Raw genomic sequence first — 188,670 nt, 5'->3', positions numbered from 1 at the left:
GATCAGGGCGGAAGGATTCTCATAGCTTGCGGGTCACTTGATGGGGGTCATGCCAGTACAACTCGGACATGTGATCCATGTACTCTTCAACAGTTTCTACACTTATTCCTGGCTGTGAAAAGTTATCTGCGAATGGTATGTTTCCGTGAGCGAGATCGTTCCGCATTCCGCTTATTTTTGTCAGAGTCATAGCGCATTGCAATTTAGGGTACCAGTCTCCCGTCAATCCATATACTGACCATAATCTAACGAAATGTCTTGGCGTTAAGGTTTTACCATCCAGGGGTGGTTGCGCCTGGTTGTGTACGATTGGTACCGAGAGGATTTCCGTACTAGATTCAAGACAGGTCACAGCTATCTTATTTTCCCAGAGCTTCTGATGGTTATTTGTGTCGCGAATTGAATCAAATATGGCATGCCCGGCAAGCGCGCGTATGCAAGGTTTGACTGCGGCTAGGGGATGTGATCTGGAGTTTATCTCCCGATTTGCTTCGTGTATTATCGCCGTGGTTAGTGACTCCAACTCGGCCATGGCGTACATGATGCAGGCAGCCCTAACTTCACGCGAATATAGATCTCTTGGCATATCGACGTTGCTCGACTTGGAGACGTGAATGAGCATCGTTTTGAGATTGTCAATTCGATTTAGTGCTCGATCGGCCGCCAAATAAACTTCCTCTTCGAAAGCCATCTATGCGCCAAACAGTTCAGATGCCCGTTGAATTCTCTTCTCCAGTAGGGGCTTGGTGTTAGATCCCCCTCGGCTATATTCTCTCAATTGAGGATCGTTAATCCAGTCGAGATCTTGCACTTCGGGGTTTCTTCCGGACTCAATGATCCGTGCAGCAGCAACTAAACAAGCTTCGAAGGCAACTGTCGGTGTTATATTCGCGCCGCTTCGAAGGAATGGCCGCCCGCCGGTGGCGGTTACTAGAAAACTGGTCGCTTGCGTGAATACGTCTTCCTCTTTCTCATAGTCGAACGATTTCATTGCGGTATCCATATATTTATTCAGAAACTCTTTAACTTTTCCGGAGAATGTTGACTGCGAGTTTTTATATGCGAAATACTTCAAAACTTCTTCGGTTGGTGTGCCGTCTTTTTCGGCGGCACTGTCGAGTTTTAGGAGTGAGGTAAAATCGCTTGACTCTCCGAGGCGTTCGATGAAGGTATTGAATTCTCCGCGGTATATGCATGCTCTAACCTCTTGGGGGGTTAGGGATATTGCGCCGGCGTTGAGTCGCTCAAACAAGTCAAATCTAACCGTAGGGTCACTCTTGTCTGTTAAAGATATTAGCTTTAGAGGTTGTCGGTTGAAATACATTTGAATCGGTTTTGGGAAGTCTGAAAACTGCAATCCATTTAATTGAGTTAACTTTTGTAGGTTTTCGAGCTTTAGTGGCTGTGTGCGTTTTACGAGTTTAAGTGCTTCGTCGTCGGGAGCGCAGAACAAGAGAAGGCTGGAGAGTCGCTGCAGTCCGTCGACGACTTCCCACTGATACCCTATATCGGTAGCGACGAATATTGGTGGAATGGGCAAACCAAGTAAAACTGATTCGATGAAAGTTGATGCGACATCAGCTTTCCAGCGATATTTTCTTTGGTATTCAGGTGCGATATTGAGCTCATGTTCTGCGAGCATGCGGACCAATTCGCGAACCGAAAAGTCGTGGTATGCGACATCGACCTTCTTGCGCTCGGCTGAGAGTTGGTCTTCTAATTTGTCGAACGGACTGGGTATGCTCATGTCGCCTATTTAACCCTATTGCTGCCAGGGTCCGGCAGGGACACTGCGCTGAAGGCTTGCAACGACGCTCGGCATCGCCACGGCTTCAAGTTCCCCGTGTGAGAAGTATAGTGGTCAGAAGTTTCCCGCGTGAGAAGTATAGTGGTCAGCTGCTGACGGCCTTGGGTCCGGTGCCGATACCGACTCCGCAGTCCGTCATGAATTCGGAGAAGACGCGGTCGAAGCGATCCGGGTAGTCAAGGTGCGGGAAATGTCCGGCGCGCTTGAAGATTTCCACCCGCCCCAGCGGTAGTTCGGCGCGGGCGTTCTCGGTGTGGGCGTTGGGGATGATGGTGTCTTCCTCACCCCACACCAGTAGTGCCTGCAGATTCTTGAAGTTGGCGAAATGCGGAGTGGCATTGACGGTTTGACCGTTGTAATTGATGACCGATCGTGCCGTCGCCAGAAATGCCTGACGGGTCGACGCGTCCGATACCGAAGCGAAGCTCTTACGGGCCTCGCTCGCGCTGGCACCGAGCTTGAACAGGCCGATCTTGTTGAAAAGTCCGAGCGCTTTGTCGGTCACGTCGGTCAGCGTCCTCGACGCGAGGACGGGAAGTACCAGTTCGCTGCCGGGCAGTGTCGCCGCACGCAGGAGTGGGCTCACCTCGGGGCCGAGTCCACCGCTGGCTACCAGGCACAGCCGCTCCACCCGGTCGGGGAACAGATACAGCGTCTGCATCGCGATCCCACCACCGAGGGAGTGGCCGACCAGGGTGGCCGACGGAATGTCGAGGGCTTCGAGGAGGTCACGCACAGTGGCGGCGTGAGCACTGAGTGAATAGTCGCCGGCAGGCTTGTCCGACGCACCGTGTCCGAAGAGATCAGGGGCGAGCACGCGGTAATGACGCGAGAGCGTCTCGATCTGCGGTTCCCAGTTGGAGTGCGCGCCCAGCAGGCCGTGAATGAGCACCACGACGGGGCCGCTGCCTTGGTCGACGTATTTGAGCTGGTCGCCGTGCAATACAACCGTCTGTAATTGGTCGGTTGCCATGATTGAACCTTTCGGAGCCGCCAGTGTCTGTGGCTGCTCGCGTGTTGTCGGACCGCACCCGCCCCGACGCGGATCCACGGGTATTTGTGACCGGGAGTAACCCCAGTTCCCTCAGTATGCCCATCGAGGGGGTCGATGTCGTGGCCATCGGGCGTGTTGTGACGAACCGTGAGCCGTCGGCTGAGAGGAGACGTACAACTCACCGCCGCGTGTCGGCGCCGTTGATCAGGCGAAATCGACCAGTTTGCCGAAGGTGAGGTTGATGTCCCACGGTGTGACGCCCCACGTCTCGATCGCTGAAACCGCGAAGATTCCGGCAGCCTCGATGGTGTCCTGTGAGGCTGGTGCCGACACCGAAACGCCGGATTGGTCGCTCGGAACCTCCGGCCAGACGCCTGTGCCCACCGGTGCAGGGGTTGCCTCCATGACTGCGTTGGCCAGGCCCGATTCGTCGACGGTCGTGAAGAGGCAGTTCGGCTCGTGCGGAGAATCCCACCCGCCGAGTTCCGCGAGCCAGAATTCGCCGCGTCCAGCAGCGGAGATCGCGATCGACGCGAGTACCGATTCGAGATCTTCCCAAGCGTCGCCGGTCGGGGAGGACGCGTCGGTGAGCTTGAACGGTGCGGCGAGGGCAGTGCTGTCCGGGGAAGCGAAGCGCGGCTGCACAGTGAGGGCCTGGGTCTGGGTATCCAGAAACGCAACTTCTCGGAACTTGTTGTCCGGCAGAGCAGTACGAGCTACGAGGCCGCGTCCAAGCAGTGTGCCGAGAGCGGCGGGATCGTCGACGCTCCACAAGCGGGTCTCGTCCTCGGACCAGGTGCGAATCATTCCGCCGACGACAGGACTGATCAGCACGGGCTCGAGGTTCGTACTGCCTGTTGATTCGCTCACCGCTGGCTCCCCACCGCACGTCGTACCGTCGGACGGGTTCCGGGCGGCTAGACAAGTATGCCGCCTCGCTGCTGTACGCCTTTATTAACCGCCGGGGGTTAATAAAGGCGCACAGCAGGGATCACATATGCGTGCCGCCGTCGATGCGGATTTCCGTTCCGGTGACAAACGAGCCGTCCTCGGAAGCGAGCATCGCGATCACACCGGCGACGGCGGACGGGGGCGCGAAACCCTCACCGATTGCCGGGGCCAGCTTGCCGAGCAGCGTGAAGTCGATGTCGGCCGGGAAGCCGGGATCGGACGTCATGCCCGAAGCGATGCTGCCGGGTGCGACGGCCACGGCGCGAAGACCCTGCTTGCTGTACTCGAGAGCAAGTGCGTGCGTGAAGGATTGGATTCCACCCTTCGACGCCGCATATGCCGTCATGTACGGGTGGGCGAAGGTCGCCGAAGTGGAACTGAAGTTGACCACGACGCCTGCTCCGCTTTCGAGCAGTGCCGGCAGGGACTCCCTCGTCATGAGGAATGTTCCGGTGAGGTTGACCCCGATGACGGTGTTCCAGAAATCGAGTGTCATCTCGTGGGTGTGCGCGGAGCGCAGAATGCCCGCCGCATTGACCAGCACGTCGAGCCCGCCCAGAACCTTGATCGCAGCGCCGACCTGTTCGCGAACAGACTCTTCGCTGGAGATGTCGACCTTCACCGTGGTGAGGCGATCGGAGTGGCCGGCGTCCTTCGAGGCGTTCAGAGTCTGTTCGAGGCCGGTCTCGGAAATGTCGGCGGCGACGACGGTGCCTCCTTCTGCCAGGATGCGGGCAACGGTGGCCTGGCCGATTCCGGACCCTGCGCCGCTGATGAGGACGCGCTTGTCGTCGAATCGATTCACGAGAAAACTCCGGTCTGTGAGATGGACAGCTGTCTGGTGACCGATTCTGCGTGATCCAGCCGCATAAATCTGCGGTTCATTCCACTGACTGGGCAGCATCGGTGCTTGTTCGCCCGGGATTGCGAGCGAACAAGCACCGATGTGTCTTAGAGACCCGCGGCCTGAGCGAGGCTCGGCAGGTAGGTGCTCGGCTGTCCGAAGAGCTGAGCGCTGCCGTGTGCACGCTTGAAGTACAGCTGAGCGTCGTGCTCCCAGGTGATTGCGATTCCGCCGTGCAACTGAACTGCTTCGGAGGTGATCTGCTGCAAGGCTTCCGAGCAGTAGACCTTCGCCACTGCCGCGTCGTCCGCCGACTGCGTCGCCACGGCGGCGTACGTCATCGACCGCGCCGTCTCGACCAACGTGTACATGTCGGCCATCCGATGCTTGAGGGCCTGGAAAGAACCGATCGCGCGACCGAACTGCTTGCGCGACTTGGTGTATTCCACGGTCTGTTCGACGATCGCTGCGGCCGCTCCGACCTGTTCAGCGGACAACGCGATCAGAACGACGGTTCGGATGCGATCGACCAGATCTTCGGACCACTCCAGTGGCCGACCACGAACACCGGAGAACGTGACCTCCGCCAGCGTTCGCGTCGGATCCATGGTGGGGACGCGTCGGCGGGAGACGCCCTCGGCCGCGGGATCCACTTCGTAGAAGCCGTCGGCCGTGAGAACGAGCAGGGTGTCCGCAATGTGTCCGTCGAGGACGTACGACGCCGTGCCGGTCAACGCATCCTCGGTTGCCTCGACGCCGAAGGTGCTCCAACCCGCAGCCCCTGCCCAGCACAGGGCGAGCGTGCTCTCTCCGGACGCGACACCGGGCAGCAGTCGCGAGCATGCGTCGTCGTCACCGGAAAGCAGCAGTGCCTGTGCGGCAAGAATCGCCGAACCCAGCATCGGTGAGGGGGTCAGCGTGCGGCCCAGTTCCTCCTGGACCACATGTACCTCGCCCAAACCTGCTCCGACGCCGTCGAACTCCTCCGGAATCGCCAGCGCGGCGACGCCGATCTGCTCGCACAGCTTGCTCCACAACGCGGCGTCGTAGCCGATCTCGGTGGTGATGGCAGCGCGGACGGCAGCGGAGTCGGAATGCTTGCTCAGGAGATCGCGTACCGACGCACGTAGTGCTGCCTGGTCTTCGGTGTCGATGCTCATGATGCAACCAGCGCTTCGACGACGCGCGCACGATGCTCGGACGGTGTGCCCCAGGCGGTGAGCAATGCTCGTACCTTGGTGAGCCACAGTGAGAGATCGTGTTCCATCGTGTAGCCGATGGCGCCGTGAACCTGGAGTCCGACGCGGGCGGCCTTGTAAGCAGCATCCCCGCACGCGACCTTGGCGGCGGAAATGTCACGCGAGGCGTCGGCCGACTGATCGCGAACCGACAGAGCGGCACCGTGGAGCAGGGGGCGAGCCATTTCGAGCGAAACGGCAACTTCTGCCAGGTGGTGCTTCATTGCCTGGAACTGTCCGATGACCTTGCCGAACTGCTTGCGCTGCTTCGCGTATTCGGTGGTGACCTCGAGCAGTGTCTGGCCGAGACCTTGCAACTGCGCGGCAGTGGCAAGAGCGCCCATGTCGAAGGCTGCGGAGAAGTCGGCGGAGCCCAGCGATTCGCCGGCGGAAACCTCGTAGAGCTTGCGGGAGAGATCCACCGATGCCTTGGCTTCGCCAGGGACGCCGAGTGAGACGGTGCCGTCCTGCGCGAGTAGAACCAGATCGACCGCATTGGCGTCGAGCGCGAACGGTGTGCGCGGGGGAGCGGCGACGGTTGCCAGCGAACCCTCGGCGAGAGCAGAGAGACGTTCCGGTGCAACGGAAGCCAGGAGCGTCGGTGCTACTGCGATGGTCTCGACGACCGGTCCGGGTACAGCGTGCCGACCGAGCTGTTCGAGTGCAACGACCAGGTCCACGGCGTCGGCGCCGAGTCCGTCGTGTTCTTCGGATATGACGAGGCCGTTGACGCCGGTCTCGGCAAGGCGCTGCCAGAGCTTCTTGCCCGGCTCGGTGTCACCGTCGTTCCACGAACGGATGACGGAGGGCATGTCGGACTTGGTCAGCAGTGCATCGATGCTTGCAGCGAAGTCCTGGTGGGAGGAGTCGAGCGCGAATCTCATCGGTCCGCCTTCGGTAGGCCGAGCAGACGCTCAGCGATGACGTTTTTCTGAATCTCGTTGGTGCCTGCGTAGATCGGGCCGGACAGGGAGAACAGGTATCCGTCCATCCAGTTGTCGGCCAGCTCGGCTTCAGGGCCCTGCAGTTCGAGAGCAGTCTCGTGGGTGGCGATATCCCACTCGGACCAGAAGACCTTGTTGATCGAGGACTCGGCGCCGAGTTGTCCACCGTCGGCGAGACGGGTGACGGTACCGAATGTGTTGAGCTGGTAGGCGCGAGCGCCGATCCAGGCGTCGGCAACCTGGTTACGCAGAGCGCTGTCGTCGGTTCGTCCGCTGGACTTGTACAGCTCGAGCAGTCGGTCGACGGTGGCGAGGAAGCGGCCGGGGCTGCGCAGCGAGAGACCACGCTCGTTGCTCGCGGTGCTCATCGCGACGCGCCAACCTTCGTTGACGTTGCCGATCACACCCGACTCACCAGGGTTGGCCGGGTCGTCCGGCACGAAGACGTCTTCGAGGAAGATCTCGGCGAAGCCGGGCTCGCCGTCGAGTTGATCGATCGGGCGAACGGTGACGCCCTTCGAGCGCAGGTCGAACATGAAATACGTGATGCCCTTGTGGCGCTGCGCATCCGGATCGGAGCGGAACAAGCCGAAGCCCCAGTCGGCGTAGCTTGCGCGTGAGCTCCACGTCTTCTGACCGTTGAGCAGCCAGCCCCCGTCGACCTTCTTCGCACTCGAACGCAGGCTCGCGAGGTCGGAACCGGATTCGGGCTCGGACCAGGCCTGGGCCCAGATGTCGTCGGCACGAGCCATGCGCGGCATGATGCGAGCCAACTGCTCGGCATTTGCATGCTCGAACAGTGTGGGAGCCAACAAGAAGATGCCGTTCTGGCTTACGCGCCCGGGCGCGCCAGAGCGGTAATACTCCTCCTCGAAGATGACCCATTCGAGCAGGGACGCATCGCGTCCGCCGAGTTCCTTGGGCCAGGACACGACGGCGTAGCCGGCGTCGGCGAGAGTGTGCTCCCACTGACGGTGCTCTTCGAAGCCTTCGGCGGTATCCATCGACTTCAGGGGAGTGGCGGGCACATTCGCCTCCAGGAACGAGCGGACCTCGTCACGGAATGCGGTTGTGGCGTCGTCGAATACGAGATCCACTAGTTTGTTCCTTCCTGCGGTGCGCGAGCACTGGCAGCCATGGCTTTGGCGTCGAGACCACCAAGCGAGTCTTTGCCGACCTCGGCGTTGTGAGCGTGAGCGAAGTGATGCAGACCGAAGACGGAGTCGATGCCGTTACGCATCCCCATCTGATCCTCGCACTGGTTGACGGCCTTCTTGGTCAAAGCCAGTCCGAAGCGCGGCATCTCGGCGATACGCCCGGCGAGCTCGAACGTCTCCTTCTCGAGATCCTTGCGGGCGACGACGCGATTGACCATGCCGATTTCGTAGGCGCGTTGCGCGGTGAATCGATCGCCGGTGAAGAGCATTTCCTTCGCGAAACGTGAACCGACCATCCACGGGTGCGCGAAGTATTCGACGCCGGGGATGCCCATGCGGACAACGGGATCGGAGAAGAAGGCGTCGTCGGCCGCGACGATCATGTCGCAGACCCAGGCGAGCATGAGCCCACCGGCTATGCAGGCGCCTTGGACCATCGCGATGGTGGGCTTGGGGATCTCCCGCCAACGGCGGCACATGCCCAGGTAGACCTCCATCTCGCGGGCGAAACGCTGGTCACCGCCTGGCTTGTCGACGTGATCCCACCACATGGTGGCCTTGTTCTCGTACTCGACGTGATGGTCGCGTCCCGGAGTTCCCAGGTCGTGTCCGGCGCTGAAGTGAGGTCCGTTGCCTGCCAGGACGATCACCTTCACGTCGTCGTCCTCGACGGCGCGCTGGAATGCCGCGTCGAGGGCGTACGTGACCACCGAGTTCTGGGCGTTGCGGTAGTCGGGTCGATTCAAGGTCACGACGGCGACCGAGTCACGAACCTCGTAGGTCACGACGTCGGCTTCGAAGGGAACGGTCATGATTGTTCCTCGCGCAGAACCGTTTTGAGGACCTTGCCCGAGGGGTTACGGGGCAGGTGATCTACGAAGCGCACCTCGCGGGGCACCTTGAAGCCTGCGATCTTCTCCTTGAGGAAAGCGATCACCGACTCTTCGGTGAGGCCGGCACCGTCGAGTTGGGCGATGTAGACGCGGCCCACCTCTCCCATCCGGTGATCGGGGATGCCGATGGCAGCAGACTCGTGGACGCCGGGCAGGCGAGCCAACATGCCCTCGATCTCGGCGGGGTAGACGTTGAATCCGCCGCTGACGTACATGTCTTTCAGGCGGTCGGTGATGTCGAGATAGCCACGCTCGTCGAGGGTTCCGACGTCTCCGGTGTGCAACCAGCCGTCGGCGTCGATTGCCTTGGCGGTGGATTCGGGGTCGTCGAGGTATCCGAGCATGACGTTCGGTCCACGAAGCAGGACCTCACCCTGGTCGCCGATCTTGACCTCGAAATCGGCTGTCGCGCGGCCGGAACTGGTGGAGACGGTGACCGGGTCGTCGTCGGTGCGGCACATGGTCGCGACCACTGCCTCGGTCAGACCGTATGCCGTGAGGACGGCGTCGAAAAGCTCTGCCTGCATGCGCTCGACGAGAGCAACCGGCACGGGTGCTGCGCCGGTGATCGCGATGCGGAGCGAGGACAGGTCGTATTCGCTGCGGCGGGGGTGATCGAGAATGGTCTGGTAGATCGTCGGGGCACCGGGCAGGATGCTGATCTTTTCGCTGTTGACCAGCGCGAGGGTGTCGTCGATGTTGAAGACGGACACCGGCACGATCGTCGCGCCGTTCAGCAGGCAGACCAGGATTCCGGCCTTGTACCCGAAGGTGTGGAAGAACGGGCTGATGATGAGGAAGTTGTCGTCGGCGGTGACCTCGGCGCATTCACCCCACGACTTGGCGACAGCGATGGACTGACGATGCGCGGTGATCGCACCCTTGCTGCGTCCTGTGGTGCCGGAGGTGAAGAGGATGTCGCTGACGTCGTCTGGCTGCACCTTCGCAGCACGCGCATCGGCTTCGGTGCGGGCGGCGTCGGTGGCGAGCGCGAGGAAGTCCTCGAACTCGATGACGCCGTCACGGTCGTCGTCCCCGTCGATCGGTACCTGGATGACGGTCGGGATCGACAGGTCCGGGTTGGCGTCGAGCAACTGCTGATAGCGATCGGCCTTGAGGAACGTGCCGACGACCACCAAGGCCGCGGCGTCGACGCGCTCGATGATGTCGAGAGCTTCGGTGCCGGTGTATCGAGTGTTGATCGGGATGATGGCCGCGCCGGCATATTGAGCGCCGAGCAGGGCGATCACCCAGTGGTACGTGTTGGGCGACCAGATGACGACGCGATCGCCTGCCTTCACCCCACGGTTGATCAGCGCGCCGGCGAAATCGCGGACACGTTGATGTAGCTGTGCGAAGGTCAGTCGGGTGTCGCCATCGGCGATAGCCGCGCGCTCACCGAACTCCTCGGCGGCCCGGATGAGGGCTGATGGGATGGTTCTCGGTTGTTCGGTCACTGGACTCCTACCTGACACGCTACCTAGCAAGTGCTTGGTAGGTTATCTTACATATGTGGACCAGAGCGAGAGCCCGGACGGGCAGATGACGGACGACGAGTTTGCGGCCACGGTCGCGCAGTGGTTGGCCGAGAACTTGACGGGCAAATTTGCCCAGCTCAAGGGTAAGGGCGGCCCCGGCAGTGAGCACGAGTTCTTCGAGCAACGACTCGAGTGGGACAAGCACCTCGCAGCCGCAGGATGGACGTGCCTCGGGTGGCCGAAGGAGTTCGGCGGGCGGGGAGCAAGCATCTCTCAGCAGGTCATCTTCCATCAGGAGTACGCGAAGGCCGGTGCGCCCGCTCGCGTCAGCCACATCGGTGAAGAGCTGCTCGGCCCGACGCTGATCGCGTACGGAACCGACGAGCAGAAACGCCGATTCCTTCCTGGCATCAACACGGTCAGCGAACTGTGGTCGCAGGGCTACTCCGAGCCTGGCGCCGGTTCAGACCTCGCGAACGTCTCCACCACCGCACGCCTCGAAGGCGGCAAGTGGATCATCAACGGCCAGAAGGTGTGGACCTCACTGGCTCACGTCGCGCAGTGGTGCTTCGTGGTCTGCCGCACCGAGGTGGGCTCCAAGCGTCATCAGGGCTTGAGCTTCCTGCTGGTCCCGTTGGATCAGCCTGGTGTGACAGTTCGGCCCATCCAGCAGCTCACCGGTACGTCGGAGTTCAACGAGGTCTTCTTCGACGACGCCGTCACCGACGCCGATCTGGTGGTCGGGGAACCTGGCGAGGGCTGGAAGATCGCGATGGGGCTGCTCACCTTCGAGCGCGGGGTATCGACGCTCGGACAGCAGATCGGATTCGCTCGCGAGCTCCAGGGCGTCGTCGACCTGGCGAAGGCCAATGGCAGTGACCAGGATCCGCACATTCGCGAGAAGATCGCTCGCGCCTGGGTCGGACTGCGCGTGATGCGCGCCCACGCGATGCGTACTCTCGACGCGGTCGACGCCGGAACCGGTGGCGGAGAAGCGTCCGTCGCAAAACTGTTGTGGGCCAACTGGCATCGTGACCTGGGACAGCTGGCGATGGACGTGCAGGGTGCGTCGTCGTTGGTTGCACCGTGGGCGGATTCCGAAGGCAATGCCTCGGACATCACCGACCCCGAGCATCTCGAACTCGACGAGTGGCAGCGCCTCTTCCTCTTCACCCGCGCCGACACGATTTACGGCGGCTCCAACGAAATTCAGCGCAACATCATTTCCGAGCGCGTGCTCGGTCTTCCCCGAGAGGCTCGTTAATGTCTGACACCAAAGCCGCGTCCCCGCTTTCCGTTGCGCCCGAGGAAACCCCGGGCCACGGACTGCTCGCGGGCAAGAAGGCGATCATCACCGCCGCAGCCGGAACCGGCATCGGCTTCTCTACCGCGCGCCGGGTGCTTCTCGAGGGCGGCGACGTTCTCGTCTCCGACTTCCACGAGCGTCGGCTCGGCGAGACGGTGGAGAAGCTGAAGGCCGAGTTTCCCGGCCAGCAGGTCGAGTCCATCATCTGCGACGTCTCCAGCACCGAGCAGGTCGACGCGTTATTCGTCGGCGCGGCCGAGAAGTTGGGACGTATCGACATCGTCGTCAACAACGCAGGCCTGGGCGGCGAGACACCCGTCGTCGACATGACGGACGATCAGTGGGATCGCGTTCTCGACATCACCCTCAACAGCACCTTCCGTTCGACGCGTGCCGCGCTGCGGTACTTCAAGAGCGTTCCCCACGGCGGTGTTCTGGTGAACAACGCGTCCGTTCTCGGTTGGCGGGCGCAGCATTCCCAGGCTCACTACGCCGCAGCCAAGGCGGGCGTCATGGCACTGACTCGGTGCAGCGCTATCGAAGCCGCGGAGTACGGAGTCCGTATCAACGCGGTCTCGCCCTCCATCGCGCGTCACGCGTTTTTGGCGAAGGTCACCAGTGAGGAACTGCTCGACCAGTTGGCTTCCGGCGAGGCCTACGGCCGCGCCGCGGAGGTCTGGGAGATCGCAACGGTCATCGCGATGCTCGCCAGCGATTACTCCACCTACATGACCGGCGAGATCGTCTCCGTTTCTTCGCAGAGGGCCTAGCGTCCCCGTGCGCGGTTAAGGAGTCCCCGGACTCGCTGACCGCGCACAGGGGAAGGCCCTGGATAGGATTGAATACATGACGCCACCTCGAAATTCCGACGAATCAAACGGCAAGTCCGGGCGCCGCGACGAGCTGCTCGAGATCGCGGCGGGGCTGTTCGCCGATCGCGGAGTGCGCGCGACGACCGTCCGCGACATCGCCGACGCCGCCGGGATACTGTCCGGCAGCTTGTATCACCATTTCGATTCCAAAGAGTCGATGGTCGACGAGATCCTGCACCAGTTCCTCGACGAACTCTTCGGAAAATACCGCGAGATCGTCGCGGCGGGGTTGGACAGTCGCGCGACGCTCGAAGCGCTGGTGGTGACCTCCTACGAGGCCATCGACGCCTCACATTCGGCTGTGGCGATCTACCAGGACGAGGTCAAGCACCTCGTCGGGAACGAGCGCTTCGCTTACCTGGCCGAGCGCAACACCGAATTCCGGGACCTGTGGGTCGGCGTCCTCGAAGCCGGCGTCGCGGACGGGACCTTCCGTTCCGACATCGACGTCGAGTTGGTCTTCCGATTCATGCGAGACACCGTGTGGGTCGCGGTTCGCTGGTACCGCCCGGGTGGATCCCTGTCGGCTCACGCCGTCGCGGCTCAATATCTCGCGATCGTGCTCGACGGGCTCTCCGATCCGGCTACAACTTCAGACGCTATTGCTGAATCAACTTCAAGAACTATTGCTGCACAACGAAACTAGGAGCTAACGCTATGTCCGAGGTTTACATCGTCGACGCCATTCGCACACCGATCGGCAAGAGGGGTGGCGCGCTGTCCGGCGTGCACCCCATCGATCTCGGTGCGCACGTCGTCAAGGCACTGGTCGAGCGCACCGGTATCGACCCCAGTGACGTCGACGACGTGATCTTCGGTTGCGTCGACGCCATCGGCGGCCAGGCCGGCAACATCGCCCGTATGTCCTGGCTCGCAGCGGGATTCCCGGAGCACGTTCCCGGGGTGACCGTTGACCGTCAGTGCGGTTCGAGCCAGCAGGCAGTGCACTTCGGCGCTCAGGCCATCCTGTCGGGCACCGCGGATCTGATCGTTGCCGGCGGCGTTCAGAACATGAGCCAGATTCCGATCTCGGCAGCGATGATCGTCGGTCAGCAGTACGGATTCGACACGCCGACTTCGGGTTCGGTCGGTTGGACCGAGCGCTACGGTGACCAGGAAGTCTCGCAGTTCAAGGGCGCCGAAATGATCGCCGAGAAGTGGGACATCAGCCGCGAAGAGCTCGAGAAGTGGGCCCTGCAGAGCCATGAGCGCGCCAAGGCTGCAATCGCCGCGGGTCGTTTCGACAACGAGATCGTTGCCATGGGCGACGCGACCGTCGACGAAGGACCCCGCGAGACCAGCCTCGAAAAGATGGCGACGCTCAAGGTTCTCGTCGAAGACGGCCGCATGACCGCAGCGGTGGCCAGCCAGATCTCCGACGGTGCGAGTGCGCTGCTGCTGGCGTCGGCGGAAGCGGTGGAGAAGTACAACCTCAAGCCCCGCGCCCGGATTCATCACCTCAGCGCCCGCGGCGACGACCCGATCTTCATGCTCAGTGCGCCGATTCCGGCCACGAAGCATGCTCTCGCGAAGGCCGGTCTGAGCATCGAGGACATCGACATCGTCGAGATCAACGAAGCTTTTGCCCCGGTCGTCCTGGCCTGGATCAAGGAGATCGGCGCAGATCCGGCCAAGGTCAACGTCAACGGCGGCGCGATCGCACTCGGTCACCCGCTCGGCGCGACTGGCACCAAGCTGATGGCGACCCTGCTCAACGAACTCGAGCGCACCGGCGGTCGTTACGGCCTGCTGACCATCTGTGAAGGTGGCGGCACCGCAAACGCGACGATTATCGAGCGGCTCTGATGCCCTGCTGTGCGCCTTTATTAACCGCCGGCGGTTAATAAAGGCGCACAGCAGTTAGTTGTTCGGCACATCCGCAACCTTGATGTCGAAGTTCGCACTTTCACCGTCAACGCTGGTCACGGTAGCTGTGACGTCGTATTCGGTGCCCTGCTCGGTCAGGATGCACGTGATCGATGCGCCGACTTCTGCGTCGAGGTTCTCCGGACACGTCACGTCGTCAGGTGGCTCGCCGATCTTCTCGGCGAGTTGAGTGGAGATCTGACTTGCGACTTCGGACTTGTCCACTTGCGGCGTCCCGACGCTTGCCGAGCACGCTCCCGTGGCCAATGCCGCGGAGAGCAAGACGATTCCAACTGCAGGCCTCTTTGTCATGTGAACTCCCAGGGTGCGCCGGTGCTCGCTGCTGCCACCTCGGGGATTACCGCATTCGGGACTGTTCAACCGACTTACTCGACGCCGTTTGCCGAGCTCAGCGTCGGCGGACCGTCAAGTTGAAGCCTTCGGGCATCAGGGTGAGCCGTTCGGCCACCTTCAACTCGTAGTCCGGATCGGCTTCGATCGTATATTTCTGCAAGATGGTGCCCAACACGAGGACCGCTTCGTGAATGGCGAATTGTCTTCCGATGCAGGCACGTTCACCTGTTCCGAACGGCTTGTACACGTGCGCCGGCCTGGCCTTGATGTTGGCAGGTAGGAAGCGATCCGGATCGAAAGCCTCGGGATCGTTGCCCCACACGGGATCGCGATGAAGTGACGGGATGAGCACGAGCATCCAATCGCCCTTTTTCATCGGATACTTGCCGACGAGCGTGGTGTCTTCGAGCGCCGCACGGCCGTAGGCGGGAGCGGTCGGCCACAGACGCAGCGATTCGTCGAGGACGCGTCGTACGTATCGAAGTTTCGCGATCTTCTCGAAGGCGGGCTCCTCGCCCTCCCAGACCTTGTCGACCTCGGCTTGCGCCTTGGCCAGCACGTCAGGGTTTCGTGACAGGTAGTACAGCGCGAACGACAACGCGCCGGAGGTGGTTTCGTGTCCCGCGACGAGGAAGGTCACGACCTGATGGCGGATGTTCAGTTCGTCGATACGGTTGGGATCGTTTTCGCGTGCCGCCCGCAGCATCAGTTCGAGAAGATCTTCCGGCCCCGGTTCGGTACTTGTCCGCCGGGCACGGATCACCTCGTCCACAACCTCGGCCATGTACGCCTTGCGGACCTCGTCACGTTGATCGGCCCGACGTGCGAGGACTCGCCCCAGGGCCGTCGACTTCAAGAACGTCGTGCGTTGTGAATGGGAGAGAGCGCCGACCATCGCCTTGACGAACGGGTGCTGCTCTTCACGTTCGAAAGAGTCGAACGAGTAGCTGAATCCAGTGCGTCCGATGGTCTCCAACGTCAGCTTGGTCATGTCTGCCGAGACGTCGATGGGGGAGTCGCTGTCACGACTGTCCCAATGATCGACCAGCTCGCCGGCCACGTCGAGCATGGTGCGGTGGTACGAGCGCATCGCAGTCTGGCTGAACGCCGGGGCCAGGAGATTGTGCGCCTTGCCCCAGTTGGGTTCGTGGTTGTACGCAGTGAACAGTCCGTCGCCGCCGATTCCGCGGAGTGCTTTGACTCCAGGCGCAAGGTGCTTCGCGAACCGGGACTCGTCGGACAGTTCTGCCACCATGTCCGCGCCCGAGGCGAAGACGAAGCGATTTCCCAGGACATTTCTCTCGAAGATCGGGCCGAGTTCGCGCCCGATGCTCACGGAGTTCTGCAGCGGCGTCCGGATATTGATCCCGAGGACGTCCCCGAGGACTGGCAGGCGCCATGCCGGATGCGGAATCCGAGCATCGGTCGTCGCCTCTGGAGTGGTGTCGACGCTCATGGTGTGTCCCCCGGGTGAGATCGCTTACTGAATTGGTGTCTAGTACGCAAAGTACGCCTTACTGAATCGGTGTCAAGTAGTAATCTGACTTGTCTATGGTCGCACCACGAAAACGCCTGGACCGAGAGCAGCGGCGCACGCAGTTGCTCGACATCGGCGCGCAACTTTTTGCCGATCGTTCGTACGAGGACGTCTGGATCGAAGAGGTCGCCGAGATTGCGGGCGTCTCGCGCGGGTTGATGTACCACTACTTTCCGACCAAGCGAGACTTCTTCGCCGCAATCGTCGAGCGCGAATCGCAGCACCTGCTCGAGGTGACCGCACCGGACGCGACGCTACCGGTGCGCGAACAGGTGGCAGCCGGGTTGGACGCCTACTTCGCGTACGTGAAGTCGCACAGCAGGGGAGTACGCGCCATCAACGTGGGGACGCTCTCCGCCGAGGCCGGTATCCGAGCGATCGTCGAACGGGAACTCGAACAGCAGCAGATTCGAATCCTCGACGCACTGGAATTCGAGGGTGAAAGAAGACAGATCGCTGCCGTCGCAGTTCGGGGATGGATCGCATTCGTCCGAGCTGTCTGCCTCGACTGGCTCGATCAACCTTCCATACCGCAGGAAGAGTTGAGAGTGATTTGTCTGCGGACCCTCTCCGGAGCGTTGGGCATCGACCTCGAAACGTGAAATGCCGACCGCGTGGGAGCGGCCGGCATTTCCACGGACAAGTCTGATCAGTCGAGCGTCGAATAGAGATCGTCCCAGCCCTTGGCTACGTACATGTTGGTGTAGATGGATCCGTAGTACGTACTGCCGCGCAGAACGGTGACGTTCCCGGCCTGCACAGCCGGAAGTCGTTGCCACAACTTGTTGTCCGAGAGCTGATCGAAGGTGGTGTCGCTGCTGTCGGTGACGGAAACCATGAACGCGTCGCAATCGCGAAGGCGATCCATCTCCTCGATGCTCAGTCGCCCCTGATTGTCGAAACCGGTTGTGTTCAATGTTCTTCCACCGATGTCGGCGAGCGTCATGTCGGTGGGCTGGCGATTCTTCTTACCGGCTTCCTCCGACACAGGCAGGCTGTCGATGTAGATCGTGGCCTTGTCCGGACTGTAGGACAAACTCGCGACGGTCTTTCCCGCGATCGCTGAAGCGTGTCGAGAGCGGATGTCGGTGATCAGAGCGTCATAGTCGGTGATCAGGCGATCCATGGTGGGGGTTCGGCCCAACCAATCGGAGAGTCGGGTGAGATTTTCTCGCCACGTCTGCTTCGATTCGGTCGTCAGGACAGGAGCGATGGCTTGGAGTTTTGCAGCGGGCCAGTACTCGTTGTCGGCGTTGACGCAGATGATGAGATCGGGTGCGAGTCCGAGGATCTGCTCCAGATTGGGCTTGTCGCTGAGGTATTCGGCCGATCCGTCGACGGGAACCCACTCGGTGGCGGGCGAGATGTTGTATCCGAAGACCGGTAGTTCCAGGGCAATGGCGAGCTCGAGGTCGGTGCGGGCGTCGACGGCCAAGACCCGCTTGGGGTTGGTCGGTATGTCGTAAGTTCCCAACGGTGTGGTGACGGTGCGCATTTGAGTGTCGTCAGATGTACCCGAACCGTCACTGGAACTGCAGGACGACAGAATTGTTGCTACTGCTGCCATCCCGGCTCCGATGCCGAATTGGCGACGGGTCAGTGCGTCGACTAGCTCTTGCCAGGCGCGTTCGTCCAGCACGGTAGGTGTGGTGGTCAGCATTTTTCGATACCCTTCGGTCTGAGTCCGTATCGATCGTAGGGTCGGCGATACCAGATCACCTATATCGAAAACCGCCTGATATTAGTCGATTTCGGCCATTGTCCGTGACTTGCGGGTGATCGTTGCGCCGAAGGCAGCGGCGAGCGGGAACATGAGAACGCCGTACACCGCAGCCGGCACTGCCAATTGCACGTTGTTGAGGAGACTGACGGCGATGGTGATCGCCAACGTGCTGTTGTGGATGCCGATTTCCATGGAACTGGCGATTGCCTGACGATCCTCGATGCCGAATATCCGGGGAACGACGTAACCGATCGAGAGGCTCAGTAGGCAGAACAAGGCAGCGACGACGCCGATGTCGACGAGATAGTCCGCGATGTTCTCGCGCTCGGAAACAACCGTTCCGACGATCACCAGTGCCAGAACCACCGCGGATCCGATGCGGACGGGCTTGTCCATCCGCTCGGCAAAGGCGCTCGAGCGCAACCGAACCCACATTCCGAGGGCGACAGGAATCAATACGACGGCAAAGACCTGAAGCACCTTCGTGAACTGAAGCCCGAGAGTGCCGTCCGCGTCCTCGGGTTCGAAGTAACCCAACGCGAAGTTGGTGATCAGGGGGAGAGTGACCACCGCTATCACCGAATTGACCGCAGTCAGTGTCACATTGAGAGCAACATCGCCGCGGAACAGATGGCTGAACAGGTTTGCCGTCGTGCCGCCTGGTGATGCGGCGAGGAGCATCATGCCGACCGCGAGCAGTGGGTCGAGGTCGAACAACGTGACCAATCCGAAGGCCGCGGCCGGGAGCAACAACAACTGACAGATCAGGGCGATCGAAACGGCCTTCGGCGCTTTTGCCACGCGGGCGAAATCTCGGACCGTCAGGGAAAGCCCGAGGCCGAACATGATGATGGCGAGTGCGGCGGGTAGGCCGACGGAGGTGAGTGCAGAGTCCATGAGTTAGTGGCTACTTCCAGTCACTGGGGGAATTTCACTGAAACTACCGTGATGCCCGGATCTGCGTGGCAGTTTGGATACATTGGTGTATCGAACCGTGACGGCGTCGGTGAGCAGGGTTATCGTCGAATTATGTGCCGAAACATCACTGAACTTCGTGGACTCGAGCCCGCTGCTACGCCCGAGGAGATCGAGGCTGCCTCTCGCCAATACGTACGTAAGGTGAGTGGAATAGCCAAGGTGTCCGACGCGAACCGAGACGCCTTCGAACAGGCGGTGCGTGAGGTGACCGAAACGACGACGCGCCTGCTCAGCGCATTGCCACCTCGCAGACAGCCACCTCAGACCGTCCCACCGTTGCGTCGTCCGGAAGTACAGGCTCGGATCGCAGCTCGCTCGTCCTGACTCGAGTGGATCTCACAGATATCGACGTATGGGACGTCGAAGCTTTGGATCAGCTGTCCGCTGGGCTCGAAGGCGTTCTGGTCGCTCATCGCGTCCGCGACATCCGTCGACGGCTGAATACGCTGCGCAAAGAAGCCGTCGCCGACGACTTGCATATTCGGCAGGACGGAACCGTCTCTGCGGTTGCGCCCATCGCGGACGGCCACCCGCTCCACGTGCACGCCCAACTGCTCGCGGTTGCCGTTCGAGAACTGATCGGTGAGGCACTGCTGGTCAGTGCGGATCTTCATCATGCGTTGTCGCTTCGGTCCCAGGTCGGCACCGACCTCCGTGACAAGGCTGTGCGTGTGGGAGAGGAGTGGCGAGCATTCAGCCCTGATCGGCAGCGTCAGATGTTGCGCCATGCACCCAGTCTGATTGCCAACCTCGACGGCATTCCCGCAGCGGTGCGAAGTCCCGCCAATCTCGATCGGATTCAATCAGAACGAGCACGGCTGCAAGATGATTCAGTGCGAATCTCGCAAGAACTTCACCGGGAGTTCTTCGGCGGCAGACTGAGTAACACCGGGGCGGGCCAGTGGTATGCCGAACGTAAACTCGAGGATTTGGACGCGCTCGACGAGTTGTTTCACGCCGCACCTTGTCGACGGTTACTGCTCATGGACATGCGCTCGGGTGAACGAGGATTTGCCGCGATTGCGATCGGTGATCCGGACACAGCGGATCACATCTCCGTGACGATTCCCGGACTGAACACCAACGTCAAGGACTCGATGCGCGGAATGGTCGGCGAGGCAACACGATTACGAGCCGAGGCGATGCGCCAACTCGAACTGGCCGGCCGAAAGGAGAGCGTGGCCACCATCGCCTGGATCGGATACGACGCGCCACAGGTGATCGGGCCGGGAAAGTTCGACATCGGTCGGGCCAGCTTCGACGTAAGTCGATCGTCCAAGGCAGGCATAGCCGCCGACGCGTTGGGTAGCTTCTTTCACGGTCTTCGTGCTGCGTCGGTCAACGACCGAGTCCATATCACCGCGTTGGGTCACTCCTACGGATCGCTTGCGACTTCTCTTGCGCTGCAACGCGGGGCAAGCGCAGCGGTCGACGACGTGGTGTTCTACGGTTCTCCCGGCGTGCGGGCCAAGGTGGAGTCGGACCTCGGTATCGCCGACCGCCACGTCTACGTCATGAAAGCGGAAGGCGACAGTATCGCGGGGTTCGGCCGTTTCGGTGGCGATCCGACGCGCACCGAGTTCCACCGATTGTCCACGGCCGAGGGGATCACCCCGGACGGTGTCAAGCACGAGCGGGCTTTCGGTCATGCGGAGTACGCGAGAACCGGGGACAACGGAGAACTGCGGATGTCGGGTTACAACCTCGCGGTTGTGGTTGCCGGACTGCCGGAGCTTGCTGTTATTGATTGATCGTGCCACCTGAGCGACCGCATGAATCGACTGGAACTATTTCGTGTGTAGATCTGTCCGATACGCCGACCCCGACCACATCGGCGTCGCTCGCCATACATTAGGTGTCCCACGACGACCCGGAACGGCGCGCCTGGATCGAATAAGCGCAACGACGGGGGACAAGTGCCGATCATCTAGGCCAATTCAGCAGAGTCTCGCTGACAAGGAATCTCCGTACATACCAAGAGAAGTCAGTCGTGGACTATGAATTCGAATCCTCCTGGTGGCATTTCGTGGACGATGACGTCGTTCTCGACTCCGGTCACGATCGTCAGGTAGACCTGGGCACTTCGTCTATCTGGACGTAGGAGTTCACGGTCACCCCGCGCTGGCGCGGGACCTGCCGAAATATCGCTTCGCCGCCGTGCAGATGCGAACCGGGGTGGAGGGACTGCGCAGTGTCAGGAGGCCGGGATAGCGTGCATTCATGAGCGTTGAAGAGCACTGGCGCAGGCTTAACGGTTGGTTTGAGCGGGAAGCCCCGGTCACGGCTGCCGCTATCGACCCGCCCGCGTCAGTGGACGTCCTGAAATCCGTGGAAACATTTACGGGCAGGACGTGGCCGACCGAGCTACGGACGTGGTTCGGCTTGCAGAACGGAAACCCCGACGGAGGGCACTCGGCCCTGATATTTCCGGAGTTTCAACCGTTGCCTTTGGATCGTGTCGCGTCTGTGTGGGAATCGACGACGACAGAGTGGGGAGAGACGACAACAGCCGTCGGCGGCATCGCTTTGCTTGATCAGCCAGCGGGAACGGTGGCTGACACGTTCTTGGCGGCATACATTCCCATAGCCGCCAACATTCGGGGCGATCTGTTGTTCGTCGATACGCGGGCCGGTCAAGCGAGCGGATGTGTACGCGAATTCCTCGGGGACAGCGCCGACCAAGGGACAGCCTGGCCCTCTGTCGCCGCGCTGTTGGAGGACGTCGTTTTGGCGCTGGAGCACGGACAGCCATGCGGCGGTTGGATTCCGAGTGTCGACCAGGGCTGGTTGAGTTGGGATTTCCCTTAGGCTCATAATTTACGAGCGCGGAGCGTGACGGTGATTGGGTACTGATGCGAGTACGGCACATCCACCGTTCCAGAGCGTGAACCGGGTTTTACAGTGTTCTCATGCGTCTGAGGCATTCGGCCAGGGGATTGGTCGTTGACGGCCAGTCCCGTCTTCTGCTCTACCGATTCATCGCACCCGGGGGCGGGCTGACGGTCTGGTGTCCTCCGGGAGGAGGCTTGGAAGGAGACGAAACCCCGCCCGAGGCGCTCGCGCGCGAATTGGACGAGGAGATCGGCTTGCGTGACTACGGCGCCGCCACCCATGTGTGGCATGAGGAGATCCATGATCCGACGATATTGCCGGGTTGGGACGGTGCGATCAACGACTACTTCCTCGTGCCGGTAGCGGCCGCATTCGAGCCCTGTGGGTCGTTGGGGCGCGAAGCGCTGGCCGCCGAGCTGGTCGAGCACTTCGAGTGGTGGAGCGTTGACCGCCTTCTGTCACACAATGGTCGAGAAGTGTTCGGGCCACGCGATTTACCCGACAGGTTTGCACGCCTGGTCAAGGATGGATCACCGAGTTCGCTGGAACAGTTTGTTCGGGCACCATGAGGGCCGCGAGGCATCGCCGTATTCGAGCATTTCGGCATCGAAACACGGCTAAACTGGGGTTATGGAGCACTACGTGCGCAAGGAGCCCATCCCGTACGCGTCTACGGCTGCGCCGGTCAGTTCTCGCAACCGGTTCAGAAGGATGCTCCAAAGGTTGTCGACAATTCTTCGCGGGATGATGGGGGATCGGAAGGCGAGTCGATATACCTCGCTCGCTCCGCGGCATCCCGACGGATCACGCACCGCTGTAACATCTTTCAACAGTAGTGGTGGTGGGAAATAGGTATCGGTGTACGACGCTGCCCGGGGTCCGTCGAATTCTCGACGAACGCCGGGCAGCGACGCAGTATGTGAGCTGGGATCAGCGGAGGTACTGGCCGCAAACGGGCCACGCGCCGGCACCCTGACCGGCAAGGACGTTTTCCGCGACGCGGACCTGTTCTGCCTGGCTGGCGTTGGCGGCACTGCCGGCTCCGCCGTAGGCTTCCCACGTGCTCTGGCTGAACTGGAGCCCGCCGTAGTAGCCGTTTCCGGTGTTCGCGGCCCAGTTGCCCGAAGATTCGCATTCTGCGACACCCGACCAGTCGTGGGTGGCTGCGGATGCGGTGCCGGCGCTCAGTCCGAGGGCTCCGGCTGCGAGGGCTCCGGCTGCGGCGACAGAGGCAAGGGCACGGGTAACGGTGGTCTTGGTCATTTTTGGTAAATCCTCTCGAGTCCCGCCGACGGAGGACGGTGACCGTCTCAGCTCCGCTCCCACCACTAGGAATGTTGTCGAGTCCGAACCGCGGGGTGGGACGGGCGGTGGCGATTCGGTAATGCCCGGTTGATCGGGCTGTCACCAACCATAAGAGATGATTACGGATTGGTCACGGGTCGGCGTGTCGACGCATGTTTGTGCAACAGAAATGCATCAAAGAGTGTTTTCCCAGGTGGCGTGGCGATATGCCACCTCTCTCGGCGTTACATAATCGAGATAAAGTGTGATGCAAGTCACTGGAAATGCGTCTTGATGGCGTCGGTATGTGGCGAATGTGGCGCTCGATCGGCCGGTTTTGTCGATTTTCCGGCCCCAGTTCTGGTCACACAGGAGGCTGTGTCGAACCGCGATCTATTGTCGACCGACCGTCCCGATTTACCTGTGGGGCAGCAGAATTGAAAACGAATTACGCGCTGCTGGCTCAGACGAGATTCTTGCTCGCCTTGATCCGACGACGGATGTCGCGCATCTGAATGGTGTTGCCGGCCTGACGAACGGAGCGTGGAATGAACCTGTTGACGAACGACACGAAAATGAAGAGGTGTTCGAACCGGCGGCGGTCGTCTTCGGTCCACTCGAGGTCGAGTTGGTCGCGGTAGATCGGTGGAAGGAATCCGACCGTCAGGAACCGCAACAAGTTTCGGAATACCAGGCGTATCGGCCAAGCGATCATCTGTAGATTGACCAGGTCGATCAGATACTGCTTGGTGCGTTCGTCGATCACGACGCGTTCGCAACCGAGGTTCCAGTAGCGCTCGAAGTCTGCGCGTGTGGCCGGCCACATCTCTTCGGTGACCTGCAGTGTCGTTCCCAAAGTCGATGCGGACTGATAGAACGACTCCGCCTGTTCTTCCGACATCTTGCCGTGCAGCAACTGATGACTGTCTTCGAAACCGATGAACAGGCAAGCAGCAACCCATAATTGGAGTTCGCGATTGAAGGCGTTGTACTTGACCGGGCTGTTCGCATCCGACTTCACATGTCGGTGTACCGAATTCACGGCCTCGCGGTAGGCCTTTCGCTCTTCCTCGTTGCCCAGGATCGCGACCGTCAGGTACTGCGTTGTGGTTCGTGCGCGCTTCCACGGATGCGCTGTCAGAGCACCAGATTCGACCTTGCTCTCCATGACGCCGTACGCCACCTCGGGCCAACCGAGTTGCAGGATGACGTTGGCAGCGGCTCCGGCGAACGACCAGAAATCGAGTGCGTCGGTGATGTGTGCGGGTTTACGTGCCCACCGCCTACGCTCCGCCGTGATGGTGATGCGTGTCTGATCGGTCCGAAGAGACGACTCGGACTTTTCCGAATCCAGGTAGTGAGTGGGCATGGATCTTCCTCCGCGCGTGGTGAGTTACTTGGTCTCGACGTTGCTCACGAGCCACCGGTCGTCCGAGCGGACCAGGGACACGACCATGCGGTACTTCTGTGTGTTTCCCTCTGGCGCTGCGACATTCTTCGCTTGTTGGTCGACGAACACGAGCACCTTGGCCGACGAATTGTCCAGCGATTCGATGCCGACGTCTGTCGCCGTTGCGCTCGCCTGGCCTTGCCCCCCGGCGACGACTTCGCGCAGTGAATCGACCATCGTTCGGTAGGTGCCGGCAAACTCGTCGGTCGACATCGAGGCGATGCTGTCTTTGTTGGCATCGAGGTTCTGATAGTCGAAGGAGGACATGATGGTCGAGTAATCCCGCGCGGTGTCCAAAGCCTCCTGCCGCAGCGTGTCTTCCTGATTCGCCGAGTACATCTGGAATCCGAGCACCACCAATGCTGCGACCAGCGCTACCGCTATGAGTGAGATCAGTGCGTTGCGTGGCTCCTTGAGGCGGCGAAGTAGCGACGGAGAAGTCGGATGTTCGGCCACCGCGGCTTCAGCCTCGTCGAGTAGTGCGTTGTCACCGTGTGCCATTTCCCAGTCCTTCCAACATCAATCTCCAGTAGTTCAGGGCTTCGACTCCGGTCGGGACGAGAATCGGATCTGCGACGACGGGCGGTCCGATCGGCGTACCGGGGACCGTCGAGTTCTGCAATCCGAGGTCGTTCGGGCGGGGAGCATTCTGTGCTCCGCGTTGGACGAGGTCGTCGGCGGGGGGACAGTACATCGCCAGACTTGGACTGGTGGGAGACAGATCGCCGACCTCACGCCGAGGGGTGTCGTAGTTACAGACCGGCCCCTGTGTGGCAACCAAGGCAAAGTCGGCGCGATCGCCTTTGACGATGGATGCCAGTTTGGCGAGACCTTCAGGAATCGTGACAAGTCCGGTTTCGAGGGCGTCTGTGCGGTCGGAGATGATCGGTGCGACAGTGACGAGATTGGCCAGGACCGCTCCGAAAGTGTTGTGGTACTTGTCGAACAACTGTTGAGCGCTGTTCAGGGCGGCGGGCGAATGATCGGTGAGGTAGATCAGTACCGGAGCGTTGGATTCGAGTTGTTCGGTGAAGTTCTTGGCAGCTGCCATTCCTCGGACGAACGAATCCGATTGTGTCGCCATGGAGTCCACCAACGTGGAGGTTCGCGACAGCAGCGCGGCGAGTTCGGCCGACTGGTCGTTCAACTGCGCGGACATGGTCCCACCGTTGTCGATCATCGTCGCCAAGCTCGGGCCGAGCCCGTTGAACGAATTTCCCAATTCGGTCCCGATGTCGCTGATCGCTTGCGGATCAATCCCTTCCAGGACACCGGACGCCTGAAGCATCAACTGGCTCATCTGGACCGGTTGCTGATCCGCGGGCATGGCGATTTCGTCGCCGTCCCGAAGATACGGGCCGTGGTCTGTGTTGGGATAGATGTCGACATTCTGAATTCCGGCTGCGGTTCCCATCGTCACCTTGGCGACGCTGTCGGTAGGTATCTCGGTGTTGTCGTTGAGTGAGAGTTCCACCCGAGCCGAGCGGGTGCCTGCGTCGAGTTCGACTTCACTCACTTTCCCCACCTGTACGCCGCGATACGTGACGACCGTGCCCTTGGTCAGCCCGAAGGCGTCGGACATGTTGGCGTGCAGCCGGATTTGGCCACCGAAACCCTGAGGGCCGACCACGTAGACGATTCCGAAAGGGATTACCACAGCAGCGATCAGAGCGAACAGGACAAGTTGAACAAGCGCAAGGCGACTCAACGCAGACCTCCCTGAAGTAGATCGGTGAGAGTTCCCGCCGGTGCGATCGATTGACCGGCCATCCCGCCGTTCCAGAGCTTGTCGATCGTTCCCGGAATATCCAGGGCGCCGTCGAAAACGAGGTAGTCACCTTGGACTGCACTGGTGAAGTTCTCGAGCAGTCCGTTCATATTCGCCAGTGTCTGACCGATCTCCGAGTTGAACGAATCCAGAGTCCCGACAACGGTCGACGCATCGTGCAGCATCGCGTCGAGGCCGTCGGGTGACGAGTCGAGGATGGTGTTTGCGTTGGTGGCGAGCTGAACGGTCGAGTTCAACAGGCTTGCAATCTGATCCTTCTGTCCCACGAGAATCGACACCACCTGTGGAACGGAATCGAGGTAGTTGTCGACAACTACGCGTTGGCCGGCCAGTTGGGAGGAGACCCGGGCAGCGAGGTCGACGGCCTCGTCGAACTCGCTGCGGTGACTGCTTGCCTCTGCCATGAGCGAGGTCAGGGTGTCGGTCAGAGAACGAACTTCACCGGAGCGCCCGGAAAACGCGGTGTTCAGCTCGCGCACCACGGTATCGAGTTGATCGATGCCGCTTCCGGTCAGAACCGTACCGAGCGTGGCAAGCGCACTTTCGACTTGCGGACCGATCTCGGTGCGAGACTCCGGAATTGTGTCGCCGTCGCTGAGCATCGAGCCGGACGGAACCTCCGGCACCAATAGTCTGATGAACGGGTTGCCCAGTGCGGACGGGAGTTCGACGGATGCTTCGACGTTGTTCGGCAACGGCGTCGCGGCGTCCAGACTCAGCGTCACATCGGCTCCGACGACGTCGGCGGACAGCGCGGATACTCGACCGATGACTTTCTGGCCGCTGCGGACGTCTGCCCCCAACACCAGGCCGTCGGCGCCGGCCAGCTGCAGCGCCACGTTGTACGCATCACCGTCGGCCGAACGACCCAGGGGTAGGTCTTGAATGCCTGCGCTACAGCCGCCGAAGGCGAACACGGCCACAGAACCCACGCCGATGATCACGAGACCGGCGACTATTCGAACCGATTGCCGCGTCAATTGCCACCTCCGGGGACGGCTCCGCCGGAAATCGCGGAGGCGATTCCGAGCGGATCAGAAGTGCTGAGGGGGAAGGAAATCGGATTCGTGAACCCGGCTCCGGTACAGATCGGCAACTTGTAGGTGTCGCACAGCGGTTTCGCAACCGCGAACTGAGTCAATGCAGTCGAGACGTTGAGCCGAATGCGCCCGCGCTGATCAGGACCGATTGTCTGGGAGAGGTTCTGCATCATCAACGGCACCAGGTCCATGAACTCGGCGAGGCCGGGTTCTTTGGCAGCCAGAGTGTCACCGAGAACTCGCACGTTGTCGGCTATGGCACCGACATCATCGCCGTGAGTTGTCATGAAACTGTTCAACTGGTCGAAGACCACCTGCAGATCCTGCAGAGGCTGTGAGATGTCCATGTTCTGGTTCGCCCACTGATCGCCCAATGTGCCGAGGTCACCGACAAGTTCGTCGAGGCTGACCTGCCGTGCGTCCAGAGCATTCATCAAGGTGTTGAGATTGTCGACAAGGGCACCGATGTCTTCCGACCGAGCGCCGACAACTCCGGTTGCCGTGCTGAGGTTGCGAATTGCGGTGTTGAATTGATCACCCTGGCCCTGCCATCCGGCAGCGCCGCGGCTCACGAGATCGCCGAGATTGCCCCCATCCCCGGCAAATGCGTCGGCCAAAGTGCTGACGCTTCCCATCAAGCCGTCGAAATCTATGGGGGAGTGGGCACGTTCGATCGGAATCTGGTCGCCGTCTTTCAGCGTCTCTCCGCCGGTGTAAGCCGGGCCGAGTTCGATGTGGCGATCGCTGATCACCGATGGATTGAGGACATAGGCCGAGGCGTCGGCGGGCAGGTCCACGGAGTTGGGCATCGACATCGCTACTCGAACAGAAGTTCCGCGAGGTTCCACCGACGTGACCGTCCCGACGCCGACTCCGAGGACGGTGACCTTGCTTCCCTCGTAGATTCCGCCGGCATAGCTGAAATCGGCGTAGACGGTCTTGGACTGATCCGTTCGTCCGAAGATGTACCAACCGGGGAGTGCAATCGCCAGGGTCACGACCAGCATGGCCGTGACGGCTTTTCGTGTATTCACTTGCAGCCCTCCATGATGCCGAGCGCGCAGAGCAGATTGTCCGGGATCACGGCGGCCGGCGCGTTGACGTCGGTCCAATTGCCGGTGCCGGTGGAATCGGTGACCGAACGCAGCGCGGAAGGAAGACGAGTCAACAGCAGGTCGATCTGATCTGCGTTGTTCTTCAGCGTGGTGGTGACCTCGACGAGGTTGTCGGTCATGGCTCCGAACTCGTCCTGACGATCGACGAAAGTGGTGGAGAGCTTCGAGATGATGATTGTCAGGTTGTCGACCAGTTGAGTCAGTGCGTCCTTGCGCATCGCAAGAGTACGAACGATCGTCTGAGCATTGGCCGCAGTACCGACTATCGAATCGGTTTGTGCCGCAGCCATGTCCGACAGCTCGCGGGACATGATGAGAATCTGGTCGATCTGTTCACTGTTCTGCGCGAAAGCCGCCGAGGCGCCGCTGATTCCGGCCAGCGCCCGGCCCACCTGATCGGAATCAGTTGGAATCACCTCCGAAAGGGTGTTCATCATGGACTCCATCGCCTGTAGGTCGACGCCGGTGGCCGCAGTAGTGGCATCACTGCTGACGTCGTCGAGGCTGTACGGCACGGTAGTGCGGGAGAGCGGGATGACCCGCGCATCGGAGTCGTCGACCACTCCGGCCGGCACGATCTCCAGGTAGCGCTTGCCAAGGACCGTCTTGAGCCTGACAGTCGCCGTGCTCTGGTTTCCCAAAGGCTGGTCCTTGTCCAAGCGGAAGTTGACGACGACGTGGTCGCCGGCAAGGTCGATCGAATCCACTCGGCCCGCGGGAACCCCGGCCACGTAAACCGGATCGGTGTCGGAAAGCCCGCTGGCATTGGCCAACTCCGCTGTGTATGCAGACGTGCGTACGTTGTACCAGAGCTTCGGAATGCCCAAGGCGGCGCCGAGTCCCACCACCAGAACGAAGATTCCGAGACTACCCAGGGCGAGAGCGGTGCCGCTACCGCTGCGACGGCGATCTCCTTTGAACAGGAAGAGCATGATGCCGACGAACACGTCGATCAGCTTGACCAGGAACATCATGAGCACACCGGCGAATGTGTCGGACCGAAGATGTTGGCTTCCATGTCGCCTGCCTTCAGAGTGAAATTGCACAGATACAGGCTGATGAAACTTCCGTAACTTCCGATCCGGTTGGCGGCGTCGGCGAACTGGGGAAGGTTGGCGAGAAGTCTGTTGAACTCGTCGGTGCTCGCAATCCAACTCCCGGTGACACTTTCGAGTTGTTGCACGGTCTGACCGAATGCGCCGTTCGACCCGGCCATGATCTGAGCCAACGACGAGACAGTTCGGTTTCCCTGATCCAAGAGCGAGACCAGTTGATCGTTCTGCCCGACGACGGAAGTACTCAGATCGTTCAAACCGTCCAGCAGACCGACCAATTCGGGTTGGCGTTCGTCGACGGAGGTGAGAAGAGTGTTCATGTTCGTGAGTAGTTGTGCGAAGACGTCCTGACGGTCGACAAGGCCGGAGCTCATGGTCGCGATCTGGTCGAGGAGGGTGGTCATCGCCTGGCCCTGGCCGTTGAAGGTTTCGACAAAACTTCGCGTGAGCGTGTTCACCTGCTCGGGCTGCAGCGCGGCGAACAACGGTTTGAACCCGTTCATCAGTGCCGTCAAGTTGATCGGCGGTGTTGTCTGCGCCAGCGGTATCGTGTCACCTGGTTCGAGCTGTCGTGCGGATACCGTTGTCGCGCTGTCGTCCTGCGTCAGTGCCAGATATCGAGCACCGAGCATGTCGCCGTAGCGCACGGCGGCACGGACATCCGACTCGAGGGAATATTGCGACTCGATTTCGACGTCGACGATCGCCTTGCTCGTGCCGCCGCCGTTGTCGGCAAACGCAACCGAGTCCACGCGGCCGATACGCACACCGGACATCGTGACCGGGTTACCCGGGTTGAGGCCTTCGACATCGGTGAACTCGAACGAATACGAATCAGTGCTTCCGCGGACCGGGACCGACAACGTGTTCGCCACGAACGACGCACAAGCGATGCCGGTGAGACAGAAGAGTGACAACCGAATTACCTGGCCAGGACGGACCTTCACGGGACGGTCACCTCATTTCCCCTGACCATCGGCCCCAACATCAGTGTTGTTGCCGGGTTGGGGGTGTCCGAGCGTTCCGGCGAGCCGCCCAGTAGTTGATCTTCGAGGTATCGCAGCGTGGCCGCTTCGGCTTCGCCGCCCACGACCGGGGCACTGGCGGGTTGTGCAGGCGTCAGGTTGGAGCCTGAACACTGCGCGCCGCGCGAGTCCCCGTACTGCGGGCAATCATCGCCCGTGTATGGGAGCGGTTCGGCGAACGTGGCAACTGCTGTGATGTCGAACTTACCGGTGGCGAAGACCCGCGCGCCCGCGGCGCCGAACGTACTGGCATTGGCGAGGGTGGAACGCAGTCCTCCGGGATTGGCCGCGGTGGTTGCGAGTATCTTTCCGGCGGAATCGATCACAGTGATGATGTTTCGGTTGTTCTCCACGACAAAATCGTCGACGGTAGCGGCGAAGACTGCGGCCGCGCCGATCGAGGACTCGAGATTCGCTCTGTTGGCGACCATGTTGTTCGAGACGGTTGTGGCGGCTGCCAAGGTATCGAGAATGTCGGGGGTCGCGCGGTCCAACGCGTCGACGACCGACTTGAATTCGGGTGTCGATTCGAGGAAATGGTGTGCGGCGGGTGTCAGTACGCCGGACGCGGCACTGAGATTGTCTATCGTGGTACCGATCTCGGCTCCGTTTCCGTCGAGTGCCTGGCCCAGCGCAGTCAGGGCTGTCTGCAGCTTCTCGGGCTGCATCGCGGTGAGGACGCCCACCAACTTGGTGTACACGTCGTAGAGCGCAACGGCTTCGGGACCGTCGTCCATGTGGATCTCGTCTCCGTCCGACAGAGTCGTCTGGCCCTGCTCATTCGGACTGTCCACGAGCTGCATGTAGATGTCGCCGAAGAACGTTCGCGGAACGACGCGGGCCACCACGTCGGCGGGAATCTTCGACGCGTCATCGGTCTGAATCTGCAACTGCACAACGGATTCGGCGGTGCCTGATTCGATTTCGCCGATTCGGCCGACGTTGACGCCGTGGTACCGAACCGGAGCTTCACCGCTGATGAGACCGGCTGTGGCTGGAACAGCGACGAAGATGTCGGTGCTCTGCTCGAGGTTTCCCGAACCGCGTAGAACCATTGTCACAGCGGCGGCGACGGCTACCACTACGGCGATCGCGCCGCGAAGGGCGTACACGATCTTTGTGTGTGTAGTGAGTCTGTCCACGGCTCAGACCCCCATTCCCGGGATCTGGGGCACGAGGCCCCACAGCGCGAAAGTCATCAGTACGTCGAGGATTCCGATCGCGAGGATCGCAGTACGGAGCGCGCGCCCGGCAGCCTGCCCGACGCCGGCCGGACCACCGGAGGCATAGTAGCCGTACGCGCAGTGAACCAGCGCGACAACAGCGGCGAACACCACGGCCTTGAGGCCCGAGTACAGGAGATCCTGCGGCGAGATCGCCAGATGGAAGAAGTAGTCGTAAGTACCTGCCGATGCACCGTTGAAGAACACGACGACCAGTCGGGTCGACAGGTAACTGGCGAGCAGCCCGATCATGTAGATCGGGATGACGCAGATCATGGCAGCGATCACCCGCGTACCCGCGAGGAAGGGGATGGATCTGATCGCCATCGAGTCGAGGGCGTCGATCTCGTCCGAGATGCGCATAGCCCCGATCTGGGCAGTGAAACCCGTTCCGACCTTGGCAGCCAACGCGATAGCGACGACAACAGGGGCAAGCTCACGGGTGTTCGCGACCGCAGACAGCATGCCCGAGAGCGAGGTCATCCCGACGAGTTCGAGGCCCCGGTGAGTCTCGACGCCCAACATCATTGCCGCGGCGAGCGACATCGCGAAGACGATCCCGATGGTGCCGCCGCCGGACAGCAAGGAGTTCGTGCCGAAGCTGACCTCGCTGATCTGACCGAGTACGTGCTTGCGGTACTTGGTGAGCGCAAAAGGGATCGATGCGATGGTGCGGACGTAGAAAGTGACGTGCTGACCGAGGGAGACGAGGCCGTCACCTGCGGTTCGCAGGGGTCTGCTCGCTTGACGGGCTCGAACACGGAGATCGACGAGCGACATCAGAATTCACCGACTGCCGGGACGATTACGGTGTACAACGCGGACAACACTGTGTTCACGATGAAGACGAGCGCGAACGCAATGACGACGGCCTCGTTGACTGCGTCGGCAACGCCGCGGGGGCCGCCTTTTGCATGGAGACCTTTGAAAGTGGCCACCAAAGTCGAAGCGAGGCCGAAGATCGCGGCTTTCACCAAAGCCATGACGAAGTCGGACGATCGACCGTATTGGCTGAACGTTGCCATGAACGTTCCGGCCGGAAGATGCTGCACGTAGATGTGGTACAGATAGCACGCGATCACTCCGCCGAAGGTCACCATCGAGCACAGTGCGAGGGAGACGATCACTGCCGCAACCAATCTCGGAGCTACCAGGCGTTCGATCACATCGATGCCCATCACTTCCATGGCATCGATCTCTTCGCGAATCTTTCGCGAACCAAGATCGGTGCAGATCGCCGACCCGGCAACACCGGCCATCATCAACGCGCACACCAGTGCTGCGGCCTGTCCGACGATGATGAATGCCACGACGGCGCCCGAGTAGCCACCGGCACCGATGCGGCCGGCCAGTTCGCCGACCGACACCGCGATGAAGACACCGATCGGAATCATGAGGAGCAGCGACGGACCAGTGCTGACGCGACCGATGAAGAGCGTCTGAGTGATCGTCTCGTGCAACGAGAGTCGCCTGCGGAGGATTGCCGTGAACAGGCCGAACAGTGCCTGCACCGAGAATCCGATCAGATAGCCCCCCTGCAACGCTACGTCTCGTACCGGGCCTTTCGGGGCTGGTAGCTCGTACGTCATCTAATTGAATTCCTTTGCAGATCAACATGGTTCAGCACGAAAGTCGAACTGTTCGGACGCTGGCGGTCGAGCGAACTGCTTGTGAAGCATCTCACACATATATGTGACGTGGCAAGCATTATGTGAACGAAAATTCTCGGGTGAGTTTTCGGTGTAACTGCGACGGTCAGCGCTTTGACGTGGCAATATGAGTTCTGTCGGGTGGTGTCCTCGGCTTAAGTTCATCGAAATTCCGGAAGCCGTCGTCCGATGTCCCGACCGGGGAGGGAGGGGCCGCTTCGAGCGGTGACCCTACCCCTGGTTTCGACCACAGGGCAAGGCTTTGTTAACGAGAATTCTCTCGAGCTTCAGCATCGATGATCGGGGCGATGCAGTTGATGGCAACCTAAAGTTAGGGCAGTTAGCAGCGTATATAGAACGTGGATACAGTGGAATCTCGAAAGTTTCCGATGGCGCGCAGCGATTATGATTATGCTCATTCGCAAAAGGATCGGTTTGGTGTCTGGTGGGGCTGAGAGAGGGGGTGCGCGAGTGAGCCCGAGACAGCAGTCTGTCGATGCGCAGACAGTTGACGAACAGACCTCGCGTGTAATCCTTCGAGCAGCGGGATCGGAGTCGGTCAAGCGACGTCCGAAGGACCGCAAGGCGAAGATCGCCGCTGCGGCTGCAATTGCGTTCAGCGAACGGGGATATCCTGCCGTAGGCGTCGAGGATATTGCGTCGTCCGTCGGTATTTCGGGTTCGGCACTCTATCGGCATTTTCCGAACAAGTATGCGATGTTCCGCCACGCGGCACTGGAATTGACCGACGCGCTCGAGAGTGCACTCGATGCGGTCTCCGTCGCCGCCGATGCAACTGACCGGGAGCGCCTACGCGAGGATTTGCTCGCTGTGATCCGAACGACGGTGCGTAATCGGCGCACAGCCGGGATCTACCGGTGGGAGAGTCGGTTTCTCGACGCTGCCGATCGGAAATCGGTCCGAGCTCAGGCAGCTGCTGTCAATCACCGAGTTGCACTGCATCTTTCACGCTCCGAACCGCCGGCGAGTGCTCGTGCCGAAACTATCCTCACCTCAGCGATGTTCAGCGTGATCGGCAGCATCACCGCTCACAATCTGATACTGCCCCAACGTCGGATGGAGCAAGTTCTTCTCGACGCTTGTCTGTCGATCGAACACGGTGGGAGTGCAATTACATCGCGGCGGTCGGAGCAAACTGTGTCGACGCGGTCGGTGACGACGAACAAGCGTGAACGTCTGCTACAGGAAGCCGTGCGGCTCTTCGATTCTCGCGGTTACCACGACGTCAGTATCGAAGAGATCGCAGCCGCTGCGGGTTTGAACGCTTCCGGGATGTACCGCTACTTTCCGAGCAAAGCGGAACTTCTCGGGGCGGTGTTCTATCGAGCGGCAGACCGTCTGGACCTTGCGACGGCAGCAGTATTCGAGTCTGCGACGTCGCCGGAGGAAGCGCTGCGCGCACTGTCGGCGATGTACGTGGAGTTGTCGTTTGCACAACATGAATTGATGTCGGTCTATTTTTCCGAGATGAACAACCTTCTGCCGGGACATCGAAGCGATCTGAAGAATCGCCAGAAGCTGTACGTGGTCGAGTGGGCGCGGATACTTCGCGAAATTCGTCCGGACCTTTCGGCGATAGAGGCGAAGTTCCTGGTTCACGCTGCTTTGAACCTGGTCCCCGACATCGGACGCTTGATGAAGTTCGATGTTGCTGCAGAAAACGCCTCCACACTTCAGACGTTCATGTCAGCAGTTCTCTTCGGCCGCCAGGCTCCGGCGCCCTGAACTTCTCGCCGCCCTGAACTTCTCGCCGCCCTGAACTTCTCGCCGCCCTGAAACTTGTCGGACGGCGTGCGTAGTGTGGTCGGCTATGAGCGAAGTCGTGTCTCTGGCAGCTGCCCGCCGAATAGCGCTCGCCGCTCAAGGGTTCGGCAAATCACACCCGGCAACGGTGACGCGGCGCAATCTGGTCAGCGTCATGGACCGGCTGCAGGTCTTGCAGATCGACTCGGTCAACGTTTTCGAACGCAGTCACTACCTGCCCGTTTATGCGCGACTGGGCGCCTACGACAAGTCCAGGCTTGATCAGCTGACCTTCTCCCCGGAGTCGGGGTACCTCGAATACTGGGGACACGAAGCGACGTTCCTGCCGGTGGACATGTGGCCGCTCTTTCGTTGGCGCATGGACCAGTTTCGTGACAAAGCGTTGAGCGACAAGAACGGATGGGCGTCTGATCGGCGCGACTTCCTCGACTGGTTGCGCAACGAACTGCGTGAAAACGGTCCGATGGCGGCGAGCGAAGTCGAGCATGAAGCGAATACACGCCGCGGCCCGTGGTGGGGGTGGTCGGACGTGAAAGTCGGGCTGGAGACTCTGTTCCGTTGGGGCGAAGTGGTATCGGCGGGTCGCGCAGGATTCGAACGTCGATACGGCCTTGCCGAACACATGCTCGCGCCCGAGATCCTCGATGCGAGGATCGATCGATCGGACGCGATCCGTGAGCTGGTGCTGCGTGGTGTGAAGGCCCACGGACTCGGTACGCTCGACGATATCGCCGACTACTTTCGGCTGCCGAGCGCTGAGGCACGAATTGCCTTGGGTGAGCTCGAAGACGCCGGCAATGTACGCAGTATTTCCGTCGAGGGCTGGGAGCGTCGTGGCAAGCCTCGCGAGGTATGGATTGATCCACAGGCAAAGCGTCCAAGGTCGATCCGAACCGAGGCTCTGTTGTCGCCCTTCGATCCGGTAGTGTGGGCGCGCGATCGAGCGTTGCGGCTCTTCGACTTTCACTACCGGATCGAGATCTATACTCCCGCACACAAGCGGGTTCACGGCTACTATGTGCTCCCCGTGTTGATCGACGACAATATCTGCGCGCGAGTCGATCTCAAGAACGACCGACAGAGCCGTCGGCTACTCGTGCGCGCTGCTTGGGCCGAGCCCACCGCCGATGCCGACACTGCACCGCGTCTGGCTGAGCTCCTTCGTAGAACCGCAATGTGGCAAGGCTGCGACACCGTAGTCGTGGAGAACAATGGAACATTGGCATCAGAGCTGGCCGCTGTGATGGCCGGCGACGAGGTGGATGCGGTGGGCGCGCGCTAGGTCAATCTGGAACGGTGAGTCTCCCGTCGACTGCAGCTCGGTTGATGGAATCTCTTAATGCCGAACAAGTTCCGGTGCGAATTTTCGGCGACGCCTTGTCTTCGCGATACTCCGAACACACGTTGTGCGGATCCGATCGCCATTGAGTCGAGGTATGTTGCCAGCTGTTCTTCTCGACGAGGACATATGTTCCACACCGCTCGCAGTCCACTGGTTCCATGGTCACTGCGCTGCTCCTGCACGGCGTGCGAGGTTGTCTGCAACCTCCTGTTTCCACACCTCGATGGGTTTGCTTGTGTCCATCTCGAATTCGAATCGATCGATCATCTCGGGCGTGACGTCGGCGACGTCGACGTAGAACTGTTCGTACCACCGCCTCAGTTGGTAGACCGGACCGTCCTCGGTGCAGAGTAGTGGGTTGTCGATGCGGGTCTTGTTCTTCCAGATCTCGATGTCCTGCTCGAATCCGACGCCGATGTAACCGATCATCGCGTCGACGGTTTGGTCCGCTATTCCGGCGGGAAGTTCCTCGGTCTTCTTGACGGTGATGCCGTACATCAGGACAAACTTGTTCGGGCTGACCGGATAGTGGCAGTTGATCAAAACCGAATCCACCTTGAACGTTTCGTACTGGTACACCAGATCATCGATCATGAACGACGGTCCGTGATAGGCGGCCACCGAGAAGTTCGAGACCAACTGCGGCACGTCGGGATCCGTCCAGGTCACGATGTCGTCGCGGTTGATACCGCTCTGCTCCTGGATGGCGACATGCCCCTCGAAGACGTTCTTGAAGTAAGTGGGAAACGAAAAATGCACGTAGAAGAAGTGCGCCATGTCCACGACGTTGTCGACGATTTCTCGACAGTTGGTGTCGATGACGATTGACTTCCATACCCAATCGGTCCATTCGTGGTCCGGAGTTTTGATTATCGGTATGGCGACTTCGGCCGGAGGCGGATTGCCTTCGGGGTCATGCCAGACGAAGAGCAGTCCGTCTTGTTCGAGGGTGGTCCAGGCGCGAGTTTTGGCAAGCGGTGGAACGCGGCGTGCATAGGGGATCGCGGTGCATTTGCCGTTGCCGCCCCAACGCCAGTCGTGGAAGGGGCAGGCGACTGAATCGCCCTTGACCGTGCCCTGACTGAGGTCGCCGCCCATGTGACGGCAGTAGGCATCGAGGACCTTCAATTCGCCCTGGCTGTCGGCAAATACGACAAGCTTGGTGCCGAAGGCCTCGATCGGATGTGGGTTCCCGTCGTGGAAATCCGTTGCAAGTCCGAGGCAGTGCCATCCGCGGGCAAAACGTTCGGGCGCAGCGCCCTCGTCGATCATGCGGATCTCGTCGACTTCGCCGAGGTCCGTTGTGGTCGTCACGTCTGTGGTCAAAACGTCGTCCTTTGTTCAGTGATCTGTGTTGGCCACTGTGGTGAGGAGTTGGTCCAGGTTCAACGGGGGTAACCGGTGATCGGTATAGCTGCAGGTGGAGTGGCCAGGCAGGTTTGTCTCCCGCACGGTGGGAAACGCCCTGGCGGTTCGTCCGGTGAAGGCCCAGATTTGCAGTCAGCAGAGCACGCCCAGCGCTGTCCTCTCGACGGGCGGATCACCGAAACGGAGACGCCATGTCGGTCGGACCGATCACAGAAGAGCCCATCCCTATGTCAACCCTCGACAGGTTGGCGATGGTAGTGGATTGCTTTCGTGACACGCCGCGGTTGACGCTGGGCGAGGTGGCCCGTCGAACCGGGATTCCGCGATCGTCCGTGCACAGGATGCTTCTGAAGCTAGTGAGGATGGATTGGCTTCGCAGAGAAGGCCTCGAGTACGAAATCGGCGACAAACTCGGCGATCTTGGGGCAATCTCGTTGTATCGAAACAAGTTCGAGAGGGTGGTGGTGCCGTTGTTGTACAACCTGCACCTCGTCACCAATCAGGCCGTACATCTCGGGGTCCTCGAGGGAAGCAACGTACGATACCTTCAGAAGATCGGCAGCCAGGCGATACCTGACCTCCAGACAGGCGTCGGCTCTCGCATCCCGGCGCGATCCTCGGCAATCGGCAAGGCACTCTTGGCAGCGGGCCGCCGTTCGACGGTCGCGCAACATTCCGCAATAGCCAACCATCGGTACGGCGTCGTATTCGGTACGTGTACTTCGGGTCTCGGCTGCATCGGTGTGAGGGTGGGTGCGCTGGGCGAAGCGGAAGTCGGTCTGTCGATCAGCGGCCCACTCGTTCGAGGCAAGATCGACGATCGACACGTTGCACCGGTACAGATGGCCGCGGTGGCAATCTCCCAGTATTTCGAGGTGCCGGGTGGTCGTCACCAGCAGACCGGTTAGCTCGGCAATGCGCAGAGTGCGCCTCCTCCAACTCCGCGTAAAGCGCAGTGGGGGAGACGCACTCGGATGAATCTGCGTCAGCGAAGAGCCGCAAGCGCGTCGATACGCTTGGCCGCGTCCTCCATGATGTTCTCGATCAGTTCCTTGCAGCTGGGCAGATCGTTGATCATTCCGACAACCTGACCCGAGGCAAGCACGCCGGCTTCCGTATTGCCCTCGACCAGACCGGCCTTTAGCAACATCGGGGTATTCGCCGCCATGATGATTTGCATCAGCGTGCGGTCACCCGAGCGCTTCATCGCGAGGCCGTCCTTGGCGAGCGTCGACCACTTCATACCTGTCATTGCCTTGAACTTGGTGGCGTTCTTGGCAGCAGCGATCAAACCGGTTGCATAGCTGGAACCTTCGAGGCTGTTGACCAGGTCGGTGTTGAGCACACGATGAGGCATGCCGTCGACCTTGCGTGAGACCGTCGTATCCGTCAGTCCTCGCTTGAGGTATTCCTGCTTGACGGAGTCCGGCACCGAAGAGTCGCTGGTGAGCAAGAAACGCGTCCCCATGGCGACACCGGCAGCGCCGTACGCCAACGCTGCGGCCAGCCCGCGGCCGTCGAAGAATCCGCCACCGGCGATGACCGGAATATCGACCGCGTCGAGAACCGAGGGGAGAAGCAATGTCGTTGCCACACCGCCGGTGTGACCACCACCTTCGCCGCCCTGGACGATGACGGCGTCCGCGCCCCAAGATGCAACCTTGACCGCATGCTTCGCGGCACCGATCGACGGTACGACGACGATGCCGTGGTCCTTGAGCTTGGCGATCAGTTCCTTCTTGGGAGCCAAGGCAAACGACGCGACCTTGACGCCCTCACGGATCAGCAGGTCCGCGCGCTGCGGCGCGTCGGTGGCGTCGGCACGCATGTTGACACCGAACGGCTTGTCCGTGAGCTGCTTCGTCTTCTTGATCGCGTGCTCGAGCTCGTCGTAGGTCATCGTGGCCGAAGCCAGGATGCCGAGACCGCCCGCGTTGGCCGTCGCCGACGTCAGTGCTGGCCCGGAAACCCAGCCCATGCCTGTCTGCACGATCGGGTACTCGACACCGACCAGTTCGGTCAGTGCTGTCTTCAGAGTAGGGGTCATGCCGAGACCTCACGGTCCCGAAGGTTGCGCGGATCGAGGGTCTCGCGAATGAGGTGGAGCTCTTCGGCGGTGGGGTCACGGGTGATACCGGCCTCGGCGAGTCCGGCTACCTCGAACGAGGTGTTCTCGGCTACCTCTTCGGCGGTGACGCCGGGATGGAGGCTCAGCGCGCGGAAGGTGTTTCCCGGTCCACCGAAGTCGAAGACACCGAGGTTGGTGACAACGCGGGGGATGTTCAGGTACTTGTATGCCGGGTTCTCGGGATCGATCTGGTCGTAGCCGACACCGCACACCACGTCGACCTTGTCGACGAACACTCGCTTGGAGTGCTTGGGGACGAAGTAGCTCGTCGCGTGGTTGATGGTGTTGCCCGGGGCGCCGCGCACACCGAACATCTGACGCGTCGGCTGCTGAAGCGGGCCGAAGGCGGAGAGGTTCTGGTTGCCGTGGCGATCGAGCTGATTGGCGCCCATGACTACGTGGCGACGGCCCGAAGCGACGACGTCGAACACCTTGCGGAAAGGCATCCATCCTTCGATGGGGCCCTTCGTTCCGACTGCCGGGGTGTCCTCGAGAATGAGGGCTTCACCATCGGTGATCAGCAGGTCGGGTTCGGTGGTGAGCCGAGCCAGGCGAGCGCCGATGGTGGACGACGTCGACATCGGGCTGGCCATGATTTCGCCTGCACCGGAGAAGATTTCAGCGCACGCGAGAACAACGTACTCTGCGCGGGTGACGGTGGATTCGCTCATTTTGCCTGCTCCCCTGCCTTTGATGAATCGGCAAACTTCTTTACTGCGGCTTGGTAGTCCTCTTCGCTGCCGGAGAGGAAGGTGTCGACGAACGTCTGCCACGACTCGGGGGTCTTGGCGGCCTCGGCGTAGTGACGCTGGAACTTCTCGTCGCGGCCGTAGCTTTCGCCGGCCAACGTGAAGTGGGCACCGTTCGGGGCCTCGACGACGGCGTCGACCATCATGCGGTTGAGCAGAAGATTCTGCAGTGGAACGGATTTGACCAGTTCCTCGGTCTCGACAATGCGTTCGACGGAGACGTAACGCTTTTCGGCGGCCATGCAGTACAGGTCGTCGAAGTACGGGTCGACACCGTTGTACGCGGCATTGCCGTGCTTGTCACCGAGATTGAGATGAACGAACGACGCATCGAGGTTGAGTGCAGGCATCGCGATCAAGGTCTCGGAGCGGCCGTCGGCCTCGGGGTACGGGGAGGTGACGGTCTTGAGTTCGTCGCCCCAGAAGTTGCGGACGTCCGAACCGAGGCCTGCGCGGATCGGGAGGAAGGGGAGGCGAGCGGCAGCGGCTTCGAGGCCGCACTTGACCATTCCCTCGTCCATCTCGCGGACTTCGATCTCACCGGCGGTGCGCGCCTTGGCAAACCACGGATCGTAGAACGGTGCGGAGTCCAGGGACACGAAACCGTAGTACGCCTTCTTGACCTTGCCGGCCGAGCACAGCAGCCCGAGATCCGGTCCGCCGTAAGTGACCACGGTCAGGTCCTTGATGTCCGAACGCAGAATCGCACGCACGAAGGCCATCGGCTTGCGGCGAGATCCCCAGCCGCCCAAGCCGATCGTCATTCCGCTGCGGAGCTCGCCGACTACCTCGTCGAGCGACTTCGTCTTGTCACGCTTGCTAGCCATGTTTGTCTCAGCCTTCCTTCTGGGTTGCGTTCTCGCGCGGCTTGCCGGTGGCGACGAATTCGTCGCGGTGTTCGTCGGACACACCGAGGAGGTTGAGTTCGAAGGTGTAGCCCTGCTCGAGTCGGTAGCTGCCCTTGACGTCGACCGGGTCGATGCCGTTGATGGCTTCCTTGGCGCACCGGATGATGCGGGTGTCCTTCGCGGCGATCTTTGCGGCGATCTCGCGAGCGCACTCGTCGAGCTTCTCGCGCGGGACCACGTCGTAGACGCTGCCGAACTGTTTGAGTGTGTGGGCGTCGACGCTCTGTGCGGTGTAGTAGAGCGTGCGCATCATGTGTTGCGGCACCAGCCGTGAGAGGTGCGTGGCAGCGCCGAGTGCACCGCGGTCGACCTCGGGGAGGGAGAAGATCGCGTCGTCGGAAGCGACGATCACATCCGCGTTGCCGACCAGTCCGATGCCACCGCCGACACAGAATCCGTTGACGGCCACGACGACGGGTACAGCGCAGTCGTAGACGGCTGCGAAGGCCGCGGCGCAACCGCGGTTGGCGGCGACCAGTGCGTCGAATCCCTCGGTCGCCTGCATCTCCTTGATGTCGACGCCGGCGTTGAATCCGCGTCCCTCGGCTCGCAGGATCACCACGTGAGTGTTGAGATCCTTGCCCGCGTCGAGGATGGCGTCGGCAAGCTCGAACCATCCCTTGGACGGGATTGCATTGACCGGCGCGTAGTCGATGGTGACCGTGGTGATGCCGGTTCCGTCGGAGGAGGTGCTGATGCCCATATCGGGATTCCTTACGTCTGTGTACCAAACCAAGCGATTGCTTGGTAAGTTAGCACACAAGCGGAGCCGACAAGCCCGAGCAGAGTGCATTAGGAGACAAATATGAGTGGATTGGTCGACGGACGCGTAGTCATCATCACCGGGGCTGGTCGCGGGATCGGGCGTGCGCATGCCTTGGCGTTTGCTGCCGAGGGCGCCAAGGTCGTCGTCAACGACATCGGTGCGGGTGCCGACGGTTCCGAGACCGGTGAGAGTCCGGCCGAGCAGGTTGTCGCGGAGATCATCGCCGCCGGTGGCCAAGCAGTGGTCAACGGAGACGACGTGGCCGACTGGGTGGGCGCCGAGAATCTGATCAAGACCGCGATCGACACCTTCGGTGGCCTGGACGTACTCGTGAACAACGCGGGCTTCCTGCGGGACCGCATGCTGGTCGGCATGAGCGAAGGCGAGTGGGACGCGGTGATTCGCGTGCACCTCAAGGGCCACTTCGCGCCCCTGCGTCACGCTGCTGCCTACTGGCGCGCTGAGTCCAAGGCGGGCAAGACCGTCGACGCACGCATCATCAACACCAGTTCGGGTGCAGGACTACAAGGTTCGATCGGCCAGGGTAACTACGCTGCGGCGAAGGCCGGTATCGCCGAGATGACCATCCAGGCCGCAGCCGAGCTCAAGAATTACGGCGTCAGTGTCAACGCGATCGCGCCTGCTGCGCGCACGCGCATGACCGTCGGCGCGGGTGGGGCGATGGCCGAGTCGATGGCAGCTCCCGAGGAGGGCTTCGATGCCATGGCGCCCGAGAACATCTCGCCGCTGGTCGTCTGGCTCGGTAGCGCCGAGTCCAAGGACGTCACTGGGCGGGTGTTCGAGGTCGAGGGCGGAAAGATCACCGTCGCGGAGGGCTGGCGTCACGGCCCGAGCGAGGACAAGGGTGACCGTTGGGACCCGAAGGAGATCGGGCCCGTCGTGGCAACGCTGTTGGAGAAGGCGGAGATTCCGACGCCGGTGTACGGAGCGTAGGGCCTCCGGCCCCGTGAGTGGTTAAGGAGTGCAGGGACTCCTTAACCACTCACAGGTGGTGTGCCGCCTACGCAGGCGCCCGAACCACCAACACGGTGCCGGGGAACTCTGCGGCGAGCTCGCGCCGCGAATGCTTCACGCAGGCTGTGCCGTAGCCCTTCTTGCGAGATTCCGGCGCGATCCAGATCGCCACGTTGACCTCTTGGCCGTCGAGTTCGCCGAATACCAGGCCGACGCTCTTCGAGCCGTCACCGGAGACGTCCTCGGCGACGAACCAGGCAGCGGTCTCGTCGTCGATCCGGCCGAGGCCACCGACGCGCTCAGCTTCGATCCGATCCTCGCTCCACGGCTTGCCGTCTTCGCCGAGCTGCTCGCCCGAACGAATCGTGAACAGCGACTTGTCTTCTGCGCTGTCGCTGAACGGACGCAAGGTGAAGTTCTGCCCGCTGCTCGCGGGACGATCGAGCGTCGTCCATTCGAGAGTGGCGTCGAGATTCTCCAGCTCGCCCTGGATGCGGTCGCGCGCAGCCTTGGTGAGTGCACTGAACTTGAGGCTCAGAACTGCTTCGGCATTTGCTTCCGACGTGCCGAGGAGTTCCGCGACGGTGGTCAGTGCCTCCTGGTGGTCCTTGCTGTCGACCACTGCGTCCAGCACCTCGTGGCGACGCTCCAGCGCACGCACGAGGGCTGAGGTGATCTCGCGTCGGTCCAGGATTTGATCTTGAATATGCGTCGTCATATATGCGACTCCTTGCTGTGTTCGAGGCTCTGTCGAAACGCCGTGCGGACCGTACGAGTCAATAGTGCTCCAACTCGCTCGTTATGGCACGTGTTCAGCCTCCGGTGCGGCGAACGAGCCGTTCGTAGCGCTGGCGGGCAGCTTGAGTGCTGCCGAGCCCGAGTCCGAAGGCAATATCTTGCCAGGTCATGCCCCGTTCGCGGGCAATTCCGAGGAACAGTGCTTCCAGCTGTTCCATTTCGGCTCGGGCCTTGGGAATCAGAGTCAACGCAGCCATGACATCGGCGTCGTCGACCTCGGGTTCGTTCGGCTGCGGTGTGTCGGTGCCGCCGGCAAGACGAGCCACGACGCGCACCGCGCCGTAGGGCTCGAGCATCTCCGGATGAGATTGCCGCGCGCGCTGGCTTTGGGTCGCGCCGTGGCGCTCGCTGATCCGAAAGAGTCCGGCGTACTCGCGATGTGCGCGTTCGCGGCCGGAATCGATCGGTCTGAACTGGTCATCGGTCATGAACCCAGGCTGGCACGAACCCGGGCCGGTGTAAACGTTTTGTTGTAAACAGTCCGTTTATTTCTTCAGCGGCTCGCACACGATGACGGGAATGATCCGGTCGGTCCAGGCCTGATAGTTGTCGAAATCCGGATACATCGCCGTCAACATCGGCCACAGCCGAGCGCGCTCGTCCTCGGTGGAGACACGGGCTTTCATCGATCGGATCCGGGACTTGATCTGCACCGTCACCACCGGGTCCGCCTTGATGTTGAGGTACCACATCGGGTTCTTCGGAAGACCACCTTGCGACGCCACCAGAATCACGTTCTCGCCGTCCTCGAGGAACAGCAACGGACTGATCCGCTCCTCGCCGGATTTGCGACCGGTGGTGGTGAGCAGGCAGATCGGCAGCCCGCGTGGGAACGCGCTGCCGACCCGCCACTTGCTACCCAGCCGCCCGTCGGTGGCGCGATACATGGCGACGTTTGCCTTCGACATCCACTTGATGATCTTGACCGTCGCCGGAGCGTCGAGTCCCTTGGGTTTAGCTGGGGGAGTAGTCATCTCAGATACGCTCGATGATGGTTCCGGTGGCCAGCGCGCCGCCGGCGCACATCGTGATCAGAGCCGTCGAGCCGTTGCGACGCTCCAATTCGTGCAGTGCGGTGGTGATCAGTCGAGAGCCCGTACTGCCGACCGGATGGCCGAGAGCGAGCGCGCCGCCGTTGACATTGACGTTGTCGAAGTCAGGTTCGTGAACCTGAGCCCACGACAGTGCGACGGATGCGAATGCTTCGTTGATCTCGAACAGATCGAGGTCGCCGATCTTCATTCCGCTCTTCTCCAGGACACGGCTGGTTGCCTGCACCGGTCCGTCGAGGTGGAATTCCGGTTCCGAGCCGACCAGTGCCTGGGCGATGATGCGGGCTCGCGGCTTCAAGCCGAGTGCGCGAGCCTTGTCCTCGTCCATGAGCAGGACTGCGGCCGCGCCGTCGGAGATCTGGGAAGACGTTCCGGCCGTGTGAATCCCGCCTTCGAGGACGGGCTTCAGTCGGGCTAGGGACTCGGCCGTCGTATCGCGCAGGCCCTGATCGCGATTGACGAGCTTCGTCTCGCCCGTGAGGTTTCCTTCCTTGTCGACCTGGGGCGCCGAAAGTTCGAGAACCTCGCGGTCGAAACGCCCTTCCTCCCAGGCCTGCTTGGCCAGCGCCTGCGAGCGGACGCCGAGGGCTTCGATGTCGTCACGGGTCAGTCCGCGTCGACGCGCGATGCGTTCCGCAGCTTCGAACTGGTTGGGCATGTCGATGTCCCACGTCGCCGGCCGACGCGGTCCGGCCTGATCGCCGACGTTTGCGCCGAGGGGAACCTGGCTCATGGCTTCGATGCCGCAGGCGATGCCGGCGTCGATGGCGCCGGTGGCAATCAGTCCGGCAATCAGATGGTTCGCCTGCTGGGCCGAACCACACTGGCAGTCCACGGTGGTTGCGCCGGTCTGCCACGGAAGTCCGGCGTGCAGCCAAGCCGTGCGCGTGATGTTGTTGGACTGAGCGCCGGCCTGGGTGACGCAGCCGCCGATCACCTGCTCGATCAGCAACGGGTCGATTCCCGACCGGTCGAGAACGCCCTTTTGTGCCGCTCCGAGGATCTCGGCGGCGTGCAGACCGGCGAGCCAACCTCCGCGCTTGCCGATCGGTGTACGGACAGCCTCGACGATTACTGGTGTGCCCACAGCGGGCTCCTTTCCTTGTAATGAAAAAGTAGAACAGGTTCTCTGTGGGAAGCAAGACCTGTCGACGTTTCCTTTCCTAGTAAGCAGGCTTGTGTTTCAATGAGAGTAGAACGTGTTACACATCACGGATCCCCATCACCCCTGTGATGAAAAGGCTTAGGGCAGGAGACATCAGTGGCACAGCCCGCATTCCCCGAGGGAATCGACTTCACGGACCCCGACATCTACGCGGAACGCATGCCGTTCGAGGAGTTCGCCGAACTCCGGAAGACGGCCCCCGTGTGGTGGAATCCGCAGCCCCCGGAAATCGGTGGATTCCAGGACGAGGGCTTCTGGGTGGTCACCCGTCATGAAGAGGTCAAGGAGGTCTCGCAGCGAAGCGACATCTTCTCGACCCACGAGAACACTGCGATTCCTCGCTTCGCCGACGACATCCCGCGCGAGAACGTCGAGATGCAGCGATTCATCCTCATCAACAAGGACGCTCCGGAGCACACCAAGCTTCGCAAGCTGGTTTCGCGTGGATTCACCCCGCGAGCCATCAACAGCCTGCGCGAAGAACTGACCGAGCGCGCCGAAAAGATCGTCAAGACTGCGGCTGCCGGTGGTGCCGGAGACTTCGTGGTTCAGGTCGCGTCCGAACTTCCGCTGCAGGCAATCGCCGAGCTTCTCGGTGTGCCGCAGGAAGATCGAATGAAGCTCTTCGACTGGTCCAACCAGATGACGTCCTACGACGATCCTGAGTTCGACATCGATCCGCAGGCAGCGTCGATGGAGATTCTGGGATACGCGTACCAGATGGCGGATCAGCGCAAGAAGTGTCCCGCCGATGACATCGTCACCAAGCTCATCGAAGCTGACATCGACGGAAATGAGCTCTCCCCAGAGGAATTCGGCTTCTTCGTGATTCTGCTTGCGGTCGCGGGTAACGAGACCACTCGCAATGCCATCACACACGGCATGGTTGCCTTCCTCGACAATCCCGACCAGTGGGAGCTGTACAAGAAGGAACGCCCGAAGACTGCGGCCGACGAGATCGTTCGTTGGGCCACCCCGGTGACCTCTTTCCAGCGCACCGCGCTCGAAGACACCGAACTCGGGGGACAGAAGATCAAGAAGGGCGATCGCGTCGTGATGATGTACGCGTCGGCCAACTTCGACGAAGACGTCTTCGAGAACCCCACGAAGTTCGACATCATGCGTGACCCCAATCCGCACCTCGGATTCGGCGGCACGGGTGCGCACTTCTGCATCGGCGCCAACTTGGCTCGTCTCGAAATCGATCTGATCTTCAATGCGATCGCCGATCACCTACCCGATATCACCAGGCTCGGCGATCCCCGTCGCCTGCGCTCGGGCTGGCTCAACGGCATCAAAGAGTTTCAGGTTGATTACAAGACATCGGGCTGCCCGGTCAAACACTGATCCGGACATATACTGACCTGGTAACCGGCGAGTAGGTTCTGTGTAGGTTTTCGGGAGTTGCCTCTGCACTCTCGAACACGCAGAACTACAGTAGACGTTCCGGGGGGCCACTAGTTGGCAACCTGGAACTGCGGCGGCGTCTGCGGGATCCCTCATCTCCCGTAGGCGCCGCCGTTTGTAGTTCAATCTCTAATTCAGCCGCCGTATGGCTTGGTGATCGCTTCCAGGAAATGTCCCGACGGGTCGAGGAAGTAGACCCCACGCCCACCGTCGTTGGTGTTGAAGCCGGTACTCGACTGGCGCGGATCGGCCCAGTGATCAAGTTTCAACGCCTGTATCCGCTGGTAGATGCCGTCGAAGTCATCTTCGGAGACGAGGAAAGCGTAGTGCTGAGACGCAACCTCGGCGCCCTCTTCCACCTGTGCGAAGTCCAGTGTCACCCCGTGCTCGAGTTCGACGCCGAGAAAGTAGCCGGCCTCGACCGGGCCTGGCAGACCGAACATGTGAGTGAAGAACCACGCAGACTCTTGTCGGTCTTTTGCGGCGATGATGGTGTGGTTGAACGAAATGGTCATGAGTGACCCCTTGCAGTACGACGCCTCCATGCCTGACGCAGTCCGTCATCGACACGCGACATTGGCAACCAGGAAACCATTTCAGGGTTCTCGGTGCAAGTACGACAGGCTGATTCGAATACGACGAGAGCGGCCCCGGTCGATGACCGGGGCCGCTCTCGTACTGTGGGTTCTCAGGCTTTGCGTGCCGTCTTCATCGCACGGTCCACTTCCCAGAATGCTCGAAGTGACGCGATCTTGCCTGCGTCGTTCACGCGATAGACGAACACGCCCTCGGCGTCGATGATCGAGCCGCCGATGGTGGTCCGGATCTTGCCGATGTTGACGTTCTCGTTGCCGCACACCAGTGAATCGTCGATCAGAAACTCGAGCTTGTCCGCGGTCGCGATCGTCATGTCGTAGAACTTGGAGATCGCTTCGCGTCCGTGATGGCCTTTGCCTTCGGGATCGAATCCCGACGGCCCGACCGGATCCTCCACCCAACCGTCCTCGGCGAAGAGGTCCAGCCAGGCTTCCTTGTTCTTGCCACTCGCTGCGGCGCGCGAAGCGTTACCCGCGACGCGGGCGGGGTGTTCGTCAGTCATCGCGACTCCTCAGTTGATGTACTGCTCGGCGAACTTACGCATCGAATCCTGCTTTGCCTCCAGCGGGGCATCGAAGCCGATTCCGTCGAAAACCCAAGGTACGGTGATGATGTCCGTGACGCCGGCATCTTCGAGTTCTGCGTAACCGTCCTTGCCGAAACGGTCGATGCACACCGTCTGGATTTCGAACGGCTCGTTCTCGCGGCCGTACTCGGCGCGCAGTTCGCGTAGTCGTGCGATCACACCCACCAGGTCGTCGAACTTGATCATCGCCGAGGTCCAACCGTCGCCGACTCGCGCAGCACGCTTGAGCGCCACCTCGGTGTGGCCGCCGACGTAGAACGGAACCGGCTTGGTGGGAGCCGGACTCATCTGCAGGCGATCGAAATCGAAGAACTCGCCGTGATACTCGACCATCCCGCCGCCGAGAATTAGTTTGAGAACGTCGATCATCTCGTCCACTCGGGCGCCGCGACGCTTGTACGGAGCGCCGCACCACTCGAACTCTTCAGGAGCCCAACCGATTCCGACACCGAAGCCGAAACGGTTGTTCGTCAATGCCGCTACCGATCCGACCTGCCGCGCGAGCAGGACCGGATTGCGGCTACCCAGCTTGAGCACCTGGGTGTAGAACTCGATCTTCTCGGTCACCGCGCCCATTGCAGCTGCGGCGATCAGCGGATCGACCCAGGGGGTCTCGGCATTCCACATCCGAGACCCGTCCGGGGTGTACGGGTAATCCGCCGCCTGCGTTTCCATGAAGAACAGTGAATCGGGGAGAGCGATCGACGAAAAGCCGCATTCCTCGGCCGTTTTGGCGATACCGGCTAACTGGTCCAAGGGGTTCATGGCAACCCCGACGGTGTACTTCATCTTCGGTCTCTTCCTGATCGGCGTGTGTGCTGCTGTTACGTGGTGGGACGTTCGGAGCCGACGACCCACATCGAGAAGTACTGCGAGCCACCGCCGTAGGCATGCCCGAGAGCCTTGTGCGCGTCGGCCACCTGGTGATCGCCGGCGCGGTGCATGACCTGCATCGCCGACTCGGCAAAACGGATCATGCCCGAGGCGCCGATCGGGTTGGAAGAGAGAACACCGCCCGAGGCATTGACCGGGAGCTTGCCGCCGATCGCGGTTTCGCCGGCCTCGGTCAGCTTCCAGCCCTGGCCTTCCTCCGCGAAACCGAGGTTCTCGAGCCACATCGGCTCGAACCACGAGAACGGGACATAGATTTCGGCGCAGTCGATTTCGTTGAGCGGATCGGTGATTCCCGCGGACTTCCACAGCGCGGCCGCGGCGTCACGGCCGGCCTGCGGATTGACCTGATCGCGTCCGGCATAGAAGGTCGGCTCGGTGCGCATGGCGGTTGCGTGGATCCACGCGACCGAACGACCCTCGGCCTCGACCTGTGCGGCCGCTTCCTCGTTGCCGATCACCAGAGCGCACGCGCCGTCCGAGGACGGGCAGGTCTCGTCGTAGCGGATCGGATCCCAGAGCATCTGAGATGCCTGCACCGATTCGAAGGTGATGTCCGGCTGCCGCAGGTGCGCATACGGATTGAGGCTGCCGTTGAGCCGATCCTTCACCGCGACGAGGTAGCCGATGTGCTCCGGTGCGCCCGATCGACGAATGTACGAACGGACGTGCGGGGCGAAGTATCCACCGGCGCCGGCGCCGACAGGCATGTTGAACGGTACCGGTGTGGACAGCGCCCACATGGCGTTCGACTCGGACTGCTTCTCCCAGGAAACCGTCAGAACCCGCTTGTGGACACCGGATTTGACCAGGCTGGAGGCGACGATAGCCGTCGACCCACCCACCGAGCCGGCAGTGTGAACACGCAGCAACGGCTTTCCGTTGGCGCCAAGGGCATCCGACATGGCGAGTTCGGGCATCATCGAACCCTCGAACAGGTCGGGGGCCTTTCCGATGACGACGGCGTCGATGTCGTCCCAGCCGACGTTGGCGTCGAGCATCGCGGCGTCGATGGCTTCACGAACCAAGCCCGCCATCGAGACATCATGACGCTTTGCGACGTAGTGAGTTTGGCCGGTGCCGAGCACGGCCGCGAGTTGAGGCGTTCCGGCCATCAGTTCCGTCCCTCCAAGACTGCTACCAGGTTCTGCTGCAGCACAGGGCCGCTTGTTGCATGGGCCAGAGCGCGATTCGCCTGACCGTCGAAGATTGCCTTGGCGGCGTGGCCGATTCGCTCCAGACCACCGGCGAACAGTGGGTTGCCGCTGAGCGGACCGCCGGACGGATTGATCGTGGTTGCGTCGGTCAGGCCGATCGCTTCCTTCAAGATCAATTCCTGGTGAGTGAACGGTGCGTGCAGTTCGGCGACGTCGATGTTGCCGACCTCGCCGCCCGTTGCCGCCTTGGCTGCCGACGTAGTGGACGGCGACGTGGTCAGGTCACGTGCACCCAGGTTGGGGGAGTCGATGCGATGCTCGAGTCCGGTGATCCACGCCGGCCGATCGCAGAGATCGCGGGCGCGATTGCCCGAGGCCAGCACGATTGCTGCCGCACCATCGGTGATGGGCGCACAATCGTGTGCGCGCAACGGATCTGCGAGGAACGGGCTGGCGAGTAGTGCCTCGATGTCGACCTCGCCTGCGAGCTGAGCCTTCGGATTACTCAGCGCGTGACGACGGCTGCGAGCGGCAACCTCCGCCATGTCCTCTTGCGTCCACTTACCCGCGTCGAGTCCGAGTCGGGCTTGAAGTCCGGCGATCGAGACGGAGTCCGGCCACAGCGGAGTGACGAGGTACGGATCGAGCTGCATGGACAGGATCTTGCGCAGGTGCCCGGCGGAGGATTTGCCGAAGCCGTACACCAGCGCGGTCTCGACCTCGCCGGTCAAGATCTTGATCCACGCTTCGTAGAAGGCCCACGCAGCATCCATCTCGACGTGAGATTCGTTGATCGGCGGGACCGCTCCGATGGAGTCGATGGCCGAGATGAAGGAGAACGCTCGTCCGGCCAGGTAATCGGAAGATCCGGAGCACCAGAAGCCGATGTCGGACTTGGTGATTCCCAGATCGCTGTAGAGCTGCTGGAAGCACGGGACGAGCATCTCGACGCCGTTGGTGGTGCCGTTGGTTTCGCGGACGTGGGGTGCCTGAGCAAAGCCCACGACTGCGATGTCTGCAGAAGTCATTTCAGGAGCCTCACAGGTGGTGTTGGAAGGTGGAGTACTCGGCGTCGGGTTCACCTGTCGGCCGGAAGTATTCGATGTTCTCGAGGGTGTAACCCCACTCTTCGCGAGGCTTCCACTTGGCTTCGACGCGCATGCCCATGCGTACGTCCGCGGCATCACATTCGAGGATCAAGTGCAGGAACGGAATGTCGGCTCCGTCGAGAAGCACGTAGGCGGCCACGTAGGGCGGTTTGATTCGCTGCCCGAGGAACGGGACGTTGACGATGCAGAAGGTGGTGACAATTCCCTTGTCGGGCAGTTCGATCTGCTCGCTCGTCGGCTTCCCGTTGGTGGGATTCGCGCCGCGCGGTGGGATGTAGATCTTGTCTTCGGGTCCGCTGCGACCACCGATCAGCTTGCCTTCTGCGAGACCACGGAGGTAGAAGCTCTCCTCGGCCGAAGCGGAATGCATGAAGTGCAGGTCGACAGGCGTCGTGATCATGGTGACAGGATCGGCGGTGGAATCGACTGTCGCGATTCCATTTTCGCTCTCACCTGGTTCGAAGCACTCGATGTCCTTGATCTGCCCGATCCGCTCCGACGCCCAGCGAGCACGGACCCGCAGGCCGGTGCTGATGTCGTCGGGGGAGTCGACGTCGACCGCGTGGAGCATGGACGTGTCCGCGCCGTCGAGCTTGATCAGGGCCCACGCGAAAGGCTTCGTCAGGGGTTGACCCTCGATGGGTTCGGGCATCCACGTCCAACTCACGACCGTTCCGCCGTCGGAGACTCCGACGAAGTCGGTCAGTGGTTCGGCCGTATCCGGATCGAATTCCGGTGGCGGCACGAAGACACGACCGTTCGACCCACGTGCGCCGATCACCTTGCGATCACGCAGGGCAGTCACGAACGCGCCGATGGTCGGTCCCGTCGATCTGGTGTAGTCGAAATGGAGATTCAATGGTGCGCTCAGGGGCTTGTCGGCCACCCCGCTCTTTCCGATGGTCACAAGATCGAGTAGAACAGGTTCTAGAGATTGTGGCAAGAGTCACTTCTGATCACCGGCAATGTGGAGGCCTGCGATGAAGCTTGGGTTGCAACTCGGATACTGGGGCGCACAGCCGCCGGCAAACGCCCCGGAACTGATCGAGGCCGCGGAAGGCGCGGGATTCGACGCGGTCTTCGCGGCGGAGTCGTGGGGCTCGGACGCCTTCACCCCGCTTGCCTGGTGGGGATCTCGGACCGAGAACGTCCGTCTCGGCACGTCCGTCGTACAGATTTCGGCACGAACACCGACCAGCTGTGCCATGCACGCGCTCACTCTCGATCACCTCAACGGTGGGCGAACGATCCTCGGGCTCGGCGTATCCGGACCGCAAGTCGTCGAAGGTTGGTACGGCCAGCCATTCGAGAAGCCGCTCGCGCGCACCCGCGAATACGTCTCGATCGTGCGCCAGGTCCTCGCCCGTGAAGCGCCCGTCACCAGCCCCGGCCCCCACTACCCTCTGCCGTATGCGGGACCGGGCAGTTCGGGACTTGGCAAGCCGCTCAAGCCCATTACGCACCCGCTGCGTGCGGACATCCCGATCTGGCTCGGCGCCGAAGGGCCGAAGAACGTCGCGCTCGCCGGTGAAATCGCCGACGGGTGGCTGGCGATCTACTACACCCCGCGCCTGGCCCCGATGTACAACAAGTGGCTCGACGAAGGCTTCGCTCGCGCCGGGGCCCGTCGTAGTCGCGAAGACTTCGAGGTGGCCGCCACGTGCCAGGTCATCGTGACCGACGATCGTGCCGCCGCCATCGCCGCTCTCAAGCCGATGACCGCCCTCTACGTCGGCGGAATGGGCGCCCCGGAGTTGAACTTTCACGCACAGGTCTACAAGCGGATGGGCTACGAGAAGGAGGTCGACGAGATCGGTCGCCTCTTCATGTCGGGTCGCAAGGACGAAGCTGCTGCCGTCGTCCCCGACGAGATGGTCACCGAGACCATGATCATCGGCAACGTCGACGAGGTGCGCGCGGACGTGAAGCGTTGGGAGGAAGCCGGAGTCACGATGCTGCTGGTGACCTGCCGCGACGCCGACCATGTGCGAGAGCTCGCGGCCGCGGTGGGTGGTTGAGCGGGGCACCCCCTTTTTTTTTCGAGCGGGACCCCCCATTTTCCGAGCGAACGGCACGTTCAGCGCATCTGAGGCGCTGAACGTACCTTTCGCTCGCCCAAAGTTATCCACAGGCGCACCGAAACCCCAGTTCGCCGCCGGGGCCCGCGCTGATGCTCGAGTCATGCTGCAACCATGCGGCGAGGAACGTGGGGCGATGATCTGGACGCGATTTACCGCGTCAGTCGAAGCGGAGTGATCCGAACGGCGGAGTTGGCGCGATTGGGCGTATCCAACTCCGCAGTGCACACCCGGTGTCGGGTAGGTGGACCGTGGCAGCGCATATTGCCGGGGGTCATTCTGCTCAGAAATGGTCAACCGACGCCACGTCAACGATCGATCGCTGCGCTCATGTTGAGCGGTGACGAGTCTCTGCTGACGGGGCGATCTGCCATGTCGGAGTACGGATATCGGACGCACGCCGGGGATGTGCAGGTGCTCATCCCCATCGACCGTCGAGTTCAATCAGTTGGATTTGTCACGGTGGAGCGCACTATTCGACTGCCTGAGCCGGAGATTCGCAACGGACTGCGCTGTGCGCCGCTGCCGCGGGCACTACTCGACGCTGCGAGGCGGTGCAAGGCCCTCGATCCCACACGGGCACTCATTGCTGAGGTCGTTCAGCGTGGCGACGTCTCGGTGCGCGAACTTGCGAAGGAACTCGAGGCGGGTAGCAGTCGGGGTTCCGCGCTACCTCGGGTCGTGTTGCGCGAAGTGAACGCGAACGTCCACTCGGTTCCGGAGGTTCACGCGCGAAAACTGTGGCAGCGGAGCGGGCTGCCGGAAATGTTGTTCAACCATGAGATCCGGGATGCTGACGGAGACTTCATCGCAATTCCGGACGGATGGATCGATTCGGTTGCCTTCGCGTGGGACATCGACTCCTTGGAATGGCATGCCGCGCCGACGGACTACAAGCGCACGGTGGAACGCCGGACGCGTATGCAGAATGCGGGAATCATCGTGTTGCCGACGGTGCCCAGTGCACTGCGAACGGACCCTGATCGTGTGATCGACGACCTGCGTGCGCACTACAGATTGGCGCAATCCCGTCCTCGGCCTCAGGTGTTCGCGAGGTCGAGGTGGGTGAAAATGGACGAAACCGGCTGAGCGAAAGTGCCTTTCGGCGCACTGAAGGCGCCGAAAGGTACGTTCGCTCGAAAAGGGGGTGGGTGGGACCGAGAGGGGACGGGAAGGGGGGTGGCTCAGGCAGGGGTGGGGTCAGGCAACCCTGACTCAGATGCCCTTGAACTGGGGCGCCCGCTTCTCACCGAAGGCTCGCGGGCCCTCCTTGGCGTCCGCGCTCATGAACACCTTCATGCCCAGCTGCGCGTCGATCTGGAAGGCCTCTTCCTCGTGCATGCCCTCGGTGTCGCGGATGGTCTTGAGAATCGCCTGCACGGCGAGGGGGCCGTTTGCACTGATCAGGTCCGCGAGCTCCAGCGCCTTGTCGAGGGCCTGACCGTCCGGGACGACGTGGCCGATGAGCCCGATCTCCTTGGCCTCCGGAGCCTTGATGTGACGACCGGTGAGCAGGATGTCGGCTGCGATCGTGTACGGAATCTGTCGAACGAGACGCACCGCGGAACCGCCGAGCGGGAAGAGCCCCCACTTGGCTTCGGAGACGCCGAACTTGGCGCTCTCGCCCGCGACGCGGATGTCGGTGCCCTGCAGGATTTCGGTTCCGCCGGCGATGGCTGCACCCTCGACCGCAGCGATCAGCGGCTTGGTCAACCGGCGACCCTTGAGTAGACCTTCGATCTTGGACATGTCGACGCCGCCGCCCGCGAAGGAATCTCCCGGAGGCTTGGCGGACATGTTCTTGAGGTCGGCGCCGGCGCAGAAGTCGCCGCCAGCTCCGGTGAGGATCGCGACGCGGATTTCGGGGTCGTTGTCGACCTGATCCCAGGCGTCGACCATGATCGCCATCATTTCGCCGGTGATGGCGTTCTTACGCTCGGGGCGATTCATGGTCACGATGAGAACGTGGCCGCGCTTCTCCACGAGGCAATGCGGCGCGGTTTCCGAAATGTCTGATTTTTCGGTCGTCGAAGTGGACACTGATGGCTCCTGGCGGGTCTGTGAGCTGGCTCTCAAATTGGGTCTTGCCAGAAACGGTAACACGTTCTACTTTGAACTCGTGGCCCTTAACATCGCAGACTTCGTAGAGCACGCAATCGACCTCGTTCCGGACCGCGTTGCGCTGGTCTCGGACAACCGCGAGATGACTTATGCGCAGTTGGAGGACCGAGCAAACCGCCTCGGTCACTACCTGCGTGAACATGGCGTTCAGCCGGGTGACAAGGTCGGCATCTACTGCCGGAACGTCATCGAGGCGATCGAGGCCATGGTCGCCGTTTTCAAAATCCGGGCCGTGATGGTCAACATCAACTACCGGTACGTCGAGAACGAGTTGCAGTACATCTTCGACAACTCCGACATGGTTGCGCTCATTCACGAGCGCCGCTACTCGGACAAGGTCGCGAACGTCCTGCCGAACACTCCCAAGGTCAAGTCCGTCATCGTGGTCGAGGACGGCACCGATCTGGACTTCAGTGCTTTCGGCATCGGCTACGAGGACGCACTCGCGCAGAGTTCGGGTGAGCGTGATTTCGAAGAGCGCAGCAACGACGACATCTTCATGCTCTACACCGGCGGCACCACCGGAAGTCCCAAGGGCGTCATGTGGCGCCACGAGGACTGGTGGCGTGTTCTCGGCGGCGGCATCAACTTCGTCACCGGAGTTCCGGTCGAGGACGAGTACGAGATGGCGAAGGTCGGCGCAGCCAACCCGAGCATGATCCGCTACCCGATCCCCCCGATGATTCACGGTGGTTCGCAGTCTGCGGTGTTCCACAGCCTCTTCGGCGGCGGAACCTGTTTGATGCACCCGGAATTCGACGCCCACGAGGTGTGGCAGAACATCGACAAGCACAAGGTCAACCTGATCTTCATCACGGGTGACGCGATGGGCCGTCCGATGCTCGACGCACTGATCGCCGGCAATCCGAAGACGGGTGAGCCGTACGATCTTTCGACGCTCTACGTGATGGCCAGCAGTGCTGCACTCTTCTCGCCGAGCATCCAGGAGCAGTTCCTCGAACTGTTGCCCAACCGCCTGCTGACCGACTCCATCGGAGCATCCGAGACCGGCTTCGGCGGACTCGCCGTGCTGAGCAAGGGGCAGAAGCACACTGGCGGTCCGACGGTCAAGATCGACGCCTCCACAACGGTTCTCGACGACGACGGCAACGAGGTCGAACCCGGATCGGGCAAGCGCGGCATGCTCGCGCGCAAGGGCAACATCCCGCTCGGCTACTACAAGGACGAGGTCAAGACGGCCGAAACCTTCCGCACCATCAATGGCGTTCGCTACTCGATCCCCGGCGACTACGCTCAGGTCGAAGCCGACGGCACGGTCACGATGCTCGGCCGCGGTTCGGTGTCCATCAACAGCGGCGGCGAGAAGGTTTACCCGGAAGAGGTTGAGGGCGCGTTGAAGGCGCACCCGGACATCTTCGACGTGCTGGTGGTCGGTATCCCCGACGAGCGCTTCGGCCAGCGGGTTGCCGCAGTGGTTCAGGTACGCGAAGGCACGTCGCCGACGTTGCACGACATCGCCACCGCAGCGCGCAAAGAGATTGCCGGATACAAGGTTCCGCGCAGTGTGTGGTTCGTCGACCAGATCAAGCGCAATCCGGCCGGCAAGCCCGACTACCGCTGGGCGAAGGCCGAAACGGAATCGCGCGAGGCTGACGATCACAACGGAAACGGCGCTCCTGTGGCGTCCGCAAACGAAAGCGTGGAAGCCTGATGCGTTCGGATCTCGCCGACAAGTTCGGCATCGAATACCCGATCTTCGGATTCACTCCTTCCGAGCACGTCGCGGCCGCGATCAGCCGCGCGGGCGGTCTGGGCGTGCTCGGTTGTGTCCGGTTCAACGATCCGGAAGAGCTCGAAGCCGCACTGACGTGGATGGACGAGAACACAGACGGTAAGCCGTACGGCGTCGACATCGTCATGCCGGCAAAGGTGCCGACCGAAGGCGGCGCCGTCGATCTCGACAAGCTGATTCCGGAGGAGCACCGCGCCTTCGTCAACCGAACGCTCGACGAACTCGGTGTGCCGCCGCTTTCCGACGACGTCGAGCATGCGACCGGCGTACTGGGATGGCTTCACTCGGTGGCCCGGTCTCACGTCGATGTTGCTCTGGGACACCGGATCGCGTTGATCGCGAATGCACTGGGATCACCGCCGAAGGACGTCATCGATCAAGCTCACGAGAAAGGCGTTCCGGTAGCAGCACTGGCCGGCGCCGTCGAGCATGCACGTCGTCATGTCGAGAATGGTGTCGACATCGTGATCGCGCAGGGTTACGAGGCCGGCGGTCACACCGGCGAAATTGCGTCGATGGTTCTCGTTCCGGAAATTGTTGATGCGCTGGGCGATTCAGCTGCCGTACTGGCCGCCGGCGGTATCGGCAGCGGCCGTCAGGTGGCTGCTGCACTTGCACTCGGTGCGTCCGGAGTGTGGATGGGCTCGTACTGGCTCACCACATCCGAATACAAACTCGGCAGTGCATCGGGCGAAGGCCCTTCCGCTATTCAGCGTGCACTGTTGGGCGCGACGTCGGCCGACACCGTACGTTCGCGCATCTACTCGGGTAAGCCCGCTCGGTTGCTCAAGACCAAGTGGACGGAAGCCTGGTCGAACCCGGGAGCGCCGGCGCCCTTGCCGATGCCGCTGCAGAACCTACTGGTCAGCGACGCTCATCAGAGAATCGCTGCATCGGAGAACCCGGAAGTTGTGGCAATGCCCGTCGGTCAGATCGTGGGACGGATGAACGAGATCCGACCGGTCGCCGAGGTCATGGCAGAGCTGGTGTCGGGGTTCGAGGACGCGCGAACCCGACTGGATTCGATGAAGTAGTAGATGACACGTACGTATGCCCTCGGCCGAGTTTCGGCCGGGGGCATACGTCGTTTCAGCCGGCGAGGTCGTCCGGTCCGACGCTGTCCGACAACCATTCTCCGCGGCTGAGGGCGCCGTCGTCGCGGCGACGTGCGATCACGAAAATGACCAGGGCGGCAGCGAGGACAACTGCGAGAACGCGCGAAGGCGTCAGGTTCGGGTTCTTCATACCCGTAATTTTGCCGGAAGAACGGGCGCGATGGCGAGACAGCGGAGCAAAATCACGGTATTTCGGATTGGCTGAGTTTCGGAATGGCGTTGACATCGCACAGTGGTGTGATGTCGACGAGCGTCGCAAACCGCTTGCTCAGCACTACTGAGATATCGGGCTAGACGGGCTCTCGCGTCTTCTCGAGGCCGAGTGTCATTTCGGGAGTGAGTAATTGGAAGTCGGATTCTCCGCGCCGGCGGATCCACACCGGATCGGATGTGTTCCATCGTTCGGCGCTCTGCGTTCGAGTGACCACCTTGAACGTCGCCGTTCTAGGGAACTCACTGCACACGCGGATCAAGGTCGGCTTCTGCTTCGGCCCGAGTTCCGGCCGGGAATCGATGTATTCGGCTACGGCTGCCGGGTCGAAGTTGTCGACGTCGCCGACCGGAATCACCGACGCCATGACGCGGTCGCCGACATCGCTGTCGGGGACTGCGTACACGGACACCTGCGCGAAGCCCGGGTAACCGACGAGCGAGCGTTCGATGGGTGCGGCGCCGATGTTCTCGCCGTCCACTCGTAGCCAACCGGAACTGCGTCCCGCGAAGTAGACGTAGCCGTCGACGTCGGTGTACGCCAGATCGCCGCTCCAGTACTGGCCGTTGCGCATTCGCTCGGCGTCGGCTTCCGGGTTCTTGTAGTACCCGGCGAATGTGCCTGGGCCGGTGACGTTGACCAGTTCACCGGTTGCCTCGTCGGCATTGGTGATCCGGCCGTCAGCGTCGAAGACTGCAGGCGGGCATGGGGCTCCGGTCTCGGGATCGAGGATCTTGACTCCGTCCGGGAGAAGTCCGAGGGCGCCGGTCCTCGGCACCGGCGCCGCGGAAATCGAAATGCCGCCCTCGGTGGAACCGAACCCGTCGATGACGCGGGCATCGAAGCGCCGGACGAAGGTGGCGACGGCGGGCGCCGAACCCTCGTTGCCGTACATGATCTTCAAGGTGTTGTCCCGCTCGTTCGGCACCTCGGGGGTGGAAGCGATGAAGGACAACGGCTTTCCGACGTAGTTGGAGTACGTGATTCCGTACTTGTGAACGTCGGGCAGAAAGCCCGAAGCGGAGAACTTGCGGCGCATGGCAATTCCCGCACGAGCGTGCAGCGCGACCGTCCACGCCGCCATCATGGCGTTGGAATGGAACATGGGCATCGCCATGTAGACGACGTCGTCGGCGCCGAGCCCGAAACGATCGGCAAGCATGACTCCGGGAGAGGCCAACTTGTGGTGCGTGCACCGAACCGCTTTGGGATCACCGCTTGTTCCGGAAGTGAAAATGAGCATCAACAGATCGTCGGGCTGCGCCGTCGACGCGTAGGCCGGTGTATCGGCGAAGGGCGCCAACAATTGCGTCCAGGCCGGAGAATCCACGTTGATCACCCGGACGTCACCGAGATCGACGTCGTCGAGTAGATGTGCCTGGTTGTTCTCGGTGAAGATGACCTGACAGTCGGAGAGTTGGATGTCTCGCGCCAATGCCGGGCCGCGCCTGGTCGTGTTCAGTCCGGCAGCAACCGAACCCGAGAACGATGCTGCGCCGAGCAATAGTGAGAATTCGGGGACGTTCTCCATCAGAAGACCGAAATGCCGGGGGCGCGTTCGATCGAGCAGCGTGTCCAGCAGCGCTGCTCGATCGAACGCGCCTTGAATGTGCTCGCGCCAGGTGATGACCTGGTCCTCGAAACGGATACCGCGGTCGTCGATCTCGCTGACTCCGAGGAGCAGATCGGAAACAGTGGGGCTCTGACTCATAGCTGCATCATCATCGATTCGTCTCGGACCAGGTCATGGATTTCCACTCGGTGGGACGCACTCAGGCAGGAACTGCGGCAAGTTCCTTGCCCAGAGCGCGAAGCTGATCTGTTGCGTTGCCGAGCAGGAACTCGTGATGCTTGGCCGCGAGGAAGTAGCGGTGAACCGGATGGTCCTCGTCCAGACCAACACCGCCGTGAACGTGAACAGCGGTGTGCCCGACGCGGTGTCCCGCATCTGCAGCCCAGAACTTGGCCGTCTGCACGGCCCCGTCGGACGGAAGTCCTTCGCTCAGACGCCACGCTGCGGCCCAGAGAGTCAGGCGAACGCCCTTGACATCGATGTATCCGTCGGCGAGGCGCTGGGCCACGGCCTGGAAACTACCGATCGGACGGCCGAACTGCACACGCTCGGTGGCGTATTCGGCGGTCAGCTTCAGCGCTTGATCGAGCACCCCGTACTGGTAGGCGCTGGAACCGAGCTGAATTCGTTCGACGATCCACGCCGCGATGTCGGATCCTTGGGCAACCGAGCCGAGAACACGATCGGCCGGGATCTGCACCGAATCGAACTCGACCAGGGCCGCACTCGAGAAATCCGTGGTCGATTGCCTGGTAATGCTCACGCCCGCGTCCGACGGTTCGACGAGGAAGACCGCGACACCGTCCTCGGTGATGGCGGGGACGAGGAACAGATCTGCGAGCGGAGCACTGTCGACGGTGATCTTTGCTCCGTCGATGCGCCAACCATCGGCGGTCTTCTCGGCACGCGTGATCGGGTGCGCCGGGTCGTCGTTGTATTCCTCGGCGAGGGCCGCGGTGAGTATCTTCTCACCGGCAGCGGCAGCGCTTGCCCAGTCGTCGCGCTGCTTGTCCGAGCCGAATTCGGCTATCGCTGCGGCGGACCCGACGATGGACGTCAGGAACGGAACAGCTGCGACGCCGCGGCCGAGTTCGGCCAGGATGCTGCACTGCTCGAGGACACCGAATCCGTCGCCGCCCACCGATTCCGGAAGGGCCGCACCGAGAACGCCGGCCGAAGCCAGAGCGTTCCACAAGAGGGCGTCGAAACGGTCTTCGGCGGCGTCGAGTTCACGAAGGCGGTCGTTGGTGACCAGTTCGGTGACGACGGATCGTGTCAGTCCGGACAGGTCCTGCTGGGCCTCGGTAAGGGTGAATTCCATGATCGTTGGTCCTTATCGCTTCGATGCGGGAAGCCGCAGAGCTGTCATGCCGATGATGTCGCGTTGCACTTCGTTGGTACCGCCGCCGAACGTCAGGATCAGCGAAGAACGATGCATGCGTTCGATGCGTCCGCGTAGAAGAGCGCCGGGGGAGTTCTGCCTGATCGTGGCGGAGGATCCGAGGATCTCCATCAGCAAGCGGTAAGCCTCGGTGGCGAATTCGGTACCGAACACCTTGTTGGCCGACGCCGCTTCGGGACCTGGAGCGTGATCGGTTGCGGAGGCGATTTCCCAGTTCATCAACTTCAGGTACTCGGCCTTGGCATGCACGCGAGCCAGATTGATCTGCACCCATTCCTGGTCGATCATGCGTCGGCCGTCGGGCAGCTTGGTGTTCTGTGCCCACTCGCGGACCTCACGCTGTGCGGTCAGAATCGGTCCGGCCGAGGTGAGGGCAACACGCTCGTGGTTGAGCTGATTGGTAATCAGTGCCCAGCCGCCGTGTTCCTGGCCGACTATCGACGACGCCGGGACCCGTACGTCCTGGTAGTAAGTGGCGCTGGTGTCGGGGCCGGCCATGGTGTGAACCGGGGTGTAGGAGAAGCCTTCTGCGGTGGTCGGGACGATCAGCATGCTGATTCCCTTGTGCTTCTTGGCTTCCGGATCGGTGCGGCACGCCAACCACACGTAGTCGGCGTACTGGATCAGGCTCGTCCACATCTTCTGCCCGTTGATGACGTAATCGTCACCGTCACGGACGGCCGACGTGCGCAGAGACGCCAGGTCGGTGCCGGCCTCGGGCTCGGAGTAACCGATCGCGAAGTGGAGCTCACCGCGGGAGATCTTGGGCAGGAAGAAGGCCTTCTGCTCGTCCGTCCCGAAATGCATGATTGTCGGCGCTACGGAATTGATCGTCAGGAACGGCACGGGCGCACCGGCAATGGCAGCTTCGTCGGTGAAGATCAGCTGGTCCATCGCGGAGCGTTCCTGTCCGCCGTACTCTTTCGGCCAACCCAGCGTGAGCCAGCCGTCCTGGCCCATCTGCGCGACGACTTCGCGGTACACATTGCCTTCGCCGTACTCACCCGTCGTGGCAGCGAGTGCTTCACGCCGCTCGGGAGTCATCAGTTGTGCGAAGTAGGCACGCAACTCCTCCTGGAGCTGTTGCTGCTCAGGGGTGTAGGTGATGTGCATGGTTACCTCTCCATAGAGATACGAATCAAAGCGCCAACCATTCGATTGACACAGGTTCTATCGATGCGTACATCGGCGACAAGGGACGCTCTCGCCGTCTCCGGCGGATCGTTCGACGTCCGTTCTCGGTACTTTTTCGAATCATTGCACACGACTGAAACAGGTTCTAGTGTTATCGCCAGGAACGGTGTGTGGCACAGCCCTGCGGCACTCGTTTCGTATCCGTGTTCGCGCCAGTAGTAGTGAGTAGAGAAGAGGAATCGCCATGGAGGTCAGGGTTGATCTGGACCGTTGCGAGGCAAACGGTGTGTGCGTAGGGATCGCACCCGATATTTTCGACCTCGACGACAACGAGGAGCTCGTGATCAGTTCCGTGCGTCCGCCGGAGGATCGCTGGGAAGATGTCCGTTCCGCGATCGCTCAGTGCCCGCGTGCGGCGCTGACCGAACATCCGTGACGATGGTTGCCCAAAACAAGAACACGTTCTAAAGTTGCGAACTCGTGGGTCACGGCAATCGAGCCGGGTAACTCGACACACGACCGCATAGAACCGGGAGAGCGCTTCGATGAATGCTGTGAACAGCCCAGAAACCAGTCTCGAAGGCAAGGTCGCCATCGTGACCGGTGCCGGATCGGGGCTCGGAAAGTTCGAGGCCATCGGTCTGGCGAAGGCCGGTGCGTTGTTGGTCGTCAACGATCTGGCCCCGAACGAGGCCGTCGAAGCAACGCTCGAGGAGATCCGCGGTCTCGGCGCCAAAGTCGAATTCGTGGCAGGCAACGTCGGTGAGCGTTCTACCGCCGACGCACTGATGGAAGCAGCGCAGGGGCAGTTCGGCAGTGTCGATATTGTCGTCAACAATGCCGGCGTCGTGCGCGACCGGATGCTGTTCAACATGTCCGACGAAGACTGGGATCTGGTACTCGAAGTTCATCTTCGCGGCCATTTCCTCCTGTGCCGCAACGCCGCTGCCTACTGGCGGGCGAAATCCAAGGAAGCCGGGGCGCCGGTGTACGGGCGCATCGTCAACACTTCTTCGGAGGCGGGCCTTCTCGGACCGGAAGGGCAGCCCAACTACGGCGCTGCAAAAGCCGGAATCACGGCGCTGACGTTGTCGGCCGCACGTGGGCTCTCGCGCTACGGCGTTCGGGCCAACGCGATCTGCCCGCGGGCACGGACGTCGATGACCGAAGGTGTGTTCGGCGATGCGCCGGCCGACGGCATCGATCCGCTCTCGCCCGAGCATGTGGCATCGCTCGTCTCGTACCTGGCGTCACCGGCGGCCGATGCCGTCAACGGCCAGGTATTCGTGGTGTACGGGCCGATGGTTGCGCTGATGGCGGCGCCCGTCGTCGAGCAGCGGTTCGACGCCGAGGGAGATTCCTGGTCGCCGGAAACGCTGTCCGCGGTGATGGGTGACTACTTCGCCGACCGTGACCCGGCAAAGATGTTCTCGGCATCGGCGGCCCTGCGCGCGTTGGGCTGATCGACGGGTCTGATTCTCGGGTGCGCGACACGTAGAACCGTTGTTCATACTTAGACGGTCTACGTGTCCACTTCCTGGTAGAAATAGCGTGTTCACGAGTCGGTGGGCGCGGCACTCTGCCTGCGTTCTACAACGAGACCAACGGTCTCGAAAAAACTAGACTGTGTTCCAATTTTACATTCCTGTGAACGATGCGATATTCGATCGACGTGCCCGGTCAGGGCTGGCGCGGTAGCAGGGTCTCGATCCGGCGCCGATAAGTGCTGATCATTCAAAAGTATTAATTTCCAGGATATTTCGGCGAAATTCGCACCGAAAAGGGATGCTTCCCATGGCCCGAACCTTCGGGTTTCGGATCGTCGCCGTGAGGCTACTTCTTAGAGTTGGACACTTGTTTTTGACAGGTGAACACGTTCTAGTTAATATGACCTGAGTCACAAGCTGTCGGGGGCTGGACTATGAGAACAGACAGTACTGCGGCAACCAAGGACGAGGAGGGCGAATGGTAGACCTCGTCGAGGTGCCATTACGAGCGGTCGGTGGCTTCTTTCAGATGTCCGCCCAAACCTTGAGGGCAGTCTTCTCCCGCCCCTTCCAGCGTCAAGAGTTCATCGATCAGGCCTGGTTCGTGGCGCGAGTCTCGATGGTGCCGACGGTGCTGGTCGCAATCCCGTTCACGGTGCTGGTCAGCTTCACCATCAACATTCTCTTGCGCGAGATCGGTGCAGCCGACCTCAGCGGTGCCGGAGCTGCGCTCGGTACCGTCACACAGGTCGGCCCCATCGTCACCGTGCTGATCGTCGCCGGCGCCGGCGCAACCGCCATCTGCGCGGACCTCTCGGCCAGAACCATTCGCGAAGAGATCGACGCCATGAAGGTGCTCGGTATCAATCCGATCCACCGGTTGGTCGTTCCCCGGGTGCTCGCGTCGACGGGAGTGGCGCTGCTCCTCAACGGACTGGTCTGCACCATCGGCATCCTCGGCGGTTTCGTCTTTTCCGTGTTCATCCAGGACGTGAATCCCGGCGCCTTCGTCAACGGCATCACACTGCTCACCGGATTCGGTGAGCTCATGCTCTCCATGGTCAAAGCAGGACTGTTCGGCATGATCGCCGGCCTGGTTGCGGCCTACCTCGGACTCAACGTCAAGGGCGGCGCCAAGAGCGTCGGTGACGCGGTCAACCAGACCGTCGTGTTCGCGTTCATGGCGCTCTTCGTCGTCAATGTGCTCATCACGACCATCGGTATCAAGTTGACGGCCGGATGAGGCACACGGCAGTCGGAGAGATCGAAGTGAACAGAACGACGAACGACGGACGGGAGGAGATCTGATGGCGTTGGCCGCAGCGGGACGCTTCCCGCGCACACGTCGACAGATCGGCTCGATCTCTCGCAGTATCGACAGCATCGGTGATCAAGCGCTGTTCTTCGCGAAGGCTCTCGGTCACGCTCCCAAGGCGCTGATGCGCTATCCGCGTGAAACTCTGCGCCTGATCGCCGAGATCAGCATGGGCACCGGTGCGCTCGCCGTCATCGGTGGCACCGTCGTGATCGTCGGATTCCTGACGCTGTTCACCGGTGGCACCATCGCCGTTCAGGGCTACAGCTCGCTGGGCAACATCGGTGTCGAAGCACTGACGGGCTTCTTCGCCGCCTTCATCAACGTTCGCATCGCAGCGCCGGTCATCGCCGGAATCGGCCTCGCCGCGACCATCGGCGCCGGCTCCACCGCGCAGCTCGGTGCGATGCGCGTCTCCGAAGAGATCGACGCCCTGGAGACGATGGCGATCCCGTCGATTCCGTATCTGGTCAGCACCCGCGTCATGGCCGGCATGATCGCGATCATCCCGCTGTACTCACTGGCGGTGATCGCGTCGTTCGTCGCCAGCCGCTTTGCGACGGTGTTCCTCTACAACCAGTCCGGCGGCGTGTACGACCACTACTTCACGACCTTCCTGATACCCACGGACATACTGTGGTCGTTCGCCCAGGCGATAGTCATGGCGCTGGCCGTCATGCTCATCCACACCTACTACGGCTTCAACGCAACCGGTGGCCCGGTCGGCGTCGGTGTCGCGGTGGGTAACGCAGTGCGCGCCTCGTTGATCGCGGTCGTCACGGTCACCCTGCTCATCTCACTCGCCATCTACGGCGGGTCCGGCAACTTCAACCTGTCGGGATAGGCGGGCAAGCGATGACCGTACCCAGATGGCACAAGAAGTTGGCCGCAGCCGGCCTGGTCCTCGGACTCGTGGCGATCGTCGCCGTTGCTCTCACCATGTTCTCGGGTGGGTTCACCAAGAGCACGCCCATCACCGTGACGTCCACGCGTGCAGGCCTGGTCATGGAACCGAATGCCAAGGTGAAGCTGCGCGGAGTGCAGGTCGGCCGCGTCGAATCGATCTCCCTCGTCGGCGACCAGGCAAACCTGAAGTTGGCGATGGATCCGGGCCAGATGTCGAAGATTCCGTCGAACGCCCGGGTGGAAATCAAGACCACCACGGTGTTCGGTGCGAAGTACGTCAACATCGTGATTCCCGACGATCCGTCGACCCAGCCGATCCAGGAGGGTGCTGTCATCGCCTCGGACAGCGTCACCGTCGAGTTCAACAGTGTCTTCGAACATCTTTCGGACGTGCTCGCGAAGATCGAACCGGAAAAGCTCAACGCCACACTCGGCGCGATCTCCACTGCGCTCAACGGGCGCGGCGAGTCGCTGGGTGAGGTTCTCGAGCTCGGTGACACCTATCTGAAGAAGATGAATCCGGTTCTGCCGCAGCTCCAGGAAGACTTGGTCGGCGCCGCCGATGTCACCAACCTGTACGCCGACGTGGCACCGGATCTGATGCGCATCCTCGACAATGCCACCGCGACAAGTGGATCGATCGTGGCGGAGCAGGCAAACCTCGACTTGCTGTTGCTCAACGTCACCGGCCTCGCGGACACCGGCAACGCGTTGTTGACCGACAACGAGCAGAACCTGACCACCGCCCTCGACACTCTGACCGCGACGACGACCCTGCTCGACAAGTACTCGTCGGGTCTGACGTGCTTCATCGTCGGGTTGAACGACGGCCGGATCAAGTTCGAGCCGCTGGCAGGCACCGGGGACAAAGCGGCACTGATGCTGAGTGCGAGCTTCATGTACGGTGCCGAGGCGTACCAGAACCCGCAATCTCTCCCCAAGGTCGCGGCCTCCGGTGGACCCAATTGTTATGGTCTGCCCGAATTCGATCCGAAGGTCGACGGGCATGCCCCGTTCGCTGTCACCAACACCGGCAACGTGCCTTTCGTTCCCAACACCGAACTGCGCGTCACCGTGCCGACCATTTTCCAGTATCTCTTCGGTGACTCCTACGAGCAGGAAGACGGGAAGTGATGAGACCGACCACGGTCAAGCTGCTGATTTTCACCGTCGTCATGGCGGTCATCTTCGCCGGACTGGCGATCGTCTTCAGTCAGGTGCGCTTCAGCAGCAGCAACGGATTCCACGCCACCTTCTCGGACGTCTCGGGACTCAAGTCCGGCGACAAGGTACGTATCGCCGGTGTTCCGGTCGGGTCGGTCACCGGAGTGTCCATCGGTGACTCCAACCAGGCCGAGGTCGAGTTCGACGTCGATACCAAGTACTCACTGATGAAGAGCACCAAAGCGACTGTGCGCTACGAGAACCTGGTGGGCGACCGCTACATGGAACTGCTCGAGGGCGCTGGTTCCACCGAGACGCTTTCGTCAGGTGGATCGATTCCAGTCGACCAGACGTCGCCCGCGCTCGATCTGGATCTGCTGCTCGGCGGATTCAAGCCGCTGCTTCGCTCTCTCGACCCCCAGCAGGTCAACGACCTCTCCGGGGCCCTGCTCCAGGTACTCCAAGGTCAGGGTGGAACATTGGTTTCGCTTCTGGGAAACACCAGTTCGTTCACCAGCACGTTGGCGGACCGAGATCAGCTGATCGGGGACGTCATCACCAACCTCAACGACGTACTCGGCACGATCAACGACAAGGGTGATCAGTTCTCCACCACGATCGATCAGCTCCAGCAGTTGGTCAGTGGATTGGCGAAGGACAGTGGCCCGATCGGTAATTCGATCACCGAGATCGCCGGCGCGACCGGAGATCTCGCATCGCTGCTGCAGGCGACACGTCCGGACATCCAGACCCTGATCGGGGAGACCAACCGAACGATGACGCAGCTGGACCTGGGCAAGGACGACATCAATACCGCGCTCGGTCGTCTGCCGTCCGACTACCGGAAGCTGATCCGAGTGGGCACGTACGGAGCGTTCTTCCAGTTCTATCTGTGCGCCAACACTTTCAAGTTCTCCGGACCTGACGGAACGACGATCATCTTGCCCACGGCAGTCCAGGACACGGGAAGGTGCGCAAAAGTCTCATGACCCCTACCCGTGAACGCAATCCGGTACAGATCGGTGTCATCGGTCTCGTCCTGGCGGTGGCAACCGTGGGTGCCACGCTTCAATACGATCAACTCCAGTTCATCAACGGCGGCATTCGCTACTCGGCGTATTTCCAAGATGCCGGCGGCCTGGTCGCCGGCGACAATGTGACCATGGCCGGAGTGAATGTCGGCAAGGTCAGCGACGTCGAGCTCGACGACCAGAAGGTTCTGGTCACCTTCACCGTTCAGGACGGCGTCGCCCTGGGCGAGCAGACCGCGGCCGACATCAAGACCAACACGGTTCTCGGCCGAAAGTCGTTGGCGGTGCGGCCGGAAGGATCCGGACTGCTGCGCACGGACACGCCGATTCCTATCGAGCGCACCAACTCCCCGTACTCGCTCAACGACGCGCTCGGCGACCTCGGTACCACGGTGTCCGAACTCGACACGGACCAGATCAACGATTCGCTCAACGCTATCTCGGACACGCTGGCCGATACTCCGCCCGAACTGCGCACCGCGTTGGACGGAATGACGCGGCTTTCGCAGAGCATCAACTCACGCGACGAGAGCCTGCTCCAATTGCTCTCGCGGGCCGAAGATGTCACCAAGATCCTCTCCGACAGAAGCGGTCAGATCGATTCGTTGCTGGTTGACGGCAACAAGCTGTTTGCCGAACTGAGCTTGCGGCGTGACGCGATCAGCGAACTGATCGTCAACACCGGCGCAGTCTCACGTCAACTGTCAGCGCTTGTGCAGGAGAACGAGGCTCAGATGGGGCCGACCCTCGAGAAGCTGAATTCGGTCGCCGAGGTTCTTCAGCAGAACAAGGACAACATCGCCGGGGCGCTCGACGGCCTCGGACCGTACATCACCGCGCTCGGCGAGACCGTGGCCAGCGGCCCGTTCTTCGATGCCTTCATCATCAACATTCTGCCGAGTAACTGGTGGAAGACTTTGGTGGACACCAGCGTCGCGCCCGAGCAGGTTCCGGGCGATCTGGAAGACTTCTTCCCCGGCATTCCACCGACGATCAGGGGGCCGGGAGAATGACCGAGACCATGACTTCACAGGATTCACAGGGCTCCACCAACCCACGCAAGAAGTGGGTGCTGATCGGAGCGGGCGTGCTGGTCGCGCTGCTCGTGGCGGGTGCGGCCTACCTCTTCATCCCTGGCCTGGGCAAGACCAAGATCTCCGCGCACTTCGTCTCGACGACAGGTCTCTACGAGGGCGACGTCGTGCGAGTGCTCGGTGTCAACGTCGGCAAGGTGACGAAGATCGAACCGCGTGATCGGGACACGTACGTCGAGATGAAGATCGACTCGAGCGTCGACGTTCCGGCAGATGCCAAGGCGCTCATCGTTGCTCAAAGCCTCGTGTCCGCACGCTTCGTGCAATTGACCCCCGTGTACTCCGGCGGGGAACAGATGCCCAATGGCGGCGAGATCCCGATCGAGCGCACCGCCGTTCCTGTGGAGTGGGACGAGATCAAGACCGAACTGACCAAACTGTCTGACGCACTCGGACCGGAGGGTCTGGACGATCAGGGTTCCCTCGGCCGATTCATCGACACCGTGGGAACGAACCTCGACGGTAACGGTGAGTCCATTCGGTCGACGTTGCGCGAACTCTCGGCCACGATGCACACGCTGTCCGAAGGCCGGACCGATTTGTTCTCCACCATTCGGAACCTGCAGGCGTTTGTCACTGCGTTGTCCTCGAGCAACGAGCAGATCGTGCAGTTCAGCGGTCACCTCGCTTCGGTGACAAGCGTTCTCGCAAGCAGTTCCGACGAGTTGGGCACCGCCCTCAGCGATCTCGACCTGGCGGTGGGCGACGTTCAGCGGTTCGTCAAGGACAACAGCGAGGGACTGAGCGAATCGGTCGCGCGTCTGGCCGATGCCACCCAGGTACTGACGGACAAGCGCCCGGAGATCGAGCAGGTTCTGCACTCCGGACCGACGTCGCTTGCCAACTTCTATCAGATCTACAAACCGGCTCAGGGCAGCATGACCGGCGCAATTGCACTGAGTAACTTCAAGAATCCAATCCAGTGGATCTGTGGTTCCATCGAAGGCATCGACAGTGGTAACTCCCAGAACAGTGCCGACCTGTGTAAGCAGTACCTCGGGCCGGTGCTCAGCACGATGATCGGCAACTACCCCGGATTCCTGTTCAACCCGGTCGCGGGCGTGCAGGCTTTCCCGGATCAGATCGTCTACACCGAACCGGGATTGGAAGCGGCAAGTCAGAATCAGCCGGAAACCGTCGCAGGACCGATGTCAGGTGCTCCCATGACGAGTGTTCCCAAGGATCTCGCCGAACTCTTCAACATGGGCGGAGGGAACTGATGCGGGTAGCTCGCAAGACCACGGTTGCCGTGTTGGCCACGGCAGTGGCACTCGGCGCCAGCGGTTGTGAATGGAACGGTCTCAACTCTGTGCCGATGCCAGGAACTCAGGGCCGGGGCGAAGGCGCATACGAGGTCCAGATCGAGATGCCGAACGTGACTACCCTGTCGCAGAATTCGCCCGTCCGGGTGGATGACGTTGCAGTGGGAAGCGTTTCGAACATCGAGGTTCAGGGCTGGCACGCTCTGGTGACGGTGTCGCTGAATCCCGAGGTTCAGTTGCCTGCCAACGCGACGGCGAAAATCGGCCAGACCAGCTTGCTCGGCTCTCAGCACATCGAGTTGGCACCGCCGGTTGGAGAAGAGCCCGAGGGCCGACTCGAAGCCGGTGACTTGATTCCCATCGAGCGGGCGGGCGCTTACCCGACGACGGAACAGACGCTGTCGTCTCTGTCGGTTGTTCTCAACGGCGGCGGTCTCGCTCAGGTTCAGGACATCACGAAGGAACTCAACGCCGCTCTCGGTGGGCGTGAAGATTCCGTTCGAGACCTCCTGCCTCAGCTCGATCAGCTGGTCGGAAGTCTGGACAAGCAACGAGGCGACATCGTTTCGGCGATGGAAGGACTCGATCGACTGTCCTCGACCGTCCAGGCACAGCACGACACCTTGAACAAAGCGCTCGAAGGTATTCCGCCGGCACTCGAGGTTCTTGTCGCTCAGCGTCAGGACATCACCAACGCGTTGACCTCCCTCGGTGGTCTCAGCGAGGTGGCGAGCCGTGTCATCCAGGAGAGCGGCGACGATTTCGCGACCAACGTTCGGGCTCTTTCGCCGACTCTGAAGGCCTTGGCGGATTCGGGTAACGCTCTCACTCAAGTTCTCGGAGTCCTCTTGACGTTCCCGTTCCCACAGAACGGAATCGACAACGTCATCCGCGGTGACTACGCCAACCTGGCGATGACCATCGACATCTCGCTGCCCCGACTCGACGCGAACTTCCTCACCGGAACTCCGTTGGCAGGAACACTCTCCGGCCCGGAAGGTGTGTTGGGTAAGCAGGCCGGGCTCGCCGGACAGACAGGCAACCCGTTGAGCGATCCGCTCAAGCCTGCCGCACCGCCGGCCCAAGCTCCCGCCGGACAGGCTCCCGCTGCGCAGGCCCCGGCAGCGGATCCGAATACCATTCAGATTCCGGGACTTCCGCCGATCAACATTCCAGGACTTCCTCAGGGGGCACCGGCACCATGATGCTCACAAAGTTCGTCCGTATCCAGCTCACCATCTTCGCCGTCTTGACGGTCGTCGGTTTGATCGTGATGGCCACTCAGTACGTGCGTGTTCCGGCGATGGTCGGTATCGGCCGTTACGACGTCACTGTCGAATTGCCCGCCACCGGTGGGCTGTACAAGAACTCGAACGTCACCTACCGCGGTCAGACCATCGGTGTCGTGAACGCGGTGGAGCTCTCGGAGACGGGTGTGAATGCGCGACTGTCTCTCGAGAGTGGCGTCAAGGTTCCGTCGGACGTCGATGCTGCGGTCAAGAGTGTGTCGGCGATCGGCGAGCAGTTCGTCGACCTGATTCCGCACACCGACAGCTCCGGAGCGATCGTGGTCGACGGGCATCTGGAAAACGGATCGGTGATTCCCGAAGACCGAACCAGCATTCCGCAGGATGTCGGCGCGATGCTCGATCAGGCAGATCTGTTGCTGCAGAGCATTTCCGACACCAAGCTCAAGACCGTCATCGACGAATCCTTCAAGGCGTTCAACGGTGCCGGCCCGGATCTGCAGAAGCTGATCGACTCGGCTCGGCTGTTCGTCGAGGAGGCGAACAACAACTCCGACGCGACCAAGACGCTGATCGAGCAGGCCGGTCCACTCCTGGACACTCAGGTGGTCAGCAGCGACGCCATCCGTTCCTGGACAAGCAATCTGGTGACGTTCACCGACCAGCTCCGAGCCAGCGACCCTGATCTGCGTGCCGTCATCCAGAAGGGTCCGGCCGCAGCGGCGGAGGCGAATGCTCTTCTGCAAGACATGCAGCCGACATTGCCGATTCTTCTGGCGAACCTCGTGTCCGTCGGACAGGTCGGCGTGATCTACAACAACGCGATCGAGCAGATTCTGGTCATCTACCCGCCGCTGGCCGCAGCGCTGGTCACGGTGGCAGGCTCCGGCCCGGCTGCGGATGGTGCACTGGTGGACTTCCACATGGAGGTCAACGACCCGCCGCCGTGCACTACAGGATTCCTGCCCGCAGAGCAGTGGCGCAGTCCGAAGGACGAATCACCGATCGAGACGCCGTCGGATCTCTTCTGCCAGGTTGCCCAGGATTCGCCGATCGCCGTGCGCGGCGCGAGAAACCTTCCCTGCGAGGAGTATCCGGGACGTCGTGCGCCGACGGTCGAACAGTGCCGTTCCGGCTACGTACCGATGGGCACGAACCCGCAATCCGGGCCTCCGGAACCGATTACCGCGACCCCGAGCTCGTACACGTCGACGCCTTCGGTCTCGGCTCGTCGGTACGATCCGATTACAGGCACGTACATCGGGCCGGACGGAAGGACGTACTCGCAACCGAACCTCGGTGGCGGCGACGTCAGTCTCGAACAGTTCATGAAGGGTCAGCAGGGTTGATGACAGACGAAGATCCACAGGCCGGGCAGCGGGTGCGCCGTCGCGCGTCCCGCAGCGCCGGACCCACGGGTGCGGATGCAGACGCTGCCGCGGTAGTAGTGCCCACCGAAAAGAAGTCGGCCGAACAGAAGCCAGCCGAGCAGAAGGCGGCTGAGCAGAAGGCGGCTGAGCAGAAGGCGGCGGCGCCAGTTGCTTTGGGCAAGCCCGATACTCCACCTGAGAAGGTCGTCAGCGGTGATCAGGTCGCGACCAAGGCTGAGCCGACCGGCGCCGCCGAAACCCCCGCAGAAACTGCTGTGGACACCCCTGTTCGTTCGAAGCCCAAGGCCGGGTTGGTAGTCGGGATCGCCGTTGCTTCGGTGATCGCTGTTGCTCTTGCGGCCCTGACGGTGTTTCTTCTCGTCGACCGGAACAAGGCGTCCAATGCCGACGAGGACCGAGCGCGCTACGTGGCCGGTGCCCGGACCACCGCACTGAATCTGACGACACTGCACGCGGATACAGCGGCTGCCGACCTCGACAAGTTCCTCGCCGGCACCACCGACGAGTTCAAGTCGCAGTTCGACGGACGCAAGGATTCGTTTGTCAACGTCCTCGGGCAGGCCGGAGTTCAGACCGACGGCGAGGTACTCGAAGCCGGGTTCGAGAAGTCCGACGGCGATTGCGGGACTTCATTGGTCGCGGTGCGTGCGATGCAGAAGAACGGCGACGAAGCGCCCGCTGAACGCAACTACCGACTCCGAATCACCATGTGCGACGTCGACGGGCAGTTGCTTGCCTCGAATGTGGAGTTTGTGCCATGACCCCAGAAGTAATCCCCGAGACGTCCAAGCCCAAGCGCGTCTCACCGCTCGCCATCGTTCTGTGCGTCATCAGTGCAGTGGCCATCGCGTTGGCGGCAGTGTCGGCGTATCTCTACTTCGGTCCGGGTGGAACGCGTGACATCGCGGCCATCGATCAGACCAGAGACGAAGTGGCACAGGCCTCTTCCGATCAGGCCGTTGCGATGTTCCAGTACGACTACAACAACGTCGACCAGCAGTTGCACGCGGCCACAGACGGTTTGACGGGCGATTTCCAGGGCACGTTCACCAACCTGATCGAATCGGTGATCATTCCGGGAGCCAAGGAAAAGTCGCTGACCGTTCAGGTAGTCGTCCAGGGCGCCGCGGTTCTCGACGCCGAGGCGGACAGTGCGACGACGATGCTGTTCCTCAATCAGATCACCACGTCTTCGGAATCACCCGAAGCCGTCGCCAGTGGTAGTCGCGTCAAGATGAGTCTGGAGAAGCAGGACGGGCGTTGGCTCGTGAACAACGTCCAACCCTTCTGATCAAACACACCAAGGGCTGGATCCGGCCATGAAACAGGCTGGGGCCGCGGAGATTCACTCTCCGCGGCCCCAGCCTTTGTGCACTGTCCTCAGTGGTCTTGTGCTTCGGCCGGGGCGATCAGCGCCGGACCTGCGGCACCGCCGTGCGCGAGCGCGTCGAGGAACGAGCGTGCCCAGCGGTCGACGTCGTGGGTCAGGACCTGACGACGTAGCGCACGCATGTGGCGTCGGCCGTCCTCTCGCGGTTGATTGAGGGCCTTCTCCATCGAATCCTTGACGTCGTCGAGGTCGTGGGGATTGCACAGGAAAGCCTGGCGGAGTTCTGCTGCAGCGCCGGTGAATTCGCTGAGCAGCAATGCGCCGCCCAGATCACTGCGGCAGGCGACGTACTCCTTGGCGACCAGGTTCATACCGTCACGCAGCGGCGTGACCAGCATGAGGTCGGCAGCGACGAAGAACGCGACCAGTTCGTCGCGGGGGATCGGCCGATGGATGTAGTGGACGACGGGGCGACCGACTTCGCTGAACTCGCCGTTGATCCGGGAGACCTTCTGCTCGATGTCTCCGCGCATCTGTACGTAGCTTTCGACACGTTCGCGGCTCGGGGTCGCCAACTGCACCATGACCGTGTCGGCGGGATCGATGCGCTTCTCCATGAGAAGTTCGTGGAGTGCGGCGAGCCTGACGTCGATGCCCTTGGTGTAGTCGAGGCGGTCCACGCCCAGCATGATGTGCTTGGGGTTTCCGAGTTCTTTGCGAATCTGCTTGGCGCGGTCTCGAATTGCCTTGGTGCGTGATAGCTCGTCGAGCTTGCCGGAGTCGATGGAGATGGGGAATGCACCGACGCGGACGCTACGGAAACCTACTTGCACCACACCGAGTTTGGAGCGGACGCCGACGGTTCCGCGTGAAGTCTGCTGTCCGGCAAGGCGTCTGGCCAGATAGAGGAAGTTCTGTGCGCCACCCGGAAGGTGGAAGCCGATGAGGTCGGCGCCGAGGAGGCCTTCGACGATCTCGGTGCGCCACGGCATCTGCATGAACAGCTCGACCGGGGGAAACGGAATGTGCAGGAAGAATCCGATGGTGAGGTCGGGGCGCAGCATCCGCAGCATCTTCGGTACCAACTGCAGCTGGTAGTCCTGGATCCAGACGGTTGCGCCCTGAGCCGCTGCCTTGGAAGTGGCTTCGGCGAACCGCCGATTCACCTCGACGTAGGCGTTCCACCATTCGCGGTGGTACTCGGGTTTGACGATGACGTCGTGATAGAGCGGCCAGAGGGTGGCGTTGGAGAACCCCTCGTAGTACTCGTTGATCTCCTCGGCGCTCAGCGGCACGGGGTAGAGCTCGAGTCCGTCTTCGACGATGGGGTCGAGATCGGCGTCGGGCACGCCCGCCCAGCCCACCCACGCGCCCTGATTGCTGCGCAGGATCGGCTCGAGAGCGGTGACCAGTCCACCGGGGCTTCGCTTCCAGCGGGTGGTGCCGTCGGGAAGCCGTTCCAAGTCGACGGGCAGGCGGTTCGCTACGACGACGAACTCAGCCTGCCCGGACACGGTGTCACCGGTCGAAGAAGCAAGTGCGCTGTCAGAAAGGGTTGAACTGGTCGAATCCGGACTGACAGGCACGTGGTTCCTTCTCGGTCGGTGAGGGAAAGATTCAGTCGAGCTTGGCGGCAGGAGAGATACCGAGCATCGAGAGCAGCATCCTGCACTCGTCGGCATCCTCCGCGTACGCAGCGACAACGTGCTGCGCCATGCGCGCTGTTTCCTCGGCGACGGTCTCGATTTCCTCGTCCGCGATCTCGGTTTCGACGGTCGTGTTCTCAGCCATCATGTTCCTCTCGTGCTTGCCTGCACGGCGCAAGCAATGTTTCTTACTCGCGACTCTATGAGAACTGGGCGTGTCGACGCTAGTTGCTCATGTATTAGGGTCGACTTACTTATCTCTGTACTCACTTTATCGCTTCCACCGATGCTTGGAGTTCCATGAGTTCGACCCCCTCGAGTGTGACCGTCGACTCGGACGAGCCCGATAGTGGCAATCACAGTGGTGCTGCGATTTTGCGACGCGTCCTCGTCCGCAACCGTCGCCCGCTCGCTATCGGCACGGTTCTGGTCTGTCTGCACCAACTGACCGAGACGGCGGTGCCGATCTCCATCGGTGTGATCATCGACCGTGCCGTGGAGACTTCGGACACCACGGCCCTGATCGTCTCCATCGTCGGCCTCGCGGCTCTGTTTCTCGTTCTGACGGCCGCGTGGCGCTTCGGTGCACGCTTCATCGTCACCGCGATGCAGCAGGAGGCTCATCGCCTCCGGCTCGAGGTGGCGCACCGCGTCCTCGATCCGCGCGGGGTGCGAACCGATCTGCGTTCAGGTGAACTGCTGACTGTTTCGACATCGGACGCCGAGCAGACTTCGTGGATCGCGGACATCGTCCCGCGCGCGGCTGCGGCCCTGACGGCTGCGGTCGCGTCGGCCGTGGCGTTGGTGTGGATCGACCTCTGGCTGGGATTGGCCGTTCTGATCGGAACGCCGGTCATTCTCGGTCTGCTGCAATTGGCGGCGCCGCTCATCACGTCGAGGGCCACCGGTCAGCAGGCGTCGATCGCGCGGGCGTCGGCGATGGCTACGGATCTGGTCAGCGGATTGCGTCCACTGCGCGGTATCGGTGGTGAGAAGACCGCGTCGGCTCGCTATCGCACAGTCAGCCGTCAGGCGCTCGCGTCGACGATCGGCACGGCCAAGGCGACCGGTATCTACACCGGCGTTGCCGCGACCGTCAGTGCGTTGCTCGCAGTCGGTGTTGCGGGCTTCGCCGGGTACTTCGCGTTGCAGGGCCGGATCACGGTCGGTGAACTGATCACCGTGGTGGGGCTTGCGCAGTTCATCATCGAACCGCTCGGATTGCTTGCGTCCATTCCCGGATACTTCGCGGTGGCGCGGGCGTCGTCGGATCGACTGGCATTGGTCTTGGACGCGGAGCCACTGCGGGGCGCGGGTTCGCAGACCGAACTCGAAGGCACCGACCTGACCCTCGACGGAGTCGAGTACAAGTCGCTCAAGGGCATCGACTTGCACCTGCCTGCGGGAGAACTGCTGGGCGTCGTGGCTTACCAGCCGCAGGACGCCGACGCTCTTGTCGCGGTCCTGTCCGGTCAGCTGGCTCAGGGCGCGTATCGCGGAGTGGTGAGGGTTGGCGGAATCAGCCTGTCCGACATGGACTTGCGATTGGCGCGTCGGACGGTGTTGGTGGAGCCGCACATCACCGATCTGTTCTCCGGGTCCCTCGCCTCGAACGTCACTGCGGGCGCCGGTGATGGCGCTGCTCTCGACATCCAGAGCGCTCTGGCGGCGTCGGCAGCGGCGGATGTCGTCGACGCACATCCGGACGGTCTCGACCTCGAAGTGACCGATCGAGGCGCCAGTTTGTCGGGAGGTCAGCGACAACGCGTCGCCCTCGCGCGCGCCTTGGTGGCACAGGCACCCGTGATGGTCCTGCACGATCCGACTACGGCAGTGGACGCGGTGACCGAGGCGTCGATCGCCGAAGGAATCGCAGAACTGCGGCACGAGGGTGCCGGTGGCATCCACACGACGGTATTGATCACCAGTAGCCCGGCCTTGTTGGCTGTGACGGATCGAGTGATCGTCTTGAACGACGGAGTGATTGCCTCGATCGGCACACATTCCGAACTCTCTCGCGGCGACGCGAACTACCGAGGAGCGGTGCTGCGGTGACGGCCACGGACATGACAACCGATATGCCGGCCGGGGAGAACGCGAAGGTGACCGAGCGCGAGCTGTTGCCGATCGCGGGTGGTCGACAGACCTGGAAGTGGTTGCGGGCAGCGCTGGCCGAACACCGGATGCAGAGCCTGTTGGTCCTGATCGTCGCGGCTTCGGCGTCGGCGATGGCCTTGGTGCCGATTTACGTATTCGGTGTCCTGGTCGACCGGGTCCGGGACAACGCGCCCACGTCGACGATCGTCGGGGTGGTCGTGATCATCGCCGCCGCCGCAATCGTGGGCGGTGTGTTCACCGGTGTGGCCGCCTATCTGATCAAGCGACTCGGCGAGACGATTCTGGCGGACCTGCGCGAGCGAACCGTGGACCGGGCACTGCGCCTCCCGATCCAGACCGTCGAGAAGGTCGGCAAGGGCGATCTGCTCTCACGAGTCGGCGACGACGTGTCGGTGATCGCCAAGGCCGTGTCCGACGTGGTTCCCGGCATGATCGCAGCAGTTCTGCTCGTGGCTCTGAGCATGGTGACCATGCTGGGACTCGACTGGCGCCTCGGCCTCGCCGGAATGGTCGCGCTGCCGATGTACGCGCTGGCGCTCAAGTGGTACCTGCCACGATCGGCTCCTATTTACGCTGCCGAGCGGGTAGCGATGGGCGCTCGTTCACAAGCGCTGATCAGCAGCCTCCAGGGTGCCAAGACGGTCCGCGCGTACAGCCTCGAGAAGGAACACCTCGGTCAGATAGATGCGGCGTCGGCAAAAGCGCGTGATCTGGCCGTCGGCGTGTTCGGCCTGTTCACGAGGTTCGCCGGTCGCGGTAACCGCGCCGAATTCGTGGGCTTGTCCATGATTCTCGTCGTCGGATTTCTGCTGGTCCGTGAGGACGTCGTGACAGTAGGCCAGACGACGACTGCTGCTCTGCTGTTCCATCGCCTGTTCAACCCGATCGGCTCGCTGCTTTACACCTTCGACGAAGTGCAGTCGGCCGGCGCCAGCCTCGCGCGACTGGTCGGCGTCGTCGAGATCGAGGAAACGGAGCCTTCGACGGATGCAGGTTCCGTTCCGGCCGACGGTTCGCTGCGTCTGGACGACATTCGGCACAGCTATGACGGTGGCCATGAGGTTCTCCACGGAGTGACTCTCACCTTGCGAGCGGGAGAGCGCGTGGCGCTCGTCGGTTCGACCGGAGCCGGAAAAACGACGCTTGCGGCGATCGCTGCCGGTTCGATCACTCCGACGTCGGGGCGGGTGTCGATCGGTGGTGTCCCGCTTGCCGACCTCGACGACCTACGACGCCACATCGCGATCGTGAGTCAGGAGGTCCATGTTTTTGCCGGGCCCCTGATCGAGGATCTGAGGTTGGCCGCTCCCGAATCCTCGGACGAGGACGTAGCCGCGGCACTGCGGACGGTCGGCGCGTACGAGTGGGTGGAGGCTCTCGACGAGGGAATGCTGACCGTCGTGGGCGAAGGCGGGCACGAGATGACGGCGGCACAGGCGCAGCAGTTGGCTTTGGCGCGACTGGTGTTGGCCGACCCGGCCGTCGCGGTACTGGACGAAGCTACAGCGGAGGCGGGCAGCGCCGGAGCACGGGAACTGGAAGCGACTGCCGAAGCCGCTACGGAGGGCCGCACCACTCTGGTTGTTGCACACCGGCTTACACAGGCTGCGGGCGCCGACCGAGTGATCGTGCTCGAACACGGACAGATCGTAGAAGAAGGCCCGCACCGCGAACTGGTGTCCGCGGGCGGGCGTTACGCACAACTGTGGGCGGCCTGGGAAGGTCGCGACTGAGGGGTTTGTTCAGACGATCAGGTTAGGTACCCGCCGCCGTGGGGGAAGAACTCGGCGGCGGTGTACTCGCTGCCGTCGTCGAGTCGGACGCGCTCGATCCGCAGTCCCTTGTTCTTGCCCGACCATGCGTCGGGGCCCGCGACGATCACCATGCCGTCGTCCTCCTGGATGAACACTCGGCCGGGGGTTCCTCCGTAGTGCCCGCGTGAGACGGACGCCTTCAGGATGCGGATGCGCCGGCCCTTGAACTCCGCGAAAGCGTTGGGGTACGGATCGGACTGTGCCCGGACGAAACGCTCGATGACCTCGGCCGGCCAGGACCAGTCGACGTGGCTGTCCTGTGGTGCACGCTTGTGGAAGAACGTGGCCTGCGATCGGTCCTGCGGCGTCCAGTCGGTACGGCCGGACGCGATCAGATCCAGGGCGTCGAGTGTGATGGGGCCGATCATGTCGATCGTGCGGTGGAACAGATCGGTGACGGTGTCGGTCGGGCCGACCGTCGTCGAACGCTGCAGCACGATGTCGCCCGCATCGAGTTCCTCGTCCATGAGGTGCGCCGTGAGCCCGACTTCTTCTTCGCCGTTGATCAGAGCCCAGATGAGCGGGGAGAATCCCGTGTACTTGGGCAGCAGCGAATCGTGGATGTTGAGGGTGCCGTACTTGGGTGCGTCGAAGACCTCCGCCGGCAGCCAGGTACGCCAGTTGTTGGCGACGATGATGTCGGGAGCTGCTTCGGCCAGCGCGGCTTTGAAGGCGTCGTCAGGCTTGTTCGCCACGTGAACGGGTACACCGTTCTCGGCCGCCAGATCTGCAACCGAGTCCGCCCACATCTGTTCGTAGACGTGTTCGCTCTTCGGGTGTGTGATTGCCAGCACGACCTCGTGATCGGAGTCGATCAAGGCCTGCAGGGTACGGTGGCCCCAGGTTTGGTATCCGAGCGTAGCGACTCTCAACGGGGGTCCTCCTGGACGAGCATGGGCTGGGGTTGCGGTCACACGACCGCCCATCAGCTTAGGCTATCCAACCAAAATTGTTGATCACACGTACGAGGAGGAAGGCTGACATGACGGTCGCCACAATCAACGGAATCCCCATCAATTACCAGGTCAAGGGTGATGGAGATCTGGTGGTGCTCATCATGGGGACCGGCAGCCCCGGCCGCGTCTGGGATCTGCACCAGACCCCGGCACTGGTGGCCGCCGGCTACCGAGTCTGCACCTTCGACAACCGCGGAATCGCACCGTCCGGCGAGAGCCTCGGCGGCATCACGATGCCCGACATGGTTGCGGACACCGCCGGACTGATCGAGCACCTCGGTGGCGGCCCCGCCCATGTCATCGGAACCTCGATGGGCGCCCGGGTGGCGCAGGAACTGACGCTCGCCAGGCCCGATCTGGTTCGCAAAGCAGTGTTCCTCGCCGGCCACGCCCGGATGGATCATTTCCAGCAGGTCCTGACCGAGGGTGAGCGCCAGTTGTTCGACAGTGGCGTCGCTCTGCCGGCCAAATACCGTGCCGCAGTGACCGCGGTGATGAACCTTTCGCCGGCCACGCTGGCAGACGATCACTCCGCGCGCGACTGGATGGATATCTTCGAGTTCACCGGCGGCGCAACGTCACCGGGTGTCCGCGCGCAGCTCGGTATGGACCGCGCCTTCGATCGACGGGGCGCGTACAAGTCGATCATGCGCCCCTGCCTGTCCGTCGCTTTCGCCGACGACCGCATGATCCCGCCCTACCTCTCCCGCGAGGTGGCGGACTGCATCGCGACGGCGTCGTTCGAAGAGATTCCCGACGCCGGACACTACGGGTACCTCGAGCGTCCGGAGGCCGTGAACAAGGTGCTGATCGACTTCCTGGCGAAGTAGTTTTCCGCACGCGAGAAAGGGCCTGACCTGCTGACTGCAGGTCAGGCCCTTCTCATATTTCAGGCCAGTGCCAGGAACAGCTTCTCGAGTTCGGCCTCGGTCATCGGTTCCTGACCTTCCGCGCTGTCACCGCTCAGGCATTCACGCAGCCCGGAAGCGACGATCTTGAACCCTGCTCGGTCCAGCGCCTTCGACACGGCTGCGAGCTGCGTCACGACGTCCTTGCAGTCGCGGCCGTTCTCGATCATCGAGATGACCCCGGCAAGTTGGCCGTGAGCACGCCGCAGTCTGTTCAGTACGAGCGCAATGCTCTCTTCGTCGCCGGTCATGGTGGCCCCTTCTCGAGTGTTCGTGCTGCGACCGAGGGTACCCCTGGGGGCATGTCACTGCTTGATTCAGTGTTTGATCCGGCTGCGGTGTCAGATCAACGAGTCGACGGCTGCCCGCAACTTGACGGCGGCGTCGGCCGCCACGGACTCCAGGCCTGGTTCGCCGGAAACCTGAACCATGAGAGCGGGATTCATCGCTTCGACGAAGAACGAATTCTCGGTAGTCGTATCTTCGCGGACGACAACGTTGCACGGCAGCAGGAGGCCGATCTGACGATCCACCGAAACTGCCCGATGGGCCAACGGCGGGTTACAGGCACCCAGGATCAGGTACTTTTCCATGTCCTCGTCCAGCTTCGCCTTGAGTGTTGCCTGCATGTCGATCTCGGTCAGGATGCCGAAGCCCTGCTCGGCGAGAGCAGCACGAGTTCGGGTGACGACGTCGTCGAAAGTTCCGGTGACCTTGGTTGCGATCGCTATCGGTTCTGTGGGTGTTGTCATTGCCCGCTCCTTGTCGTTGGCTGCGATGTCGTCGGCTTCGGTGCCATTGGCTTCGATGTCGTTGGCTTCGATTTCTCTTGTCTCCACCATACCCCTGGGGGTATCAAGAAGACAGTGATGTCGGGTACACGGTCAGCCATGCGAGAAGCTGATGTTCGGCAGGACGCGTCGTAACCATGCCGGCGCCCACCAGGCTGCCCGGCCGCTGAGGCGCAGGAGAACGGGCAGCAGCACCAAGCGGACGAGCACTGCGTCCAGGAGGACAGCTACACCGAGAATGATGCCCATTTCCTTGGGTGGCAAGGGATCTGCGAGCGCAAAAGTGAAGAAGACCGCAACCATCACCGCTGCTGCCGCCGCAATGACCCGACCCGAATGTGCGAGGCCGTCGATGTGTGCGGTCTCGGGGTCACCTGTGCGTTCGTAGTGCTCCTTGGCGCTCGAGAGCAGGAACACGGTGTAGTCCATCGCGATGGCAAAGATCATGGCGAAGAAGAAGACCGGACCCCACCCGTTGAGAAACCCCTGGGGATCGAAGCCGAGCAGGCCTGCTCCGTGGCCGTCCTGGAAAATCAACTTCGCGATTCCGAATGCGGCCCCAGTGGACAGCAGGCTGACCAGCGTGCCGATCAAGGCGATCAAGGGTGCCTGGAGGGCGATCAGCAGCAACAGGAATCCGAGCGTCAGAATCACGACCACCACGAAGGGAAGGTAGTCGTCGAGCGCCTGCTGAAGGTCGAGATTTTCAGCCGGAGCGCCGCCGACGAGCGCCGATTCCGGCAGTTGCGACCGAAGGTCGGCAAGGATGGTTTCCATCGCAGGATCTGACGGGTCGACGGTGGGAACTGCTTGCAGCATAACCAGATCGGATCCGTCGGCCGCCTGTTGCGTCGGGGTGATCATTGCGACGCCATCCACGCTCATGGCAAGACGCGAGGTGTCGGCTGCATCGTCGGCGGACGTGACGATCTGCAGCATTCCGGGAGCGCCGTCACCGAACTGCTGCTGTACCAGTTCATAACCCTGCCGAACCGGGGCGTCCTCGGGAACCACGGCGATGGAGGGCATTGCAACCTTCAGGCCGAACACCGGAACAACGAGAGCGATAAGGACGATCAATGCGCCGATGCCGAAAGGCCACGGGTGCTTGTGCAGCAGGGAAGCCCAAGCTGCGAACATCGGGGAGCGGTGCTGCTGGCGCTTTGCATACGGTAGTGAACCGCCGTTGACCTTGGCGCCGATCCGGCCGAGCACGGCAGGTAGCAGGGTGAGTGTTGCGGCGAGAACGAAGATCACAGCGAGCATGATTCCGACAGCCATCGTGCGTACGGCCGGGGCTGGAACGATGAGCACCGCAGACAAACTGACCAGAACTGTGAGGCCGGAGAGGACAACAGCTTTGCCGGCGGTGTCCATCGTTTGAGCCACGGCGGCCCGCGGATCCGGATCGGTTCGCAGTGCTTCTCGGAACCTGGCGACGAGGAAGAGTGCGTAGTCGATGCCGAGTGCGAGAGCGAACATCATCGCGAAGTTCATGGCCCACACGGAAATCGGTGTGATCTCGTTGAGGATCACAAGCCCGCCCGCCGAGGCGACCAGACCTGCGAGTGTCAGAAGCAGTGGGAGTCCTGCGGCAACCAGGGAGCCGAAGGCCAACACCATGATCGCGAGAGTGACGGGCCACGACATCATTTCGGCCTTGATCATCGCTTCGTGATTGGCCTTGTTGAAATCGCTCCACAAAGCCGACGCGCCGGTGGGGTACACCTCGATGGTGTCCGTGGACAATGCAGTGAGTTCCTTGCCGAGTTCGTCTACCGCACTGACCATCTCGTCGGTACTTGCGTTGGCGCCCACGATCATGATGCCGGTATGTCCGTCCGGGCTGATGGTCATGCCGGCCTGCGGGGCGACCACTTCGCCGAAACGAGGGTCCGCGGAGAAGATTTCCGTTGCCGCCGCCAGCGTTTGCTGCATCGACGGATCGGTGATGGGCACAGAATCCGAGTGAACGACCACCTGCACTGCAGCGGAGGAGTTTCCACCGAAATGCTGCTCGGCCAACTCGCGAACCTGCACTGATTCGGATCCGTTTGCCTGCCAACCTGCGCCGGCCAGGGAGGTGAAGACGCTGGGTGCTGCGGCGCCGAGTGCGACCAACGCGATCAACCAGACGCCGATGACGAGGCGGGTGTGCGCCGCCATCGATCGACCGAGGCGCGCGAGTATGCCGTCGGATTGGGCGGGTGGGTCCGCGGTGACTGTTCTGGTCGCTGACATCTTCGCTCCTGATACGGGTGGGGGTATTCCTGACCGTCACCTGTATACCCCCAGGGGTATGTATCTGTCACGTTTGAGGGTTCTCTATGCTGCTCGTTGCACCGTCTGATCGGAGACAGTGGAACGAACCGCGGTGAAACGAACCACGAGGAGCAGTGATCATGGACGCACACGACTGGGACGAGCGATACCGAGCGGTGACGGAGCCGTGGGGAATCGACCCGGCGGGAACCGTCGCAACACGAATTGCCGACCTGAAGCCGGGCACTGCGATCGATCTGGCCTGCGGCGACGGCCGTCACGCGCGGTGGATGGCCGGGCAAGGGTGGTCGGTGACTGCCGTCGACTACTCGTCGGTGGCGATCGATCTGGCACGGGCGAGTGACTTGGACAAGGCTGTCGACTGGCAGGTCGGCGACGCGACCACGTGGCAACCGGAAGGGGTAGTTGACCTGGTGTTGGTCAGCTTTCTTCACCTCGAGGTCGACGAGCTGGCCGACACGCTCAAACGCGTCGGGGAGTGGCTGACGCCAGGCGGGCGCGTCTTCTACTTGGGGCATTCGATCGAGAACTTCCACCGTGGTGTGGGCGGCCCACCCGAACCGACCATTCTGCCCGGTATTTCCGATCTCGCTCGCGCCGCGGAGGGATCGAGGGTCTACGCCCTCGAACATGTCGTTCGGCCGCAGGACGGTAAGACGGCAATCGACGTTTTGCTCGAATTCGGTCCGTGGGAACAGGTCTGACCAGGGCGGGAGCGCACCTTCACGTTCCTGGGTAGCCTACCCTAAACTTGCTACGGTGTTCGTCGTTCGATGAGCATGAACGACGATGATCGGATTTGTCGATGTCTGACCACTCTCAGGTAGCTCACCCGTCTGTATCGGGCGGTGGCGATCTGGACGCAGCGCTCCCGGCGACGGCCGCTCAGCGTGAGGTGTGGGTTGCTCAGAACGTCGATCCGAGCAGTCCGGTGTACAACATCGGACTTGTCGTCGAGGTCGACGGGACGATCGACGTCGAGCGCGCGGCAGCGGCGATCAAGGCCACAGTCGGACGCGTCGAAGCGCTGTTCGTGCACTTTCGGGCGGATGCTGACAACCAGCTGATCCAGGTGCCGATTCCGGATGCGCGCTGGGACGTGGAAATTCTCGACCTTCGCGCCGAGGCGGATCCCGATTCGACTGCGCAGTCGTGGATGGACACCGATATGGCTCGGGTCTTCGGTGCGGACGATCTGCTGTTCCGCCAGGTGCTTCTGCGAACTGCTGACGACCGAGTCATCTGGTATCAGCGCTATCACCACAGCGTGGTCGACGGGTACGGCATCTCGCTCATCGTCGCCGACGTAGCCGAGCGGTACGACAATCCGAACCTCGAGACTGCGGCGCCGGTGTGGTCGCTCGATGCGGTGGTGGCGGCCGATCTGGAATACCGGAACTCTCCGCGGTTCCTGCTCGACCGTCAGTACTGGGTCGAACGAGTTGAATCAGGACCGGAAGCGACGCGGATTTTGCATGGGCAGGTGGATGATTCGCTGCCGCCGATCGCGGCGATGCTCACGCTCGACGTCGATCGTGCAGCGCAGCTCTATCGCTATGCCGCCGACGCCGGGATTCGGCGAACTCGCCTGCCCATGGCTGCGCTGATCGCGTACATTGCACGAACCACCGGACAGCACGACGTTGTCGTCTCGGTGCCGATGGCCGCTCGGGTGGGTCGCGACATGCGGCGCACTCCCTCGATGGCGTCGACGATTCTGCCGCTCGGTATTCGGGTCGAACGCTCGGAAACCATCGGCCAGTTGGCAACTCGTCTCGACACCGCCTTGATCTCGATACTCAAGCACGGGCGGTACCGGGGAGAAGATCTCGCACGCGACGTGCGAGCAATCGATCCCGACCGCCAGGTCTTCGGTCCCGGCATCAACTCGATGATGTTCGAACACACACTCACCTTCGGCGGCTGCCCGGTGCGCGTGCGTAATTCGGTGACCGGTCGGGTCAGTGACCTGGATCTGAGTGTGCGCGGTGGTCAGGACGGGGAACCGATCGAGATCGACGTCCGCGCCCCGGCCGGATTCGACAGGGAGTTGGCCGATCACACCGCCAGAATCGAACAGTTCCTCGATCGATTCGTGGCCGAGCCGCAGCTTCCGATCTCGGCACTCGACCCCATGTCGTTCGCGGAGCGTGAACTCGTGCTCCGCGGGTGGAACGAGACCGCAGAACCGCAGCCCGTGACGACGGTGCCGGATTTGTTGCGCAGCAGCTTCTCTGCCGATCGGGGCGCGGTCGCCGTGGTCGACGGCGATATCCGGCTGACCTACGGCGAGCTCGAAAGTCGGGTATCGCAGCTCGCCGCGCACTTGATCTCGCGCGGTGTCGCACCCGAAACCGTTGTGGCGATCGGCCTTCCGAGATCCGCCGAGATGGTGGTGGGGTTGTTGGCCGTCATGTGCGCCGGCGGCGCCTTCGTGCCACTGGATCCGTCCTGGCCCGCAGAGCGCCGCGAATCGGTACTCACCGATGCCGGTGCCACATTGGTGCTCACCTCGGACGGCGTAGACGACTCCGTATTGGTCGATCTCTCCGCGTGGGCGTACGAGGACGGGCCTTCGGACCTGTTCGAGGTAATGACCTCCGACATTCGTATTCACGGTGCCCAACTCGCGTACGTCATCTTCACGTCCGGTTCGACCGGACGTCCGAAGGGCGCCATGATCCGCCACGAGGCAATCTGCGCAAGGTTGCTGTGGCAGCGGGAGCGGATTCTCGGGTTCGGGTCCGGCGATGCCTCTCTGTTCAAAGCCCCACTCTCGTTCGACATCTCGATCAACGAGATCCTGCTCCCGCTCGTCTCCGGCGGTCGATTGGTGATCGCGAAGCCAGAGGGGGAACGCGACCCGCAATACCTGCTCGACCTGATCGCCGGAGAATCGGTCACTTTTGTCTACTTGGTTTCGTCGATGCTCGACATCCTTCTGGATCTGGCGAACGGGACCGATCAGCTCGATTCGTTGAAGCACGTGTGGTGCGGCGGTGAGGTTCTCACGCCTGAACTCTTCGATCGGTTCCGTGCCCAACTGTCCACGACGCTGTATCACGGCTACGGGCCGGCGGAAGCGACTATCGGTGTCTCCCATGTGATCTACCGCGAGGACGCGGAACGAATTGCCACATCCATCGGGCGCCCGAACCCCAACACTCGCCTGTACGTGTTGGACGGTGACCTGCAGCCGGTTCCGGTCGGCACCGGCGGCGAACTCTACGCAGCGGGCTTCTTACTGGGGCGCGGATATGTGGGCGCGTCGGCGTTGACCGCGTCTCGTTTTCTTGCAGATCCCTTTGTTTCCGGTGATTTGGCCGGATCCCGGATGTATCGCACCGGTGACTTGGCTCGATGGACCGCCGACGGCACCCTTGACTTCCTGGGGCGCACGGACAATCAGGTGAAGATTCGTGGCATGCGCCTAGAACTCGAAGACGTCGAAGCCGCCGTGATCTCACACCCCGGAGTGCGCCACGTGGCAGTTCTGGTGCGTCAAGCACCCACAGGTGCAAAGTATCTCGCCGCGTACGTGAGTGCAGCGTCGGGGACGAACCTTGCGGTCGACTCACAGGACATTCGCGAGTGGGCGGCGAGCAAGCTGCCCGACTACATGGTCCCGACCACCGTCACTGTCCTCGACGAGTTTCCGCTCACGGCCAACGGCAAACTCGACCGTCGAGCCCTTCCTGAGCCCGATCTCGCCGAACTGAGTGCACACGTGGCCGCGAGAAACGAAGTCGAACAACAATTCTGCACGTTGATCGCGTCGGCGGTAGGTCTCGAATCGGTTGGCGTGACCGACGATTTCTTTGCACTGGGCGGTGACAGCATCGTCGCGATCTCGCTCGTGACCGCGGCTCGTGCAGCCGGTTTGTCGATCAGTCCACGCGAGGTGTTTCAGCTGCGCACCGCCGAGGCGATGGCGCGCGCCCAATCCGGCCGAACGGCTGAGATCGTCGATCATTCGGACGAACCGATCGGCCACGTAGCCACGACGCCCATCGCTACCAGGGCCCTCGGGACGCCGGACGTAGCACGAACCTTCCATCAGCGAGCGCTGATTCAGACTCCGTCAGCTTTGACGTCCGAGCATGTCGAGGCGGCGCTCGATGCCCTGGTGGCACGCCACGATGGACTTCGTGCGAAGTTGACTTCCGAAGGATCGCTGCTTGTTCCGGCCACCAACGAATTGGCTGTGGTCTTCGAGACCCGTGCACTACCGGTGCCGCTCGAAGAATGCGGACCGCTGATCGTCGCCGAGACCGAGCGAGCCGTCAGGCGTCTGAACCCGGCAGACGGCACGATGGTCAGTGCTGTTCTTTTCACCACTGCGACCGGTCCCGGAAGACTGTTGCTTGTCATCCACCACGCGGTCGTCGACGGTGTCTCCTGGCGCATCATCCTCGAAGACCTTGCGCGCGCGGGTATCGCAGCGATACAAGGCGACGAACCCTCACTCGCTCCGGTCGGCACGTCGGTGAGAAGGTACGCCGAACTCGTTTCGGAGGCGGTCGGAGCCGGGCGACTGGACTCGGAGATCGAGTTCTGGGACTCGGTGACTTCCGCACAACAGTCACCTCTCGGCCGTCGGGCACTCGACCCGGCAGTTGACCTCGCGCGCACCGCCGCGGCGCGATCGATCACCCTGCCTCCGGAATTCGCCGATCGGTTGTTGGGCAGTGTCCCACGGGCATTCGGGGCCGACGTGAGCGAAGTGCTGATCACCGCATTGGCCGTTGCGCTGACCAAGTGGAGCGGTGCCTCATCGGTGACGATCGACTTGGAAGGGCACGGACGCGACGAAGACATCGTTCGCGGTGACGGCGCTGCGCACGTCGACCTGACACGTACTGTCGGATGGTTCACCACGGTATTCCCGGTTGCACTCGAAATCGGTACAGCCGCTCCGGATCTCGAAGCGAGCGGTGAGTTGGCGGTGGTTCTCAAGAGCGTCAAGGAGCAACTTCGACGCGTCCCGAACGCAGGCTTCGGGTACGGAGCATTGCGATACCTCGGCAGCTCGGATCAGTTGCGTAGCGTCGCAGCACCCGAGGTGGTGCTCAACTATCTGGGGCGCACTGCAGTTGCAGAGGGGGACTGGTTCCCGGTGTCGATGGACGGCGCTGCCGATCCGTCCATGGCGTTGGGTCACGCGTTGTCTGTCGACGTCGTAGCCGAGGAAGCGGCCGGTGGGCCACGACTGAGGGCCACTCTGACCTGGGCGTCGAATATCTTCCTGCGTAGCGACATCGACAGGTTTGCGCGGTTGTGGCTGGACTCGCTCAAGGCCGTGTCCGGGCTCGCAGCCTTCGGCGGCGCGACACCGTCCGACTACCCTCTGGTGGCGCTCACTCAGGCCGATGTGGACGGGTTGCCGAAGGCAGAAGAGATTCTCCCGCTCACTCCGTTGCAGGAAGGGATCTACTTCCATTCGGCTTTTGCCGATCCGGGGGCTGATCAGTATGTCGTGCAACAGGTCGTGGAGCTGACCGGCGCCGTGGACAGCGCGGCTCTGCGCCGTGCGCTGCAATCCGTCGTGGATCGACACGAGGCGCTGCGCACCGGATTCTCGGTCCTGGGCGACGGCCGGGTCGTGCAGGTGGTGCACCCGAGCGTCGTCGTGGAGATGGCAGTAGTCACGGATGCCGGCGCCGATGTGGATGAACTGCTTTCCGCCGACCGCGCGCGTGGGTTCGACCTCGCGCAACCGCCGCTCGTCCGTTACACACTGCTCCGTGCTTCTTCGGAGAAGTACCTTCTGCTGCAGTCGATTCACCATGCGGTTGCAGACGGATGGTCGGTCCCGGTGATGCTGCGGGAGCTGATGGCGTCGTACAGCGTTGGCGATTCCGGCGTGGTGCTTCCGAGTCCGGCGCCGTACCGCAGCTACCTCGAATGGTTGGCCGGCCACGATCACGAGGCTTCGGCAGCGGTGTGGAGAAAAGCACTGAACTCTCCCGGGCCCGCGGTCGAACTTCCCGCGCCGAGCGCGAGCAGCAGCGGAATCCATGCTACCCGAGTCGAGCTGTCCGACAGTGATACTCGCGCGCTGTCGACCACCGGACGCTCCCACGGTTTGACGCTGAGCACGCTCGTGCACGGCGCCTGGGGACTGGTGCTCGGCCGAATGACCGGCCGATCAGACGTGCTGTTCGGTTCAACCGTATCGGGACGCGGTGGAGACCTGCCCGGCATCGAGTCCATGGTGGGCTTGTTCATCAACACTGTGCCGGCTCGGTTGCGGTTCGATCCGGCAGAGACAGCTGCGCAAGCACTTTCTCGTTGGCAGAGGGAACAATCGGAACTACTCGACCATCAGTACCTGGGGCTACCGGAACTGCGGCGGACCGGCGGACTGGAGCAGAACTTCGAATCACTGGTCGTGTTCGAGAACTATCCACTCGGTGACACGGCAATCGCTGATCCGACGAACTCGGTGAGACTGACGGGAATTCGATTCGACGAGCGACCGGCCTACCCGCTGACCCTGATCGTCGTCCCCGGCGATCAATTGGCGTTGGAATTGAAGTACGACGCTGCTCAGGTGGACGGCGATGCCGCTGCGTCGCTGGCGGAAGCTCTCGCAGTCGTGCTAGCAGAACTCTCTCGCGATCTCGACCAGGTCATCGGCCGGATCGCGCTGGCACCCGCACAGCCCGGGAGCGTCGGCACGGCCTTGGATCGGCCGCGCGCAACGCTGACCGAGCTGCTGCAGGATCAAGCCGGGCGTACGCCCGAAGCCACCGCAGTGATCTTCCGTGAAGAGTCGTTGACCTACGCCGAACTTCACTCTCGCGCTGATCGTTTTGCGCATCTGCTGCGCGAACGTGGCGTCGGACGCGAATCATTGGTGGCGGTTGCCTTGCCGCGCTCGGTCGATCTGATGGTTGCGATACTCGGCATCGGGAAGGCCGGGGGAGCGTACGTTCCGCTCGACACCGGCTACCCGGCGGAGCGGCTGACGTACATGCTGGACGACGCCGATCCGGTGTGCGTCGTGGTGTCGGAAGATTCTTCACTCGATTCGGGTTCGGTTCCGCGGGTGACGGTATCGGAGTCCGCGCAGTTCCCAGCCGACCCGCTGAGTGTCCCAGGATCGCCCGCGGATGCCGCGTACATGATCTACACCTCGGGTTCGACCGGTCGTCCCAAAGGCGTTGTGGTCACCAACGAGGGTGTGGTCAACCGATTGCTCTGGGCACAGCAGATACGTCCGCTGGACTTCTCCGACCGGATGCTGCAGAAGACCCCGTCGAGTTTCGACGTCTCCGTCCCCGAATTCTTCTGGCCGTTCCTGGTGGGGGCAACTCTGGTGATGGCCGAGCCTGACGGTCACAAGGATCCGGGCTATCTGGCCGACGTCATCGTCGAACATTCCGTGACCCGAGTGCATTTTGTTCCGTCAATGCTCGAAGTGTTTCTTGCGGAGCCGAAAGCAGCACTGTGCTCTTCCCTCGAGATCGTCAACTGCAGCGGTGAGGCACTTCCCGTTCACGTTGCACGCAAGGTCGCCGAGATCCTGCCGAACGTTCTGGTGGACAACCTCTACGGCCCCACCGAGGCTGCCGTCGACGTCAGTTGGCAGCCGTCGGTGCAGGCAACTCCGGTAGACGCGGTGAGTGTCCCGATCGGCGAACCCGCCGCCAATACCGGCCTGTTCGTTCTCGATCCGTATCTGCAGAACGTTCCGGCCGGTGCCACCGGTGAGCTGTATCTGGCTGGACCACAACTGGCGCGTGGTTACCACGGACGTGGGGGATTGACCTCCGAAAGATTTGTGGCGAATCCGTACAGCGACGGCGGCTCGCGGATGTACCGGACCGGTGACATCGTGCGGTGGAATGGCGACGGTGTTCTCGAGTACCTCGGCCGTGTCGACGAGCAGGTGAAGGTTCGTGGATTCCGCATCGAGCTCGGTGAAATCGAAGCGCAGTTGGCATTGTGCCCCGGAGTCTCGGCAAGTGCCGTGATCGTCCGAACCGACGGTCCGAGTAACCGCGCACAGGTGGTCGCCTATCTGGTCGGAGATGCTGATGACGCTGCGGTTCGAGGGCAGTTGTTGTCGGTGCTACCGGAGTTCATGGTGCCAAGCGCGTTCGTGCGGCTCGAGTCGCTGCCGCTGAGCCCGAGTGGCAAGCTCGACCGAAAAGCCCTACCGGCACCGGATTTCGCGGCACAGGTGGGCGAAACGACGGGAGTAGTGTCCTCGGGCGTTGCAGACCTCCTTGCCAGGCATTTCGCGACAGTTCTCGGCCTGCCACGCGTCGGGGCACGCGACGACTTCTTCACTCTCGGCGGCGACAGTATCCTGGCGATCCGACTGGTCAACCTGGCTCGTCGTGATTCGGTAGTACTGACCCCGCGTCAGATCTTCGAATTGCGCACTCCCGCTGCGATCGCCGCAGCGGTGGGTGATGTCGCCACGTCGGTTGCCACCGTCACGGCCGACATCGGCGTGGGTGAGCTGGTTCCGCTGCCGGTGGTGCACCGGTTGTCCGAATGGACGGGTGGTACCGATCGCTTCAACCAGGCAGTTCTGATCCACTCTCCGGCAACATCTCTCGATTCGATCACCGGCGCATTGCAGGCCGTGCTCGATCACCACGACGGACTTCGCCAAACCTTGATCCGACATGACCGCGGAATGTGGTCGGCGCGGATCGAGGAACCCGGCAGTATCCGGGCAGCGAACCTTGTCGAACGCGTTGATGCTCGGGGACTGGATGACGCCGAGTTGCGGACGCTCATCACCGAACATTCCGAGTGGGCGACCAGTCGATTGGATCCGTCTGCAGGACGGATGGTCTCGGTGGTCTGGTTCGATTGTGGCGCTGAGAATCTGGGCCGACTCGCGATAGTCGCGCACCACCTGGTCGTGGACGGGGTTTCGTGGGGAACGCTGCTCGAGGATCTCGCGATGGCCTGGGTGGCGGTGGATGCCGGAGAGCCCGCAGCATTGGATGCCGTCGGAACTTCGCTGCGTACCTTCTCCCGCACGGTGGCCGAACACGCATACAGTGCTCATCGATTTGCCGAACTCGATCACTGGTTGACCGTGACCGCTCCGGGCGCGGAGTTGATCCCCGGTACCGCGAGCTATGCCGTTGTATCCGGAGGCTCGAGGCGCACGGTCACGGTGGACGGAGCAATCTCCGAGGCGGCACTCGGAACGGTTGCGGCAATGCTGGGTGCCGAGGGAACGGATGTTCTGTTGGCTGCGTTGGCGATGTCGGTCGAGCGCTGGCGTCGTTCCACCGGTCGCAGTGAGCGCGAACTGCTGGTCGATCTCGAAAGGCACGGCCGCGAGGAGTTGGTACCCGGGACCGATCTGTCGCGAACAGTCGGCTGGTTCACCACGATTGCCCCGATGCGACTGCTCGGCGGAACCGACCCGGTGGACACGCTGCGCGAGGTGAAGGAGAGCCTGCGGGCGGCTCCGGACGGCGGTATCGGATACGGGATGTTGCGGTACGTGAATGCACGTACGGCATCGAGATTGGCGGGGCGCTCCGAATCTCAGATCCTGTTCAATTATCTCGGACGTACGACGACAGCTGGATCGACAGCATGGTCCCTGGCAGCGGAATCCGAAGCCATGTCCACCGATCCCGACGCAGACATGGGAGGTCCGTATCGGCTGATCGTGAATGTCGTCAGCGTGGATTCGGAACTCCGTGCCGACTTCGCCTGGGCAAGTGAAGATTTGTCCGAGGAGGATGCGCAGTCACTCTCCGACGGCTGGGTTTCGGCGCTAGGCGATCTGGCGGCTGCGGCCGCGGAGCATGACGGGCCTCCCATCCTGACCCCGTCCGATGTGCCGTTGCTCGACCTGAGTCAGGCCGAGATCGACGCGATAGCCGATGCGAGCCCGGCGGGTGTCAGTAGCATCCTCCCACTCTCACCGTTGCAGGAAGGCCTGTACTTCCAAGCCGGCTACGCAGGCAGCAGCGACAGCAGTAGTGGTGGAGACATCTACACGGCACAGTTCTCGATGGACTTCGGGCACACCCTCGATGTCGACAAGTTGGCTGCGGCCGCCCGGACACTTCAACGACGAAATCCCACGTTGCGAGCGGGGTTCGTGAGCGAAGGACTGAACGAGCCCGTGCAGTTCTTCAGTGCGGGACTCGATGTTCCCGTCGCCGTCCACGATCTCCGTCAACTCGACGACTCGGCTGCTCGTGAGCGCGCCGAGGCCGTCGCCGCCCAAGACAGAGTGACTCCATTCGACCTGACCGCGCCGCCGCTGTGGCGTATGAGCGTGCTGCATCTGCCCGGCGGACATGATCGACTGGTGATCAACAGGCAGTTCCTGTTGTGGGACGGCTGGTCCAACGGCCTTGTCGTCAGCCAGCTTCTGGCGCTGTACGACACCGGCGGGGATGACAGCGCATTCGGCGAACCCGAGGGGTCGTTCGAGGCCTACCTCGCCTGGTTGGCCGACCGCGACGGTGCAGCCGCCGACGCGGGGTGGCGCGGAGCGCTCGCAGGACTCGAGGAGCCGACGCTTGTTGCCGAGCCTGCGCCCGGCGTCGAACCTCAGCTTCCGGATCGCCGCGATGCGGTTCTCTCGGAACCGCTTTCGCGTGCATTGCGTGAGCGCGCTGCCGCGTCCGGCGTCACGTTCAATACGGTACTGAACGCAGCGCTGGCTATGGTGCTGGCGTCGGCCACCGGTCGACAGGACGTCGTCTTCGGCTCCACGGTTGCCGGAAGGCCACCGGAGGTACCGGGAATCGACACCGTGGTGGGCATGTTCCTCAACACCGTTCCCGTTCGGCTGCAACTGGATCCGAACGAGAGCGTCGAGGAACTTCTTCGCCGAACGCAGGCGGATCGTCTTTCGCTGATGCCGTTCGACTACCTCGGATTGGCCTCGATCCAACGTGTTTCCGAGCATCGTCAACTGTTCGACGTGCTGATGGTCCTGCAGAACTTCGTGGACGAGAAGCAAGTCGACGCACTCAATGCCGCACATGACGTGAGCGGCAGCGACAGTATCGATCACACGCACTATCCGCTGACCGTGGTTGTCACCCCGGGTACCACCGTCAACGTCAAGTTCGAGTTCCATCCGCATCTGGTGACCGCGCGCCGAGCCGAGGACCTGCTCGGTCACTTCGTCGACCTGCTCCAGAGTTGGTCGCAGGATATGACAGGTTCGGTCGTTGCGACGCCGACTCCCGCGGTAGCGCAGCAGACGCAGATCCGAGAGTTGCCGGAGCGCACCATTGCCGACCTGTTCGAAGAGGTGGCGTCGGCGCAACCGAACGACACGGCACTCGTGTTCGGGAAGCGTCGGATGACCTACGCCGATCTCGACGGCGAGATCAATCGGATGGCGCGGTTGCTGATCAACTACGGCGCCGGGCCGGAAAAGATCGTGGCTCTTGGCCTACCACGTTCGGTGGACATGGTCGTCGCGCTCTTCGCGGTACTGCGCACGGGCGCTGCCTACCTACCCCTCGAACTCGACCATCCGGCCGAACGGTTGGCCGTGATGATCGACGACGCAGATCCGGTCGTGTTGCTGACGACTGTCGCCGCCGCACCGAAATTCGAAGGCGCGGACGTCCGCACCGCGGACATTCGGACCATCGTGCTCGACGAGCCGGACACTGCGGCAAGGCGACTGACGATCTCGGCGCGGGCACTCTCCGCGGCGGAACTCGGAGCATTCGCCCCGGGAGCACCGCATCGGCTCGACCACCCCGCGTACGTCATCTACACCTCCGGTTCGACCGGCAAGCCCAAGGGCGTGGTCACCGGTTACCGCGGCTTGACGAACATGCAGTTCAACCACCGCGAGGCGATCTTCGAACCGGTGATCGCCGCGACGAGCCGGCGCCTGCGGATCGCGCACACCGTGTCCTTCGCCTTCGACATGTCGTGGGAGGAACTTCTGTGGCTCGTGGAAGGCCACGAGGTCCACATCTGTGACGAGGATCTGCGTCGTGATGCCGAGGCGCTCGTTGCGTACTGCGACGCACAGGAAATCGACGTCGTCAACGTGACACCGACCTACGCGACGCACCTGATCGACAGCGGGCTGCTCGACGACGGTGTGGGACAACACCGTCCGCCGCTGGTCCTGCTCGGTGGTGAAGCCGTTCCGGATTCGGTGTGGAACAGGCTGCGCGAGACCGAGGGAACCGTGGGCTACAACCTCTACGGTCCGACGGAATACACGATCAACACTCTCGGCGGCGGAACGGCCGACAGTGACACCCCGACGGTCGGCAAGCCGATCTGGAACACCACGGCGCACATTCTCGACGGCTGGCTGCGACCGGTCCCCGATGGAGTTGCCGGCGAACTGTACATTGCCGGAGCCGGTTTGGCTCGCGGCTACCTCGGACGCTTTGCGCTCACGTCCGAGCGCTTTGTCGCAGAACCGGCCGGGACCGGAGAACGTATGTACCGCACCGGGGATCTGGTGCGGCGACGCGCTGACGGCAACCTGGACTTCCTGGGCCGCACCGACGACCAGGTGAAGATCAGAGGTCACCGCATCGAGCCGAGCGAAATCGTCTCCGTTCTCGAATCCGACGAGCACGTGCGGCAAGCAGCGGTCGTGGTCGACGTCGGGGCGGGCGGAGTCAAGAGACTCGTCGGCTACGTGACGCCCGCGCAACTCGGCGCCGCGCACGACTACCGCGCGCAGGCGCGAGTTCGCCTACCCGACTACATGGTTCCGGCCGTGGTGATCGAGGTGGAGTCACTACCGATGACCGTCAACGGCAAGCTCGACGTCAAGGCACTGCCCACGGCCGATTCGGTGCTGGGGGAGCGGAGTGGGGAGTCGATTGCACCGCGTAACCACACGGAAGAGGTTCTCTGTGAGCTCTTCTCCGACGTACTCGATGTGGACGACATCGGTGTCGACGACAACTTCTTCGACCTCGGTGGGCACTCGCTTCTGGCCACCAAACTGATCAGTCGAGCTCGGATCGCCATTCCGAACAGTCTGACCATGCGTGATCTCTTCGAAGCGCCGACCGTCGCGGAACTCGCGGAACGCATTGTGGTCGAGCAGGGATCGACGCGACCGATGCTGGTAGCGAAGCCGCGGCCGGACCACCTTCCACTTTCTGCCGCTCAACAGCGTTTGTGGCTGATCGGACAGATGGAAGAGAACTCCGCGGCCTACAACTTCCCGATCGTGCTCCGCTTGGACAGTGCATTGGACGCGGACGTCTTCGCCGCGGCGCTGGGTGACGTCGTTGGACGACACGAATCCTTGCGTACGGTGTTCCGGTTGGTGGACGGAACACCGGAACAGATAATTCTCGAATCGGCGAAGGTTCCGGTCGAGACAGTTCATTCACGGGAATCCGGTGTCGCCGGCGAAGTTGCAGTGGCAGTGGGCCGTCCGTTCGACCTTTCGAACGAGATTCCGATTCGCGCCCGTCTGATCCGAGTAGACGGTGCCGTAATCGTCGTGATCGTCCTGCATCACATCACAACGGACGAATGGTCCGATCGGCCGTTCCTGCGCGATCTGATGTCTGCCTACTCCTCTCGGATTCAGGGCGAGGAGCCAGCGTTCGAACCGCTACCGGTTCAGTATGCGGACTACACCCTGTGGCAACGGGAATTACTCGGCAGCGCCGACGATCCGTCGAGTGTCCTGAGCACGCAGTTGGACTTCTGGGCGAAGAGTTTGGACGGAGCCCCCGAGGAACTGCTGCTTCCCGCGGACCGGAGCCGACCGGCCAGACCGAGTTTCTCCGGTGGCGCAGTGGTAACACGGTTGGGTGTGGACACAACTGCCGCACTGCGAGATCTGGCGCGCGAGAGCCAGAGTTCGATGTTCATGGTCCTGCACGCGGCGTCGGCGGCGTTGCTGACTGCGCTCGGAGCGGGTGAGGACCTTCCCCTCGGCGCTCCCGTAGCCGGACGTAGTGAACAGGGGCTCGACGACTTGGTCGGCTTCTTCGTCAATACGATTGTGCTGCGCACGGATACGTCGGGTAACCCGACGTTCCGGGAGTTGGTGGATCGCGTTCGCGTGGGAGACCTCGAGGCCTTCGCCAACGCCGATGTTCCCTTCGAAACTGTGGTGGAACGCCTCAATCCGTCGCGAACCTTGGCACGCAACCCGCTGTTCCAGGTCATGGTCGGCTATCACAGCCGCGAGGAGATGGGCGGGGATCCGTTCGAACTCGAGGAGTACACGGCCAAGTTCGATCTGGTGTTCAATTTCACCGAGTACCTCGGCCGCGAAGGCTGCATCGACGTCCGACTCGAATACGGCAGCGACCTCTTCGATCGCGAAACAGCACAGCGAATTTCGAACCGATTGGAATCGGTGATCGCGGCAGTCGTGGAATCGGCCGACATTGAGATCGGCGACATCGACATCTTCTTGCCCGGCGAACTCGAACAGGTTGTCACCTCGTTCAACGACACCGCCGTCGACGTGCCGGAGGAAACGTTCTACGACGCCTTCGCGCGTGGGGCCGCTGCTACACCCGAGGCGATCGCGGTGCGCGACGAGGCGGGGCAGGCCACGTACCGCGAGCTCTCCGAGCAATGTGATCGGATAGCCGGCGTGCTGTATCGGCGCGGGGTCTCGGTCGAAGACGTGGTGGGACTTGCCGTCCCGCGTTCGGTGGAGATGGTCGCCTCGGTCCTCGCCGTGCTCAAGCTGGGGGCAGCGTATCTACCCCTGGATCTGAGCCACCCGAGCGAGCGCATCGCCTACATGCTCACCGATTCTCGCACCTCCGTACTGCTGTCCACCTCGGAGGAAAGCTCGCGGATCGAGGATGTGGCCGGCGTCGAGCGAATCCTTTTGGACGATCCGCTGATCCTTGCGGAACTGGAAGAGGCAGCGATCGTCGAAACTCCCAGGCCACCAGTTGGCGTCAACCACGCGGCCTATGTCATCTACACTTCGGGATCGACCGGCAAGCCGAAGGGCGCCGTCCTTTCTCATGACGGTATTCCGAGTCTTGTTGCGACAGCTGAGGTTCGGATGCGACTGGTACCGGGTTCGGTGGTGATGCAGTTCGCTTCGGTCGGCTTCGACGTTGCGGTATTCGAATTGGCGATGGCTCTGTGCACGAGCAGCACCCTGGTGATCGTGCCGCAGAGCGCACGAGTGGCCGGCCCGGCGTTGACCGATTTCATGACGAGCAATCGCGTGACTCATGCAATCATCCCTCCCTCGTTGCTGGCCGCCCTGCCGGCGGGATGTGAAGTACCGCAGGGTTGCACGGTGTTGGTCGGAACCGAGACGGTTCCGCCCGAGCTGATCGGGCGATGGGCGGAGCGGCTGAATTTGCTTGCCGCGTACGGACTCACCGAAGCCACGGTGAACAACACACTGTGGCAGGCGGAACCCGGTTGGAACGGTGCTGTGCCCATCGGAGTCCCCGACCCCAACGAACAGGCGTACGTGCTCGACGATCAACTGCGTCCGGTTCCGCCGGGAGTATCCGGCGAGCTGTACATCGCGGGACGCGGCCTGGCGAGAGGCTACCTGGGCCGATTCGATCTGACGGCACAGAGATTCATCGCCGATCCCTTCACCGCGGGCGATCGCATGTATCGCACCGGCGATCGAGCGCGGTGGCGCTCGGACGGAAACATCGACTTCCTCGGCCGCGTGGACGATCAGGTCAAGATTCGCGGTTTCCGAATCGAATTGGGTGAAATCATCGGAGCTCTCAGTGCCCATCCTTCGGTGAAGCAGGCAACGGTCGTCGCGGATCGGCAGGGCGAAATCACGCGCCTGGTCGGTTACGTGTCACCCGAACCCGGTGCTGTGGTGGACACGACGGCAGTGCGAAATCTCGCTGCAATGTCGTTGCCCGACTACATGGTCCCGACCATGGTTGTCGCTCTCGATGGTCCGCTCCCGTTGACGCCCAACGGAAAGCTCGACCGCAAGGCGTTGCCCGCTCCGGACTGGTCGGAGTTGGCGGGTGATATTGCTCCTCGCACTGCCGTGGAGTCCACGGTTGCAGCTGCCTTCGCGGAGATATTGCAACTCCCGAGCGTCGGAGTCCACGACAGTTTCTTCGAACTCGGTGGGCATTCGATGGCTTCGATGAAACTGGTCGGTCGCATTCGTGAAGCGTTCGGCGTGGACGTCAGTATTCGAGACGTGTTCGACGCACCGAGCGTTGCGGAGTTGGCGGCAGTCGTTGCGCGTTCGGAGGGTGGACGCCCGGTCCTGGCGCCGGCGGCGAGGCGTCCGGAGACTATGGGTCTGTCTGCGCCGCAACGTCGTCAGTGGGAGTTGTTCCGCGCAGCCGGCGAGCACCCGCAAGCAAGCCACGCTCTGGCGCTGACCCTGAATTCGAAGATCGATCCGGAGATTCTCGGGCACGCCTTGGACGATGTGACGTCGCGGCACGAACCCCTGCGGACCACCTTCGTCGAGGTCGACGGCATCGTCGTGGCAAGAGAATCGGTGCGGCCGACTGTCGATGTGGTCGATGTCGGCGCCGGCGATGTGGGTCGAGTGGTGTTCGAACTGGCTCAACTTCCGATGGATCTGCGTGAGCAATCGCCGTTGCGGGTTCATCTGGTGCTCGGTGAAGACGGCTCTCGGACACTGCTTCTCGTCATGCACTACATCGCCGTCGACGAGTGGTCCGTAGTGCCGCTGCTGGGAGATCTGGTCTCCGCTTATGCAGCCAGGTCGCAGGGAGATCAACCGGTCTGGGACGAGCTTGCGTTGACGTACGCCGACTACACCGTGTGGTCGGACGAGCTGTTGGGAGACCCCCTGGGCGTCGACAGCCGTGCGTCGAAGCAGCTTGCGTACTGGCAGGATGCGCTCGACGGAATACCGACCAGTGTGAATCTTCCGTTGCCGGAAGATGACTCGGAACCTCGGGGTGACGTGGTCTCTGTCGACATCGACGCGGATCTGCACGCCAGAATCGACGCGCTGGCTGCGCGCACCGGGACGAGCATGTTCATGGTCCTTCAGGCTGCGCTGGCCGCCGTTCTCACGAAGGCCGGGGCGGGTACCGATCTTCCGATCGGTTCATTGGTTGCGGGCAGGTCGGATCCCCGTCTCGAACCGATGATCGGATCCTTCTTCAATGTTGTTCTCCTGCGCACGGATACGTCCGGTAGTCCGACGTTTGCAGAATTGCTCGGTCGGGTGAGGGAAGGCAACCTGGAAGCGCTGAGCAATCAGGACGTCTCGTATGTGTATGTCGAGCAGGCTCTGGGTAATCCGGCGTCCATGAGACCTCAGGTGATGGTGATCCATCACCAACAGGCGGATTTGGACGGGCTCGGCGACTTCGGTTCTCTCGTACCGATTCCGGTGGGAGTGCCCGATGCGGATTTGACGTTGAGTTTTTACGAGCCGGTGGGCGAAGGGCCTGTTTTTGCAACTCTCGGGTTCCGCGCCGACCGCGTCGATGCGGGCGCGGTCCGTGAATGGGCAGGTCAGCTGGTCGACGTGATCGAGGCTGCGGCCATCGCCGAAGGGGATGACGTGAGTGAAGGGGCGAAACTATGACATACGTCGCATCGCTCCGCGGGGTCGACCGCTATACGGGGGCTCGCAGTATTGATACCCTCACCTCATTAAGGGTAGCCTTTGCTACTTACTTCGGGACATCGATTGGCGACCTTATCAGGTCGTCCCGTCGGGGATGGACTACCTGCAATGAGTGAATCACCGAGAGACTCCAGCGCCGAACCCGCCGTGGTCGACATCGTCGGCGTCGGGTTCGGTCCGGCCAACCTCGCGTTGGCCATCGCTGTCGAAGAACACAATGCAAATTGTGCAGCCGTTGATCGGGTGAATGCGCGGTTCTTCGAAAAGCAGTCTCAGTTCGCGTGGCATCCCGGGATGCTGCTCGACGGTGCCACGATGCAGATCGCGTTTCCGAAGGACCTGGTGACGTTCCGTAACCCACAGAGCGGATACAGCTTCTTCTCGTATCTGTTCGAGCAGGGGCGGCTGGTCGACTTCGTCAACCACCAGACCTTCTTTCCCACGCGCCACGAGTTCAACGACTACCTGTGCTGGGCAGCTCGACGAGTCGACGCGGATGTGCAGTTCGGTACAACCGTCGACGGGGTCGAGGGCATCAAGAACTCCGACGGCGTTGTCGATCGCTTTGCGGTCCGCACAGCCGACGGTGAAACGGTGATCGCGCGCAACATCGTCGTCGGAGCCGGACTGAAAGAGCGGATCCCGGAGTGGGCAACGCCGTCGTCCCGGTGCTTCCACAATCACCAGTTCCTCTTCCACCTCGAAGCAATGCCCGAGCCCGTGCACAACAGGTTCGTTGTTCTCGGCGCCGGTCAGAGTGCCGCGGAGATCGTCGACTACCTGCACGCGAACTACCCGAACGCCGAAGTCCACAGTGTTTTTGCCCGCTACGGCTACAGCCCGGCAGACGACAGCCCGTACGCAAATCGCATCTTCGATCCCGAAGCCGTCGATCAACTGCACGGCGCCGACGCCGCGGAACGACGTCGACTTCTCGATCTGCACCGCAGTACCAATTACTCGGTCGTCGACATCGAACTGATCAACAAGCTCTATGCCACCGAGTATCAGGAGATGGTTCGCGGGCCGAGGCGACTGTTCATGCGTCGGGCCTCGGAGATCACGAGTGCCGTGGAGACCGAATCCGGCATCGAACTGGCCGTCCGCAGCAACCTCGACGGTTTGACCGACACGCTGTCGTGCGACGCACTCATTCTGGCCACGGGTTTCACCCCGGCACCGCTGGACAATTTGTTGGGTGAACTCGTGCCGGATTCGTCCGTTCCGCGTAACGTCAGTCGGGATTATCGACTGGCTGTAACGGAGGACGTGACAGGCGGTATCTATCTGCAGGGTGGGACAGAACAGACTCACGGATTGACGTCGTCGCTGCTGTCGAACGTGGCAGTGCGGGCGGGGGAGATTCTGGCGTCGGTGCTGAGCCACCAGAACCGAACTGGTGCGCTTGCTAGTCTGGGCGCACAAGACACGTACGTAACGAGTGAGGCGAGATGAGCACTAACCCTTTCGATGACGAAGACGGCCGCTTCTACGTGCTGGTGAACGACGAGGACCAGCACTCGCTGTGGCCCACGTTTTCCGAGGTCCCCGCCGGCTGGCGCGTGATGTTCGGTGAAGACAGCCGCAAGGCGTGCCTCGAATACGTCGAGGCGAACTGGACCGACATGCGTCCGAAGAGCCTGCGCGAGGCAATGGAAGCTGATCAGGCTGCCGGCGGAAAGCACGCAGTCGAGAGCTGATTCTCTCACTGCTCGGGAACCCCGAGTGAACCGAAAGAGCTGGGCACCGTCAGGTGCCCAGCTCTTTCTGCTTGAATCTCTCTTACTTCTCGGTGACGGGAACGCGGCGTTTGCGCTTGCGGACCATCGGTCGGCGTAGCGAGTCCACGCGCATCAGGATTCGTGGACGACGCAGTGTTCGTGCTCCCCATTCGCCGAGCGTCACGCCAGCAGCCAGGGCGCAGCCGATACCGAATGCCGACAGCAAAGCAGTAAGACCGATCAGTACCTGGTCGTTGAGCAGCGCGTACAGGCCTCGGTACAGCGACAGACCGGGGAGTAGGGGAGTGATGCCTGCGACCGCGACGACCAGCGGAGGCGTCAGGGCGCGGCGAGCCATCAGACCACCGGCAAGACCGACGACGGTCGCCGCGATCGCTGCGGCGATCACGGGGCCGACGTCGAGTGTTTGCACGAAGATCGACACACCGCTGCCGGCCGCGCCGCCCAGGAATGCCGCGGTGAGTGCACGCCGCTCGGCGTAGCAGGCAAGAGCGTAGAAGACCGACGCACACGCGCCGGAGAGCATCAGGATCGGCAACTGCGTGATGGTCGATACTTCCACGTTGATCGGGGGAAGCGTCGAACCCAACATCCCGGTCATTCGCAGTGAGATCGCGACACCCGCGATGATGCCGCCCGTCATCATCACCACTTCGAAGAATCGCGCGACGGCCGTGATGGGCGCACCCATGATCGCGTCCTGGACCGAGCCCACCAGAGACAGCCCCGACAGCAAGACGACCACTCCGGCCGCGATCACCAGCGACGGCCGGATACTGATCCCCAGCTGATCTTGAAAGGTATAGAGCGTCGCGGCGGGCGCAGCCGCGATGAGACCACCGACAACCTGCTGGAAGAAGAACGGTAATCCGAACCGGTTCAGTACGCGGTTGACCCGATCGATCACCATCGTCGTCAGAAACGCGACTGTGGCAACGAGGAACCCGCCGCCGAGCAGGACGGAGACCGAAGCCGCCATCGCTGCCCAGGCCATGGTTGCGGTCCATCGGTTGTACGGGTGCGGCGCCGTCGTGATCGCTGTGAGCGCGTCGTGCGCTTGGTCCGGTGTGATCGCCTCACGGCGGATACGACGCGTCAGACGGTCGACAGCCGCCAGTCGCGTGAAGTCCATCGAGCGGTAGTGGACGATGCGCATCGTGCTCGCCGGCGGTCGCGTCGGGCCGCGATAGGCAGAGAGCACAATCGAGTTGTAGGTGACGTCGACGTCACACTGGGCGAGGCCGTAGGTGGCGGCGATGAACTGCACCTGCTCCGCCGTGTCCATGGCCGCGGTCCCGGAGGCGAGGAGGACTTCGCCGACCCGAACCGCCAGGTCCAGAACTTCTGCGACGACGGCGTCGTCTGTGAGGTCGATCGGTTGTAGCGGCGCGGGAGCCGACGTGACCGTGTCGACGGTGGCTTGGCGGTTTCCCGTCAGGCGTGTGAGTGCTTCGGTGAATTTCGCCATCAGGGGGCGGAGTGGGAGTTGCGCATGGGGCCCACGCTATCTAACGTGACCCGGGCGCGGCCACCGTGACGGCTTGGATATGATGGCTCCGCAAAGTCAGTCGCGGCAACGCGTCGGTCTTCGCCTCCTTAGCTCAGTGGTAGAGCACTCGCCTTGTAAGCGAAAGGTCGTCGGTTCAATCCCGACAGGAGGCTCCGAAAGTAGAGGCACTCACCAAGATTCTGGTGGGTGCCTCTGTGTTTGCCGAATTACTGTGTTTGCCGGGTTCAGTTGGTCTCAGGCTTGTTCGTGGCCTGGCGCGGATCGATCGCGCCGTCGATGTACTGCTGGGCGATCACTCGCAGTTTGACGTTGCTGCGCTGTGAGTCCTGGATGAGGATGCGGAAGGCGCGGTCGGCATCGACGCGGTGGGTGCCCATGATGATGCCCTTGGCCTGTTCGATGACGCCTCTCGATTCGAGTGCACGCTCGAGGTCCATCGCGTGCTTTCTGGCGATGTCGAGGCGCTGCGAGCTGTGCAGTGCGTAGGACGAGGTGACGGCGAACAGTTGGAGCAATGCCACGTCGGCGCCGGTGAAACCTCGGAGGTCATGGCTGTAGAGGTTGAGGGTTCCCAGCGGGCGATCTCTACCGGGCAATGGCATCGACAAGAAGCTGACGGCGCCGACTGCTTTTGCCGCGCTTGCGAATTGAGGCCACCGGCTGTGTGCTTCGCTGGCATGCGCACGTACAACCGTGCCCGTGCGTGACGACGTCACACTCGGTCCGTAGTCCAGTCGGAATTGGATCGAGTCGACGGTGCGAACGAGTTGGTGGGTGGCGGCTACGGTTCGGAATGTCGAATCCGAACCGCCGATGGTAATTCCGGCCATGTCGGCGTCGGCGATGAGATCGACGGCGTGTTTGCAGACCTGTTCGAGAAATTGCTCGGCCTGGGCATGTGGATCGAGGTGCGCGTACAGCGATTGCAGGGCGTCCGAGGCGGCGTCCAGGCTGTCCTGCGACGCGGAATTTCGGCCCCCGGTAGGGCCGCGGTGTTCTCTGGCAATGCGCGGCGCCGTCATTGTCTCAACCACCCTTCCCCATCACGTCGCAGGCATGTCCGATTCGTCTTATTGTTGCACCGGACTAACTGTTGTGCACTCTGTTTGGGTGGACAAGTGTCTGGTGGGGCAGACGGTTATGCGGGTGGGATACGTATGCCTAATCGTGATGTTTGGTTCAGTCATTTGCGGGTAGTGCGCCGAGAATGGAATTGCGTTGTCCTGCAACAGTTAACGCGGAAACTGCGACCGCGGTACAAGTTTTCTCCGCAATGGCGCGCAGGTCGCGAACTTGGCCTATTGTCAGCGCCAGCGCACAATCTTGTACGCGTAACCCGCAGACAGTGAAGGGGATACGACGATGAACGGACTGATCGCGGCTCTGAACAGTGGAATGACCGTTGGCTTGGCCAACACGATTCTGACTTTCGGCGGAATCATCATCAATCTCAACATCGTGATCAACAACTGACCGCGTAATCGGCGAGTAACCGTTTGTTATGCCGATTCGATCGGAAGGTCCGGCCCTGGGCGCTCGCCCTTGCTCTTGAGCCAGCGATTGGGAAGCTTGCCGGCCAGTTCTCCGAGTGGACCGACTGCAGCACTGAGGATTCCGACTGTTTCCTGCAGTACCTCGATGCTGGCGCTCATTCTCTCGAGGTTGGGGGCGAGCGAAGTCAAGGTATCGGACAGTGCAACGATCTGGTCAAGCGGGCCGCCTTCGGCGATGAGCCGTTCGAAGGCGCCGTTCTCCGCCAAGAGTGTTTCGAGGATGCCGTTCTCGGCCAGTGCGCGATCGATGACACCGTCCTTGGCAGTCAGGCGTTCGACAGCACCGTCCTGTGCGGTCAGGCGTTCCAGCGGACCGTCCTCCGCCATCATTCGGTCGAGGAGACCGTCCGGGGCGAGCAACCGTTCCAAGGCGCCGTTCTCGGCGAGCACCCGATCCAGCGGTCCGCCGGGGGCAAGAAGTCTTTCGAGTGGCCCGCCGGGAGCGAGTAGTCGTTCGAGAGTGCCGTCGGGTGCAGTCAGTTTGTCGACCGGGCCGCCGGGTGAGAGAAGTCGATCGAGCGGCCCACCGGGGGCCAAGGCCTGCCCGATGGGCCGATCGTCTGCAGTAAGCGATGACAACTGCTGGATCATCTGCATGGGTCCGCGGGGGCTGGCCAGGCCTGCAGCACCCGCCGTCACGGCACCGGTATTACCGACGGCGATACGGACGGTAGTCACCGTCAGCTCGGCGATTCCCAAGCTGATCTCTGCGGCTGCAATGCCCGCGCGTAGGGGAAGCGTGAGCATCTCCAGCAGTTTCATGCGTTAACTGTAACCGGTAACACACAAACACTCACCAGGATCGCCGGTCAGTGAAGGACCTTCAGACCGACCACACAACCGACGATGCCGAGGATCAGCAGAATCTTGACGACCGACGTGGACTCCGCACCGGTGATCATCGCGTATCCGACGGTCAGGGCGGCGCCGATGCCGACCCAGACCGCGTACGCAGTTCCGATGGGAAGGGTGCGCATTGCATACGCGAGGCCGGCCATACTGACGATCAGGCCGAGGATGAAGACAACGGTGGGTGACATCTTGCTGAATCCGTCGGACTTACCCAGCGCGGTAGCCCAGACAGCTTCGAAAAGTCCGGAAATGACGAGCACGATCCATGCCATGGTGAACAACTCCCAAGGCACCGTCTTTTCGCTGGCCGGGTACGGTGCGCTCGTCCGGATGTCGTCGTTGACCACCCAACCATAGCAACAGAATTCTGCGTTCCGACCCGATCAGCTGGCGATTTAGGTCACCACAGCCGTTCGAACTCTCTTCAGATGGATGGTCGACATGGCCACCACGATCGTCGCCGTCGCAGCGAGAACAGTCAATGGAATCGGCGTGGTCACGGCGGCCGGACCGTGTTCCTCGAGCGGAGCGGTCGACCACCCGAATTCCTGCGAGGCAGGGTCCAGGAAGGTCGCTGAAACCGAGAACAAGGTAAGAGTGAAGGGAAGTACCGACCCGCTCGCGACTGCTCCGACGGCAACAGGCATGCATGACGCGACGGCCAGTCCCAGCGCAAGTGGGAGGACGAAGACGTAGGCGACCGTGGTCAGGGCGGCATCCAGCAATCCCGAGAGTGCGGTCACGGCAAGCAGTCCCAGCCCGAGTTGGGGCATTGGTCTTTTCCAGCCGACGGCGACGCCCAGCGCCAGCGCAGCACCCACCGCGGGCACCGCCCAAGTCCAGTCGGATGAAAAGGAAATCGAGCTGATCGAAACCGCGCCGATTGCGAGTCCGGCGAGTATGAAGCGGGCGTCGTGTTGCGGCAAACGCCAAGCCAGTGCGACGGTAACGGCAACCGCGATCACCACCGCCGTCACCCAGGACCCAGGCGATGTCGACGTCGAGCCCAACCACGCATACAGGGCCGTGAATGCCAGGGGCAGAACAACTCCCAAAGTCACCAGGCGTGTGTCGACGTCGTCCGTCTCTTGACCTGATCGTGCGACCAAGGCGACTCCGGCTACCAGAAGAGTTGCAGCGAGCAGTATCCAGACGGGAACCGTGGACGGCACGGGGTAGGTGTCGCCCGGAAGTGTGAGCGACCACCTGGCGATGCGATCGCGCCACAAGTCTGCGCCGCCGAAGTACAGGGTCGTCGCGGTCACCCCGAGTGCGAGAGCAATTTGTGCTGCGCGGTGACTCTTCGTCGGATATGCCGCCGCCGCGAGGAAAGTGCCGGCTCCCATTGCGTTCAGGGTCACCGATATCGAGGCGGAGACAGGGACGAATGCTGGTAACGCGATGACTAGGGCGCCAACGGCAGCGAAGACACTCGCGAGTCCGCCACGTCCCCAGCGATGTAGTAGCGCAACACCGACCGCCGCAACCACAGCGGCAGTTGCTCCCGCCCACTGCGGTGTGATCACCACCGAGGTGAGGCCGTCGTCGGAGAACGAGAAGTCGTCAACTCGAGACTCGGCCACTGCGTACGCGGCCACCACACCGCCGACCAGCGCGGACGCCACCGAACCGTAGAGCTGAGCGATTTGAACTGGGCTACGTTGCTGCATAATTCGTCGAATTTTTGCACAACTCGCCGATACGACTGATCGTCACATCGCCGTGCGGATCCATCCACACCGGTTCCCCGTCTCGAAGTCGAGGGACAAGCAGATGGCGCCCTCGGCTCGGCCACTGAACGAAGTCGTACCCGGCCAATTTGGTCTGAACGATATCGGCGACCCACACCGCAGCGTCCGCGAATGCAGTATCCATCGACAGTGCGTTGAAGTAGCTGAATCCGCCGATGTCACGTGCGCCTTGCCAGCCGATCGTGACGTTGTAGTCGCTGTTGATCGAAAATTCCCAGATCAGACGATCGACAACAACTTCAGGTCCGAATCGCAGGCAACGCAGATCTTGGGCAACAGCCGCGAGGGCTTGTGCCCAAGACTCCGGTGGCGCGAAGCCGGGATCCTCGCCGGGATCGGAGTTGTTGGTGAACAGAGGAATACGCCAGGTCAAGCATTCCATGTTCCACAGTCATTCCATGTTCCACAGTGGAGGTAGTGACATGCCGCATCCTTCCGGTTCGTGGGCCTGTACCCCAGCTTTTCACCTGCACTCAGCTTTTCGCCTGCACCCCAGCTTTTCACCTGCACCCGGCTTTTCACCTGCACTCAGCCGTTCACAGGAAGCTCCCAGGGAACATACAGCGAGAATCCAGTGGCAGGGGAGAAGATGGTTCTCGTGACCGACAAGACCCCCGAAGCCCGCATCCTCGTCGTCGACGACGAACCCACCATCGTGGAGTTGCTCTCCGTGAGCCTCCGATTCCAGGGTTTCGAGGTGGCGACTGCTTCGAGCGGAGCCCAAGGCCTGGACGTCGCGCGGACATTCCGTCCCGACGCGATTGTTCTCGACGTCATGATGCCTGGGATGGACGGCTTCGGTCTGCTTCGACGCCTCCGTGCCGACGGTGTGGACGCACCGGTCCTGTTTCTGACGGCGAAGGATTCGCTCGACGACAAGATCAGCGGCCTGACCCTCGGCGCGGACGACTACGTGACCAAGCCGTTCAGCCTCGAAGAGGTCGTGACGAGGTTGCGGGTCATCCTGCGCCGCGCCGGCCGCGGGGTCGCACCGGAGCAGTCGCCGCGGGTGAAGTTCGCCGACATCGAACTCGACGACGACACCCGCGAGGTCTGGAAGAAGGGCGAGTTGGTTGCACTCTCGCCCACCGAGTTCACACTGCTCCGATACTTCATGGTCAATGCCGGGACGGTTCTCAGTAAGCCTCGAATTCTCGACCACGTCTGGAACTACGACTTCGGCGGGGAGGTCGGAGTTGTCGAGTCCTACGTGTCCTACCTGCGGCGCAAGGTGGATACGGGGGAGACACCGCTGATTCACACATTGCGTGGGGTCGGCTACGTGATGCGTGAACCGCGGCAATGATCGCCGCCGCGGAAAACGATCAGCTTCCGAAGCGGGGTCGTTTCCGTCTCCATTCACTGCCGCTGCGCTTCACCCTGGTTGCGGCCTTGCTGGTGTTGGCGGCGCTGGGTCTGTTGGCGTCTGGCGTCGCGGTCACTTCGGCTCTCGAGAATTCACTGACCCAGCGAACCGACAAAACGCTGTACGAGGCGGTCGACGGCTGGGCAAAGCCGCACACCAGAGATTTGCAGCCACCCAGCGATGTCGGTCCGCAAACTCGTCCGCCCAGTCCCTTCTTCGTTCGGACGGTGACCGCGGACGGGAAGGTGTTCACTCTCAACGACAAGTCGACGACAACCGAACCCGACCTGTCGAAAGATTCCACCAACGGCCCGATCACCGTCGGATCGAGCGACGGTTCGGACGTGAACTGGCGAGTTCTCACGACGGTTCGCGACGACACGACCACGACTATCGGTGTGCGACTGACGGATATCGAACAGACCGTCGACGACCTGGTCGGCCTGCAACTCGGCATCGGCCTGGTTGTCCTGCTGATCCTCGGCGGCGGAGCGTATTTCGTGGTTCGTCGGAGCCTTCGTCCGCTGGTCGAGGTTGAGGAAACTGCCGCTGCCATTGCCGCCGGCGACCTTCATCGACGGGTCCCGGAGCGTGACGACCGCACCGAGGTCGGCCGATTGTCGGTGGCGCTCAACGGAATGCTCGCGCAGATTCAACACGCATTTGCCGCGACCGAGGCTTCGGAGGAATCAGCACGGCGTTCCGAGGAGAAGATGCGTAGGTTTGTCGGCGACGCGAGCCACGAGTTGCGCACACCCTTGACGACTATTCGTGGGTTCGCCGAGTTGTATCGCCAAGGCGCCATGACGGATACGGAAACGCTGATGAACCGGATCGAGGGCGAGGCGTCGAGGATGGGACTTCTGGTCGAAGATCTGCTCATGCTGGCAAGACTCGACGAACAGCGTCCACTCGAGAACAAGCCGGTGGATCTGCTTGCAGTTGCGGCGGATTCGGTACAGGCGGCACGAGCGATCGCACCGGATCGAACTGTCGAACTTCAGATGACCGGCGGCCCGGGCCTGCCCGAAGTGCAGGGTGACGAGGCCAGGCTGCGTCAGGTAGTCGCCAATCTGGTGGGCAACGCGATCAAACACACTCCGCCGGATGCGCAGGTCACCGTTCGTGTCGGTACGACCGAGAACTCCGCGGTGGTCGAGGTTTCGGATACCGGTCAGGGTTTGAGTGACGAGGATGCCGCGCGGATCTTCGAGCGTTTCTACCGCGCCGACACCTCTCGCACCCGTGAGACCGGGGGCGCCGGTCTCGGCCTGTCCATCGTTTCGGCTTTGGTTGCAGCGCACGACGGAACCGTCAGCGTCGAGACCTCCCTCGGGCAGGGGACGATGTTCCGCGTCGAATTGCCGCGTGACCCGAAGGACGACTGACGCCGGATTACCGCAACCGGCCCCTCAGAAGTAGGTGTGCACCGTGCCGACGACGCGGTAATCCGAATCGACCTCGGGAATCAGTGACCACTTGTCGAACGTGGTGCAGGGATGCGAGATTCCGCAACCGAGCAGATCGCCGACCTTCACGTCGAAGTCAGCCGGGACGTCGACGTACGCGTGCTGGTCGTTGAGTGCGGTGATCGTCAGCTCTCGCGCTGGTCGGTTGGATCCGTCGCGTCGGCGCCACAGGACTATGGGAAAGCCTGCGTCGGAACCGACATCGCGGCGGCCGAAGCCCAGGATCACCCGTCCGGGTTCAGGTATTGAGAGCACTACGCCCCAGACCTCTGCGGCTCCCTGCAGAGTTCGCGGACCGTCAGCCCACGGCGAAGTCTGGGCATAGAGACCGTGATCGTGAGTGATGTAGCAACCGCTGCGCAGCACGACGCGTACACCGTTGTCGAGTGCCCACCGGCCGGCCAGCTCGCGTACAACCAGATCGTGAAACGCACTGCCGCCGAAAGTGACCAGTGGCCGGGGAGCCTTCGCGGAGTTGTTCTCGAACAGGTTCTCGGCAACACAGATTTCCGTGAAAACCCGCGCGGATTTGAGATACGAATCGACGGAGATACGGCGGGCTGCTACCGAGGCTCCTGGCATCATGCCCTCGAACCCCTCGACTCCGGTGAGAATCAACGAAGGTGCCTGCGATGCTGCGCGTGCGACGTCGAGTGCCTGCTCGACAGTGCGAGCGCCCGCGCGTCCGCTGTCGTAGCCGAGTTCGACGAGAACCCGGATACGGCTGGCCGGTGAGACTTTCGCGATCAACTGTTCCATCAGGCGGACGCTCTCGACCGAGTCCACGAGGGTGGTGACGAAGAAATCGGGGTCGGTGGCCTGGGCGTCGCAGATCCACCGAATGCCGGCGGGATCGAGCACCTGACTGGCGATGATGATGGTGTCCACACCGAACTCACGCAGAATGCGTGCCTGCGCAACGGTTGCCGCCGTCATCGCCCAAGCCCCGGCGTCGAGTTGCCGACGAACCAGTTCGGGGCTCATCGTCGTCTTCGCGTGGGGCGCCAGATCCACATCGTGATCGGAGCAGAACTGCGCCATGAGGTCGACATTGTGCGCGATCGCTGCACGATCGAGTGTCATCACGGGTAGCAGGAGGTTGCCGTCGAGCGCAGAGATCCCCAGCGGCTCCAGGTCGGAGCCGTCGCGACCTTCGAGGTCGGTGCCGAATGCCTTGTGCTGCCAACCGATCGGGGGGTTCGCGAAATCCGTCATGGTATCGATTGTGCCGTTGATTGCAGACGATGTGTTCATGTGTGGTGACTTTCTGTCAGAACTATGCAGGTCAGAACGAGATCCGGCTATGAGCGGCGTACCGGGCGACCGGGCAACGCGTCCTGGACCACGGCACCGCCTTCGACGACGGGTACGCCGCCGACCAGCACGCGACTGATTCCGGTGGAGGGACGGGTGCCGTCGATGTAGGTGGCGTTGTCGGTGATTCGCTCGGGGTCGAAAACGAGGATGTCCGCGTCGCTACCGGGGCTGATCCGACCTTTCGTCGCCATCGAGGGAACCGACTCCTCCAGAATCTGCGCGGGGATCAACGAGCAGCGCGCGATGATCTCCGACAGCGACAGCAGTTGACGCTCGCGGTACAGCGTACGAATCGCACGTGCATAGGTGCCGGCGCCGCGGGGATGGCCGAGCGCCTTCTCCGGCAGTGGCCACTGCAACGCATCGGCAGCGGTGCGGCCTGGCCAGGTCAGTGGCATCGCGTCGCTCGCGATGGCGGCACGGTCGAAAGTCATCGCTCGTTCGAGGAACTCGCGCTGCACGGTGTCGTTCTCGTCGAGGAACTCCACCAACACCAGTCCGCCGGGGTCCGTTGCCCGAAGATGTTCCAGCTGCTTGCGGTCCGCGATACGTTCACCGGTGGGCACGAAAGTCAGCGATCGGGGTGTCAGATTCATCAGATGCAGCTTGTCTGGATCGAGAAACGCAGCTCCGACGGCCGTCGAGCCTGACCCGTACGGATACGCCTCTGTCGTGACGCGAGATCCGGCTGCCTGGACCTGAGCCACCACGGACAGTGCATGGTCGACGTGCATTCCCGAGGTGCTGTTGACGTGGCAGTAGTGCATGTGCGCGCCGGTTTCGGCTGCTGCACGGGCGATTTCGACGGCGCCGTCCACCGGGCTCGACGGGTCGGCCGAAATGAGTGGGCGCGCATGGGTGTAAGTGGGAACACCGGCTCGGGCCGCGAGATCCGCCACCTGCAGGTACTCGGCCGGATCGGATTTCGGGGCGTACCCGACCACCACGCCGATGCCGAGAGCGCCTGCAGCCAGATCGTTTTCGAGGAGTTCGAGAATGTGTGCACGCTGGGAGGCGGTCGGTTCTCCCTGCCAGCTCGGGGAACCGACATGGTGCAGGAGAGTCCTGATGTCGCCATCGGGATCGGCGCCCGAGAGTTCGATCATGCGGGCGTGCGCCCACGACGTCGCGTAGCCGTAGTTGATCGGGCGCCCCTCGGCACCGGCACGCGCATATGCCTTCGCAACAGGAATGACGCCTGCCTCCAGTTCGAGGGCCGTCGTCACTCCGTCCAACGCCTGAAGTCGCTGCTCGGCGATTTCCTGTCCGTGGCTGTGCAGGTCGATGAATCCGGGGCAGATCACCTGACCGGTCACGTCGATCGTCTGCCGAGCCTCGATCGCGTCGTGACCCCACGCCGAGACCTTGCCGTCGGTGATCGCGATGCCCCGAACCTCGTCGGTCCCCGATGCGGGATCGACGACGCGGCCGCCGGTGAACACGATGTCGTGGACCTGCATCAGCGCTGCACTCCTGTCGTTGGTCGAACCGCCTGGCCCGGCGAATGTCCCGATGGTTTCACGGCTCGGGTATCGGATTCTGGTGTGAACGTCCCAAATGGAGGCCGACTCACCGTTCGACCGGACAAGAAACGAATGCAGTCGAGTGTGAAGGTGAAAGCGAAGTTATCAATTCAGCCGATTGAGATCGATGGAGGACAGGAATGCACGTCTATATTTCGGTGGACATGGAGGGTATCGCGGGTATCGCGACGCTCGATCAGACGATCCGTGGCGGTGGCGGCTACCACCGTGCACAGATGCTCATGACCGCCGAGACCAATGCTGCGATCGCCGGTGCGTTCGACGCCGGTGCGACGAGCGTCCTGGTCAACGACAGCCACGGAACGATGGACAACCTGCTTCACGCCGATCTGGATCCACGGGCGCGCCTGATCTTCGGATCACCGAAGATGCAGTGCATGGCTGAAGGAATGACGTCGGATCACGACGTCGCCCTGTTTGTCGGCTATCACGCACCAGCTGGTGGACCCGGCGTCCTGGCGCACACGTTCTCGAGTTTGTTCGCCGACGTCCGCCTCGACGGCAAGTCCGTCTCCGAGACCGACGTCAACACCCTCTACGCTGCCACCCAGGGCGTTCCCGTCGGTCTCGTGACCGGTGACGACATCATCTGTGGCTTGGTGGACGCGGCCTCGCCGACAACCGAGACCGTCGAGGTCAAGAAGGCACACGGATGGTCGGCAACCAATTCGCTGCCGCCGTCGCTGGCGTGCGAGCAGATCCGAGCAGGCGCCGAGCGCGCAGTGCGCAAGGCCGACACGCTGAAGCCGGTCGAGCTGCGTGACGAGTGGACCCTCGAGATCGTTCACCCCACCACTACGGGAGCTGAACTCGCCGAGGCTGTTCCCGGCTCACGACGGATTTCGGATCGTACGATTTCGCACACACTCGGCAGCGTCGACGACATTCTCGGCCTGATCACTGTCAATGCTCGGCTTGCAGCCGCAGGCGTCTCGACGATCGTGGCAGTCGCCAATCGCACGTGATGAAGTAGCGACTCTATCGCGAAATGCCGCCGACGCCGTGTGCGTCGGCGGCATTTGTCATCTACTGGGGCAGAACATGTTCCGACCGACCAAACGTTGCTTCAGGTATTGGTGAAACGGACCAATGCGGTAGACGTGTTCGCTGTCACACTTCATCAGTCTTTTCAATGTTCTAGTCCATGCGGCACAAGGCAATTCGGGAGGCTTGATGAAGGCGGAACGCGTCACGGCGGAAGAATCATCGCGGGGGACCGGCGGTTCGGTTCGAAACATGTTGGACAACAGGTCGATTCGTCGCACAACCACCGTTACGGTGGGGCTGCTCAGTACTATCTGGTTGATCGACATGGTGGATCGCGTCATGATCGGGCTTGCGCTTCCGATGATCGGCGACGAATTCTCGCTCAGCAGTACGCAGTTGGGTGGTGTGGTTTCGGTCTTCGCGATCTTCTACATGCTCGGGCAGGTCCCCGGCGGAATGTTGGCCGACCGCTTCGGACCCAGGCCACTGTTGATCGTGGCGTTGATCCTGTGGTCGGTGTTCACCGCGTTGACAGGGTTCGCGTGGGGTCTCATCTCGCTGATGGTCATGCGTGCGATGTTCGGTATCAGCCAGGGGCTCTTTCCGGCGGCGTCGTTCAAGGCTTTGGCTGAGCGGACGCGTCCGAAAACCAGAGCGACCGCGATGGGTTTCATGCTCGGCGCCAACAACCTCGGCCCCGGCGTCGCACCGCTGATCATCGCGCCGGTCCTCATGGCCGTGGGGTGGCGTGACGCGTTCTGGCTGGTGGCCATCGTCGGCGCTGTGATCGGCACGGTGGTGTGGTTGGTGCTGCCGGCACCGTTGGACACGGAAATCTCGGAAGATCCGGAGGCTGCGCTGCAACCTCTGGCGAGCGAGCACTCTCGCGCCGCGGTGTTCAAGTCCGCGTCGGTGTGGAAGTTCGCAATTCTGTTCTGCCTGGCCAACATGTCCGCGTACGGTCTGATGACCTGGGTGCCGAGTTATCTGCTCAACGACAAGGGACTCTCGCTGATCGACACGGGAATCTTTGCCGCGATCCCTTTCATCGTCACGGCGCTGGCCACGATCGTGGGCGGGCGGTTGGTGGACAAGTACTTCCACGACCGGGCTCGGATTCTTCTGGTTCCGTGTATGGCCACGTCGGCAGTCCTGTTGTTCCTGATGACCACCGCTGACACCGTCGCGATGTTCACGTTCTACGAGACGTTGGCTCTAGGCATCAGCGGTCTGTGTTCGATGTCGATCTTCGCGATGCCGTTGCGGGCACTTCCTTCCGAATTCCTCGGTTCCGGAATGGGTTTGATCAACGGTTGTGGTCAGTTCGCCGGTTTCATCACCCCGCTCGTGATGGGATGGATGGTGGACCAGTTCTCGTACATGGCTGCATTCGGAGTCCTGGTCGGAGCGACGAGCGCTGCCGCATTGGTGGCCATGATCGTTCCGCAGACCCCGGCGAAATTCTGAGAAGGAGACTGAAGATGTCGGCAACGGACGGCACACGAAAGATCGAAGACGACGTCGTCACCGATTTTTCCGAGAAGATGAGTTACGGGGCCTACCTCGGACTCGATACCCTCCTGGATTCGCAGCATCCGGTGAGTGAGCCGGAACACCACGACGAACTCTTGTTCATCATTCAGCACCAGACCAGCGAGTTGTGGCTCAAGCTGTTTCTCCACGAGATACGGGCGGCCAGAGCAGCGATCGCTGCCGACGACATTCGGGTCGCATTCAAGCGGATCGCACGCGTCAAACACATCCAGGCCACTCTGACCGAACAGTGGTCCGTGTTGGCGACACTGACGCCGGCGGAGTATGCGGAGTTCAGGGGCGTTCTCGGCAACTCGTCGGGGTTCCAGTCGTACCAGTACCGCGCCGTGGAATTCGTGCTCGGAAACAAGAACGCCGGCATGCTGAAGGTGTTCGAATCGGATCCGTCCGCCCATCGATTGTTGGAGACCCTGCTCGGAGAGCCGACGCTGTACGACGAGTTCTGGCGGTACCTGTACAGGCAGGGTTACGACGTTCCGGCGTCGGCTCTCGAACGAGACGTCAGCGCGCCCTACGTGCGAAACGACGAGCTGATTCCGCTGGTCAAGGCAATCTACGAGAACGTCGAACAGCACTGGACGGCGTACGAGGCATTCGAGGAGTTGGTCGACCTCGAGGAGAGCTTTCAGCTGTGGCGGTTCCGGCATCTTCGGACCGTGCTGCGGGTGATCGGCATGAAGAAGGGGACCGGCGGTTCGAGTGGTGGTGCCGGGTTCCTGCAACGTGCGCTGGAGTTGAGCTTCTTTCCCGAGCTGTTTGCCGCCCGAACCGAGATCGGTACCTGACACACCTGCTTGATGAAACCCAGTTGCTTGTCACACCCAGCTGTTCGTGACACACGACGAATCCGAGCCCGAAGGACAGGAGTCTTGGACAAGATCCGACAGGGTCGCTTCGACCAAGCTTGACTGCGAAGTTGCAAGTCGGTGACAGGAGAGCGTCGGAGTGGACAAGAAATCAATGGTGGCGGACCTGGCGGCGCTGGTAACCGCCGAGTCGCCCAGTTCCGACCTCGGCGCAGTCGATGCATGTGCGGACGTGGTGGCCGACATCGGCGAACGCCATCTCGGAAGCGCCCCCGAACGTATCCATATCGACGGACGCCAGCACTTGCGTTGGTCGTTCGGCGCGGAGCCGAAGGTGATGCTCCTGGGCCATTTCGACACCGTCTGGCCGCTCGGAACGCTCGCGGAGTTGCCCTGGTCGGTCACCGACAACATCGCCACCGGACCCGGAGTCTTCGACATGAAGGCCGGCATCGTCCAGCTCTTCCATGCGCTCGCATCGCTTCCGTCGCTCGACGGGGTGGTCGTGCTCCTCAATTCCGACGAGGAAATCGGCTCCCCGACTTCGCGCGCACTGATCGAGGAGCAAGCCCGTCAGGTCGACGCTGTGCTGGTACTCGAGGCCGCCGCCGACGGCGCGGTGAAGACCGCGCGCAAGGGTATGTCGCTGTACTGCGTCGACATCGAGGGACGCGCTGCACACGCCGGACTGGAACCGGAGCGAGGTGTGAACGCCGTAGTTGAGCTCGCACATCAGATTCAGGCCGTGGTGGAGCTCGCGGACCCGGCGGCGGGAACGTCGGTGGTTCCGTCCGTGATCAGTGGCGGCACGACCACCAATACCGTTGCAGCGCAAGCGCAACTGTGGTGTGACGTTCGCATGTGGTCCGCGAAGGAGCAGGAACGCATCGACCGTTCGATCCGTGCACTGACACCGGCGTTGGCCGAAAGTCGAATTTCGGTGTCCGGAGGCCCCAACCGTGGACCACTGGAATCAGTGTCTTCGGAGAAGCTGTACTTTCTCGCTCACCAGGTCAGCAGTGAGAGCGGCTTGGGGATGCTTCGCGACTGCGCCGTCGGCGGTGCGTCGGACGGAAATTTCACTGCGGCAGTCGGAACTCCCACATTGGACGGCCTCGGTGCCGTCGGCGGTGGTGCCCACGCAGCGACAGAACACGTAGAGATAGATCAGATGATCCCGCGCGCCACCTTGTTGGCCGGTCTGGTGACTCGAATCCTGGAGGGAGGACTGTGACGATGACGTCGCCGAACAATGTCCAACGCAAGACCGTTCAACCATTCGGAGGTGTATCGCCTTCACGGATGCGGCAAGCAATCAGCCAGGCCGAGCAAGCCGCTCTGCTTGCATGTGTGACTATCGAAACCGTCACCGGGCATGCCGAGTTGGAACAGGTATTCGGTCTGTTCGAGAAGGTATGGCAACCGGAGAGCGGCAACCCTCCCGTCCATCGGGACATGATGAAAGCGCTCGCGCACTCCGGTAACTACGTCGCCGGCGCTTTTCGTGGCGGAGATCTGATCGGCGGCTCGGTTGCATTCTTCGAGGAACCGCAACATCGTTCGTTGCATTCACACATCACGGGGATCCTGCCGAACGTGCAGAACGGGCACATCGGCCTCGCGTTGAAACTGTTCCAGCGAGCGTGGGCACTGGAACGAGGAATTCTCCACGTGCGGTGGACTTTCGACCCGCTCGTCGCTCGCAATGCCTACTTCAACGTCTCGAAACTCGGTGCGTTCCCGATCCAGTATCTGCCGCGTTTCTACGCGCCGATGAACGACAGTCTCAACGGCGGCGCAGACAGCGACCGATTGCTGATCGACTGGGAAATCGGTAGCAGCAAGGTTTCCGACGTCGTCGCCGGTTCGGGAGAGGTCCCGACTCCCGAGTCGTTGGGAGCGAGCGAACTGTTGTCGATCTCCGAAGCCGGCCTGCCCGTGTTGAAGTCGACCAAGAATCGATTCGTCACGGTGGCTACACCGAATGACGTGTACACACTGCGTAAGTCGGACCCGGCGGCAGCGAACGACTGGCGCCTGGCAGTCCGCGAGACTCTCGGGGGTGTGCTCGCCGAGAACGGAGTGGTTCTCGCAGTCACCAGGACCGGAAAATATGTACTGGACCGTGCGCCGGGAACACAGGCAGGCAGGACAACAGCGGAGGTTACATCGTGAAGATCGACGGAGTTGAATTGCGCCGGGCAGCAATGCCGTTGAAGGCGCCGTTCCGAACCTCGTTCGGCACGGAGACCACCAAGGACGTGTTGTTCGTCAAGGTCGTCACCTCGGAGTCGGCGGGCTGGGGCGAGTGCGTTGCGATGTCCGAGCCTCGCTACTGCTCCGAATACACGGACGGCGCCGCCGAAGTCCTTCGTAAGTTCCTGATTCCGTCTCTGGGCGAACTCACCGATCCCGACGTGCACGCACTGAGCGCGACGATGGAACAGTTCGCCGGACACCCCATGGCCAAAGCGGCACTGGAAACCGCATTTCTCGACGCCGAGTTACGGGCCGCCGGGACGAGCATGTCTTCGTACCTGGGTGCAGTAGTCGATCGCGTACCTGCGGGTGTTTCGGTGGGTATCAAGAATTCGATCGACGAACTGCTCGAAGAGGTGGGCGGGTTCCTCGAGGCCGGATACCTGCGCATCAAACTGAAGATCGAACCGGGCTGGGACATCGAGCCGGTTCGCGCAGTCCGCGAGAGGTTCGGCGACGACGTACTCCTCCAGGTCGACGCGAACACGGCGTACACCCTGGCTGACGCGCGCCATCTCCAGCGGCTCGACGACTTCGACCTCCTGCTGATCGAGCAGCCGCTTCCCGAAGAGGAACTGCGTGGCCACGCCAGGCTGGCCGAGATGATGCGGACGCCGGTCTGCCTCGACGAGTCGATCACCTCCGCGAAGGTCACCGCCGACGCTCTGGCAATCGGTGCGTGCAGCGTGGTGAACATCAAACCGGGACGTGTGGGCGGTTATCTGGAATCGCGTCGTATCCACGACGTCTGCAAGGCCAACGGAATTGCCGTGTGGTGCGGCGGAATGCTCGAGACCGGAATCGGCAGGGCTGCCAACGTCGCTCTTGCCGCGCTCCCCGGATTTGTCCTACCAGGCGATACGTCGGCTTCCGACCGGTACTTCGCCGAAGACATCACCGAGCCGTTCGTACTCGACAACGGTTACGTGAAGGTTCCGGAAGGGCCGGGCATCGGCGTCGAACCGATCCCTGACCTGCTCGAAGCAATCACCACATCGGTCGAATGGATCGGCATGGATCGGCTTTGACGAATCACTATGACACACTTCGTTCACAGGACGAAGGAGTGATAGACGTGGGCACCGTACGACCTCGCATCAGTTTGGTGCGGCTTCTCGAAGACGTGGGAACTACGGTGCTGAACCCGGTTGTCGGCGACCCGGAGGCGGTCCAGGAGATCGCCTCGGTGGTCATTCACGACCCCGACGACGACTCACCCTCGACACCGGACTCCATGGTGCTGCTCGTCGGCATCACCGGAGGCGAACGTATCGCGGAGTCCGTGGCCGGCCTGGCCGAGCGCGGAGTACGCGTGGTGGTCGCGCGAGTGACCACCGAGGTCAGCGATGCCGACCGTGAATCCATCATCTCCTCCGGCGTTGTCGTATTGACCTTGGCGCGTGGAGTTTCGTGGGTTCAGCTCACAAGCCTGCTTCATTCGGTGCTCTCGGCACGGAACGAAGTCGGGCACATCCACTCGCGCGGAGGTGGACCGGCCGGCGATCTGTTCGCTTTCGCCAACGCCGTCAGCGCACTTCTGGATGCGCCGATCACGATCGAGGACCGAAGCTCACGGGTCATCGCCTTCTCCGGACGTCAGGAAGAAGGTGACGGTCCACGTATCGCGACCGTTCTGGAGCGCCAAGTTCCTGACCAGTACATTCGAGTGCTCGAAGAAGCGGGAGTCTTCGACCGGCTCTATCGCAGCGATGATCCGGTGTGGGTTTCGGCCGAGACCCTCGGTACAAAAATGGGTCGTATCGCCGTGTCCATCCGAGCCGGCGACGAGTTCCTCGGCTCCATGTGGGTGGCAACCGGTGAGCCGATGTCCGAGGACCGGATGCGTGCACTGCGCGATTCGGCCGGGTTGATTGCACTGCAGATGTTGCGGTTGCGCGGCGGCGCCGACGCCGAGCGTCGACTGCGCGCAGACCTGATCGCAACCCTTCTCGACGGTGGATCCGGCGCGGTCGACGCGATGAATCGCCTCGGCCTCGGGACCGGTCCCGCACTCGTGATGGCATTGGGCCGCAGGTCTTTCGAAGGATCGTCGAAGCCGGACGACGCAGCCCATGTGGTGCGGCTGACCGACGCTCTGGCCATGCACCTGGGCGCTGTCCATTCGCAGTCGGCTGCGGCTCTGGTCAACGGAACCGGCTACGCGGTGCTGTCGGTGCGAGGGCATTCCCCGGCAGAAGCCGAGCTACAGGCGTTCCGTGTGGCCTCGGACTTCCTGGACCGAACCGGAGCGTCCGGCGACACGATCATCGGGATCGGCCGGGTCGTGACCAGACCGGCGCAGCTGAGCCGATCGAAGCGCGACGCCGAACATGCCCTCGAAGTGTTGTTGGCGGGACGAGCGTCGGGCAGCGTCGCCACCTTCAGCAGCGTCCACGTCGATGCCATCCTGTTGGAGATCGCGTCGGAAGCTGCAGCCGAAGGGTTCTCGGACCTCGGACCCATCGAGGCGATCGCCAGCCACGACGCAGCTCATGCGACCTCGTTCGTCGACACCCTCGATGCGTGGCTCAACGCCTTCGGTGACGTCGGTGACGCCGCGGCGTCATTGCACGTACACCCCAACACCTTTCGGTATCGTCTCAGCAAGTTGAAGGGTATGGCCGCGTTGGACCTGGACGATCCCAACGTCCGCTTCCGGTTGATGGTGCATCTTCGTCTGCGCGGTCCACGCTAGCTCGAAAGCCGAAAAATGCGGGTCGCACTGATTTCTCAGCGTGACCCGCATTCTTCGTCAGTGGGTTCAGATCAGCTGTTGTTGCGAAGTGCTTCGACAGCGATGCGGCCGACGGTTCCGATGGAGGCGTCGATCTTCGGGGCGCGGTGGGTGAGCTCGTGGGACTTGGTGAAGACACCGACGGCGTAACGCTTGCCGTCCGGGTACGCCACGACGCCGGCTTCGTTTCGTACCAATCCCAGCGTTCCGGTCTTGGCGGCGACAGTGACCTCGTCGGGGAAACCGGACGAAAGGCGGTGCGGCCAGACCTGCTTGCTCATGATGGTTCGGACTTCTTCACAGGCCGATGCGGGGCCGGCTTCGTCCCTCCAGATTGCAGCCAGCAACATTGTGATCTCACGAGGAGTGCTGGAGTTGGAGCGGGCCGGATCCATGACGGAAATTGTCCGAAGAATTTCGATGGGCGGCATTTCCAGCAAGGTGCCCTTGTCGACACCGAGGTCGTCGTAGACCGATTTGAACAGACCACGGCAGTCACGGACCAAGTTGGTCTTCTCCAAACCGAGCCCGCGCAGCGTTGCGACGATGTTGTCGAGTCCGAGGCGTTCGTACAAGAAATCCGTGGCGGCGTTGTCACTGAAGCTCATCATGAGCAGAGCGAGATCTCGCCAGCTTGCGGTCACGTCGTCGGCGCAGCCGCCGATACCGATGCCGCCGGAGCGGAACTCGGCGGTCACCGTGGCGTGCTCGGTCGGATCAAGGGTGCCGGCCGCAACTTCACGGGCGTACTGGAGTACAACAGGAATCTTGAAAACGGAGGCGAGGATGACACCTTCGTCAGCGCCGTAGCCGAACTCTTCGCCGGAATCGATGTCGCGTGCGTGGACGAACGCATCGGTCTTCGCTTCGGCGAGTACAGCAGCGATCTCCTGCTGTGCGCTCTCAACGTACGTGGCGGTTTCGGTCATTCGAGAAGCCCTTTCGTCGGTATCCGTATATCTGGGTTATTCGTGGATCTGACGATAGTGAGTCGACGACGGGGGGTCTTGTACGAATCGACGAAGGTTGGCGCACGGTTCGGTGCTGATACGCCGAATCAACCGATTGTCAGGGTGTTCCGGGGGTCAGGGTGTTCCGGGGGTCAGGACGCATAAGTTTCGAGGCGACGTCCGACCAGTTCGGCGACGTCGGTCCGACGCTTGTCCGAGACCACGCCTGCCAACAGGATGGTGAACAATTCGTCGATACGGTCGTTCAAATCGCTTCGTCTGGTGAGCACGTTCGAAACCAGTTGAACGCCGGTGAATGCCGAGATCGCCACGCGACCCACCGATTCCGGCTCCACGTCGTCGCGGATGTCGCCTTCGAGCTTCGCGGCCTCGGCCAGTTTTCGAAGCTCGCGGATCCACACGACGTACGGGCCTTGCGAACCGTCGGCAGAGGCCAATTCGAGGGTAAGTCGGACTCCCGCACGAACAATCGGGTCCGCGACGAGTTGGCGGCCCATCTCGTGGCACACCATGACGAGCTGCTCCAGTGCCGGTGCGCCCGTGGCTGCAACTGCGGTGAAGGCAGTGATCGACATCTGGTGCTGTTCTTCGATGACCGCCTGAGCCAATTCGTCTTTGGACGAGAAGTGGAAATAGACCGCGCCCTTGGTCATCTGCGCCGCGGACACGATGTCATTCATGCTCGTGCTGCCGTACCCCGTGACTTCGAACCGATCAGCAGCGCCTTGAAGAATCTGTCGGCGACTGATCTTGGCACGTTCCTGCATTGCTCCCTTGTCCTCCGACTGTTAACACGTGAACCAGTTTTAGGGCCCTAGGTCCCGGACCAGCGCCCCACGGTAGCAGCGAATCTCGTGCTCGCGCGACAGCGCGAAACGGACTGTTCGGTGTGCAATCGCAGGTCACGGTCGGTAGGAGTGACAAATGCGACCGCCGCAACCTCCGTTGGAGGCTGCGGCGGGGAGTCCAGTTATCGGCCAGCGAAATTCGGTCGAAGGTACGCGATCAACGAGTCGAGACAGTTGACTCGAAGCCGAGGTCGCGTAGCGCCGACTTGAGTTTGGTCTGCGCCTCGTCGAGAGATTCGGGTGACGGCGAAGTATCGGCGCCACTGATGTCGAAGTTCCCCATGTCGTATGCGGGGAAGACGTGAACGTGAAGATGCGGAACTTCCAGACCTGCGATGAGGAGACCCGCCCGAGGCGCGTCGAACGCCTTCCTCACAGCCTGACCCAGGGTGCGGGCAACCGCGGTGACCTTGGCAAAGAGTTCAGGATCCACGTCCTGCCACTGATCGACCTCGGCTCGCGGTACCACGAGTACGTGGCCCTGCGTTACCGGCGCAATGGTCAGGAACGCGACAACGTCGTCGTCCTCCCACACGAAACGTCCTGGTAGATCTCCGTTGATGATGGCGCTGAAGACTGAAGGCATACCCCGAGATTAGCCCGCGTCCGGTTGCCAGGAAACTCCCAGGCTGGACGCAGGTTCGTCGGAGCCGGCCCGACAAATCTAGGACGCATGACGACAGAAGCCATGCAGACCGCGGGCAGCACGGACGCAGGGGAGCTTTCCGCGACGACTGTAGTGCTGGACGTGGTCGTCCCGGTATACAACGAAGAGGCCGGCCTGGAGACGTGCGTGCGGCGCCTGCGCCGGCATTTACGCACACAGGTGCCATTCTCTGCACGAATTACCATCGCGGACAACGCCAGTGTCGACGGCACGTTGGCACTCGCACGTTCCCTCGCCGAAGAATTCGACGACGTCCGGGTCGTCCACCTGGATGCGAAGGGCCGTGGTCGAGCACTGCGGCAGGTGTGGAGCGACTCCGATGCCGACGTGGTCGCGTACATGGACGTCGACCTCTCCACCGATCTCAATGCCCTGATGCCGTTGATTGCTCCGCTGCTCTCCGGCCACTCGGACATCGCCATCGGTTCCCGGTTGGCACGTTCGTCGCGCGTGGTACGTGGCCCCAAGCGTGAGTTCATCTCACGTAGCTACAACCTCATCCTCCGAAGCGCACTGCATGCTCGCTTCTCCGACGCCCAGTGCGGGTTCAAAGCCATGCGAGTCGATGTTGCGCGGCAACTACTTCCGCTGGTGGAGGACACCGGGTGGTTCTTCGACACCGAATTGCTTGTGCTGGCCGAGCGAGCGGGCATGAGGATTCACGAGGTCCCCGTCGACTGGGTGGACGATCCGGACAGTCGGGTGGACATCATTGCCACCGCAGTTGCCGACCTCAAAGGTGTGGTCCGCGTCGGGCGAGCACTGTCGACCGGTTCCCTTCCCTTGGCTGAGCTCAGGGCGAGTTTCGGACGTGAACCACTGGTTCCCGGAGTCCCTCGAGGAATGGTCGGGCAGCTCTCGCGCTTTGCCGTGGTGGGAGTCATTTCGACACTCGCGTACGCACTGCTCTACCTCGCACTGCACTCGGTAATGGGGGCGCAGTGGGCCAACGCCGTCGCATTGCTGGTGACCGCGGTATTCAACACCGCCGCCAATCGAGCTTTCACCTTCGGGATCCGCGGGTCGGAAGGATCCGCCCGTCACCAGATGCAGGGGCTGCTCGTGTTCGGGTTCGGTCTGCTGCTCACCAGCGGATCGTTGTTCGTTCTCGACGTCATGGCGCCCGACGCGTCCAAGCACGTGGAGCTTGCCGTACTCGTCATTGCCAATCTTGTTGCCACAGTGAGCCGATTCGTCGGGCTGCGCTGGGTTTTTCGCACTGCACAATCCGTAGGAGCCAATCGATGACCGCCACTGCAGAGACACTCGCCGCGCCGCTGCCTGCGCCGGAACCGCAGCGTCAGGTGCGCTGGGAACCGTGGGCGCTCGGAGTGTTGTTGGTGGGCACCGGAGTCGCCTACATCTGGGGCCTGGGCGCGTCCGGATGGGCCAACTCGTTCTATGCTGCTGCGGTCCAGGCAGGTTCGGTGTCGTGGAAGGCCTTCTTCTTCGGTTCGTCGGATGCTGCCAACTCGATCACCGTCGACAAGCCGCCGATGTCCCTATGGTTGATGTCGCTGTCGGTTCGCATCTTCGGACTCAATTCCTGGGCGATGTTGGTGCCGCAGGCACTCCTCGGGGTCGGATCGGTTGCGCTGTTGTGGGGAACGGTTCGACGGTATTTCGGTGCGGCCGCCGGCCTCCTCGCCGGCTTGGTACTTGCGCTCACACCCGTAGCGGCGCTGATGTTCCGGTTCAACAACCCGGATGCCCTGCTGGTGCTCCTGATGATCGCAGCAGTGTGGGCGATGATGCGCGCCGTGCAGGACGGTCGCACCCGCTGGCTGGTGTTGGTCGGTATCTTCTGCGGATTCGGTTTCCTGACAAAGCAATTACAGGTCATGTTGGTAGTTCCACCGCTGGCGCTCACCTATCTGATCGCCGGACCGCCGAAACTGGGTAAGCGCGTACTCCAACTGTTCGCGGCACTGGGCGGACTGATCGTCTCCGCCGGATGGTGGTTGGCAATCGTCGAACTGTGGCCGGCCGACTCACGTCCGTGGATCGGTGGTTCGCAGAACAATTCGATTCTCGAACTGACATTCGGCTACAACGGGCTCGGACGCTTGAGCGGCAACGAGACCGGAAGCGTCGGCGGCGGCGGAATGCGCGGTGCTGGTGATGCTGCGGCCGGTGCTGCTGCGGGAGGCTTCCCCGGAATGGGCGAGGCCGCAGGCGGTATGGCAGCGGGAGGCATGGCACCAGGTGGTGGCGCCGGTGGCGGTATGTGGGGGAGTACCGGCATTACCCGACTGTTCGAATCTGCCCAGGGCGGACAGATTGCCTGGTTGATTCCTGCTGCACTGATACTTCTGGTGGCTGGAATCGTGCTGCGAGGCAGGGCTCCCCGCGCTGACACACAGCGCGCGTCATTCATCGTCTGGGGACTGTGGCTGTTGGTGACCGGATTGACCTTCAGTTTCATGGCGGGAATCTTCCACGCTTACTACACCGTTGCGCTGGCGCCGGCGATCGCCGCACTGATCGGTTCAGGATCCGTATTCGCTTGGCGTCATCGTGACGTCCTCTGGGTTCGCCTCGTTCTGGCAGTGTCGTTGGCGGCAACCGTCGCAATGGCGTGGGTACTGCTCGGACGCTCGCCTTCGTTCGTACCGTGGCTTCACTGGGCGATTCTGGTCGTCGGGATCGTCACTGCCGTGGCAGTGCTGATTCCTGCAGTGACGCGAGGTCGATTGGCTGTGGCAGTGATCCTCGCGGCGATCTTCACCGGTCTGGCGGGTCCGACTGCGTACGCGATCGACACGATCAACACTCCGCATACCGGTTCCATAGTTTCGGCCGGACCGAGCGTCGAAGGTGGAATGGGCGGGCCCGGCGGTGGCCGCGGAGGATTCGGAGGATTTGGCGGCATGGCTGACGGCGGTAACCGTCGGACTGACGGGGCAGGGACCGGAACGCCGGGAACGCCCCCTGCCGGAATGGGTCAGACGCCCGGTGGTGCAACAGCTCCGGGTACCACCACATCGACCACCGACGGAACGCGGGGCGCAATGGGCGGCGGCGCCGCCGGTGGTTTGCTTCAGGGCAGCACACCGGGAGCCGCGGTCGTGTCCACACTCGAAGAGAACTCCGACCAGTTCACGTGGGTAGCCGCGGCAATCGGGTCCAACAGCGCATCGGGCTATCAGCTTGCGACGCAGTCACCGGTCATGGCTATCGGAGGGTTCAACGGGAGTGATCCGTCCCCGACGCTCGCGCAGTTCCAGCAGTACGTGTCAGAGGGCAAGATTCACTTCTTCATCGCCGGCGGTGGGATGGGTGGCGGTATGAACGCCGAAGGTACCGCTACCGCGATCTCGACGTGGGTGACCGAAAACTTCACCGCCACAACGGTGGACGGAGTAACCCTCTACGACTTGACGGTTGGGGGCTGACCAACATGAACGCACGCCAGGTCCGCATCGGAGGTGCTCCCCCCGATGCGGACCTGGCGTGAAGTTATATGCCTGAGGTTCGTCCTCAGGTTTTGAAGGTGGTGTTCGCCGGCCGAGGGTGCTGCCCGGCGTCGATCGAGGGTGGTGGGATGAACCACGGTTTGTTGTCAACCCCGATGCGGATCACCCACTTCCCGACGAACCCGGCTTTTCGGTGCATCAATCGATGATGTGAACGGCACAGCAGGACAAGGTTGTTCATCACGGTCGGGCCGCCGTTGGCCCAGTGCCGGATGTGGTGCGCGTCGGTCCAGGCGGGCACGCATGTGCAGCCGGGGAATGCGCAGCCTTTGTCTCGGGCGATCAGGGCCACTCGCTGTTCGGCGGACACTAATCGCTTGCCGGGTTTCGCATCGAGCGGTGCGCCGTGGTCGTCGAGCAGAACAGTGGACAGGAAACAATCACACCCGAGGAGCCTGGTCTGCGACACGGACAGTGGTCCGAGCCAGGGCATGTGCCCGACATCAAGATCCGACACAGCCACTCCACCACCATCGGGCGAGGATGCGGCGGCGCAGTCCCGATGCTCAGCCAGATCACGCGCGTTGATGTGCACGTTCACATGCGGACGCTGCCCACCATCGAAACCGGTCTTCGCGCAATCCAGATAACGCCGAATCAGTTCGGTAAACCCATCCGCCGTGCGTTTCGCCGCCGACCGAGAATCCGGCGTTCCATCCGGTGCCGGGGTGGGCATCGTCAGATTCGACAGGGCGGAGAGCAGCATTTCACCGGTGAGAGCGTCGAAATCGCCGCGCACCACCACCCGACCATTCAACGTCGACGCGATCCGCAACTCGTTCCGATCCACATCCTCGGCGGGTGGAATCTCATCGGACTCGAAGATTCGCTCCAAGGTCGCGATAACACTCCGCACCTTCGTGGTCGTCGCCTCCACTCCGGAAGCGGCAGCCAACAACAAATCGATGCACTTCGGTAGCGCTTCGTCAGGCATGCCCTTTGGTGGTGATTCGCAGAACGCCACGATCAACACGGCATGATCGAAGGAGCAGTCCCCGTCATCGAATCGGGCCGCCACTGCCGGAAACGGGCGTAGCGCTGCACCGAGGGCGGCGATCTTCTTCCCGTCCCGGATTTGCAGCATCGTGTTTGCCGCCAACCAGCACCCCACCCCGCGGCTGGCGATCACCTGATCATCCGGCCGCATCGAGAGTTCGTCCACCACCGCCACACGCACAGCTTCGAGACGAAGAATCTCCGCACTCGCCTCGATAGCAGCGGTACGTAACTCCGCAGCAGACAGCTGCCACAGTCGTCCGCGCAACCCCACCGCAGAACCCGAAACCACTTCCGACAGATAGACACTCATTGAATCCCCCGATCCCCACCCAAAATAATACTCGAACACGCGTTCGAGTCAAGGGTCAATTTTGTTGGGCTGGGGTGTGTTGCCCGAGGTGGCAGATGAGACTGGTATGGCCGTGCGTTCTCGGGTCGATGAGAGAATGAAGCGTGCCTGATCGACCTGAGATTGTCTGTATTTGCGGCTCTGTGCGATTCGCTGAAGAGATGCGGGAGGCGAACCGCGACCTGACGTTCGCAGGCGTGATCGTCGTCGCGCCGGGTGAAGTAGACGAGGCGATCTCTGTCGAGCAGAAAACGCTGCTCGACGCGCTTCACCTGCGCAAGATCGACCTGGCTGATCGGGTGCTGGTCGTCAACCCACGCGGATACATTGGCGAGTCCACGCGCCGAGAGATCGCGTACGCGCGCGCCACCGGCAAACCAGTGTCGTTCACGGCGCCGTTTGATCAGTAAGCGCCTCGTTGGTGCAGGCGGCAAGGAAGATCCCAGGCAGAGTTGCGAGTGTTGCAGGAGAGTCGGTGGAGCGCGCTCCCGTCCGGAACCGCCACGCAGTCGGTTCGAACACCGTGCGCCGATCTACGGGCGGTTGACCGGTCGCCTTCACCTTCGGGAGCAACGGACCGATCACCTCCCACGCCTCATCCGAAATCGCATCACGCAAAACGCCTAAACACTCGCCCGTGAACTACCGGATCAGGATTGGCAACACGCTCTAAGCGCGAATGCCGTCGAGGTCGTGGACCACGTCGCAGCAGGCGCCGAGCAATTCGCGATCATGGCTGATGAGTAATACGCCGACGCCGGTTTCGGTGGCGCGACTCTCGATCAACCGAATGAGCGCGGCCGTCGTGGCGGCGTCGAGCATCGCCGTCACCTCGTCACAGATGAGGTATTTCGGTTGTTGCGCCAGCGATCTCGCTAGACAGGCGCGCTGCAGTTGGCCGTCGCTCACCTGGTGGGGTCTACGGGACAAGAGATCGGGAGTGAGGCCCACTTCTGCTGCCAGTGCGACCACATCGATTGTCCTACCGGCAATATCGCCGGGTTGACCGATGATCGAGGCGAGCGTCTGCCGAGGGTCGGTCGATGCGCGAGGTGACTGAAACAGCATGGACACCGTCCCGCGCAGTGCCGCGGGTACCGAGAATTTGGTACCCACGACGGGTGATCCGTCGATTCGCACCTCACCTGACCACGGTGCATCCAACGAGGCGAGAATCCTTGCAAGTGTTGATTTTCCGGTGCCAGAAGGCCCGGTCAGGCCGATCAGCCTTCCCGGCGGAATTTCGAGCGAGACGTTCTCGAGCACCGGTCGGTTCCGGTGGTAACCGCTGGTAATTCCCAGAGCTTGCAAACTCATGTCAGCCCACCTTCCGCAGCGTTCGGTACGTGCGGTCACCCAGTGTGACCAGTTCGGTCGGGCCACCGGATTGTTTCGACTCCGGGCGTCGTAGGTGATAGACGCAGTCGTCGGGGAGATCGGTGAGTTGCGGTGGTGATCCGGGCATGGGATTCAAGCCTCGGGATGGCAAGGCGCCGAGCAGGTCTCGGGTGTAGTCGTGAAGCGGATCTTGGAACACCAGAGCCGCCGGACCGGTTTCCATGATGCGTGATGCGTACATGACGGCAAGTCGATCCGCGACATCGCTGCGGGTGAGTGATGCAAGGTCATGGGTGATGAGCAGGACAGCCGCCCCGGAGTCAGCGCACTCTCGAAGTAATCCCATGACGTGGTCGGTGAGTTCGCGGTCGAGGTTGGCGGTGGGTTCGTCTGCGACGATCACCGATGGATTCCCGGCCAGCGCACCGGCAATGGCAACGCGTTGCGCCATGCCGCCCGACAGTTCGTGCGGGTAACAGTCCAGGGCCGACGGTTCGAGTCCGACGCGAAGTGCCAAGGCGTCGCAAGTGTGGTCGCTGCCGAGTGCGTCGATCGTCTCCTGTAGCTGCGATCGCGCAGTCCGGACGGGGGTGAGATGTGTTGCGGCGGATTGTGGAACGAGAGCCACGTGCCGCCCACGGAACGCGGTGCCGGAGAAGACGTCGATCTCGAGGTCCGCTGTATCGACGGTGACCGTTCCGGTTCGAGAAGCATTCGGCGGCAACATGTTCATGACCGAGGTGGCGATGATCGACTTGCCACACCCGGATTCCCCGACAAGTGCGGTCACCGTGCCGGCTGGAACGTCGAGGTCGATGTCGCTCGCAGCGTGGACTACGGATCCTCCGGGCAAAGGGATCCTGACGGTGAGGGATTTGATGCGTAGGCCGCGTTTCACAGTCGTAGCTCCGAAGGTCGAGGGGGCGTGAGCATCGACCGCAGGGCCGAACCGGCAACTGCAACAGCGACGGTGGCGATCACGAGGACTGCGGCGGGGAATGCAAGCGTCCACCAACCGCCGAGGAGTAGAGAACTGCGTGCCTCTTCAAGGAGCGTCCCGAGACTGGGTTTGTGCGGGGGAAGACCGAAACCCAGGAAGGACAATGTTGATTCGTGCCAGACGGCATGGGGCAGCAGGAGAACGACTGCGATCAAGGCCTGTGGCGCGGTCGCCGGCACGAGGCGGCGCATGATCACGTGACGTCGACTTGCTCCCGCGAGAATGGCGGCGTCGATGTAGGGACGCTCGCGCAGACTCAAGATCTCTGAGCGGATGATCCGGGCCACTTGGGTCCAGTGGGTCAGTGCGATCGAAAGCACGATGGCGGCAATGCTTCCACGGAACATCGCGACGATGACGATGCCGAGCAACAGGTGGGGGAGTGCGTTGACGGCATCGGTGCCGCGCATGACGAACCTGTCCACCCAGCCGCCGACCAGTCCGGCCGTAGTGCCGACGGCGACGCCGATCACCGTGGCGAGCAGCGCGCAGGCGAGTGCGATCAGAAGTGAGGTTCTGATGCCTGCAGCTATGCGCACGAATAGATCTCGGCCCGCCGAGTCGGTTCCGAACGGGTGATCGAACGACGGAGCCAGGCGAGCCGCCGAGAAGTCTGTGACTCGGTCGTCGACGTCGGCCAACCATGGGACCAACGCCGCGTACAGCGCAACGAGGATCAGCACGCCGAGGGCGATCTTGAAGCGTCGTTCAGCCATCGGTACCTACTCTCGGGTCGAGCACTGCAACCAGCACGTCGGCAAGCAGTGAGCCGAGCATGACCGTCAATGTCGTACCGACGGTGAGGAACGCGAGCAGTGCCATGTCTAGGTCTCGCGCAGACGACACGATGGCGCCGGCGATCCCCGGCCAACTGAACACCTCTTCCACCAGCACTGCCCCGACTATCAGCTCGGGCAACCGCACGCCGACGATGTTGACGAAAGGTGCCAGTGATGTGGGCAGTATGTGGCGCTTCGTGATGGTCGGCGTCGGGATACCGCGTGCTACCGCGCCGGCGACAAATCCCTCACTTTTCGAACCCACGACGGACTCTCGGACGGCAAGTAGGAGCCACGGCATTTGCGAAATGGCGAGCACCGTCACCGGTAGGACCAAGTGCCGGATCACCTGTCCCGGTGTGGGATCGGCGCCCCCGTCGGTCAGTCCGGCGACCGGGAGCCAGCCGAGAGTCAACGCGAAGAGCGCGATGGCACCCAGCGACAAGACAAACGGCGGAAGTCCTTGGACCACGACGCTCAGCCCGGACACGGTCTTGTCCAGGAATCCTCCACTGCGGATTCCGGCGAGAACACCGAGTGTCAGCGAGGCGAGAATCGCGATGAGGAGTGAGATCCCGACCAGCAGCAAGGTCCATGGCAGACGTTCGAAGATGACTTGGGAAACAGGCTGATTGAACGATCTGGAGATCCCGAGATCGCCGGTGAACACACCCTGGAGCCAATTCCAGTACGTGCTGTACCAGGGGTTGTCGAAACCCATCTGATCGGCGATCAACGCTTTGTCTGCGTCGCTTGTCGTCATGTATCGCGTGCCGAGGTAGCCGACCAGTGGATCGAACGGTGAGATCGCGGCGGCGGCAAAGAGTCCCGCGGACACCACGGCGATGACCGGCACGATGAACAACACCCGCCGACCGGCCATCGTGAGGATGGCCTTTCGGCGGGAGTTGTCACGGTGGCCCCGTGTCGGCCCCGCGTCTGGCCGAACGTCGACCGCTGTCATTGCCCTCGGGCCCACGTCTGCAGTGACCACCATGGACCCCAGGTCACACCGTGTGAGTGTGGTTCGAGTACCGGTCCGGACATCTGCCAGTCGGAATCCTTCGACACGTACGTATGGTCGAGGAACACGAGGATGACAAACCCGGGATCTTCGACGTACGCCTGCTGTACGTCGCGATACGCGGCATCACGCGTTGCCTGATCCAGGCTGCGGCGTCCTACTTCCAAGCCTGCGTCGACTGCTGGATTGGAGTAGTCGCTGGCGTTGTCGTAGATGCTGCCGACCCCGGGCGCGATGTACTTCGAGTTCAGCGCGTCGTACGCCTGTGTGTCGGGGTCGAAAGGTTCGTCGCCGCCACCGAGAAGCGTCGAATCCTGGTTGATGCGAGGGTCTATGCGGTCCCAGGAGAGTGCTTCGAGGTCCACCTCGATGCCGACAGCGAGAGCGTCGGAGGCAAATGCCTGAGCGAGATCGCGTCGAACGGTGTCGACGGAGTTGTACATGATCGTGAACTGTGCCCGCTGACCGTCTTTCGAACGGATTCCGTCGGCACCTTCGATCCAGCCCGCTTCGGTGAGTATTCGCTCGGCCTGGGTCGGGTCGTAGGCGAAGGTTGCGTTCGGGTTGTACGAATCGCCGTAGACCTCGGGGATCGGAGTGGCGGCGACGCGGCCGTGTCCGCCCAGGACGTTGTCGATCATCGACTGGCGATTGGCGGCGAGGTTGAGCGCCATCCGCACGGCTTTGTCGCCTGCCACGGGATTGTTCGTCGGGAGTGAGAGTCCGCGCCAGTCTGCTGACTGATGGGCCGTCACGGACATGTTGTCCTTGCCTGAGAACGTATTGGCAAGCAGTGGAGGGAGATTGGTTCCGTCGATCTCGCCGGACACCATACGTTGGGCGCGGGTGTTGTCGTCAGGAACGTAGAGGAGAGTGAGCTTCTTGATCTCCGGCGCACCGTCCCAGTAGTTCTCGTTCGCCTCGAAGACCGCTCGATCCGGTGAGAGGTCGACGAGTGTGTACGGACCCGTACCAACCGGTGCGGTGTTCAACGGCGATTCGGCGGCAAGCCCGGGTGTCACGAGGGATTCCGATGGAACCATGCCGATCAGCATCTTCGTCAGCAGCGGGGCATACGAGTAGGCGAGGCGGAACTCGACTGTGCTGTCGTCGACGGCCACGACGTCGCTGATCATGTCGTACGACGACCGCGCTTCGGAGGCGGAAGCGGGATCGAGGATCGCCTTGTACGTGGCAACCACGTCGGCGGCGTCGAAGGTCGACCCGTCGGAGAAGGTGACCCCGTCGCGGAGTTTGACCGTCCAGACTGTCGCGTCGGCGTTGGCCGTGGGCATCTCCGCGGCCAGAGATGGCTCGAATCCCGGCATACCGGTGCCTCCAGTGAGCCGGACGAGACCGTCGTACATCTTGGCCTCACCGGCAGCGCCGAACCCTGCGACCGGGTTGTAACCGCCCAGTTCGTAGCCGTCGGCCAAGACCAGGCCGTCGTTGTTGCCCGAGGAGTCGGTGCCAGTCGGGCTACTGCACGACGTGATCAGAAGTGCGCCGATTGCGGCGGTTGCGGTGAGCGTCAGAACGCCTGGTTTATGGAGTTTCACGGGTGTCCTTTCCTTGGTGGACAGGTGTCCGAAAACATCTGTTCACCTATTCAGGTATTCATATGATCTCATCTCGAAACGGATATTTCGCACAAAGGCCGAACGCTGGGACCTTGGCCCCGTCAGTGGCACTCCGAGAGCGCTGTTATCGCAGGCCGTAGTCTGTTCCCCGTGCGCGTACTAGTAATCGGCTCCGGAGCCCGTGAACATGCCCTCCTTCTCTCTCTTGCTCGCGATCCAGGTGTCACGGCCCTGATCTGCGCGCCTGGCAATGCCGGGATCGCAAAAATCGCCGAGCAGCACCCCGTCGACGTCGCTTCTGGTGACGCGGTTACCGCGCTGGCCCAGAAGGTCGAAGCCGACCTCGTCGTCATCGGACCCGAGGTTCCGCTGGTTCTCGGTGTTGCAGACGCGGTGCGCGCAGCAGGTATCGCCTGCTTCGGGCCTTCGGCCGACGCCGCCCGGATCGAGGGATCGAAGGCTTTCGCCAAGGACGTGATGGCTGTCGCCGGCGTCAAGACCGCTCACAGCGAGATCGTCGACAATCCGGCCAAGCTCGACGAAGCACTCGACCGCTTCGGTCCCAACTGGGTGGTCAAGGATGACGGGCTGGCCGCGGGCAAGGGCGTAGTCGTCACGACGGATCGTCTCGCCGCGCGCGATCATGCCGCTGAACTGCTCGAGACCGGGCACCCGGTTCTTCTCGAATCCTTCCTCGACGGTCCCGAAGTTTCGCTCTTCTGCCTCGTCGACGGTGAAACTGTGATCCCACTGCTCCCGGCTCAGGACCACAAGCGCGTCGGCGACGGAGACTCCGGACCCAACACCGGCGGCATGGGCGCGTACACACCCTTGCCGTGGCTGCCCGACGAGATGGTCACGCAGATCGTCGACGACGTCGTCAAGCCCGTCGCTGCCGAGTTGGTCGCACGCGGTAGCAGTTTCTCCGGCCTTCTCTACGCGGGTCTCGCGATCGGTGTCGACGGCCCGGCCGTCGTCGAATTCAACTGCCGATTCGGTGACCCCGAAACTCAGGCCGTGCTTGCTCTCCTCGAAACGCCGCTGGGCGGTCTACTCAATGCGGCATCGACTGGAACACTCGATTCGGTCGGTCCGTTGCAGTGGCGCGACGGTTCCGCTGTCACGGTCGTGATTGCTGCCGAGAACTACCCGGCGACCCCCCGCACCGGCGACGTGATCACCGGAGCCGACGCCGACGGAGTCCTGCATGCCGGTACCAAAAAGCGTGAAGACGGAGCCGTCGTCTCGGCCGGCGGGCGTGTGCTGAGTGTTGTCGGAGTGGGCAAGGATCTGACCGAAGCGCGTGACGACGCCTACGCAAAGATCGCCGACGTCAAGCTTCCCGGCGGTCATTTCCGCACGGACATCGGACTCGGCGCCGTCGAAGGGCGCATCTCTCTTCCCTGACTCGTTCTTTCGGAGGGCCGGTGAACTTTCTGTTCATCGGCCCTTTTCATGGAAAATCAACGGTTCCTCGAAGTTACCCACGAGTATGGACTTCTCGTTCGGTTTCTCCCGGTATATCTCAGCGCGGGGGTCACGGAAAGAGAAGGGCACACTTGAGCATTCGCGCTGGATCCAACGAACGGCACGCACGTACCAATTCCACGCTCTCGCGTAGAAACTTCTTGGCAGCAACAGGATTAGCTGTGGGCGCCGCTGCGCTCTCGTCCTCGTGGACTACGGCCGCCGCTGCGCCCAGGCGAGCATTGAGCGACGGAGACCGTGTCCCTGCGCTCGTGATCGGCAGCGGGTACGGCGGAGCCGTTGCGGCACTTCGGCTGACGCAGGCCGGCATCGACACACACATGGTCGAGATGGGGAAGTCGTGGACCACACCGGGGTCCGACGGCAAGGTCTTCTGCCCGATGCTCTCACCGGACGGACGTTCCTTCTGGCTCAGAGACCGTACAGTTCAACCGGTTTCACACTTCTCCGGCGGCTCGGTGGACAAGAACATCAGCCGCTACGTCGGCGTTCTCGACGCCGAGGACTTCGGCGGGATCAAGGTCTACCAAGGCCGAGGGGTCGGCGGCGGGTCGCTGGTCAACGGCGGCATGGCCGTCACACCCAAGCGCAACTACTTCGAAGAGATCCTGCCCGGGGTCGATTCCAACGAGATGTACTCGACGTACTTCCCGCGGGCCAACGCTGCGCTCGGAGTCAACAACATCGACCCGGCCTGGTTCGAGTCGACCGAGTACTACAAGTTCGCACGAACCGGGCGAAAGACCGCTGAGAGATCCGGTTACACAACAACATTCGTGCCGAATGTTTACGACTTCAACTACATGAAGCAGGAAGCTGCTGGTCAGGTCACCAAGTCTGCCCTGGTGAGTGAGGTCATCTACGGCAACAACGCGGGAAAGAAGTCTCTGGACAAGACGTACCTCGCGGCGGCATCCGCCACCGGCAAGCTCACGATCTCGGCGCTGCACGTCGTGACCTCGGTTGCGCCGGCCGCGACCGGTGGTGGATATCAAGTGGTGATGAACCAGATCAACGAGCAGGGCAACACCGTCGGCACCAAGACGGTGACCGCGGACAAGGTCTTCTTCGCGGCCGGCAGTATCGGTACCAGTAAGCTCCTGGTCGCGATGAAAGCACAAGGGCAGCTGGCGAATTTGCCGGGTGCGGTTGGGCAGGAATGGGGGCACAACGGCAACGTGATGGTGGGTCGCGCCAATCACATGTGGGACGCCACCGGCGCGAAGCAGTCGGCGATCCCCGTGATGGGTATCGACAACTGGGCTGACACATCCGCTCCTGTGTTCGCGGAAATCGCGCCCTTCCCAGCCGGTACCGAACTGTGGGTCAGCCTGTACTTGGCGATTGCCAAGAATCCGCAACGTGCTCAGTTCCAATTCAATTCGGCAACAGGCAAAGTCGGTTTGAATTGGCAGCGCTCGCAGAACCAGCCGTCGATCGACATGGCGAAGAAACTCTTCGACAAGATCAACAAGAAGGAAGGCACGATCTACCGGACCGACCTCTTCGGTCCGGTGCAGACGTGGGGCGACCAGTTGACGTACCACCCCCTCGGCGGTTGTGTGCTTGGCAAGGCGACCGACGGTTACGGTCGTCTGCCGGAGTACCCGGGACTGTATGTCATGGACGGATCCCTCGTTCCGGGCAATGTCGGAGTCAATCCGTTTGTCACCATCACCGCTCTGGCCGAACGGAATATCGAGAACATCATTGCGAACGACATGAACTAGAGCGGCGACTCGGGGTCAGGTGCGGTGGGATCAACTTCCTGCCGCACCTGCTCTGCGTGGGCAGCGGTTACAGTCACCTGGACAGACGACGGTCGATCCAGGGATGTAGACGTGAGGCGGACAAAATCCGAGGTCGACGGTGATTGGCTCCGGTGGGGCGTGCCGTCGAGCGACGAGCTGGTGGTATCCGAACACGAATTAGACGACGAGCCCGAAGATTTGGTCCTGTGGGGTGGTGCGTCGAGTGCTGATCAACCGGTGACATGGGAAACCCACGCGCACCGATCGAACGAGATTCTGTTCCCGCGTTCCGGCATTGTGGTTGTTCGCTCGGGCGCCCAGATGTGGACATTGTTGCCGGGACGAGGGCTGTGGATACCGGCACTGCATCGACACTCGGTGCGCGTTGCCGCGGGTGCGCAGTTCCTGACGGTGTATTGCGCTGTAGGGCAGGGGCCTTCGCTCGGTGATCGCCCGGTTGCGGTACACGGCACGCCGCTACTCTACGAGTTGTTTCTGCATCTGAGTGCTCGCGAGATGTCGGACGACGCGAGGCGCCGCGCCGAGCGAGTGTTCTTCGACCTCGTTGTTCCCGGCGACGAGCGCGGAGCGATGAAGATCCCCGATTCGGGCCCGGTCGGGCGGATTGCACGCGACCTGTTGTCCCATCCGGAGGACCCACGCAGTTTCGGAGACTGGGCGAACGAGATCGGCGTCAGCACCAGCACTTTGGCTCGTCGATTCAAGGTGGACACCGGCGTGAGTTTCGGTCAGTGGCGAGTACTGCTTCGGATGAACGTGGCGATGTCCCTACTCGGCCAAGGTGTTGCGGTCGCCGACGTGGCAGAGCAGATCGGATACTCGACGCCCAGTAGTTTCGTCGCCGCTTTCAAACAGTCCACCGGTGTCACGCCGATGGCATTTCGAAAGAACGCGGATCGTTGATCCGATTTCGACATTCTTTGACAAAACTCCGCGATTGCGTCATCCCCTGATCCGCTCTACCGTTAGCCATGTAGGCGAGGCTTACTTTACTTTCCGGGTTCGGGGTTCGCCCGAAACCCGCTCGACAGCATGGGGCAGAAGTGATCGATTTTGTTGCGCCGCGTTCGAAACGCGGTAGCAGGGCCATCTTCATGGCTGTGGCAGTGGCACTTTCGACGGTGCTGGCAGCATGTGGCACCTCGACGACCGGCGCGAAGTCCGACGGTGATGTGTGGACGTATGTCGATGCGCGTGGTCAGCAGATTTCGCTCGACAAGATCCCCGAACGCATTGTGGCGACGGCGGACACCGCGCCGGTGCTACTCGAATACGGCGTCGTGCCGGTCGGCATCATCGGCTTTTCCAGGCTGGACGAATCAACGTTGAGTGCATTCGACTTCAGTGGAATTGCCCATGTCAGCGAGACCGACACAGATATCAGTGCCGAGAAACTCCTGGCAGTGGACCCGGATCTGGTCATCGACATCTGGAGTTCGTACAACGGCGGAAACTTCGGCAGCATCTGGGGCGACGATATCGCTCGCGTCGAAGAGGTTGCTCCCATTGCAGGTGTCAAGATCACCGACGGGGCGCAAGCGGCGTTGGACAGCTTCAGTTCGTTGGTTCAGGGTATCGGCGGCACCGACACCTCGCCGGTCTACGCGGCAAAACGGGAAGAGTTGAGTGCGCTCGGTGACCGGGTGCGTGAATTGGCCACATCGCGAACGAATATCTCTGTTGCATACGCGATTCCGTTGGAGTCGAGCCTTGACTACGCGGTGCCGGGATGGACTCCGCTCGGAAGTATTCTCGAAACGATGGGCGTCGAATTCGCGAAGCTGGACAGCGAGGACGGTTTCTGGGCATCAGCGAGTTGGGAAGAGCCGGGCGTCTTTCCGGCCGATCTCCTCCTGATTCCGCCGACGTGGTCTGACGCGCCGGAGCTCAATTCGCCGACGTTCACCAGGCTTCCGGCTGTGGTTTCGGGCCAGGTTGCCTCGGTAGAACTGCGTACGGGGTACAGCCTGACGGGCATCACGGAGCAGATGAGGCGTTTTGCCGACGTCTACGAGAAGAGTGGGAAAGTCACCTGAGTGGCATCATCGCGGTGCGTGAACTCGCAGTGATCGATTGACTCGGTCGAGGATGCCGATGGCAGTGGTCAATGTGTCGAGGTCACGTTCGTCGAGGGCTGTCAGTTCTTGGGCCAGGACGCCGATGCGTAATTCGGACCGACGGTCCCGGCGCGCGCTTCGCTCGTCCTTCACGAAAAGCGTGCTCACCCGGCCGTCTGTGGGATCGGGTCGCCGCTCGATCAGGTCCTTGTCGGAGAGGATGCGCACCAGCGTGCTGACGGTGTTCGGGCGTCTGGAGAGGCGATCGGCCACGGCCCCGATGCGAGTGCCGGGATGGTGCGCGACATCGTGAAGTACCTCGGATTGTGCCTCTGGCAAAGTCGCGTCGGTACCCGACGTATCCATGTATTCACGCAGCGCTCGACGCAATTCGAACGCCGCAGCGATGAGTGATCTCGATGCTTCTTCCGCAGTGGGCACGCGATCAGAGTAGCGACCGATCCCGTGTGATCCACGTCCCAAAACTGTATCTGACACAGATATAGTTTACAGTTCCTCAAAGGGTAGGGTCACCTAACCATGACGGTAGATGAAGCTGTCATGCTTCACGACGTACGGGACACGATCATGAATTTTGGACAGAAGTCACGCAGTGTAATGCTGATCGGCGCACTGACATTGGTGGCAGCTCTCAGTGGCTGCTCGAGCGACGCCTCGCCCACAGACACTGACATCAGTGCGTCGACTCCGGCGGACTCTGCGTTTGTCGCTCCGCGAGAAGTCCCGGCTGGAATGGGGAGCGGAAAGTCGGACGGCGAATTCCCTCGTACCGTTTCACACTTCAAAGGTGACACCACGATCGAATCGCAGCCCGAAAAGGTTGTCGTCATTTCGACCGGGCAAGCAGATGCGCTTTTATCTCTCGGCGTCGTTCCTACGGCTTCGACTCGTGGTGACGGTGCGGACCTGGTGCCGCCGTACCTGTTGGCCGCATACCCCGAATTCCGCACCCAGCTAGGTGATGTCGCCGACGCAGGTGGGCGCTTCACACCGAACTTCGAAGCGATCGTCAAGCTCGATCCTGACCTGATCTTGATGAATGTTGCAGGGAAGGATGCTGATTCGCTGTACGACCAGCTTTCGGCAATTGCGCCCACCGTGGCAACGCAGGGGACCGGCGTCAACTGGAAGCAGGACTTCCTGCTGGTTGCCGACGGGGTAGGTAAGACGCAGCAGGCGACGGCACTGCTGGATACGTTCAACGCCGACGCCGCGGCCTTGGGTGCGTCCCTTTCGTCGCCGCCGACAGTGTCGTTCAGCCGCCAGAACGGAAATCGCTTGCGCATCTTCGGCATTCCTTCGTTCACCGGCAGTATCGCCCAGGATGCCGGCCTGACGCGTCCGGAGTCGCAGCAATTCGACGACACCTCCCGAGACATCAGTGAGGAAGAGTTGAACGTCGCGGACGCTGATTGGATCTTCTACGGAGTGCAAGGCGGGGACCCGGCGACGTTGACCAACGCGCCGTTGTGGGCGCAGTTACGTGGGGTGATTGCCAACCATGCCGTTGCTGTCGACGACGACGTCTTCTACCTCAATACCGGGCCGACTGCGGCTCGTGAAGTGCTGAAGGTTCTGCAGAGCGCACTGCAGCAGTAGTTGATTCGGACTGGTTGTGCGTGCCGACGAACCGGAAGACTGCTCCACCCGCAGTGACGGCAAGCGTCGCGAGGACAGCTCCGGCAACGACGTCGGTGAGCCAGTGAGCTCCCAAGTAGAGGCGAGTGAGCGCGACGACAACGGTGACCGTCACGGCGAGCAGCATCAGAAGACGTTTGACAGTCGGTGTTCGGTCGACGCTCACAACGAGAACTGCAATGCCGAACAGCGCTGCTGTGCCGGTGACGTGACCAGACGGGAACGAGTGGCCGGTCTCGAGAAGAACCTGGATGTTGGTCGGCGGACGTTCGCGACCGACGAGCGCTTTGATTACCGTGCTGGCGACTGCCGCACCGCCAACGGTTCCGATCACGATCAAACCCGGAACAACCGAACGCGCTCGCCACGAGATGAGCACTCCGCAAGTGATCCCGAGCAGCGCGGTGGCGACAGGACTACCGAGATCTGTGACGGCGACCGCGATCTGGTTGAGGGCGCCGCTCCGATGATCGACCATCCAGTCGGTCACCGGCCCGTCGAAGCTCGTCAACCACCCGTTTCGATATACCTGGATCGAGAGCGTCACCAGGGCGAGGGCGAGCCCGGACGCGCGGAGCGCTGTTGACCGAACGCTGGAGGCCCGGTAGATCGAACCGAATGCGAACAGCGCGGCCGCCACCACGATTGCGGCAACCGCAATTTCTGCGGTGGTGCTCTCGGTCAAGACTTCGGTGACCACGTTTCGCACGGTCGACACAGTTGCTGGCATGAATGCAGTGTGACGATCCGAAGCTGAAGAAACGCTGAACGTAACTCGGTCATGGGCCCACCGTCTGCTCTACTGGGTGCATCCGAACAACTGCGTGTCGACGAAACGGGGCCGGTGGTGCGAGTACTGGTTGTCGAAGACGAAGTACGCCTGGCCGAGACGATCCGGCGGGGATTGGTAGCCGAGGGATTCGTGACCGCCGTGGAACTCAACGGGGACGACGGATTCGCGATTGCCTGCAGCGACGAATTCGACGTGATCGTTCTCGACATCATGTTGCCGGGCAAACACGGCTACGACATCGTGCGGGACCTACGCGCCCGGGAGGTGTGGACGCCGATCCTCATGCTCTCGGCGAAGGACGGCGAATACGACCTCGCTGATGCTTTCGATCTCGGTGCCGACGACTACCTGGTCAAGCCCTTCTCGTTTGTAGTATTCCTCGCGCGGCTTCGCGCACTGGTGCGGCGGGGCGCTCCCCAGCGTCCATCGATACTCACCGTGGGAGACCTGTCCCTCGACCCCGCCAAACATCAGGTGATCAGAGCGGGAATCGAATTGACGCTGACGCCACGTGAGTACAGCGTTCTCGAGTTCCTGATGCGCAACAACGGAGTTGTGGTCACGAAGACCGAGATCGTTCGCTCGGTCTGGGACACCAACTACGAAGGTGACGAGAACATCGTCGAGGTCTACATCGGTTACCTACGTAAGAAGGTCGACCTCCCGTTCGGAACCCACAGCATCGAAACCATTCGAGGCATCGGGTACCGCTTTGTCGGCACTGCCTGATCTTCAGTCGGTCGGTAGCGGAATTGTCACCTCGAATCGACTTCCACCGCCTACCCTCTCGCTGACGGAAATGGTTCCGTGATGCGCCGCAACAATTTCCGACGCGATGGCGAGTCCGAGTCCGGAGCCACCTCCCTGCCTCGACCGCGGCTGGTCGAGGCGGACGAAGCGTCCGAAGATTCGTTCGCGTTCTGCTGCAGGGATTCCGGGCCCGTCATCCTCGATCACGATATGGGCTTCGTGGCCGGCTTCGGAACACTCGAGATGCACGAGGGTCTCGGCGTGCCGCACTGCGTTGTCGACCAGGTTTCGCACCATGCGCGCCAACGCCCTCGGGTCTCCGGACACGCGAACCGGAGCAACGGTGGCGGTGACCGCGATCTCGGAGATACCGTCGATCCGCTTCTGCTCGGCGAACAGAATGTCGTCGAGGTCGACGTCGACGACGGTACCGATGGATTCGAGTTCGCTTTCATCCGAGCGCGCGAGAATCAACAGATCCTCGATCAACTGCCGCATCCGTCGCGCCTCGGGAAGTAGCGCGTCTTCGATCAGTGCGTCGTCGAGGAGATCCGGGCGTCGGTGTGCCAGTTCGAGAGCCGTCGTGATCGTGGACAGTGGACTACGTAATTCGTGGGAGGCGTCGCTGACGAATCGTTGTTGAGCAAGTGCGCCTTCGTCGAGGCGCGCCAGCATGTCGTTCATTGTTGTTGCCAGTCGGGCTATCTCGTCGTTCCCGGACGGGACGGGGACTCGTTCACCTTGACGCCCACTCGAAATCGAGGCAACCCGAGCGCGGATGCGTTCCACGGGAGCGAGAGCCGAACCCACCAGGCGGTAAGTGGCAAACGCGGCCAGTCCAAGAACCAGGGGCCCGGCGATGGCGAGCAGAACGGCAACGGTGGTCACCACGGTTTCAACCGGTTCACGGTCGGCGCCGACGAAAACGGTGACCGGTCCGGCCGGCGTCTGAGCGCCGTGTCCGATCAGCCAGTAGTCCTCGTCGTCGGACTTCTTGACCCTTCCATAGGTGTCCGACTCGTCAGGGCCGAGAATGCGTTCGGAGAGTAGGTCGCTGTCAGTTCCAGGCGATTGGGCGACGATTCGGTGATCGGCGTCGACGATCTGCACGATTCCGATCTGGCTGTCGGTGGACAGAAGCGAAGGGTCGAGATCGGCTGGGCCCTTCCCGGTGAGTTGCTGGACCAACTGTGCGGCACGGGCCTCGGAGCTGTTCAGTGCGGACAGGTGCAGGGAGTTCGCCAGTACGAAAACCAGTGCAAGCCCGGCGATCACCAAGCAGAAGGCGATCACGAGGGTCGATGCCACGGTCGTCCGGGCGCGCACGCTCCACCGGGACGGGTGCAGAATCGACTCGCCGATGACGTTCATGGCGTCCAGTCTGTACCTTCGCGGCTGTGCATATATACAAAGGCTGTGCATATACAAAGACGGGTGACGCGGCCTCGTAATCGGACCGCGTCACCCGTCTAGAGGATCAAGCCACTCGCTTGGCGGTTCGGCCGCCGAATTCGAGCATCACGGCGCGTCCGGTGTCATCGGTGACGAAGCGCCCCAGCGTCCGCGTGGTGTCGGCGCGAGCAGCGAAGTCGAGATCGTTGACGAAGGCGATCGGGATCGCCGGTGGCCAGACGATGTCCTCGTATTCGCCGAGGTCCTGCGCGCTGCCCATGCGGACGCCGATTCCCTCGTCACCGGGGGCGACGGTCATGGTCAGGTTGCCGGCCTGGTACTTGCCCAGGACGGCGTCGACGGCAGAGGGTTCGGGCTCGACCACGTCGAGAGATGCCGGCGCGGGCAACTCTGCGAGGTTGGCCATGCACCAGTCGACGATCTTCTTGCCGATTCCGCCGCCGAGTGCGTTGGTCAGCACGGTGACGGCGAAGTTCTTCTCAGGCACGGTCAAGAACTCGGAGACCTGGAGGTTGCTGACGTTTCCGCCGTGCCGCACTACCTGGGTGGTTCCGTATCGAGTCAGCAGCCAGCCGATGCCGACTTCCTCGAACATCATCGCGGCGGGACGCTGCGGCTTCTGCATCAGCAACCGGGTGGACTCGTCGAGCGGCTGTCCCTCACCCGGGTGTTCGCCCGACAGTGCGTGGCGTGCCCAGACGAGCTGATCGCGCACCGAGGACCACATTCCACCGCAGGGCGTCATACCGCGGTCCAGTCCGGTCTCGTTGGACGCGAACGGCTCACCCTCGCGGATGTAGTGGCCGAGTGCAAACCGGTGGGTCATCACGTCCCAGGGCAGGAACGCCGAGTTCTTCATCTCGAGTGGGTCCAGAACGCGCTGCTTGACCAGCTCTTCGAAGGTCAGTCCACTGATATTGGCTACGACGTATCCGGCGAGGACGAATCCGGAGTTGCTGTAGGAGAAGACCTCTCCGACGGGAAATTCCTGTCGTAGTTCCTTCAGCCGTGAAATCGATCGACCCAGGGCGTCTTCACCCCAGCCTGCCGAGAGGCTGGCGTCGCCGGTGAACCCGCCGGTGTGCGTCAGAAGATGACGCATCGTGACTGTGCGGGTGGCTTCGTCGTCGGCGAGGATCAGTTCGGGGACGTACTCGACCAGTGGGGTGTCGAGATCGAGTAGGCCGTCCTCGACGAGTGCCATCGCGGCTGTTGCAGCAAAAACCTTTGTGGTGGAACCGATCATGAACATCGTCTTGTCGGTGACCGGGAGCTGGGTTTCGACGCTCTCGATGCCACTGGTGACGACGATGTCCTTGTCGCCGTGCACGATACCGACCGAGACGCCGGGGATGTTTGCCTCGACCCTCCACTGGTCGACGAGTTCCTGAAGCTGTTCTTGCATCTTTGATTCCTCGAGTTCGCTGGCGTTCTGTGTTTCGGCGTTCGGTGTTTCCGTCATCGTATGTGTATCGGTCGTCGTCACGCGTTAACCCGTGGTAGGAAGCGGAATCCGACGTACACGCCGTCGCGGTGCGGTCGTACCGTCGTCCACCCGGCAGCCCCGGGTTGACGGGTGGTCCAGGTCCCCGGGATCTGCGACGGTACGAGAGTGGCTACCGCTGCAGGCTTCTTCGGAGCTGTTTCGTCTTCCTCGGGATTCGGGATGACGTCGCCGATGACGGTGATCACAGCCTCGTCAGCGGACTCTCCACGACGGAACTCGATTGCTATTCCGCCCGAGCTGTACTTACCCAGAACCGAATCCGGAATCGACTCCACACTCGCGGGGTTCGGGGCGAGGGCTTGCGGAGGTTCGAGTCCGACCAATGCGGCCGCGGCTTCGGTGAAGAGATCACGATAGAGGCCGTCTGCTTTGCCGCCGCTGGTCAGCAGCGCGATCGCGACATTGTGGCGGGGGAAGATGCGCAGATATGCGTGCTGCCCGATGGTGCTGCCGTCGTGGCCGAAAATTTCTTCGCCCGACCAGGTTTCGTGGAACCAACCCAGACCCCAGCCCGACTTGTCCGGGAACAGTTCGCTGATATCGATTTCGGGTGTACGCATCGCGGCGGCTGATTTTTCCGACACGATCCGCACACCGTCGACGCTCTGACCTTCGAGAAGGCCGAGTTCCGCGAACGTGAGCAGATCTCCGATGCTGGCAGTGATGCAGCCGGCCGGCCCCATCGAGCGCGTGATCGGCCAGACGGGCATCACGACGGAGTTCCCTGTATGACCGGCTGCCACAGAGTATCTCGGAGTATCTCCGGTCAACGTGAGTGTGTGCGCGAGGCCGAGTGGATCGATGATCCGCTCCTTGAGGATGTCGTCCCAGATACCGCCGCGAAGAACCTCGACGATACGAGCTGCAAGGACGTACGCGGAATTCGAGTACGCGAAGCCGTCCTCGAGTGGATGAACCTGACGGAAGTCACGCAGGCCCTCGACGTAGCGTTCGACGACGTCGTCTCCGCGACCCTTGTCGATGAAGAGGTCACCGTCGATTCCGTTGCGATGGTTCAGAAGTGCGCGAACCGTGATGCGGGCGGCTGTTTCCTCGTCCTGCAGTGCGAAGTCGGGCAGGATCGACCGGACGGTCGCGTCCAGGTCGAGCAAGCCTTCGTCGACCAGCTGCATGACCAGTATCGCGGTCCATACCTTGGTGATGGATCCGATCTGGAACAGGGAGTCGGTGGATACCTCGACCCCGGTGTCTGCATTGATCACGCCGGAAGCCACCGTCGTACGGGTGATTTCCTTGCCGCTGGAATCGAGTGTGAGAATACCGAATTGAGCACCGGTGACGCCGTAACGCTCACACAGTACGTCCAGTGAGCGCTTCCATGCGTCGGCGCCGGCAGATGCGTTGGCCAGGCCGGTCTTGGGCAGCTTCGCGGAGGTGTATCGCTTGACCCACTCGATGAGCCGTGTGCTGTAGTCGATTCGGTGCGAGATCGAGCCGTTGACGAGGAACCCGTGGCTTGCACCGGGATACGCCACCAGTCGGGTGGGTACATGCAGCTGGCGAAGTGCGGCGAACCAGGCCTCGGCCTGACCCAGCGGGCACCGCTCGTCCGACTTTCCGTGCAGGATCAGCGTCGGGGTCACCACGTTCTTCACGGCGGCGAGCGGTGAGGCTGCCAGGAGCCCCGCGGAGTTCTCGGGAACAGTGGTGCCGGTGGCGAGCGACGCGAGGTGCGGACCGAAATCGCAGACTCCGGCCATGGCGTTGAAATCGCAGATCAGCCCACCGGCCACCGCCGCGGCAAAGCGATCGGTCTGCGAGGTGAGGTGGCAGGTGCTGTATCCGCCGTAGCTGTACCCGGTGATCGCCAGGCGGTCCCCGTCGACAAGTCCCTCGGCGACAAGTGCGTCGATCGGCTCGAGGAAGTCGGCTTGGTCCGAGGTACCCCAGGCGCCGTTGACGGCATACATGAAGTCTGCGCCGTACCCGTCCGATCCACGTGGATTGAGGGTCAGGATGCGCCAGCCCTGCGCTGCGAGAACCTGGTGGGCGGGGTGATAGGTATCGGCAACGCCGGTCCACGCGTTGTGCGGTCCGCCGTGAATGTCGAGCAGAAGAGGTGCAGCGCCATCAGTTTCGGGAGCGGACAGCAACCAACCATGCACGGTACGGCCGTCGGAGATGGTGAATTCGCGCTCCTCGGCGGCAAACAGGGTCACCTCGGGGAGTGCTTCTGCGGTGAATTTTGTCAGCGTGGTGACAGCGCCGCTGTCGAGATCGACGAGTGCGACCTCGCCGAAGGACTGCTGTGTGGTGACGATGACGGAGGCGACGCGGGCGTCACGGGCAACGGAGAGCGCCGAGACGACCTCGTTGGGATTGGCGACGAGGGAGCGAGAGGTTCCGGTTTCGATGTCGGCTGCATACAGATGCGTCCATCCGCGATCGCGGAGGCAGAACACGATTTCGTCGCGAGTATTCGACAGTGCCGGTGTGCCACCGGGGTAACCGGGCGCGCCGGGCATCACGTTGCGATCGAGATGAGCTGTGAGGGTGACGTCGACCGGTGTCTCAGTTGGGCCGGGGACGGACAGACGGATCAGGTCGGCAGTTCCGACACGGACCTCGGGGGTGCCGATGGCGACGACCGAATCTCCTTGCGGGTGCCACAGTGTGGAGCCCTGCACCCCGGTGGCGTGACCGAGTCGCTGCGGCGGAACTGACAGATCGTCGACGAGGATTCGGTAAGCGCTGAACGTGAGGTTCAGATCGCTGTCCGGTTCGAGATTCGCGGTGAAGGCAAGAGCCGTGCCGTCGGGCGACCAGGACGGTACGTCCGCATTCCAATCACCGTCGGTGAGGCGTCGTACTGCCTTCGTCTCCAGATCGACGGTGTGCAGGTGGCGACGGAAGGTGCCGAGCCAACCGGCGCCGTCCACCTTGTATCCGAGTCGGTCGGTGACGATGGGCGCATTCGGATCGGTGGAGTCCGAACGTGAGATCACAGCGGCGAATGCAATGGCATTTCCGTCCGGGCTCCAGACCGGTGCGCCGGCACCGAGGGGGAGTGATGCTGCTGTGGTGAGGGTTTCGGCCTCGCCGCCGGCGAGCGGGATCAGGTGCAGCTGCGCGGAGTCGCCGACCTTGCGGAGGAAGGCAATCGAAGTTCCGTCCGGAGAGAACCGAGGTGCCGAATCGGCGGGCCCCGCAGTGAGGCGGCGAGCCTGGGAATCGCGGGACACTGCCCAGAGAGATGTAGTTGCCTTTCCGGCAACAATTTCCGAGCGAACGAAGACGACCACGGTGCCGTCGGGCGAGATTGCGGTTTCAGTGGGTGTGACCACGCGGTGGAGGTCGTCGAGAACAAATGGACGGTCAGTCATGTAGATCCTTCGAATCGGAGAAATAGATGCAGACGTAAAGCTTTGTCTTCCGGCTTATTTCAGAACTCGGATGCCTGGGCCCGCCAGGGTTCCACCAATCGGCGCGTACAGGGACGTCGCACCGTTGAAGAACATGAAGTTCGGCGATGTGGATACCGGAACGACGTCAGAAGAGGTGAACAGCGCCTGTTCCGCTTCCTTCCACACCGAGCAGGATTCCTGCCCGGGCAGAACCGAGGCCTTCGCAGCCAGTTCGGTGTACTCGGGATTGTCGATCGATGCGAAGTTGACGCCCGCCGGAGGGGTCGGGCCGGAGAAGTACGGAACGAAGATGCTGGGAGTGTCACTCTGGACGGTCAGACCGATCGAGATCGACCAGGATGTCAGGTCCTTTGCCGCGAACGTATTGGAGATGATGAAATTGTTGTCACCACCGCGAAGCTCTACCTTCGCGCCGAGTTCCTGCCACTGCTTCATCGCGTATTCTGCTGCTGCAGAAGTGGTATCGCGGTAGTTGGCAAAGATGACCGTCAATTGCAGCGATTGACCGTCCTTGGTCAGAACGCCGTCGGATCCGGGCTTCCAGCCGGCGTCGGCGAGGGTCTTCTTCGCCGCAGCCATGTCGAACTTCGGAACTACACCGGTGACACTGTCGTAGTCACATGCCCGCGGATCGACAACGGCCAATGCCGTAGCGCGCGAACCCTTGCCACCGGTGTTGATGTCCGTGTAGTCGTCGAGATCGATTGCCTGCACGAGCGCGCTGCGCACCGCTTCGTCCTTGGTGGGAAGAGCAGCATTGTGGTTGAAGATGAACTGCCCGCTCAAGGTGTTCGACGTCATCGATTCCAGGCCGGACGCTTCCACACGTTCGATATCCGCACCGGCCACCGGTGCTGCGTTCACCGTTCCGGTGAGGACCAGGTTCGCCGTCGTCGCCGCGTCGGTCACGATCTTGATCGTGACGGCCTTGGGCACTCCGAGGGTGTCCGATGTGGTTTCGCCGTTCGGTCCCCAGTTGTATCCGTCGCGGCGTTCGAGCGTCACGTGATCGTTTGCCACTACTTCGGTGATCTTGAACAGGCCGGTTCCGTTGCTGCTGCCGCGAACACTGGCGGGGTCGTCGAGTGCTGCCTGGCATGCCAGTTTGAGAGCACCGATGCGCTCGAGCAGGAAGGGCGCAGGTTCCGCCGTCTTGATCGTGAGCTCGTCGCCATCGGCGGTTGCTACTGCAGTTTCGGGTACCGACGCTCCCAGCCACGGCGAGCCGTTCGTCTTGTCGACGACCCAGTTGATGTTGTTCGCGGCTGTCTGGGCAGTGAACGTCGTGCCGTCTTCACACGTGATCCCTTTTTTGAGGGTGAAGTTCAGCGAAGTTCCGTTCTCGCTCCATTTTTCGGCCAGATACGAGCCCGCTGCACGGGTTTTGGGGTCGATGGCCAACAACGAGTCGTTGGTATAGCTGTTGATTGCCTGCGTGGCAGTCAGGTTGGTGATCAGGGGATGAAGGTTGCCGGGGTCGGTGTTCACGATCGTCGTGAAACTCCCGTCCTTGGCGTAGTCCCCGGAGGTACCGCCGCCAGGATCAGAGGTGCTTCCGCACGAGGCAACCGTGAGAACGCCGATCGTGACCAGAGCCGCGGTGGGCACTGAGCGAGCTTTCATCTGATGCACCTTTTGATCGAAGGATGTCGTTGATCAATGCTGCGCGAGGGACGTGGCCCAGGTCTCGTTGAATCGACTCATGCTGAGCACCTGAATCTGTCGGATCGTCACAATGGATGGTCGTCGTTTCTCACGGAAGTGTGGTTCGGCTACCGTCGGGGTGTGCGCTCAGAATCTCGTCGATCAGATATCCAGACCTTCCATGTCATGGATGTATGGAAGGCCGCGACCGAACGTCAGCGGACGCACGGTGACGTTCTGACGTTGGCTGCCGGTCAACCGTCGACCCCCGCGCCGGCACCGGTGCTACGTGCGACGCGCGAGATCCTCGGCACCGAACTACTCGGGTATACCGAGACTTTCGGGATCCTGCCGCTACGCGAAGCTATTGCGCGCTACCACAGCGAGCGATCGGGAATAGCCGTCGACGCCGAAGACGTGGTGGTGACGACAGGTTCGTCCGGGGCGTTCACCTTGCTTTTCCTGGCCGCGTTCGACGAGGGCGACACCGTGGTGGTCGCTCGCCCCGGATATCCCGCCTACCGCAACACCCTTGCCGCTCTCGGCTGCAACGTCGTCGAACTCGACTGCGGGCCGGCAACCCGATACCAGCCGACGGTGGACATGCTCGAGGCCTTGCCGTCGCCGCCTGCCGGTCTGATCGTTGCCAGCCCGGCAAATCCGACGGGCACGGTGATCTCGCCCGAGGAGCTCGCTGCGTTGGCGACGTGGTGCGAGCAGCACGGCACCCTTCTGATCTCGGACGAGATCTACCACGGCATCGGATACGGCGATCAGCACACGTCGAGCGCCTGGGAGACCTCACGCGAATCCGTAGTGATCGGCTCGGTGTCCAAGTACTTCTCGATGACGGGTTGGCGGCTCGGGTGGATGTTGGTGCCGACGTACTTGCGGCGCCCGCTGCAGCGACTCGCGTCGAACATGACGGTGTGTCCGCCCGCGATCTCTCAGTACGCCGCCATCGAGGCGTTCTCGGACGAGGCGAAGGTCGAGTTGGACGGGCACGTTCAGCGGTACGCCGTCAATCGTGAACTGCTGTTGACCGGGTTGCCGAAACTGGGCATCACCGAGCTGGCTCCCGCCGACGGTGCGTTCTACGTCTACGCGGATATCGGCCATCTGTGTGGCGACGAGGGCGCCACCGCGTGGTGTGCCCGGTTGCTGACAGATACCGGGGTCGCGTTGGCACCCGGAATCGATTTCGACACCGTCCACGGAAACCGGATGGTCAGACTTTCGTTCGCGGGCGCGACAGCCGACATCCAGGAGGCGCTGACCCGCCTCGAAAAGTGGCTCGGGTAACAAACAGCAGGGTCTTCGAGCTGTTTCGCCATGCGGAGGTGCCCTCTGCTGGCACGATGTCGTGGTGTCTTCTGCAGCTACGCCCAAGGGTGAACGACGTCGCCAAGCTCTGGTGGCGTCCGCTGCTGAACTTTTGCTGGAGGGCGGGTTCGACGCCGTTCGTCACCGAGCGGTGGCAACCAGGGCCGACCTTCCATTGGCTTCGACGACCTATTACTTCGACTCACTCGACGATCTGATCGCGTGTGCCGTCGAGCTCAACGGCAACGCCGACATGGAAGCGATGCGCGCCAGAGTGGCTGCGGTGACCCAGCGTCGGCGGGGCGCGGAATCAACCGTCGAACTTTTGGTCGAGCTGCTGCTCGGAGACGAAGAGAAGCGGCCGGAGAGCCGCGAACGATTGATCTCGCGCTACGAACGATTTGTGGCGTGTGCCCGTCATCCCGCGCTTCGTGACGTGCAGTTGCGCCTACGCGCCCAGCTCGACGACCTGTTGACCGATGCGCTTCGACGCTCGGGCCGAACGGCTCCCGAGGGGCAATTGCGCCGTCTTGTCGCGATGGTCGACGGCGCGATGATCACGGCGCTCGGGGAGTACGACCCGGATCCACGCGGGTTGGCCAGAGGAATGCTCTTGGAATCGATCGACGTGATGGCGCCGCCGGTCGTCTAGCTCGGGGGTGACAGCTGCTCTAGCTCGGGGGTAACAGCACTGCTCGGCCACCGTTAGACTGAGGCCTCGTGAGCCGCATCCCGAATGTCCTTGCCAACCGATACGCCAGCCCGGAGCTTGTTGCTCTGTGGTCTCCCGAGTACAAGATCGTGCTCGAGCGCCAATTGTGGGTGGCGGTGTTGCGTGCGCAGGCAGAGCTGGGCATCGACATTCCGGCCGACGCCATCGACGACTACGAGCGCGTCATCGACAACGTCGACCTGGCGTCCATCGCGGACCGCGAGCGGGTCACCCGCCACGACGTGAAGGCACGCATCGAGGAATTCAATGCACTCGCCGGACACGAGCAGGTCCACAAGGGCATGACCAGCCGTGACCTCACCGAGAACGTCGAGCAGCTGCAGATCGTGCGTTCTCTCGAACACGTCTACAACCACGGTATCGCCGTCGCCGCCCGTCTGGGTGAGCGCGCCGCCGAGTACTCGTCCATCGTGATGGCCGGCCGCTCGCACAACGTCGCAGCTCAGGCCACCACCTTGGGCAAGCGTTTCGCTTCCGCGGCCGACGAGCTTCTCGTTGCACTGACACGTCTGCGTCAGCTGATCGATCGCTACCCGCTGCGTGGGATCAAGGGCCCGATGGGTACCGCTCAGGACATGCTCGACCTCCTCGACGGCGATGCGGCCAAGCTCGAGCAGCTCGAAGCGAAGGTCGCGGAGCACCTCGGATTCGCCCACGTACTGACCAGCGTCGGCCAGGTGTACCCGCGTTCCCTCGACCACGACGTCATCTCCGCGCTCGTCCAGGTCGGCGCGGGCCCGTCGTCGTTTGCACACACGATCCGCCTGATGGCCGGCCATGAGCTGGTCACCGAAGGCTTCCAGCCCGGCCAGGTCGGCAGCTCGGCGATGCCGCACAAGATGAACACCCGCTCGTGCGAGCGAGTCAACGGACTTCAGGTGATCCTGCGCGGCTACGGCTCCATGGCAGCCGAGCTTGCGGGTGCACAGTGGAACGAAGGCGACGTCTTCTGCTCCGTCGTGCGCCGCGTCGCTCTCCCGGATGCGTTCTTCGCGATCGACGGCATGTTCGAGACCTTCCTGACCGTGCTGATCGAGATGGGCGCGTACCCGGCCGTCATCGAGAAGGAACTGACGCGCTACCTGCCGTTCCTCGCCACGACCCGCGTTCTCATGGCAGCGGTGCGCGCGGGCGTCGGACGCGAGACCGCGCACGAGGCGATCAAGGAGAACGCCGTCGCAGTTGCGCTGGCGATGCGTGAGGAAGGCAAGGAGCCCGACCTGCTCGATCGCCTTGCCGCCGACGATCGTTTGCCGCTCGACCGCGCCGCACTCGACGAGGCTCTGGCCGACAAGGCGGCCTTTGTCGGCGCCGCGTCTGCTCAGGTCGACGCCGTTGTCGCCGAGGTGCAGAAGCTTGTCGACGCCAACCCCGAAGCTGCGGCGTATGCGCCGTCGCCGATTCTGTAAGGGCTACGCCCCCGTGCGCCTTTTCGGTAGTCACCACTACCGAAAAGGCGCACAGGGTCGAAGAGCATGAACTGCATCTTCTGTTCCATCATCGCCGGTGAGGCCGAGGCCAGCGTCGTCTACGACGACGCGAATGTCCTTGCCTTCATGGATATTCGGCCGTTCACATCCGGCCATCTCCTGGTCGTGCCGAAGCGCCACGCCAGTGGATTGTCCACGCTCGATTCCGACGACGGTGCCAGGATCTTTTCCGTCGCACAGAAGATCGCCGCAGCGATGCGTACCGGACCTCTCCCCGTCGACGGAGTGAATCTGCATCTCTCCGACGGAGCTGTTGCGGGGCAGGAAGTCTTCCATGTTCATCTGCACGTCATTCCGCGAAATCGCGGCGACGGCTTCGGCCTGCGTGCACTACCTCGCACGCCCAATCGGGCAGTTCTCGACAGCACGGCTGCCGTCATTCGCGGTGCACTGAACTAGCGGCACCGGCCACTTTCAGGGACTGCCGATCAGTTCGACAACGGAGTCCAGAAGGACACTGCGCCAGCACAACCAGTCGTGGCCGCCGTCGAAGATCCGATACGACACTTGCGCTCCGGCAGCCTTCAACGCCTGTGCGACCGCTGCGCTGTGCCCGACCATGTCGGACTCGTGCCTACCTACTTCGAGGACAACGCGTAAACCGTCCGGCGCGCCATCGCGCTCGATGCGTGCGGCGATGTCTCCACCCGGCGGACCGTCCTCGCTGCGCTTCAAGCCTGTCGGCCACCAGAATGAACCGGACCCGCTGGCGACCAGCGCGAAGTGTTCGGGGAATTCGAGTGCTGCGAACATCGAGGCCAGGCCGCCGAAACTCTGCCCTGACACCACCGTTCGCGTTCGATCAGACGAGAAGGGTGCGACGGCGCGCACCTGCGGAAGTAGTTCGTCGACGACTGCACTCCAGTAGTCGCGGTTGCACGGCAATTCCTTCGAACGACGTTGATTGTCAACGGAATCAATGGCCAGCAGAACGCAGGACTTCAGTTTGCCGGTCTGCACTGCACGATCGAAGGCGGCACCTGCTGGCATGACCTCGGCCCAGTGGCGCCCGTCGAGAAGTATCACGAGCGGCCGTTCTTCGAGCGGTGTCAATCCGTCGTCCACGGTCTCGTAGATCCACACCGGCCGCTCGATGTCCAACGTCGAACTGGCCCAGGTGAGCTGTATCGACTTCCTGAAAACTGGAGCATCCCAACCGAACTGGACCGGCGCCGAGGGCATCTCGGCGACGGAACGCCTTGTGTCCACGCCTGCGGAAAGCGGATTGAGTGGGTCGGCAATTCGGTGTTCGAGCAACCCCAACCAGCGGGTGCGGCGGGTCGTGTCTTCCTTGCCTGCTCCCGGATAGTCGAATTCGTCGACTACGGACTTCGGCGCCGGGATGATGCTGTAACTGCTGCGCCAGGTGTTCGAGACTTCGGCGGCGTAGAACCACACCGGACTCTCGCCGACCCGTTGCATCACGCTGAGTTGTTCCGCGTGATGGTCGGTCAACGAGTTTGCGTCGAGGTAGACGCGCTCGACTTCCGTCTCCTCGGGCTGTCGCCAGAGGAAAGTTACTCGAACTGTATGTGTGTCAACACTTTCGATGATCGGCGTGCCTTGTTGCACTATCCGGTTCCAGAAGGTGTCGATGTCGGGCGAGGCCGCGAGGGAAGCGGACAATTCTGTCACCGCCTGAGTTAGCATGAGCACAGCCTAACCTAATTTCATGGGCTTTTGAATTCGAGGAGTGGTCCGCCAGTGGGCGTCACAATGAAAAAATCGCGCGCCTTGAAGGTGCTCTCCGCAGTCTTGGTGGCAGGGTTCGCTCTCGCCGGATGTAGTTCTGCGGATGCCGATTCCGGTGCTGATTCGGCTGCATCGCAGGGTAATTGGCCCCGCACGGTGGAAACGCCGAAGGGGCCGGTGGAGATCACGTCGAAGCCGGAGAGGATCGTCTCGACCAGTGTGACGCTGACGGGCACGCTGTTGTCGATCGACGCTCCGGTGGTGGCTACCGCATCGACGGGACCGAACACCGACGTATCGGATGCGCAGGGGTTGTTCACACAGTGGGGCGACATAGCTCGAGAACGTGGACTCGCAGTGCTGCCGATGGGCGGCGCAAACGCAGAATCCGTTCTGGCCCAGAACCCGGACCTCATCGTCGTCTCGGCGACTGGAGGTGACTCCGTCGTCGATCTGTACGAACAGTTCACGGCCATCGCTCCGACAATAGTGGTGGACTACGGCGGAAGTAGTTGGCAGGAAGTGGCCGCCGTGCTGGGTGAAGCGACAGGTCTCGAAGACAACGCAGCGGCCACGGTCGCGAAATTCGACAGCGCAGTAGAGGCAGCGAAGGCCAAGATCACACTTCCCCCGCAGCCGACCACCGCGCTCGTCTACTACGAGGACGGCAGCGGCGCCAATATCTGGACGCACGAGTCCGGGCAGGCGAAGTTGCTCACGGCGATGGGTTTCACGGTCGCCGACATTCCCGAGTCTGCGAAGAGCAGTGAATCCATGGGTAAGCGCAAGGACATCATTCAGGTCTCGGCCGAGAACCTCTACGACGGTATCGCGGGCAAAACCCTGATCTTGGTCAGCGCCGACGACGGTGCGGTGAAAGCGGTCGAGGCACTTCCCCTGTTGGCGCAGCATCCGGCAATTCGTGATCACCATGTCTATGCCGTGGGGCTCGATACCTTCCGTCTCGACTACTACAGCGCAACCAACATGGTGAACCGGTTGGTCGAGCAGTTCAGCTGATCCATAAGTACTAGTGCTTTCACCCCGAACTAGTCCTTTGGTTGTAGCCGAGAATCGAACATTCCCTTCACGTTCGTCGAATGTGGGACCAAGTGGTGCGCGCATGCCACCATGAACGTCAATCATCGGATGCGGAATGGGGAGTGGATGTTCGACTCGGCTGGTCAGAATGTCTCGGGGCAAGCTCTGGCATCGCGAGGGTGGGGACGTTTCAACCTGAACAACCCGGCCACGGCGGCCGTGATCGTCGGCCTGCTGAGTGTGCCGTGGGTGTTCGGTCTCGCCAGTCTCAAGACTGAACCCGAGACGAGCAATCGAGTGCTGAGCGATCCGGGAACCGTCGTCGGCATCATGGGTTTCCTGACGGTGTTGACCGTGGTGGCGTGTGCGCGCCGGCGGTACCCGATCGCGTACTACCTCCTGACGTTGGCAGGATCCGGCGGATTGATGCTCTTCCTCGGCAGTCGATCGCTGGGGGCCACGCCGCTTTTCTGGTTCGCGATCATGGCAGTGTCCATCCGGGTGAGCGGCATGCGCCTGGTCGGACTGCTGGTCCTCGGAATGGCGATGGACGTGATCTTGGCGATGTATCTCACCGAGCGGGACGGGCTGACGGTCGCAGAGGTTCAGGTGGGGGAGTTGCCCCACCTGTTCCTCGAGCCGGCGGCAAACACCGTCACGAGTTTTCTGGTCGTCGCCGCCATGGGAAAGATCGTCGCGCGTCTGCGAAAGCAAGCAATGGAGAACAGTCAGGCGGTAGCGGATCTGCACCGGGACCGCGAACGCAAGATTGCGAATGCCGTTGTCGCCGAACGGCAAGACATGGCACGTGAGTTGCACGACGTCGCGGCTCACCACATGACCGGCATGATCATCCAGGCCCGTGCCGCCGACAAGTTCTTCTCGAGCAATCCAGAACAAGCGCAAGCCCTTCTGGGCGGCGTCATCGAGCAGGGGCAGCGGGCCCTCAACAGCTTGCGGCAGATCGTGGGGATCCTCCGTCTGGGTGAGGAAGACCCCGATTTCCCGACGCCCATGGTCTCCGACATCGACGAGTTGGTGGACGACTGCAGGCGCACCATCTCGTCGATCTCGCTCGAGAAGGTCGGCCGCTTCGACGACCTGGACAGCGGAGTCCAGTTGACGTGCTACCGCATCGTCCAGGAGGCGCTGTCGAACGTCCTTCGCCATGCGCCGGGTAGCGAGTCCAAGGTATGTCTGAGCCGAGAAGCCGGTGCGGTGAGAGTCCGGGTGATCAATACGCTCGGGAATGCTCGTCCGTCCTCCGACGGGCAAAACCTCGGAATTGTGGGAATGCGCGAACGCGCGACGCTCATGGGTGGTCAACTGGACGCCGGACCGAATTCGGAAGGTGAGTGGGCTGTGCAGGCACTGGTGCCGGTGAACGGGAGGATTAACGCATGATCGATGTCCTTATTGCAGACGACCAGCAGGTGGTACGGCAGGGGTTCGAACTGTTTCTCTCCGGTCACCCCGAGATTCGCGTCGTCGGGCATGCCAAGACGGGAGTCGAGGCGTACGAGCAGGTGCGTGCACTGCGTCCGGACGTCGTACTGATGGATATCCGAATGCCTCACGGTGACGGGTTGACCGCGACCAGGGAGGTCCTTGCCGAGTTTCCGGCGACCCGCGTCGTCGTGATCACCACGTTCGATCTCGACGAGTACGTTTTCGAGGCGCTCGACAGTGGCGCCGCAGGGTTCCTGCTCAAAGACGCCGATCCCGAGGAGCTCTCGTCGGCAGTGCTGACCGTGGCCGAGGGTGGCTCGGTGCTCTCTCCGAGATTGACGTCGAGACTGATCGTGGAGTTCGCGAGGCGCAAGCCGGCACCGATGTCCACGGCGCGCTCCGGATCGGATCACGGTCTCAGCGCGCGTGAAATGGATGTGGTGCAGTTGCTGTCACAAGGCTTGGGAAACAACGACATCGCAGATTCTCTCAGCCTCGAGCAGAGCACGGTGAAGTCGCACATCAGCAACATCTGCAAGAAGCTGCAGGTGCGCACCCGTGTGCAGATCGTCATCTGGGCGTACCGAAACAACGTGATCGCCGTATCGCGCTGACGCACGGGACGCTGCGGCGCATCCGGCACGGCACGGGCAGGGAAATTCCACGTGCCCGGGTTCGACCCCTCGTCGAACCCGGGGCAGCTGGGTCGCTCAGCCCAGCAGTTTGGCTTTGAGCGTCATGACGGTCGCCGGACTCAGACCCAAGCCCTCGGTCAGGTAACGATCGACCGACCCGTAGGTCTGGTCCAACTGGGCGAGGCCGGCATCGAGATAGCTTGCCTCGACACCCAACAGGGGCTCCATGTTGACGGCCATCTGTTCGCCCAGGCTCGCCGCGATGCCCGCGCGCGTGGCCTTCATGCCTTCGGCTGTGTATTCGTTGGTCAGCAAGTAGTCGTTCATGATCACCGAGCGGTCGACACCGGCGATGCTCAGCAGCAGAAACGACGTCCAGCCGGTGCGGTCTTTACCTGCAGTGCAATGGAAGACCTGTGCGCCTTCGGTTTCCGCGAGGCCCGTGAGCAACTGTGCGAACCCGGCTCGCTCCGTCGCTCCGGTGACGAAGGCGCGGTTCATGTCCTGCATCATCGATCGTGAGTCCTCGGGGGACTTGATCTTCGCGACCATCTCGGCGATGTTCCCGGACAGGATCGGAATGTTCTCGTACGCAACCCCGTCGGGCAGGACATCCGGCTTGCTGGCGATCTCGGGTTCCGTGCGCAGATCGTAAACCTTTGTCAGTCCCAGCTTTTCGAGAATGCTCATGTCATCGCCCTTGGGCGTGATCGCGTTCGCGCGGTAGAAGACTCCCTTGTTCACGGGCAGGCCGAGAGTTCCCGAGTATCCGGCGCCGGTGCCTGCGACGTCGCGGAAATTGTCGATCCCGGTCAGCCGCGGAGCATCTGGGGTTTGCTCGGCACTGCCGAAGTTGCTGGATCCGAAATCCAGTGAGTCGAACTGTGGAGCCGAGGGGGCAGGTTCGGCGTGCGCGATCGAGGCGCCGAAACCGGTGATGAGAACGCTGCTGGTCAACGCAATGGCCGCGGCAGACCGTAGCGAGCACGTGCGCGTGGATCGGGACATGTGTGAGCCCTTCGTCGAGCGGAGAGAGTGGCTGGTCGATGAGGTATCGCGAAGGCAAGGTAGCGAGTTCGCGTGTCCGATTCGAGAGGAATCTTGCTTTGCTCCCTCTCAGTGGGAGGCGTGCTGCTGTGAGCGTGAGTGACTCGGGAGGCGCAGTTCATTCCTCGAGACCTGTGTTTGTGTAAAGGTCCAGTGCCCTGATATTGGTTAGCCTCACCAAATCAATTCCGGAGCAGTCCGGTGCGTTCAGATGGAGTTCAACATGCGGGTTCAAGGTCTGTCGTGGTTTCGCCGCGCAGTGGTGATCGGCGCAGCAGCTGCGCTGGCGGTCGGCGTCGCCGGCTGCAGCAACTCCGAGGAGGCGTCGTCCGAATCGTCGACGACAGCCGCGAGCTCGCAGACCCGTGTCTTCGAGGCACAGAACGGATCCATCGAGATCCCGAGCGACCCGCAGCGGATCGTGGCCTGCGGATACGCAGTTCTGCCGCTGATTCAGGCGGGAGCGAACCTGGCAGCAGTATGTGAGTGGACCCGTGAACTCGGCAACATGGACGACAAGACCAAGGCCGCTTACGAAGCTCTGCCGAAGGTCGCGCCCGACGGCAACGTCTCCCAGCTCAACTACGAGGGAATCGTCGCTGCCGAGCCCGATCTGATCATCATGGGTGTTCCCGCTCGTGTCGAAAGCCAGCTGGACATGGCGCAGCTCAAGGCGGCCGCTCCCGTCGTCTTCCTGGGGCCGACGGTTCCTGCTGATTGGCGAGTGCTGGGCGAGCAGTTCGCCGATGCCGCGAATGTCTCCGACACCTACGGCGAGTTCAAGGACGACTACGACGCCAAAACCGCCGAACTGGCCGCGAAGTACAAGGACAAGCTCGGCTCGCTGACCTTCGGCGGCGTGTGCAACGTCTGCAAGCCCGAGGCCGGCACCTTCTCACGCGAGTACGCGTCTTCGTACACGACCAATCTCTTCGACGGACTCGGACTGCAGTTCCCCGGCACCCCCGCAGACCCCGCCGACATCCACGTCGAACAGGTATCCATCGAGAAGATCGGCGAAAATCTCGGAAATGTCGACGTGATCGTCTACGGCCTCAACGCCGACGGCTCGATGTCTCCGCAGTTGCAGGAGCTGGTCAATTCCGAGCTGTGGAAGGAATTGCCCGCAGTGAAGGCCGGCAACGTCGTCCAGGTCCAGCATTCGCTGGCCGCGACCTATCAGACGGCTCTTCTGACGCTGGATTCGATCGACGAGGGCCTGTCGAAGCTGCCCGCAAACCAGTAGTTCATCGACTGTGACGGTGGCCTCTCGCCTGCTGGCGAGGGGCCACCTGCATATCCGGATGAGCAGGGCGGACAGCTCTCCGAACGGCGAGGACGCTCACCTGTCCCGGCTACCGGGGTTCTGTACGAACTGCGAACGCCCGATAGGGTGACCGGGTGCGTCCTACACTTGATTCCTACACTCATCTGGCCGGTGGCAAGGTCCGTGACCTTTACACGATCGACGACGAGCATCTGCTGCTTGTCGCGAGTGATCGGATCTCGGCCTACGACCACGTGCTCAGCACGCCGATCCCGGACAAGGGTCGCGTGCTCACCGCGATGAGCGTGTTCTTCTTCAACGTCCTCGGTGGCACCAACCACCTGGCCGGCGAGCCCGACGACGATCGCATCCCGGAAGAGGTTCTCGGCCGCGCTCTCGTGGTGCGCTCCCTCGACATGGTTCCCGTCGAATGCGTCGTTCGTGGCTTCCTCACCGGCTCCGGCCTGGTCGACTACAACAACACCGGCGCAGTGTGCGGCGTCGCGTTGCCCGAGGGCCTCGTCGAGGCGTCGCGGCTGCCCGACCCCATCTTCACCCCGGCGTCCAAGGCCGCTCTTGGGGATCACGACGAGAACATCAGCTTCGATCAGGTAGTGGAAAAGGTCGGCCAGAAGCTGGCAGTGCAGCTTCGCGAGGACACTCTCGACGTTTATGCCCGCGCCTCCAACTTCGCGGCCGATCGCGGAATCATCCTTGCCGACACCAAGCTCGAATTCGGTCTCGACTCCGGTGGAAACCTCGTGCTCGCCGACGAGGTGCTCACCCCCGACTCGTCGCGCTACTGGCCTCTCGAAGGCTACGAAGCGGGCAAGGTGCAGCCCAGTTTCGACAAGCAGTTCGTGCGCGACTGGCTCACGAGCCCCGAATCTGGCTGGGACCGTAGCTCGGACACGACACCGCCGCCGTTGCCGCAGGAGATCGTCGACGCGACTCGGGCACGCTACATCGAGGCGTACGAGCGCATTTCCGGTCTGTCCTTCGACGATTGGGTCGGTCCCAGCGCATGAGCCTGATCCCGCCGGTCGCAAAGAAGGTCCCCGCCGAACGTACCCATCACGGACACACGTTCGTCGATGACTACGAGTGGCTGCGGGACAAGGACAACGCCGAGGTAGTCGCATACCTCGAAGCCGAAAACGCGTACACCGACGAGCAGACGGCCGCGCTCGAGCCGTTGCGCGAGAAGATCTTCCAGGAGATCAAGTCGCGGACGCAGGAAACCGACATGTCGGTGCCCACTCGCATGGGTAAGTGGTGGTACTACTCGCGCAGCGTGGAAGGCAAGTCGTACACCGTCCAGTGCCGGTGCCCCATCGCCGGTGAAGACGACTGGACTCCGCCCAACCTGACGCCCGGCGTCGAGCTGGCCGGCGAGCAGATCCTCATGGACGGCAACGTCGAAGCCGAAGGGCACGAGTTCTTTTCGCTCGGCGCGTTCTCCATCAGCGAGGACGGCACGTTGCTCGCGTACTCGGTGGACATCGTCGGCGACGAGCGGTACACCTTGCGGTTCAAGAACCTCGAGACCGGTGAGATGCTCGCCGACGAGATTCCCGATACCGCGCCTGGCGCCACCTGGGCGATCGACCACAGTCACGTCTTCTACATGACGGTCGACGATTCCTGGCGTCCGGACACCGTGTGGCGTCACAAGCTGGGAACGCCGCAGAGTCAAGATGTTTCGGTGTTCCACGAGCCCGACGAGCGGTACTGGGTTTCGGTGGGGTCTACCCGCAGTGAGAAGTACCTGATGATCTGGGTCGGTTCCAAGGTGACCAGCGAAGGCTGGATGCTGGAATCGGCGAACCCGGAAGGCGACTTCCGCGTCATCATCCCGCGTCGCGAGGGCGTCGAGTACGGCGCTGAACACGCGGTGATCGGGGGAGAGGACCGCTTCCTGATCCTCCACAACGACGTCGTGGACGGAGTCAAGGCCGAGAACTTCGTGTTGGTGGAAGCTCCCGTGTCGGATCCGACGAACATGACGACGCTGATCGAGCACAGCGCAGACGTTCGTCTGGAAGAAGCCGAAGCTTTTGCCGGACACCTCGTCCTGAGCTACCGCCGCGAGGCGCTCACTCGGGTTGCCGTGTGGCCGTTGACGGATGACGGCTACGGCGAGCGTCACGAAATCGACTTCGACGAAGAACTCTTCAGCATCGGTATGGGGTCCAACCCGGAATGGGCGCAGCCCACCATCCGACTCGGCTTCACGTCGTTCATCACTCCCGGGCAGGTGTACGACTACTACGTCGCCAGTGGTGAACTGGCACTGCGCAAGTCGCAGCCTGTTCTCGGTGACTTCGATGCGAGTAATTACGAGCAGCGTCGCGACTGGGCAGTGGCCGACGACGGAACCCGCATTCCGCTCTCGATCGTGAGGCGCGTAGGTGCGCCGGAAGGTCCCGCGCCGCTGCTGTTGTACGGCTACGGTTCCTACGAGGCGAGCATCGACCCGTCGTTCTCGGTTGCCCGCTTGTCGTTGCTCGATCGCGGCGTCGTCTTCGTGGTCGCACACGTGCGCGGCGGCGGCGAGATGGGTCGTCACTGGTACGAAAACGGCAAGACGCTCACGAAGAAGAATACCTTCACCGATTTTGTCTCGTGCGCAAAGCATTTGATCGACACCGGTGTCACGGCGGCCGATCGGATGGTTGCCGACGGCGGTAGTGCGGGTGGATTACTGATGGGGGCTGTCGCCAATCTCGCTCCGGAACTGTTTGCCGGCATTCTCGCCAATGTTCCGTTTGTCGACCCGCTGACGTCGATTCTCGATCCGTCGCTACCGTTGACGGTCATCGAGTGGGACGAATGGGGAGATCCGCTGCACAACAAGGACGTCTACGACTACATGCGCTCGTACAGCCCGTACGAGAACGTGGAAGCCAAGGACTATCCCGCCATTCTTGCGATCACGAGCATCAACGACACCCGCGTTCTGTACGTGGAGCCGGCCAAGTGGGTCGCGAAACTGCGCGCCACGAAGACCGGTGATGCTCCGCTACTTCTCAAGACCGAGATGAGCGCCGGACACGGCGGTGTCAGCGGTCGGTACGAGAAGTGGAAAGAGGTCGCATTCGAGTTCGCCTGGGTTCTCGACACGGTTGGCGCAAACTAGATTCTGTGTCAATCAGGTTCTGCGGTAACGAACCTGAGGGCGCCCAGCGCGCCCGTACTCGGTCTCCCGGGTGAGCATGCCGTCGTCTGCCAGCTTTTCCAGGTAGCGCCAGGCCGTCACCCGGGACACGCCGACCGATGCTGCCACCTCTGCAGCGGTCACGGGTCCCTCAGAATCCCGCACAGACGCTGCGACGAGTCCGAGCGTTTGAGATGCAAAGCCTTTCGGCGCCGCTGCTCGATCGTCGGACGTTCGTAGTGCGGACATCGCGCGGTCGATGTCGTGTTGACTGACCGCAGACTCTCCAGCGGGAAGTGCTGCACGATATTCGAGGTAGCGCTCGAGCTTGTCGCGGAATGCTGCGAAAGTGAACGGCTTGAGAAGATAGAGGACGATCCCGCGAGCCACGGCGCTTCGGACCACCTCCAGATCGCGCGCCGAGGTAACCGCGATGATGTCCGGACTGGGCCGCAACCCGCCCAGGGCGGAGGCCACGTCGAGACCGCTGGCGTCGGGCAACCCGATGTCGAGCAGGACCAGGTCGATGGGCTGGTCGGTGGCATTGGCCGCCGTAACTGCACGCACGGCGGCGTTCCCGGAATGAACCACGCCGTGGACCACGAATTCCGGCACACGCTCGACGTAGGAACGGTGTGCCTGCGCGATCAACGGTTCGTCGTCGACTATCAGTACACGGATCATCTCGGTGCTTCCGCCTCGCGCAGCGGGATACGGACAACCAGCATGGAGCCCATCGCCGGCTCGCTGGTGAGCGTGCCGCCGTGCCGTTTCACGACTTGAGAGACCAGTGCGAGACCGAGTCCGCGAGAGCCGGATTTTGTGGAGTAGCCACGGCCCTTGGCCTTTTCGAGTGCTTCGGGTGTCATTCCCGGGCCGCTGTCGGCGACGGCAACAACCATCATCGAATCCTCTTCCATTACCGTCACTTCCACCCACGGAGACTCGCTCGCGCGCGATGCGTCAATAGCATTGTCCACGAGATTGCCGACCAGCGTGACCAACTCGCGTGCATTGAGCGAAGGAACCGGACCGAGCGCGGTGTCTTCCGTGATGGTCAGGTCGACCCCGCGTTCGGTCGCTTCGCTCATTTTCCCGAGCAGTAGTGCGGCCAGCGCCGGCTCGTGGACCGCATTCATCAGACGATCGATCAGCTGTTGGGACACCCGCAATTCGTTGGTGGCGAAGGCCACTGCGTCCTCGTTTCGCCCCAACTCGACCATCGTGATGATCGTGTGCAGACGATTTGCGCTCTCGTGGGCTTGCGATCGAAGCGACTCGGCAAAACTTCGTACCGAATCCAATTCCCCGAGTACGTTCTGAAGTTCGGTGTGATCGCGAATTGTCAGCACGGTGCCAATTCTGTTGCCCTCCCACTCAACCGGGTGTTGGTTGACCACCAGCACACGCTTGTCGGTGAGGTGCACTTGATCCTTCGCGGGAGAGGCGTCGTCGACCCGCATGGTCTCGGGGATGGATGAAAGTGGCACGGGCCCGTCCGGTAGATCGAGGAGGCGACGTGCTTCGTCGTTGACGATGTCCACTCTCGCGTCTTTGCTTCGGCCTTGCCCGATCACCACCAAACCCTCACCGATGCTGTGCAGTACGGCGTCGTGGTGCTCGTACATGGTGCGCAGTTCGTCCGGAGCCATTCCCAGGGTCTGTCGCCTGATGCGTCGGCTCACCAGAAGTGAACTCAGGAGGGCGGCAAGAAGACCGCCGCCGGCAACGAACAGGATGACCGGAACGCTTTGGGCGAACTGCTTGCTGATCTGCTCGCGGGTGACACCGGCAGAAACCAGACCGACCAGGGTTCCGCCGGAATCGTAGACAGGAGTGACTGCGCGGATCGACGGCCCCAGCGACCCGGCGTACGTCTCCGTGAAGGTCACGCCGGCGAGTGCGCGGTCAATGTTTCCGTTGAACAGTTGACCGATCAGCTCCGGGCTCGTGTGGGTGAACCGAGTGCGATCCGGCGCCATCACCACGATGAAATCGACGCCGGTTGCCTGTCGTATCTTCTCGGTCTGTGGTTGCAGAATCGCGGTCGGGTCCGGGCTCGTCAGGGCGGCCGCCGTCGAATCCGACAGGGCGAGAGTCTGCGCTATCGAGCTCACCTGCCTGCGGATCGCGTCGTCGCTGTCTCGGCGTTCGTCGACAACTGCGAGAGCGGCCCCCACGCCGATGACCAGCGCCAACAACGCCAATTGCAGGAGCAGGATCTGCCTGGCGACGCTCATACGTCGGCCGGTCTTTCGTTCGACCATCGAGCGCCTCCTGAACGTAATGAACACAAACTTCCGGGCCCACCTGTTTGCAACAAGAATTCTCCACGACTCGAAGTGATCCCGATCACTTCACAGATATCCGATCCAAAGGACACCCCATGAGCAGCACGGCAACAGGGACAGTAGACGGTTCCCCACAGCCCGAGGGCACCAAGGCAAAGCGCGACAAGACGCATTGGCTCTACATGAGCGTCATCGTCGCGGTTATCGGCGGCATCCTCGTCGGTTGGCTCGCACCCGAGTTCGGTAAGTCCGTCGGTGTACTCGGCACGTTGTTCGTCAGCCTGATCAAGATGATGATCAGCCCGGTCATCTTCTGCACCATCGTGCTCGGCATCGGCTCGGTTCGAGCTGCGGCCAAGGTCGGCAAGGTCGGCGGCCTCGCACTCGCCTACTTCATCGGGATGTCCACCATCGCACTCGCGATCGGCCTGGGCGTCGGCAACCTGCTCAACCCGGGCAGCGGCCTGAACATCACGCCCAACGCGGCCTCCGTGGCCAAGCTTGCAGATCAGGCCCACAGCGCGGGCGGTACCTGGGACTTCATCGCGTCCATCATTCCGACGTCGATGCTGTCCTCCCTCACCGCCGGCAGCGTGCTGCAGACTCTGTTCGTCGCCCTTCTGGTCGGCTTCGCGATCCAGTCGCTCGGCAAGTCGGGTGAGCCGATTCTCAAGGCCGTCGGATACATCCAGAAGCTCGTGTTCAAGATCCTGACGATGATTCTCTGGCTCGCCCCGATCGGTGCTTTCGGCGCCATCGCCAGCGTCGTCGGCCAGACCGGTTTGAACGCCGTCGTCCAGCTCGGAACCCTGATGATCGGCTTCTACCTGACCTGCCTGATCTTCGTCTTCGGTGTTCTCGGAACGCTGCTGCGCGCGGTCACCGGATTCAACATCTTCAAGCTGGTCAAGTACTTGGCCCGTGAGTACCTGCTCATCTTCGCCACGTCGTCCTCCGAATCGGCACTGCCGCGTCTGATCGCCAAGATGGAGCACGTAGGCGTCGAGCGCACCACGGTGGGCATCGTCGTTCCCACCGGCTACTCGTTCAACCTCGACGGCACCGCGATCTACCTGACGATGGCCTCGATCTTCATCGCCGACGCCATGGGACAGCCGCTCGCATTCGGTGAACAGCTCTCGCTGCTGGTGTTCATGATCATCGCCTCCAAGGGCGCTGCGGGAGTCAGCGGCGCCGGTCTGGCCACGCTGGCCGGTGGACTGCAGAGTCATCGCCCCGAGCTTCTCGACGGCGTCGGACTCATCGTCGGAATCGACCGCTTCATGTCGGAAGCGCGAGCGATCACCAACTTCTCGGGCAATGCGGTCGCGACTCTCCTGGTCGGCGCGTGGACCAAGACGATCGACAAGGAACGCGTCATCGAGGTGCTCGACGGGAAGATTCCGTTCAACGAAGCCACGATGCTCGACGACGAGGACGAAGAAGAGCAGCACAAACTCGAAACGGCTCCGACCGGCACCAAGCAGTCATTTGTGAGCCATCACTAGATACTTCCGCTCTGCTGAACGTTTGACCGCACAGCAGGCGCGGAACCCGATCTACGATCAGTGATCCTGGTCGTAACGATGAAAGAGACCGCCGCACCAACCGTGCGACGGTCTCTTTCTGTTCGTGGGTGCTATGTGTACCAGGTGGGTTCGGGAATCTCGCCGGTCAGAAAACGACTACCGACTTCACGGCGCTTGTACGCGAGCGGATCGTGAAGGGTATGCGTCCGGATGTTGCGCCAGTAGATATCCAGGCCGACGTCGTTGGACGTGGCTCTGGCACCGGTCAGTTCGAAGATCTTGTTGCTGATCTCCAAGGAGACGTCGGCGGCGCGAAGTTTTGCGGCGGCGATGCGCACGGCGAGGTCGCCGCGAGCCTGCTCGGTGAGGTTTTCGCGAGCGTCGTGGAGCACGGCGTCGGCCTCACGGCTGACCTGATCCACGAAGGCCTCCGCCGCCCACAGCTTCGATTGCAAGTCGCCGTAGCCCTCACGGAGGTACCACTCGTCGGTTGCGATTTCGCGGTTGTCACCGCCGTACGGCCATGGACGCGTACGGGTTCGGGTGTACTCGGCCGCAGTGTCCAGTGCGCCACGGGCGATCCCGAGGTAGAAGTTCGCGAACACGATCTCGATCGCGGGGAAGTTCAGCGTGTTGTAGACCAGAGGTTGGAATTCCTTGTCGACAAAGCCTGCCGCACTTGCCCAGTCGACCTCGACGTCGTTGATCTCGACACTGCCGGAATCGGTGAGGCGCTGTCCGAGATTGTCCCAGTCTCCGCGGAAGACTATGCCGTCCTGAGCAGTCGGCACGATAGCGAACACATGCGTCGCAGTTCCGTCGATGATTCCTTCGAGCACCGTGAGGTCGGTGACTCGTCCGCCGGTGGAAAACGACTTCACACCGTTGAACACCAGGGTGTCTCCGCGATCCACGACGGTGAGGTCGGTGTCTCGAGGGTTCACCGCGCCGCCGAAGAAGAATCGGTTGCTCGTGTACAGCTCCTCGACAGCGGAGATCTGCGGATCGGTTCCGACCAATCTGGCTGCCCATGCCCACAGGTAGTGATACCCGAGCAGTTGCCCGATCGAGCCGTCGGCGCGCGCGATCTCCCGAACCACCTTGTAGGCGGTCTCCCATCGCTGCCCGCCGCCGCCGAACTCGATCGGACCCAGCAGTGTCACCAGACCACTGTCCTTGAGCAGCTGAACTTCTCGGAACGGTGGTTCGCCGGCTCGGTCGCGGGCGAGTGCGTCGGCGGCAAGGATGTTGCTCACCTCGCGAGCGCGGTCGATCCAGCCTTCGGATGTGTCGGGAACGCCGACGAAGACTTCGGTTTCACTGGTCACGGTCATGCCTGTACATCCTTTTCGGTCGGTGCAGTCCCGATGGCCCACACGTAAATCGGTTCGGTTCCGTTGATTTCGTAGTCGCCGACAACTTTGGATTTGAAGACGACCGGATTATGACTGGCCACGGTGCGGGCGTTGCGCCAGAACCGATCGAGATCGAGGTCGCGGCTCACTCCGGAAGCACCGAGTGCGTCGAAGATCTTGGCCGTGGCCGGAACGACGAGTCCGATCGAGGCGACTTGCCCTCGCCCCGAATCGATTTCGGCTGCGATATTGGCAGCTTTCTCTTCCTCCGGCGAGCCGGAGAATGCGGCTTCGTATGCCCATTGGGACGACTGTGCTGCGTGCAGCGCCACGGCCTCGGCTGCAAAGGCAGCAGAGGACACCTCGCCGACAACTTGCTGGATCTGCGAATCCTGCGCGTATCTCGGAGCGTTGCCGTGACTGAAGGTTCGAGTACGCGAGGCGACTCGACGAGAGATCTCGGTTGTCGCAGCCTTGGCGATGCCGGCGAGAGTGGCGAGATGGAAAAGTTGGTAGAACGCTGTCTGGTACTTGAATCGCGTCGAGAAGTCGAAGATGTTCTCCGGCTGGACTATTGCGTTCTCGTAGACGGACGAGCCGGAGCCAGTCGTCTGCTGGCCGAACCCGTTCCAGTCGTCACTGTGTGTGACACCGGGTTGTCTCGCTTCGACTGCGGCGATCACGAATGTGCCGGTGTCGGTGCGCTGCGAGTACAGGTCGATCCAGTCGGCGAAAATGGAACCTGTGCTGTAGAACTTTGCCCCGTTCGCCAGGAAATGGTCGGCATCGGGTGCGGGCGAGACCTTGGTGTTGGCTTCGCCCAATGCAACGTCGCCGATTTCGGTCCACGCGTTGCCGACCGACTGTCCCTCCGCGAAGCGTCGGAGCCAGGTGTCGCGCTCAGGCCCGGGGTCGGCGACCAGTCGGTCTTCGACAAACGCGAAATGACCGCGCAGTGCCTGGGTGATGTTGGAATCGGCGCTCGACAACTCGACTAGTAACCGGATCAATTGCGGGATGCTCGCGCCGGATCCACCGTGTGTTGTCGGCACCCGAACGGCGCCGAAGCCTGCTTTCTTGAGTGCGTCGATCTGTTGGAAGGGAAGTACGTGATCGCGTTCGCGTTCGACGACGGCTTGTGCGATGTCCGCGAAGATCGGACGGAATTTTGCTGCCAGTGTTTCGTAGTCGACCTCACTCTTGATCGGATCTGCAGACCGGGAAACGGCATTCGGCGTCAGTGCGGTGGTCATGGGAAGCATGCAAGCTGTAATCACCAGGGGCGTCGATCCTTCATCGCGACCTGATTCGAAGTGTTGTCAGTCCGCGCAAATCTCGGTTCGATGGCCTGCCGGGCAGTTGTACCGGAATCGGATGGTCAGTGCGATTGCTCGTGAAGGTGTTCTACGATCCATCCGTTCCATTCGACAGTTCCTCCGGAACCACAATCGTGTCGGAACGGCTGCCCTGGAGAGCCGGGTCGAACGACCACGCGAAAGTCTCTCGCCTCCAATCGAAGATCGACAGTCGTATGTTCTCCGTCGACGCTCTCGGTGACACTCTCGAGTGCGTCCGTCGCGACGATGCCGGTAACGCGTCGGACTGCGTGTTCGGCGGCCTGAGCGGCCTGTGACAGTGCCGCTCGGCCGCGCAGGTGCAGCAGCTCCAATTCTCCGGCTTGGTATTTTTCGGCTGCATCGATCGCGGAGTTGCCGTCCAGTCGGCTGAAATAGACTGCGGCGGGCCACGCAATCATGTTGGCCGCGAATCGATCTCCGCCGATGTGACTGCATTCCCACACATCTGCGATCTGTGCCGCGTTCAGCGCCGACACGACCGGGCGACCGAGTTCCGCGCAGCACGCATCCTTCTTTCCATGTGTGCAGACCGCGAAGAGCGGTTCCGTGCGGGAGCGGCCGAAGTCGGGTTCCACTCCGGTGGCCATCGATTCGAACGGCAGTACCGACAGGTCCTCGTATCGGTCGACCGACCCTTCCCGCATCCACTGACGTGTGCCGTCCGTCCAGGCGAGTACGCACATCGGGGTGAGGACTCGGCGGTTGCGGGGCCGCCGGATCACCACGAGGCGAATACGACCCTGCGCTGCGTAGATTTTTTCGGTGAGTGCGACTGGGAGAACGTCGTCAGGAGCGGACGCCGGCCAGGGGCCGGGGTGCTCGATCAACACCCACAGATGTGTCATTCCGGCGCGACCGACCATCGGTTCGCCGGCGGTCGACGACTGCCGTGTACAGGCGTGAGGGCGTCGACTGGTTTGCGGATTGGCGACAAATTCCGGAAAGCACTGCATAGATGCCTTCCCCAGGACACCGTCGCTGCAGGTGTGGCAGGGAAGGGAAGACATGATGAGGCTCCGGTCTCGTAGGTTAGGCTCACCAGACTATTGGATGGTGAATCCTTTGCTCAGCCGTGGTGAATGCGCGTGGCTGTGACGGTCGAAAGCAGTCGGTAACAGGAGTGTTGGGAATGAAACGCAGTAACTCGCGGGCGAAGTACGTGCTGGGTGGTTTTGTCCTCGCCGCCATCGTGGCAACGACAACGGCGTGTGGCAGTGACGACAAGACGGATACCGACAGTCAGTCCGCCGACACCGTGCATGCGGTCACCCATGCCCGCGGAACCACGGACGTACCGATGGATCCGCAGAGAGTTGTCGTGCTCGAGCCGGTTCAGCTCGACACGTCGGTAGCGCTGGGCGTGATTCCCGTGGGCACCGCGGTCCTCAGCGAGACGACCGGTGTTCCGGCGTACCTCGGTGAGAAGGCCGCGGAGATCGAGATGGTCGGCACCGTCGCGGCGCCGAACCTCGAGAAGATCGTCGCACTGAGCCCGGACCTGATCATCGGAACGGAATCGCGGCACGGTGATCTGTACGAGCAACTCGCTGCCATCGCGCCGACCGTCTACATGGCGACCCAGACCGATCCGTGGCAGGACAACGTCCAGTTCGTCGCAGAGGCGTTGAACAAGACCGATCAGGCAGGCGAACTGCTCGGTGATTACACGGCACGCTGCGAGGAAGTGGCGAGCAAGCACAGCACCGAGGGCAAGACCGCTCAGCTCATCCGTCCACGCGACGACGTTCTGACGCTGTACGGACCAACGTCGTTTGCCGGAAGCACTCTCGAATGCGCGGGACTCACGATTCCCGCACGCGACTGGGAGAACTCGATCTCCGTCGACCTCTCCCCGGAATTCGTCTCCGGAGCCAACGCCGACCTCATCCTGGTCACCTCCGCGAAACCGGCCGATGCCAGCACGATGCCGAAGGCCGTGGCGGACAACGCCGGATTCTTCCCGAACCCACATCTGGTCGACATGTCCTACTGGATCACCGGCGTCGGACCGCTCGGCGGCCTCACCGTTCTGGACGACCTCGATCGCATTCTCGGAGCATCGAAGTAGCAGTAGGTGAGAACAAGCAGTAGGTGAGAACAAGCAGTGGGCGAGAACTGGCAGTCGGCAAGAGTCGCTAAGTTGGACCTATGACAACTCCAGTACAGAACATCGCGATCAACACCCTCGGTGGCGTGCCCACCTCGTTGGGTGAATACGACGGCCGTGCCGTGCTCGTGGTCAACGTGGCATCCAAGTGTGGACTGACCCCGCAGTACTCGGCGCTCGAGAAGCTGGCCGGCGAGTACGCCGATCGCGGTCTGACCGTGATCGGCATCCCGTGCAACCAGTTCATGGGGCAGGAACCGGGTACCGCCGAAGAGATCGAGACGTTCTGCTCCACTACCTACGGCGTCACGTTCCCGCTCCTCGAGAAGATCGAGGTGAACGGCGAGAACCAGCATCCGCTGTACGCCGAACTCACCAAGGCCGCCGACGCCGAAGGCGCTGCGGGCGACATCCAGTGGAACTTCGAGAAGTTCTTGATCGGACCGGACGGCACCGTCGTCAACCGCTTCCGTCCGCGGACCGAGCCTGACGCTCCCGAGGTTGTCGCCGCCATCGAAGCCGCGCTTCCCAAGAATTAGTAGCTGCGCTTCTCAAGAGTTAAACGCTCGTTGCTGAAAACTGCCGCCGGATGATCATCCGGCGGCAGTGTGCTGTTCACCCACAGCTGCCACTATCGGAGTATGTCCGCAGAACTGATCGTGTCGGTATCCGGAATCAGAGACGAGACATGTTATCTCGCTGCCGGATTCGCAGACGAGATGGACGCTCGAGGTGTCCGCCTGTCGCTCCTCGTGGCGCCGCGACTGAAGGACAAATACCGGCTGGCCGACGACGCGGTGACGACGGCCTGGCTGCGTGAGCGTCGTGAGCACGGCGACGCCATCGTTCTGCACGGCTACGACCAGGCCGCGACCAAGCGTCGTCGAGCCGAGTTCGCCACTCTGTCGAAGCACGAAGCAAAACTGCGACTACTCGCTGCGGATCGGGTTCTCGAGCATGCAGGCCTTCGGACCCGGGTGTTCGCACCGCCGCGCTGGGTGGCGTCGCCTGGTGCCATGTCGGTGTTGCCGGAGACCGGCTTTCGGACGATGGCAGGCCTCGGCGCAGTACACGATCTGACCCGTGGAACCTTGCAGCGGGGAAGGGTTTTCGGTATCGGCGAGGGCTTCAAGGCCGAGCCGTGGTGGTGTCGCGCATTGGTTCTCGGAGCTGGGCGCGCCGCCAAGCGTGGGGGACTGGTCAGATTGTCGATTACTGCCAAGCAGTTGGGAAACGAGGGCCCACGTCAGGCTGTTCTCGACGCTGTGGACCTCGCGCTTTTTCATGAGGCCACCTCGCAGGTATACCGATGGAACTCTCCGTCGCAGGAGCTCGGCGCTGCCTGAATTCGGCCATTGGCAACTATTCGATAGCTGCGAGACGGTGTCGTGTGTCCGGGTTGCCCGAGCAGGCAGACTCTTCGCATTTATCCCGTTCCTTGCAGGCAGTAGGGCCGATTTGGTCAAATTCGCATAAAGTGGACGTTGAATTCGAGTACGGCGTCGCCCAACCTTTTCGCTGCTACAGTGCGTGCAGTTAATCTGCCGCTAGTAGACGAAGTTGAGGTTCACCATGCGCGCACGAGGGTTCTCCAAGTCGGCCGAGGGTCTTGTCGCTCTGGCTGTGGGCGCAGTCGTCTGTGCTGCAATCGTCCCGGCAGTTGCGTCTGCCGCTCCGACCGGCGTGGTTCACACGCTGCCGACGGGCGGTGTCGACGGCGGTGCGAGCGAAGGCACCCGCACCGCAACTGTCGACGACGAAGGTGAGCAACTCACACTGCGGCTTCACAAGATGAATCTGCGGGGATCCGACTTCTCGATGGCCGTACAGGAAAGCGGCGGCGAGCTGACCGATGTGGTGATCCCGGCGCCCCGTTCGTACATCGGCAGTGTGGAAGGGCATCCGGACGCAATCGTCTCGGCCATCGTCGACTCCGCCGGAACACTGCGCGGGCAGGTGATTTTCGATCGTGGTGCTTCGATCGAGTTCGTGGGATCCGACGTGGTCGGTCGCAGCACGGCGCCGATCGACGCAAAACCCAAGTGGCCGAACGCCTCTATCGCGTCGGCCTCGGCCGCAAGCGTCGGCAAGACGGTGAAGCAGTTCGTGGTGGGATTGGATCTGAGTGGCGAGTGGTACTCCGCGCACGGCGCAGGCAGTCCCGCCGTCGCTCTGGATCGGGCCGAGGAATCGATGGCCCGAACCGCTGCCATCTGGATCAGAGACGTCGGAATTCGGCCGATCCTGGGTCGGGTTGTCCTTCGGGCCGATGCCGCGAGTGACCCGTATTCGAGCAGTTGTGAAGACCTCGACCAGTTGGAAGGTCTGTGGTCCGATCAGGTCGGGACGAGCGTCGACCAGGCGACTGTCGTCTGCGCTTCCGGTGGCGGCAATGCCTACTACTCGAGGTTCGAACTCGATCACAGCTACGCGCAGGTCGGTGCCGAGCCCGATGGCAACTTCAGCCGCGTCCTCCGCCACGAGTTGGGCCACAACTTCTACGCCGACGACTATCACGGCGGCGGCGCCGAGGGATCGACCATCATGAACGGCAACGACCTCTCGCGCTTCGACGGCACCGAATTTGCTGCCATCGTCGATGCCGCGGACGCGGCCTCGGCTCGACTCGACGACGTCGGTCGGTACACCGCAAGCCCGATTCCGCCGTACGCCGCACTCGACACCGCACAGGTCCGCTCAGGTGGCACAGTCACCGTCGACGCCGTCGCGAATGATCATGACAGCAACGGAGATTCGATCAAGGTATCCGGGGTCGAGGCGACGTCACTTCTCGGTGGCACCGTAAAGCTCGAAAACGGCGAAGTGGTGTTCGAGGCCGGAACGAAGACAGGCACCGACAGGATTCTCTACACACTCACCGACGCAGCCGGTGGGACGAGCACCGGCTGGATCATCGTCGATGTGAGTGCGTGAGGACTGAATCAGGCGACTTCGACGCTCGACTCCTCGCCGAGAACTCGGAACTCGGTACCGTCGGCAGCCATTTCCGAGTAGCGACCGTAGAAGATGCCTGTGGCTTCGTCGCGGATGATCGCTTGATGGATGGGAACCGCGACGCGCGGCGCTACCGCGCGAAGGTAGTCGATGGCCTCCGAGATCTTGAGCCACGGTGCGGCGGCGGGAAAGGCAAGAACGTCGACCTTCTGTTCGGGGACGTAGAGGGAATCGCCGGGATGCATGAACTGCGCCGGGTTGGTGGCGTCGCCGAGGAGGAACGCGGTGTTGTCGATCATCGGTAGGTCCGGATGGATGATCGCGTGCTCTCCGCCGGTTCCGGTCACCTCGACGTCGCCGATGCTGAACCGGTCGCCCGGCCGGACTCCCGTCCAGCGCCCACCGAGCTTCTCAGCCGTCTGCGGATCGCTGTACAGCACCGCGTCGGGGTTCGCTTCGGCCAGTTCGGGTAGCCGCGCCGGGTCGGCGTGATCGGGGTGTTGATGTGTCACGAGGATGGCGTCGAGGCCGGTGATGCCTTCGAATCCGTGCGAGAAGTTGCCGGGATCGAAGAGGATTTTCGATCCGTTCAACTCCACGAGCACACAGGAATGGCCAAAATGTGTCAGTCGCATGATTTCGAGTATGCGCCGCCCTGGAGTGACTCGCAGGCGGGTTTCGCGGGTGTTGGCCGTCACGCCCCGATCACTCGATGCGAACCATCTCGGGTGCGCCCGGTAAACTGGCCATCACCCGAGCGTTTCACTCCGGGTTCGCGCACTAGTACCGAGGAGCAGCACGTGGCCCGTGTCGTCGTCGAAGTCATGCCCAAGGCCGAGATTCTCGACCCCCAGGGACAGGCAATTGTCGGGGCACTGTCTCGCCTGGGCTTTGCAGGAGTATCCGATGTCCGTCAGGGCAAGCGGTTCGAGTTGGAGATCGACGGCAGTGTCGAAGACGCCGAACTCGAGAAGATCGCCGAAGGCCTGCTGGCCAACACGGTGATCGAGGATTGGACCGTCAGGCGAGTCGAGGCATGAGCGCACGTATCGGGGTTATCACGTTCCCGGGCACGCTCGACGATATCGATGCCGCTCGGGCCATCAACCTGGCCGGCGGTGAAGCTGTCGAACTCTGGCACGGCGACGCAGACCTCAAGGGTGTCGACGCGGTTGTCGTTCCCGGAGGATTCTCCTACGGCGACTACCTTCGTTGCGGCGCGATCGCACGTTTTGCTCCCGCGATGGGCAAGGTTGTCGAAGCAGCCAAGGGCGGCATGCCGGTCCTGGGCATCTGCAACGGTTTCCAGATCCTCTGCGAAGCAGGTTTGCTCCCCGGTGCCCTGACCCGTAACCAGGGTCTGCACTTCATCTGCCGCGACGAGTGGTTGACGGTCGAAGCCAACAACACGGCTTGGTCCTCGCGTTACGAGGCCGGCGCCCAGATCCTCATCCCGCTCAAGTCGGGTGAAGGTCGCTTCCAGGCTTCCGAGAATGTTCTCGACGAACTCGAGGGCGAAGGCCGCGTCGTCTTTCGCTACTCGGAGGAGAACCCCAACGGTTCGCAGCGTCGTATCGCCGGTATCTCTTCGGCCAACGGCCGCGTCGTCGGTTTGATGCCGCACCCCGAGCACGCCACCGAGGCTCTCACCGGACCGAGCGACGACGGACTCGGCTTGTTCTACTCGGCACTCGACGCGATCGTCACTGCCTGATCGCCTGCTGATTTTCACCACTGAACGCCGACCGGAAATCCGGTCGGCGTTCAGTCGTTTGTGGGGGCGTCCCGGTTCTCGGGTTACTGGCTGTAGGAACTGAGGAAGTTGCCGAGACGCTCGAGGGCGGTCGCGAGGTCGTCGGTGTTCGGCAGGGTCACCAACCGAAAGTGGTCGGGTTCGATCCAGTTGAACGCGCGGCCGTGACTGACCAGAATCTTCTCCGATTCCAGTAGATCGAGAACGAACCTCTCGTCGTCGACGATGCCGAACTTGTCGACGTCGAGCTTCGGGAACAGATACAGCGCGCCGTCGGCCTGCTGACAGCTGATCCCGTCGATGCTGTTGAGCGTGCTGAGCGCGAGATCGCGCTGTGCTGTCAGTCGGCCCTGCGGGAGCAGGAGGTCCTCGATGGACTGGCGTCCGCCGAGTGCGGTCTGGATCGCGTGCTGCGCCGGCACATTGGCACACATTCGCATGTTGGCCAGCAGTTTGATGCCTTCGATGAAACTCGACGCCCGCTCGAGTGGTCCGGTGATGGCCAGCCATCCGGCTCGGAACCCGCAGACGCGGTAGGCCTTGGACAGCCCCGAGTACGTCAGACACAAAACGTCTCGCCCGGTCATCGACGCAAGGTTTGTCATGGATCGGCCGTCGTAGACGATCTTCTCGTAAATTTCGTCGGCGAAGAGCATCAGGTCATGCTTGCGGGCAATGTCGACGAAGCGTTGCAGCACCTCCGTCGAGTAGACGGCGCCCGTCGGATTGTTGGGATTGATGACGACAATCCCTCGGGTGCGCGGAGAGATCCGGGCTTCCAGATCGTCGAAGTCCGGTGCCCAGCCCTGGCTTTCATCGGTGAGGTAGTGAACCGGCGTGCCGCCGGCAAGTGAAACCGAAGCCGTCCACAAGGGGTAGTCGGGAGCGGGAATCAGGATCTCGTCCTCGGGATTGCAGAGCGCCTGCATCGTCAGCGTGATCAGTTCGGAGACGCCGTTTCCGAGATAGATCTCGTCGACGGTGACGTCGGTGATACCCCGCGTCTGGTAGTACTGGACCACCGCGGTGCGCGCCGAATACAGTCCGCGAGAATCGCAATATCCCTGGGCAGTGGGGAGATTGCGGATCATGGCCATCATGATTTCGTCCGGTGCTTCGAATCCGAAGGGGGCCGGATTACCGACGTTGAGTCGCAGGATCGTGTGTCCCTGATCCTCGAGTTCTTCGGTCTTGTCGAGAATTCGCCCTCTGATGTCGTACCTGACATTCTCGAGCTTGCGGGCCTGATCGATGGGTGTGTTCACGCGGTTACGTACCTCTCCGGTTCGGGTGGGCGAGTTGTGTTTCAGATGAGAAGGGCGCCTCAGGGTTCGGTCTGGAAACGGACATTGATTCGCGATAGCGCTAGCGGCGAGAGGAGAGTAGCGCTACTATGATTCGACATGTCCAATGATAGCAGTTCGAGGATTGTCGCAGCCTTGCGCGAATGGATCGCGACGGCACCTCCAGGCGCGAAGCTTCCGTCCACTCGGTCGCTCGTGAGCCTGCACGGGGCGAGCCCGGTCACCGTGCAGAAGGCGCTGCGAACGCTGGTATCTCAGGGGGTGGTGGAGGCTCGTCCCGGTGTGGGGACCTTCGTACGCGCCGCACGCGTCGTGCGACCCAACGATTACGGGTGGCAGACAGCGGCGCTCGGATCGCCGAACTATCGTCTGCAGCTGCCTATTGCGCTGCAGTCCACCTCCAACGACGTGATCGCGCTGCATTCCGGCTATCCGGCCCGAGAGCTGTTGCCCGAAGGTCTGGTTCGTGCAGCCTTCACCAGGGCGACGCGAACCGACGCCGTGTTCAATCGGCCCCTCGCCGCCGGGCTTCCGGAACTGCAGTCCTGGTTTGCCTCCGAATTGGGTTCCGCAACTCCCGCCGGGATCACTCCGCCCGGGCCGAACGACGTGGTTGTACTTCCCGGCAGTCAGGGTGGGCTTGCGACGTCCTTCCGTGCGCTGGTGGGGGAGGGGCGTCCGTTGCTCATGGAATCGCCGACCTACTGGGGTGCGATCCTGGCTGCCGCGCAGGCCGGTGTGACGGTCATTCCGATCTCCAGCGGCGCCAACGGTCCTGATCCCGAAGAGCTTTCGCGTGCATTCGAACAGACCGGTGCCCGTGCGTTCTACGCGCAACCGAGCTTCGCGAGCCCGACGGGAGCGCTGTGGTCGCCGTCGTTGGCTGACAAGGTTCTCGACACCGTCCGTCGGCACGGCGCCTTCCTCATCGAGGACAGTTCGGCGCTCGACTTCGGAATCACCGCAGATCCCAGCCCCATCGCTGCACGCGACGACAGCGGACACGTCGTCTACCTTCGTGCACTGACCAAGAGCGTGTCGCCATCGGTGCGAGTTGCCGGATTGATCGCCCGAGGCCCGGCCTACGAGCGGATTCTTGCTGATACACAGGCAGATTCGATGTATGTCAGTGGGATGCTGCAAGCGGTAGCGCTCGACGTCGTGACTCAGCCGGCCTGGCGCACGCACTTGCGCCGGCTTCGTCACCAACTCGAGGCCAGACGCGACCTCCTCGTGTCGAGTCTGCGCGAGCATGCGCCGGACGCTCACCTCGACGCTGTACCGCAAGGCGGACTCAACCTCTGGCTTCGGCTCCCGGACACCACGAATCTCGAACGTGTCGTGCAGGACTGCCGGTCGGCCGGCGTCATCGTCGGGGCCGGTGACGATTGGTTCCCGGCAGAACCGACCGGAAAGTTCTTGCGGCTCAACTACGCCGGACCGAACCCGGGTGAGTTCCCCGACGCCGCCCGCATCATCGGCCGAGCAATCACACAACATATGTAGAACTTCACCTCGCTGGTGGTTGACCTGAACTTCCGTTGAGGTTTTATCGTCGTGTCCATGAACAAACAAGCGATGCAGCCACCGGCCAATCAGCCGATCGGATTCTGGACAGCGCGCGCCGGTGAAGCGATTCGCGCGCGCACGCGCGGAGCGCTCGAAGCAATCGGCGTGACCCAGCCGGGGTGGTGGGTCCTGCACCAACTTTCGCTGCACCCTGAAGGGGTGGAGCGAGCTGTCCTCCTGCGAACGATCGGTCCGAACGAATCAACCGACGTGATCGACGCGGCCGTCGACTCTGCTCTCGACCTGGGCTGGGCGCGTGAAGACGAGTCTGTCCTTCTCCCTACTGATGCGGGCACCCAGCAGTTCGATCGCGCCGCGCGGGTACAGCAGATGCTGCAGGAAGAGCGGATGCAGGGAATCAGCGAAGAAGAATTCGTCACCACCATCACGGTTCTGCAGCGAACCATCAAGAACGTGGGCGGCGACGCCTGGCACTGGTAGCCACCACTACCGCGGCCCGCTGTCTGGCAGGGCGGCCTCGATCAACTCGACGGCACGAGATACACCGCCCGCCGCTGCGAGTTCTTTTGCCAACTCTGCACTGCGTCGGCGGAACTCGTCCGAGCTCACCCGGGTCAGCGCCTCACGAAGCTCTACTGGCGTGACGGTAGCGCCGTCGACGCGTACTGCGACACCGGCGTCGACGAGCGAGTCGGCGTTGCCGAACTGATCGACGGCTTGCGGCACCGCGATCATGGGTGTGCCGGTCACGAGGCCCTCGCTGGATCCGCCCATACCCGCGTGGGTCACGAATGCGTCGGCCTGCTGCAGAATCGCGAACTGCGGTACCCAGCGGTGTATTTCGACGTTGGCGGGTAGTGGTCCGAGATCCGAGATCTGCACCTGCTTTCCGATCTGGAGGACGACGTGCCAGCCGTCCATCGGGCCGAAAGCCTCGACGCAGGTGCGATAGAAATCCGGATGATCGGTGAAGGCTGAACCCAGCGAAATCAACACAAGCTTGCGTTCGGGATCCGGGTTCACCCAAGGTTGATTGCTCGGTTCGAGTGCGGGGCCGACGAACGTGTAGACGTCGCGGTTCACACGATCGGCGTTGGGCTGCATCGATTCTGCGATCAGCACGATTGCACGGGGTGGGCGTCCGGTGAACTCACGCGGATCGACCTCGACGCCTTCGGCGCGGAAGAACCGGGCCTCCCGATCGAGCAGGTCGACGCCTCTCGGATCGGAACGAATCTCGTCGTACATCGGTGCGGCGTCGTCTTCGTAGCCGTCCCAGGCAACATACGTCGGCGACAACTGGATGATGGGAACGTTCCACTGCTGAGCCAGTATTCGCGCGGGGATCCCGGCGATGTCGTAGAGAAAGAGGTCGGGACGGTCGTCGTCGTAGATTTGGCGCAGCTGCGGCAGCATCGCCTCGTAGTCGTCCTGGAAAATCGTCAACTGATCGATCAGATCCCCATCCCAACTCTTCTCCGGTTCGGCGCCGTCAGGGGAAGGAACGAGGCTGGGCAGCGTGGAGACGTACGGTGCGAATTCAGCCCCGGTCGCCTCGATGACCTCGCGCATCGACTCGTCGTTGGCGTAGGTGACGCGGTGACCGGCGGCGACGAGACGCGCGATGATCGCCAGGCTTGGATTGACGTGGCCAGGTGCCGGAATGCTCACCATGGCGATATGTCTGCGGGTCATCGATCACTCCTGTCGTCTGACTGTTGTCGAACAACAACTGTTCTGGAACAACTCCGGATACCGGACCGAGACTATCCACCAGGATGGGTAACGGCATCTGATTTTTGCCGGGGAAGTACCGTGCGCACTCGAGTAGGACTACGCATCCGAGTGCCGGGATGGGCGAGCAGACTTCGAAGCATGAGCACACCGACAACACCTTCGAAGACCACTGCAGCCTTCTATCTGAAGGCCGGAATAGCCTTTGCCGTCAGTTTTGTCGGCACCCTCCTCGGAATTGCGTATCTTCCGATCGATGCGTGGCAACGCGGATTTCTCGGAATGTCCTTGCTGTTCTTGGTCACCAGTACGTTCACGTTGGCCAAGGTGATTCGTGATCAGCAGGAGGCGTCTACCGTCAGGGTTCGAGTGGACGAGGCTCGACTCGAGAAGTTGATCGCCGAGCACGATCCGTTCAAGGCAGCTGCCTGAGTCCCATCGGCACAGTGAGGACGAGCGTGCTGCCGAGCGGCTGCTCGTTGCGGCGGGCCGTCAGGTTGCCGCCATGCGCCAGCGCGAGGCTCCTCGCAATGGTCAGTCCCAAACCGGAGCCGTCGGATCGATCACCGCGATGGAAACGGTCGAAGACGGATTCGAGTTGGTCTGCGGGAATTCCGTCACCGGTATCGGTGACGGACACTGTGAGGTGATCACCTTCCCGTGCGAGTGTCACCGTCACCGAACCTCCGGTTGGAGTGTGCCGCAACGCGTTTTCGAGCAGGTTGGCGAGGATCTGTTCGATTCGTTGGCGATCGACCTCGGCCGTGATCGGTTGCGGAGGTAGCGCGGTCGTCAATTCGACTCCACGATCGGCAAAACGTGGCCCCGCTGCTGCCGTTGCGCTGCAGACGACGTCGTCGAGATTCTCGGTCCGGCGATCGAGTTCGAGAGCGTGTTCGTCGGCAGCGGAGACGTCCGCCAGATCGCACGACAGCCGACGCAGACGTTCGAGTTGATCGCGCATCACCGACCATGATGAAGGATCTGTCGGCACAACTCCGTCCTCGATGCCGTCCACGTACGCAGCCAAAGTCGATACCGGAGTGCGCAATTCGTGGGCAAGGTCGGCAAGCAGTCGTTTGCGGACCCGATCCGAATGATCAAGGCGTGCAGCCATGTCGGCGAATGCCGTTTCGAGACGCGTGAAATCGGCATCTACGTCGGACTTGCCGATAGTCACGTCGAAGTTCCCGTCGGCGACGCTTTGCGCCGCCTCTGCCAGCATGGTGATCGGTGCCGTGACGCGTCGGACGATGTAGACCGCGGCGATGCCTGCGCCCACCAGCGCGACCGCGATCCCGCACAACAGAGCAATGGTCATGGTCTGAGCGAATGCTTCTTCGGTGTGGGTACGGACATTCGAGTCTTCGATGCCGGCCATCATGAGGTGGTTGTGAAAGAGCGGGGCAGCGACGGCGATGGCAACGGCGGCGATGACGAGGCAGGCGACGAACAGGACGACAAGCTGCGCGAGCAGTAGTTTTCCGCGTAGCCCGAGTCTTTTCATGACGACCGCGTTCATGACGACCGTGTTCATGACGACCTCAGGGAGTATCCGACGCCCCTGACGGTTCTGATGAACCGCGGATCGGTCGCGTCGTCGCCGAGTTTGCGGCGTAATGCACGGACATGGACGTCGACGATGTGCTGGTCCCCGAACCAGGACGACCCCCACACCGAGGCGATGATCTCGGCCCGACTCCAGGCTGCGTCGGGTCGGGATGCGAGCGCGGACAACAGGGTGAACTCGGTGGGGGTCAGATCGACCAGGTTGTCGTCGACACGGACCGTGCGGGCCAGGACGTCGATGTCGAGTCCGGGAGGCGTTGGCAGCACTTTCGGCAGCAAACTCGACGCGCGTGGCCGTCTGAGCAGAGCTTTCACTCGCGCAACCAACTCGCGGGGGCCGAAGGGCTTGACCACGTAGTCATCCGCGCCGGCCGCCAGACCCGTCACCTTGTCCGACTCTTCACCGCGGGCGGAGAGCATCAGGATGTACGCGTCCGAGAAGGTGCGGATTCGTCGGCAGACTTCCATGCCGTCGAAGCCCGGGAGCATCAGATCGAGCACGATCAGCGCGGGCTCGAATTCGCGCACCGAACGTACTGCGCTCGGCC

160 protein-coding genes, 1 tRNA gene, 1 pseudogene and 1 riboswitch (1 of these 163 cut by a window edge) are annotated in these 188,670 nt (G+C 62.2%); of the genes and pseudogenes, 76 read left to right on the top strand and 86 right to left on the bottom strand.

What is annotated here, in order from left to right:
• Window positions 1-691: 691 nt before the first annotated feature.
• The 9 genes from ACKAMS_RS14895 to ACKAMS_RS14855 form a co-directional block, all read right to left on the bottom strand.
• The gene (locus ACKAMS_RS14895) at window positions 692-1,747 is read right to left on the bottom strand and encodes a DUF262 domain-containing protein (protein WP_408989191.1); all 1,056 of its coding nucleotides are present in this window, start codon (window positions 1,745-1,747) and stop codon (window positions 692-694) included.
• Window positions 1,748-1,892: 145 nt separating this feature from the next.
• Window positions 1,893-2,780: an alpha/beta fold hydrolase gene (locus ACKAMS_RS14890; RefSeq protein ID WP_408989190.1), complete on the bottom strand. Its 888-nt coding sequence runs from the start codon at window positions 2,778-2,780 to the stop codon at window positions 1,893-1,895.
• Window positions 2,781-3,005: 225 nt separating this feature from the next.
• On the bottom strand, window positions 3,006-3,671 hold the full coding sequence (locus ACKAMS_RS14885; RefSeq protein ID WP_283309547.1) for a hypothetical protein: 666 nt from the start codon (window positions 3,669-3,671) through the stop codon (window positions 3,006-3,008).
• Between the two features lie 121 nt (window positions 3,672-3,792).
• Complete coding sequence (locus tag ACKAMS_RS14880; protein WP_408989189.1) at window positions 3,793-4,557, bottom strand: SDR family NAD(P)-dependent oxidoreductase; 765 nt, start codon at window positions 4,555-4,557, stop codon at window positions 3,793-3,795.
• Between the two features lie 146 nt (window positions 4,558-4,703).
• Window positions 4,704-5,756 (bottom strand): acyl-CoA dehydrogenase family protein, encoded by a 1,053-nt coding sequence (locus tag ACKAMS_RS14875; RefSeq protein WP_070796358.1) that lies wholly within the window; start codon window positions 5,754-5,756, stop codon window positions 4,704-4,706.
• Window positions 5,753-6,718 carry an acyl-CoA dehydrogenase family protein gene (locus tag ACKAMS_RS14870; protein WP_020906274.1) on the bottom strand — a complete coding sequence of 322 codons (966 nt, stop codon included), beginning with the start codon at window positions 6,716-6,718 and terminating at the stop codon, window positions 5,753-5,755. Before ACKAMS_RS14870 ends, ACKAMS_RS14875 begins: the two co-directional genes overlap by 4 nt.
• Window positions 6,715-7,875: an acyl-CoA dehydrogenase family protein gene (locus tag ACKAMS_RS14865; protein ID WP_007734181.1), complete on the bottom strand. Its 1,161-nt coding sequence runs from the start codon at window positions 7,873-7,875 to the stop codon at window positions 6,715-6,717. Before ACKAMS_RS14865 ends, ACKAMS_RS14870 begins: the two co-directional genes overlap by 4 nt.
• Complete coding sequence (locus ACKAMS_RS14860) at window positions 7,875-8,747, bottom strand: enoyl-CoA hydratase (protein WP_019746945.1); 873 nt, start codon at window positions 8,745-8,747, stop codon at window positions 7,875-7,877. The genes ACKAMS_RS14865 and ACKAMS_RS14860 overlap by 1 nt, the downstream gene beginning before the upstream one ends.
• On the bottom strand, window positions 8,744-10,285 hold the full coding sequence (locus tag ACKAMS_RS14855; RefSeq protein ID WP_408989188.1) for a FadD3 family acyl-CoA ligase: 1,542 nt from the start codon (window positions 10,283-10,285) through the stop codon (window positions 8,744-8,746). Before ACKAMS_RS14855 ends, ACKAMS_RS14860 begins: the two co-directional genes overlap by 4 nt.
• Before the next feature lie 55 nt (window positions 10,286-10,340).
• Here ACKAMS_RS14855 and ACKAMS_RS14850 point away from each other — a divergent pair, with 55 nt between their 5' ends.
• The 4 genes from ACKAMS_RS14850 (at window position 10,341) to ACKAMS_RS14835 (ending at window position 14,290) form a co-directional block, all read left to right on the top strand.
• A complete protein-coding gene (locus tag ACKAMS_RS14850) occupies window positions 10,341-11,570 on the top strand; it encodes an acyl-CoA dehydrogenase family protein (RefSeq protein ID WP_020968470.1) in 1,230 nt (409 codons plus the stop codon).
• A complete protein-coding gene (locus ACKAMS_RS14845) occupies window positions 11,570-12,382 on the top strand; it encodes an SDR family oxidoreductase (RefSeq protein ID WP_003945582.1) in 813 nt (270 codons plus the stop codon). Before ACKAMS_RS14850 ends, ACKAMS_RS14845 begins: the two co-directional genes overlap by 1 nt.
• Before the next feature lie 76 nt (window positions 12,383-12,458).
• A complete protein-coding gene (locus ACKAMS_RS14840) occupies window positions 12,459-13,130 on the top strand; it encodes a TetR/AcrR family transcriptional regulator (protein WP_003945807.1) in 672 nt (223 codons plus the stop codon).
• Between the two features lie 11 nt (window positions 13,131-13,141).
• Complete coding sequence (locus ACKAMS_RS14835) at window positions 13,142-14,290, top strand: acetyl-CoA C-acetyltransferase (RefSeq protein WP_003945727.1); 1,149 nt, start codon at window positions 13,142-13,144, stop codon at window positions 14,288-14,290.
• A 54-nt stretch (window positions 14,291-14,344) separates the two neighbouring features.
• Here the strand turns inward: ACKAMS_RS14835 and ACKAMS_RS14830 are convergent, their stop codons facing one another.
• Together ACKAMS_RS14830 and ACKAMS_RS14825 are read right to left on the bottom strand one after the other, a co-directional pair.
• A complete protein-coding gene (locus ACKAMS_RS14830) occupies window positions 14,345-14,662 on the bottom strand; it encodes a DUF4333 domain-containing protein (protein ID WP_020906277.1) in 318 nt (105 codons plus the stop codon).
• A 97-nt stretch (window positions 14,663-14,759) separates the two neighbouring features.
• Window positions 14,760-16,160: a cytochrome P450 gene (locus ACKAMS_RS14825; protein ID WP_020906278.1), complete on the bottom strand. Its 1,401-nt coding sequence runs from the start codon at window positions 16,158-16,160 to the stop codon at window positions 14,760-14,762.
• A gap of 95 nt (window positions 16,161-16,255) precedes the next feature.
• On the opposite strand from ACKAMS_RS14825, the gene ACKAMS_RS14820 reads away from it, so the two are divergent.
• Entirely contained in the window at window positions 16,256-16,843 is a 588-nt protein-coding gene (locus tag ACKAMS_RS14820) for a TetR/AcrR family transcriptional regulator (RefSeq protein WP_020906279.1), read from the top strand.
• A gap of 47 nt (window positions 16,844-16,890) precedes the next feature.
• Here the strand turns inward: ACKAMS_RS14820 and ACKAMS_RS14815 are convergent, their stop codons facing one another.
• On the bottom strand, window positions 16,891-17,901 hold the full coding sequence (locus ACKAMS_RS14815) for an ABC transporter substrate-binding protein (protein ID WP_408989187.1): 1,011 nt from the start codon (window positions 17,899-17,901) through the stop codon (window positions 16,891-16,893).
• Window positions 17,902-17,982: 81 nt separating this feature from the next.
• Window positions 17,983-18,861: a bile acid:sodium symporter family protein gene (locus tag ACKAMS_RS14810; RefSeq protein WP_021342902.1), complete on the bottom strand. Its 879-nt coding sequence runs from the start codon at window positions 18,859-18,861 to the stop codon at window positions 17,983-17,985.
• Window positions 18,862-18,993: 132 nt separating this feature from the next.
• Between ACKAMS_RS14810 and ACKAMS_RS14805 the strand changes: the two genes are divergently transcribed.
• From ACKAMS_RS14805 to ACKAMS_RS14790, 4 genes are all read left to right on the top strand, one after another.
• Window positions 18,994-19,266 (top strand): DUF2277 domain-containing protein, encoded by a 273-nt coding sequence (locus ACKAMS_RS14805; protein ID WP_003945457.1) that lies wholly within the window; start codon window positions 18,994-18,996, stop codon window positions 19,264-19,266.
• Window positions 19,267-19,271: 5 nt separating this feature from the next.
• Window positions 19,272-20,693 carry an alpha/beta hydrolase gene (locus ACKAMS_RS14800; protein WP_408989186.1) on the top strand — a complete coding sequence of 474 codons (1,422 nt, stop codon included), beginning with the start codon at window positions 19,272-19,274 and terminating at the stop codon, window positions 20,691-20,693.
• Between the two features lie 469 nt (window positions 20,694-21,162).
• Window positions 21,163-21,750, top strand: a complete 588-nt coding sequence (locus ACKAMS_RS14795; RefSeq protein ID WP_141752395.1) for a hypothetical protein — start codon at window positions 21,163-21,165, stop codon at window positions 21,748-21,750.
• Between the two features lie 101 nt (window positions 21,751-21,851).
• Window positions 21,852-22,343, top strand: coding sequence for an NUDIX domain-containing protein (locus tag ACKAMS_RS14790; protein ID WP_195791490.1), 492 nt, complete (start codon window positions 21,852-21,854; stop codon window positions 22,341-22,343).
• Between the two features lie 367 nt (window positions 22,344-22,710).
• On the opposite strand, the pseudogene ACKAMS_RS14785 reads toward ACKAMS_RS14790, so the two are convergent.
• From ACKAMS_RS14785 to ACKAMS_RS14735, 11 genes and pseudogenes are all read right to left on the bottom strand, one after another.
• A pseudogene (locus tag ACKAMS_RS14785) lies at window positions 22,711-23,037 on the bottom strand (transglycosylase family protein); the annotation flags it as partial.
• 484 nt (window positions 23,038-23,521) lie between these two features.
• Window positions 23,522-24,427, bottom strand: a complete 906-nt coding sequence (locus ACKAMS_RS14780) for an oxygenase MpaB family protein (protein ID WP_020968478.1) — start codon at window positions 24,425-24,427, stop codon at window positions 23,522-23,524.
• A gap of 24 nt (window positions 24,428-24,451) precedes the next feature.
• Entirely contained in the window at window positions 24,452-25,009 is a 558-nt protein-coding gene (locus tag ACKAMS_RS14775; RefSeq protein WP_046377959.1) for a hypothetical protein, read from the bottom strand.
• Window positions 24,996-26,216, bottom strand: coding sequence for an MlaD family protein (locus ACKAMS_RS14770; protein ID WP_020968479.1), 1,221 nt, complete (start codon window positions 26,214-26,216; stop codon window positions 24,996-24,998). Before ACKAMS_RS14770 ends, ACKAMS_RS14775 begins: the two co-directional genes overlap by 14 nt.
• Window positions 26,213-27,277: an MCE family protein gene (locus ACKAMS_RS14765; RefSeq protein ID WP_042950842.1), complete on the bottom strand. Its 1,065-nt coding sequence runs from the start codon at window positions 27,275-27,277 to the stop codon at window positions 26,213-26,215. Before ACKAMS_RS14765 ends, ACKAMS_RS14770 begins: the two co-directional genes overlap by 4 nt.
• Window positions 27,274-28,371, bottom strand: coding sequence for an MCE family protein (locus ACKAMS_RS14760; protein WP_408989185.1), 1,098 nt, complete (start codon window positions 28,369-28,371; stop codon window positions 27,274-27,276). The genes ACKAMS_RS14765 and ACKAMS_RS14760 overlap by 4 nt, the downstream gene beginning before the upstream one ends.
• Window positions 28,368-29,423: an MCE family protein gene (locus tag ACKAMS_RS14755; RefSeq protein ID WP_024487760.1), complete on the bottom strand. Its 1,056-nt coding sequence runs from the start codon at window positions 29,421-29,423 to the stop codon at window positions 28,368-28,370. Before ACKAMS_RS14755 ends, ACKAMS_RS14760 begins: the two co-directional genes overlap by 4 nt.
• Window positions 29,423-30,454, bottom strand: a complete 1,032-nt coding sequence (locus ACKAMS_RS14750) for an MCE family protein (RefSeq protein ID WP_020906290.1) — start codon at window positions 30,452-30,454, stop codon at window positions 29,423-29,425. The genes ACKAMS_RS14755 and ACKAMS_RS14750 overlap by 1 nt, the downstream gene beginning before the upstream one ends.
• Window positions 30,451-31,644: an MCE family protein gene (locus ACKAMS_RS14745; protein WP_408989184.1), complete on the bottom strand. Its 1,194-nt coding sequence runs from the start codon at window positions 31,642-31,644 to the stop codon at window positions 30,451-30,453. Before ACKAMS_RS14745 ends, ACKAMS_RS14750 begins: the two co-directional genes overlap by 4 nt.
• 33 nt (window positions 31,645-31,677) lie before the next feature.
• A complete protein-coding gene (locus ACKAMS_RS14740) occupies window positions 31,678-32,535 on the bottom strand; it encodes an ABC transporter permease (protein WP_003945491.1) in 858 nt (285 codons plus the stop codon).
• On the bottom strand, window positions 32,535-33,344 hold the full coding sequence (locus tag ACKAMS_RS14735) for an ABC transporter permease (RefSeq protein ID WP_046377962.1): 810 nt from the start codon (window positions 33,342-33,344) through the stop codon (window positions 32,535-32,537). The genes ACKAMS_RS14740 and ACKAMS_RS14735 overlap by 1 nt, the downstream gene beginning before the upstream one ends.
• Window positions 33,345-33,875: 531 nt before the next feature.
• Between ACKAMS_RS14735 and ACKAMS_RS14730 the strand changes: the two genes are divergently transcribed.
• Both ACKAMS_RS14730 and ACKAMS_RS14725 read left to right on the top strand, forming a co-directional pair.
• Window positions 33,876-35,150: a TetR/AcrR family transcriptional regulator gene (locus tag ACKAMS_RS14730; protein WP_408989183.1), complete on the top strand. Its 1,275-nt coding sequence runs from the start codon at window positions 33,876-33,878 to the stop codon at window positions 35,148-35,150.
• Window positions 35,151-35,235: 85 nt separating this feature from the next.
• Window positions 35,236-36,471, top strand: coding sequence for a winged helix-turn-helix domain-containing protein (locus ACKAMS_RS14725; RefSeq protein ID WP_408989182.1), 1,236 nt, complete (start codon window positions 35,236-35,238; stop codon window positions 36,469-36,471).
• A gap of 222 nt (window positions 36,472-36,693) precedes the next feature.
• On the opposite strand, the gene ACKAMS_RS14720 is transcribed toward ACKAMS_RS14725, so the two are convergent.
• On the bottom strand, window positions 36,694-37,803 hold the full coding sequence (locus ACKAMS_RS14720) for a Rieske 2Fe-2S domain-containing protein (protein ID WP_044480553.1): 1,110 nt from the start codon (window positions 37,801-37,803) through the stop codon (window positions 36,694-36,696).
• A 287-nt stretch (window positions 37,804-38,090) separates the two neighbouring features.
• On the opposite strand from ACKAMS_RS14720, the gene ACKAMS_RS14715 reads away from it, so the two are divergent.
• Window positions 38,091-38,807 (top strand): IclR family transcriptional regulator, encoded by a 717-nt coding sequence (locus tag ACKAMS_RS14715; RefSeq protein ID WP_003945819.1) that lies wholly within the window; start codon window positions 38,091-38,093, stop codon window positions 38,805-38,807.
• Between the two features lie 77 nt (window positions 38,808-38,884).
• On the opposite strand, the gene ACKAMS_RS14710 is transcribed toward ACKAMS_RS14715, so the two are convergent.
• Genes ACKAMS_RS14710 through echA20 form a run of 4 tightly spaced genes read right to left on the bottom strand, consistent with a single transcriptional unit; the run spans window position 38,885 to window position 42,387 of the window.
• Window positions 38,885-39,946 carry a nitronate monooxygenase family protein gene (locus ACKAMS_RS14710; protein WP_019746967.1) on the bottom strand — a complete coding sequence of 354 codons (1,062 nt, stop codon included), beginning with the start codon at window positions 39,944-39,946 and terminating at the stop codon, window positions 38,885-38,887.
• Window positions 39,943-40,698: a CoA-transferase subunit beta gene (locus ACKAMS_RS14705; protein ID WP_019746968.1), complete on the bottom strand. Its 756-nt coding sequence runs from the start codon at window positions 40,696-40,698 to the stop codon at window positions 39,943-39,945. The genes ACKAMS_RS14710 and ACKAMS_RS14705 overlap by 4 nt, the downstream gene beginning before the upstream one ends.
• Window positions 40,695-41,603 carry a cholesterol ring-cleaving hydrolase subunit IpdA gene (ipdA, locus tag ACKAMS_RS14700; protein WP_019746969.1) on the bottom strand — a complete coding sequence of 303 codons (909 nt, stop codon included), beginning with the start codon at window positions 41,601-41,603 and terminating at the stop codon, window positions 40,695-40,697. Before ipdA ends, ACKAMS_RS14705 begins: the two co-directional genes overlap by 4 nt.
• Window positions 41,604-41,610: 7 nt before the next feature.
• Window positions 41,611-42,387: a (7aS)-7a-methyl-1,5-dioxo-2,3,5,6,7,7a-hexahydro-1H-indene-carboxyl-CoA hydrolase gene (gene echA20 / locus ACKAMS_RS14695; protein WP_003945611.1), complete on the bottom strand. Its 777-nt coding sequence runs from the start codon at window positions 42,385-42,387 to the stop codon at window positions 41,611-41,613.
• Between the two features lie 102 nt (window positions 42,388-42,489).
• On the opposite strand from echA20, the gene ACKAMS_RS14690 reads away from it, so the two are divergent.
• Window positions 42,490-43,404, top strand: coding sequence for an SDR family oxidoreductase (locus ACKAMS_RS14690; RefSeq protein ID WP_070796352.1), 915 nt, complete (start codon window positions 42,490-42,492; stop codon window positions 43,402-43,404).
• A gap of 67 nt (window positions 43,405-43,471) precedes the next feature.
• On the opposite strand, the gene ACKAMS_RS14685 is transcribed toward ACKAMS_RS14690, so the two are convergent.
• The 4 genes from ACKAMS_RS14685 to ACKAMS_RS14670 all read right to left on the bottom strand — a co-directional run bounded on the left by ACKAMS_RS14685 (window position 43,472) and on the right by ACKAMS_RS14670 (window position 46,362).
• Window positions 43,472-44,143, bottom strand: coding sequence for a GNAT family N-acetyltransferase (locus ACKAMS_RS14685; protein ID WP_019746972.1), 672 nt, complete (start codon window positions 44,141-44,143; stop codon window positions 43,472-43,474).
• Window positions 44,144-44,237: 94 nt separating this feature from the next.
• Entirely contained in the window at window positions 44,238-44,651 is a 414-nt protein-coding gene (locus ACKAMS_RS14680; RefSeq protein ID WP_021342917.1) for a hypothetical protein, read from the bottom strand.
• Between the two features lie 57 nt (window positions 44,652-44,708).
• Window positions 44,709-45,197 (bottom strand): nitroreductase family deazaflavin-dependent oxidoreductase, encoded by a 489-nt coding sequence (locus ACKAMS_RS14675; protein ID WP_029254509.1) that lies wholly within the window; start codon window positions 45,195-45,197, stop codon window positions 44,709-44,711.
• Between the two features lies 1 nt (window position 45,198).
• Window positions 45,199-46,362 carry a steroid 3-ketoacyl-CoA thiolase gene (locus ACKAMS_RS14670; protein WP_019746975.1) on the bottom strand — a complete coding sequence of 388 codons (1,164 nt, stop codon included), beginning with the start codon at window positions 46,360-46,362 and terminating at the stop codon, window positions 45,199-45,201.
• Window positions 46,363-46,536: 174 nt separating this feature from the next.
• Between ACKAMS_RS14670 and ACKAMS_RS14665 the strand changes: the two genes are divergently transcribed.
• Complete coding sequence (locus ACKAMS_RS14665; protein WP_003945573.1) at window positions 46,537-47,787, top strand: cytochrome P450; 1,251 nt, start codon at window positions 46,537-46,539, stop codon at window positions 47,785-47,787.
• Window positions 47,788-47,981: 194 nt separating this feature from the next.
• Here ACKAMS_RS14665 and ACKAMS_RS14660 read toward each other — a convergent pair whose 3' ends face one another.
• The 6 genes from ACKAMS_RS14660 to ACKAMS_RS14635 all read right to left on the bottom strand — a co-directional run bounded on the left by ACKAMS_RS14660 (window position 47,982) and on the right by ACKAMS_RS14635 (window position 53,094).
• Window positions 47,982-48,362, bottom strand: a complete 381-nt coding sequence (locus ACKAMS_RS14660; protein ID WP_020906296.1) for a VOC family protein — start codon at window positions 48,360-48,362, stop codon at window positions 47,982-47,984.
• 173 nt (window positions 48,363-48,535) lie between these two features.
• On the bottom strand, window positions 48,536-48,946 hold the full coding sequence (locus tag ACKAMS_RS14655; protein ID WP_019746977.1) for a nuclear transport factor 2 family protein: 411 nt from the start codon (window positions 48,944-48,946) through the stop codon (window positions 48,536-48,538).
• A gap of 9 nt (window positions 48,947-48,955) precedes the next feature.
• Entirely contained in the window at window positions 48,956-49,819 is an 864-nt protein-coding gene (locus ACKAMS_RS14650; protein WP_019746978.1) for a TIGR03619 family F420-dependent LLM class oxidoreductase, read from the bottom strand.
• 35 nt (window positions 49,820-49,854) lie between these two features.
• Window positions 49,855-51,036 (bottom strand): thiolase domain-containing protein, encoded by a 1,182-nt coding sequence (locus ACKAMS_RS14645; protein WP_092764619.1) that lies wholly within the window; start codon window positions 51,034-51,036, stop codon window positions 49,855-49,857.
• Window positions 51,036-52,106 (bottom strand): thiolase domain-containing protein, encoded by a 1,071-nt coding sequence (locus ACKAMS_RS14640; protein ID WP_047889541.1) that lies wholly within the window; start codon window positions 52,104-52,106, stop codon window positions 51,036-51,038. The genes ACKAMS_RS14645 and ACKAMS_RS14640 overlap by 1 nt, the downstream gene beginning before the upstream one ends.
• A 10-nt stretch (window positions 52,107-52,116) precedes the next feature.
• Window positions 52,117-53,094: a Zn-ribbon domain-containing OB-fold protein gene (locus tag ACKAMS_RS14635; RefSeq protein WP_021342921.1), complete on the bottom strand. Its 978-nt coding sequence runs from the start codon at window positions 53,092-53,094 to the stop codon at window positions 52,117-52,119.
• Window positions 53,095-53,167: 73 nt separating this feature from the next.
• Here ACKAMS_RS14635 and ACKAMS_RS14630 point away from each other — a divergent pair, with 73 nt between their 5' ends.
• Together ACKAMS_RS14630 and ACKAMS_RS14625 are read left to right on the top strand one after the other, a co-directional pair.
• The gene (locus ACKAMS_RS14630) at window positions 53,168-54,205 is read left to right on the top strand and encodes an LLM class F420-dependent oxidoreductase (protein WP_019746980.1); all 1,038 of its coding nucleotides are present in this window, start codon (window positions 53,168-53,170) and stop codon (window positions 54,203-54,205) included.
• 174 nt (window positions 54,206-54,379) lie between these two features.
• Complete coding sequence (locus ACKAMS_RS14625) at window positions 54,380-55,354, top strand: hypothetical protein (protein ID WP_408989181.1); 975 nt, start codon at window positions 54,380-54,382, stop codon at window positions 55,352-55,354.
• 126 nt (window positions 55,355-55,480) lie between these two features.
• Here the strand turns inward: ACKAMS_RS14625 and ACKAMS_RS14620 are convergent, their stop codons facing one another.
• Window positions 55,481-56,305, bottom strand: coding sequence for a crotonase/enoyl-CoA hydratase family protein (locus ACKAMS_RS14620; protein WP_070796348.1), 825 nt, complete (start codon window positions 56,303-56,305; stop codon window positions 55,481-55,483).
• Window positions 56,306-56,384: 79 nt separating this feature from the next.
• Between ACKAMS_RS14620 and ACKAMS_RS14615 the strand changes: the two genes are divergently transcribed.
• Both ACKAMS_RS14615 and ACKAMS_RS14610 read left to right on the top strand, forming a co-directional pair.
• The gene (locus ACKAMS_RS14615) at window positions 56,385-58,058 is read left to right on the top strand and encodes an acyl-CoA synthetase (protein WP_029537562.1); all 1,674 of its coding nucleotides are present in this window, start codon (window positions 56,385-56,387) and stop codon (window positions 58,056-58,058) included.
• Entirely contained in the window at window positions 58,058-59,173 is a 1,116-nt protein-coding gene (locus ACKAMS_RS14610) for a nitronate monooxygenase family protein (RefSeq protein WP_003945863.1), read from the top strand. The genes ACKAMS_RS14615 and ACKAMS_RS14610 overlap by 1 nt, the downstream gene beginning before the upstream one ends.
• 55 nt (window positions 59,174-59,228) lie before the next feature.
• Here ACKAMS_RS14610 and ACKAMS_RS14605 read toward each other — a convergent pair whose 3' ends face one another.
• The 4 genes from ACKAMS_RS14605 to ACKAMS_RS14590 all read right to left on the bottom strand — a co-directional run bounded on the left by ACKAMS_RS14605 (window position 59,229) and on the right by ACKAMS_RS14590 (window position 63,553).
• Window positions 59,229-59,384 carry a hypothetical protein gene (locus ACKAMS_RS14605; RefSeq protein WP_019746984.1) on the bottom strand — a complete coding sequence of 52 codons (156 nt, stop codon included), beginning with the start codon at window positions 59,382-59,384 and terminating at the stop codon, window positions 59,229-59,231.
• Between the two features lie 160 nt (window positions 59,385-59,544).
• Window positions 59,545-61,176, bottom strand: a complete 1,632-nt coding sequence (locus ACKAMS_RS14600) for a long-chain-fatty-acid--CoA ligase (protein ID WP_408989180.1) — start codon at window positions 61,174-61,176, stop codon at window positions 59,545-59,547.
• A 61-nt stretch (window positions 61,177-61,237) separates the two neighbouring features.
• Window positions 61,238-62,359, bottom strand: a complete 1,122-nt coding sequence (locus tag ACKAMS_RS14595; protein ID WP_020968503.1) for an acyl-CoA dehydrogenase family protein — start codon at window positions 62,357-62,359, stop codon at window positions 61,238-61,240.
• Between the two features lie 12 nt (window positions 62,360-62,371).
• A complete protein-coding gene (locus ACKAMS_RS14590; RefSeq protein ID WP_003945878.1) occupies window positions 62,372-63,553 on the bottom strand; it encodes an acyl-CoA dehydrogenase family protein in 1,182 nt (393 codons plus the stop codon).
• 265 nt (window positions 63,554-63,818) lie between these two features.
• Between ACKAMS_RS14590 and ACKAMS_RS14585 the strand changes: the two genes are divergently transcribed.
• The 12 genes from ACKAMS_RS14585 (at window position 63,819) to ACKAMS_RS14530 (ending at window position 75,762) form a co-directional block, all read left to right on the top strand.
• A complete protein-coding gene (locus ACKAMS_RS14585; RefSeq protein ID WP_007734330.1) occupies window positions 63,819-64,010 on the top strand; it encodes a ferredoxin in 192 nt (63 codons plus the stop codon).
• A 109-nt stretch (window positions 64,011-64,119) separates the two neighbouring features.
• Window positions 64,120-65,037 carry a 3-oxoacyl-ACP reductase gene (locus ACKAMS_RS14580; protein ID WP_408989179.1) on the top strand — a complete coding sequence of 306 codons (918 nt, stop codon included), beginning with the start codon at window positions 64,120-64,122 and terminating at the stop codon, window positions 65,035-65,037.
• A gap of 502 nt (window positions 65,038-65,539) precedes the next feature.
• A complete protein-coding gene (locus ACKAMS_RS14575) occupies window positions 65,540-66,304 on the top strand; it encodes an ABC transporter permease (protein ID WP_003945687.1) in 765 nt (254 codons plus the stop codon).
• A 64-nt stretch (window positions 66,305-66,368) separates the two neighbouring features.
• Complete coding sequence (locus tag ACKAMS_RS14570) at window positions 66,369-67,220, top strand: ABC transporter permease (RefSeq protein WP_003945759.1); 852 nt, start codon at window positions 66,369-66,371, stop codon at window positions 67,218-67,220.
• Window positions 67,221-67,231: 11 nt separating this feature from the next.
• Complete coding sequence (locus ACKAMS_RS14565; RefSeq protein WP_003945815.1) at window positions 67,232-68,416, top strand: MCE family protein; 1,185 nt, start codon at window positions 67,232-67,234, stop codon at window positions 68,414-68,416.
• Window positions 68,416-69,435: an MCE family protein gene (locus ACKAMS_RS14560; RefSeq protein ID WP_019746999.1), complete on the top strand. Its 1,020-nt coding sequence runs from the start codon at window positions 68,416-68,418 to the stop codon at window positions 69,433-69,435. The genes ACKAMS_RS14565 and ACKAMS_RS14560 overlap by 1 nt, the downstream gene beginning before the upstream one ends.
• The gene (locus ACKAMS_RS14555; RefSeq protein ID WP_021332433.1) at window positions 69,432-70,490 is read left to right on the top strand and encodes an MCE family protein; all 1,059 of its coding nucleotides are present in this window, start codon (window positions 69,432-69,434) and stop codon (window positions 70,488-70,490) included. The genes ACKAMS_RS14560 and ACKAMS_RS14555 overlap by 4 nt, the downstream gene beginning before the upstream one ends.
• Window positions 70,487-71,791 carry an MCE family protein gene (locus tag ACKAMS_RS14550; protein WP_019747000.1) on the top strand — a complete coding sequence of 435 codons (1,305 nt, stop codon included), beginning with the start codon at window positions 70,487-70,489 and terminating at the stop codon, window positions 71,789-71,791. Before ACKAMS_RS14555 ends, ACKAMS_RS14550 begins: the two co-directional genes overlap by 4 nt.
• Complete coding sequence (locus ACKAMS_RS14545; RefSeq protein WP_020968506.1) at window positions 71,791-73,038, top strand: MCE family protein; 1,248 nt, start codon at window positions 71,791-71,793, stop codon at window positions 73,036-73,038. The genes ACKAMS_RS14550 and ACKAMS_RS14545 overlap by 1 nt, the downstream gene beginning before the upstream one ends.
• On the top strand, window positions 73,035-74,429 hold the full coding sequence (locus ACKAMS_RS14540; RefSeq protein WP_019747002.1) for an MCE family protein: 1,395 nt from the start codon (window positions 73,035-73,037) through the stop codon (window positions 74,427-74,429). Before ACKAMS_RS14545 ends, ACKAMS_RS14540 begins: the two co-directional genes overlap by 4 nt.
• Window positions 74,429-75,232, top strand: a complete 804-nt coding sequence (locus ACKAMS_RS14535; protein WP_408989178.1) for a hypothetical protein — start codon at window positions 74,429-74,431, stop codon at window positions 75,230-75,232. Before ACKAMS_RS14540 ends, ACKAMS_RS14535 begins: the two co-directional genes overlap by 1 nt.
• Entirely contained in the window at window positions 75,229-75,762 is a 534-nt protein-coding gene (locus ACKAMS_RS14530; RefSeq protein WP_019747004.1) for a twin-arginine translocation pathway signal, read from the top strand. The genes ACKAMS_RS14535 and ACKAMS_RS14530 overlap by 4 nt, the downstream gene beginning before the upstream one ends.
• 89 nt (window positions 75,763-75,851) lie before the next feature.
• Here ACKAMS_RS14530 and ACKAMS_RS14525 read toward each other — a convergent pair whose 3' ends face one another.
• Window positions 75,852-77,315 (bottom strand): trehalose-6-phosphate synthase, encoded by a 1,464-nt coding sequence (locus ACKAMS_RS14525; RefSeq protein WP_020906320.1) that lies wholly within the window; start codon window positions 77,313-77,315, stop codon window positions 75,852-75,854.
• A 103-nt stretch (window positions 77,316-77,418) separates the two neighbouring features.
• Complete coding sequence (locus ACKAMS_RS14520) at window positions 77,419-77,592, bottom strand: hypothetical protein (RefSeq protein ID WP_020968508.1); 174 nt, start codon at window positions 77,590-77,592, stop codon at window positions 77,419-77,421.
• 155 nt (window positions 77,593-77,747) lie between these two features.
• On the opposite strand from ACKAMS_RS14520, the gene ACKAMS_RS14515 reads away from it, so the two are divergent.
• The gene (locus tag ACKAMS_RS14515; RefSeq protein ID WP_113682157.1) at window positions 77,748-79,502 is read left to right on the top strand and encodes an ABC transporter ATP-binding protein; all 1,755 of its coding nucleotides are present in this window, start codon (window positions 77,748-77,750) and stop codon (window positions 79,500-79,502) included.
• Between the two features lie 23 nt (window positions 79,503-79,525).
• Window positions 79,526-81,298, top strand: coding sequence for an ABC transporter ATP-binding protein (locus ACKAMS_RS14510; RefSeq protein ID WP_084326963.1), 1,773 nt, complete (start codon window positions 79,526-79,528; stop codon window positions 81,296-81,298).
• 17 nt (window positions 81,299-81,315) lie between these two features.
• Here the strand turns inward: ACKAMS_RS14510 and ACKAMS_RS14505 are convergent, their stop codons facing one another.
• Window positions 81,316-82,251 carry a methionyl-tRNA formyltransferase gene (locus tag ACKAMS_RS14505; RefSeq protein WP_020906323.1) on the bottom strand — a complete coding sequence of 312 codons (936 nt, stop codon included), beginning with the start codon at window positions 82,249-82,251 and terminating at the stop codon, window positions 81,316-81,318.
• A 110-nt stretch (window positions 82,252-82,361) separates the two neighbouring features.
• Between ACKAMS_RS14505 and ACKAMS_RS14500 the strand changes: the two genes are divergently transcribed.
• Complete coding sequence (locus ACKAMS_RS14500; protein WP_020906324.1) at window positions 82,362-83,165, top strand: alpha/beta fold hydrolase; 804 nt, start codon at window positions 82,362-82,364, stop codon at window positions 83,163-83,165.
• A 59-nt stretch (window positions 83,166-83,224) separates the two neighbouring features.
• Here the strand turns inward: ACKAMS_RS14500 and ACKAMS_RS14495 are convergent, their stop codons facing one another.
• The 3 genes from ACKAMS_RS14495 to ACKAMS_RS14485 form a co-directional block, all read right to left on the bottom strand.
• Complete coding sequence (locus ACKAMS_RS14495) at window positions 83,225-83,494, bottom strand: metal-sensitive transcriptional regulator (protein WP_007734349.1); 270 nt, start codon at window positions 83,492-83,494, stop codon at window positions 83,225-83,227.
• A gap of 90 nt (window positions 83,495-83,584) precedes the next feature.
• Window positions 83,585-83,995: a DUF302 domain-containing protein gene (locus ACKAMS_RS14490; RefSeq protein WP_020968512.1), complete on the bottom strand. Its 411-nt coding sequence runs from the start codon at window positions 83,993-83,995 to the stop codon at window positions 83,585-83,587.
• Between the two features lie 132 nt (window positions 83,996-84,127).
• Window positions 84,128-86,275: an MMPL family transporter gene (locus ACKAMS_RS14485; RefSeq protein WP_408989177.1), complete on the bottom strand. Its 2,148-nt coding sequence runs from the start codon at window positions 86,273-86,275 to the stop codon at window positions 84,128-84,130.
• 161 nt (window positions 86,276-86,436) lie between these two features.
• On the opposite strand from ACKAMS_RS14485, the gene ACKAMS_RS14480 reads away from it, so the two are divergent.
• From ACKAMS_RS14480 to ACKAMS_RS14465, 4 genes are all read left to right on the top strand, one after another.
• Entirely contained in the window at window positions 86,437-87,021 is a 585-nt protein-coding gene (locus ACKAMS_RS14480; RefSeq protein WP_408989176.1) for a class I SAM-dependent methyltransferase, read from the top strand.
• 101 nt (window positions 87,022-87,122) lie between these two features.
• On the top strand, window positions 87,123-103,817 hold the full coding sequence (locus tag ACKAMS_RS14475; RefSeq protein ID WP_408989175.1) for an amino acid adenylation domain-containing protein: 16,695 nt from the start codon (window positions 87,123-87,125) through the stop codon (window positions 103,815-103,817).
• A gap of 150 nt (window positions 103,818-103,967) precedes the next feature.
• The gene (locus ACKAMS_RS14470) at window positions 103,968-105,314 is read left to right on the top strand and encodes a lysine N(6)-hydroxylase/L-ornithine N(5)-oxygenase family protein (RefSeq protein ID WP_019747015.1); all 1,347 of its coding nucleotides are present in this window, start codon (window positions 103,968-103,970) and stop codon (window positions 105,312-105,314) included.
• The gene (locus ACKAMS_RS14465; RefSeq protein ID WP_408989174.1) at window positions 105,311-105,559 is read left to right on the top strand and encodes an MbtH family protein; all 249 of its coding nucleotides are present in this window, start codon (window positions 105,311-105,313) and stop codon (window positions 105,557-105,559) included. The genes ACKAMS_RS14470 and ACKAMS_RS14465 overlap by 4 nt, the downstream gene beginning before the upstream one ends.
• Before the next feature lie 82 nt (window positions 105,560-105,641).
• Here ACKAMS_RS14465 and ACKAMS_RS14460 read toward each other — a convergent pair whose 3' ends face one another.
• A complete protein-coding gene (locus ACKAMS_RS14460; RefSeq protein ID WP_019747016.1) occupies window positions 105,642-107,069 on the bottom strand; it encodes a threonine/serine exporter ThrE family protein in 1,428 nt (475 codons plus the stop codon).
• A gap of 122 nt (window positions 107,070-107,191) precedes the next feature.
• Here ACKAMS_RS14460 and ACKAMS_RS14455 point away from each other — a divergent pair.
• A tRNA-Thr gene (locus ACKAMS_RS14455) sits at window positions 107,192-107,263 on the top strand.
• Window positions 107,264-107,335: 72 nt separating this feature from the next.
• Here ACKAMS_RS14455 and ACKAMS_RS14450 read toward each other — a convergent pair.
• The 5 genes from ACKAMS_RS14450 to ACKAMS_RS14430 all read right to left on the bottom strand — a co-directional run bounded on the left by ACKAMS_RS14450 (window position 107,336) and on the right by ACKAMS_RS14430 (window position 111,649).
• Complete coding sequence (locus tag ACKAMS_RS14450; RefSeq protein ID WP_020968516.1) at window positions 107,336-108,133, bottom strand: GAF and ANTAR domain-containing protein; 798 nt, start codon at window positions 108,131-108,133, stop codon at window positions 107,336-107,338.
• A 477-nt stretch (window positions 108,134-108,610) separates the two neighbouring features.
• Window positions 108,611-109,426, bottom strand: a complete 816-nt coding sequence (locus ACKAMS_RS14445) for a hypothetical protein (RefSeq protein WP_019747018.1) — start codon at window positions 109,424-109,426, stop codon at window positions 108,611-108,613.
• A 47-nt stretch (window positions 109,427-109,473) separates the two neighbouring features.
• A complete protein-coding gene (locus ACKAMS_RS14440) occupies window positions 109,474-109,788 on the bottom strand; it encodes a multidrug efflux SMR transporter (RefSeq protein ID WP_020906330.1) in 315 nt (104 codons plus the stop codon).
• A 14-nt stretch (window positions 109,789-109,802) separates the two neighbouring features.
• Window positions 109,803-109,868: riboswitch (guanidine-III (ykkC-III) riboswitch) on the bottom strand.
• A 43-nt stretch (window positions 109,869-109,911) separates the two neighbouring features.
• A complete protein-coding gene (locus ACKAMS_RS14435; RefSeq protein WP_408989173.1) occupies window positions 109,912-111,186 on the bottom strand; it encodes a hypothetical protein in 1,275 nt (424 codons plus the stop codon).
• Entirely contained in the window at window positions 111,173-111,649 is a 477-nt protein-coding gene (locus ACKAMS_RS14430; protein WP_374277683.1) for a hypothetical protein, read from the bottom strand. The genes ACKAMS_RS14435 and ACKAMS_RS14430 overlap by 14 nt, the downstream gene beginning before the upstream one ends.
• A gap of 207 nt (window positions 111,650-111,856) precedes the next feature.
• On the opposite strand from ACKAMS_RS14430, the gene ACKAMS_RS14425 reads away from it, so the two are divergent.
• Together ACKAMS_RS14425 and ACKAMS_RS14420 are read left to right on the top strand one after the other, a co-directional pair.
• A complete protein-coding gene (locus ACKAMS_RS14425; RefSeq protein ID WP_007734368.1) occupies window positions 111,857-112,573 on the top strand; it encodes a response regulator transcription factor in 717 nt (238 codons plus the stop codon).
• Window positions 112,570-114,021 (top strand): sensor histidine kinase, encoded by a 1,452-nt coding sequence (locus ACKAMS_RS14420; RefSeq protein ID WP_408989172.1) that lies wholly within the window; start codon window positions 112,570-112,572, stop codon window positions 114,019-114,021. Before ACKAMS_RS14425 ends, ACKAMS_RS14420 begins: the two co-directional genes overlap by 4 nt.
• Before the next feature lie 24 nt (window positions 114,022-114,045).
• Here the strand turns inward: ACKAMS_RS14420 and ACKAMS_RS14415 are convergent, their stop codons facing one another.
• Both ACKAMS_RS14415 and ACKAMS_RS14410 read right to left on the bottom strand, forming a co-directional pair.
• Window positions 114,046-115,317: an alanine racemase gene (locus tag ACKAMS_RS14415; RefSeq protein WP_225320278.1), complete on the bottom strand. Its 1,272-nt coding sequence runs from the start codon at window positions 115,315-115,317 to the stop codon at window positions 114,046-114,048.
• An 86-nt stretch (window positions 115,318-115,403) separates the two neighbouring features.
• Entirely contained in the window at window positions 115,404-116,879 is a 1,476-nt protein-coding gene (locus ACKAMS_RS14410) for an amidohydrolase family protein (RefSeq protein WP_020906335.1), read from the bottom strand.
• A 203-nt stretch (window positions 116,880-117,082) separates the two neighbouring features.
• Between ACKAMS_RS14410 and ACKAMS_RS14405 the strand changes: the two genes are divergently transcribed.
• From ACKAMS_RS14405 to ACKAMS_RS14375, 7 genes are all read left to right on the top strand, one after another.
• Window positions 117,083-117,928 (top strand): M55 family metallopeptidase, encoded by an 846-nt coding sequence (locus tag ACKAMS_RS14405; protein ID WP_019747026.1) that lies wholly within the window; start codon window positions 117,083-117,085, stop codon window positions 117,926-117,928.
• 208 nt (window positions 117,929-118,136) lie between these two features.
• Window positions 118,137-119,417 carry an MFS transporter gene (locus ACKAMS_RS14400; protein ID WP_308371971.1) on the top strand — a complete coding sequence of 427 codons (1,281 nt, stop codon included), beginning with the start codon at window positions 118,137-118,139 and terminating at the stop codon, window positions 119,415-119,417.
• 14 nt (window positions 119,418-119,431) lie between these two features.
• On the top strand, window positions 119,432-120,289 hold the full coding sequence (locus ACKAMS_RS14395) for a tryptophan 2,3-dioxygenase (RefSeq protein WP_020906337.1): 858 nt from the start codon (window positions 119,432-119,434) through the stop codon (window positions 120,287-120,289).
• A gap of 160 nt (window positions 120,290-120,449) precedes the next feature.
• Window positions 120,450-121,544, top strand: coding sequence for a M20 family metallopeptidase (locus ACKAMS_RS14390; protein ID WP_408989171.1), 1,095 nt, complete (start codon window positions 120,450-120,452; stop codon window positions 121,542-121,544).
• 2 nt (window positions 121,545-121,546) lie between these two features.
• Window positions 121,547-122,485, top strand: coding sequence for a GNAT family N-acetyltransferase (locus ACKAMS_RS14385; protein WP_003945514.1), 939 nt, complete (start codon window positions 121,547-121,549; stop codon window positions 122,483-122,485).
• Entirely contained in the window at window positions 122,482-123,597 is a 1,116-nt protein-coding gene (gene menC, locus ACKAMS_RS14380; protein ID WP_020968526.1) for an o-succinylbenzoate synthase, read from the top strand. The genes ACKAMS_RS14385 and menC overlap by 4 nt, the downstream gene beginning before the upstream one ends.
• Before the next feature lie 47 nt (window positions 123,598-123,644).
• On the top strand, window positions 123,645-125,264 hold the full coding sequence (locus tag ACKAMS_RS14375; protein ID WP_020968527.1) for a CdaR family transcriptional regulator: 1,620 nt from the start codon (window positions 123,645-123,647) through the stop codon (window positions 125,262-125,264).
• A gap of 71 nt (window positions 125,265-125,335) precedes the next feature.
• Here ACKAMS_RS14375 and ACKAMS_RS14370 read toward each other — a convergent pair whose 3' ends face one another.
• The 3 genes from ACKAMS_RS14370 to ACKAMS_RS14360 all read right to left on the bottom strand — a co-directional run bounded on the left by ACKAMS_RS14370 (window position 125,336) and on the right by ACKAMS_RS14360 (window position 127,708).
• Window positions 125,336-126,232, bottom strand: a complete 897-nt coding sequence (locus tag ACKAMS_RS14370; protein WP_020906342.1) for a serine hydrolase — start codon at window positions 126,230-126,232, stop codon at window positions 125,336-125,338.
• 173 nt (window positions 126,233-126,405) lie between these two features.
• Window positions 126,406-127,041 (bottom strand): ScbR family autoregulator-binding transcription factor, encoded by a 636-nt coding sequence (locus ACKAMS_RS14365; RefSeq protein WP_019747034.1) that lies wholly within the window; start codon window positions 127,039-127,041, stop codon window positions 126,406-126,408.
• A 238-nt stretch (window positions 127,042-127,279) separates the two neighbouring features.
• Window positions 127,280-127,708, bottom strand: coding sequence for an HIT family protein (locus ACKAMS_RS14360; protein ID WP_021342963.1), 429 nt, complete (start codon window positions 127,706-127,708; stop codon window positions 127,280-127,282).
• Window positions 127,709-127,795: 87 nt separating this feature from the next.
• On the opposite strand from ACKAMS_RS14360, the gene ACKAMS_RS14355 reads away from it, so the two are divergent.
• Window positions 127,796-129,037 (top strand): glycosyltransferase, encoded by a 1,242-nt coding sequence (locus ACKAMS_RS14355; protein ID WP_408989170.1) that lies wholly within the window; start codon window positions 127,796-127,798, stop codon window positions 129,035-129,037.
• Complete coding sequence (locus ACKAMS_RS14350) at window positions 129,034-131,184, top strand: glycosyltransferase family 39 protein (RefSeq protein ID WP_408989169.1); 2,151 nt, start codon at window positions 129,034-129,036, stop codon at window positions 131,182-131,184. The genes ACKAMS_RS14355 and ACKAMS_RS14350 overlap by 4 nt, the downstream gene beginning before the upstream one ends.
• 85 nt (window positions 131,185-131,269) lie before the next feature.
• On the opposite strand, the gene ACKAMS_RS14345 is transcribed toward ACKAMS_RS14350, so the two are convergent.
• Complete coding sequence (locus ACKAMS_RS14345; protein ID WP_408989168.1) at window positions 131,270-132,574, bottom strand: DUF222 domain-containing protein; 1,305 nt, start codon at window positions 132,572-132,574, stop codon at window positions 131,270-131,272.
• A gap of 200 nt (window positions 132,575-132,774) precedes the next feature.
• On the opposite strand from ACKAMS_RS14345, the gene ACKAMS_RS14340 reads away from it, so the two are divergent.
• Window positions 132,775-133,023 (top strand): hypothetical protein, encoded by a 249-nt coding sequence (locus ACKAMS_RS14340; protein ID WP_225320279.1) that lies wholly within the window; start codon window positions 132,775-132,777, stop codon window positions 133,021-133,023.
• Here ACKAMS_RS14340 and ACKAMS_RS14335 read toward each other — a convergent pair.
• The 6 genes from ACKAMS_RS14335 to ACKAMS_RS14310 are packed head-to-tail and all read right to left on the bottom strand — an operon-like array spanning window position 133,001 to window position 138,313.
• Window positions 133,001-133,231 (bottom strand): transposase, encoded by a 231-nt coding sequence (locus ACKAMS_RS14335; RefSeq protein WP_080656729.1) that lies wholly within the window; start codon window positions 133,229-133,231, stop codon window positions 133,001-133,003. The genes ACKAMS_RS14340 and ACKAMS_RS14335 overlap by 23 nt on opposite strands.
• A 51-nt stretch (window positions 133,232-133,282) precedes the next feature.
• A complete protein-coding gene (locus ACKAMS_RS14330) occupies window positions 133,283-133,930 on the bottom strand; it encodes an ABC transporter ATP-binding protein (protein ID WP_283567156.1) in 648 nt (215 codons plus the stop codon).
• Window position 133,931: 1 nt separating this feature from the next.
• Window positions 133,932-134,849: an ABC transporter ATP-binding protein gene (locus ACKAMS_RS14325; RefSeq protein ID WP_283567155.1), complete on the bottom strand. Its 918-nt coding sequence runs from the start codon at window positions 134,847-134,849 to the stop codon at window positions 133,932-133,934.
• Window positions 134,846-135,667, bottom strand: coding sequence for an ABC transporter permease (locus ACKAMS_RS14320; RefSeq protein ID WP_408989167.1), 822 nt, complete (start codon window positions 135,665-135,667; stop codon window positions 134,846-134,848). The genes ACKAMS_RS14325 and ACKAMS_RS14320 overlap by 4 nt, the downstream gene beginning before the upstream one ends.
• Window positions 135,660-136,694 (bottom strand): ABC transporter permease, encoded by a 1,035-nt coding sequence (locus ACKAMS_RS14315; RefSeq protein WP_408989194.1) that lies wholly within the window; start codon window positions 136,692-136,694, stop codon window positions 135,660-135,662. Before ACKAMS_RS14315 ends, ACKAMS_RS14320 begins: the two co-directional genes overlap by 8 nt.
• A complete protein-coding gene (locus tag ACKAMS_RS14310; protein ID WP_021342970.1) occupies window positions 136,691-138,313 on the bottom strand; it encodes an ABC transporter substrate-binding protein in 1,623 nt (540 codons plus the stop codon). Before ACKAMS_RS14310 ends, ACKAMS_RS14315 begins: the two co-directional genes overlap by 4 nt.
• A gap of 171 nt (window positions 138,314-138,484) precedes the next feature.
• Between ACKAMS_RS14310 and purD the strand changes: the two genes are divergently transcribed.
• The 4 genes from purD to ACKAMS_RS14290 all read left to right on the top strand — a co-directional run bounded on the left by purD (window position 138,485) and on the right by ACKAMS_RS14290 (window position 143,630).
• Window positions 138,485-139,741, top strand: a complete 1,257-nt coding sequence (gene purD / locus ACKAMS_RS14305; protein ID WP_021333105.1) for a phosphoribosylamine--glycine ligase — start codon at window positions 138,485-138,487, stop codon at window positions 139,739-139,741.
• A 242-nt stretch (window positions 139,742-139,983) separates the two neighbouring features.
• Window positions 139,984-141,552 carry a GMC oxidoreductase gene (locus ACKAMS_RS14300; RefSeq protein WP_020968539.1) on the top strand — a complete coding sequence of 523 codons (1,569 nt, stop codon included), beginning with the start codon at window positions 139,984-139,986 and terminating at the stop codon, window positions 141,550-141,552.
• 111 nt (window positions 141,553-141,663) lie between these two features.
• A complete protein-coding gene (locus ACKAMS_RS14295) occupies window positions 141,664-142,497 on the top strand; it encodes an AraC family transcriptional regulator (protein WP_031332880.1) in 834 nt (277 codons plus the stop codon).
• A gap of 191 nt (window positions 142,498-142,688) precedes the next feature.
• A complete protein-coding gene (locus ACKAMS_RS14290) occupies window positions 142,689-143,630 on the top strand; it encodes an ABC transporter substrate-binding protein (protein ID WP_387405273.1) in 942 nt (313 codons plus the stop codon).
• Between the two features lie 6 nt (window positions 143,631-143,636).
• On the opposite strand, the gene ACKAMS_RS14285 is transcribed toward ACKAMS_RS14290, so the two are convergent.
• Complete coding sequence (locus ACKAMS_RS14285) at window positions 143,637-144,092, bottom strand: MarR family winged helix-turn-helix transcriptional regulator (protein ID WP_020968542.1); 456 nt, start codon at window positions 144,090-144,092, stop codon at window positions 143,637-143,639.
• A gap of 99 nt (window positions 144,093-144,191) precedes the next feature.
• Here ACKAMS_RS14285 and ACKAMS_RS14280 point away from each other — a divergent pair, with 99 nt between their 5' ends.
• The gene (locus ACKAMS_RS14280; protein WP_408989166.1) at window positions 144,192-145,271 is read left to right on the top strand and encodes an ABC transporter substrate-binding protein; all 1,080 of its coding nucleotides are present in this window, start codon (window positions 144,192-144,194) and stop codon (window positions 145,269-145,271) included.
• Here ACKAMS_RS14280 and ACKAMS_RS14275 read toward each other — a convergent pair.
• Window positions 145,207-146,040: a phosphatase PAP2 family protein gene (locus ACKAMS_RS14275; protein WP_256922330.1), complete on the bottom strand. Its 834-nt coding sequence runs from the start codon at window positions 146,038-146,040 to the stop codon at window positions 145,207-145,209. The genes ACKAMS_RS14280 and ACKAMS_RS14275 overlap by 65 nt on opposite strands.
• Window positions 146,041-146,157: 117 nt before the next feature.
• Between ACKAMS_RS14275 and ACKAMS_RS14270 the strand changes: the two genes are divergently transcribed.
• On the top strand, window positions 146,158-146,832 hold the full coding sequence (locus ACKAMS_RS14270; RefSeq protein WP_024487527.1) for a response regulator transcription factor: 675 nt from the start codon (window positions 146,158-146,160) through the stop codon (window positions 146,830-146,832).
• Between the two features lie 3 nt (window positions 146,833-146,835).
• Here the strand turns inward: ACKAMS_RS14270 and ACKAMS_RS14265 are convergent, their stop codons facing one another.
• The 4 genes from ACKAMS_RS14265 to ACKAMS_RS14250 form a co-directional block, all read right to left on the bottom strand.
• Window positions 146,836-148,224 (bottom strand): HAMP domain-containing sensor histidine kinase, encoded by a 1,389-nt coding sequence (locus tag ACKAMS_RS14265; RefSeq protein ID WP_029254549.1) that lies wholly within the window; start codon window positions 148,222-148,224, stop codon window positions 146,836-146,838.
• A 106-nt stretch (window positions 148,225-148,330) separates the two neighbouring features.
• Window positions 148,331-149,728 (bottom strand): serine hydrolase domain-containing protein, encoded by a 1,398-nt coding sequence (locus tag ACKAMS_RS14260; protein ID WP_408989165.1) that lies wholly within the window; start codon window positions 149,726-149,728, stop codon window positions 148,331-148,333.
• A gap of 20 nt (window positions 149,729-149,748) precedes the next feature.
• Window positions 149,749-153,117, bottom strand: a complete 3,369-nt coding sequence (locus ACKAMS_RS14255; protein ID WP_408989164.1) for a serine hydrolase — start codon at window positions 153,115-153,117, stop codon at window positions 149,749-149,751.
• A gap of 54 nt (window positions 153,118-153,171) precedes the next feature.
• Window positions 153,172-154,782 carry an ABC transporter substrate-binding protein gene (locus ACKAMS_RS14250; RefSeq protein ID WP_020968549.1) on the bottom strand — a complete coding sequence of 537 codons (1,611 nt, stop codon included), beginning with the start codon at window positions 154,780-154,782 and terminating at the stop codon, window positions 153,172-153,174.
• A 207-nt stretch (window positions 154,783-154,989) separates the two neighbouring features.
• Here ACKAMS_RS14250 and ACKAMS_RS14245 point away from each other — a divergent pair, with 207 nt between their 5' ends.
• The 4 genes from ACKAMS_RS14245 to ACKAMS_RS14230 all read left to right on the top strand — a co-directional run bounded on the left by ACKAMS_RS14245 (window position 154,990) and on the right by ACKAMS_RS14230 (window position 158,748).
• A complete protein-coding gene (locus ACKAMS_RS14245) occupies window positions 154,990-156,105 on the top strand; it encodes a pyridoxal phosphate-dependent aminotransferase (protein WP_179154745.1) in 1,116 nt (371 codons plus the stop codon).
• 64 nt (window positions 156,106-156,169) lie between these two features.
• On the top strand, window positions 156,170-156,778 hold the full coding sequence (locus tag ACKAMS_RS14240) for a TetR/AcrR family transcriptional regulator (protein ID WP_024487531.1): 609 nt from the start codon (window positions 156,170-156,172) through the stop codon (window positions 156,776-156,778).
• Between the two features lie 68 nt (window positions 156,779-156,846).
• Complete coding sequence (gene purB, locus ACKAMS_RS14235; protein WP_019747059.1) at window positions 156,847-158,268, top strand: adenylosuccinate lyase; 1,422 nt, start codon at window positions 156,847-156,849, stop codon at window positions 158,266-158,268.
• A gap of 66 nt (window positions 158,269-158,334) precedes the next feature.
• Complete coding sequence (locus tag ACKAMS_RS14230; protein WP_042950899.1) at window positions 158,335-158,748, top strand: HIT family protein; 414 nt, start codon at window positions 158,335-158,337, stop codon at window positions 158,746-158,748.
• Between the two features lie 15 nt (window positions 158,749-158,763).
• Here the strand turns inward: ACKAMS_RS14230 and fes are convergent, their stop codons facing one another.
• The gene (fes, locus tag ACKAMS_RS14225) at window positions 158,764-159,999 is read right to left on the bottom strand and encodes an enterochelin esterase (RefSeq protein WP_408989163.1); all 1,236 of its coding nucleotides are present in this window, start codon (window positions 159,997-159,999) and stop codon (window positions 158,764-158,766) included.
• A gap of 66 nt (window positions 160,000-160,065) precedes the next feature.
• Here fes and fepB point away from each other — a divergent pair, with 66 nt between their 5' ends.
• The 3 genes from fepB (at window position 160,066) to ACKAMS_RS14210 (ending at window position 163,145) form a co-directional block, all read left to right on the top strand.
• Complete coding sequence (gene fepB, locus ACKAMS_RS14220) at window positions 160,066-161,061, top strand: Fe2+-enterobactin ABC transporter substrate-binding protein (RefSeq protein WP_308371992.1); 996 nt, start codon at window positions 160,066-160,068, stop codon at window positions 161,059-161,061.
• Between the two features lie 147 nt (window positions 161,062-161,208).
• On the top strand, window positions 161,209-162,486 hold the full coding sequence (locus ACKAMS_RS14215; RefSeq protein ID WP_019747063.1) for a sensor histidine kinase: 1,278 nt from the start codon (window positions 161,209-161,211) through the stop codon (window positions 162,484-162,486).
• On the top strand, window positions 162,483-163,145 hold the full coding sequence (locus ACKAMS_RS14210; protein ID WP_019747064.1) for a response regulator transcription factor: 663 nt from the start codon (window positions 162,483-162,485) through the stop codon (window positions 163,143-163,145). Before ACKAMS_RS14215 ends, ACKAMS_RS14210 begins: the two co-directional genes overlap by 4 nt.
• Window positions 163,146-163,241: 96 nt before the next feature.
• Here ACKAMS_RS14210 and ACKAMS_RS14205 read toward each other — a convergent pair whose 3' ends face one another.
• Window positions 163,242-164,174, bottom strand: coding sequence for a tyrosine-protein phosphatase (locus ACKAMS_RS14205; RefSeq protein WP_408989162.1), 933 nt, complete (start codon window positions 164,172-164,174; stop codon window positions 163,242-163,244).
• A 250-nt stretch (window positions 164,175-164,424) separates the two neighbouring features.
• Here ACKAMS_RS14205 and ACKAMS_RS14200 point away from each other — a divergent pair, with 250 nt between their 5' ends.
• The 3 genes from ACKAMS_RS14200 to ACKAMS_RS14190 all read left to right on the top strand — a co-directional run bounded on the left by ACKAMS_RS14200 (window position 164,425) and on the right by ACKAMS_RS14190 (window position 168,619).
• Window positions 164,425-165,459, top strand: a complete 1,035-nt coding sequence (locus tag ACKAMS_RS14200) for an ABC transporter substrate-binding protein (protein WP_020906369.1) — start codon at window positions 164,425-164,427, stop codon at window positions 165,457-165,459.
• A 155-nt stretch (window positions 165,460-165,614) separates the two neighbouring features.
• Window positions 165,615-166,508 (top strand): phosphoribosylaminoimidazolesuccinocarboxamide synthase, encoded by an 894-nt coding sequence (locus ACKAMS_RS14195; protein WP_019747067.1) that lies wholly within the window; start codon window positions 165,615-165,617, stop codon window positions 166,506-166,508.
• Window positions 166,505-168,619 (top strand): S9 family peptidase, encoded by a 2,115-nt coding sequence (locus ACKAMS_RS14190; RefSeq protein WP_019747068.1) that lies wholly within the window; start codon window positions 166,505-166,507, stop codon window positions 168,617-168,619. The genes ACKAMS_RS14195 and ACKAMS_RS14190 overlap by 4 nt, the downstream gene beginning before the upstream one ends.
• A 12-nt stretch (window positions 168,620-168,631) precedes the next feature.
• Here the strand turns inward: ACKAMS_RS14190 and ACKAMS_RS14185 are convergent, their stop codons facing one another.
• Together ACKAMS_RS14185 and ACKAMS_RS14180 are read right to left on the bottom strand one after the other, a co-directional pair.
• On the bottom strand, window positions 168,632-169,321 hold the full coding sequence (locus ACKAMS_RS14185) for a response regulator (protein ID WP_003945570.1): 690 nt from the start codon (window positions 169,319-169,321) through the stop codon (window positions 168,632-168,634).
• Entirely contained in the window at window positions 169,318-170,904 is a 1,587-nt protein-coding gene (locus ACKAMS_RS14180; protein ID WP_019747069.1) for a sensor histidine kinase, read from the bottom strand. The genes ACKAMS_RS14185 and ACKAMS_RS14180 overlap by 4 nt, the downstream gene beginning before the upstream one ends.
• A gap of 119 nt (window positions 170,905-171,023) precedes the next feature.
• Here ACKAMS_RS14180 and ACKAMS_RS14175 point away from each other — a divergent pair, with 119 nt between their 5' ends.
• Complete coding sequence (locus ACKAMS_RS14175; protein ID WP_003945501.1) at window positions 171,024-172,436, top strand: C4-dicarboxylate transporter DctA; 1,413 nt, start codon at window positions 171,024-171,026, stop codon at window positions 172,434-172,436.
• A gap of 131 nt (window positions 172,437-172,567) precedes the next feature.
• Here the strand turns inward: ACKAMS_RS14175 and ACKAMS_RS14170 are convergent, their stop codons facing one another.
• The 3 genes from ACKAMS_RS14170 to ACKAMS_RS14160 form a co-directional block, all read right to left on the bottom strand.
• Complete coding sequence (locus ACKAMS_RS14170; RefSeq protein WP_029254554.1) at window positions 172,568-173,791, bottom strand: acyl-CoA dehydrogenase family protein; 1,224 nt, start codon at window positions 173,789-173,791, stop codon at window positions 172,568-172,570.
• Complete coding sequence (locus tag ACKAMS_RS14165; RefSeq protein WP_408989161.1) at window positions 173,788-175,065, bottom strand: acyl-CoA dehydrogenase family protein; 1,278 nt, start codon at window positions 175,063-175,065, stop codon at window positions 173,788-173,790. Before ACKAMS_RS14165 ends, ACKAMS_RS14170 begins: the two co-directional genes overlap by 4 nt.
• Window positions 175,066-175,190: 125 nt before the next feature.
• A complete protein-coding gene (locus ACKAMS_RS14160) occupies window positions 175,191-176,177 on the bottom strand; it encodes a sucrase ferredoxin (RefSeq protein WP_378665917.1) in 987 nt (328 codons plus the stop codon).
• 122 nt (window positions 176,178-176,299) lie between these two features.
• Between ACKAMS_RS14160 and ACKAMS_RS14155 the strand changes: the two genes are divergently transcribed.
• The 4 genes from ACKAMS_RS14155 (at window position 176,300) to ACKAMS_RS14140 (ending at window position 180,211) form a co-directional block, all read left to right on the top strand.
• Complete coding sequence (locus ACKAMS_RS14155) at window positions 176,300-177,238, top strand: ABC transporter substrate-binding protein (RefSeq protein ID WP_020906375.1); 939 nt, start codon at window positions 176,300-176,302, stop codon at window positions 177,236-177,238.
• Between the two features lie 80 nt (window positions 177,239-177,318).
• Complete coding sequence (locus tag ACKAMS_RS14150) at window positions 177,319-177,816, top strand: glutathione peroxidase (RefSeq protein ID WP_021342996.1); 498 nt, start codon at window positions 177,319-177,321, stop codon at window positions 177,814-177,816.
• A gap of 102 nt (window positions 177,817-177,918) precedes the next feature.
• Window positions 177,919-178,623: a DUF2334 domain-containing protein gene (locus ACKAMS_RS14145; protein ID WP_019747074.1), complete on the top strand. Its 705-nt coding sequence runs from the start codon at window positions 177,919-177,921 to the stop codon at window positions 178,621-178,623.
• A gap of 226 nt (window positions 178,624-178,849) precedes the next feature.
• Window positions 178,850-180,211 carry an Ig-like domain-containing protein gene (locus ACKAMS_RS14140; RefSeq protein WP_408989160.1) on the top strand — a complete coding sequence of 454 codons (1,362 nt, stop codon included), beginning with the start codon at window positions 178,850-178,852 and terminating at the stop codon, window positions 180,209-180,211.
• 8 nt (window positions 180,212-180,219) lie between these two features.
• On the opposite strand, the gene ACKAMS_RS14135 is transcribed toward ACKAMS_RS14140, so the two are convergent.
• Window positions 180,220-180,867, bottom strand: a complete 648-nt coding sequence (locus ACKAMS_RS14135; protein WP_408989159.1) for an MBL fold metallo-hydrolase — start codon at window positions 180,865-180,867, stop codon at window positions 180,220-180,222.
• Window positions 180,868-181,032: 165 nt separating this feature from the next.
• Between ACKAMS_RS14135 and purS the strand changes: the two genes are divergently transcribed.
• Both purS and purQ read left to right on the top strand, forming a co-directional pair.
• The gene (gene purS, locus ACKAMS_RS14130; RefSeq protein ID WP_003945817.1) at window positions 181,033-181,272 is read left to right on the top strand and encodes a phosphoribosylformylglycinamidine synthase subunit PurS; all 240 of its coding nucleotides are present in this window, start codon (window positions 181,033-181,035) and stop codon (window positions 181,270-181,272) included.
• Window positions 181,269-181,946, top strand: coding sequence for a phosphoribosylformylglycinamidine synthase subunit PurQ (gene purQ, locus ACKAMS_RS14125; RefSeq protein ID WP_019747077.1), 678 nt, complete (start codon window positions 181,269-181,271; stop codon window positions 181,944-181,946). Before purS ends, purQ begins: the two co-directional genes overlap by 4 nt.
• Before the next feature lie 83 nt (window positions 181,947-182,029).
• On the opposite strand, the gene ACKAMS_RS14120 is transcribed toward purQ, so the two are convergent.
• The gene (locus ACKAMS_RS14120) at window positions 182,030-183,250 is read right to left on the bottom strand and encodes a pyridoxal phosphate-dependent aminotransferase (protein WP_080908995.1); all 1,221 of its coding nucleotides are present in this window, start codon (window positions 183,248-183,250) and stop codon (window positions 182,030-182,032) included.
• A 138-nt stretch (window positions 183,251-183,388) separates the two neighbouring features.
• Here ACKAMS_RS14120 and ACKAMS_RS14115 point away from each other — a divergent pair, with 138 nt between their 5' ends.
• Both ACKAMS_RS14115 and ACKAMS_RS14110 read left to right on the top strand, forming a co-directional pair.
• The gene (locus ACKAMS_RS14115) at window positions 183,389-184,795 is read left to right on the top strand and encodes a PLP-dependent aminotransferase family protein (protein WP_019747079.1); all 1,407 of its coding nucleotides are present in this window, start codon (window positions 183,389-183,391) and stop codon (window positions 184,793-184,795) included.
• Window positions 184,796-184,852: 57 nt separating this feature from the next.
• Window positions 184,853-185,299 carry a hypothetical protein gene (locus tag ACKAMS_RS14110; protein ID WP_024487534.1) on the top strand — a complete coding sequence of 149 codons (447 nt, stop codon included), beginning with the start codon at window positions 184,853-184,855 and terminating at the stop codon, window positions 185,297-185,299.
• A gap of 6 nt (window positions 185,300-185,305) precedes the next feature.
• On the opposite strand, the gene ACKAMS_RS14105 is transcribed toward ACKAMS_RS14110, so the two are convergent.
• Window positions 185,306-186,514, bottom strand: a complete 1,209-nt coding sequence (locus ACKAMS_RS14105) for a macrolide family glycosyltransferase (protein WP_408989158.1) — start codon at window positions 186,512-186,514, stop codon at window positions 185,306-185,308.
• A gap of 180 nt (window positions 186,515-186,694) precedes the next feature.
• Here ACKAMS_RS14105 and ACKAMS_RS14100 point away from each other — a divergent pair, with 180 nt between their 5' ends.
• On the top strand, window positions 186,695-186,985 hold the full coding sequence (locus tag ACKAMS_RS14100) for a YiaA/YiaB family inner membrane protein (RefSeq protein WP_408989157.1): 291 nt from the start codon (window positions 186,695-186,697) through the stop codon (window positions 186,983-186,985).
• Here ACKAMS_RS14100 and ACKAMS_RS14095 read toward each other — a convergent pair.
• Together ACKAMS_RS14095 and ACKAMS_RS14090 are read right to left on the bottom strand one after the other, a co-directional pair.
• Window positions 186,969-188,090: a sensor histidine kinase gene (locus ACKAMS_RS14095; protein ID WP_408989156.1), complete on the bottom strand. Its 1,122-nt coding sequence runs from the start codon at window positions 188,088-188,090 to the stop codon at window positions 186,969-186,971. The genes ACKAMS_RS14100 and ACKAMS_RS14095 overlap by 17 nt on opposite strands.
• Window positions 188,087-188,670 carry the 3' portion of a response regulator transcription factor gene (locus ACKAMS_RS14090; RefSeq protein WP_019747082.1) on the bottom strand. It continues 130 nt past the right edge of the window, so the window shows 584 of its 714 coding nt (coding positions 131-714); its start codon lies beyond the right edge, outside the window — the gene reads right to left on this strand; the stop codon is at window positions 188,087-188,089. Before ACKAMS_RS14090 ends, ACKAMS_RS14095 begins: the two co-directional genes overlap by 4 nt.

This window comes from Rhodococcus sp. 5A-K4, from assembly GCF_046097995.1.
Lineage (GTDB): Bacteria > Actinomycetota > Actinomycetes > Mycobacteriales > Mycobacteriaceae > Rhodococcus_F > Rhodococcus_F erythropolis.
The sequence above is the reverse complement of the archived record's forward strand: the minus strand, read 5'-3'. Positions and strand labels throughout refer to the sequence as shown.

Coding starts and splice junctions, on each gene's coding strand:
- ACKAMS_RS14895 (WP_408989191.1), bottom strand. CDS start 1,747: ATGAGCATACCCAGTCCGTTCGACAAATTAGAAGACCAACTCTCAGCC.
- ACKAMS_RS14890 (WP_408989190.1), bottom strand. CDS start 2,780: ATGGCAACCGACCAATTACAGACGGTTGTATTGCACGGCGACCAGCTC.
- ACKAMS_RS14875 (WP_070796358.1), bottom strand. CDS start 5,756: ATGAGCATCGACACCGAAGACCAGGCAGCACTACGTGCGTCGGTACGC.
- ACKAMS_RS14870 (WP_020906274.1), bottom strand. CDS start 6,718: ATGAGATTCGCGCTCGACTCCTCCCACCAGGACTTCGCTGCAAGCATC.
- ACKAMS_RS14860 (WP_019746945.1), bottom strand. CDS start 8,747: ATGACCGTTCCCTTCGAAGCCGACGTCGTGACCTACGAGGTTCGTGAC.
- ACKAMS_RS14845 (WP_003945582.1), top strand. CDS start 11,570: ATGTCTGACACCAAAGCCGCGTCCCCGCTTTCCGTTGCGCCCGAGGAA.
- ACKAMS_RS14840 (WP_003945807.1), top strand. CDS start 12,459: ATGACGCCACCTCGAAATTCCGACGAATCAAACGGCAAGTCCGGGCGC.
- ACKAMS_RS14835 (WP_003945727.1), top strand. CDS start 13,142: ATGTCCGAGGTTTACATCGTCGACGCCATTCGCACACCGATCGGCAAG.
- ACKAMS_RS14830 (WP_020906277.1), bottom strand. CDS start 14,662: ATGACAAAGAGGCCTGCAGTTGGAATCGTCTTGCTCTCCGCGGCATTG.
- ACKAMS_RS14825 (WP_020906278.1), bottom strand. CDS start 16,160: ATGAGCGTCGACACCACTCCAGAGGCGACGACCGATGCTCGGATTCCG.
- ACKAMS_RS14820 (WP_020906279.1), top strand. CDS start 16,256: ATGGTCGCACCACGAAAACGCCTGGACCGAGAGCAGCGGCGCACGCAG.
- ACKAMS_RS14815 (WP_408989187.1), bottom strand. CDS start 17,901: ATGCTGACCACCACACCTACCGTGCTGGACGAACGCGCCTGGCAAGAG.
- ACKAMS_RS14810 (WP_021342902.1), bottom strand. CDS start 18,861: ATGGACTCTGCACTCACCTCCGTCGGCCTACCCGCCGCACTCGCCATC.
- ACKAMS_RS14805 (WP_003945457.1), top strand. CDS start 18,994: ATGTGCCGAAACATCACTGAACTTCGTGGACTCGAGCCCGCTGCTACG.
- ACKAMS_RS14795 (WP_141752395.1), top strand. CDS start 21,163: ATGAGCGTTGAAGAGCACTGGCGCAGGCTTAACGGTTGGTTTGAGCGG.
- ACKAMS_RS14790 (WP_195791490.1), top strand. CDS start 21,852: ATGCGTCTGAGGCATTCGGCCAGGGGATTGGTCGTTGACGGCCAGTCC.
- ACKAMS_RS14780 (WP_020968478.1), bottom strand. CDS start 24,427: ATGCCCACTCACTACCTGGATTCGGAAAAGTCCGAGTCGTCTCTTCGG.
- ACKAMS_RS14775 (WP_046377959.1), bottom strand. CDS start 25,009: ATGGCACACGGTGACAACGCACTACTCGACGAGGCTGAAGCCGCGGTG.
- ACKAMS_RS14755 (WP_024487760.1), bottom strand. CDS start 29,423: ATGTTCCTGGTCAAGCTGATCGACGTGTTCGTCGGCATCATGCTCTTC.
- ACKAMS_RS14740 (WP_003945491.1), bottom strand. CDS start 32,535: ATGTCGCTCGTCGATCTCCGTGTTCGAGCCCGTCAAGCGAGCAGACCC.
- ACKAMS_RS14735 (WP_046377962.1), bottom strand. CDS start 33,344: ATGACGTACGAGCTACCAGCCCCGAAAGGCCCGGTACGAGACGTAGCG.
- ACKAMS_RS14725 (WP_408989182.1), top strand. CDS start 35,236: ATGAGCGAAGTCGTGTCTCTGGCAGCTGCCCGCCGAATAGCGCTCGCC.
- ACKAMS_RS14720 (WP_044480553.1), bottom strand. CDS start 37,803: ATGATCGACGAGGGCGCTGCGCCCGAACGTTTTGCCCGCGGATGGCAC.
- ACKAMS_RS14715 (WP_003945819.1), top strand. CDS start 38,091: ATGTCGGTCGGACCGATCACAGAAGAGCCCATCCCTATGTCAACCCTC.
- ACKAMS_RS14710 (WP_019746967.1), bottom strand. CDS start 39,946: ATGACCCCTACTCTGAAGACAGCACTGACCGAACTGGTCGGTGTCGAG.
- ACKAMS_RS14705 (WP_019746968.1), bottom strand. CDS start 40,698: ATGAGCGAATCCACCGTCACCCGCGCAGAGTACGTTGTTCTCGCGTGC.
- ipdA (WP_019746969.1), bottom strand. CDS start 41,603: ATGGCTAGCAAGCGTGACAAGACGAAGTCGCTCGACGAGGTAGTCGGC.
- echA20 (WP_003945611.1), bottom strand. CDS start 42,387: ATGGGCATCAGCACCTCCTCCGACGGAACCGGCATCACCACGGTCACC.
- ACKAMS_RS14690 (WP_070796352.1), top strand. CDS start 42,490: ATGAGTGGATTGGTCGACGGACGCGTAGTCATCATCACCGGGGCTGGT.
- ACKAMS_RS14685 (WP_019746972.1), bottom strand. CDS start 44,143: ATGACGACGCATATTCAAGATCAAATCCTGGACCGACGCGAGATCACC.
- ACKAMS_RS14680 (WP_021342917.1), bottom strand. CDS start 44,651: ATGACCGATGACCAGTTCAGACCGATCGATTCCGGCCGCGAACGCGCA.
- ACKAMS_RS14675 (WP_029254509.1), bottom strand. CDS start 45,197: ATGACTACTCCCCCAGCTAAACCCAAGGGACTCGACGCTCCGGCGACG.
- ACKAMS_RS14660 (WP_020906296.1), bottom strand. CDS start 48,362: ATGACCATTTCGTTCAACCACACCATCATCGCCGCAAAAGACCGACAA.
- ACKAMS_RS14655 (WP_019746977.1), bottom strand. CDS start 48,946: ATGACTGACGAACACCCCGCCCGCGTCGCGGGTAACGCTTCGCGCGCC.
- ACKAMS_RS14650 (WP_019746978.1), bottom strand. CDS start 49,819: ATGAAGTACACCGTCGGGGTTGCCATGAACCCCTTGGACCAGTTAGCC.
- ACKAMS_RS14645 (WP_092764619.1), bottom strand. CDS start 51,036: ATGGCCGGAACGCCTCAACTCGCGGCCGTGCTCGGCACCGGCCAAACT.
- ACKAMS_RS14640 (WP_047889541.1), bottom strand. CDS start 52,106: ATGACTTCTGCAGACATCGCAGTCGTGGGCTTTGCTCAGGCACCCCAC.
- ACKAMS_RS14630 (WP_019746980.1), top strand. CDS start 53,168: ATGAAGCTTGGGTTGCAACTCGGATACTGGGGCGCACAGCCGCCGGCA.
- ACKAMS_RS14625 (WP_408989181.1), top strand. CDS start 54,380: ATGCGGCGAGGAACGTGGGGCGATGATCTGGACGCGATTTACCGCGTC.
- ACKAMS_RS14610 (WP_003945863.1), top strand. CDS start 58,058: ATGCGTTCGGATCTCGCCGACAAGTTCGGCATCGAATACCCGATCTTC.
- ACKAMS_RS14605 (WP_019746984.1), bottom strand. CDS start 59,384: ATGAAGAACCCGAACCTGACGCCTTCGCGCGTTCTCGCAGTTGTCCTC.
- ACKAMS_RS14600 (WP_408989180.1), bottom strand. CDS start 61,176: ATGAGTCAGAGCCCCACTGTTTCCGATCTGCTCCTCGGAGTCAGCGAG.
- ACKAMS_RS14595 (WP_020968503.1), bottom strand. CDS start 62,359: ATGGAATTCACCCTTACCGAGGCCCAGCAGGACCTGTCCGGACTGACA.
- ACKAMS_RS14590 (WP_003945878.1), bottom strand. CDS start 63,553: ATGCACATCACCTACACCCCTGAGCAGCAACAGCTCCAGGAGGAGTTG.
- ACKAMS_RS14585 (WP_007734330.1), top strand. CDS start 63,819: ATGGAGGTCAGGGTTGATCTGGACCGTTGCGAGGCAAACGGTGTGTGC.
- ACKAMS_RS14580 (WP_408989179.1), top strand. CDS start 64,120: ATGAATGCTGTGAACAGCCCAGAAACCAGTCTCGAAGGCAAGGTCGCC.
- ACKAMS_RS14575 (WP_003945687.1), top strand. CDS start 65,540: ATGGTAGACCTCGTCGAGGTGCCATTACGAGCGGTCGGTGGCTTCTTT.
- ACKAMS_RS14570 (WP_003945759.1), top strand. CDS start 66,369: ATGGCGTTGGCCGCAGCGGGACGCTTCCCGCGCACACGTCGACAGATC.
- ACKAMS_RS14565 (WP_003945815.1), top strand. CDS start 67,232: ATGACCGTACCCAGATGGCACAAGAAGTTGGCCGCAGCCGGCCTGGTC.
- ACKAMS_RS14560 (WP_019746999.1), top strand. CDS start 68,416: ATGAGACCGACCACGGTCAAGCTGCTGATTTTCACCGTCGTCATGGCG.
- ACKAMS_RS14555 (WP_021332433.1), top strand. CDS start 69,432: ATGACCCCTACCCGTGAACGCAATCCGGTACAGATCGGTGTCATCGGT.
- ACKAMS_RS14550 (WP_019747000.1), top strand. CDS start 70,487: ATGACCGAGACCATGACTTCACAGGATTCACAGGGCTCCACCAACCCA.
- ACKAMS_RS14545 (WP_020968506.1), top strand. CDS start 71,791: ATGCGGGTAGCTCGCAAGACCACGGTTGCCGTGTTGGCCACGGCAGTG.
- ACKAMS_RS14540 (WP_019747002.1), top strand. CDS start 73,035: ATGATGCTCACAAAGTTCGTCCGTATCCAGCTCACCATCTTCGCCGTC.
- ACKAMS_RS14535 (WP_408989178.1), top strand. CDS start 74,429: ATGACAGACGAAGATCCACAGGCCGGGCAGCGGGTGCGCCGTCGCGCG.
- ACKAMS_RS14530 (WP_019747004.1), top strand. CDS start 75,229: ATGACCCCAGAAGTAATCCCCGAGACGTCCAAGCCCAAGCGCGTCTCA.
- ACKAMS_RS14520 (WP_020968508.1), bottom strand. CDS start 77,592: ATGGCTGAGAACACGACCGTCGAAACCGAGATCGCGGACGAGGAAATC.
- ACKAMS_RS14515 (WP_113682157.1), top strand. CDS start 77,748: ATGAGTTCGACCCCCTCGAGTGTGACCGTCGACTCGGACGAGCCCGAT.
- ACKAMS_RS14510 (WP_084326963.1), top strand. CDS start 79,526: ATGCCGGCCGGGGAGAACGCGAAGGTGACCGAGCGCGAGCTGTTGCCG.
- ACKAMS_RS14500 (WP_020906324.1), top strand. CDS start 82,362: ATGACGGTCGCCACAATCAACGGAATCCCCATCAATTACCAGGTCAAG.
- ACKAMS_RS14495 (WP_007734349.1), bottom strand. CDS start 83,494: ATGACCGGCGACGAAGAGAGCATTGCGCTCGTACTGAACAGACTGCGG.
- ACKAMS_RS14490 (WP_020968512.1), bottom strand. CDS start 83,995: ATGACAACACCCACAGAACCGATAGCGATCGCAACCAAGGTCACCGGA.
- ACKAMS_RS14485 (WP_408989177.1), bottom strand. CDS start 86,275: ATGTCAGCGACCAGAACAGTCACCGCGGACCCACCCGCCCAATCCGAC.
- ACKAMS_RS14480 (WP_408989176.1), top strand. CDS start 86,437: ATGGACGCACACGACTGGGACGAGCGATACCGAGCGGTGACGGAGCCG.
- ACKAMS_RS14475 (WP_408989175.1), top strand. CDS start 87,123: ATGTCTGACCACTCTCAGGTAGCTCACCCGTCTGTATCGGGCGGTGGC.
- ACKAMS_RS14470 (WP_019747015.1), top strand. CDS start 103,968: ATGAGTGAATCACCGAGAGACTCCAGCGCCGAACCCGCCGTGGTCGAC.
- ACKAMS_RS14465 (WP_408989174.1), top strand. CDS start 105,311: ATGAGCACTAACCCTTTCGATGACGAAGACGGCCGCTTCTACGTGCTG.
- ACKAMS_RS14460 (WP_019747016.1), bottom strand. CDS start 107,069: ATGGCGAAATTCACCGAAGCACTCACACGCCTGACGGGAAACCGCCAA.
- ACKAMS_RS14450 (WP_020968516.1), bottom strand. CDS start 108,133: ATGACGGCGCCGCGCATTGCCAGAGAACACCGCGGCCCTACCGGGGGC.
- ACKAMS_RS14445 (WP_019747018.1), bottom strand. CDS start 109,426: ATGAAACTGCTGGAGATGCTCACGCTTCCCCTACGCGCGGGCATTGCA.
- ACKAMS_RS14440 (WP_020906330.1), bottom strand. CDS start 109,788: ATGGCATGGATCGTGCTCGTCATTTCCGGACTTTTCGAAGCTGTCTGG.
- ACKAMS_RS14435 (WP_408989173.1), bottom strand. CDS start 111,186: ATGCAGCAACGTAGCCCAGTTCAAATCGCTCAGCTCTACGGTTCGGTG.
- ACKAMS_RS14430 (WP_374277683.1), bottom strand. CDS start 111,649: ATGGAATGCTTGACCTGGCGTATTCCTCTGTTCACCAACAACTCCGAT.
- ACKAMS_RS14425 (WP_007734368.1), top strand. CDS start 111,857: ATGGTTCTCGTGACCGACAAGACCCCCGAAGCCCGCATCCTCGTCGTC.
- ACKAMS_RS14420 (WP_408989172.1), top strand. CDS start 112,570: ATGATCGCCGCCGCGGAAAACGATCAGCTTCCGAAGCGGGGTCGTTTC.
- ACKAMS_RS14415 (WP_225320278.1), bottom strand. CDS start 115,317: ATGACGGATTTCGCGAACCCCCCGATCGGTTGGCAGCACAAGGCATTC.
- ACKAMS_RS14410 (WP_020906335.1), bottom strand. CDS start 116,879: ATGCAGGTCCACGACATCGTGTTCACCGGCGGCCGCGTCGTCGATCCC.
- ACKAMS_RS14405 (WP_019747026.1), top strand. CDS start 117,083: ATGCACGTCTATATTTCGGTGGACATGGAGGGTATCGCGGGTATCGCG.
- ACKAMS_RS14400 (WP_308371971.1), top strand. CDS start 118,137: ATGAAGGCGGAACGCGTCACGGCGGAAGAATCATCGCGGGGGACCGGC.
- ACKAMS_RS14395 (WP_020906337.1), top strand. CDS start 119,432: ATGTCGGCAACGGACGGCACACGAAAGATCGAAGACGACGTCGTCACC.
- ACKAMS_RS14385 (WP_003945514.1), top strand. CDS start 121,547: ATGACGTCGCCGAACAATGTCCAACGCAAGACCGTTCAACCATTCGGA.
- ACKAMS_RS14370 (WP_020906342.1), bottom strand. CDS start 126,232: ATGACCGAAACCGCCACGTACGTTGAGAGCGCACAGCAGGAGATCGCT.
- ACKAMS_RS14365 (WP_019747034.1), bottom strand. CDS start 127,041: ATGCAGGAACGTGCCAAGATCAGTCGCCGACAGATTCTTCAAGGCGCT.
- ACKAMS_RS14360 (WP_021342963.1), bottom strand. CDS start 127,708: ATGCCTTCAGTCTTCAGCGCCATCATCAACGGAGATCTACCAGGACGT.
- ACKAMS_RS14355 (WP_408989170.1), top strand. CDS start 127,796: ATGACGACAGAAGCCATGCAGACCGCGGGCAGCACGGACGCAGGGGAG.
- ACKAMS_RS14350 (WP_408989169.1), top strand. CDS start 129,034: ATGACCGCCACTGCAGAGACACTCGCCGCGCCGCTGCCTGCGCCGGAA.
- ACKAMS_RS14345 (WP_408989168.1), bottom strand. CDS start 132,574: ATGAGTGTCTATCTGTCGGAAGTGGTTTCGGGTTCTGCGGTGGGGTTG.
- ACKAMS_RS14340 (WP_225320279.1), top strand. CDS start 132,775: ATGCGGGAGGCGAACCGCGACCTGACGTTCGCAGGCGTGATCGTCGTC.
- ACKAMS_RS14330 (WP_283567156.1), bottom strand. CDS start 133,930: ATGAGTTTGCAAGCTCTGGGAATTACCAGCGGTTACCACCGGAACCGA.
- ACKAMS_RS14320 (WP_408989167.1), bottom strand. CDS start 135,667: ATGGCTGAACGACGCTTCAAGATCGCCCTCGGCGTGCTGATCCTCGTT.
- ACKAMS_RS14315 (WP_408989194.1), bottom strand. CDS start 136,694: ATGACAGCGGTCGACGTTCGGCCAGACGCGGGGCCGACACGGGGCCAC.
- ACKAMS_RS14290 (WP_387405273.1), top strand. CDS start 142,689: ATGGCTGTGGCAGTGGCACTTTCGACGGTGCTGGCAGCATGTGGCACC.
- ACKAMS_RS14280 (WP_408989166.1), top strand. CDS start 144,192: ATGACGGTAGATGAAGCTGTCATGCTTCACGACGTACGGGACACGATC.
- ACKAMS_RS14275 (WP_256922330.1), bottom strand. CDS start 146,040: ATGCCAGCAACTGTGTCGACCGTGCGAAACGTGGTCACCGAAGTCTTG.
- ACKAMS_RS14265 (WP_029254549.1), bottom strand. CDS start 148,224: ATGAACGTCATCGGCGAGTCGATTCTGCACCCGTCCCGGTGGAGCGTG.
- ACKAMS_RS14260 (WP_408989165.1), bottom strand. CDS start 149,728: ATGACGGAAACACCGAACGCCGAAACACAGAACGCCAGCGAACTCGAG.
- ACKAMS_RS14255 (WP_408989164.1), bottom strand. CDS start 153,117: ATGACTGACCGTCCATTTGTTCTCGACGACCTCCACCGCGTGGTCACA.
- ACKAMS_RS14250 (WP_020968549.1), bottom strand. CDS start 154,782: ATGAAAGCTCGCTCAGTGCCCACCGCGGCTCTGGTCACGATCGGCGTT.
- ACKAMS_RS14245 (WP_179154745.1), top strand. CDS start 154,990: ATGGATGTATGGAAGGCCGCGACCGAACGTCAGCGGACGCACGGTGAC.
- ACKAMS_RS14230 (WP_042950899.1), top strand. CDS start 158,335: ATGAACTGCATCTTCTGTTCCATCATCGCCGGTGAGGCCGAGGCCAGC.
- fes (WP_408989163.1), bottom strand. CDS start 159,999: ATGCTAACTCAGGCGGTGACAGAATTGTCCGCTTCCCTCGCGGCCTCG.
- fepB (WP_308371992.1), top strand. CDS start 160,066: ATGAAAAAATCGCGCGCCTTGAAGGTGCTCTCCGCAGTCTTGGTGGCA.
- ACKAMS_RS14215 (WP_019747063.1), top strand. CDS start 161,209: ATGTTCGACTCGGCTGGTCAGAATGTCTCGGGGCAAGCTCTGGCATCG.
- ACKAMS_RS14210 (WP_019747064.1), top strand. CDS start 162,483: ATGATCGATGTCCTTATTGCAGACGACCAGCAGGTGGTACGGCAGGGG.
- ACKAMS_RS14205 (WP_408989162.1), bottom strand. CDS start 164,174: ATGTCCCGATCCACGCGCACGTGCTCGCTACGGTCTGCCGCGGCCATT.
- ACKAMS_RS14200 (WP_020906369.1), top strand. CDS start 164,425: ATGGAGTTCAACATGCGGGTTCAAGGTCTGTCGTGGTTTCGCCGCGCA.
- ACKAMS_RS14190 (WP_019747068.1), top strand. CDS start 166,505: ATGAGCCTGATCCCGCCGGTCGCAAAGAAGGTCCCCGCCGAACGTACC.
- ACKAMS_RS14185 (WP_003945570.1), bottom strand. CDS start 169,321: ATGATCCGTGTACTGATAGTCGACGACGAACCGTTGATCGCGCAGGCA.
- ACKAMS_RS14180 (WP_019747069.1), bottom strand. CDS start 170,904: ATGGTCGAACGAAAGACCGGCCGACGTATGAGCGTCGCCAGGCAGATC.
- ACKAMS_RS14175 (WP_003945501.1), top strand. CDS start 171,024: ATGAGCAGCACGGCAACAGGGACAGTAGACGGTTCCCCACAGCCCGAG.
- ACKAMS_RS14170 (WP_029254554.1), bottom strand. CDS start 173,791: ATGACCGTGACCAGTGAAACCGAAGTCTTCGTCGGCGTTCCCGACACA.
- ACKAMS_RS14165 (WP_408989161.1), bottom strand. CDS start 175,065: ATGACCACCGCACTGACGCCGAATGCCGTTTCCCGGTCTGCAGATCCG.
- ACKAMS_RS14160 (WP_378665917.1), bottom strand. CDS start 176,177: ATGTCTTCCCTTCCCTGCCACACCTGCAGCGACGGTGTCCTGGGGAAG.
- ACKAMS_RS14155 (WP_020906375.1), top strand. CDS start 176,300: ATGAAACGCAGTAACTCGCGGGCGAAGTACGTGCTGGGTGGTTTTGTC.
- ACKAMS_RS14150 (WP_021342996.1), top strand. CDS start 177,319: ATGACAACTCCAGTACAGAACATCGCGATCAACACCCTCGGTGGCGTG.
- ACKAMS_RS14145 (WP_019747074.1), top strand. CDS start 177,919: ATGTCCGCAGAACTGATCGTGTCGGTATCCGGAATCAGAGACGAGACA.
- ACKAMS_RS14140 (WP_408989160.1), top strand. CDS start 178,850: ATGCGCGCACGAGGGTTCTCCAAGTCGGCCGAGGGTCTTGTCGCTCTG.
- ACKAMS_RS14135 (WP_408989159.1), bottom strand. CDS start 180,867: ATGCGACTGACACATTTTGGCCATTCCTGTGTGCTCGTGGAGTTGAAC.
- purQ (WP_019747077.1), top strand. CDS start 181,269: ATGAGCGCACGTATCGGGGTTATCACGTTCCCGGGCACGCTCGACGAT.
- ACKAMS_RS14115 (WP_019747079.1), top strand. CDS start 183,389: ATGTCCAATGATAGCAGTTCGAGGATTGTCGCAGCCTTGCGCGAATGG.
- ACKAMS_RS14110 (WP_024487534.1), top strand. CDS start 184,853: ATGAACAAACAAGCGATGCAGCCACCGGCCAATCAGCCGATCGGATTC.
- ACKAMS_RS14105 (WP_408989158.1), bottom strand. CDS start 186,514: ATGACCCGCAGACATATCGCCATGGTGAGCATTCCGGCACCTGGCCAC.
- ACKAMS_RS14100 (WP_408989157.1), top strand. CDS start 186,695: ATGAGCACACCGACAACACCTTCGAAGACCACTGCAGCCTTCTATCTG.
- ACKAMS_RS14095 (WP_408989156.1), bottom strand. CDS start 188,090: ATGAACACGGTCGTCATGAACGCGGTCGTCATGAAAAGACTCGGGCTA.